Source organism: Ochrobactrum sp. BTU1 (assembly GCA_018798825.1).
Lineage (GTDB): Bacteria > Pseudomonadota > Alphaproteobacteria > Rhizobiales > Rhizobiaceae > Brucella.
Genome location: CP076355.1, coordinates 570,687 through 801,372 on the forward strand (window position 1 = coordinate 570,687; position 230,686 = coordinate 801,372).

Consider the following 230,686-nt stretch of genomic DNA (forward strand, 5'->3'; position numbering starts at 1 on the left):
GCGGAATTTGGTTGGGTGCAATCGTGTCAACGGCAACCACATCGTAAAGTGCTACTGCGGCATAGCTAAGCATTGTAAAGAGTACGGCGAGGCCGATCGTGGACCCCGAAAAACTGTGAAACGCCTCAAGGGTATCTTTTCGAGATGTGTTCTGAAGGAGATTTTCTAGAACATATATCGCCAGCAGGGCAATCGCTATGCCGGCGACGGGAAACAGAAAGTGCTGAAATCGCCTCAGCCACCCAATTAATCTATTTGGTCTAGTGGTAACTGAAGAAGGTTCATCATCATCAAGTAGGCTCATCGGAGCGTCGTCCAGTTGGAACAATATAAAATCGCGCAGTGATCCCGATTTAGGGCGAACTTATGTTCGAGCGAGATGCCGCATTGAAAATATGCAAAGTAATGCCGAAGTTGGGTTATAAGGCCAGCAAAAGGCTTTCATCGCAAGCAGTTTCAGTGAAGTCGGAAAGTTCGTCATTTTTCCGTACCTTGTTCAAAAACAAATCAATAGAACGATTCATCTGGTTAAGATAAGAAAAGTTCTTTTGTGAAAATGAGGTTTTGGTGCTCAGTGTTTCTTATTTGACAGCTGCTGGTGCAGGTGCGCTGTCGTTTCTTTCGCCCTGTGTTCTGCCGCTTGTGCCGCCTTATCTGTGCTATATGGCTGGTGTAAGTGTTGAAGATTTTCGCGCCGAGAAAGAATCACGGATCGCTGCTGCCCCCTCGCATCGTCGTTCGCTCGCTTTTGCGGCTATCTGTTTTGTACTCGGCTTCACCACCGTATTCGTCGCTCTCGGCGCTGGAGCGTCGTCTGTTGGCGCATTCCTGAGGATGTGGCAGCAGGAAATCGCAATGGCGGCGGGTGTCGTCATCATTCTCATGGGCCTGAACTTTCTGGGTGTCTTGCGTTTTTCTTTTCTTTCGCGCGAAGCACGATTTCAGGCGCGTAATGCTCCCGCATCGCCGTTGGGCGCTTACATCATGGGTTTGGCATTTGCCTTTGGCTGGACGCCGTGTATTGGCCCGGTTCTGGGCCCGATTCTCACGCTGGCAGGCGGTAGCAGCACTGTAGGCGAGGGTGCTGCACTACTCGCTGTATATTCGCTGGGACTTGGTATCCCATTTCTGATCGCAGCGCTTTTCTCTGGAGCGTTCATGCGGTTTTTGTCACGCTTCCGTGTGCATCTCGGAAAGGTCGAGAAGGCGATGGGCGCACTTTTGATCATGGCCGGCATTCTGTTTCTGACGGGCGGAATGCAGTCATTCTCATTCTGGCTGCTTGAAACGTTTCCTGCATTGGGCAGACTTGGATAAAGAGCCGTAAGCTTCCATATACGCTTTGATGCTATTGAGCAGAGAAGCCTTCAATCATTTTGGACGATACAATGACAGACCGTACCTGCCTTTCCATCGTGCTTGCCGCTGGCGAAGGCACACGCATGAAGTCACATTTGCCAAAAGTTCTGCATCCGATAGCAGGCCTGCCACTCGTCTCACATGTGGTCAAAGCCGTTCAGGGAACAGGTAAGAGTGACGTTGCGCTGGTCGTCGGACGCGGAGCTGAAGAAGTGCGTGGCGCTGTGGAAAAAGTAACTGATGCGGTTTCAGCTTTTGAGCAGAAAGAACGCCTTGGGACAGCACACGCAGTTCTGGCCGCACGCGAAGCAATTAAGCACGGCTATGACGATTTGCTGATCGTCTTTGGCGATACGCCGCTTATTGAAGCGCATTCATTGCAGGCAGCACGTAACAAGCTTGCAGAAGGCGCAGATGTTGTCGTTATCGGTTTTCGTCCTGCAAGCCCGCATGGCTACGGCCGTCTGCTCGAAGAAGGTGGCAAGCTCACCGCGATCATCGAGGAAAAAGAAGCGAGCGAAGCACAGAAGAAAATCGGCTTCTGCAACGGCGGACTTATGGCCGTTCGCGGTAGCCACGCGCTTGCTCTCCTCGATGCAGTTGATAATAAGAACGCCAAGGGCGAATATTATCTTACCGATATTGTCGGCCTTGCCCATGGCAAGGGCTTGAATGTTGTTGCGATTGAAGTGCCGGTCGATAATGTGATTGGCATCAATAATCGCGCTGAACTCGCTGAAGCTGAAAACATTTGGCAGAACCGCAAGCGTCAGGAAATGATGCTGGCCGGTGTGACACTTATTGCGCCTGAAACCGTCTTTTTCTCGCATGATACGCTGATTGAAGCTGACGTTGTGATTGAGCCAAACGTCTTCTTCGGGCAGGGCGTGCAAGTAGCATCGGGCGCGCTGATCCATGCTTTCTCGCACATAGAAGGTGCGAAAATTGGCGTTAGTGCCGAAATCGGACCGTTTGCGCGTTTGCGTCCGGGTGCTAATCTTGGAGAAAAATCCAAGGTCGGCAATTTCTGCGAAGTGAAGAATGCTCATGTCGGCAAAGGTGCGAAGATCAATCACCTAACGTATATCGGCGATGCAACCGTTGGCGCGTCGAGTAATATTGGAGCTGGCACGATTACCTGCAACTACGACGGCTATAACAAATACAAGACCGTAATCGGCGAAAACGCTTTCATCGGTTCCAATAGCTCGCTTGTTGCGCCACTCTCGATTGGAGATAATGCCTATATCGCATCCGGCAGCACGATCACAGATGATGTGCCCGCAGATGCTCTGGCTTTCGGTCGTGCGCGACAGGAAACCAAAGAAGGTCGGGGAAAGATCCTTCGGGAGAAGTATGCGGCCATCAAAGCGGCTAAAATCTCCTCGAAATAAACGACCAACAGATGAATAGAACGGATGTCCTTTGGGTTGCCGTTCGGCGTTAGAATCTTTAAATCGCAATTAAATGCGTGAATCTCGGATCTGGAGCACCCTATGTGTGGAATTATCGGCATTATCGGCAATGACGAAGTCGCGCCGCGTCTGGTTGATGCGCTGAAGCGGCTTGAATATCGCGGTTATGATTCAGCCGGTATTGCCACACTTTTGGATGGCAAGCTGGATCGCCGTCGCGCGGAAGGCAAACTGGTCAATCTGGAGAAGCGTCTGGCAGGCGAGCCGCTTCCAGGCGTCATTGGCATTGGCCATACGCGTTGGGCTACGCATGGCAAGCCTGTTGAGCGCAACGCGCATCCGCATATTACGTCGCGATTGGCCGTTGTTCATAACGGCATTATCGAAAATTTTGCCGAACTGCGCACGATGCTTGAAACGGAAGGCTACAAGTTCGAGACAGAAACCGATACCGAAGCTGTCGCGCATCTCGTTACGCGCGAACTGGAAAAAGGCAAGTCGCCGGTTGAAGCCGTGCGCGATTGCCTACCCAAGCTACAGGGCGCATTTGCTCTCGCTTTCCTATTTGAAGGCGATGAAGAAACCCTGATTGGTGCGCGTCAGGGACCGCCACTCGCCGTTGGATACGGCGAAGGCGAAATGTTCCTTGGTTCTGACGCTATCGCGCTGTCACCGTTCACGGACACGATTGCCTATCTCGAAGATGGCGACTGGGCTGTTCTGACCCGCAAGGGTGTGACCGTCTATGATGAGAACAATGTAGAGGTTGAACGCGCGATCCAGAAATCACAGACCGCGAACATGCTGGTCTCTAAGGGCAATCATCGCCACTTTATGCAGAAGGAGATGTTTGAGCAGCCGGAAGTGATTTCGCACACGCTTGCCAACTATCTCGACTTCACCACCGGCAAGGTGCGTCAGGAAGCAGTCAATATTGATTTTAGCAAGATTGATCGTCTGACGATCTCTGCCTGCGGCACGGCTTTCTATGCAGCTTCGGTGGGCAAATACTGGTTCGAGCAAATCGCCCGCCTGCCGGTCGATAGCGATATTGCTTCGGAATTCCGCTACCGCGAAATGCCGCTCTCAAAAGAATCGCTCGCTATGTTCGTTTCACAGTCGGGAGAAACGGCTGATACGCTTGCATCGCTGCGCTATTGCAAGTCTCAGGGCCTGAAAATTGCTTCTGTAGTCAATGTAACGGGTTCGACCATTGCGCGTGAATCGGACGCCGTGTTCCCGACGCTTGCCGGTCCTGAAATCGGTGTTGCATCGACCAAGGCTTTCACTTGTCAGCTTTCGACCATGGCGTCACTCGTGATTGCAGCTGCGAAAGCGCGCGGTGCGATTGACGACAAGCGCGAACAGGAACTTGTGCGTCAGCTTTCGGAAGCTCCACGTTTCATCAATCAGGTTCTCAAGCTTGAAGATCAGATTGCTGCCGTCTGCCATGAACTGGCAAAGGTTAATCATGTACTTTATCTCGGCAGGGGAACATCCTTCCCGCTCGCTATGGAAGGTGCGCTGAAGCTTAAGGAAATTTCCTACATTCACGCCGAAGGCTATGCGGCTGGCGAACTCAAACACGGGCCCATCGCACTCATTGACGAGACCATGCCGGTCATTGTCATTGCACCGTCGGACCGTCTTTACGAGAAGACCGTTTCCAACATGCAAGAAGTGGCAGCACGCGGCGGTCGCATCATTCTGATCACCGACAAAAAGGGTGCTGCTGCGGCGAGCCTTGATACGATGGCGACCATTGTTCTGCCGGATGTGCCTGAGTTTATCACGCCCCTGGTCTATGCTCTGCCGATCCAGATGCTCGCTTATCACACTGCAATTTTGATGGGTACAGATGTCGATCAACCGCGTAATCTCGCAAAGTCGGTGACCGTAGAATAGAATAAAAACAGCGTCTTATTGATTTATTTTGATAGATAAATAAAAGGGCCGCAACGATGCGGCCCTTTTTGTTTGCTATCCTGCTCGGAGCAGGCGGATTGCCTCATCGCGACCGAAAAGATAGAGCAGAATACGAAGTGCTTTTCCACGCTCGCTAACAAGATCGGGGTCACAGGTCAGTACATAACGGGCATCCTTGCGGGCGGTTTCAAGCAAGTCTGCGTGTGCCTCAATCGAAGCAAGCCGGAAGCCGGGCGTGCCCGATTGCCTTGTGCCAAGCAACTCGCCTTCACCACGCAGTTTCAGGTCTTCTTCGGCAATGCGAAAACCGTCTTCCGTCTCACGCATCACTTTGAGGCGCGCCTGTCCGATCTCACCAAGCGGGCCTTTATATAGCAGCATACAGGTGGATGGTTTGTCACCACGTCCAACGCGCCCACGCAGCTGGTGCAATTGGGATAGGCCGAAACGTTCAGCATGTTCGATTACAATAATCGTTGCATCCGGTACGTCGACGCCAACCTCGATGACTGTGGTGGCGACTAGCAACCGTGTCTCTCCCTGTTTGAATGCACGCATGGCTTCGTCTTTTTCAGCACCACTCATGCGGCCATGAATGAGACCAATCTTCCCGCCAAAAACAGACTTGAGCGATTCAAAGCGTTCTTCGGCGGAAGTTAGATCAACCACTTCAGATTCCTCCACGAGCGGGCAAATCCAGTAGATTTTTTGTCCTTCGTGAACGGCTTTTCGAATGCGCTCCACAAGCTCGCCCATACGCTCCATTGGCAGAATTGCCGTGGTGATCGGACGGCGTCCAGCGGGTTTTTCAGTGAGCTTTGATACATCCATATCGCCAAATGCGGTCAGTACCAGTGTGCGTGGAATAGGCGTTGCCGTCATCACAAGCATATCAGGCGCGGTGCCCTTCGCCGTCAGCATCAGGCGCTGATGCACGCCGAACCGATGCTGTTCGTCGATGATCACGAAGACGAGATCGTGATACTCGACCTTCTCCTGAAATAGCGCATGGGTACCTATGACTATATCGACTTCCCCGTTTTTCAGGCCCTCAAGCACGACATTACGTTCTTTGCCTTTTTCACGACCCGTAAGAAGGGCGGCTCTCAGCCCGACTTTTTCCGCCAAAGGTGCAATGGTCGCAAAATGCTGTCGTGCCAGTACTTCTGTCGGGGCCATAAGGGCCGACTGACCGCCAGATTCCGCAGCATGTGCCATCGACAAAAGGCCAACAACCGTCTTACCCGAGCCGACATCGCCTTGCAGCAGGCGAAGCATACGCTCAGGCGATTTAAGATCTGTGATAATTTCGCAAACCGCCTGATCCTGACTTTTGGTCAGCTTGTAGGGGAGGTGGCGCATGATTTCAGCAACGATGCGGCCGTTTCCTTCGAGTGGACGCCCTGACAGGCGGCGTGTTTTTGAACGCACGAGAGCAAGAGCTAACTGCCCTGCCAGAAACTCGTCATAAGCCAGCCTGCGCCGTGTTATGCTCTCAAATGCAATATCGCTGGGGTCTTCCGGCAAATGCATTGTGTTGAGTGCGTCTTTGAAAGCAGTAAATCGCTCACGCGCAATCAACGGCCTGTCAATCCATTCAGGCAGTGACGGCACGCGGGTGAGTGCTTCTTTCATCGCGCGGCCAAGGGTTTTGGACGAAAGACCCGCCGTCAGCGGATAGACGGGCTCGACCATGGGCAGATGGGCTGCATCCTCAAGGCTTGCAATATAATCGGGATGCACCATTGAGGCACGCCCGTTGAACCATTCGACCTTTCCGGAAACAACGACAGTATCGCCTTCCGGCAGCATCTTTTCCAGCCAGGGCAGTTGCGCGTGAAAGAAAGTGAGGATGATTTCGCCAGTGTCATCATGGGCAATCACGCGATGTGGAACATTGCCGCGGCCACGCGGTGCTGGCTGATGCTGATCAACTACTACTTCAAGCGTTACAATCGCACCTTCGTGCGCAAAGGCTACTCCTGGGCGATTGCGCCGGTCGATTACACTGTGAGGCGGCAGCAAGAGAAGCTGGCCGACTCTTGGTTCGGCACCCGGCACGTCTGTGCCTAAGAGTTTGCTGAGCAAAGCTGCTACTTTCGGGCCAATGCCGGAAAGCGAGCGGACGGAAGCGAAAAACGGATCAAGCATAGACGGACGCATGGCGGGAGCATTAACTGCTTTGCGTTTCTGTGCAAGCCTTTGAAATGATTTTGTACTATTTTTGTTCTTGTCTTCTAAATGGGTTCCCACTTCCACAACAGATGCTATATACCGGCTGCATATTTTGTTAACGGAGCGCTCAAACAATGACTGGCAGCACACTTGCGGCAGCAAATCTTGATGTAAGGCGTCGCAAGCTTCTGTTTCGCGCCTGGCATCGCGGTATGCGCGAAATGGATCTGATCCTTGGTCAATATGCCGATCAATATCTTCCAGCTTTTACCGATGCACAGTTGGATGAGTTCGAGCAGATTCTTGAAGTGCTAGACCGAGATCTTCTGAAGTGGGTGACAGGCGAAAGCGAAACACCTCAGGAATATGATACGCATTTGTTCCGCGACATCATTGCTTTCCGCGACCGTATAGAATTCTGAGAATCAGCACCCATGCCCGTATTCAGTAAATTTGGTCTTAAAGCCGGCCCGAGCGCTAAAAATGGCAAGCATATTGTTATCGACGGCGTAGCCGACGGTTTCGAAGCCTTTTGTCTTGCGCGGCTGGTCGAAGAGATCGGAGAACGCGGGCCTGTTTTGTATATTGTACGCGATGGACAGCGCATCGCTGATCTGGAACAGGTGCTGAACTTTGTTTCACCTGACCTGCCCGTGCTGCATCTTCCGGCATGGGATTGTCTGCCCTATGACCGTGTGTCGCCTGGCGCTGATGCGTCAGCACGTAGGCTTGCCGCACTCGCTGCCTTGGCATCGCTAAAGAAATCGCCGCATCCAGCTGTCATCATAACGACCGCCAATGCTGTTCTGCAAAAACTGCCACCGCAGGCCGCAATCGCTGAACAGGTGATTTCCGCACGCCCCGGCAATCAGCTTAATATGAATGATCTGAGTGCACGGCTTGAGCGTAACGGATTTGAGCGTGTCTCGACCGTGCGTGACATTGGCGAATATGCGGTGCGCGGCGGCATTCTTGATCTTTATGCGCCGGGATCAGAAGAACCGCTGCGGCTCGATTTCTTTGGCGATACACTTGAAACAATCCGCGCTTTTGATCCGGCCTCGCAGCGCACCACAGGCGCGCGCAAAGAATTCGTGCTTCAGCCGATGAGCGAAATTTCGCTCTCGCCGGATATGATCAGCCGTTTCCGTAAGAATTACGTTGCGATGTTTGGCGCACCACAGCGCGATGATGCACTTTATCAGGCAATCAGCGAAGGGCGTCGCTTTGCTGGCATGGAACACTGGCTGCCGCTGTTCTATGACAACCTCGAAACCGTTTTTGACTATGCGGGCGACATGCCGGTGGTGTTCGATCATTTGGTGCATGAAGCGCTGACCGAACGTCATACGATGGTCGTCGATCATTTTGAGTCGCGGTTACGACAGTCAGAAGGCAAAGAACCTGGCACCGATGCGGTGCCCTATAAGCCGGTTAAGCCGGAAACGCTTTATCTCACGCCGCGCCAAGTTGAAGCAATCGCAGAAACGAGTGGTCTGCGAATTGACTTAACACCTTTTGGCACGCCGGAAGTGTCAGGACGCTCGGTTGTTCATGCTGAGGTTCATAAAGGTCGCAGTTTTGCGGAGGAGCGCGCCGCGACCGATGTGAACCTGTTTGAAGCGGCTGTTAAGTATATTGCCGATCTGCGCGTGGCTGGCAAAAAAGTGCTGGTGGCGGCATGGTCGGAAGGTTCGCTCGACCGCCTCCTGCAGGTGCTGGATGAGCATGGCCTTGAAAAAATCGAAACCGTAGATCGTCTATCAACCGTGAAGGCGCTATCGCGTGACAAGATCACGGCTGCGGTTCTCGCGGTCGAAAGCGGCTTTGACGCAGGTGATCTGGTTGTCGTGGCTGAGCAGGATATTCTAGGCGACCGCCTTATCCGACGTTCCAAGCGCCGGAAGCGCGATCAGGATTTCATTTCGGAAGCCGCTTCGCTTTCGGCTGGCGATATCGTGGTCCACGTCGATCACGGTATTGGTCGCTTCATAGGTCTCAAGACAATCACGGCAGCGGGTGCACCGCATGATTGTCTTGAGATTCACTATGCGGGCGATGATCGGCTGTTCCTGCCAGTTGAAAATATCGAGCTGCTCTCTCGTTTTGGGTCGGAAGGTTCGGAAGCCATTCTTGATAAGCTTGGCGGCGGCGCCTGGCAGATGCGCAAGGCCAAGCTCAAAAAACGCCTGCTTGAGATTGCCGGTCATCTGATCCAGATTGCAGCCGAGCGACAAATGCGTGGCGCACCAGTAATGCAGCCGCCTGAAGGCCTTTACGCGGAATTCGCAGCGCGTTTCCCTTACGATGAAACCGAAGATCAGCTGCGCGCCATTGATGCCATCACGGACGATCTGGGTGCAGGCAAGCCGATGGATCGCCTCATCTGCGGTGACGTTGGCTTCGGCAAAACAGAAGTTGCATTGCGCGCTGCTTTTGTTGCGGCGTTGAGTGGCTTTCAGGTAGCTGTCGTCGTACCGACCACGCTTCTATCACGCCAGCATTTCAAGACTTTTTCGACGCGCTTCCATGGTTTGCCGGTCAATGTCGCTCACGCATCGCGTCTCGTCGGCACCAAAGAGCTGGCCGCCACCAAGAAGGGCCTTGAAGACGGCACTGTCGATATTGTCGTTGGCACCCATGCGCTCTTGGGTAACTCCATCAAGATCAGAAATCTCGGCCTACTCATCATTGATGAAGAGCAGCATTTTGGCGTGAAGCACAAAGAGCGGCTCAAGGAACTGAAGTCGGATATTCACGTCCTAACCCTTTCCGCAACGCCAATCCCGCGCACATTGCAGCTGGCATTGACGGGCGTGCGTGAGCTTTCGCTTATTACGACGCCGCCAGTCGATCGAATGGCTGTGCGCACCTTCGTATCGCCGTTTGATCCGCTGGTGATCCGTGAAACATTGCTGCGCGAACGCTATCGTGGTGGCCAGAGTTTCTATGTTTGCCCGCGCATTGCCGATCTCACAGAAATCGAGGAATTCCTGAAGGATCATGTGCCGGAACTGAAAGTGGCCGTGGCACATGGCCAGATGGCACCAGGTTTGCTCGACGACATCATGAATGCTTTTTATGACGGGCAGTATGATGTGCTGCTGTCGACGACCATCGTGGAATCGGGCCTCGATATTCCGACGGCCAATACGATGATCGTGCATCGTGCCGATATGTTCGGTCTGGCGCAGCTTTATCAGTTGCGTGGGCGTGTTGGCCGCTCCAAGCAGCGTGCTTTCGCGCTATTCACACTGCCTGCCGGTCGCACACTGACGCAGACAGCCGAACGCCGCCTCAAGGTCCTACAATCGCTTGACACACTTGGTGCGGGCTTCCAGCTTGCAAGTCATGACATGGATATTCGCGGGGCAGGCAATCTGCTTGGTGAAGAACAATCCGGTCATATCAAGGAAGTGGGCTTCGAGCTTTATCAGCAGATGTTGGAAGAAGCGGTTGCAACCCTCAAGGGCACCATTGAGGTCGAAGATAGTCAGTGGTCGCCGCAGATTGCAATCGGTACGGCTGTGATGATTCCAGAAGCCTATGTGCCGGATCTGCAATTGCGCCTTGGGCTGTATCGTCGTCTTGCAGACCTTGAAGAACCGCAGGAAATCGATGCATTCGGCGCAGAGCTGATCGATCGTTTCGGACCAATGCCGGAAGAAGTGCAGCATCTGCTCAAGATTGTTTACATTAAGGCCCTCTGCCGCCGTGCCAATGTCGAAAAGCTCGATGCTGGTCCGAAGGGCGTGGTTATCCAGTTCCGCAATGCAACTTTCAACAATCCGGTAGGGCTGGTGAAGATGATCGGTGAGCAGGGTTCAATGGCCAAGATCAGACCAGACCAGAGCATCGTTTTCATTCGCGACTGGGCAACGCCCGAAAAGCGTCTTAATGGCTCGGCTGTCATTATGACTCAACTGGCCAAGATTTCTACTGGAAGCTAAACAGTAATCCATTAAACACTGAGGGTTCCGAGCCATCCCCAGGCTCTGAAGTTTAAAACGGAGAGAACTTTGATGCTAAAGAATGCTTTGCACGTTTCTTGCGCTGCGGCTGCGCTCCTATTCATTTGTCAATCGGCGTTTGCTCTGACCACACCCAATTGCAAGGTTGAGGAGATTGAGCACTTCGTTAAGAGGTTCAGCCACGAAATTGCGATTCAGGAAGCTTCTACGGCACAGACAGTCATCTTTGAGAGCTTGGATATGGAAGCTGACCCGGAGCCAAAGAAGGTCAGCAAGGAAGTTCCGCTTGCTGATGTTGAATGGCCGGTGATGCCGGACGTGGCAACTTTGGCTGGAAGAAAAACACAGGCTGAGTATAAAGACGGTGAAAACGGCAATAAGGTTGTCGTGATCAAAGGCACCGACAATGGCGAATATATGGAGTTTGAATTTGCCAAGCAGCCGTGCTGGACTCTGGTTCGAGTATCCGACGAAAGCATGTAAACATTTACTTGATATTTAAAGAAAAAGCCCACGCATTCGAGTGAATGAGCGGGCTTTTTTCGTTTCTTATTCGAATATCAGCGGTCTTCGGAAATGCCTGGCTCAAAGCCTTCCGCTGTTTGCTGAATAGCGTCAGCTAGAGCGGAGGCTGATTGCGCACCCATGACGGCATATTTCTGGTCGATGATGAAACACGGAACGCCGCGCACGCCGATGCGGTTTGCAGTGTCGATTTCTTCGCGGATTGTCTCTTTATCGGCCTCGCTTTGCAGAAGGCGGGCAACGATAGGCGCTTCCATACCTACGCTTGCTGCCGCATCAACCAGCACTTCATGATCACCAATATCCTGTCCCTGCTCGAAATAGAGCGAAAACAGTCTGCCAACCAACTTGTCCTGAAGGCCGGGGCCGGCCTGTGCAGCCCAATGGATCAGACGGTGCGCATCGAGTGTATTGGGCGCGCGCGTAATGGCTTCAAAATCGAAAACGATATCGTTTTCTTCGCCAAGCTCTGTTAGTTGCTTGTGAATATCGTCAATTTTCGAGCCCGTACCGAATTTTTCGCGCATATAGGTCTGACGATCCTTGCCTTGAGCAGGTAGAGAAGGATCGAGCTGATAAGGACGCCAGCGAACTTCCGCGTCGACCTCCGGCGTTAATTCGAGTGCCTGTTCAAGCCGTTTGCGGCCGACAAAGCACCATGGACAAACGACATCAGACACAACGTCGATGGTAATTTTTCTTTTGGTCATAAGGTGCTCCGTCCGTTCGCCAAGCAGGAGACCTATCCTCCCACTTGCTTATCTTTATAGATCAAAAATGTTGGGTGAATTACGACGTGACCAACTCAGTCTACTTGCTCGCCTGCCACCAGGATGGCAACTGATAGCCGTAAAGCGATGTTTTCTCCGGATGTCCGATCCGATCCCATCGTGCTACCCACTGATACGGCAGGTAATAGAGCGGGATGTAATAATCACCGGAGATGAGAATGCGGTCGAGAGCACGCACTGCACTCACAAAATCATCGCGCTCCCGCGCTGCAAGCATAGCTTCGATCATCGCATCGACTGCTGGATCGGCAACACCGGGATAGTTGAAGCTGCCTTGTGCATCGCGAGATGCAGAACCCCAACGCATCCATTGCTCATTGCCTGGTGATAACGAGCCAGTGAGGGCTCCGAGGATCATGTCGTAGTCGAAAGTCTGCAAACGTTGCTGATACTGTGCGTCATCAGCGGTGCGAATTTCGGCATCGATTCCCAGGCGGGCGAGGTTGCGCTTATAGGCGAGCGCTACCTTTTCCTCGTCGGCCGAACGCGTCATGATTTCAAACTGGAATTGCTTGCCAGATGGATCAATCGCCTTGCCATGCTCAAACGAGAAGCCGGCATCCGTGAGCAATTCATAAGCTTCCTTGGCCGGGCCGCGATCATGGCCGGTGCCATCGGTGATCGATGGATGCCATGTACCTTCCAGCACATCCTTGCGAACAACATGAGGGAAAGCTGCGAGAAGCTCCCGCTCGCGCGCATCGGCAGCTTTGCCTACCGACGACAGGTCCGAGCCTTCCCAGAAGCTCTGGAGACGTTTATATTGACCCGCAAAAAGATTGCGATTGGCCCATTCGAAATCGAACAGAAGCCCGAGTGCTTGTCTGACACGACGATCTTCGAATACCGGACGGCGTGTGTTGAAGACGAAGCCAAGCATATTTGCTGGCGTTCCTTTCTCGAAGTTTTCTTTAACGACTTTGCCCTCCTTGACCGCAGGGAAGTCGTATGACTTTTCCCAGCGCGTCGGGTTGGCATCGATGAATACGTCGAGAATGCCTTTCTTGAAGGATTCAAACAGCGATGTCTCGTTGCGATAATACTCAATCGAGATCGTGTCGAAGTTATTCAGCCCGTGCTGAACTGGCAGGCCGTTGCCCCAATAGTCCGGATTGCGCTTATAAGTGATGCGCTGACCGGGCTGCACGCCAGAGATGGTGTAAGGGCCGCTACCCACTGGAGGCTTGAGTGTCGAGTTGCCAAATGTCGCCGGATCAATAGCGTGCTTGGGCAGCACCGGCATCGTTCCAGCAATCAGCATCGGAAACTCGCGATCCGATTTGTCATTGAAAACAAAGCGCACGGAGCGCTCGCCGGTCTTTTCGATTTTCTCGATCCGGCTCATGCGGTTATTGTACGGCGGACGGCCTTTTTCGGTAAGGATGTCATAGGTGAATAAGATGTCGTCAACTGTGACCGGCTTACCGTCCGACCATTTTGCTTTTGGATTAAGCGTGAATTCGACCCATTTTCGTTCTGGGTCGATTGCTACCTTCTCAGCAAGCAAGCCGTAAAGCGTGAAAGGTTCATCGCGCGAACGCTGCATCAGCGTTTCATAGACCAAGTTCCCAAAATCGGCGTCGCTAAAAAGCGCCCGCGCGGTTGTACGCATACTTTTAAGAACGAAGGGATTGAGGCTGTCGAATGTGCCGACGACGCCCATACGCAGCGTGCCGCCTTTTGGGGCGTTGGGATTGGAATAAGGAAAACTGTTGAAATCAGCATGCAGTGCCACGTCACCATGCATCGAAAGTGCATAATCTGGTGCGGCACGATTTTCGGCACTCGCTGGAGCGATGCTGGCACAAATGCCGATAAGGCTGGCTAAAGCTGCGCTGCGGAAAATAGCAAACAATCCAGTCAACTTTCTCGGTTCCCGTTCAACTTAATAGGTTCGTTGTAAATAAGTGTGAAATCTTAGTATCGATTCGTGTGGCGAAATTAGCATGAACCTTGAGTTTTTGCGGATTAACAGCGTGTCTGATGCGCGACAGTGTAGATTAAAACAGAAAATATGTCGTATTTTGCTGGTTGAATGGCTTGGACCATCTGGATTCATATCAGAAGTCGTTGTAACACGACGCCCGGAATGGGATGTTAATTCCCGAAGGTCACGCTGTTGCCGCATTTTCTAATCAGTGACGGTCTATCGCTGACTCAACCAGAGACGGAAGATCATAGCGTTGAAAGGAACCTGTTGATCATGACCAGCACGAAGACAATCGCTGCCGCATCCGCATTTGCTGGCGCGTTCGCCCTGCTTGCCTCCGCGACGATGCCTGCAGCTGCACAGCAGCCGCCTCAGGGTTGGTTCAAGGTTTGCTCGAAGCAGGAAGACAATGACATCTGCAATACGCAGAACATTATCACTGCAGACTCCGGCCAGTTGCTGACCGCTGTTAACCTCATCGAGATCAAGGGCAAGATCAATCGTAAGATCTTTCAGGTTACCGTGCCAATCGGCCGCCTGATCCCTGCTGGCGTTGGTCTTCAGATCGACAACAACAAGCCGACCAAGCTCGAATACGGCATTTGCTTTCCGGATCGCTGCATCGCGGAAGCTCCTCTTTCTGAGGACCTGATCAATGCTCTCAAAAAGGGCAGCAAGGTAACGCTTACCTCGGTCAACTATCAGAACAAGCAGAACCCTATTCCAGTTGCTCTGACCGGCTTCTCGGCAGCCCTTACCGGCCCGGGGCTTAAGCAGTCTGAACTCGAAGAACGCCAGAAGGAACTTCAGGACGCTGTAGCAAAGCGCCAGAAGGAATTCGAAGAAAAGATGAAGGCTGAACAGGCCAAGGCAAAGGGCGCGGCTAACTAAGCTGCTCTGCTGCTATGAATCGAGAAGGGCGCTTTTTAGCGCCCTTTTTGTTTGTCCATTTAATTAAGTAATCCGTGTAAATGCCAGATTTTGCTTAATTGGCGTGCAGTTTTACACGATACGACCCGTTATCAAGCCTGTCGAACATTTCACTGATCTGCGGATGACGCAGCGGCTCATCGCTGAGGTCCGGCACGAGGTTCTGCTCGGAGACATAGGCCACATATTCGGACTCGGAGTTTTCTGCCAGCAAATGATAAAACGGTTGATCGCGGCGCGGCCGAGCCTCTTCAGGGATAGAATCATACCATTCCTCAGTGTTCGCAAATTCCGGATCAACGTCAAAAATGATCCCGCGGAAAGGAAACAGCCGATGCTTGACCACCTGTCCGATCTGAAACTTAGCGTGCTTTATCTGTGCCATACCCATCCTACATATGTAGTTCACCGCGCGCTGAATTAAAGCTGCGGGAGGTTTCAGGTTCGGTTATTGAGGCGATTTATTATTTTGTCGCACTTTTCCCGCGATCACGGAGGTTCGGAAGCCTTGGTAAGAGCTGAGAAAAACCGCTACCGGGACGCAAGCCTTCACGCATGAAGAATGCGCGGAGTGGCGCAAAAGAGCGCAGCATTTCCAGACCAACGCCGCGTGCAATCTGTGCTGGCAGCATGGGTGAGAGCAGAGAACGGTTGAGTGCATCCACAGAGCCGGTGCGGGCTAGAATATCAGGACGACGACCACGGTCATAAGCGTAGATCACACGGTCCGAACCGGGGTCAGATGGATCGCTTGCAATGGCCCTGATCAGTGTTTCGACATCGCGTGTACCGAGATTAAGCCCTTGCGCGCCAATTGGAGGGAATACATGTGCTGCTTCGCCGATCAGGATGGTGCGCTTTGATGCAAATGAAAGAGGTACCATTCCGGATAGCGGCCACGCCTGCGGACGGATATCAATAGTCACCTTGCCAAGCATGGATTGCATCATGTTTTCAATACGCTGACCAAGGGCTGCGTCATCGAGTGTGAGCAGAATTTCGGCGCGATCCGGATTAACCACCCAGACGAGGCTCGAACGTTTTCCCTTGAGCGGAACCTGTGTGAATGGGCCTTCTTCGGTATGGAATTCAGTTGAGATATTCTCATGCTCTACTTCATGCGCGAAAGAAAGCACCACTGCGGTCTGCGGATAGCTCCAGCGGCGTGTGCGAATACCAGCGGCTTCCCGGGCAGCGGAATTGCGTCCATCAGCCGCCACGACCAGACGCGTATGCAGTGTATTACCACCTGCAAGTGTGATGGTGACGTGATCGCCATTGTTTCGATATTCGATTGCAGGTTGTGTGATGCGTTTGATCGCTGGGTTGTTTTCAACGGCTCCCGCAAGCTTCTGGTTCAGCGCTGCATTTGGAATGTTGAATCCAAAGGCTGTTTCATCGATTTCGCCTGCGCGGAATGTTACGGCGGGACTTCTAATAAGACGCTGAGTGGCATCAACAATACGCATTGAAGCAAGAGGAGCAGCCTCGGGCGTGATATCGTTCCAAACGCCGATTTTTTCAAGAAATCGGATAGCCGGCATCATCAGCGCTGTGGTGCGGCGGTCGTTTCTGTCTGTTTCCGGACCAAGCAGTGCCGTGCGATAACCTTTGGCGCTTAGGGCCAATGCTGCCATCATTCCAGCAGGGCCACCGCCACTGATTGTGATTTCGGTGAGGGGCTTTTCTACAACCACGTCATTCATGTGCTCTATCCTTGGCCAGAAACGTCAGGCCCAAAGCGATTCTTATCGCGTCGTATTTGTTGCCACTTAATCGCAAATGGCGGTCAAAGGCCATTGTCGCATAAGCTAAAACCCAATCTTTGGTGGAATGAGGGCGGTTTTGTCTCACGACTTACTTGCTCTTTTCGCCTTATTCGGGGAAAGCTTTGTACAACAGCATGGCTTCCACCGATCATTCGCGTTGGAGGTCTTATCTGCCGCCTCACGCCTTGTTGGAAGATTGAAGGCGGCGATCAAGAGAAATGGCAAACGGCGTGAAAAGCAAACTAACCGGAAAACTCAAAGCCAAGAAAGTGACTGCGCCACAGGCGAAGGCATTTTCTGTTCATCTGCTCACCGCGTCCGGTTCGTTTCTGGCGTTTCTGTCAATCGTGGCCGCAAGTGATGGCCGCTACACCGCTATGTGGTGGTGGCTTGGCCTTGCATTGTTCGTCGATGGCATCGATGGACCAATTGCGCGTAAGCTCGAAGTCAAATATGTGCTGCCGAACTGGTCGGGCGAGTTGCTCGACAACATCATCGACTATGTGACCTATGTTCTGATCCCGGCCTTTGCGCTCTATCAAAGCGGATTCATGGGGACGAACCTGTCTTTCATATCCGGTGCAATTATTGTGGTTTCAAGCGCGATTTACTATGCCGACACCGGCATGAAGACGAAAGAAAACTTCTTCAAGGGCTTCCCGGTCGTTTGGAATATGGTGGTGTTTACGCTCTTCATTGTCCGGCCAGGGGAATGGGAAGCCTTCGCGATTGTGGTCCTGTCGGCCATCCTTTCCTTCCTGCCAATCAGCTTCCTGCATCCAGTGCGTGTGGTGCGTTTGCGCCCGCTCAATCTGACGATCTTTTTACTGTGGTGTGCCTTTGGGGCTGCAGGCCTTTATTATACCCTTGATGCGCCACTCTGGGTGCGCGTCGGCATCACAGTGACGGGACTATATATCTATTTCATCGGCGCAATCATGCAGTTCTTCCCCAATCTTGGACGAACTGCTGCTGTTATAGCGGCTGAACAGGCTGCAGAAGCGAAGAAGAGAGGCTGAGGAAACATGATCAACGCTATTCGAGTTCACCAGACGGGCGGTCCGGAAGTTCTGCAATACGAAAAGATCGAGATTGGTGAGCCAGGAGCAGGCGAAGCCAAGGTGCGCCATGAGGCCATTGGGCTGAACTTCATCGACGTCTATTTCCGGACGGGGCTTTATAAAGCGGCGCAGATGCCGTTTACCCCTGGCAACGAGGGTGCCGGCATTGTTGTGGCTGTTGGCTCTGGCGTCGAGACCGTCAAAGTAGGTGATCGGGTTGCCTATGCAGCGACGCCCGGTTCCTATGCCGAAGAGCGCATTTTGCCTGCCGACAGGCTTGTTAAAGTACCTGATAGCATCGAACTGAAAACCGCTGCTGCCATGATGCTCAAGGGCATGACGGCGCAATATCTTCTGCGTCAGACCTTTGTTGTGAAGCCGGGACACACGATCCTGTTTCATGCGGCAGCAGGTGGCGTCGGGCTTATTGCCGGTCAATGGGCGAAACATCTTGGTGCAACCGTTATCGGTACAGCCGGATCAGAAGAGAAGATCGCTCTGGCCAAAGCGCACGGCTACGACCACGTTATCAATTACCGCACCGAAAACTTCGTTGAGCGTGTGAAGGAATTGACCGGCGGTGAGGGCGTGAATGTTGTCTATGATTCTGTGGGACATGACACCTATATGGGTTCGCTCGATGTTCTGAAGCCGCTGGGCATGTTTGCCTGCTTCGGCCAGTCATCCGGCGTTATTCCTCCGTTTGATCTCAATCTTCTTGCTCAGAAGGGTTCGCTTTTTGCCACCCGCCCGACGCTGTTTAATTATGTTGCAAAGCGTGCTGAACTCGAGAAGACGGCGAACGAGTTGTTCGATGTCGTGGCAAGTGGTGCAGTGAAGATCGAAATCAACCAGACCTATGCGCTAAAAGATGTGCGTAAGGCGCATGAAGACCTCGAAGCGCGCAAGACGACGGGTGCGAGTATTCTGCTTCCGTAATATAGAAGCTGTGAGCACGATCCCGAAAAGTTGCGAGGCTTTTTGGATCATAAATTGCGTGAAATGAATCGGCGGTGTGCATATGTCCTCCGCCGTTTTCTTTTTGGCTTTTCAAGAACGAACTTGCTGGATAAGGTCGTTCAAAAATAACCTTGGGGAACAATGTCAGCGCCTTTATCCGACCGGCCTCTTTTGGATGTCCGCCGGCTCACTAAAGTATTTGGTCAACTCAGAGCGTGCGATGCGGTAGATCTCGTCATCGAAGCTGGGGAAATACACGCCCTTTTGGGTGAAAACGGTGCTGGCAAATCCACATTCGTGAAAATGCTGTTCGGAGCGCTCCAGCCTCTGGAGGGAGAGATCGTCTGGAAAGGTCAGCCGGTAACGATCAACGAACCAGCTACGGCAAGAAAACTTGGCATCGGCATGGTTTTCCAGCATTTCTCGCTGTTTGACTCGCTCACTGCTGCCGAAAATATTGCGCTGTCGCTCGATGGTTCGCTGTCCCTTTCCGATGTCGCCAAACGTGCGCGCGATGTGGGGCAGGCTTACGGTCTTCCAATTGATCCGCAAGCCCATGTCGGTGACCTCTCGGTCGGCGAACGCCAGCGTATCGAAATTGTGCGTTGCCTTTTGCAGGAACCGGACCTCATCATTCTTGACGAGCCGACATCGGTTCTTACACCGCAGGAAGCTGACCGCCTGTTTGAAACGCTGGAGCGTTTGAAGGCGGAAGGCAAGTCGATCCTTTATATTAGTCATCGCCTCGAAGAGGTGAAACGGCTTTGCGACCGCGCCACTGTGCTGCGTCACGGCAAAGTCGTCGCGCATTGTGATCCCAGACAGGAAACGGCTGCATCGCTTGCCCGCATGATGGTCGGCAATGACATCAAGGTCGTGGCACGCAGCCCGATGGCAGCCTCAGAAATACAGGCAGCACCGCTTTTTGAAATCAAAAACCTGTCTCAAGCTCCGCGCGGCCCGTTTTCGACTGCACTGAAAGACATTTCGCTCAGCATCAAAGCCGGTGAAGTCGTTGGCATTGCTGGCGTCGCCGGTAACGGGCAGAGCGAGTTCTTTGAAGCCATTTCGGGCGAAGTTTTGCAATCTACGCCGTCGGCGGTCCGCATTCGCAGCACGGATGCTGGCAAACTCGATATTAGTGAGCGCCGCATGTTGGGCGCAGCTTTTGTGCCGGAAGAGCGTCTTGGGCATGGCGCTGTACCAGCGCTGACGCTGACCGATAATCTTTTCCTTTCACGCTATAAGACCGATGCAAAGGCTTTCATGCGCGGCGGCAGCTTGAAGCTTATTGCCGAAAGCGCACTACGCTCGGCCGCAAAGCGGATCATTCAAACAATGGATGTACGCAAGAGCGCGGAAAATCCACCAGCGTCCGCCTTGTCTGGCGGTAATCTGCAGAAGTTCATCATTGGACGCGAGCTCGATCGTTCACCTTCTGTAATGGTCGTCAATCAGCCGACATGGGGCGTGGATGCAGGCGCTGCAGCGCATATCCGGCAGGCGCTGGTTGATCTTGCCCGCTCGGGGTCAGCCGTGCTTGTGATTAGCCAGGATTTGGATGAGCTGCTTGAAATCAGTGACCGCATCGCCGTGATGAACCATGGCACACTTTCCCATCCCATGCCTATCGCAGAGGTAACGCTGGAAAAGATTGGTCTTCTGATGGGCGGCGTTTCCGGCTCGGATCAGGCGGGGGCAGCGTGATGCGTATTGAACTCGTAAAACGACCGCAGCCTTCAAAACTCTTTAGCGCCGTTTCGCCGTTGCTGGCCTTGGTGCTTACGCTTATCTTTGGTGGTATCGCGTTTGCATTGATGGGCAAAGACCCACTTCATGCGCTTTATGTTTTCTTCATCGAACCACTGTTTGACGTCTGGTCGTGGCATGAGCTTCTGGTCAAGGCCACGCCGCTTATTCTGATCGCTATTGGCCTTTGTGTTTGTTTCCAGTCAAACAACTGGAATATTGGTGCTGAGGGCCAGTTCATTATCGGCGCGATTACCGGTTCGATCCTGCCGGTGATGTTCCCTGACCTGCAAACATGGATCGTGCTACCTTTGATGATGCTGATGGGCATGGCAGGAGGTGCTGCCTATGCGTCCATCCCGGCGCTTCTGAAAGTTCGTTTCAACACCAACGAAATTCTCACCAGCCTGATGCTAGTTTATGTCGCGCAGTTGTTTCTCGACTGGCTGGTGCGTGGTCCATGGCGCAATCCGGAAGGCTACAATTTCCCGGAAACGCGCCAATTTAATCCAAGTGCTGTCTTGCCGGAAATCTGGAGTGCATCGGGCCGTGCCCATTGGGGCTTCATCTTTGCCATTGTTGCTGCGGTGCTGGTCTGGTTCCTGCTCGCCAAGACGCTTAAAGGCTTTGAGGTCAAGGTTATAGGCCAAAGCCCACGGGCAGGGCGCTTTGCAGGTTTCAGTCGCGGTAAGCTGGTCTTCTTTGTCTTCGCAATTTCAGGCGCACTGGCTGGTCTTGCAGGCATCGCCGAAACCTCCGGTGCCATTGGCCAGCTACGCCCTGTCATCTCACCCGGATATGGCTTTACGGCGATTATCGTTGCCTTCCTTGGAAGGCTCAATCCGATTGGTGCGATTGCAGCCGGTTTCGTGCTGGCACTTTCATATCTTGGCGGCGAAGCGGCACAGGTTGCCATCGGTATCTCCGAAAAGTCAGCGCGTGTGTTTCAGGGCATGATCCTGTTTTTCGTGCTCGCTTGCGACACGCTCATTCACTATCGCATCCGCTTTGTGGCGGGTCGCTCAGCAGGAAAGGCCTGATCAATGGATTTGACACAGGCAATCCTCCTCACCATCGCAACTGCTGCAACACCTTTGTTGATTGCAGCCATTGGTGAACTCGTTGTCGAACGCTCCGGCGTCTTGAACCTTGGCGTCGAAGGCATGATGCTGATGGGTGCTGTTTCGGGGTTTGCTGCCGCGCAGTTCACCGGTTCGGCGTGGCTCGGCATGATTGCCGCCATTCTGGTAGGCACGTTATTTTCGGGCATTTTCGCTTTTCTAACACTGTCGCTTGTGACCAATCAGGTAGCAACAGGTCTCGCGCTCACTATTCTGGGCATTGGTGCGTCAGCCATGTTGGGCGAAAGCTTCGTCGGTATGCCGGGCGTGCGTCTTGGTGCGATCAGTATCCCATATCTCAGCGATATTCCTTATGTCGGTCGCTTCCTCTTCGGGCAGGATCCGATTTTCTATATAGCCATATTGCTGGTGATTGGCGTGACATGGTTCCTGTTTCGCACGAGAGCAGGCCTGCAATTGCGCGCTATCGGTGACAATCACGGCTCAGCCCATGCGCTTGGTGTGCATGTGGTTCGCACGCGTTATCTCGCCGTGCTGTTTGGCGGTGCTTGTGCAGGGCTCGCGGGCGCGCAGCTGTCACTGGTTTATGTGCCTCAATGGGTGGAGAACATGTCGGCAGGGCGTGGCTGGATTGCACTTGCGCTCGTCGTTTTCGCCTCATGGCGTCCATGGCGTGTTCTGATCGGCGCCTATCTCTTCGGTGCCGTAACTATTGGCCAGCTTCATGCGCAGGCGCTTGGTTTCGGTCTTCCGTCGCAGTTCCTTTCGGCCTTGCCTTATATCGCGACCATTGTGGTTCTGGTCATCATCTCGCGCAACAGGCGTCTGACGATGATGAATACGCCTGCGTCGCTCGGCAAACCTTTTGTGCCGGACAGGTAAATATGAGTTCTGAACGGCAGACCGGCTCCCACGGCCTGCCGTTTTGTTTTGAGGGTGACAACAAGGAGTGCAGGGAACATGAAAAAGACGCTGTTGGCGATTGCCACTGCAGCCAGCTTTATGGTTGGCGGGGCAGCACATGCAGAAGACAAGCTGAAAATTGGCTTCATCTATATCGGACCTCCGGGAGATTTCGGCTGGACCTATCAGCACGATGTGGCCCGTAAGGAAATGATCGAAGCTCTTGGCGATAAGGTTGAAACGACCTTCCTCGAAAACGTACCGGAAGGTGCGGATGCCGAGCGTTCGATCGAGCGTCTTGCTCGTGCAGGCAACAAGCTGATCTTCACGACTTCTTTCGGTTATATGGACCCAACCATTAAGGTTGCTGCCAAGTTCCCGGATGTGAAGTTTGAACACGCAACCGGCTACAAGACCGCTGACAACGTATCTGCTTACAATGCGCGCTTCTACGAAGGCCGCTATGTGCAGGGCGTGATCGCTGCCAAAATGTCGACCAAGGGTGTTGCTGGCTATATCGCTTCGGTTCCAGTGCCGGAAGTGGTGCAGGGCATCAATGCATTCATGCTCGGTGCTCAGTCGGTCAATCCTGACTTCAAGGTCAAGGTCATCTGGGTCAATTCATGGTTCGATCCTGGCAAGGAAGCAGATGCTGCCAAGGCGCTGGTCGACCAGGGCGTGGATATCCTGACCCAGCACACCGATTCGACTGCTCCGATCCAGGTTGCGCATGAGCGTGGCATCAAAGCATTCGGTCAGGCTTCGGACATGATCAAGTTCGGCCCTGAAACCCAGCTCACCGCGATCGTGGATGATTGGGGTCCATATTATATCGACCGCGCCAAGGCCGCGCTTGACGGTTCTTGGAAGACGCAGAACATCTGGTGGGGAATGAAGGAAGGCCTCGTCAAGATGGCGCCTTACACCAACATGCCAGACGACGTTAAGAAACTGGCTGAAGAAACCGAAGCCAAGATCAAGTCGGGCGATTTCAAGCCATTTACCGGTCCTATCAAGAAGCAGGACGGTTCGGAGTGGCTCAAGGAAGGCGAGCAGGCAGACGACAAGACCTTGCTCGGTCTGAATTTCTACGTCGCAGGCGTTGACGACAAGCTGCCACAATAAGCAGTTTTAAGATCCAATAAGGAAGGGCGCTTGATGCGCCCTTTTTCTTTTACATCAAGTAACTAGTTGCATTCATTAAAGCGACAGTTTCATGCCTTCATGACTGTCAAAAAAACCGAGCGATTGATAAAAACGCAGGGCATCGGCGCGAGATTTATCGGTCGTCAACTGCACAAGTCCGCAACCACGTTCGCGGCATTTATCGATTGCCCACGCAATCATTTTTCGGCCTACGCCACCACCGCGTATATAGCTTGCAATCCGCACGCTCTCGATCTGCCCGCGCCACATGCCCTTGCGCGAAAGGCCGGGAATGAAGCTGAGCTGTAAGCAGCCGATAACTTGTTCATCTTGTTCAACCACAGCAAGCAGCTGGTTTGGATCGCTTTCTATGGCGTGGAAGGCATCGATGTAACATGCGTTCAATGGGCGGCTTGCATCTTCGCGTTTTGCTCCAAGTGCATCGTCTGCAAGCAAGGCAACAATCGCCGACAGATCAGCCTGTTTGGCTTTACGGATGGATATTGCTGTATTGGTCATTGGCAGCGTCCATGGACTTCAATTTGTAGGGATAAGCCTATTCGCTCACGAGCTGTCCTAAAACCCCTTCCTAAACAAAAAGCCGGAGCATAGCCCCGGCTTAAGGTCGTTCATTCAGGCGACTTTATTCAGCAGCGTCGGCAGGTGCTGCATTGAGCATACCGTAGCGTTCTTCGCCAATCTTGGCGAGCAGATCGAGCTGCGTTTCGAGGAAGTCGATGTGACCTTCTTCGTCAGCAAGCAGTTCGTCAAAAAGCTGCTTGGAAACGTAATCGCCGAGTTCGTCGCAAATTTCGCGCGACTTCTTGTAGGATGCACGTGCATCATATTCGCCAGCCAGATCGGCTTCCAGAACTTCCTTGACGTTCTCGCCGATGCGCAGCGGAGCAACCGTCTGAAGGTTCGGATGACCTTCGAGGAAGATGATGCGGTCGATCAGCTTGTCAGCATGCTGCATTTCTTCGATGGATTCTTCGCGTTCCTTCTTTGCAAGACGCGTGAAGCCCCAGTCGTTCAGCAAACGATAGTGCAGCCAGTATTGGTTGACGGCGCCGAGCTCGAGAAACAGTGCCTCGTTAAGCCGCTCGATGACCTTTGGTTCGCCTTTCATTCCAAGAACTCCCGAATTTTTCTCGTAGAGAACGTACACGATCCATGAACTGGATGACGTTTTCGTCCATATGGTTGCGACGAAGATGGTATTCTTCGGTAACCCTTATGATGGTTTCTACGACGTTTGGGAAGCAGCCACAGCAACGGCCGCTCTTGGACATGGCGTTATAAACGGTGCCAGGGACAATCAATCGCCAGCAATCTTCATCGAGAAGTTGTATGACGACGGCTTCGATATCTTTATCAGTAATAACATTGCAGCTGCAGACTAGCATGAGTAGTAAACTCCGGCATCTGCAATGCGATGTGAAAGTATATTATTCACAATACGGTTGGAATAAACCCGTTCGTTGCCTGTGAAGGCCTCAGAAATACAGCCATTAGCTGTTAAATTTATTTCTACGCGCGCTTGGCGCAACTCTGAACCGAACAATGGTTCCTCCAATTGCAGGGGTTAAAGGCCCGAACATCAAAGGTAAACTTCGATAAGTCTTTTTAAAACCCACCGAATTAAGTCAGGTTATGGCTTTTGTGGGGTGGTTCTGTCAAATTTTATGTTTTTGAAACGTTCTAAAAATCAATAAGTTAGAATAATTCTAAATATGAGTTAACAGCCCATCTTTAAACATTAATTAGCATTTTTACCTATTGAAAACGAGGCCATTTTGACCCCGTTTCAACTTTATGTGCCATTTCGCCGCACCGTGTGGAAAACACACTCAAAAGAGCGATCAGATGCCTTCAACGGCCTCGAATCCCTCAAATTGAGGTGGGCCGGCATAAAGTGGCTTCCGGTCGCCTGCATTGCGATGTGCGTTGCGGAACTGCTCTGATTTGGTCCAGAAGACAAAATCTTCGCGCGTTTTCCAGACAGTATGCGAAGAATAAAGCGTGTAGCCATCTTCCTCGTTGGTCGCGCCGCGAAGAAGGTTGAAGCTTACGAAGCCTGGAAGCTCGGCGAGCTGGGAATCGCGGTTCCTCCAGACGGTTTCGAACTCGGCTTCATTGCCGATGATAACCTTGAATCGATTCATTGCGATGAACATTGCTGATCCTTTTCTTTTCAAAGATGGACTGGCTACAAAAAATCTCCAGGACAATCGCACAGATGGTCTGTCGTGTCCTGCTGGTTTTCCGGCGAGTGCGGTGGTAGGGCCCGCACTCGCCGCGTCGTATCTTGGGATATGAAGGCCACCACAGCGGTCAGAGATGAGCGGACTTCATCGACACGACGGTTGGTTTCCGGGAGGTCGCAACCTCCCGAATGTGATTAGAATTTTTGCGTCAACGACAGTTTGAAGTAGCGACCAGCTTCCGAGTAGCGTTCGGTCACGTTTGACACGCTATTGACGTTCATTGCGTCATAATAGGTCTTGTCGAACACGTTATAAACGCCCGCCTGAAGGCGGGTTCCATTCAACTGCTTTGGCTCCCACCAACCTGTAAGATTAACAAGCCCGTAGCCTGGCAGGCGTCGCGTTTCGGTGCCTGCGCGCGTTGAAACAGTCTGGTTGATGTAGGCGGCGGCAACGACACTGGTATCTACGCCCCAGGTTTCGGTATTATAGCCCACGCCGAAAACGCCCTTGAACGGCTGTGAGGACGCCAATGGAATATTGTCATCAAGGTTCATAGCCTTCGAATAAGCCAAAGCGCCATGAACATTAAAGCCATTTACGAAGTTGTGATGCGCCTTGACTTCAATGCCAGCAATTCGTGCCTTGTCGAGATTGCGGTACTCTGTAAGTCCTTGCGGATATTCTACAGTGCGCGTCGTGACGGTATCAATAAAGTCGCTGTAACGGTTTACGAAAGCGGTAATCTTGCCGCCTGAATCCTGGTCACCGAAATTTGCACCAATATCGATACCATATCCTTTTTCTGGGTTGAGATCCGGATTGCCGATCGTGCCGTACCCAGCCGAGAGGTAAGTAACGTAAAGCTGGTCGATTTCTGGCGCCTTGTAGGTCGTTGACACCTGTGCAAACAGTTCAAGGCCAGGTGTGGCCTGCCAGGAGAAACGAATCTTTGGCGAAATGCGGCTATCCGAATTGTTTTCGTATCCACTGATCGAATCCGGTTCATATTTGAACCAATCGAAACGTAGGCCTGGAGTGATGGCAAACGGTGTATCACCGATTTCAATGCGATCTTCCGCGAAAATGCCAAAACGGTAGGAATCGACATCTGGGGTGTCAGCTTGATTGATGTGCAGGAACGGGCAGACGAAATTCTTGTCGACGAAAGTTGCCGTTCCGCGAATGCACGCGTCGTCACCTGTCATAGATTGCGTGTTCTTACCCACACTAAAATCGCCGCCGATTGTCAAAGAGTGCGACAAAATTCCGGTATCAAATCCAAGATTTGCATAACCATTCGCGCCGTAACGTTCGTCCTCGAGAGTATAGCTACGGCTATAAGGACCAACCACCGTTCCTTTGCGTACTGTATCTGTCTCGTATAAGCGCTTCATTTTTTGCCAATAAACCGTCGCCCAGGCGTTGTTAACAAGGCCATCGTTTTGGCTTTGGTAGCGATAATCCAACGACACACGGTCACGATCATTTTTGCGGTTTTGATTGTAGTTCTTGTTGTCGTATGTCGTTCCGACGTCCGAACTTAGATTGGTGTCTGAATCATAACGATTGCGCTCAGCAGTGATGCCGATTGTATGGCCGCCTTCTAGCTCCTGACGCAGCTTGAACATCAGGTTGCTGCGATCATAATCTTTGGGGTCGGACTCGGTGCGTGCCGCGCCATATCCGCCTACGTCCCCAGTCCCCTGGATTTCGTGGCCACGCTTATATGAACCCTGAAACAAAACTGAGGTGTTCTGAATTTTTTGAGCAACAGCGCCTGAACCGATGAACGATTTGTCGGAGCCATCATATGTGAGCTTCGCAATGCCGCCGAACGCCTTACCTGGAGCAAGCAAGTCTTCAGGCTCCAGGGTTTTGAGAGCTACGGCGCCACCCATTGCGCCTGAGCCAAGACGGCTTGCATCGGCACCGTAAAGCACGTCAAATGCGGATAGGGCGGAAATGTCATATGCATCGCTGCTGCCGCCGTTCACATCGGTACGGATGGCTGCGTCGAGATAAGGTATAGGAATGCCGTCGATTGTCGTGAGTACGCGGTCATCCTGAAGGCCGCGAATGTTCACGCTACCGGTCGTTGAGCTGACGGCAAGGCCAGGTTCCAGCGTATTGGACAGATCCCGGACGGAATCAATGTCCTTCTTGCGGATGTCGTCAGCCGTTGTGACGTTCGCCAAAGGTGTATCGGAAACCGAACCCTTGGTCCCGCGTGTGTTCTTAATTACAATAGGTTTCAGCTCAACGCCGTCACTGTCAGTCGCGACAGTTTGTTCCTGCGCGTAAGCAGTCGATGTCATCGCCAAAAATACGATTGCGAGACCTGTGCTCGTCAGAAATGACCGCTTCTGTTCCCCGTTTATTGCCCGCATTGGCTTGCACTCTCCTGAGGCCAAATAAAATCTCTTGCGCTCCAAAAAGCAGCAAAAAGATAATTGTTACAAATGGTTATGGTCTCCTCATCCCAAGAGGAGCATTTGTGCTGGCTGGAAGGAGCGACCTTCGGGCTTGCGCTGGATAAAACAAGAATTAAACTTGACTCGATTAATCCAGTAAGGCAGTGATTATAAAACATGACTTTCAATGTCAACTAAGGACTTGGTTGCCATTCGGTCAGTTCACAAGACGGCTCCATTACTGGTGCAGAGGCAAAAAAATGAATAGGCGAATCCATATCGACATGCAGGTGCGGTTGCCGCGTGAACGCGTCTCCAGCCGCATGCCCGAAATTCAATCCCGTCTTGAAACGGGTGGACAAGCTAAGTCGCACGTTTCTGAACAGTCCTACGAGCCGCAACTCAAAACTTATGGCAGCCGCGAACTCTTCAACGGCTCTCGTGAAGTGGCGATAGAGCACGGCGGCTCTCTCTATCGTTTGAAGATCACCCGTCAAGGCAAGCTCATCCTGAACAAATAGGCAAACAACTGATGACGACCCAGACCAAGCCCTCCCCAGAGCAGATACTCAAGGCACGGGCAGATAACCCGAAAATGCGTGAACGTGATTTTGCGCAGAGTCTCGGGATATCAGAGGCCGATTTTATTGCGGCTTATACCGGTGCCGATGCTGACAGCTCGATCTCCACTCGCCGCATTCGCGCAGATGTGGAAACCTTGCTCAAACACGCTCCTTCGCTTGGCGAAGTCATGGCACTGACACGCAATGAAAGTGCTGTGCACGAGAAGATCGGTCCTTTCGAAAAGACGATCTGGGGGCCGCACGCGTCGCTCACGCTTGGCAAGGAAATCGATCTCCGCATCTTCCCAAAGCACTGGGTGCATGGTTTTGCGGTTGCCAAGCTTGATGGCGAACACGTTCGCCGCAGCCTTCAGTTCTTTGATGCATCGGGCGAAGCCGTCCATAAAATTCATCTGCGCCCAGCTTCTAATCTGGAGGCCTATGAGCAGCTCGTCTCTCTGCTGTTGCTCGATGATCAGACGCCTTCGATCGAAACAAAGCCTGTTGCTGCCAAGACAGAGAAAGCGGATGTTTCGGCTATCGATACCGATGCGTTCCGTGAACGCTGGGGCGCACTCACCGATGTTCATCAGTTTATCGGTCTTCTGAAAGATTTCGGGGTTGACCGTCATCAGGCCGTGCATCTTGCTGGGCAGGATTTCGCATGGCGCGTTGACCTGTCTGCTGTCGAAGCGATGATGAACCATGTCGTTCAGGAGCAGATCCCAATCATGTGCTTCGTTGGAAGCCGTGGCTGTATCCAGATTCACACCGGCAAGATTGCAGAAATCAAGACAATGGGTCCATGGCTCAATGTGCTTGATCCGACTTTCCATCTGCACCTTCGCGCCGATCGTATCGCCAATGCCTGGGTTGTTCGTAAGCCAACCAAGGACGGTCATGTCACTTCGCTTGAGGCTTATGATGCCAATGGTGAGATGATTATCCAATTCTTCGGCGAGCGTCACGAGGGCGAAGCGGAGCTGGCTGACTGGCGCATGATCGCGGAAAATCTGCCGCGCTTGCCGCAGTCGAACGCTGCTTAACGAACACGCAGCTAACACCTAGTTTTGATGTGTATTCCGGATGTTTTCGCCCTTCGGAATACACTCTATGCCCACATTTATATGCACGTCATCATTGGATTGCGAGAAAACTCGTTTCCCGGGCGTGCTTTAGGGAAGCGGAACATGTCAATCATTTCATCTAGCATCGGTCGTTGCGCGGCGCTGGCGGTTATTGTCGCTTCGGTTGCTTTTGGCGGAGTTGCGAAAGCCGCTACGGTCGAGAAAATCACCGAGACTTCGCGTCTTGTATCCATTGGCGGAGCTGTCACCGAAATCGTCTATGCACTTGGTGCGGGCGATAAGCTCGTCGCCCGTGATCAAACCAGCACCTATCCCGAAGAAGCCGCGAAGCTCGTTGATGTCGGTTATATGCGCCGTCTTTCGCCAGAAGGTGTACTTTCGGTCAATCCAACTGGTATTTTGATGCTTGAGGGTAGTGGCCCACCAGAGGCGATTGAAGTTCTTAAAAAGGCTTCTGTTCCGATGGTTGTCATTCCCGAAGAGCATACCGGCGAAAGCGTGATTGCCAAGATTGAGGCGGTCGGCAAGGCGCTTAGTCTGGAAGATAAAGCCAAAGCGCTCGCAGCTGATGTATCGCGGGACCTGGAAGCCGCGCAGAAAATTTCAGCAAACCAGAATCCGCGCAAGCGCGTGCTGTTCATCATGTCGGCTCAGGAAGGCCGTATTTTGGCCTCCGGCACTGGCACAGGTGCCAATGGTATCATCACGCTTGCGGGTGGAGTGAACGCAATCGACTCTTATCAGGGTTATAAGCAGCTCACCGATGAAGCCGTTGAGAAGGCTGCCCCTGATCTGATACTCACCATGAATATTGGCAAGGACAGCGTTCAGAAAGAGGACCTGCTGAAGAACCCAGCTCTTGCTAATTCGCCTGCCGGACGCAGCGGTAACATCGTGCAGATGGATTCACTCTATCTGCTCGGCTTTGGTCCACGTACAGGCGCTGCCAGTCGTGAATTGTCTGAAAAGCTCTATGGCAAGCAGGCTGCTAACTAAAACATATGCCTGTCGAGCGTCATTGCAGGCAGGCATATCGCGGAAACCCGCAATAAGGAAATATCGAAATGACCAGCCAAGATCGCGTGGCAAGACCCGGGGGCTTTGCGGCGCGTGATCAAGCCGACGACAGTCATGCTGGAGATCGGTCTGCACGCGCTCGCTTGGCTATTGCAATTCTTGCTGTTGCGCTTTGCATTACTGCACTGTTCAGCCTGACTGCGGGCGCTTCCGATGCCTCTGTTATCAGCGTTTTGCGCGAACTCGTCTTTGGAACACAAGAAAGTGCAGACGCATTCCGGCGTGATCATTTGATTATTATGGAAATTCGTTTGCCGCGCATCATCATGGGAATACTGGTTGGCGCTTCGCTTGCCGTGTCCGGTGCTGTTATGCAGGGCTTGTTCCGCAATCCACTTGCTGATCCTGGCCTTGTCGGCGTTTCCGCAGGTGCCAGCCTTGGCGCGGTTTCAATGATAGTCTTGGGTGGAACAGCTCTTTCTCCGCTTTATCTTTTGCTCGGTCTTTACGCCCTGCCACTTGCTGCATTTTTTGGTGGCCTGATAACCACGCTTATCCTTTATCGCGTGGCGACGCGTCGCGGGCGCACGTCTGTCGCAACGATGCTTCTGGCCGGGATCGCGCTTGGCGCTCTAACAGGTGCTGCCACTGGCGCTCTCGTCTATATTTCTGATGATCGACAGTTGCGTGATCTTACCTTCTGGGGGCTTGGCTCGCTCGCGGGTGCGACATGGGGCAAGATCGGCACGGCTGGCCCGATTATCATGGTCATACTTTTTGCGACACCGTTTCTTTCGCGGGGTCTCAATGCGCTCGCGTTGGGCGAGGCAGCAGCCGGCCATCTTGGTATTCCTGTGCAGCGAATTAAAAACGTTGCAATCGTTACTGTTGCTGCGGCGACTGGTGCTACGGTTGCAATATCCGGCGGTATCGGCTTTATCGGCATTGTCGTGCCGCATATGCTGCGCTTGAGCATTGGTCCGGATCACCGCTACTTGTTGCCTTCCGCAGCACTGCTCGGAGCAATCATGCTTTTGCTTGCAGATGCGGTAAGCCGCACCATTGTTGCACCTGCCGAATTGCCGATTGGCATCATTACGGCAGTGTGCGGAGCCCCATTTTTCCTCTGGATATTACTGCGCCAGCGCGGCGTTCTTGATCTGTGAGGCGCGGAATGATCGAAACCAAAAACCTAAGTGTATCTATCGGCAATAAGCTGATCATAGAGAATATAAATTTTGTTGCGCGTCCTGGCGAGGTGACAGCAATTGTTGGGCCTAACGGCTCGGGCAAGACGACGCTGCTGCGCGCGCTTTCTGGTGATATTTCTCATACGGGTTCTGCATATCTGGATGGCGAGGATTTTGCAGGGATAAAGCCTTGGCGCATGGCCGCGCGTCGGGCTGTGCTGCCCCAAGCCAGCGCTTTGTCTTTTCCATTTACTGTTCGCGAGATCGTCCATATCGGTTTGACGGGTGGTTTCAGCGGCGTAACTGGTGCAGAGCAGGAAAAGTTGCCCGATCTTGCTTTGCAGAAGGTTGATCTCGCAGGCTTCAGCGGCAGGCTTTATCAGGAGCTTTCGGGTGGTGAACAGCAACGAGTGCAGCTTGCACGCGTCCTCTGTCAGGTCTGGAAGCCAGTCGTGGATGGAAGACCGCGTTATCTGTTCCTGGATGAGCCTATTTCGAGCCTCGATATAAAGCATCAGATCACAGTTATGGAAATAGCACGCGATTTCGCAGCGGCTGGCGGCGGCGTTATTGCTATCCTTCACGATCTCAATCTGACTGCGATGTTCGCTGACAGTATCGCTGTCATGCACAACGGCAAACTTGATACTATAGGCACGCCACAACATGCGCTGACTGATGATCGGTTGGAGCGGGTCTATGAATGTTCTCTCAGGGTCGGTGTGCCGCCAGCGCAAGGCGTGCCATTCGTGTTGCCACAATCGGCCTATGCCTCGGCAATCTAAAATGTTTGACACAAACAAAAAGGCTGAGAACCTGCCCGGTTCTCAGCCTTTTTCTATTCAACCAACCTGCAATTCAGCTGGCAACGCGTTCCACTTCGAGATCTTCATCAAGTCCGAGAAGCACGCGAACATTCGGACGCGCCTTAACCAGATCCGAGATGCTGTATTTCATCAATACGCCGAAGAACGCATTGAGTGCTTCACGCAGGGCTGAGTTGAGACCACAGCTATCGACAAGTGGACATTCTGTTGCCTCGTTTTCGAAGCATTCTGCCATGGCGAAGTTTTCTTCGGTCACGCGCACGACATCGAAAAGCGAGATATCCTTAGCGGCGCGTCCGAGACGCACACCGCCGTTACGGCCGCGAACAGTCTCAACCAGTCCGTTTTCCACAAGCGGCTGCAAAATCTTGAAGAGGAAAAGCTCCGAAACGCCATAAGCGCGGGCAATTTCCGGAACGCGGCTCAGTTTGCCGTCATTGGCGGCACAATACATAAGCATGCGAATGGCATAATTCGTCTGACGAGTAAGACGCATTGATTATTCCTTTCAGCACATCCTCAAGCCTTCCTGATGGGCCTACCCACGGAAAACTCTGCTGTTGGTTACGTCACAACCCCATCAGGCACCTCCGGAGCCCAGAGATTTCAGGGATATGTGCCAAGCGAGTGCATTCACTTCGAATCCACTTTAGAACTATTCTTAAAATATATGAAGTGTTTTCTCACCTTTAAAGGGCAAAAAATCACATCATTTCATCACGTCATCGCGATTAGATAATAAGGTCAACACTTGCCTTACTGGCAAACATCAATCCATTCGGCCGAAACAAGCTCGGCCATTTTCTGGGGAGCGATCCGCACTGCACTGTTTGTAGCCCCGGCCGCCGGAACAACTTCGTCGAAATCCTTGAGCGACAAATCGCAGTAAACGGGTAGGGCACTGGGCAATCCAAACGGGCAAACACCGCCGACCGGGTGACTTGTTTCATTCAAGACGCTTTCTGCATCCAACATGCGCGGCTTGCTTCCGAACTGATCCTTGAACTTGCGATTATCGATACGCGCATCTCCCCGCGTTACAATAAGTATGGTCTGATTTTTCGCTGCAAATGACAGTGTCTTTGCGATCTGTCCCGGTTCCACACCATGTGCCTCGGCGGCTAGGGCGACTGTCGCCGTACTGGTTGGCAGTTCAATCACCGCGATTTCGGGTGCCTTGTCTGCGAAAAACGCCTTGACCGATTCCAGGCTCATACGTTCCCTTTTCTTTATGACTGTTATGCTCAAGTTTATGCTTCATCAATATGAAGAGCAAGACTATCAGTCATTTAATCGAGGATGACATCAAGTGGCAGATTGACGCTGCTGTTTGATAACGATAAAGAGACGTTCACATCTGCTTCGTGCAGATGCGGAGGGGTGGCCGAGCGGTTTAAGGCACCGGTCTTGAAAACCGGCGTGCGAGAGATCGTACCGTGGGTTCGAATCCCACCCCCTCCGCCATTACCATTGATTTCATTGAATTTTTCGACGGTTTTCATCGGTTGCCATAACCGCGAAAGAATAGATTTTTCTTGGTGAATTATTTCTCTCGGTTTCACCGCAAAATATTGAACAGTTCATTCCCCTTTTTGCAGAACTCCATAACGTTCCCGTTCGCGGTGACGCCTTTCGCTAACGCATCGCCTTGGATTTGTGATTTTTTCATAGAGATTATCGCGACGTCCAAGCCTTTTTCTTCTGCAATGGCGTTATAGGTTTTCATATATCCTTTGCTGTGTTCTCTTACGTAGCCTGGCTTATCGAAACAAAGTACAGCATATGAGTTGTGAAGCTTCATCCGTTCTTCGGCAGAACTTAATTGCAACTCCGAATGAGCAATGCCGGTAGTGGCGAATACAAAAAATGCGGTAAATATTCTTTTCAACAATTCACTCCCCCCTTTAGATTAAATAACAACCGCCTCAGAAGACTGACATTTGCCGTGATTCGTGTCTCGAGCGATTATTCAAATTTGCTTATAGCGGCATCTGATTGAGTTTTGTTATCGTCGTGGTTAGTCAACAAGCGGTTGGTCGCCGCCGATTCATCTTGTTCGGTTGTAATGTGCAAAAAGTGCACATTACTGGTCCGGCTGGTAAGGCCGGGTTTGTGGCGATCCCGGTAGGGTTCGAACCTACGACAACCGGCTTAGAAGGCCGGTGCTTTATCCAGCTGAGCTACGGGACCGAAACTTTTAGCGTCGGCGCGGATCGGTATAGATAACGACAGCTATTGCAGCCCACGAGCCTACAATGCCACAGACGCAGCCGATGATGAATGATGCCAAGGCCATCACTGTTGCTCACTCATGGCTGACAGGGCATCCTCAGCACGACCACAGGCCAGTTCTAGCGCTTTCGTGTTAAAGCCGTTCTGAATGCCGTCACGGACTAGCAGTGTTAAGGTGAAAAGCTCGGCTTGAGTGTTATCCACCTTGTTGGCCACGTCTTTGACAAGCACTTCATGTATTGAAAGAAGCGACCTGATAGCCCCGCGTTCACCGTCTTCGTTGGTCGCTATGAGATGATCTATTATGGCCTCGTATTGCTCCGTCATGCTCCGGCCCCCCCACACCTCAACGCGATTAGCTCGGTTTCAAGCTGGTCATGCGCGTTGTCTAGAGCGTCGACTTTATCGGCAAGGATACGAATTAGATAAGGATAGGCGCGCTCACACAATTCGCGGTCACCCATGTCCAGATAGACCAGAGTATCGGCCAGGGCTTTTAACTCTGACACGTTATTGCTTATGTCGTAGAAGGTCGTTTGATTGTTGGTCATGCAGGCCTCCCCACCACGACAGGCCAAGCTGCCCGCAGAATGTTAGCAATTTCACGGTGTTTATCGTGAAGTGCCACGGTGCCAAGGTTTTGAGGCAGATCTTCAGTCAACATGTCCATAACGCGGATGGCGGCATCTAAACGGCCGAATGCGTCGTCGAGCTCGAAGAACGCCTCTCTGGCAACTTCTAGCGGGTCATTAGACGTAGCTTTGCCGTTTACCGGCGCGGTTGTGCGTGGCATGTTGGTCTCCTCGGTGATTTTAGGGTGTGAAGGCGGCGCGCTCTGCTTAAGCCGCAGTCAGATAATTCTGGCCATGAACCGTAACGACCATATCGAGTTCGCTAGCAACGTCTTCGGCTTGCATGATCAGCTTGAATGCGGTGTGCTTAGAAACTTCGTGGTAGACTTCACCGTCACACCGTCAATCTTCACGTCAAACGCGTACACCTTGCAGTTTCGGTCGAAGCGCTTCGAAATGTTGATCTTCGTGATGTCGGTCGGCATAGTGCAGCGGCTTTCGGTTGTGTCTTTCTCGTCTATAAAAATAACCGGCAGGGTTATTTTTATTGCTCTAAAAGCCGTAAAAGCCTATGCTTGGTTTATGATTACATCAGATCAAATCCGCGCTGCGAGAGCGTTTCTCAACTGGAAGCAGACCGACTTAGCGGCGGCTGCGAACATCTCAGAGATGAGCGTGAAAAACGTAGAAAAGGGTCAAACCGACACCCGTGTTAGTACCCTAAAAGCAATAGAACAGGCCTTTACGGCCGCTGGGATGGAATTTATTAATGAATCTTATCGCACTGGAATAGTATTATTTCATAACAAAGAGTAATATATTAAGGTGAGGGGTGGTGTGAAGTCCTCGTATAATTAAGATTGGATAATTATAATATTAACGATGATTTCAATTGAATAAATTTACTGAAATTCTTAAAAAGGTCTCTATAGATGGAATTAGCAATATTATGAAACCAAATAAATAGGCGAAAATACACAGAAGTCGTTGTGTTGGCAAAGATAAGTCATCGACCATGTAACTTAGATGGTATACATCGCTCTGAAATTTAAAAGATCCTTCTTTTAGGGGGATTGTGATTCGCCACATAATTCTCGGCGCCGAAACGATATCTTTGGCCATGTTGTCTACACTTATGTAACCGTTCGGCATAACATAATGAGTAGATACGGTGCCAAGTCTATACACCCCGTCGTCTTCGATGTCGTCCGTTCTAGGTGCAACAAAATCATGAGCTTCAGGCTCATTCTGCTCCCATTCATGATCGCCATAAATACGCATCAGAAGTGAGTAAGTTAATTGGCCAAGCTCATCACTGTATGCTAATCCATCTCGAAAGGTTTTTGAACGCCACTCAAGGACGTCTGCATCTCGGGCGTATGCTTCTGCAATTGTCTCAAACGAAGAAATGCAAAGAGTTGGCGAATTTAGACCGAGACGAGACCTGTTATAATCGTCTGAAAAAGGGAACTTTGCGATTTTTTCCGGGCAATAAAGAGAATATAGGATTGACCCTACACCTAAGAAAAATAATCCAAAATATATGTAGTATAGTTTAGCAAGCGCATATGAACTGATGCCACTGGTGCCATTAGCAATGCCTACAGCATCCAGAAAAACAGTTGAAAAATCGAGAACATCGATAACGTTTTGGTTAAATATCAGTAGCCCACCTACGAACGGCGCCACGATTGTCAAGCGAACAATGTATGAATTACCAACCCTGGTTAATGTTGACCACTTCGCTCTCGTTGACATCCCCTTCAAGAGATTTTTAAGAAAGAATACCAACTCTCGCCCCCGGGCTTATTTCCTTGAACTGACTTCTAGACGAGTGTCGTGCTATTGGGAAGGTCCACATACAGTCGGCCGTAGCCATTACATCTAGAAGCCGATTTACACAGGAGTAGAGCTTTACACTGGAAATATTGAAAGGTCTTTCTGGGGTAACTTGCCCGATTTCCGATCCCGATCTACATTGCCCTCAAATCAGAGGGCATCATGAAACGTCTCATTCTCATCTCGGCATTACTGACAGCAACCAGCGCATGGGCTGATGATAAGGCCAGCACCGATAAGCTATGTGCAGGCTGGGGCGGGTTGGCTGCCAAGATTATGGAGCTTCGTCAGGACGAGGCGCCAATGAGTCGAGTGATGGAAATTGCTGCCGGAAGTGCTGATGATACGAGAGAGCGCAATGTCGTCATGGCTGCATATAACGAACCTGCGTATGGGTCTGATGGCGCCAAGCAAGAGGCGGTCGACGCGTTCCGCAATAAAATCGAGCTCGAATGCTATAAGTCTGTCAAATAGCGGCCCACGAAAATGTCTTTTACTCGCCGAATCTGTATTCGATGGCTTGCACGGATAACTCTTAAGCGCCCAATCAAGGGGGGAAGAATATACCTATCTCCTCCAGAAAGTCTGAAGAATAATTGCTATTCTTTAAAACTGATTGAGCCAGATAACTCATCTGAATACGTGATTGAAGGCAGGAAGCAGCAAGCACTTGAAGGTCTTCGTTTTGATGAAGAGAGATTTGATCGTGGGGGAATTCAAGATCAAATTCAGAACTCTCAACTAGCGCGATTTAAAGTTTATTTCGTTCATTATTATAAGGGGTTTAGATTTAAATACGATCACGCGTTTAAAGCTCTATTTCATCATTATACTAGATTCTATTTATTTTACGTTGTTATCGATAATCTTAAGCAGCGCAAATACAATAAAATGAAACTTGCAAACATTGATAGATATAAAGTTTTGCAAATGATCTTAAATAACAATATTGACGACATTAGATCGTATCAAAATTCCTTTACTCTAATTGAGCAAATTTACACATCAAGGTGGGTTCACCACCCAGACAATAAAAAGCTTATGAACTATTACAGTTTAGTATTCGACTCTCTGCACAAAAGCGGTGATCTCGAGAAGGATGGAATGCAAAACTACCGTATAACTGGTCAAGGGCTGAGTACCCTCTCAAAATATGAAACAGATTTTCGTCGTCATCGCGACAATGTAATCCAGCAAATAATCTTGGCTGTACTGACGTTCGCTCTTGTCTTGATCGGAGCAGGTGATCTGATCGTAAATCTAACAAAATAAAGGGCAGCTGAAGCTGCCCCATGTTGCTTAGGGCTTTTTAAACGCCTTACGGAATGCGGCGCGCACATCATCTTTCGCTTGCATGGCCGCCGCTGACCTCGCCCGTGCTTTCACTTCGCCCCACGTTCCAAAGGTCGTTTCGCAATCCGGATTTTTGCAAAAGACAAGGGATTCGTCGTTTTCCTTGTCTTCAATATTTACTCCCTTGGTGCCACATTTGCCGCAAGAGAGAGAAGCTGTGTATTCGACTGTGGTCATGTAATTGAACCTTTCTGATAGATTTTGATTATTTACCGCCTCGATACCGCCACTTAGAATGATGGCCGACGCGGACACCAACGGCAAGCATCGCGGGTGTTGCGTGCTGGGTTTTTAACGGGAAAATTGCAGAGCGCCCCGAACGCCGACGCTCGCGTTGTCATATCTCGTAATCGAACAAAACAAGAACATAACTTCTGTGGAAGTCCATGCCTTTAGCTTGGCTGGGAAGGGCGCACAAATATGTTTTGTGAGATATTGATTTCACTAGCGGCTCGCGGGGTCGCCCTGGAAAGTGACATATCCCGCGAACCAAATGCTAGTTGGAGCTGTACCCGCAGGCGGGAAATGGTTGGCGCCATTTCCCGTTGGGGCACGCTGTCATTGTGCACCGACCAATTTAAACTGACAAGATAAACCGTGTCGGACGTGTATGATGACTGTGGATGAAGTTTCTTGTCTTTAAATTACTGTGTGCTGGGGGCAGCGTGTTAAAGAAATTTTCTACAAATCGTGAATACTCGGGCATCGTTCTGATTATAGCTTTTATTATTTATGCGCTTCTGTTCGGGTTAGTTCTAGGTTCTATATGGGGATTGAAACCTAGTAATGACGTTCAAGTTCCGCACGGTGCAATTGATTACTGAGTGTATCGTTACCAAACTCTGATAGGCAGTTTGTTTGTGTTGGTGCCCGTAGCGTTTGCTATTGAGCAATTAAAAGAAACACGACGACAACACGAACAGAGTGCAAGATTACCATTTCTCTCGGAATTATCTGCTATGAACCATGCGCAAGCTATTGCCTTACGTTATGTAGAGTCGGGATGGGCCACAAAGATTTTGCAATCATACATGGGAAAGCAACCGGAACCCACACAAGCTGAAATAGATGCACTGGCTTTAGCTCTTGATCCGACATCTGCTTACGCTCTCAGATTGTTGGGTGACGCGATAGCAGGAAAGACCATTCCGAAGCCTACGGGTGGCACATTTGTTAATATAGCTCAAAGTCTAGCCGCATCATTTGGACCATTGGAAACTCCAGAAGATGCAAATAAGAGATTTGCCGCCGAAAAGCTCAAGAATGCAATAGACGCTCGACGTTCATTCTTAAGACTATTCATAACCGGTATATGAACGGCCCGAAGGCCGCTCCTCCTAAAGCGTTGCTGCGCCTGGAAAGAAATTGTGAAAAGCCATATTGCCTCCTGAAATTAGAAAAGGCACCCCGAAGGGTGCCGAATGGTTAGCGCACTAACCCCCGCCTCGATGCCTGCTTGCTATCCCGCGCGAAGCGCATTGGACCTGATTTATCGTATTGGCGTAGTCCCTGATTAACGGCATCACTGACAATGGCGCGGATGGTCTCGTCACCATTGGCGGCAATGCTAATGTTAATTTGAGGCTGGACGCGAACTTCCTTCGGCTGTTGTGCAGCTTGCAGCACAGGCATGGAAGGCACTCTAAAGGATTGAAACCCCGGCGCTCCACCCACGTCATAGCCACGAACGCCACGACGCATCGCTTCCACAGTGGCAATACCGCCAGCCTTGCGCACATCGTTTTGCGACCAAACAACTTCGCCCTTGTGAACAACACCGGCTGGCTGTTTAACGCCTCCCGGGCCTGTGTATCCGCCGTCATTGAAGCCACGTAGACCAGACCAAGGATCGAGATTTACTCCGCCACCGCCACCAAACATGCTCAGGATGCCGCCAAGGATACCGCCGCCGCCTGCATTGTTGACTTTGAAAATAGCGTCGAGAACATCATTCAAAAGACGATCCGCAACATTGCTAAGAGCGTTAGCGAGCGATTCAGCAGCGTTTTCGCCATTTAGCATACCTTGGATGATTGAGCCGGTTGCCTCACGTGCCGTGTCGTTGATCTCTGTCAGCCGTTGCTGGCTGCTCGAAGCTATTGAAAGCAGAATTGAAGGCTATAAAGCTAAACTTGATGACATTAAAGAGCGGCTGGATTCCGGGGATTTTCATTCGGTCAGCGATGATCGAATGGTTCCGCCTGGGGTTGAGTTTAGGGATTACAAAAGATTTATTTCATCCACCCGTTTTAAGCTTGATGTTGCGTTCAGATCATTAAAGACAATCTCGTTTTTGTTGGTTGACGTTGGCCCGCCACTTGTATTCGCAGTTTTCGCAATAAAGAAAACAAAAGCTCTTAGTCATATTTCGGCGCTTTTATCGTTGAGTTGATTATGAATGTCTACAACCCCGCTTTGGCGGGGTTTTTTGTTTGTGCGGTGGGGCAAGCGATTTGAAAAACATAATCAAATCATACGGCCCGTTCCTGTCCTACTTTTCCGCAAGCGATTGAATTGCCTCGCTTTGTGTAGAACCTCCGGGACCCCGCCCCTTACAACTCATTCGTCTGGTTATGTGCCGGTGTAGCCGCGACAATTGATTGGTTTGATCTGCCAGAATGAAACTGACAAATAAATAGGACAATCAAATCATATCAGCTGCGTCGTGCTAATTTTCTCTGTGCGACTGAGATATAGTTTCGCAAAATAGGTCAGGTCATAATTTATGGTAAATCCTAAACGGACGTCTGTGAGATGCTTTCAAAAACACTAACGATTTCTTGAGGACAGAACTCCGTGTACTCGACAAGGACCTCATCGACTATAGCTTTGCTCAATTTTCCACGGCCTCCTGCTGCCCATTTGTTCAGAAATGGGAAATTTTCGCACAACCTTCTCTCTAATTCATGGTCGTCGATGGATAGATATTCTTTGGAAACTTGAGCAGTCATTCCACCAGCATACTTAACTGTAATCAACTCTGTTGGTATCAAGCAAAATAACGAACGCTGTATTGAATCAACTAGGCGTTGGATGTTTGAAGAACTTAGCTGTGCGACGGCTACGAATTTACTGATATCCAGTATATCACTGGGAGCCTTCGTGTATTTCATCAGTAACAAGCAAATTAGAAGCGGATCGAGAAGAACATTTTCAACTCCGTCTCTAATTCCTTCTGCTATGACTTTCACTCTGTCAGTCGATACGGTTTCTCCGTCCCAGTCAACGATGCCAAAAACGCTGCGATTTCCTGAGGAAGTCATATCATTTACTAGTTTTCGGACAATTGTGCACCCGCTGTTCGTCTCGACGCCATGTTTATTTCTGATACCAGTCGAAATAAAATTCAATTCCATAGGGCAGTTAATGTGAGACTTGATTATGCTGTACAATCGTTCATAGATCTCAGCGTCAGTATCGCTTTCTGCAAAAACCTGGCGTCTACTCTGATAATCTATTGAAAGGGTAGGCACACCGAAGGTTAGCTTATTCAAGGCTTCCTGCTTGCTAATTTTAACTAGCCCTTCATTTGCTCCACGCATTTCATACAAAGCGTTCTCTGGCGTAAGTGCAACGGTTGTTGGAGAATGCGTCGTTACTATGCAATGCATCTCTTGTTCTTCAACAAAAATGTTCTCTATCACTTTCAACCATCGGTGGGTCATTTCAGGATGCAACGACGAGTCCATCTCGTCTAGAAGCAGAACCTTAGGTCGCGTGATGGTCATAAATGTTTCATCAAACTGGAAAGACGAAATAGCAAACTGAGCAAGCATTCTTTCGCCTGATGATAGATCCGCGAATGAAATATCCGTGCCGTCATCCTTACGGCGAAATGTGATTGGGCTCTGCTTGAAATCGGCGAGGTATGGACTGGTCAACTCATAAGGAAGAGAAAATGCTCTCAGGTTTTGATTAATTAGGTCCCACGGCGCCTGTCCAAATCGCTCCAGAAATTCTTCCTGTCCTATACCTGTCGTCGTCGCATTAATTTCGTCCGCCTTCAACAGCATCCAATTTCGAAGCTGCACATCTCGGTATTTGTGGAACACATCAGCAAGATTGATGGAAAACAGATCATCATCGCCCCAGTGTTGATATAATTCGGTTTGCTGTTGATTTAGTGTTAATATAGAGAGACCGACACGGTCACAAAGCTTCTGAGCGCCTGCAAGTGGATCAGGGGCAGAGGGAGCGCGCCACTGAGTTGGGGGAATAGTAGGTTTCTGTAGCAAGCTGGACTCGGCTTCATTGAATACCGCTTCGATTTCGCCGATTAGTTCCCCTATCTGATAATGTTTTGCGAGGTTGGAGGGGGCTGTTTCCCAAACCGAAACTCCGTTGATGAGCTCTGGAACTGGCTGGCCAACTATCCCCTCCAACTGGCTTAGAAATGGCTCCAATCGCGCACGTCGCGCTTCGACGAACGGTTGAAAATGTATCACTTCGCTATTTTGAGATTGCCTGTTGTTAGTCGGCACCGAAAAACTGGAATGCAAAGCAGTTGAATGCAAATAGCGAACATGCGGGATAGTATGTTGGTGTGATTGGCGGGGTTCAGTCGCAATACTATTGCGAACGGATCCGTTGCTAATAGCCTGCAATAATTGGGTCTTGCCGCTGCCGTTTATTCCAATAACTACGCAAAAAGGTGGTACTACTACCTTGGGAAATGCCTTGATAGCCTTGTACGATCTATAAAATTCGAGTTCCATTTTCCCGCCCCCATATGTGCCCACAGAACCGATTGATTTATGCCAACTGTCTGAATGTCAATTGGAAGTTTGGGCTATGAGATTTATTTCGACCGATTAGTAACGCGTGCCCTAGGTCGGGCGCAATTGTGCCTGCATAGTTAAAATGATCAAATTTGCCGATTTTTTTTGGCAGGGCCTGTGGATTTGTGATCGTTTTGTTGAGGATCTAGATCAAATCGAGTAGTAAGGTGGAACTAATGGAGCATCGTAAGGGTCGCATATAGAGTTACTAATTGTGATACAATGATTTGCGAGCATACCCCTATCTAATTGAATTAAATGACCTACGGAATAGTGCGGTTGCACGCCGACTGCACCCAACCCAACCAAGTTATTTCTAATCTCCACAATTTTATAAGCCGTTGATGGTCGCCGAAATAGTCGGATACAGAAGCGGATACGAAAATGCATTGCCAAAAAATAAGAGAATATTTATCAATTGTTTATAAGAATAATTCTTAGGACACCCCCTCCGCCATTTTCTTTTTCAAGCGCATAAAAAGATTAACGTGACGAGAAGTCGTTAAACTCATCGTCTCGAACGAGCTTCTTCTGTTGGCTGCCGGTAGCGTGACGCCCGGTTTGGTAATTATTGCCAAACGTAGTGTAAAACTTCACTGGCATCCGATTCTTCGGCTTTGCCACGTCCCACCTAGGCGCTCCCTGGCGATGAACCGCTTTTAGAATAGGAAATGATCAGTTTTCCTCTCGGACGCAATCGGCGATCCTCTTTCGCGGACGAACGCCTCAACTTAAACCATCTGATGGTGGTGAAGTGCTGGATAATTTCCACGGCCACTGTAAGGCTCCTCCCCAAAAAATCGGATAGATTTTGAATGGAGCCGGCAATACCGCGATCTTTGATCGATGCCTTGCCCAATTGCCAAGCACGCTTGGGGCCGCTCGTATACCCAATTTAAAATTGGTCACTGCCGCTTATTGGTGAGGCTGGTGTCTAGTTGCTCTATCGTGCCGCCAGTTGCAATTCTCATTGTAGTCATGCCCAACTATCCCCATCTATAAGTTGGGCCTTCTGTTCGCAGTAGGTGCCGCTGCATCGCGTTTTCAGGCATCACCCCCGCCGCGCGATGCGGTCGGGTGTGGAGCCCAACCACGATTAAACCGCATCCACCGTTTCTTCCATCCACCGATTTCTCGCTTCAAAGGTCATGCCTTCGGAACGCATGCATATTTTCCATTGCCTGAGCACCACATGCACAGACCAGTCCCGCAGGCTGACAAGCATTGTGACATAGTCTGATACTGACAGTTTGGCTGCTTTGCGTCTGCTGGCTTTGCTGGTGTTCTCATAGGGATGATAGTTTTAGCCGGATGAACAGCTGGAAATGTGGCAGTGCTCTCAAATGTGATGTTTGAACCTGTAGAGGCCGTAGCTGCGTGTATTAACGACAGACAAATAGCAATGAGCAGTGACTGGGCATTCATGATGATCTCCTAGATATTTCTGAGGAGCCTCCCGTCCTTACACCATACGCCTGTTGTGGTATGAACACACACCCAAGTCTGTGGCGGGGTAACCGCACATATGCCAGCCTTAAACTCGTTCTACAAATTCTCTGACAGATTTATTCGACCGATAAAGCTTCGACGTGCATACAGACGCGCGGGAGAATCGGCATGATGCAACCGACGGGAAACAAGGTTTAAACAGCTTCCCGCACGGCGATTACCCAGTGAGCAAATATTTTGTGTTGAATGTTAAAGTGAGCGTGAATTAGACTTTAAGCTGGGAGCTTGAGTTTTCTTTCTTCTGCGCCGATCTGACTCCGCCACGAAGCGGGATTTAACGATGTCACGCGGCGAAACTCGCGATTGAAATTCGATTTCGTTTGAAAGCCCGACTCCAACATAATCATCGTTACTGACATCTCGGTTTCCCGTAGAAGTCGACAGGCCTCGGCAATACGAAAATCATTGATATATTGCGAGACATTCTTGCCTGTTAGCCGGTTGATACTGCCCGATATTTGTCGCGCGGGTAAACCGACCTTTCGCGCCAACCGAACAAGTGTCAGGTTTTCATCCAGGTAGAGCTTGTTCTGGGTGAGCATGTTTTCGACGCGAGCCAAAGTATCTCGGTCCTGCTCAATCTCATTCTTATCGATGATGCGTTCATTGCAACTGAAAATATTTGGCTTGGATCGACTTGCAACCAATGCGGTTATTCCTACGAACAAAAGTCCGAGCACATTGGCGTTACTCACAATTAGCGCCGAATTTCTGCCGTTTGCCCATCCGAAATCCATCAGAATTGCAAAGTCGAATAAAGCGGAAATGCATAGTGAGACAGCCGCAATTATCAACGCTCGATGAGCGGAAATCGCACTGTCAAATCGTGCTTCATCCAGAGCATCAGGCCCGGCCCATGCAAGAGTAAGCAGGGCAATAGAGAAACCAACGAAGAGAATGATCAAGGCGACATCTAAAAATATAGGTGCAATGAGCAATATGAATATTGTTGTTACCGGGAAAACTGCAACTTTCCAGAGATTTCGATCGCTCAAACATTTGCTATCATTGTGAACGAGGCTTCGAAAGCTAACGTAAATGAGCGGAGGCAGACAGCTTGCAACAACCGGCATGAGATAGCGGACTTCCTCGACGCCGTACCCCCAGCGCACGCCAACCGCGGCTGATTGCACCGCACACAAAGCGACCAATAGCTGAAACGGATTTCCTGCAGTCGCTCTGCCCTGGTAGCGCCACATGGTAACCAGAAGAATAAACTGCAGTAGAGCAACGACAAAGGGCAATGGTACGAAGAGCAAAAGCGTTCTCGCTATCAAAGGGCGGGCTATCGCCAATTAATGATCTATATCGCGATTCTGGACGACCTAAATCGTGATTGAGAACGCCAGAACTGAGGAGATTTGAAAAACCTGGCTCATCTTGCAAACACGGAGATACAAGATGAGTAACATTCGTTTCATTTGGTCCGGCATCGCGCTCTGTGCGGCCCTTTTAAGTTCTGCTGTGATGGCTGCAGAGGTGGGCGTTCGCACCATTGAAGTGCCTTCTGTAATGCGGGGGCAAGAACTGGCAGTAACGATCTGGTACCCCACCTCAGGGGGAGGCAATCCTGAACTCTTTGGTGCCGATAGGATTTTTAAGGGGACAACTGCGTCGAAAGATGCATCATTTGGAGTTAATCGTTTTCCTCTCGTTATTCTCTCGCATGGTTCGGGAGGGCGTGCTGAAGCTATAAACTGGCTTGCAACGGATCTGGCCAAGGCGGGCTTTATCGTTGCCGGACCTAACCATCCGGGCACGACATCAGGCGACTCGCTCCCCGCTGAAACGCCTAAACTGTGGAAGCGAACTAACGATCTTTCGACCGTTATCAGTTATCTCACTGAGCGCGCAGACTGGAAGTCTCACATCGATGCAGAACGGATCGGGGTTGTCGGATTTTCGCTTGGTGGTGCCGCGTCAATGAAACTTGCTGGCGCTCGCATAAATCTCGATGCTTATGCCAAATATTGCGACACTTACACGCAGTGGGATTGTGCATGGTATGCCGGCGGTCGCGGCTTTGCCAATATGGAGCCGATATCAGTGCCAAAGCTCGATTTACGCACTGTTGATCAAACGGCCTTTGAGCAGTCCAACCTTGATGAGCGCGTCAAAGCCGCGGTGCTTGTCGATCCAGGGATGGCTCAAGCCTATGACGAAGATAGCCTCAAGAATATCAAAATTCCTTTGAGTTTTATCAACTTGGGTAGTGAAGGTGAGGTGCCATTGTCAGTCAAAGCCGATGATGTGGCAGCGTTGGTACCGGGTAGCTCTTATCTCACTGTTCGAGGAGCGGATCACTTCAGTTTTCTGCCCGAGTGCAAGGAAGACGCGCGCGCTTTCCTCAAGTCGGTGGGGGAAATCGATCCGATTTGCGAGGAAACCAGCAGATCGCGGAAAGATATCCACGCCGAATTATCGAATTTAATTTCATTGAGTCTTCAAAGAACACTCAAGCCTTGAGGTCTCGGTCTGACAGGCGTTATCAGTTTATCCAGCTTCAATCTACCGCAGGATGCTGATTGGAGACAGCGGGCGAGGCAAGTCCGCTGGCACCACCACGCAAATGTGTCATTTCATCGAAAGCACGTTGCGCAATGGCCCATGTCAAAAATAACAGGCACATCGCCAGAACGGCGGTGACAACAGTATCCGGTTTCATGGAATTAATCGTCCTGTGACGTTGATCTCGCATATGGGGCGAAAAACAGCAAAGGACAATAAATAATAAAGCATAGCTGGCATGCGATTAATGGTCTGAGCCTAGTAATTAAAAGCTGAATTCTATCGTTGTTCTTTTACTTAATGAATAGATTTTCAGCTTTTTCTGCGTTCGCGAATGGCTCTCACCCAAGTGTTGTTGAACATGATCACACCGACAATCAGCGCGACCAAGCCAATAGCCATCATGCCAAAAGCGACGCCCTGATCACCGAACTGTTGATATAGCCAGCCGGTTCGCTCAACGGTTTGAGCTGGTTTTCCCAGACGTAAAATCCCCTGCACGAGGGCGCCAACACCAACGATCAACAAAAGTACACTACGGATCATGAGGCAGTCTCAGTCTGATTATGCGTATTGCGGTAGAGAGACACAGCTATAGCCTTTGCGGCTCAATATTATGACGCTTCTGGAAAATACCTCGGAAAAACTGGAGCGGGCGAAGGGATTCGAACCCTCGACCCCAACCTTGGCAAGGTTGTGCTCTACCCCTGAGCTACACCCGCTCGCGCCAGTCTTCTCTGAGAGAAGTCGTTTCCGTTAGGCAGGCGGTATATGAACCAACGGAATCCGGATTGCAATAGGGAATTTCATGTGTCGACTAAGATATTTCAAAAGATTCACAGGCTTGTTCATTTTCGAGTTTCATATCACCACAATCTTGCCAGGGTGTTTAGCGCTTGCGGCGCGAAATGCTGATGATTGATGCAAAAGCCGCGAATCCGGCAGCAACAAGCAGGATGCGAGGTATGTTGTTGATGCCCCAATGCGAGAGCAGGAATGCTACGAATGCAGCACCAAGTGACTGACCAAGCAAGCGCGCCGTTCCAAGCATACCGCTTGCAGCGCCACTTCTTGAGCGTGGGGCCGACGTTATAATCATGCGATTGTTTGGAGCTTGAAAGAAACCAAACCCGATGCCGCAAATCGCCATGCGCCAGCAAATATCCACCACGGAAGGTTGTTCTGGCAGCGTTCCGACCAGTGCAAGCCCGGCAGCGAAGAACACAAGCCCAACCAGACCGAGCGTGGCAGGCGAATATTTGTCCGAGAACTTGCCCGATAGCGGTGCAACGATGGCCAGGGCAATAGGCCAAGGCATCATCAAAAAGCCAACCTCGATGGGTTGGAAGCCATAAACGTTCTGAAACAGGAATGGCAGCGATATGAATGCCATCATCTGTGCGAGAAAGGACATGATTGAGGTGCAGAGCGACAGGCTGAACACTGGGATACGCAGAAGATCGAGCGGCAGCAACGGGTTGCTTGTCTGCATTGAGCGCCGTATCAGCCATGTTGCTGCGACCGCGCAGCCGATTGCCTGTAAGGCCAGAAATGTCGAGCTGACGCCATTGCCTGCACTATCAATGACTGTAATGAGCAGGCCGAGCGTGAAGGCAGTGAGGATAGCACTCAGATAATCAAACCGACGTGATGAGAGTTCGTTATAGGGCAGGCTTTTCAGTCCCATAACGACAGCCAGAACACCGAGCGGAATATTGATAACAAAGAGCCAAGGCCATGTGAGCGAATGCAGGATGATACCTGCCAGTGTCGGACCTATGGTCGAGGAGAGAGCCACGAAAAGCGCATTCAAGCCAATTGCCGTACCTAGCTTTGCTTGCGGCACCGTATAACGAAGCAATGCTGCATTAACGCTCATCAGACCTGCTGCACCAAAGCCTTGTATGATGCGGGCTACCGTGAGTGCTTCAAGTGACCGCGCAAAAACGCAGGCAATTGATGCAAGTGTGAAGAGCGACACGCCGAGCAAATAGACGCGACGGTAGCTATAGATCTCGCCCAAAGCTGCAAATGGCAGCAAAGTGATAACGATGGCGAGCTGATATCCGTTCACGATCCAGATGGAAGCAGCTGGTCCTGCCGAAAAATCAGCCGCAATGGTGGGAAGCGCGACATTGGCAATACTACCGTCGATAACTGCGAGTGTGAGACCGACCATCAGGGTCGCCCACGACCAGTAAATTCTTGGCTTGGGCAAACCGTCCTGAATTGTGGACTTGTTCGGCTCTATAACTGCTTCGTGCTTCATTCAATTGACCAGTAATGCGGAATTTTAAGCAACCTTAACCCTCATGGGAAGGGCAGTAAGTCATCTAGCTCAGAATTGCCCGCAGAACATAGATCGAACCCGCATTATTGCGTCAGGTAACGCTATTGTGTGCCGCTTTCGGCAGGAAACGCCAGATTCATCACATGCGCGTAATGGCGCGGATTAAAGCTCAGATAGAGCGGACAGATGCTTGCAACCAGAACCAGATGCATGATCCAGCCCGAGGCAAAGTTTCCGGTTAAATTGTGTAGCAATGCCGTTGCCACTGGACCTAGAGCTGCGATCAGAAAGCCGCCACCTTGCATCATCGCGGCCAGAGCGCCTGCTTCGTGAGGCTTGGGCAGATGATCAAGCGAGGTAATCATGGCGAGCGCAAAGCTGCCACCAAGACCTGCGCCGCAGATCGCGGACCAGAAATAAGGTGAGAGCTGCGGTGCAAAAGCCAGACCAGCAAAACCTGTCGCTTGCATCGCCAGTGTTAAGAAAAGCCAAGGGCGACGATCAAGGCTATGTCTTGCAAGCAGCGGCAGGCCAAAGGCCGACAAAGCCTGCGCGATTGCCATGACGGCGACCAGATTGCCGGTTTCTGCAGCTTCCAAACCCAATGATTGATAGTAGGGCGCAAGCCAGGCCACCATAGATGAGTATCCTGCGTTGACAAGGCCGAAAGCCACCATCAGTATCCATGTTCGTGGGCGACGGAGCAACTTTCCGGTGATGCCGGATTTTGAACCAGAAGACGCCGTTTCTTTAAGAATTGGAATAGCAGTAAGCAACGCAAGCACTGCAGGAATTGCAAGAACAGATAGGGCGAGACGCCAGTTGTGTTCAGTGCCCGCAAGCCAAGGTGTGAGACGTGCACCAAGTGCGCCACCCCCCATAATCATTGCGGAATAAAGGCCGGTAATAGCTGCAATACTTGCTGGGAAATTTGCTTTGATCAGGCCCGGCATCAGCGCCTGTATCATCGCAACGCCTGCGCCGCACAGAACAGCGGTAAGCGCGAGAGAAAAACCATCTGGCACGAAGCCCCGCAAAACAGAACCCAATGCAAGAATGATAAGTGCTGTGAACATGCTGCGGCGCGTGCCAATTATCGACTGAATGTGTGGTGCAATGAATGCGCCAAGGCCCATCAGCATCATGGGAAGGAATGTTAGCAGAGACAACATGCCAAAGCCCATTCCGGTATCTGTGACAATATCGGAAAGCACTGGTCCCGGTGCGGTCAGGAATGGCCTTAGATTAAGGCCAATCAGAACAACGAGAGCGATAAGGGCTACGGGTGCGGCTTGTGTGCCGCCATTGGCTTGCTGGGTCTGCATGATAAGTTCAGTCTTTTATTTCTTCTTTTCCTGCCAGCGCCGATAAAGTGCTGCATCATCGTCTGGCGAACAATGTTCAAAGTGAACGCCAGTCTGTTCTGTCACAGGCTTGGCCAGTTCCGAGGCGACTTTTGCTGTCGAAAGACCGAACGGTTCAGCCTGCTCGTTGGAATAGGCAAACATGATTTTATTGACGCCGGACATCCGCATTGCAGCGAAACACATAGGGCAGGGTTGGCCGCTCGCGTAAACGCTGCAATCATCCAGCCGAGGCGACTGCAAAACCTTGCCTGCGGCGCGCAATGCGAGAAGTTCCGCATGGGCAGTCGGATCGCAATCGGCCTGCATACGATTGACGCCGATGGCGATAATCTTGTCAGCTTTGACGACAACGGCTCCAAAGGGACGGCCGCCAAGGTCGACATTGTCGAATGCAAGCGCGATTGCCTTTTGCAAAAACTCCTGGTCGTTGCTCATTTGCCGCCTGCTTTCTCGAGCATCGCAACCATGGGCGCAAAGCCGCGCTGGCGCGCATGCTGCAATGGCGTAACGCCATCATTGTCCGCGAGGTTCACGTCAGCACCTGCATCAATCAGCAGTTTTACGATATCAACGTGGCGCTGACCGCCATCGCCCAGGATCACAGCCTCAAGCAAAGCCGTCCATCCCAGATTATTGACGTGATCAACTTTCACACCTGCTTCAATCAGCGTGCGCACGGTTTCAACATGCCCCCGTTCTGAAGCGGGTATGAGTGCCGTGCCGCCAAAGCGATTTGTGCTTTTAAGGTCGGCACCATGCGTAAGGGTGAGTTTTAGTATTTCCAGATGTCCGCGTGCGCCTGCGTAAAGATAGGGACTGTCCTTGATCGCATCCTTTGCATTCACATTGGCGCCAGCTTCGATCAATGCGCGGGCAACATCGACATGATTGGCGTGTGTGGCCGCAAGAAGCGCTGTTTCACCAGCAGTGCCTTTGGTTTCAAGATCGACGCCTACCTTGATCGCTTCTTTAACCGCAGCAAGATTTCCCGCTGAAGCGGATTGAATGAGCGCTGTTTCAGCGCGTGCGACGGCATGGCTGCTCGGTAAAACTGGTTCGGTCATGACTATTGTCCCTGCAATCAATGCCAAGGCACCCAAGCTGAATATTGTTTGACGCATCGGCGGTGCTCCTTATTCGTTGCTAAAATAGTTGCAATAAGACATATTTAGAAATTAAATGTTCAACTGGCATTCATTCGAATTATGAATACAATATTCAACCTTGATCTGTTGCGTGCTTTCGTAGCTGTCGTCGACAGCCGCAGCTTTACGGCTGCAGCGCTGCAGCTGCATTCGACGCAATCCACGGTCAGCCAGAAAATTCTGCGCCTTGAAGAAGCTGCCGGACAATCGCTTCTGGAGCGGGCAAGGCATGATGTTCGGCCAACCGATGCGGGTGAAAAGCTGCTCGGCTATGCGCGGCGGATGCTTCACCTCCATGATGAGGCTGCTGCTGCCATGACCGGCAGTGCGCTCACGGCAGTCTTTCGCCTTGGTCTGGCAGAGGATTTTGCTTCGAGATTGGTGACGCCGACGCTTGCCGCATTTTTGCGCGCGCATCCTAAGATGAAACTTGAAGTGACGAGCGGGTTAAGCCGCGAATTGCAGAAAGGTTTTGAAACGGGCGAGTTTGATCTGGTCATGATCAAACAAAAGCGCGGTGAAACGCTTGGCACCATGCATTGGCCCGAACCATTATCCTGGTTGGAAAGTGCTGATTTTCCAGTTTCAGACGCCGATCCACTGCCCCTCGTCGCATTTCCGCCCAATGGACTTTATCGGAGTGACATGATGGAAGCGCTCGACCTTATTGGCAGGTCGTGGCATGTCGTTTTCACCAGTTCCAGTCTCGCCAGTGTTCAAAGTGCGGTTGCTGAAGGACTGGGCGTCAGCTTGTTGCCTGCGCGAGTCGCGTTGCCCTCGCATCGCATCGTTCCCAAAGAAGCCGCATTACCATTTGTAGAGCCGATGGAAATCGTCATTCAACATATGGAGAACGGCCCGGATCAAATGCGGCAGCTCGTGCAAATGCTAGCCGATATTGTGAGTGAATGACCGATTGTTGCTGTAATCGTCAGTTTTGATGTGACTCATTGCGTCAGAAGCAATGAATCTGTTTGACTCTATCGCAAACGCGGTGTTTTTGCCTGTTGATAGCGCTACAGAAATGCCGACAGGATAGCTCCAGCACCTTCATCTCAAAGTTCCCTTCGTTTGCTGCAATCACCAGACGGCACGGTTTTTGCTTGTTGCAGACGGGAGGCACTTTACGGGAATACGACAATGTCCAACACCACGATCACGCATAACGACGGAAATACGCTGTTTCCGATCGTCCTTTCCATCGTTGCAGCTGCTGCAACCGGCGTTCTCTGGGCCTATGCCAATCCGATCCAGCTCGTTCCGGGCGTGATCCAGTGGCGAATTTTTGCATTTCTGCCACCGCTGGTCGGCATTCTTCTGGGCCGGAAGAGCGGATTTATCTGCGGTTATCTCGGCACAGTCATCTGGTCACTCCTGGCAGGCACGTTCATTCCCGCGCATTCGCTGATCATTGACGGCATCATGGTCGGTCTTACAGGCCTGATCCCGGGCATGCTGTTCGATCCTAAGACGACAACGTTTAATCGCATAACGCTGATTAAAATTGCAGCAACCTGCCTTGTTGTTGGCCTCTTGATGGTTGCCGCCGTTTCGGCCAGCTTGGCTTATCTCGGCATTTTCCCATACTGGTGGGCGGTAATGTATCTTGGCCTTTCGGACATCGTTCCGATGCTGATCGGTACGCCGCTGCTGGTTGTTCCAGCCCTCAAGATTCTCAAGGGCGCTCACCCGTCCGGTTTCACACGTTTCTGATAGAGAGCAGTAAAAGTGCTCAAACTACAGAATGTAAAAGTAGGCTTTGGCGATTCCGTTCTGGCAATCGCCGAAGCCAACCTCGAAATTCGCGACGGCGAACGGCTTCTGGTTTGTGGCGCGGGCGGCAGTGGCAAAACCACGCTGCTCAACGCTGCATCGGGCATCGTTCCGCGCCTGATTACCCCACAAGTCTTCGATGGCGAAATCTCGCTCAATGGCAAGCTCATGTCTTCCATGCCGAAGGATGAGCTCTTTAGCACAATCGGCGTCGTTTCGCAGAATGTTGAAGATCAGCTCTGGGATCTGAGCGTTGAAGATCTGGTCGCCTTTCCACTTGAAAATCGGGGACTTGCTAAGGATGCTGTTCGTGCTCGTATCGATGAGCTGCTCGGTGAGCTTGAGCTGAACGCATTGCGAGGGCGGCGCGTATTGACGCTTTCGGGCGGTGAACGGCGCATGGTGGCGATGGCTGCGGCACTTGCGGCCGAGCCGAAACTGCTTGTGCTTGATGAACCGACAACCGGACTTGATCCTGCAGCGCGTCAGCGTCTTGTACGGGTTCTGAAAAAGCTTGGTGCAGAAATTCCAGCTTTGCTGATTGCGGAGCAGGACCCTGCATCACTGCAGGCCGTCGTCACCGATATCGGTCTGGTTAAAGACGGTAAGTTAGCGCCCGTCGTGCCGCTTGCATCGATCATCAGCGATGCTGCTGCGTGGGAAGATGCGGGCGTTCTGCCACCAATTGCTGCACGCAAACGTCTGACGGATGCGAAGAGCGGCGGTGAAGTTATTGTTTCTGTTTCTGGAATCAAGACGCAGCTTCAGCGCCGGGACGGCCAGCCGGTTCTGGAAAACGTGAATTTCCAGATCCGCGCCGGTGAAGTCGTCGCTCTGATCGGCAAAAACGGTGCGGGCAAAACCACGCTGTTTCAGTCGATCCTCGGGCTTCAGAAAATTGCAGCAGGCTCAATCATCATTGGCGGCGATAATGCCGATAAGTGGACGGCCGCAAAGCGTGCCCGATCGGTTGCCTACCTGCCGCAGAACATGCGCCGCATCCTGTTCAACATGACTGTGCTGGAAGAAGTGGTCTTTGCGATCACCGCCGCGACCCGTGCAGCAAAGGACGATGCAGTGACTGCTCGCGCAACGGCCTGCCTGCAAAAGTATGGACTTGGTGGCCATGAGGAAACCAACCCATTTGCACTTTCGTCTCGTCAGCAGGCTCTGCTAGGCCTTGCCTGTGCGGAAGCAGCAGGCGCTTCGGTTGCCATTCTTGATGAGCCGCTTTTGGCACGCGATCTCAATGGTCGTCGAATGCTGGAACTGTTCCTCGAAACGGCGCTCTCCGAAAACCGTGCGGTCATGTTGATCTCTCACGATCTGGAACTCGTGGATGACGTTTCTTCCCGCGTCATGATCCTGGATCGCGGCCATGTCACCTTTGACGGTGATGTGGATGCATCCTGGGATTCCGATGCCTATCGTGCGCTGGGCTGGCCCAAGCCGCGTGTTGTCGAAACAGGAGAAGCAGCATGAAAATCTTTTATGATCTGAACTTCTTCGTAAAGCTCGCAGCGGCATTTCTGGTTATGCTTGCGGCTTGGCTCGTGCCGGGTTGGAAATACGGTGTGCCACTGGCGCTGGTCACGGTCGCCTTTCTGGTGCTGGTTAAGGTGCCGGGCCTGCGTGGCTATCTCAAAGGTGCCATGCTTCTGACACTGCTTGTCATGGCAAGCTGGATTCTTAATCTCGTTCTGCAAGGTGTTGCTTTTGTTGATACTTTGCCGATTGCAGCCGGTATGGCTGCGCGTCTGGTGACCACGACTGCAGCTTTCTATTTCGTGATGGAAACCAGCACGCCCGGCTCTATTTTGGCTGCTGCCAGTGCTGCACGTCTGCCGCCCATGGTGACACTCGTTTTGTCGCTCACATTCGGCATTATTCCGATGCTGCGCGAGGATTTCGAGCGTATTGCGGATGCTCAGCGCGCACGCGGAATGGAAATTGACGATGTTTCCTTCCCAATGCGTCTGCGTTTTGCGCTGGCGCGCGGGGTGCCATTGCTGGTTCAGGCGATCCGCATGGCTCATGCAATTTCACTGTCCCTTGCCATTTATGGCTTTGACACCAAGCGCAAGCGTACGACATGGCGTAATGTCGGCCTGCTGGTGGAATCGAGACTTAATCCCAAGGATGCAAAACGATGACTGAAGACAGCGCGAAACTCTCTGGAAACGGTCAGGTCTGGACCGTCGATGTAGCGGGCCGCAAGGTCGATCTGCCGATTGTGCCGATCAATCCGAATTTCGCCATTTCGTTGATGATGGTCATCGATCTTGGCGTTCGTTTTGGCGAACATACAGGCAAGGCACTGGCGGAAAAGCTTGCGCCGTTGAAGCCGGATGTGATTGTTGGCGCTGCGACACTTGGCATTCCTGTTGCGATTGAAGTCTCGCGTGCTCTTGGCCTTGATGACTACGTTATCTTGCAGAAATCGCCTAAGATTCACCTTGCTGATGCACTCGTGCAGACGATTTCTTCCATCACCTCTAAAGGTGAACAACGCCTGCTCCTTGACCGTCAGGCAATCCCGCTTCTTAAAGGAAAACGCGTTGTCGTGGTGGACGATGTCGTCGCTTCCGGATCGAGCATTAAGGGCTCGGCAGAGCTGGTGCGCAAGGCTGGCGGTGAAGTCGTGGGGATTGGTGTAATTCTTACTGAAGCCAAGGATTGGCAGGATGTGCTGGGCGAAGATGTGAAGCTGCTTCACAGCCTCGCGCATATTCCGCAGTTCGATAATCAGGATGGCGAGTGGAAGCCGATACCGGAAAGCTTCCTCTAGATACAGCGAGCATTTGGGCTCTCTCTGCCTATAAATGGCATTCGCGACTGCGTTCCCGGTACTCACCTACCTTAAGCACGCTGCGCGCCTGATCTCGGATACGACCGTTTTCGGCTCAACATATCTTCAGATCATGCAGCCTCAGACACTTTAAGAAGACGCCGCGCTCGTCGCGGCGTTTTTGCATTTTCGCCTTGTTTCGGCTGATGGATGGTATCCAAAATGGTCCTTCGTCAGCACGCATAAATCCTTTCAGAAAGCGCGACGAATTTTAAATTGACTGATTTTGTATCCAGGATATTGTGCTCAGAAAAGTTGGGAGGCTTTTCTTTTGGCGGTTTTTGAATGGCGCAGTCAGACCCGTTTGCTGGACGAAGTTGCGGAAGCACTTCGTGAGAGAATTTATGCGGGCGTTTATGCGCCGGGTGCCATTCTCCGGCAAGAACATATCGCTGCCGAATTTGGCATTAGCCGCACACCATTACGGGAAGCTTTACGTGTTCTGGAACGTGATGGGCTGGTTATCCACCTGCCGGGCAGGGGCGTTCGTGTAGCCTCCGCTGATCTGACGCGTCTGATTGATGCTTATGCTGTGAGAGAAGTTCTCGATGGTGTTGCTGCGCGTTTTGCGGCTGAACGCGCAACAGATGAAGACATTGCGAAGCTGCGTGCCCACGTTGCCGGGCAGGCCACGGTTGTCGATCAATGGGATCCGAAAGCGTATACACAGACGAATGTCGATTTTCACATGGCGGTGATGGACGCTGCAGGTAATGCCTCGCTGATTGCCTTCGTGCCGCTGCTACGCATGACATCACAGGTTTTCGCGCCGTCTTTTTCTCTTTCGGTTGATCGAGCACGCGATGCAATCCGCGAACATGGAGCAATTGTTGAAGCCATCGCCTCGCGCGATGGGGAAGAGGCTGAGCGGCTGGCGCGGTCACATATCCGCGTAACCACGGCAAGACTGGAGGCGGAAATGCCGCTACAGGAGAATGAAAATGAAGCGTGAAAATATCCGGGCATGGCCGTGAAAAAGGGTTTTGAGGCGCTCTACGGATTTGCCTCACTGAAGACGATTTCCGTGTGCCACGGTTGAAATTAGAATTCGGGAGAATTGCAGTGTCGCTTGAAGGTAAGGTCGCGCTCATCACTGGAGCAGGTTCGGGGTTTGGCGAGGGCATGGCAAAGCGCTTTGCTGACGGTGGAGCTAAGGTCGTCATCGTCGACCGCGACAAGGCAGGGGCAGAGCGCGTCGCATGCGAGATCGGTGATGCGGCACTGGCTATCGCTGCCGATATTTCCAAGGAAGCACATGTTGATGAAGCGGTAGAGGTAGCATTGTCGAGGTTCGGTCGGGTCGATATTCTCATCAACAATGCTGGCATCGGCCATAAGCCGCAAAATGCTGAGCTGGTTGAACCGGAAGAGTTCGACCGCATTCTTGGCGTCAATGTGCGTGGCGTTTATCTGATGACGCGCAAGCTCATCCCACATTTTAAGAGCAATGGTGCCAGGGGAGAGGAATGCGTCATTCTCAATGTCGCTTCGACTGGCGCAGGTCGTCCGCGCCCGAATCTCGCTTGGTATAATGCGACCAAGGGCTGGGTGGTTTCGGTGACCAAGGCGCTCGCTATCGAACTCGCACCAGCGAAGATTCGTGTAGTTGCTTTGAACCCGGTTGCGGGAGAGACACCACTTCTCACCACGTTTATGGGCGAGGATACCGAAGAAATCCGTAAGAAGTTCCGCGATTCCATTCCGATGGGCCGCCTGTTGAAACCTGGTGATTTGGCTGAAGCTGCGGCTTTCCTTTGCTCACCTCAAGCCTCTATGATCACCGGGGTTGCGCTCGATGTAGATGGAGGGCGTTCGATTTGAGAATTGATAAGGGGAGCCAAAGAGAAACGATGAGTAAACTGCTAAAAGCCGGGCTGATTACAGCCACGATGCTTGCATCGATCAACGGTGCCTTCGCAAAGGATACGCTGGTGGTCGGCGAAGTGCTGGAACCGCCGGGCCTTGACCCGACGGCAAATGCTGCTGCCGGTATCCGGCAAGTTACTTATGCTAATCTCTATGAAGGTCTTGTTCGTATTGTCGAAGACGGTACAGTGAAGCCACAGCTGGCCGAGAGTTGGACTATTTCTGACGACAAGAAAACTTACACCTTCAAGCTGCGTCAGGGCGTGAAGTACCACGATGGGACGCCATTCGATTGTTCCGTTGTAAAATTCTCCTATGAGCGTGCGGTGGCTCCAGATTCCACCAATGCGCAAAAGGGTCTGTTTGAACCCATCGCCAGCACCGAATGTCCAGATCCAGCGACTGCCGTTGTCACGCTGAAGCGGCCTTCCTCGAACTTCCTGTTCAATATGGGGTGGGGCGACGCGGTTATGATCGCTCCGAATTCGGCAGCTGATAACAAGACCAAGCCTGTCGGTACGGGTCCGTTCAAGTTCAAGCGCTGGGTGCAAGGCGATCGTGTAGAACTCGACCGCAATCCGGACTATTGGGATGAGCCCGCAAAGCTTTCGGCGGTTACTTTCCGCTTTGTGAGCGATCCTTCGGCAGCGGCGGCTGCAATCCTAGCCGGTGACATTGATGTCTTCCCGATGTTCCAGGCGCCGGAATTAATCAGTCGCTTCAAGAGCGATGATAAGTTGCAGGTCGAAGTCGGTGATACTGCAGGCAAAGTTCTGCTTTCGCTTAACAATGCCAAGGCTCCATTCGACAATGTGAAGGTGCGTCAGGCACTGGCCCATGCCATCGACAGCAAGGCGCTGATCGAAGGTGTTTATTCCGGTTTTGGTACGCCAATCGGCTCGCATTATGCACCGGTCGATCCGGGTTATGTCGATCTTTCGGAAACCTATCCGTATGACCCGGCAAAGGCGAAGCAACTGCTGGAAGAGGCGGGCGTTCCGGCTGGCACGTCGATCACCATCACGCTTCCACCCCCGGCCTATGCGCGTCGCGGTGGTGAAATCATTGCAGCGATGCTGGCGGAAGTTGGCATTCAGGCCAATCTCGTTCCAATCGAGTTCGCACAGTGGCTCGATCAGGTATTCAAGCGCTCCGATTTTGATGCCACAATCATTGCACATACCGAAGCGCGTGATCTCGATATTTATGCCCGCGACAAATATTACTTCAATTACAACAACCCGGAATATAAAGCGCTTTACAAAGCCTATGCCGAGGCTGGCAGTGACGAGGAACAGCTCGAACTGGTGAAGAAGCTTCAGGAAAAGCTTGCTGCAGACGAGCCGAATATTTTCCTCTATGCGCTGCCAAAAATCGGTGTCTGGAATAAGAACGTCAAAGGTTTGTGGAAGAACATGCCGATCCCGGCTGATGATCTGACACAGGCTTACTGGGCCGAATAATACCATCAGCGCCCCGGCGTTTTTCGGCGGGGCGGTTTTACGCGAAAAGTCGTGCAGTGATAACAACCAAGGGGCTGCGGCACGGCAAGAAATAGAATGTGGAGTGAATGGCGCGAAGCGCTCATTCCTGCATTTTTATGACGCACAGTCTTGTCCGGAAAGTCTCGGGCAACTTCTCGAGATTGTGCTTAGGAGGTCGCTTTGCTGGCTTATATTTCCGGGCGAATAGTTTCGCTCTTGCTTACGACGCTTGCGGCCTCCGTCATCGTCTTCCTTTTGATGCAAGTGCTGCCGGGTGACCCTGCCGCAGTTATCCTAGGCATCAATGCTCAGCCTGAAACGCTGGCAGCGCTTCACAAACAGCTCGGCCTTGATCAGCCGCTTTGGTGGCGGTATCTTTCGTGGATTGGCGGCTTTCTGAAGGGGGACTTCGGCACCAGTTACACCTATTCCGTTCCGATCAGTGAATTGATCGGACCACGCATTATGGTCACGCTGCCGCTGGCGCTGCTATCGATGGTTCTATCGGTCGCGGTCGCTATTCCCGTGGGCGTTTATGCGGCCTCCAAACGCGGCAAAACTGGTGACGTACTTTCCATGGGGGTGGCGCAGGTGGGTGTTGCTATCCCAAATTTCTGGCTCGGCCTGCTCTTGATCCTGTTGTTCGCTTTGCAGCTAGGCTGGTTTCCAGCTTCTGGCTTTGCTGGCTGGGAAGGTGGATTCTGGAATGGTATCCGCTCGCTGTTTCTGCCCGCGCTGGCTCTTGCCCTGCCGCTTGCTGCTATTCTCGCTCGAGTGACGCGTTCCGCCGTCATCGAAACGCTGGGTGAGGATTTCGTACGGACCGCGCGCGCAAAAGGTCTTACCCGCAACGCTGCACTTTGGCGCCATGCGGTGCCAAATGCGCTGATCCCGGTTGTCACGATTATTGGCCTGCAATTCTCATTTTTGTTGGCTGGAACCATCATCATCGAAAATGTCTTCAATCTTCCCGGCCTGGGAAGGCTAGTATTTCAGGCAATCGCTCAGCGCGATCTGATAACGGTGCAGTCGCTGGTGACGCTGCTTGCGGCTTCCGTGATTACGGTCAATTTCATTGTCGATCTTGTCTATGGTTTCATTGATCCGCGCCTTTCGACAGGAGGCAGCCGATGAGTGAGGTTCCGACAATTGCAAAGCCAGGCCGCTTTCGGACGCTGTTTTTAAGCCGCAGCCTTGTGATCGGCTCGCTAATTACCGCTATCCTGGTGGCTATGGCTCTCGTCTCCTATTTCTGGACGCCTTATTCACCGACCGCCATGAACTTCCGCGACAAACTGCAGGGGCCGAGCTTCAGTCATTTGTTCGGAACGGATAATTTCGGTCGTGATGTGTTTTCCATGATTATGGTCGGTGCGCGCAATTCCATTGCCGTGTCGATTATTGCAGTGCTTGTTGGCGCGGGTATAGGTATCCCTCTCGGTGCCTTTGCTGCAGCGCGCGGTGGATTGGTCGATGGCTTTGTCATGCGTATGACTGATCTGGCCTTTGCATTTCCGGCGCTGCTGACCGCAGTCATTATCACCGCTATTTTTGGCCCTGGTGCGGTCAATGCCATGATTGCAATCGGTATTTTCAATATTCCGGTCTTCGCCCGTGTCACACGCGGTGCGTCGCTTGGGCTTTGGAAGCGCGAATATGTGCAGGCGGCGCGTTGCGCAGGGCGTGGGGATATCTCGATCACGCTGCTGCATGTTCTGCCCAACATCAATCATGTTTTGATCGTTCAGGCGACGATCCAGTTTGCACTCGCCATTGTGGCGGAAGCAGGCCTTTCCTATGTGGGGCTGGGCACACAGCCGCCAATGCCGAGCTGGGGCAAGATGCTCAACGATGCACAGACCTTTATCTATGATGCACCATGGCTGGCGATCTTCCCCGGTCTTGCCATTACACTCGCAGTCCTTGGCCTCAACATGCTGGGTGACGGTCTGCGCGACATACTTGATCCGCGCGTAAGGAGGCAGAGATGATGAAAGCTTTGCCAAAAACACCTCTTCTTGAAATGGACAATATGTCTGTCGAGCTGCCATTTGGCACGTGCACTGCAGATATCGTGTCTGGCATTAAGTTAACCCTCAACCGTGGTGAACGTCTGGGCGTTGTGGGTGAATCTGGCAGTGGCAAGTCGATTACAGCACTTGCTGCCATGGGCTTGCTGCCTGACCGGATGCGCGTGCGCGGAACCTTGCGTTTTGATGGGCAGGATCTGGCAAACAGGCCAGAAGCCGAACTTTGCAAAATGCGCGGTCGTCGCATGGCTATGATCTTTCAGGAGCCAATGACGGCGCTCAATCCGGTTAAAAACATTGGTGCCCAAATTGCCGAAGGCCGTCGTCTGCATCTTGGCGAAAGCCGCGCTGATGCCGAACGCAAAGCGCGTGAGTTGCTGGATCGCGTGGGACTGCCTGCACCGCGCTTCAATCTCGATCTGTATCCTCACCAGCTTTCCGGCGGGCAACGCCAGCGCGTGATGATCGCCATGGCGATTGCCTGCGAACCTGATCTGCTGATTGCAGATGAAGCTACCACGGCGCTTGATGTCACTGTTCAGGCACAGATTCTTGACCTCATGGATGAGCTGATCGACGAAACAGCAACAGCGTTGATGCTAATTACCCATGATCTCGGCGTTGTTTCGGAAATGACCGATCGTATCGCAGTGATGTATGCCGGGCGGATCGTGGAAACGGGGCGAACCGAAGCCGTGTTCAATCGTATGGCGCATCCTTATGCGCGGGGACTGTTTCAGGCTTCTCCACATGGCGCTAATCTTGTTCGCGATCATACAAAGCCGCGTCAGCGCCTCGCTGCTATTCCCGGTGTTGTGCCGGATCCGCTCGCACGCCCGTCATATTGCAGCTTTGCTGAGCGTTGCGCATTCGTTGAAGGCGATTGTCGAAAACTCATTCCGCCGCTCGATCTAATCGGTGAAAGCGAAGGCATCGCCCATCGCGCTGCCTGTCTGCATCCGCGCGATGGCGAGGTGCTGGCATGAGCAAGATGATTTTGCAGGTTCGTGATGTTGTCCGTGAATATCAGCTGCCGCGTCCATCATTCCTTTCAAAGCCGGGATCATTGCGCGTTCTCCACGGTGTCAATGTCGAGATCGAAGCAGGGCAAAGCCTTGGTATCGTGGGCGAAAGCGGTTCGGGCAAATCAACACTTGCGCGTGCTGTGATGGGGCTGGAACGGCCACAATCTGGCCAAATCCTTGTCAATGGCCAGGATATCTACGCGCTTAGCCGTTCAGGCCTGCGTGAAGCGCGTAAAGGTTTTCAGGCGATCTTTCAGGATCCTTATGGTTCGCTCGATCCGCGCCACACGGTCAAGCGGATCATTTCGGAGCCGATTGTTTCTCTGGAGCGCGGAACAAACAGCAAAGAACGGGATGAGCGCGTGACAGAAGTCCTGGAAGCTGTCGGTCTCCCAAAAGCGTGTGCAGAAAAATATCCGCATGAGTTTTCCGGGGGGCAACGCCAGCGTATCGCTATAGCTCGCGCCCTGATTACCAAACCAGCGCTCATCGTTGCTGACGAACCCGTTTCAGCTCTTGATGTCTCAATTCAGGCGCAAGTTCTCAATCTGATGATGGATCTGCAGGAAAAGTTCGGCCTTTCCTATCTTTTCATTAGTCATGATCTCGGTGTCGTGCGCTCAATTACCGATCGTGTAGCGGTGATTTATCACGGCAATATCGTCGAACAGGGAGAAACCAACGCGGTCTTCGATAATCCGCAACATGAATATACGCTCGCATTGGTTGATGCTGTGCCGAAGCCATTTTCGGGACGGCGCAAACGTGCCCGCAAGCTCAATTCTACAATCAAATTACGAGAATGAAATAAGGGAACGCCATGTCTTCACTTGCCGATTTGTCAGCTGTCGATCTTGTTTCTGCCTATAAGGCGAAATCGCTTTCGCCGGTCGAAGTTACGGAAGCTGTAATTGAGCGCATCGAGGCCTATGAGCCGAAACTCAATGCGCTTTGGGCTTATGATCCGGAAAACGCGAGAGCATCTGCGAAGGCATCGGAAGAACGTTGGGCAAAGGGTGAGCCTGCTGGCCCCATTGACGGTGTGCCGCTGACGATCAAGGAAAATATTGCCACGCAAGGTACTGCTGTTCCGCTCGGCTGTGCAGCACTGCCTCTCAATCCTGCAGCCGTCGATGCGCCGCCCGCAGCCCGCACCCGCGAGGCTGGTGGCGTGCTTTTGGCTAAAACAACCATGCCTGATCTCGGTATGTTGTCCTCCGGGCTTTCGAGCTTCCATAAGCTGGCACGCAACCCGTGGGACTTGGACAACAATCCGGGCGGTTCAAGTGCTGGTGCAGGCAGCGCTGGTGCTGCTGGTTACGGGCCACTGCATATCGGTACCGATATTGGTGGCTCCATCCGCCTGCCTGCTGGCTGGTGCGGTCTGGTTGGTCTGAAGCCCTCTTTCGGGCGTATTCCAATCGATCCGGCGTTTCTTGGTCGCGTTGCCGGTCCGATGACGCGTACGGTTGCAGACAGCGCGCTTTATATGTCGGTGCTTTCGCGTCCTGATCGCCGTGACGCAATGAGCCTGCCATATCAGGATATCGACTGGATGAGCCTCGATATCAATGTAAGAGGTCTCAAAATCGGCCTTTGGCTCGATGCGGGTTTTGGCGAGCCGACGGGCGATGAAACACGCGCGGCTGTGGAAGCGGCAGCGAAGCTGTTCGCGGAAGCGGGCGCAATTATTGAGCCGGTTGCTCCATTCCTCAATCGCGCCATGATCGATGGGCTTGATCGCTTTTGGCGCGCACGCTCGTGGGCCGACGTCTCTAAGATGACGCCGGAAAACCGTGCGAAAATCTTGCCTTATATCTATCAATGGACTGAAACCGCTGAAGGTTTGACTGGCGAGGAAGTCTATTCCGGCTTTTCCCAAATAGATGCGATGCGCCATGCAGCCCTTGCGGCGTCGAAGGATTTCGATTTCATCATTTCCCCGACTGCTCCAATGCCGACCTATCCGGCGGAATGGGCTTCTCCGGTCAATGATCCGCAGCGTCCATTCGAGCACATCGCGTTTACCGTTGCGATGAATATGTCGGAACAGCCTGCAATCTCGCTCAATTGTGGCTATACGTTCAACGGGCTGCCTATTGGCTTGCAGATTTTTGGCCAACGCTTTGATGATCTGGGCGTGCTGCGTCTCGCCCAAGCATATGAAGATATGCGACCAACGCAGCGCCCTTGGCCAGTTCTCTAGATTTCGCCTCTGGCTGACTGAAAATGGCGTCGTTCTGCGCTTTCGGTGCTCACGAACCTTAAGTACATTCCGCTCCGGTTCTCGAACGCTACCATTTTCGGCTACCGATAGACAAAATCACACGCGTCTCAAATGAAAGGCCGCTTAATGCGGCCTTTTATTTATTTTGATCCGAATGGCGCTCGCTCTTTATAGCGATCGACGGCAGTGAGTTTCTGAATCAGCGGCTCCGCATCACGCCAAGGATAAATCTCTGTGCGCAGATATTCGAGTTCGGCTTCAAGTTCATCTTCGTCGATTTCCGTCCACCAGGATTTCGGGCGCCCGTCGCTGCCATCAGACCAGCGGTAGCGGCGTTCTTTCAGCTTGTCCTTCATTTCAAAAGGGCTGTTTTCTGCATAAATGCGCAGGCGCGATTTCTGGCTGGCCTTCAGCAATTCTGCAAATGGTGTCGTCTTGCCGGATTGTTCCTTCAGCACGGCGAGCAACGCCTGACAGTCGTCTTCTGCACGATGGCCATTATGGAAATAGCCGCTCTGGCCGATCAGATAACCAAGTTTGGTGCCTTCAAAGCCGCGTGCCGTCCAGTCAATCTCCTTGACCGAACAAGCCCAGGGCTTGTTTCCAAAGACTGGTGAAAAACGTTCCAGAAAGGGTCGATCAAAACCTGCATTATGCGCAATGATGAGATCCGCATTACCTATCAGCGCTTCAAGCTTCGCACGCGGAATGATCTGCCCGGCGACCATCTCATCGGTAATGCCGGTGATACGCGTAATATCGGCTGGAATTGGCTTTGAAGGTTCTTGCAAAGCGCCAAAAGTTGCACAAACATCACCGATTGAGCCATCATCCGCATAGCGGAAAGCCACAGCACCAATCTCGATGATTTCTTCCTGCGCAGCACTCAATCCCGTCGTTTCGGTGTCAACCACAACCCCGAGCCGAGGAAACGCAACCGTGTCCGCATCGGGTACTGTCGGCGATGGGTCAAGCCGCTGCAAGATACGATAGCGCCCGCTGTCTTTCAGGCGTTGAACCATTTCCGCTTCGTCAGGGCCGGTCGCCTTTGCGAGTTTGGTGCGGGCAGGGCGCAGTTCTGCCTGCTTAAAGTCGCCTTCGGCAGAAGGGACAAAGAGGTCGAACTGGTGGCGCATATGTTTTCTCCGCATTGGGGCTGTGCCTAGCGATAAAATGGCATTTCGCAGCTTGCTGACCAAGCCCTCAATAAATTTAGTAACAGGTAATGTTGGTGTTTCAGCTTGCTGCTCTCGTATTTAAGTAATTTTTTGAAATCGATATTTGGGGATAAGTTGTTCCTTCGAAATTCTTTACACGGTAACATTTGCTGGGAATGCATTGATTGTATTTATTTATCAGAAAATAATTATATTATAACGTAGTAAATGAAAATAATATTTAAATTTCTATATCGAATTTATTCTTGATTTGAATCCTTTATTGTCGTTTGAAAGAAAAGCAATTTGATGTTCCATAAAATTTTTAATTAAACGGTATCATAGCTCGTGAAATTTTTACCGCCACTCCTGATTATATTGTTTGCGACGACAATGTCTGGTGTTTGGATGCTAGACACCAGACGCAGGCATATATTGTTCTTCGGGCTTGGTTTCGCAACCTTTGCTGCTGGTTTGTTGCTGCAGGTCTTACAGCTCTTACCGAGTTTGAATGCGGCAGTATTTACAGCAACAGCGCTTTATCTCTTGGCTGGTCTTTTCTTCTGTGAAGCCGTCATGCTTCGGCTGGACAAGCAGTTTTCACCTTTTGCGGGCGCATCGATTAGCGTGCTAACACTGGCGGTAATAGGTTATCTGGCTCAATTGGGGGCGGATTATAAATATATGGCCGTTGCATCCAATTTGGGGCTTGGCGCAATGATTGCCACGCTTTGTCTTCAGTCGCGGGGGCTAATGCAAGGCAAATGGATCGAGCGCACATTGCATGGTTTTGTCACGATCCTTGCCGCGCATTTCTTCCTTAGAAGCATTCTGACCGTCAGAATGCTTAGTGGAATTAGCACGACAGAACAGCTGATAAGTTCCCAATATTGGACACTGGTTACAATCTCGGTCTCTTTCATAGGCGTGTTGCTGGGTCTGGCTATTTTGGTAGTTGCAACTGCGGATGTGATTAACGAACTGCAAGCCGAGCGGGATTCAGACCCTCTCACCGGGGCTCTTAATCGTCGAGGTCTGGAGCGAGCTGCGAAGCGAAGCCTTATGGCCGCTGAGAAGCACAGGCTTGCCGTTATCATTGCTGATATTGATCATTTCAAAGCGATCAATGATGAATTTGGTCATTCCATCGGTGACCAAGTGCTTGTTGAATTTTCATCGCTCCTGCGTTCGGCATCGGAAAAAGGAGCCATTGTCGGTCATGTTGGAGGTGAGGAATTTGTTTTGATTGTGAAGGGTGGTGCCGAGCAATGCGTGATATTCGCCAATCGCCTGTGCAGCCACGTCGCTCGTTATGGTTTTTCGATGCTGCCGAACGGACGAAGCGTAACCAGCAGTTTTGGTCTTGCGATCATAAGGGATCACGAAACGGTCTGGGATGCCGCAGCGCGCGCAGATCTTGCTCTTCTAAGGGTAAAACGGCGCGGTCGTAATCGTGTTGCGGCGGAAGGTGTCGAGTTCAAATCTGCAGGCGATTTCGACTATCTGCTCACGGCATAGTGAGCCTTTCAGCTGCCACAGCCATACTTTCTTTTCTGAAGACGGGTGATCGTAAAGAATTTAGTTACCATAATTCTTCATGCTTAGTGCGACTTTCAAGTTAGCACTTTCGCCATGTTTGCTTCGCTTTTCTGCCGAACTTTCATGCAAAGCGACAGCGAGAAAACCAGTTATTATTCAGGACGAGTAGTATGGCGTTCGTCACAGACACGTATGATTTTGCATTGCCACGCGGAATTAATATTCCCAACCCTTTTGTCTTTAAAGGAATTTTACGTGTCGCAGCTCTGCTGGGCGCAGGTCTTCTGGCCGGAAGTTGCCTGTTGACGACCCTGAGCACTGTGGAAGCTGTTCTGCCTGCTTTTGTGCCTTTGGCACCCGCAATGCGACGTCTTCCCGCCGCAACCCCACATCAATTGGCTGTTGTCGATCAAAAAATCGGCATGGGGCATGTCATCCGCCAACGGTTTATTCAAGCCTATACCGCTGATGCGCCATATTCCAATCTTGATTGGCGGCGCAACAAGGTTGCTGAAGATGCTCCCATCATTGCCGATGTGGGTCCGGAAGCCGTTATTGAAGATGAGCCTGTGGCAATGGCTGCCGTAATTGAGCCGCGTGCGGAGCGCGTTGCACCCCCTGCGCCCGCTCAGGATGTGGTGTCGTCAGCAGTTGTCGCCTCAGCGACAAGTGCTGCGCAAACTGCAGCTCAAGACTTTAGCACGAGCGCAATAGCAGCTTTGCCATCCGGTGACACTATCCCTGTTCCGATGGTGGCACCCGATGCTCAGATCGCGCGTGCGCCCATTGAAGATGATACAGATAGCTTTCTGCCTGATGATGTGCCGTTTCCCGGCCAGAAGCCTGTAATCGACAGGCCAACTGTTACGAAGCCACAAAAGCAGGAAAAGACGCAACTCGCTTATGCGCCTCCAAATGGGCAAACAGAGAACATTCAGCGAGGCCTTTTTGGGCGACTGTTTGGTCAGGCCGCACACAACAAGACAGCAATCTATGATATCTCTGCTGCTACGGTTTATCTGCCAAGTGGCGAAAAACTGGAAGCGCATTCGGGCATGGGCCACATGCGCGACAATCCGCGTTATGTTGACCAGAAGATGCGCGGCGCTACACCACCGAGCACTTATAAGCTTCAGATGCGTGAAAGCTTATTCCACGGGGTCGAAGCAGTGCGTCTGCTCCCAGCCGATGGTCGCAATCCGTACAACCGCGACGGGCTGTTGGCGCACACATACATGCTGCGCCGGGCAGGGGATTCAAACGGTTGTGTGGTGTTTAAGGATTATGCCCGCTTCCTGCGTGCATTCAAACGCGGTGAAGTAAACAGGATGATCGTCGTGACGAGCATGTCGTCATCATCAAAGCCGGCACGTGTTGCATCGATTTTTTGATCTCGCCTAGAGAGACCAAAGCTGAATTATAGCATTCCCAGCAAAAGTGCGAAGCGCCCCCGCAGGGAAATCAGCTCGCTGGAGTGATTTCCTCTTCTGATGTGATGCGTCGGATAGTGCGTAAAAGCAAACAGTTATAGTGGTTCCAACGATTCATTTTTAACCGGAGCCGCTTTGAGATCAGCTCCGGCTTAAAGCACGTTGCGGAAAAGTGGATGTCGGTTTTCCGATAACGACAAGCGTAAAAATGTGCGACACGCTCTAGTGGATTGAATTTGACGTTTGAATCCCGGCTGACACTTATGCTGTTTCAAACGTCAAATTCGAAAAATCCACTAGATATCTACATCAAGCGCCAATACTTTTATAAAGCGGTGTAGTGATGTCGAGGATCAATTCAAGAGCACGCTCCCTAGCCTGCTTGTCTTCAGGCAGCTCAAATTCTGCAAGCTCGATAGCGGCGATTTGCGACCCAGGAATTGCGGCCAGTGCATCGCGCAATTGTGGCGCAAGCAATCCGGAATCGATTGCATAGGCGGCTGGAATTAAGCCCGGTTCCATCACGTCCCAATCGATATGCACCCAGACAGGGCCGGTGCCGATGGCTGCCAGCAGCGTTTTTGCATTGGCAGCTTCTGGCTTGATAATCGTAACGCCCTTGCGTTCGAGCGTTTCCATTTCTTCTGGGTCAATGTCGCGGGCGCCGAAAATGACGACATTTTCAGGGGCGACATTGCCGCCATGTCCGCTATCCCAAAGGCCGCAGATACCAGCTAGCGCCATGCCGCCCATATAACCTGAGCCTGTTGTGTCGGGCGTGTTGAAATCGCCATGGGCATCGACCCAAAGAACGGTCAGTCCATCAATCAGGCTGGCTGCTTGCGGAATGGTTGCAAGGCTTGCCGAGCAGGTATTAGTAGCCAAAAGCGGTCGCCGACCCGCATTCAGTTCATCAGCAACCGCAGCAGCAAGGCCTTTGAGTGTGTCATGAGCCTGCGGCAATGCTTCACTCCAGTCATCAGAAACAGCAGCTTCAGGCGTGCCCACGGTTTTGACGGAAAGGTGGTAGCGCGCTGCCAAAGCATTCGCGACCGCTAAAGCGCCGGGAATGGCGCCGGATGTGCGATCTGCTACTCGGCCTTGAGAGGTGATGATGCTGGATTTCATGCGAGTCGTCCTTGATACTTACAAGTGAGCAAGCCTGCTTTTAGCGAAGAGGAGGAACTGAAGCTATCTCTTTGTTTTCCTGCAATTTAACGCCTGGAGTCATAGACAAACCACGGAGCAGGATATGCCGTTCTCCTGTTACTCAGGATGATTGACCCAAGGTTTGTGCTGATCACGAAAATGCGTCCTCGTAATCAAAGACAAGTTGATATAAGCCTACGCGACACCACACCCAACTTCAGCTAAGCATTTCGAGCGAAAGCGTGAACTGCCGTTTACGTCCCGGAATGCGAAACAACCAAAGTCAGAGCGATTAAGACAACTCAATCTTTGCCAGAGCCTTTTTGGTGATATTGGTGAAACTGATCCTACAGCTTGCAGTTAGAAACAGGAACCGATGATGTTCAACGGTTTTCGGCTTTTTGTGCCCATATTGGCGGGTGCCAATCTTCGAGATCGCCTTATCGGCAGTCTGGGCGCATTAATCGGTATATGCCTGACAGGGCTGATAACCGGACTCGTAATGGGCAGGAGCATCGAGCTTCCGCTGATCGTTGCACCGATTGGCGCGTCGGCCGTGCTGATATTTGCTGTCCCTGCAAGCCCCTTGGCGCAACCATGGTCGATCATCGGTGGCAACGTGATCTCTGCTCTTGTTGGGATAACGGTCGCGCGCTTCGTCGGCAATCCGTTGATTGCCATTGGTCTCGGCGTTGCTCTTGCTATTGCAGCCATGTCGGTTTCGCGTTGCCTGCACCCGCCCGGCGGTGCGGCAGCCCTGACAGCTATTATTGGCGGATCAAGCGTTACCGATATCGGTTATCACTTTGCTTTTATACCGGTCGGTTTGAATTCCGTATTGCTGGTTGCTCTTGGCATTGCTTTCCATAAATTGGCTGGGCGAAAATACCCGCATGTGCCAGCGGCAGCGCCTGCCAATATACATAAGACCAGTGACCTTCCTGCTCCGTTGCGGGTCGGCTTTACGTCTGACGATATCGCCACGGCGTTGAAAGAAGTGGATGAGACTTTTGATATCGATCCGGGGGATCTTGATCGATTGCTTAGGCAGGTGGAGCTACAGGCACTCATTCGCACGCACGGGATAGTGGTTGCGAAAGATATCATGTCGCGCGATGTTATCAGCATTAAAGAACATGATAGCCCGGATGAGGCACGGCACTTGCTGCTGGAGCACAATATCCGCACTCTGCCCGTCATTGGTGAACAAGGAACGCTGCTCGGCACTGTCGGGCTTCGGGAGCTGAACAACTTGGCTGCCGAGGTCGGCGAGCTGATGATTGAAGCGATAACGGCACAAAAGGACGAGCCGGTCGTAAAGCTGGTGCCGTTGCTGACAGATGGCCGTTCCCATGCTGTCATCGTCACCGATCAGGATAATGTTGTCCAGGGACTTATTTCACAGACGGATTTGCTGAGCGCATTGGCCCGTTCGTTGCGGTTCCAGGAGCCGGAGCAGCCGAAGAAGCGTAAGTCGCGTCTACATCTTTTACGCGGTGCTGGAATTTAACCTACAAGCTTAGCCAGCTCCCATTGGAGCTGGTTTTTTTAATGTGACTACGCCGCTTTACACCTGCATTTCGTCGGTGTTGATACAGTCTGCCCGCCGATCCGCCGGTCCAGACCGAAACAGATCACCCCTATTCTGCTCGCATCAGATTCTGAAGGAGTAGAGAATGCGCGGCGCGGATATTTTGGTACAAATGCTGATTGGCTACGGCGTTGAGACGATTTTCGGGGTGCCGGGCGATACCAATGTGCCATTCTATGAAGCACTGCAGCAGCGAGAAGGTGAAATCCGCCATGTCATGGCCCGCGACGAACGCTCGGCTGGTTATATGGCCGATGCTTATGGTCGCTTTTCCAATAAGCCGGGGATTTTTGAATGTCCGTCGGGCGCAGGCGCCATGTATTCGCTGCCACCCGTTGCTGAATCAAACGGCTCGTCCATCCCTGTCATCTTGCTGACTATCGACATTCCGCTGCCGGGCGAAGGGCGAGGTGTTTTGACCGAGCTTGATTGTGCCAAACTCTTTGAGCCAGTGACGAAACTTTCCGTACAGGTAAAATCAGCCGAAAAGCTGCCCGAAATCATTCGTCGCGCGTTTCGCGTTGCCTGCTCTGGCAAACCGGGTGCGGTGCATCTCCAGATACCCGAGGATATGTTGCTTGCCGAAGTCGATCCGTCACGGATATCGCTGCATGTCGAAGAAGAGTGCAAAACCTTCCCGGCTTTCCCAACGCTTCCGCCCAGGCAAAAACTTCATGAGTTGCTGGAGCTGATTGCCAAGGCCGAGCGTCCATTGATTGTAGCAGGCGGTGGCGTCAACCGCGCCCATGCCGGTGGACTCATCACCCAGCTTGCCGAACGTTACGGCATTCCCATGTGCACGACGATGACAGGGCAGGGCGCGATAGATGACGATCATCGTCTGGCCATTGGTGTGATCGGGGACAACGGTTATCATCCTCATGCAAATTGGGCGCTGGAACATTCTGATTTCACATTGTTTGTCGGCTCCCGCATCGGTTCTGTGGTTACAATCGGCTGGACCTTCCCGAAGATCACACTCAACAGACGCCTCGCGCAGATTGATATCTCGCCCGAAATCATGGCCAATAACTATGAAAACCTGCTCTCCATTCAAGGCGATGCGTTGCTGGTTCTGGATGAATTGTTGCAGATCGAGCTGGCAATTGAGCCTGAGAAACGTGAAGGCTGGATTGAGGAGTTGAATGCGCATCGCCGCGAATTCTGGGAACATGCCGAAGAAGCTCTCAGCGATGAGCGTGTTCCCTTGCGCCCGGAACGTGCCGTGCGTTCGTTTAACGAAGCACTGCGTCAGTCGGGAAAACCGGCACTGATTTATTCAGATGCTGGTACGCCGACACCCTATATGACCCGTTTTCTCAAGATCAACGATAGCGAAACCCGCTTCGCCATTCCCCGCGCTTTCGGGGGCTTGGGTTCAGCTCTACCTGCGACCGTCGGTGCGTGGCGCGCCGACCCCAACAAGCGACCGATTGGATTGTTCGGAGATGGTTCATTCGGCATGACAGTTGGAGAGCTTGAAACATTGGTCCGACTGCAAGTTCCTGCAATTCTTGTTCTTTTCAACAATGGGACTTTCGGCTGGATCAAAGGTCTGCACCGTCTCAAAGGGCACAATCAATGTTTCGGCGTGGACTTTCTTGCGCCAAAAGGACAGGCAATTGCTGAAGCTTATGGACTGAAAGCCTGGACTGCCAAGACGGCTCATCAGCTCGACGCTGCGATGGCGGAAGCGTTTGCTTGGAAAGACGGGCCCTGCTTTATCGATGTCCATGTTGAATCGATTGCCGACCGTGTGCCGCCGGTCTATTCGTGGCTTTTAAAACGCGGCGAAGACCCGCTCAATCTCAAGCCTGTTGAGCGTTCTTACGCCTGAACCTGCGACGCCGCAGACAGAGAATGTCTGTGGCGTTTTGCTTCTGCAATAAACCCATCGCGGAACAGGCGCACATTTTTCGATCCCTGACGCGCCTGCGCTGCACAGAGAAAATAGCTTTCTCCCGATGTTTGCACGCGATCAAGTGCAAGCTTGAGTTTTCCTGAGCGCAACTCCTCCAGTACGAAAATTCTGGGCGCGATGGCGAGCCCCATACCTGCCACGGCACACTCGATAATAACGTCATGCGTCGGTAGACGCGGACCAAAAATACGCTTGTTGTAATGGATACCCGCACCGCGCAGCCAGTGCAGCCAAAGGCTTGGCCTGTTCGAATTCTGAATCAGCGGAAAATCGAGCAACTCGACATCTCCGGCCAGGCCTTTTTCGGGTACAACATCCGGTGAACCTATCACCACAAGTTCTTCCGGGAAAAGCAGATGGCTTCGGACATTGGCCCAATTGCCGATGCCACGCAGTACTGCCAGATCGAGATCAGACTTGCTCCAGTCAAGATCATGGGAGCAGGGAAACACTTCAAACCATATTTGCGGATGTGTTCTGGCGACGGTGCTGATTATGCCCGGCGCCCATTTCCGCATCAGTGTTGGCGGCAGCCCGATCTTGAGCAGGCTTTGCGTTTTATAGCCGCGTACCGCATCCATCGACACTTCTTCGAGCTTTGCAAGAATGCGCGAGACTTCATCGTAATAGCTCTGCCCTTCTTCTGTCAGAACCAGACGCGGACCCGCACGCTCAAACAGTTTAAGCCCAAGAAAAGATTCAAGATTCTGAATCTGGCGGCTAACACCGCTTTGCGTCATGCCGAGATTTTCGGATGCACGTGTGAAGCTCAGATAACGCACGGAAGCATCAAACGCATGGAGTGCTGAAAGCGAGGGAAGAAAGCGGCGCATCGGGTTTCCTTCAGATTTAATCATGATTTTAAGTCATGCATAATCCAATTTTCAATGCTTTTATTTGATGAGAAAGCGCCGCATTCTCATTGAAAAATAAACATAAGGGAACACGATGGACTACGGTGATAGTATCGACCGAAATCTGGTCAGTATCCTGGAAGAAAACGCGCGCCTGCCAGCAAGCGAGCTGGCACGGCGGGTAGGCCTTGCCCGGTCGAGCGTTCAGGAACGCATCGGTCGCCTTGAGCGACGCGGCGTTATATTGGGCTATCGCGCCATCGTCCGTCGTACAAAGAACGACAACAGCATTTCCGCCTATCTGTTCATCACCGCCTCGCAGCGCATTGTTCAGCGTCTGTTTGCAACATTGCGCGCTTATCCGGAAATCTTGACTGCTGATGCCATCAGCGGACCCGCGAACATATTATGCCGGGTTCATGTCGGTTTTCTTGAGGATCTGGAGGCTTTGATTGAAGAGCTGGCGCAGATCGAAGGGATCGAAAACGTCAGCTACTCGGTGGTACTTTCCAATAAATTCAATAGAGAAAGCAGCCTGGCGCATTCCAGCGCGCAGTAATGCTCGGTTCAAAAAGAGGGAAACAACAATGAATAGACGCGAGTTTATCCAGACAACGCTTTTGGGTGGCACAGCGGTCATGCTTGCGCCTGGACTTTCCTGGGCTGTTGACGGCGGTGCTACGCTGAAAGCCATCAAGGATCGTGGTGCGTTGCGCATCGGCGTGTTTAATGGCACCGCTCCATATTATCAAAAGGACCTTGCGACGGGAGAATGGGCAGGCTTTTGCGTTTCCATGGGTAAAGACCTTGCGGAATATATCGGCGTGCCGCTGGAAATGGTCGAAACCACCTGGGGTAATTCCGTCATGGACCTTCAGGGCGGCAAGATCGACATCATGTTCGCATTGAGCAACAATCCTGAGCGTGCCAAGGCTGTCGATTTCACCGAAGCGATGATGGATAACGTCTTCACCATCATCACGAGCAAGGATCGTGAGATCAAGAACTGGGAAGAGCTGAACAAACCGGAAATCCGTGTAACGGTTGATCTTGGATCAACACAGGATCTCTTCGCGCGCAAGACATTACCGAATTGCACACTCGTTGCGCTCAAAGGTGCAGATGAAACGATCATAGCGCTGCAGTCGGGCCGAGCTGACGCAATCGTGCAGGTTGCGCTTATGTCGGTTGTTACCACGCACAAGCTTGGCAGCAAATACAAGGTCTTCGTTCCTGAGCCGCAAGATAGCCAGCCCACCACAATCGGCGTGCGCAAGGATGCAAATGGCGAATTCCGCGACTACGTCGATGTCTGGCTTAAAAAGCGTCGTGAAGAGGGCAAGGTCAATGAATGGATCGTCAGCAGCCTTTCGCTAGTCGGCGTGCAGCCATCAGACTTGCCGCCTACTTTGAAGTTCTGACGCGTCAACCATCATGCAGCATCAGCAAGGATCACTCGGTGTCATCATGCTTGACACCGGCTTTCCGCGTCCGCCCGGAGATGTCGGCAACCCGGCTTCATGGGAGATGCCGGTAAGGTACAAGAAGGTAAGCGGAGCATCGCCCGACAAGATCATTCGTCAGGGTGGTGCGGGGTTGATCGAATATTTTGTCATTGCTGGAGAGGCTCTGGTTGCTGAAGGATGCAAGGCGCTCGTTACCTCTTGCGGCTTCATGGCACGTCACCAGAGCACTTTAAGCGAAAAACTGTTGGTGCCAATTGCGACCTCCAGCCTGCTTCAGTTGCCGATGGTCAGCACATTGGTTGGCCCGCGGCGCACGGTGGGAGTAATCACCTATGATGAAGCGAGCCTTGACGATGCAATCTTCGCCGCTTGTGGTGCCAGCATCGGCACGCCAAGAATTGGCATGCCAGGCGGTGGTGCTTTTCGCGAGTTGATTGAAGGTAGCGGAACTTATGATCGCTCGGCTCTCGAAACTGAAATTACAAAGGCCGCACAAGAGCTGAAGTTGCGCGAACCTGATCTTGGTGCCGTTGTTCTCGAGTGCACAAACATGCCGCCATTTGCACAATCAGTCGCAAAAGCATGTGGCTTACCGGTGTTCGATGTCCTGTCGCTGGGGCATTGGCTGTTCAGCTCAACGTCTTCCCGTGCGTTCGCTGGGATGTCAGAAAGAGTGAATTAATGGACTATCAATGGGACTTTTCCGGGCTTTGGCAGTATTGGGGATTATTCCTCCAGGGCCTGGCCTATACAGTCGGCTTTACAATTATAACCGTCCTCTCGGGCATATTCGTTGGAACAGTCTTTGCTCTTGGCAGGCTTTCCGGCAACAAAATCATCACTGTACCCATTATGACGGTTGTTGAGGTATTTCGCTGTACGCCGGTGCTTGTGCAGTTGGTCTGGTGCTACTACGCCCTTCCAATGTTGATTGGTTTTGAAATTTCACCTGCCATGGCGGCTTTCATCACGCTTACCTTTTATGGTGCTGCATTTTATGCGGAAATTATTCGTGGTGGCATTGTTTCCATTGATGCGGGCCAATGGGATGCAGGGCGTGCAATCGGTATGCGCCGCGGCCAGCTCATGGGCAAGATCATCTTGCCGCAAGCACTTCGCCGCATGGTACCGCCGCTGGTCAACCAGTCCGTGCTTCAGCTGAAGAACACATCGCTTTTGTCGGTGCTTGCTGTGCCTGATCTTCTTTATCAGGGCCAGCTTGTTACTTCGGCTACCTATCGGCCGCTTGAAACCTACACCCTGATTGCAGTGCTTTATCTCGCAGTTCTCTTCCCTCTGACACGGCTCGCCCATGGGCTGGAAGGCAGGCTGAAATGATGAGCCGAGTGAAGCAAGCAAGCCTTGTGGAGATAAGCCATGAATGCTGAACCGATGATCGAAGTGCGTGGGCTGAAAAAGTCTTTCGGCGACATCGAGGTGCTGCGCAATATCAGCCTCACGGTCAAACGCGGGCAGGTGGTTGCGCTCATCGGACCGAGCGGGTCCGGCAAATCGACATTGCTGCGCAGTCTCAATCTGCTTTCGCTGCCAGATGCGGGTTACATCGCAATTGGTGAGCAGAAGATTGATTTCTCATCTGGGAACCTGTCACTCAAAGACAAATACCTCGCGGCATTCCGTGCCAATACCGGGATGGTGTTCCAGAACTTCAATCTGTTTCCGCATATGAGCGTTCTCGATAACGTCATGATCGGGCCAGTCACTGTTCTCAAACAAGACAAAAAGGCTGCTCGCGAACTGGCCATGGAACTCTTGGAAAAGGTCGGCCTTGCCGCCCGTGCGGACGCCAGACCAGAACAGCTCTCAGGCGGTCAGAAACAGCGTGTGGCGATTGCAAGGGCGCTCGCCATGCGCCCCGATGTGATGCTGTTTGATGAGGCAACATCGGCTCTCGATCCGGCGCTGGTCGGTGAAGTTCTCGCGGTCATCCGACAACTGGCCGAGCAGGGCATGACGATGATCCTTGTGACCCATGAAATGGCTTTTGCTCGTGATGTCGCTGATAAGGTCATCTTCATGCAGGACGGTTACGTCGTTGAAACCGGCGATGCGCGTCAGGTGATCAATGAGCCGCATGAAGCCGCAACCCGAGAGTTTTTGAGCCATTTCCACGGCGGTCTCTCATAAATGCAAGCGCAGAACGGATAAATGTCATGACAGGCAAAGTTATTGTCGTCGGGGCTGGCATTATCGGCTCCACCACCGCTTTGCGGCTCGCTGAAGCCGGTTTGAAAGTAACACTGTGCGACGGCTCAGAACCGGGCGGCGAGCAAAGTGCAAGCTACGGAAACGGTGGTTGGATCAGTCCCGCCTCGATCATTCCCATGAGCATGCCCGGCCTGTGGCGACAGGTCCCTGGATTTCTGCTTGATCGCAACGGGCCACTAACCCTTGACTGGAAATCGGTTCCAAGGCTGACACCATGGCTCACGCGTTTCCTGCTCGCAGGGGCCACAAAATCGCGGGTGACAAAAATTGCGACCAAGCTCAACTGGCTGCTTAATGATGGACCGAAACGCCATCTCGAGCTGGCCAGCGAGACTGGGCAGGAACACCTCATCGTGCAGAAGGGCTTACTTTACGTCTACCCTGATCGTGCAGCCTTTGAAGCTGAAGCGCTTAGCTGGCAGCTGCGCCGTGATAACGGCGTTCAGTTCGACGAATGGCAGGAAGCAGAACTGCGTGAACGTATTCCGGCGCTTGGAGGCAATTTTCGCTTTGCCATTCATGTGCGCGAAGGCGCCCATTGTCTGGACACCGGAACCTATGTTGCGGGTATCGCCACACAGGCGGAAAAAATGGGCGTTCGTCGGATCCGCAAGAATGTCGTCAGGGTGCTTACCGGTGTTTCGCCGCGTGTCGTCTTCGAGAACAATGAGAGTATTGCCGCCGATCATATCGTGCTTGCGGCAGGCATTCATTCCGGGCGCATCATGCGTGATCTCGGCTTGTATGTGCCGATGCAAAGCGAGCGCGGTTATCATGTAACCTTGCCGATGGCCGAACTTCCCTTTGACATCCCGATCATGCCGAGTACCGGGCGTATGGGAAATACACCGACCAATATGGGTTTGCGTCTATCCGGTCAGGTGGAGCTGGCAACGGTGGAGAAAGCGCCCGACTGGCGACGCTCGGAGGTGCTGCTCAAACACGCATTGGCGAGTTATCCCAATCTGGCAAAACAGGATCTGCAGAATCTCAAGCTTTGGATGGGGCATCGCCCATCGCCCGCAGATGGCGTTCCCGTGATAGGGAAACTCACGCAGCATCGGGGAGTCGTTGCCGCCTTCGGTCACGGTCATATAGGGATCGCTGCAGCCCCCAAAACCGCCGAGATCGTTCTCGACGCAATCAACAACGTAACCCCGTCAGACAGTGTTCGCGCCTTCTCGCCCGCGCGCTTCGGCTGTTAATTATCCCGAACTTGAAGGAATGAAACTATGATGCTCAAAGGTGGCTACACCAATTATGGCCAGCAGATAGGTGTGCTGATGCTGGACACGATTTTCCCTCGTCCTGCTGGGGATATCGGCAATGCGCTGTCCTATGATTTTCCTGTGCGTTACAAGACAGTAAAAGGTGCGCATGCCACACGCATCATGGGCAACAATCCTGATCCAAAACTGATTGAACCATTCATCGATGCGGCACGCGAACTTGAAGCGGAGGGCGTACGCGCCATTACCACAAGCTGTGGTTTTTTGGGGCCGTTCCAGAAAGATATTGCCGCAGAGGTCAACATTCCGGTGTTCACGTCATCACTGATGCAGGCGCCGATTATTCACGCCATGCTGCCACCTGGCAAAGTCATAGGTGTCTTCACTGAGCGAGCGCATCACATGAATGATGCACATTTCAAAGGCGTTGGCTGGTCTTCCGATGTGATCCCCGTGCAGGTGCAGGGAATGAAGCAGAATGCCGAGTTTCCGCAGACCTATATTGAAGGTCGCGATTATCTAGACACGGAAGTGCTGAAGGAAGAGATGCTGGAGATGACCCGGGAATTCATGGCGAGCTGTGAAAATCCGGGCGCTATTCTGTTTGAATGCACCAATATGTGCCCGTTTTCATCTTATGTTGCAGCGGAATCCGGTTTGCCAGTGTTTGATATCAACACGCTGATCAACACGTTCTATCTCGCAGCCAATCCACGTCGTTACATCTAAAATTCTTTTGAACTCTGATTGCAGCGGCAATGTATTTTAGCCGCTGCGAATGCTCCAAAACCATTTTCATAGCATCTAACGGGTTGGGCAGACTTGAAGCAGACCGTTTCAACATACTCCACCACCACAGAATAAATTTGCCTCAATGCGGCAGATTTCAGTTACCTGATCTTTGAGATTTCGTCCCGAAGCCGAGAAACTATTCGGGGCCGGTCCATATTCGTGCGCGTTGCGCGGAAGGGCCGCCCCAATGCGATGCTCAGCGAAAGTGGATGTGCCGATGCCCTATCAGTTAAGCCTTCTCGACAAGAGCCCGGTAGCACAGGCTGGTAGTGCGGAAACCGCTCTTGGAAATACCGTTTCTTATGCTCAGGCTGCCGAACAGGCGGGCTACAAGCGGTTCTGGGTCGCAGAGCATCATCATGCAGATGAACTGGCTGGACCTTCGCCCGAGGTGCTTGTTTCTTATCTTCTGGCATCGACAAAGCGGATCAGAATTGGTTCTGGCGGAGTGATGCTGCAGCATTACAGCCCTTACAAAGTTGCCGAAAACTTCAACCTTCTGGCGGCACTTGGGCGCGGGCGCGTTGATCTCGGTGTGGGCAAGGCTCCGGGCGGGCTTCCATTATCAACCAAGGCCTTGCAGCAGGAAACAGGCAGCGAAAAGCGGCTCGATTTCAACAGCAAGCTTGAACTGCTCAGCGCATTTCTCGGCGGTGACAAAATCGCATCGGGTCGGTTTGAAGGACTGGCCGCAACTCCCAAACCACAGGTATCTGCGGAAAAATTTGTGCTTGGCGCAAGCCCAGAGAGCGCGTTGCTCGCCGCACATTCCGGCTGGGACTTTGTCTATGCCGGTCATTTGAATGGCGATACTGCCAATCTGCAGAAGACGTTCGACGCCTATCGCAATGTGACTGGAAAAGTGCCTGTGCTGGCGCTTGGTGCGGTCGTTGCCGAAAGCCAAGACGCGGTTGATGCTGCGGTCTCGAAAATTAAAATCTTCAAGGTACATCTCGCCTCCGGACAATCAGTTTCAGTTGGTACACAGGAGGCAGCCGCCGAATTTGCGCGGCAGGCTGGAGAGACTGATTACCGGGTTGAAGAAAAGCACCCAAATGTGCTCGCGGGCTCAGCAAAGCAGGTGAAGCAAAAGCTCGATGAGCTGCACGAGCAATATGGGGTGACGGAGTTTGTGCTCGAGTTCCCGGCCGTTTCACATGAGCAAAGATTAGCTGCCATCGAAAGCCTCGCAGGCGAACGTCTGGCTATTGCCGCCTGATCCAAAGCCATTGGCTATAGGGAGTACATCAAATGAGTTCCAAGCAGATTAGATTCGGTGTGATGCTGCAGGGTGCAGGCGGACACATGAATGCCTGGAAACATCCGTCCGGGCCGGCAGATGCCAGCGTGAACCTTCAGTTTTTCATTAATACAGCACGCAAGTCCGAAGAAGCTGGCATCAGCTTCGCCTTCATCGCAGACGGGCTCTACATCAACGAAATTTCCATTCCGCATTTTCTCAATCGCTTTGAGCCTTTGACCGTCCTTTCGGCGCTCGCAGCGAACACGAAGCGCATTGGCCTCGCAGGCACGGTTTCGACGTCCTATAGCGATCCGTTTACAGTCGCACGACAGTTCGCATCGCTTGATCTCATCTCAGGCGGGCGTGCGGGCTGGAACGTGGTGACATCGCCGCTCGAAGGGTCAGGCCGTAACTATGGTAAGCCACATCCCGAGCACGCTCTGCGTTATGAAATCGCCGATGAATATCTTGACGTGACCAAAGGTCTTTGGGATTCATGGGATGAAGACGCCTTCGTTCGCGATCGTGAAAGCGGACAGTTTTACAAACCCGAAGGTTTCCATAGGCTCGATCACAAGGGGCGCTTCTTCTCGGTTGAAGGGCCGCTCAATATCCAGCGCTCACCTCAGGGCCAGCCTGTTATCTTTCAGGCCGGTGCTTCCGAAGCGGGTGTCGGACTTGCGGGCAAACATGCCGACGCCGTCTTCACCAATGCGGACACCATCAAGGATAGCCAAACATTTTATGCGCAGATCAAAGCTAGTGCGGTTGCCCATGGGCGTTCGCAGGACGATGTCGGCATTTATCCGGGGATCGGCCCCATCGTTGGACGAACCGAAGCTGAAGCCGAAGAGAAATATCAGGCGATCCGCAATCTCGTAAGCATCAACGAAGCGCTGTCCTATCTTGGACGTTTCTTCGACCATCATGATTTCACCGCCTATGATCTCGATGCGCCTTTCCCTGATCTTGGTGACGTCGGCAAGAACAGCTTCCGTTCGACAACCGACCGCATCAAGCGCGACGCGACTGCAAACAAGCTCAGTCTGCGTGAAGTGGCTTTGAATGTGGCGACACCACGCACGTCCTTCATCGGCACGGCAGAGAAGATTGCCGACGAAATCGTTCTCTGGAAAGAGCAGAAGGCTGCTGACGGTTTCATCCTTGGCTTCCCGGTGATTGCCGAAGGGCTGGATGATTTCATTGCCCATGTTCTGCCAATTCTGGAAGAGCGAGGATATCATGAAGGCAGCCTGAAACACGATACGCTGCGCGGAAATTTGGGGCTTGAGCATCCGAAGAGCCGTTATGCGAAGCCAGTTGAAAACAATGATACGGGAACTCGCCGAAGGGGTGCGGCATGAATATTCAGCGGTCGCCAGACGTAAACCGAAAACTTGAAATCGAGGCAGGTCTTGCCTCGTTTATCGACGAGTTTATCGCTTTGCGTCGCGACATTCATACCCATCCGGAACTTGCGTTCAAGGAAACCCGGACGTCTGCTCTGGTGGCAGATTATCTCAACCAATGGGGCTATGACGTTACAATCAGCGTTGGTGGCTCTGGCGTGGTTGGCACATTGAAGCGTGGCAACTCGAACAAGACCATTGGCATCAGGGCGGACATGGACGCCCTGCCGATAATTGAAGCGACTGGCCTTGATTACGCCAGCAGCAATTCCGGTGTGATGCACGCCTGTGGTCATGACGGACATACGACCGTTTTGCTGGCAGCGGCTCGCTATCTCGCCCAATCCGGTCGCTTTTCCGGCACGGTGCATCTCATTTTCCAGCCAGCTGAGGAGATCGGCGCAGGCGCTCGACGCATGATCGAAGACGGCCTCTTTGAGCGCTTTCCGTGCGACGCCGTTTACGGGCTGCATAACTGGCCTGGTGTCCCCGCAGGAAAGTTCGGCTTTGTCTCGGGCCCGGCAATGGCATCGGTGGACCGGGCAAGAATTCGCGTGAATGGGCGTGGCGGTCATGGTGCTGAACCGCACAAATCGGTTGATCCGGTTGTGGTTGCCTCATCCATTGTCTTGGCCCTGCAAACGGTGGTCGCGCGCAATCTTGATCCGCTTGACATGGGTGTAGTGACGGTGGCCTCCATTCATGGCGGCGATGCGTTGAATGTCATTCCGGCGCATGTCGACCTTGGCATTACCATCCGCTCGTTTTCGCAAACTGTGCGTGAAGAGTTGCGGCGGCGGATTGAAGCTGTCGCGCGTTCACAGGCAGAAAGCTTTGGTGCTGTTGCTGATGTCAATTATCAGTGGGGATTTCCTGCCCTGATCAACGCAAAAGCCGAGACGGAATTTGCGCGACAGGTCGCGCTTGGCACATTCCCCACTGGCACAGTTATCGAAGATTTCCGTCCGCGCACGGCAAGCGAGGATTTTGCCTTCATGCTCGAACAGAAGCCGGGAACGTATTTCTTTGTCGGCAATGGCGACAGCGCGGGCCTGCATAACCCAAATTATAATTTCAACGATGAAATCCTGCTTCCGGCCGCGCTGTTTTGGGTTCGGTTGACCGAAGCCTCGCTGATCTGAGATTGCACGATTTCTTCAATATGGATGGCCATCATGGCGGATGAATTTCTCTATACTTCAACGACCGATATTCGTGCAGTGCCGCTGATCGAGGCGCTGACAATCGAGTATGACACGCGTTACGGCACCTATTTCAATGAAGAGGGTGCAGCAGCCGAAATGAACAAATACCCGCCGGAAGCCTTTGCGCCTCCGCACGGCAATTTCCTGCTGTTGCTCCGTGATGGCCAGACAGTCGGTGGTGGTGCATTCATGCGCTATGACGATGTGACGGCCGAATTCAAGCGCATCTGGACGCATAGCGATCTGCGCAGGCAAGGTCTTGCTAAAAAGGTGCTTGAAGAGCTGGAAGCGCAGGCACACCGTCAGGGTTACAAGCGCGTTTATCTGACCACTGGTTTCCGGCAGCCAGAAGCTAAAGAACTGTACTTAAGAAACGGATACACAGCACTTTTTGATGTCGCGGCGGACCCGGAGGTTTACGGGACTTTGCCTTTCGAGAAAAATATCGAAAACATCAGACAAGTTGTTTTTAATCCTTCCGATGCGACTGCAAAGCAGGCGGCATTTGGTTAAGTAAATGCTTGGGTGTCAGGGTGGGTGTTATGGAAAAAACATCCACTGTAGCCTGTTTAAATAGACTTATTTGTTTTGAAACTGGACGCCTCATCTCCGAAACTCAGGTCGAGTGACTTCCATTACGGATACGTCTGCAGTGAGTCATAAGTTAAATGGCAATTCGGAGCAGCGTTGATCATGGCTATTGCTACAGATTTTGCGGGTACGGACAGGGAGGCAGGTTCTCGCGTAAGTCCCGGCGATTTCAAACATTATCGCATCGTTCCGGCACGTTATCCGGCCCGCGTCGTTGGCACGATCCTGGCCGCAGGCTTGATTGTCGCCGTGATGCAATCGGTTCTGACCAACCCCAAATGGGGTTGGCCGGTCTTTGCAGAATGGTTCTTATCAGAGCCTGTTCTTGTCGGTTTGATGCGAACGCTGTGGCTGACAGCGCTTGCAACCGTGCTGGGATTCGCATTGGGAACCGCACTCGCGCTTGCTCGCGTTTCACGCTCGCCGCTGCTGTCCGGTCTTTCCTGGGCCTATATCTGGCTGCTGCGATCCATTCCATTGATCGTCCTGCTTCTGGTTCTGAACAATCTCGGATATCTATATGAAACTGTTAGACTTGGTGTCCCTTACACTGATCTAACTTTTGCCGAATATCCAACCGTCCAGATCCTCAGTCCGTTCGCTGCTGCCCTTTTGGGCCTGAGTCTCAATCAGGCTGCGTTCTCTTCCGAAATCATCCGTGGCGGCATTCTGTCTGTCGATCAGGGTCAGCTAGAAGCTGCCGCCGCTCTCGGCTTGCCACGACGCAGACAAGCCTTCCGCATCGTGCTTCCGCAGGCCATGCGTACGATCCTTCCAACGGGCTTCAACGAGATCATTGGTCTCGCTAAAGGCACATCGATGGTCTACGTGCTTGCGCTGCCGGAACTCTTCTACACTGTGCAGGTCATCTATCGCCGCAACCTCGAAGTCATTCCCCTGCTGATGGTCGCAACCGTCTGGTATCTGATCATCATGACGGTGCTGTCGATCGCGCAATATTACATCGAACGCCATTTCTCGCGCGGTGCATTACGCAATCCGCCGCCAGCTATTCTGACACGACTTTTCGCTCGTTTCGTTCCAGCAAAGAGTCCCGTATCGAGCAAAGCGGAGAATGTTGCATCGAACGAACAGGATGCCCGGATTACCGAAACACTTGCTGTCAGCGGGTTCACCGGCACGCGACGCGGTGCGGTGGATATTCATGGGGTATCGAAGAGCTTTGGCAACAATCTCGTTCTCGACAATGTCAGTCTGCACATCAAGCCCGGTAGTGTGACTGCAATCCTAGGTCCATCGGGTTCGGGCAAGTCGACATTGCTGCGATCCATCAATCATCTGGAGCGTGTGGATGATGGCTTTATCTCGATTGATGACGAACTGTTGGGCTATCGCCAGAGCGGCAACACGCTCTACGAGTTAAAAGAAAAAGACATTCTGAAAAAGCGCGTCGATGTCGGCATGGTGTTTCAGAACTTCAATCTCTTCCCGCATCTGACCGTGCTGGAAAACATCATTGAAGCACCGATGATTGTCCGTGGACTGAGCCGCGATGCTGCGACCGTGATTGCAAAACGCCTGCTTGCCCGCGTTGGTCTCAGCGAAAAAATCAATGCCTATCCGCGCCAGCTTTCCGGCGGTCAGCAACAGCGTGTCGCCATCGCCCGCACATTGGCACTCAATCCAAAAGTCATCCTGTTCGACGAGCCAACCTCGGCCCTCGACCCGGAACTGGTTGGTGAAGTGCTGGATGTCATCAAGGAGCTTGCACGCTCTGGCACCACGCTTGTCATCGTAACCCATGAGATCGGCTTTGCCCGTGAAGTGGCGGATACGGTGGTGTTCATGGAAGAGGGCCGTATCCTCGAAACCGGCAGGCCAGAGCAGCTTTTCAATGCGGCAACGCATCCCCGAACCCGGGAGTTTCTTGCAAAAGTCCTCTGACGCCAGAACGCCCGTTGTTTTTAAGCGCATCCCGAAAACGGGTTCCCACTTTTCGGGATGCGCTCAGGATCCAAACCACAACTCCCGACACTTACGATTGCCCTGACGGGGCAGTCGACGGGGATTGTTTGTCCAAAATTCAGATTATTCTCAGGAGTCATTCAATGAAATCAGTCAACTACAAGAGCGCAATATTGGGCAGCTTTCTGGCAGCAGCAACGCTTTTCAGCGCGCCAGGCTTTTCCGCAGAGCTTGATTTTAGCCCGGAGCAGCCAAACCGTTTGCGCACGGAAAAGAGCGAAGCCGTCGTCAATGCCGTTCCCAAGGATTTCAAGTTTGTGCAGGACGGCAAGTTCGTCGTCGGCATTAATCCCTGGGTGCCTCCGATCAGCACTTATGCAACGGATGCAAAGACTGTCGTGGCTTTCGATCCCGATCTTATTCAGCTGGTTTCCGATACATTGGGTCGCGAGCTTGTGCTGGTGCCAATCGCCTGGGCGGATTGGCCGCTTTCGCTTCAATCTGGCAAGTTCGATGCGGTTATTTCAAATGTGACCGTAACTGAAGAGCGCAAGGAAAAGTTCGACTTTTCAACGTATCGCAAGGATGAGCTTGGCTTTTATGTGAAGGCCGACAGTCAGATCACGTCGCTGAAAGAGCCGAAGGACATTGCGGGGCTCAAAATCATCACCGATCCAGGCACCAATCAGGAAAACATCCTTGTGCAATGGGACAAGCAGAATGTCGAAGCGGGCCTGAAGCCTGTAGAAATTCAGTATTACGACGATGATGCCGTCAAGAGCCTAGCGATTGATTCCGGTCGTGCGGATGCGGTTTTCAGCGTCAATGCAGTGCAGGCCTATGCTGCATCGCAGCACGGCAAAACCAAGCTTGTGGGAACGGTAAGCGGCGGCTGGCCGCAGACGGCCGAGGTGGCAATCACCACACGCAAAGGCAGCGGTCTGGCCGATACGCTAACGCTCTCGCTCAATGAACTCATCAAGAACGGCAAATATCATCAGGTGCTTGAGCGTTGGAGCCTGAGTTCAGAAGCCGTTGATGAGGCCAAAACCAACCCTGCCGGATTGCCGAAAAGCGGATCGTGAGATCCGCTCGTAACGGGGTAAAATCTAAAGAAATCAGGTCATTACACAGAGTTTTACACTCAAGGAGATGGGAATATGGCTTATATCAGAAAAGCGGGATACTTCACTGCGGGCCTGATTTCAGGGGCTTTGCTGATGACCAATGCTGCATGGAGTGAGGGCAGATTTGATCTCAGTCCAGAACAGCCAAACCGTTTGCGGGTTGAAAAAATCGATAAGCGTATCGATGAGGTCAAGGACTTCAAATTCGTCAAAGACGGTGTTCTGACCATTGGCATCAGCACCAGCGGGCATCTGCCGCTGCACGACTATGCGTCAGATTCCAAGACTGTCATCGGCTACGATGTCGATCTGGCACAGATCATTGCCGATAGTCTCGGCCGCGATCTCGAACTGGTTTCGGTTGCCTGGGCCGATTGGCCTCTTGGGCTTGCTTCTGGCAAATTCGATGCCGTGATTTCCAATGTCACAGTGACGGAAGAGCGGAAAGAAAAGTTTGATTTCTCCACCTATCGTAAGGATGAGCTTGGCTTTTACGTCAAGGCTGACAGCGCGATCAAGGAGCTGAAACAGCCCAAGGATATTGAAGGCCTCAAGATCATCACCGATGCAGGCACCAATCAGGAAAAGGTGCTGCTGGAGTGGGATCGTCAGAATGTTGCAGCCGGTCTGAAACCGATTGAGGTGCAATATTACGACGATGACGCGGTCAAGGATCTCGCCATTCAAAGTGGCCGTGCCGATGCGGTGTTCAGCGTGAACGCGACGCAGGCCTATTCCGCTGGCATCAATGGCAAGACCAAGCTGGTTGGTACGGTGAGTGGCGGCTGGCCGATCACCGCCGAGATTGCGGTCACAACGCGCAAGGGCAGTGGGCTTGCAGCTCCACTGACCAATGTTCTCAACGATCTGATTGCAAGCGGTGCCTATACCAAAGTTCTTGAGACCTGGAACCTTGGACCGGAAGCCATCACCGAAGCCAAGACAAATCCACAGGGCCTGCCGAAAAGCGGTTCGTGAGGGGCTGGGCTGGCACATGAGGGGACGCATATGCCAGCCCGCTTTAGTTTACACAAATGGAGAACGGTTCATGAGAGCAGTCGCTCTGTTAGTTGCTGTATCGGCGTTGGTAGGCGCATCTTCCCTGTCGGCCTTTTCGGAGGATGATTTTGATTTATCACCCGAGCAAGCTGGTCGCATTCATGTGCAGAGAGATGCCAAGGCAATTGGCGCCATCCCCGCAGATTTCAAATTCGTCACGCCGGGCAAGTTGACTGTGGCCGTTGCGCCGGGTGGTCCGCCGCTGGCGGCCTATGCCACAGATGCCAAGACTGTTGTGGGTGCGGATGCAGACTATGCGTCGGCCATTGCCGAAAGCCTGGGGCTTGAACTTGAAAGCGTTCCTGTTGCATGGATCGATTGGCCGCTGGGTCTCGCATCAGCCAAATATGATGCCGTGATATCCAATGTTGGCGTAACGGAAGAGCGCAAGGAAAAGTTCGACTTTTCGACCTATCGGCAAGGCCTGCATGGCTTTTTCGTAAAGGCCGATAGTGGTGTTACCTCCATCAAGGAACCAAAGGATGCTGCAGGCCTCCGCATCATCGTGGGTGCGGGCACCAATCAGGAGCGCATTCTGGTCAAGTGGAGCGAAGAGAATGAGAAGGCGGGTCTGAAACCGCTGGAATTGCAATATTACGATGATGAAGCTGCCAGCCTTTTGGCTCTGCAATCGGGCCGGGCCGATGTTATCGTGCAGCCCCACGCGCAGCTCGTGTTCATCGCCTCTCGCGACAAGAATATCAAACGCGTCGGCACGCTGAGTGCGGGCTGGCCGGATCGCTCGGATGTGGCGATTACAACGCGTAAAGGCAGCGGACTTGCCGATGCATTGACCATTGCCACCAACAGCCTGATTGCGAGCGGATACTATGCCCGCATTCTCGATCGCTGGCATCTGGAGGAAGAAGCCCTCAAACAATCGGAGACCAATCCGCCCGGATTGCCGAAGTTCAAATAACATTTCTACGCGCATCTTATCCGAAAACAAGTTCACACTTGTCGGAATGCACTCACATATAAAAGGATAAAACGTGCCAAAATCGATTGATTATTTCTTTTCCATCGGCTCGCCCTGGTCATATCTCGGGCTTGATACGCTCGAGGAACTGGCAGAGCGGCATGTGGTCGAGATCAAGCCATATCTTGCGACCGTCATCGAGGAGAATGGCGGCATCTTTTCGCGCAATCGTCCGGAAGCCCGTCGCGCCTATGGCACGCAGGATCTCAAGCGTTGGGCCAAGTTTCGCGGCAAACCGCTTTTCATTGATGATCGCCCGGCTCTGAGTGATCCCACACCTGCTTCATTCAGTGTGATTGCGGCTTACCTTGAAGGTCAAAACTGGCTGCAGCTGACACGCGTGCTTCAACATGCGTTTTGGTCTGAGGCCAAGGATATTGGCAAGCCGGAAGTCCGCAGTGCGGTCGCCGATGAAGCCGGTTTCAACGGTCAATATCTGGTTGGGCGTGAGAATGATCACGACGTTCAGGCCAAATGGAAATCGGATCGCGAACGTGCCGTCGACAAGGGTGTGTTTGGTTTTCCGACCTATATTTACGATACTGAGACTTATTGGGGACAAGATAATCTCGGCTTTCTGGCGAGTCATCTGCGCGGAGAAGCCTATTAAAATCAGATGGCTGCATTAGAAACTTCAGATAATGCAGCCAGTCGTTATATCGGCTGTCAGCGAAGCGCGTATCCACCATCAGGATAAAGGTTAGAACCGGTCACAAACCTGTTTCCCATGAGGTAAAGTACGGTATCGGCAATCTCGGATTCAGTGCCTGGTCTGCCGACAAGCGAATTTTGACGATAGTGTTCATAGGCTATTTCGCGTATTTGCTGCGGACGATTTTGCCAAAGATGGCCGTCGATCGTACCGGGTGAAATCGTGTTCACCCGGATGGGTGCCAGATCGATCGCCAACCCGCGACCGAGCCCTTCGATTGCACTGTTGCAAGCTGCATAAACTGCGCCACCCTTGATTGGCCTTGCGCTGGCTGCACCGGCCATCAAGGTGATCGAACCAGCCTTGTCGAGGTGCGGAACAGCTTGTTTCACAGCCCAGTATTGGCCCCAGAACTTTGAACGAAACGGGCTTTCAATTGCCTCTATGTCGTCGCTGTCGAGGCCGACCACAGTGTAGGTGGCCGCCGGGACGAACAGATGATCGAAAGCGCCGATTGCTCTGAAAAATGTCGCGAGAGATTGAATGTCGGAGGTATCGACTTCCAGTGCGGTTGATCTCTCTCCCAGAGTTATAGCAGCCTGTTCAAGTCTTGCAGGATCGCGTGCGCCTATAACGACCTTGCCGCCGGCTTCTACCGCCTTCTTTGCAACGGCAAACCCGATCCCGGTACTTCCACCAATCACGACGATTGTCTTATCTCGCAGTGCTTCTGACATTGCTCACCCTTCACAGCGCTGAAATTGTGTGAAAGGCAATTTATCATGGAGAAAATTTCGCACTTCTGACATTATTTATATTCAATCACGACAAATATTATCGACAGATGATTTCAAACGAACGGTTAAACGGTATCAGAGCATTTGTTCAGGCTGAGCAATCGGGCAGCTTCGCGGCTGCATCAACCGTGTTGGGCCTGTCGCAATCTGCGGTCAGCAAATCTGTTGCTCGGCTTGAAGATCGTCTCGGTGTGCGGTTGTTTCATCGCACGACCCGCAGTCTAAGCCTGACCGACGAGGGGCGCGTTTATCTTGAAAGTTGCCGTCGGGCGCTTGAAGAGCTTGCGAATGCAGAAACTGCACTTTCTTCCCGCATAGCTGTTCCGGCAGGACGGGTGCGGATTAATCTGCCGGATTTGTTTGGCCGGAAATGCGTTGCACCTTTGTTGATGCAACTAGCCCAGGCCCATCCACAGCTGCATTTTGAAGTGTCATTTGAAAACCGCGTCGTGAACCTCATTGAAGAGGGGTACGACCTTGCGGTGCGGATCGGTGATCTGCCCGATAGTATGGATCTGATTTCTAAACGCGTGGGTCAGCAGGACGTCATCATTTGTGCATCGCCCTCTTATATATCGGCCTACGGTAAGCCTTTGAAACTGAGTGACGTTCAAGAGCATTTCTGCGTCATGCAGTTTCGTGGTGGGCGAAATGAACCATGGGTCGTTTTAAACGAGCATGGGGAAAAGGTTCGATGCGATATCCGCGCGAACCATAGCTTTGCTGCTTTTGATATGATCGTTGATGCGGGTATTGCTGGCTTGGGGTTTGTTCAGGTACCCCGTTGGCTGGTCGAAGACAAGCTCTTGTCCGGCGCGTTGGTTCAGGTTTTGCCGGATATCAGAACGCCTTCGTTGCCGATCCATGTCATATGGCCGGGCGGGCGTGTTCTTGCGTCACGCGTGAGAGCAACGATTGATATAATTGTTGAAGGCTTGCGGTAGCTCGCGCCGCGCTTGACAGGCGCGGCGCCGCTTAATTTTACTGGCTGGAGAGGCTGTTTCCAGCTGGGGCACCAAGCTCAAAAAGCTTGGAACCTTGCTCGCCATCGATCTCCCGATAACCAATGATCCGAAACCATTTAACGACGTCAGGACGATCGAGCCAACTTCTGGAATGTATCGGACGGTCGCCAGAAAGCGCCTGAATTTGCTTTATGTGCTTCCGGCAAAAGCGGACGGATCGCGCATTGAAGAAATCTTCCTTCGCTGCAAACAGCGTATCTGTTCCATCATCCGCCTCTTGCCAGGCAATGATCGCCACGACCTTGTCGTCTTCAATCAGTGCATGTGCGCGTCCTTCGCGCAAGTTCATGGTAAGGTTATCATAGGCCGATCTTACGTCTTTCCCAGCCGCGATATATTCTGCTGCCATTCGCTCTGAAAGGTCGTGAAAAACGCTTTCCAGATCACCAACACTTGCCGTGCGTGCTTTCATCTTTCTGACCTCCCTTGGTTATTTTCCTCCGCGCCAAAAGGGATAATCTGATTATCCCAAGGCCGATCGGATCGATATCTTCAACGTTAAAATGCTGAAGCCGGTTCCACTTTGGAAATATGCCATGTTGGGTTTTTCGATAAAACCCAATAATGCCAACGCAAGATATTGGGATGGAGTCTAACATTGCTCTGTGACGGGCGCTTAGCACTATGTTCCATGAATCACGGAAATATGAAGCGCAAATTCCTTGAGTGGCGCAGGCTGCGCAATCATATTCCTTAGCTCAATGAGTGCGTAGTCGTAAAATCACCGATCTGAAAAACGCTCATCGAGAAGCGCCCACCTCATTTCGCAATAGCCTCAGGAACAATCAATTGAACAAGTCTCTTCATCTTACGGCGTTTATGCGCCCTGTAAGTCTGCATACTGGCGCTTGGCGATATCCCGGTGCCTATGCCGACGCAAACTTCAATTTCAAGCATCTGAAGGCTTTCGCCCAGAAACTTGAAGCGGCGAAATTCGACGCATTCTTCATGGCGGATCATCTTGCGGTCCTCAACATGCCGGTCGAGGCACTGAAGCGCAGTCATACGGTTACGTCGTTTGAACCATTCACGCTGCTGTCAGCTCTGGCTGCTGTGACTGACAAGATCGGACTGGCGGCGACTGCTTCCACCACATTTGACGAGCCGTACCATATTGCCAGACGTTTTGCCTCGCTTGACCATATTAGCCAGGGGCGCGCAGCGTGGAACATCGTCACGACATCCAATCCCGATTCAGCGCTTAATTTCGGCAAGGACGAGCATGTCGAGCATGGCGAACGCTACAAGCGTGCGCGCGAGTTCTATGATGTTGTAACCGGACTTTGGGACAGCTTTGCGGATGATGCATTCATCCGGGATCAGGAAAGCGGCATCTTCTTTGATCCATCCAAGATGCATGTTCTGGATCATCATGGCGATGATTTTAATGTGCGTGGACCACTCAATATTGCGCGTCCAGTACAAGGATGGCCGGTAATTGTTCAGGCTGGTCAATCAGAACCGGGCCGCCAGCTGGCGGCTGAAACCGCAGAAGTGGTGTTTTGTGCGCCGCGAGACATTGTTGAATCAAAAAAGCTTTATGCTGATTTGAAGTCGCGCTTGGCAGCTGCCGGTCGCGCGCCATCGTCGTTGAAGATATTGCCTGCAGCCTTCATTGTCCTTGGCGATAGCCTTGAGGAAGCCAAGCAGAAGCGTGCGAAGCTCGATAGTCTTGTTCATTATGATAGCGGTATCGCATCGCTATCGATTGCTCTGGGCCACGATGTATCAGGCTTTGATCCAGACGACTATTTGCCTGAAATTCCCGAAACCAATGCAAGCAAGTCGGGCAGGGCGCAGGTGCTTAAATTGGCTGAAGAGGAAAAGCTGACTGTCCGTCAGCTCGCCCAGCGTTACGGCGGCTATTCGGGTCTTGCTTTCGTCGGAACTGTCGAAAGCGTTGCCGATGAAATGCAGAAATGGCTGGAAGAGGATGCCAGTGACGGCTTCACAGTTGTATTCCCCTTCCTTCCGCAAGGCCTTGATGATGTGGCGGAAAGACTGGTGCCTGAGCTACAGCGCCGTGGTATCTTCCGCACCGATTACGAGGGCAGCACACTGCGTGAACACCTCGGCCTCCCACGCCCTTCAAACCGCTTTTTTGATGGCAGCTAAGCTGTCTGAACTCTGAACCGATGTCGCGGGATGGATCGGTATTTTCAAACCGAGATTGTCCCGCAATGTCGGACCATCATAACCGCTGCGAGCAAGCCCGCGGCGACGAAGCTCCGGCAACACCAGCTCGGCAAAGTCTTCCAGACCTGCCGGGAAGATAGGCGGCATCACATTGAAGCCATCCGCGCCATAGGTTTCAAAACGCTCTTCGAGCGCATCAGCCACGTCCGTCGCCGTGCCAACGATTTGTAGATGACCACGCGCGCCCGCAACCCGGAGATAAAGTTCGCGAATGGTTAGATTTTCGCGCCGCGCCAATTCAAACAGAAGCTCTTGTCTGCTTTTGCTGCCTTGAGTTTCCGGCAACTCCGGCACGGGACCGTCGAGATCGAACTGCGAAAGGTCGGGGCCGGACCAGCCAGAAGACAGAATATTGAGCCCCACAGACGGGTGAATGAGGTTCTGGAGCTGATCGAACTTATCCCGAGCCTCCTGCCTCGTGCGACCAACAACCGGAAAAATGCCCGGCATGATTTTGATATCGTCGGCATCACGGCCATAGTGCGCTGCACGCAGTTTGACATCTTTGTAGAAAGCGGAAGCTTCCGCAATAGTCTGCTGTGCCGTGAAAACAACATCTGCACTTTTTGCTGCCAGTTCCTTTCCTGCTGCCGATGAACCAGCCTGCACGGTCACCGGATGCCCTTGCGGGGAACGCGGCACATTCAACGGTCCCTGAACGGAAAAGTGCTTGCCCTTGTGATCAAGTACATGCCGCTTGTTAGGGTCGAAAAACCGTGCCTGCTCCTTGTCATAAAGAAAGGCATTATCTTCCCAGCTGTTCCATAGTCCCGTGACGACATCGGCAAATTCTTCCGCCCGTTCATAACGGTCGGCATGTTCATAATGGTGGTCGAGATTGAAATTGCGCGCCTCAAAGTCGCTGGCCGAAGTCACAAGGTTATAGCCTGCGCGACCACCGCTTAAATGGTCAAGTGAGGCAAATTTTCGTGCGATGTGGAAAGGCTCATTGAAGCTTGATGAGGCCGTTGCAACAAGACCGATATGGCTGGTGACAGCCGAGAGCGCTGACAAAAGCGTGAGTGGCTCAAACTGTGCTACATAGCTGTGCGCTGTGCGGCTCAGAATTTCGAGATTGTCGCCGCGGGTTCCTGCACCATCGGCAAGAAACAGCAGATCGAATTTGGCTGCTTCTGCCAGCGAGGCAACGTTGCGGTAATAGTCGAAATTGATGCCAGCATTTGCAACAGCATCCGGGTGCCGCCATGCCGCAATATGGTGGCCGACCGGATAGACGAACAAGCCAAAACGCAGAAAACCCTCACGCTTTGCCATTTCAGGCGCTCCGGGCCTGAGATGGTGTTGCAACGGATAAGGCTGGCAGTTCCAGATTGGCGCGGAAGTCAGAACCGATATAATCCGTATCAATCAACGACCGGCGTCGAAGCTCCGGGATCAGACCATTTAAAAGTAAATCTTCCTGATCGGGATTACCAATGCCGTGCAGTGTGAGAACGTCAACAGCACCCTTATTGAAGCGTTCTTCAATCGCATCAACAAGTTGCTTCGGCGTACCTGCAATCGACCAATGGCCGGTTTCCTGTGCCTCAATAATCAACTGACGCAGGGTCAGACCTTCACGCGCATAGCGGCGGAAGACTTCGACACGGCCCCGGCGGCGGTTAATGCTGGTGATTTCCGGCAGCAGGTTTTCCGGTAGAGACTTGTCGAGCGGCAGATCGCTCAGATCAATATGGCCGCCGAGCATATCTGCAAGTTTGACACGTCCCTGATCATAATCGATTGCCTCATGCTTGTCTTTCAGACGGCGAGCAACATCGGCTTCCGATGAGCCAATCAGCGAATGAAGCGAGTTCATGATGAATGGCAGATTGTTGCCACGGCCAAACTGTGCCGCTCTGCGGCGCAGCTCGGTGGCAAAGGCCACAGCATCTTCGAGCTTCGGCTGCGATGTATAGACGACTTCAGCATAGCGGGCGCCAACGGTGACACCGGCGTCGGATTGGCCGGCCTGAAACTGAACCGGACGACCCTGCGGCAGAGGTGGCACATTCAGTGGCCCTTCTACGCTGAAATGCTTGCCACGATAGTTGATGGGGTGAAATTTTTCCGGGTGGACAGAGATATTACCCGACGCTTTGCGGGTGATCGCATCACGTTCATTTGCATCATAGAGCGCGTTCACGATCTCGATGAATTCCGCAGCCCGTTCATAGCGCTCTTCCGGACTTGGCAGATCGCCGCCGAAATTCTCTTCGCCGACCGAAGAGGTCACGGCATTCCAGCCCGTTCTGCCACCGCTCAAATGATCTAGCGTGCCGATCTGGCGTGCGAGATTGTAAGGATGCAGAAATGTCGTTGAGACGGTCGCAATAAGCCCGATATGCGATGTGGCATGTGCCAGCGCTGCGAGCGCGATAACCGGGTCTTGCGTGCCGGTCGTGCCCGCTAGACCCGCCGGATCAAGTTGCAGAAGGTCGGCAGTAAAAAGACCGGTGATTTTCTCGGCTTCAGCCTTCTTTGCCAACTCTATTGCGCGTTTGAACCCAAAGGTCTTGTCCTGGTCATTGTCCGCGGAAACAACGTTGCTGGCACCAAACAGGGTTTTCAAGCGGCGGGTGCGTGTTCTTGTCATAGTGATCTCCTCAAGAAGCGCATGCCGAAACGTGTGAAACGGTTTTCGGACAAGATGCGCGTTAAATAGTAATTCAGGCCGCGCTTATCGTTGGAACGGCATCCAGCAGGGCGCGTGTGTAATTGTGCTGTGGTTGGGAAAAGACGCGTTCAACAGCGCCGCTTTCAACGATGCGACCGTCCTTCATCACCAGAACGCGGTCTGTCAGATGATGGACGACGCCAAGGTCGTGCGAAATGAACAGAAGCGATGTGCCTGAAGCTGCTTGTAGCTCAGCCAGAAGGTCGAGGACCTGTGCCTGCACCGATACATCAAGCGCGCTTACAGGCTCATCGGCGACTAGCAATTTCGGGCGCGGTGCAAAGGCACGCGCGATGGCGACGCGCTGGCGCTGACCGCCCGACAATTCACGGGGATAGCGCTTGAGAAACTGCGCCCCCAGACGCACCGCATCCAGCACTTCCACCACGCGCTTGCGGCGTTCATCACCATAGATATGAACGGAATCAAGGCTTTCACCGACGATCTTTTCAACCGTGTAACGCGGATCGAACGAACTGAGCGCATCCTGCGCAATCAGTTGCATATGCGCACGCTGTGCGCGGCGTTGCTCCTCGCGCAGATTGCTCCAGAGTCTGCCATCAATATGTACCGTACCCTGGTCGGGTTCAGTTAACCCCAGAACGATCTTCGCGACGGTGGTTTTGCCAGAGCCGGATTCCCCAACAATGCCGAGCGCTTCGCCAGCTTTCAACGAGAATGAGACATCATTGACGGCCAAAGGCGTGTTTGCTTTGCCATAATGTTTGAACAACCCTTTGGCTTCCAGAACATTAGTGCTCTCATCGATGCGCTTTGCTGGTAGGGCCACCCTGACTTGCGGTTGGTGCGGCTGTGCTGGCGATAGCCGGTAGCCGCGCGAACCTGCCGATGGCACGGCTTCGAGCAAATGTCGCGTATAGGCTTCCTTCGGCGCATTGAGGATCTGGTTAGTCGGGCCTTCCTCAACGATGCGGCCATTGTGCATGACCAGAACGCGATCGGCCAGCCTTGAGACAACAGCAAGGTCATGGCTAATCAGCAGAAGTGTGTGTCCCGCTTGGCGTCGCTCCGCAAAAAGATCGAGGATCTGCTTCTGAACCGTCGCGTCAAGCGCTGTGGTCGGTTCGTCGGCAATGAGCAGTGACGGCGAGCGTGCAACCGCTGTTGCGATCAGTGCGCGTTGCCGCAAACCGCCGGAAAGCTGATGTGGATATTGCAGCAATCTGCGATCAGGGTCGGGAATGCCGACCGAGCGCAGCAATGCCTTGCTGCGATCCGTGACATCCGGCCTTCGGAAGAAGCCCTTGACGCCGAAGGCATCGGAAAGCTGTTGCGAGATACGACGTAGCGGATCGAGCGATACCAGCGCGTCCTGCAGGACAAAACCGATTTTGTTGCCGCGCAAACCCCGCCATTCCTTATCGCGGTAATCAAGGACACTCAGACCATCGATCTCGAAAAGGTCAGCCTTGACGATAGCGCTCGGGCCTGAAAGTCCGATCAGTGCTCGTGCGGTCACTGACTTGCCGGAACCGGATTCCCCGACCAGCGCCACTGTCTCGCCGGGATGAATGGTCAGATCAATGCCTTCGACAACTTTCACCAACTGATCATCGCGCTGAAAGCTGATGGACAGATTGCGGATTTCAACAAGCGGCGTTGTCATGACTGCCTCCGGCCTTCAAAGGCAAGCTGCCAGCGGCGTCCGAGAATGCTGATCGATATAACGGTGAGCGTGATCGCAAGGCCGGGCCAGACACCAATCCACCAAGCAACACGCAGATAATTGCGCGCTTCTGACAGCATCGCGCCCCATTCGGGTGCTGGTGGTTGCGGTCCCATGCCAAGAAAGCTCAAGCCCGCAGCACTGATGATAGCTGTGCCAAGCCCGATGGTTGCCAAAATCGGAACCTGTGCAATGGCGTGGGGCAATATGTGTCGCAGCACGAGGATGTGACGCTTCAGCCCAAATGTTTTCGCCTGTTCGACATAACCGCTTTGCGCAATAACGAAGGTCTGCGCGCGCACGACGCGGGCGAAACGCGGAATGATGGCAACCCCAAGCGCAAAGATCAGATTGACGGTGCCCGGTCCTGTGAACGAGATGAAAACAAGAGCCAGCAGAAGATCGGGAAACGAAGACACCACATCGAGAAAGCGGGAAATTGCTTCATCAATCAGGCCGCGCGATAGTCCAGCCAACAGCCCCAAAATCGAGCCAGCGATAGCACCGATAGCCACAGCGCTAAAGCCGATCAGAACGGAATAGCGCGCACCGTGAACCACGCGTGAAAACACGTCGCGGCCCAAATGATCGGTGCCAAACCAATGTTCTGCAGAAGGCGGCAATTGTGCCTGTAGCGGATCTGCCAGCAATGGATCAGCTGTTGTGAGTAAACCCGGCCAGAGCGTTGCAACGGCAACTAGTGTTAGAAAGAGTGATGGCAATGCAAGTGCGGGGCGTGAAGCAACCAATCGGGTCAGATCACGTAAGCTTGTGCCAGCCGGTTTTGCCGTCGAGTGTGTTTCAAGTGCGGGGGTGACACTCATGATCTATCTCCGGCCTTCGGTTCTCAGGCGCGGATCAATCAGCAGATAGAGCACATCAACGATGGTGCTCATCACCACATATATAAACGCCGAGAAAATAGCGACAGCCAGCACCACCGGCAGGTCGTGATAAAGCACTGCATCAACCGTGATGCGGCCAAGACCGGGACGCCCGAAGACGGCTTCGGTAATAACAGCGCCTGAAAGGAGTCCACCAATCAGCCAGCCGGTCAGTGTCACTGCGGGCAGCGATGCGTGGCGCAAACCATGTCTCAAACGCAGCACAAGATTGCTGGTCCCCCAACTGCGCACTGTGAGCGCAAAGGGTTCTTCCAGCGCGCGTTCCAGACCTTCGCGCAAAACCTGTCCAATGACCGCGCCTAAAGACAAACCAAGCGATAGAGCTGGAAGAACGAGTGCTGCGAAATTCCTGTCCCCCGACACCGGAAACAGCTTGAGAGTGAAGGAGAAGACGAAGAGCAAAACGATGCCAAGCCAGAAGGATGGCGTTGAAATCAGCACAAGTTCTGTGCCGGCCGCGATTGAGCGCGGCAGCTTTTTACCGGCTGTCAAAACAGCGCTGCCCACAGCAAAGACGATTGCCACAAAGAGCGCGGAACCCGCGAGCTTTAGCGTCGGCCACATCTGCGAAAACAACAGCTGTGAAACGTCTGTCTGCAGATAATAGGAACGGCCAAAATCGCCATGCAGAATACGTCCGAGATAGGACAGGTATTGCATGAAGATTGGATCATCCAGCCCCCATTCAGCGCGAATGGCAGCTTCGACTTCAGGCGTGCGTAACTGCTCGCCAATCAGTATGCTGACGATGTCGCCGGGTGCCAAATGGACGCTGATGAAGCTCAGGGTGATTGCCGCCCAAAGAACCAGCAGGCCTGAGCTTATGCGCAGGGTGATTTGTCCCGTAAGGCTGTTCCGCGGAACTCCGAAACGCCGGGGCAACCAGCTTGCGGGTGCGCGACCGATGGTCGTGGTATTTTCAGCATCCATGATCTGTAGCTCCTCTGTGCCGAAGTCCGCAGGACGGCGTGTTTATTCGCTGCGCCAGATGTCGTAAGCGCTTTCAGGAAGTTGCTTGAATGGGCGGAAGCTGATGCCTTTGACATAGCTTGCAGCTGCAACCTGATCTTCAGGCTCGTAAAGCGGCAAGGCATAGGCCTGATCCAAAATGGCGAAGTTTTGCAGCTTGCTGTAAAGCTCAAACCGTTTGGTCTGATCGAGCGTTGAGGCGGCTTCATTCAGCCATTGCGCTAATTCAGGTGCTGAAGCGCGGCTGTAATTGATGTAACCGCCCTTATCGAGTGGCAGGTAATGCAGCTCGATATCGATAGCGTCGGTTGGCGTGTTGGAATTGGCAATCGAGCCAAATTCGCCAGTCTTTCGGCGATCTGTGTAGGTTCCGGCATCCACATAAACGATCTTGAGATCAATGCCCGCACTCTGGCGCGCCTGCGCCTGCAAAGCCTGCAAGAGAACGTCGCGCTGGTCGCGCACTGTTGCCTGTGCCTGAATAACTTCGATGGTCAGCGGCTTGCCATCCTTGGTGCGGAAGCCTTCCGCATTGCGTTCCGTCCAGCCCGCTTCATCAAGAAGCTTGTTGGCAAGCTCTGGATTTGCACCGTATTTTCCTTCGATACTTTTATCGTAGAACTGCGGATCAATAGGCGAGGTGATGCCCCATGCGCGGGTGCGTTCCCCGCGATAGACAGACTTGAGAACGGCATCGACATCAATGGCTGCAACCAGCGCTTTGCGAACATTAAGCTCCTGCGTCGGCCCCCATTCGACATTGAGGAAAAGCGAATAAGGTGTGCCGGTATTCAAAGCCGTCTGATAGGTGAAATCAGGATTGTCCTTGAACAAGGCCGCATCATTGCCGGAAACACCTTCAATGACATCAACCTGACCAGACGTGAGAGCGCCGGTTCTGACCGAGGACTCGCCCAGGAAACGGTAGGTCACTTCATCCAGATAGGCTGGACCCTGATGAGCAGCATTTGCCGGTGCCCAGTTGTAATCCGGGTTTTTTGCGAAGTTGAGTTCCTGTCCTTTGGCATAGCGCTTCAAAATGAAAGGACCGGTTCCTGCAATCTGAGGTCCGCCGGATTTGATTTCTTCAGATTTGAATGCAGCAGGCGAGAGAATTTCCAGGCTGGCAATATAATCGAGAAATGGCGCGTAAATGCCTTTGAGCGTGAAACTGACGGTGTTTTCGTCAAGCGCTTTCGCTTCTGCAATGCGCGACACTGGCCCGGTGCTTGTGCTGCCGGAATAGGCCGGGTCTTTGAGCGCTGTAATGTTGGCAACGACCGCTTCCGCATTGAATTTCTCGCCGTCCGTAAACTTCACATCATCGCGTAGCGTGAATGTGTAGGTTTTACCGTCGTCCGAAATCTTATGATCTTTCGCAAGCCAAGATACATAACCGCCGTCAGCGGTGCGTGCGAGCAGCGATTCATAAGCATTGCGCAGCAGAAGTTTGGTTTTGTCCTGACCATTGAGTTGCGGATTGAGCGTTGCAGGCTGGGTTTCAACGCCCCAGACCAGCTTGCCACCTTCAACGGGTTTGGCGTCTTCCGCGAAGGCCATTTTTGGCAGTGCGACCGCTGCGAAAACTGCGGTTCCGAGTGTCAGGAAATATCGGCGATTAAGCATGTATCGGTCTCTCGTAAGAAGGATGAAATTAATCTTGAAGCCAAATGTCGTAGGCGCTTTCCGGAAGTCGCTTGAAAGGGCGGAAACCAATGCCTTGAACGCGGGTTGATGCGACGATTTGATCGGCTGGCACGTAGAGCGGCAGGCCATAGGCCTGTTCGAGCAGCGCAAAACGTTGCAATTCTGCGTAAGTCTCAAAGCGCTTTTTGGGATCGAGCGTGGAAGCGCCTTGGTCCAGCCATTGGGAGACTTTGGGGTCTTCTGTTCGGCTATAGTTGATCGAACCGCCCTTATCGCGTGGCAGATAATGGAAATAGATGGTGACGCCATTTTCTTGCGTCGTAGTCGAGTTTGGAATGATGCCGTATTCACCGTCTTTCTGACGGCTGGAATAGGTGCCCGCATCGACATATTGCAGTGCAATATCGATGCCCGCATTCTGTCGGGCCTGGGCCTGTACCGCCTGTAACAGAATATCTCGCTGGTCGCGCACGGTGGATTGTGACTGCACAACCTCGATTGTCAGACGTTTACCGTCTTTGGTGCGGAAGCCGTCGGCATCGCGTTCCGTCCAACCCGCGTCATCGAGAAGCTTATTGGCAAGTTCTGGATTAAACCCGTAAGTGCCTTCAATCGACTTGTCATAAAAGTCAGTGTCAGCGGGCGTAAGAATGCCCCAAGCACGTTCGCGTTCACCGCGATAAACCGACTGAATAATGCGTTCGACATCGACGGCAGCCAACACTGCTTTACGGACATTGACGTCGGAAGTGGGTTCGCGGGTGATATTGAGATAGAGCGTATAAGGCGTTCCTGTGTTGATTGAAGTCTGGTAGCTAAATTCCGGGTTATCTTTGAAAAGTTGCGCATCGTTGCCGGAGATGCCTTCTGCGGCATCAATCTGCCCGGAAGTAAGTGCGCCGATACGCACTGAGGATTCAGGCAGGAAACGATAGGTCACATCATCGAGATAAGCCGGCCCTTGATGCGCGGCATTTTGGGGCGCCCAATTATAATCCGGGTTTTTAACGAAACGGATTTCCTGACCCTTGATATAACGGTCGATAACAAAGGGGCCGGTTCCTGCGACTTCTGTTCCACCAGCCTTCAGCTGTGTAGACTCGAATGCTTTGGGCGAGATCAGTTCAATGCCAGCCGCACCATCCAGAAATGGTGCGTAAACGCGGTCGAGTTTTATAACGACAGTCAGTGGATCAACGGCCGTGACTTCGCTGACACGCGCGACATGGCCCGCACTGATGCTTCCAGAATAAGTGGGTTCTTTGAGTTTGCTAAAGTTGAGAGCAACAGCCGCCGCATCGAATTTTTCACCATCCGAAAACTTCACGCCGTCGCGTAGTTTAAACGTGTAGGTTTTGCCGTCTTCAGAAACTTCATAGCTCTTGGCGAGCCACGGCACATAACCACCCTCCGGTGTGCGGGCCAAAAGGGATTCATAGGTGTTGCGCAAAATGAGCTTGGCTTTGGCCTGACCGTTCAAATGGGGGTTAAGTGTGCTTGGTTCTGTCTCCACGCCCCATGTGAGAGAACCACCGCTGACGGGTTCAGCATTCGCTTTGGCTGAAGTGATTTCGGCTCCAGCAGCAATGATCAGAGTAAGGGCGCTGGCGCCAGCCAGGAAAGCTCGTCTTGTTACCACGTTAAATATCCAGTGTCGGGAAATTGGGAGAGTTTATGCCGCGATTGCCGGGCGATTATTGGCGAGCAGCTCAATGGTTTTTAGGCGATGGCTGCCTTCTGAAACAGGACAGTCGACAACGAACTCGGCGATGCCCAACTCCCGATGCAGGCGTTGAAGTTCACTGTGAACATGCAAGGCTGTGCCACGGTTCACGCGAGGCGTGCGCTCTTCAATGCTGTATTGTGTGGCACCCGCCTGTCGCACATATTCAAGCGCCTGTTCGTGACTGCCGACATTGACTGGCTGCAGGCCTTCGACCGCAACACGGAAGCGGCGAATATCACCAGCCAGTTTTTCCGCCTCGGTTTCGCTCTCAGCAACAATAACGCTGACCGCTAAAATGGCAGGGCGGTTCGCAATTGTCCGATAGGCTTCAACTGCTTCTTTGATGGCTGCCGGGTCGCCTTGAATATGTCCGGCATACACGAAGTTCCAATCGAGCCGCGCCGCAAGTTCAGCGCTTTCGACGCTCGCACCCAGCAGGAAACGTTCAGGTTTTTGCGGCGGAACCGGATAGGCGGCAATGCCGTTTTCATCATCTGATTTCTCTGAACCATGATCGAGAAAGCCATCAAGCTCTGCAAGTTGCTGTTTAAAGGATGGTTTTCGGTCCGGGTCATAAGCCCCTTGCAGTGCGCGGGTTGACAGCGGCAAGCCACCCGGCGCTTTTCCGACGCCCAAATCGACCCGTCCCGGGGCAAGTGATGCAAGCAGATTGAAGTTCTCAGCGACTTTATACGCGCTGAAATGCTGCAGCATCACACCGCCCGAACCAATCCGGATATGATGGGTATGAGCCAACAAAAAGCCGATCAGTACCTCCGGTGACGAACTGGCAAGCCCCGGTGAGTTGTGGTGCTCTGCCACCCAGAAACGATGAAAGCCTGCTGCTTCTGCTTTCTGCGCAAGCTTTATCGTGCGGGTCAGCGCCGCCTGGGCTGCTTCGCCGTCATGAATGGGACTTTTATCGAGAAAACTGAGCGCGTAGGGCATTTGATCCTCACCAACAACTTCAATGAGGAGACAATCTATGTTTTTTGTAGAATATTAATCGAGCAACGATCTTCCAATATTTGCACGCTCATTAAACGTTCATGCCGTGCAAACGTGCGAGCAAAGAGGCACCGTTAAGGAGAGATACTGTTCGATGGCAGCTTTATGCTTCCACTCAACACAAGTCGGACAGGATTTGTTTCAGCGGAGGCTTTCTATGGTTGATATTATTGTCCAGTCTTCTCTTTTGGACCCGGCGGCACAGCCGCTTATTGACGGTCTGGTTCATGAATATGACAGCCGTTATGCGAATCTGGACCGACCAGGCGGCGCACGCACAGAAATTCTGCGCTATCCCACAGAGGCATTTGCGGCGCCGCTCGGCGGTTTCCTGCTGCTTCAGCGCGATGGGGAAACCATTGCCGGGGGTGCCTATATGAGCCACGACGATGAAACCGTCGAACTCAAGCGTATCTGGACGGCATCGCATTTGCGTAGGCAGGGACTGGCGCGCCGTATCGTTTTGGCGCTTGAAGAAAGTGCCGGTGAACTAGGTTACACGCGGGCCTATCTCTCGACGGGCTTTCGCCAACCCGAGGCCACAGCGCTTTACATTTCGCTCGGCTATCGCCCGCTCTTCGACACTTCTTTAGATGTTCAGCAATATCGGTCGCTGCCTTTTGAAAAGCACATTGGCTCCAAGCTAGGCCAGCAGATCTCTTCGCCGCTCTATCCCTCATCGGCCTCATTTGAAGAGGCAACGCAGCGCGTGCAGGAACGAAAGGCGGTGCAGGAAGCGAAGATTCTTGCGCGACTTCAAAGCTATCGCGAAACCGCTGCGTGAGAAGGGAAACAAGCCATGCCCCTTTCACATATCGAACATTTCGCCTTTCTCATTCCCGGCAGTCATCACGAGAATGATCCCGCACGAGGTTTAGAGGACACGCTTCAGCTTTTCCAACATGGAGAGCAACTGGGATATGACAGCGCATGGGTGCGCCAGCGCCATCTGGAGCGCGGCATTTCATCTGCCGCTACCTTCCTCGCAGCCGCTTCGCAGCGAACAAAGCGCATCGGTCTTGGCACTGCGGTCATCCAGCTTGGCTATGAAAACCCGTTCCGGCTGGCTGAAGATCTTGCAACTGTGGACCTGCTGTCGAACGGCAGGCTGAATGTTGGCGTTTCAGTTGGTGCGCCGCCTTTTGCGCATCTTATCGCAGATTTCATCGATGCCGCTCCCATCGCTGATTACAGTCATGCGCGTGCAGAAAAACTGGCACAGGTCCTGCGGTCAGAGCCACTTTCGGGCGAGACCGAAGCAGGCAATGCCGCTGGCGCGCAAATCCCGCGTTTAAGACCCTTTGCCAAAGGGCTGACCGACCGCCTGTGGTATGGCGGTGGATCACAGAATTCAGCACGTTGGGCGGGGCAGGCTGGGTTTAATCTTCTGACGGGAAACATTATCAGCGGTGAGAACACGGACGATTTTCTGACAGCCCAAAAAGCACTCATAGAACGGTTCCGTCAGGAATGGGTGCATGAGCGTGCGCCGCGTGTCGCACTTGGCCGGGTGATCCTGCCCACGGACAGCGCAAGCCCCGATGCGCGCCGTCGCTATACGGAATTCGCCGCCGAACGCGACAAGCGAACGGGTTTCGCCCATGGCCCGCGCCGCACTTTGTTTCTGCCCGATATTGTGGGCACGACAGAGCAAATTCTGGAAACTTTAGCAGCCGATCCTGTTCTCCCGCTTGTCTCCGAATTTCGGCTGGAGCTGCCTTACGAATTTCACGCCGAGGATTATGCGCAAATTCTCACAGACTTTGCGCGGCTTCTTCCTGCCTCGGGCGCAAGCAAGCCAGAGCTGAGCGTCGTTCGCGCTGGCTAGTTATCCAATCCATTCAATGACGATCGGAATAAAATCATGACGCAGTCTAAAACCCTGCTCTTAGGCGTGGGTATCAGCGCCTCAACCGCACCTCAAACCAGCCTCAAGCAATCGCGGCAGTTCTGGACGGAGCTGATAAAACCGTTCGATGGTGCATTTGCATTTCTGACACTGGAAGACGAGTTCGCAGACAAGGGCGGCGATGGGCCGGATGCCATCTTGCTGGCAAACTGGCTTGCACCGCGTCTCACCAATATTGGTATCATCGCTGGTGCGCCAGTCAATTTTCTGGAACCTTTTCACGTTTCGACCGCCATTGCGACGCTTGATTATGTCATCGAAGGGCGTGCTGGACTGCTTGTGCAGCATCTCACAAAACAGCGCAATCTGGACGCCAGCAAAGCGCTGGGTGCGTTGAATGGTTATCCTGCGCTTGATCAGCAGGCGCTTAAAACGGACACTCAAGACGCAATCGAAGTTATCCGCAGGCTTTGGGATAGCTGGGAAGACGATGCAGTTATTCGCGATAAGAAAACGCAACGTTTTCTTGATGCATCCAAACTGCATTACATCAACTTTGAAAGCGAAAATTTCCGAATTCTTGGGCCTTCAATCACCCCGCGTCCACCGCAAGGCCAGCCGATTGTAGCCACCAAACTTTCAAACCTCGATGAGCTTAATGTCGCCCGTAATGCGGATGTGGTTTTTGTTACAGCAGATGAGCAGCTTATCAGGGCTGCTGGCGCATCCGTGCATGATCGTGCAGCGCCGGTTGTCGTCGCCGATCTCGCGCTTTCTGAAAAGCCAAGTGTTCAGGAAACGATTGATGCAGTTATCGAGAACCAAGCATGGGGTGCTTCGGGCGTAAGGTTGCTCTTGCCTGATCCGCAATCGCAAAGCGATTTCGTTCTCAAAGAACTGCTGCCCGCATTGCAGGCTCGCAAGCTTGTTCACAACGGCGAGGGCACCACGCTGCGGGCGCGGTTTGGTTTGCCTGAAGCAATCAATCGTTATTCAACAGCCGCCTGAGCGAAGGAACCGGGAAAATGACAAAGCTGAAGCAGGTTATTCTCGGAGCGCAGTTTCCGGGCGTCAACAATTTCACCGTATGGAGCGATCCGGCGGCGGGTAGCCAGATAGAGTTTTCTTCGTTCAAGCATTTTGCTGAAACGGTCGAGCGCGGCAAGTTTGATTTCATCTTTCTCGCGGAAGGCTTGCGCGTGCGCGAGCAAAAGGGAAAGCTTCACGAGCTTGATGTTGCTGGTCGGCCCAATACGCTGGCTATTCTCACCGCACTCTCTGCAATCACCGAAAATGTGGGCCTTATCGGTACGCTAACAACCACATTCAACGAACCCTATGCGCTTGCAAGGCAGCTTGCAACTTTTGACATTCTCTCCGGTGGGCGTGCAGGCTGGAATGTGGTGACATCACCGGGTGCATTTACTGGCGCGAATTTTCGGCGAGGCGATCATCTGCCCTTCAAGGAACGCTATGAGCGTGCGCGCGAATTTCTTGATGCCGCGCAAAAAATCTGGGCTGGAGGTGATTTTGCTTTCAAGGGCAAGCATTTTGACGTTGCTGGTCACTCAGATCTGGCACCGCTACCGCAAGGCGCGCCCGTTATTGCACAGGCTGGCGACTCGCAGGATGGGCGCGAGCTTGCCGCAAGCCACGCCGATGTTATCTATTCCCGCCATGGCACACTGGAAGCGGGGCAGGAGTTTTATCGCGATGTGAAGCAGCGTTTGGCTCATTATGGGCGTAGTCCGCATTCGCTGAAAATCCTGCCGGGCGCCAATTTCGTGTTGGGTGATACGCAAGAAGATGCGGAAGAAAAGCTGCGCGAAATCCGTCTGCAGCAGGTCAGCCCGAAATCTGCCATTACGTTTTTGGAGCAGGTGTGGAACCGCGATCTTTCAAACTATGATCCGGATGGACCGCTTCCGGAATTGGAGCCGAATGTTGCCCATGAGCAATTGGCTCTCGGGCGCGCCAATCGTTATGATGACCGCATCGATACGGCGCGTGCGTGGCGCGAGCTCGCTGAACGTGACAAACTCAGCATCCGTGACCTGATTATTAAGGTTACAGCGCGTCAGCAGTTTGTTGGCACGCCGCAGACTATAGCGGACGAAATCAACGCCTATGTTCAGGCTGATGCAGCCGATGGGTTCGTGTTTGCGCCGCACCTTACGCCCGGAGGCTTCGACGAATTCGTTGAAAAGGTTGTACCGATCCTTCAGGACAAAGGCGTGTTCCGCAGCGATTATGCCGGAGAAACATTGAAAGATAATCTCGGCGTATCAGCTTAACCGCCAAGAACGATAAGCAGTGGCGCGCAATTGCGCCGTTGCTGGTTCTAATTTTCTACAAAATCAGTCGAATATAGAAAGCGCATTCTCGGCCAATCTGTCGAGCGCTGCTACCGTGTGGCGGATTGATAAATCTGGAGTAATAAACAGACATGGGATCAACGGTAACATATCTCCGCGAGAGTATTCCGCAGTATGTTGAAGAGCCTTTAGATATCGAGGTTTCTCCAGGTGAACTCAAGGCCGCTATGCGACAGCTAGCGGGTGGGGTAAGCGTTGTTACAGCGGGGTTTGACGAAGGACGCACGGGCGCAACGGTGACGTCAGCGACGGCACTGTCTGTCGATCCTCCAACAATCATCGTGAACATCAACCGTGGTTCGTCGGTCTGGCCGGTGATCAGCCGCCACAACCATTTCTGCGTAAACATTCTGTCTGCTGGTCAGCAGGCTATTGCGGACCGTTTTGCAGGAAAAGATGGCGTGAAGGGCGCTGCCCGATATGAGGGCGCTGCTTGGTACGCTCTCGAAAGCGGCGCGCTGGCGTTGCATGGCGCATTAGCTTCGGTCGATTGTGCGGTTGAGGACGTTATTGAGCGCCATACCCACGCTATCATTATCGGACGGGCACTGAAGATTGTGACCGGCGGCGGCGAGCCGCTTCTTTATCACGGCGGCGGTTATCGATTGCTTGGGCTGTAATTTAGTTTAAATAGATAATATAAAAAGCCGAAGAATATATTCTTCGGCATTTGCTTTTTTTGAAATTATGGCAAAATTTAAAAGAAATAATTTTCAAATGTCTATATAATTTTAAATATCAATTCCTGACATTATTTTAATTATATAAATAAGTTCAATCATCTTTCTTTATAAGCAGGGTGATTGCATGACTTCCGAAAATAAGAAATCTTATCTATCTCGGCGTGCTTTTCTGGGGGCATCCGCAGTTGGTCTTGGTGCGGCAGCCATTGGTGGCTCCGATGGCTTTGTGCGCAAGGCATTCGCACAGAGCACGTCGTCTTCTCCGAGAGTGATCAAGCTGGCCTGGGGGCAGACGGCTGTGTGTCAGTCGCCAATTTCGGTCGCGCTCAAGAAAGGCTTGTTTGAGAAATATGGCCTGACTGTCGAACCGGTCAATTTCTCTGGACCAACCGATCAGTTGCTTCAGGCAATTGCCACCGGCAAGGCGGATGGCGGCATCGGCATGGCGCTGCGCTGGCTTAAGCCATTGGAGCAGGGGTTTGACGTATCGCTGACGGTCGGAACGCATGGCGGCTGTATGCGCCTTCTGGCAGCACCCGATTCAGGTATCAATTCGATTGCTGATCTGAAAGGCAAAAAGGTTGCCGTCAGCGATCAGGCAAGCCCGATCCGCAACTTCTTCGCTATTCAGGCGGCCAAGCAGGGTATCAATCCCGATACCGAAATCGAATGGCTGCAATATCCGGCTGATCTTTTTGCGGAAGCCCTGAAGAAGGGTGAAGTGCAGGCTGTGGCTGGCGATGATCCGCACGCCTTCCTCCAGCGCGAGCGTGATGGTCTCAAGGAAGTCGCGACCAATCTTGATGGGCAGTATGTCAATTCTGCCTGCTGTGTGCTGGGTCTGCGCGGAAGTCTGGTTCGTGATGAGCCAGAAGTTGCGAGCGCCTTGTCGCGTGCAATCGTAGAAGCACAGGCTTGGACTGCAGCGCATCCAGATGAAAGCGCTGAAATCTTTGCGCCTTTCGTTCCGGGCAATGTCTCTGCAACGGACGTGGCGCGCATCCTGCGCAGTCACACGCATGACCATCATTCGACGGGTGATGTCTTGCGCAAGGATGTTGCTCTGTTCGTGGATGAGCTCAAGATCATCAATGTCATCCGGCCAAATACCAATACGGATGCATTTGCCGAAAAGATCGTCGCCAATGTCATCACCTGACACAGTCTATATCTCGTCCAAGGACGACGCGCGGGAGGCTCTGCCCTCCGCGCTTCGTCGCTCGCTATGGCCGTTTGTGGCGGTGATCGCCTGGGCTATCGTCAGTGCGATTTCCGTCTTCCTTCCCAATGTGGTGGTTGGTTTTGCAGAGCCGCTTTATGTTCGTGAAACCAATGGCCTGTTCATCGGCTGGACAATCCTTCTGGCAGTCGGTGCGGCATTGGTTGCGGCCTATCCGGCATTTGGCAAACGGCTGGTTTACTGGTCGCCATGGCTGACGGCTCTGGCGGTGTTTTTTGGTGTTTGGGAATTGCTTACGGCCAAGTTTGCCTGGCTCCCTGTGCCGTTTTTCCAGCCACCTTCGTCTCTGCTCGAAGTCTATCTCGATGATTGGCCGCGTCTGCTCGACAGCCTCTATAACTCGTTCAAGCTTCTGGCCTCCGGTTTTGTGCTTGGTGCGATTGCTGGCTTTCTGACCGGTGTTTCCATCGGCTGGGTACAGGCAATCGGCTATTGGGTTCATCCGGTGTTGCGGTTTCTGGGGCCAATTCCTTCGACTGCACTGCTGCCGATGGCGTTCTATTTCTTTCCATCGGGCTTTTCAGCCGCAGTCTTCCTAATAGCATTAGCAACATGGTTTCCGCTTACGGTTCTGACATGGTCGGGCGTGGCGAGTGTCGATAAAGCCTATTACGATGTTGCCCGCACTTTGGGCGCCAGTCAGTTGTTCCTGATCCTGCGCGTCGCAATTCCCGCAGCATTGCCGCATGTTTTTGTCGGTCTTTTCATGGGGTTGGGCGCATCTTTCTCGGTGCTGGTCGCCGCTGAAATGATGGGCGTCAAGTCCGGTCTCGGCTGGTATCTGCAATGGGCGCAAGGCTGGGCGGCCTATAACAATCTCTATGGCGCGCTCATCATCATGGCGATTGTGTTTTCCGGTCTGATTACGCTGCTCTTTACGGTGCGTGATCGCGTTCTGACATGGCAGAAGGGGGATGTGAAATGGTGAATGCTGCCCTCAAACAAACGCCTGCCGCCTCCGCTGATGAAAGCCGTGGCTTCCATATTCAGGTTGAGAATGTAAGCCATCGCTTTGGTCTTGAAGGCAAGTCATTGCCGGTTCTCAACCACATTGAGCTTGATGTGCAACCGGGCGAATTTGTTGCCATTCTGGGTCCATCGGGTTGCGGCAAGAGTACGCTTTTGCGGCTCGCTGCCGGTCTGGAGCCGCCAAGTGAAGGGCGGATTCTTGCCGATGGCGAGGAAATCCTCGGTCCTAATCCGTCGCGCGTGGTGGTCTTCCAAGACCCCACACTTTATCCGTGGCGCACGGTGCGGGACAATGTTGCTTTGGGGCTTCAGGCGCGTGGCGTGCTGAAAACTCAGGGACACCGCATCGATGAAGCAATTGAGCTGGTGGGATTGTCGGCTTTTGCCAATGCCTATCCGCGTCAGCTTTCGGGCGGCATGGCGCAGCGTGCGGCCTTAGCGCGTGCGCTCGTCAATGACCCGAAATTGCTCATTCTAGATGAGCCACTAGGGAAACTCGATTCCCTAACGCGGCTTGCCATGCAGGCTGAGCTTCTCGATCTCTGGCAGCGCAACGGCTTTACCACACTGCTCGTCACGCATGATGTCGAGGAAGCGATTTTCCTTGCACAACGGGTCATCATCTTTGGCAACCGTCCGGCAAGCATCGAAGCCGAACTTAAAGTGGATCTCAGCTATCCGCGCCATCGCGGCGATCCGCGACTGGCGGAACTGCGCAGGCAGGCGCTTGCGCATCTTGGGCTGGATGCCGACTGGTAAAATCAGGAAAGAAAAATGTTCAAAAAAGCTATTCTTACAGCGGCCCTTTTATTGGGGTCGATGACGCAACTTTATGCGCATGCGCATCTCGCACAATCCGAGCCAGCCGAAGACGCAGTGCTCAATAAAACGCCTGCCACTGTTTCCATCGAATATACCGAAGCGCTGGAACTCGGCCTAAGCAAACTCGTCCTCAAGGATGAGAGTGGGGCAACTATCGAGACCAGTAAGCCTGAACATATTGACGGCAATACCAAGACGCTTTCGGTCACACCTCCAGCCTTGAAGCCGGGTACTTATACGGTCGAGTGGGGCGCTGCATCGGTCGATACGCACCGCACCGAAGGCGCGTTCAAATTCAAGATTGCTAATTAAGGTTGTCGGGCGCAATGACTGGAATTGATATTGTCATTGCGCTTGTGCGATGCCTCAATCTTGCGGGTCTCGCAATGCTCGCGGGCGCACTATTTTTTCGCATTTTTCTCATGAAAGCCGAAAAAAGCGAAGGCAAACCGACGGCAAGATTAAGATTCTGGTGTCAACTTTGTGGCTATTCCGTAGCAATCAGCGCCTTTGGACTGGTTCTGTGGGTGCCACTTCAGTTCGCACTGCTGTCTGGTGCGAATAGTTTTACTGATGCATTCGCCTTCTTCCTACGCGGACTGTTAGGTACAGCCTTCGGCATCGCATCGTTCCTACGCGCATTGGCAATCTTGCTTGCTGTCTTGCTTCTGCCGTATGCGATAAAGTCTCAAGTCATCCGTATCCTTTTGTTTTTGATCGCTGTTTTGGCGCTTGGTCTTCAGATACGCATGGGGCACGCCGCAGCAGCTGATACTATCTGGCTGCCGCTGGCGGTTTCTGCGCATGTGATTGCAGGCGCTCTATGGTTTGGCTCGCTGCTTCCGCTCTATCTTCTCTTACGTGTTTCGCGAGATGAAGGTTTGCAAGCAGCACAGCGCTTTTCGCTATATGGCATTGTTTTTGTTGTATTTCTTGTTATTGGTGCCGCAATTGCAGGATGGCTTTTGACAGGTGGTTTGCCGGGGCTGGTTGGTACCACTTACGGCAGGATCATGATCGTGAAGATCGCGCTTCTGGCAGCCATGCTGACACTTGCAGCACTCAATCGTTTCTGGCTGAGCCGTGATGGCAGTAGCGGGCGTGGACTTGGCTATGCGTTGATCCTTGAGGGAACAATTGGTCTAGCAGTATTTCTCGCGGCGTCACTTCTCGCGACACAGCCGCCCGCCGTGCATGAAGACATCATCTGGCCTTTCGCCTATCGTTTTCGCGACAATATTCTGGGTGACGCGTTTCTCGTCGATGCCGCATGGCGGAGCTTCAAGGCACTTCTGCTGGCATTTCTGATCGGTATTGGGTGCCTTTTTCTGCCTAAATGGCGATGGCAAGCTATTGTTATCGTGGCAATTATCGGGTTCGCGTCGTTTCAGCCACCGCGTATCGGATTGTTTGTTCAGGATGCTAATGAAGCAAGCTTTCTGCGCTCGTCCACATCCTATACGTCCATCGCAATTGCGCGGGGTGCTGCGGCTTTCGGAGCCCATTGTGCCTCCTGTCATGGCAATGACGGGCGCGGACGCGGTGAGCAGGCAACGGGCGATCCGGTATGGCCACCCGATCTGACAGCGCCCTTGTTTGCGGATCGCAGTGACGGCGAAATCTTCTGGACAATCATGCATGGCAAGGAGTTGCAAGACGGTCGGCAATCCATGCCCGGTTTTGAAACGGTTTTGGATGCGAAAACCGCGTGGTCGCTTGTGGATTATATCCGCGCGATTGCGTCCGCCCGAACGATCAGTATGCCTGCACCTGATGGTGCGGTTTATCCGGCGGCAAGCCCGAGGATTACGGTCTATTGCGGGGCTAGACGGTATGAGGTCGGTCTTCAAACCGACAGTTTCTGGCTGCTTCATTCTCAGGGTGAACAGCTTGAAGCCTTTGCTGTCGATAGCAATGGCATCACGGCGCAATGCGATGTTTCCGACCAGACTGCGGCTGTGGCTATGCAGCTTCTGACACCAACTGCCGATGGTGCGAGCTTTCTCGTAGATCAGAATGGCTGGACACGTTTTCGATGGTCAGGGCATGAGAAGTTAGAATCGTCAATCCTTGAGACAGCAATCAGCAAGGCTCGTGCGAATCCGGTCAGCCTATCGAATAGAGGGCATCATTCATGATGGTCCGAGCAGCGTTGCTACGCGAATATAAATGCAAAGAGGCCTCCTGCAATGAATTGCAAATCTATGTGCCTGGCGAACTAAGTGAATAATTTTCTTAATATAATTCGGCGACTGGTGAAAATTAGACGTTGAATTTTGATGCCTGTTGGCAAGAGGGAGTGGATCATGGGTAACATACGCAATGGCTTTTCGGAGCTTGTCGGCAATACGCCTCTGGTTGCTTTCTCACGCATTCAGAAGAGCAATGACGTTTCTGCGCGGCTTCTCGCAAAAATCGAATATCTCAATCCCGCTGGCAGCATCAAAGACCGTACAGCATGGGGGATTATTCAGGATGCCGAGCGTGCGGATAAAATTAAGCCGGGGGATCTTCTGGTGGATCTGACGAGCGGAAATACCGGCATCGGTATTGCGGCTGTTGCTGCCGCAAAGGGCTATCGGACGAAGTTTTATCTGCGTGATACGATCAGCGAAGACAAAATCAATATCCTGCGTCAGTTCGGGTCTGAAATCGTGTTGATCGACAATGACGAGCTGCTGGAACCGGGAGCGCTGCAAAAGGTGCTCGATCGCATTCGTAGCGAAAATCCGGGCGCTTATTATACGGGTCAGCGGTCCAATCCTGCCAATCCGGCAATCCATTTTGAAACGACCGGCCCGGAAATCTGGCGCGACACGGATGGCGAGCTGGACATTCTGGTCAGTACCGTAGGCACTGGCGGGACCATTTCTGGGGCGGGAAAATATCTGAAAGAAAAGAAGCCATCCCTTCGCATCATTCTGGTGGAGCCGACGGCAGATTCTGTGCCTTCTGCCGATAATCCAAAAGCCGCAACCATTGAAGGTGTTCACAAAGTCACCGATATCGATGAGACCATTCTGCCTGAAAACTACGACAAGGCTATTGCCGATGAAATTGTCGCTGTGACGACGGAGCAGGCTCGACGTGCCGCATTATCGGTTGCACGGGAAGAGGGTTTTCTGGTTGGTACGTCTTCCGGGGCAGCGATTGCTGCTGCCCTTCAAATTGCAAAGCGCCCGGAAAATGCAGGGAAGACCATCGTTGCCGTTCTGCCTGATAGCGGAGAGCGCTATTTGTCACTGTTTCAAGAACCAGTCACAGCGGATTAGGGGGTGGTTCGATATAATTGAAATAAAAAGAAAATATTGAGCGAGTCTTCAATATTATATAATTTATATCGCTTCCTTTTGTTAAAACTATAGAATATAATTTTGTTGAATTTTGTAAATATATCAATTCTGAATATATTTATATAAAATATTATTTGTCATATATTTTACAATATTTAGATATAATTGCCTTAATCGAATTATCCCTCTGAAATAGAACGATTTTGTTTATTGTTAGTGGGGATAATTATGATTCTGAAAAACACTGTAATTGGTTCGGCATTTGCTGTTCTTGGGGTGACACACGCAAATGCGGCCGATGCAATTGTAGCGCCGGAGCCAGAGGCTGTAGAATATGTGCGTGTCTGTGATGCTTACGGAGCGGGCTATTTCTACATTCCGGGAACGGAAACCTGCCTGCGTATCCATGGTTATGTTCGTTACGACCTGAGGGGAGGCGATAACGTCTATTATCGTGGTGCAGGCATTAGCCGTGCTCCGGATGGAAGTGCTTATAATCTGAGTCCGCGTGGTAAGTCCTATGATACCTGGACGAATAATACGCGTTTCACATTACGCACATCGACGGCTTCCGAAACGGAGCTTGGTACGCTTTCGACCTTTACTGAAACCCGCTTCAATTTCGGGAATGGTGTGGATGCAGGAACGACCCTCAACCGCGCATTCATCCAGCTCGGCGGTCTGCGTGTGGGCCTTGATGACACCGCATTTTACACATTCACCGGATATTTCGGCGATGTGTTGAATGACGACGTTATCAGTGCTGGTGGTTATCGTACCAATCAGATCAGCTACACTTTCAAGGGCGGCAATGGCTTTTCAGCTATCATCTCTCTTGAACAGGGTAACAACGTCGATGTCGATTGGAATGGCGTCATTGATGACTACACACCACACGTAGTTGCTGGTTTGAAATATACGCAGAGCTGGGGGTCGATTGCAGGTGTTGCAGCTTATGATGCCGTCAACGAAGAGTGGGCCGGAAAGGTTCGCCTTGATGTAAACGTAACCGACCGGTTCTCGGTCTGGGTGCTTGGTGCGTACAAGTCGAACGACGATCACTACGTTCATTACGATGCAAGCGGTGCCATTGTTCACGATAGTGGCAGCAGCACGTATCGTGGGGTTCGTGTTATTGACAGCTTCTACGGCACATGGGGCGGTGATTGGGCAGTTTGGGGTGGTGCAAAATTCGAGGCTACCAACAAAGCGGTCTTCAACGTTCAGCTTGCCTATGAAGATGCCGAAACTTTCGCAGCAAGTGCAAACGTTGCTTATCAGTTGGTTCCTGGTTTCACCATCACCCCACAAATTTCTTACACCAAGTGGGACGACAAGAACTCGATCCTGAAAGGCCAGGATGCCTGGCAGGGTGTCGTTCGCTTTCAGCGTTCATTCTAAAATTCAATCAGGATTTGTTTAAGTAATGTAGTGGCGGCCAGAGCCGCCACTGCTGTTTTTGAACACAGGCGAGGGTGGTTTTTCCAGCGTTCAAGTTTTTCAAAGGGCTGAATTTTTAAATAGCTGAAAGCAATTAGCCTACAGTGCCTCGGTTTTGCCGCTTGAGAGAGACTAGAATGTCAACCAAATCATCATTCATGAACGCCTTTGATAGGAGATGTGATTACGATGCAAACTCAGTCAGATTATCAACACACTTCATCAGGCTATAGCGAATGCGTGCAGGCACGAGGAACAATTGCGTCATTGTTGGCTGCCGTTGAAAAAGCAAAGCAGACTGCAAATGAAAGTCTGCGCCGCGCTCAGTCTGCACCTTTGCCTCATATTGCCGATAATACGATCTTCATCGCATTGTTTGAGCGTCATCTGTCGGATCGTGAAGTCCTGTTTTCGAGAATCCGCCAGCTCGACGATGCAAAGGCATCTTTCGGGGCTTGAGCAGAACAATCAATTCATCCCATAATTGCCACATTCCATCGATGAGCACGATATTTGGTAAGCAGGAAGAAGCGCAGTGACTGAATTTGCATCCAGAATGACGCTGACCGAGGAGTTAGTCTCGCTGAGCATTCGGGCTGAAGTGGATCGGGGGCCGGACCCAAACAGGATTCCGATAACTGACCTGGACGTGCAGGCACTTTCTGAAAAGCTTTATCATGAAAGCGGCGACAAGCCTTTATGGGTGTTTGCTTACGGTTCGCTGATCTGGAAGCCGGATTTTAATTCTGTTGATTGGAGTTATGCTGGCCTGAAGGGATGGCACCGTTCGTTCTGCCTGCGACTTACCCGTTGGCGGGGCACCCAAAGTCAGCCCGGCCTGATGCTTGCGCTACGACGCGGCGGCAGTTGTAACGGCATCGCGTTTCGGCTGTCTGAAGAGGATCGACTCGGCCAGATTCAGCGCATGATCCGGCGTGAAATCAGTTCAATAAGTGATTCATCCAGTATTCGCTGGGTATCTGTTGATACGCCGGATGGGCCTGTGCGTGCTTTGACGTTCTGGGCTGGACCACGCGGCGACCGCGTTTTGAATGGTCTGCCGTTGGAATGTGTAGCAAGCACTTTGGCGCGAGCGTGTGGGCATATTGGCTCCTGCGCGGAATATCTTTATCTGACCGTCAAACATCTCGAAGAAAAGGGCATTCGCGATCGTAATCTGTGGAAGCTTCAGGAGCTTGTGGAAGCTGAGATTGCGACACTCTACGAGGTCAATGCAAAGGCATCTGCGGCAGCGGTTTGACCGGCAGGGAATGAGAGCTGAAAAACACATCGCATCCCAATGTGACAATTGGTCTGTAACGATAGACTATTAATCCGCTCGATTTAGTGCAAAAGCAGCATTCATCGGATCGGCGGAGGTTCCATGCTCACAAAAAAGGGGAAATACGGCCTCAAAGCATTGGCTCACCTTGCCTTGCTTGCTCCCGGCGAGAGCGCATTCGTTGCCGAGATTGCCGCCAAAAACAATATTTCCAAGAAGTTTCTCGACGCGATCCTGCTGGAGTTGCGTAACGACGGCATTTTGCGGTCGAAGAAGGGGCCGGGTGGCGGCTATAGTCTCGCAAAACCTGCCAGTGAAATTAATATAGGGCAGGCGATCCGCGTTCTGGATGGTCCGCTCGCACCTATTCGTTGCGCCAGCCGAACAGCCTATGAGCCTTGCGAAGACTGTGAAGATCACAAGGCTTGTCAGGTTCGCCGATCAATGCTGCTTGTTCGCGAAGCAATTGTCGGCGTTCTCGATGCCATGACGCTTGAGCAGTTTGCTCGCAACGGCGGTCTTGAAGATGACGGAACTGCGCCTGAATGGGCACAGCTTACCGCCTGATCGTGGATCACTTCCGATAGTTGATCCTGTAAGTCAGGCTACCTTCAGTAACTTCTTCAATTTCAATGATAATATCGCGTATTTCGGCGGTCGTCTGATCTTTCGGAAAAGAGAAAGTCTGCCCTGAGGCTGGGTAGTTCAAATCTGCGATTGAATAGCCGCGGACTTCAAACTGCATCTCGCCATTTTCAATGCCGAGGAAAGCAATATCGTAGATCGTCCCACTCTCGTCCGGGCTGTAGTCGCCAGCGTTGGGCAGCGCTAGCCCTTTTCCGTAATCACGGGGCGGGATGATTGGATTAGCTGAGAGGACAAATTGCGAGCGGCCGAACGTATCGGTTTCTGGCGCCGGCTGTTCCTGCGAATGCACTTGCGGAGCGGCTTCGACTGCACCCGCGGCCGGACCAGCAATTCCGCTGGCGATTGAGCTGCATAGAATGGCTGCAGTAAATGATGACGTCAGGATCAGTGAGCGCAGGACTTTATTCATTTTGCGAACTTTCATGCTTAGGGTCTGATGCTGTCGCTATCGGCGAGAATCGACGACCACTCGCAATAAAGCTTGGCAATTTCGGTGTCTTTGGTCTCGTTGGTGAAGGCATCAGTCGAAGCATAGACGCGTATTTCACCGCTCTTGATGACGCTTGAATCGTCTTAGTCGCCGCGAGCATAGCCTAGTGCCATGGTCAGATCGGTCGGATGATTGATATTGGTGTCTTTGGTCGAAAACCAGGTACTGTCGGTTTCAAAATAGAGCTCGGCTTTTTCTGTGCCTGCCGCGTCAGTGTAATAGGCCTCTTTCTTGTCCGGATTGGCCTTCGGATCGGCAAGGTGGCAAAACTCTGCACGCGCATTTCGCTCGGGAATATTGCACGCAAATTGGGTTTGCCACGGAGGAATACAGTTGCTGCAGCTGGCAGCGGTATTAGTGCGGCCAAAGTCATTGCAAAGCATATCTTCATGAGAGATCCCCGAATGCGGTCAATCTCTACCGCATCGCAAACCTCCACAGATGAGTCAATGTGTTACGCTGTGGACAATACTCAATTGACCGCGCTTCGATCTTCCGTCTAGTGTCGGCGCAGATGAGGCACCTGTTGCCGGGACGGGCTGTTAAGAAAGATATCTGATGAATCCAACATGGACCAAATGGCTTATTAGTTTCGTATTTGGTGTTCTGATAGCGCGTTTCGGATTTGGCCTCATGGCCCCTCTGGTGATGATGCTTTCCCCGGAACGGACGGCCAATCCAGATGGTCTCGATAGTGTAATTATCATCCAGCTGGTCGTTCAGTTTGTTGTAGTGGTGATCTCCACAATCCTGTTGTCGCGGCTTGCAAGTCGCAAGCTGCAGATTGGATGGGGTTGTCTTGTTCTTGGCGCTGTTATCCTGCTTGGCCTGCTTGCAACTCTCTTCGTACCGGGATCGGATTTTGGGTCGCTTGAGGATAATGGTGAAGCCACGGCATTTTTCTTCTGGCTATTGATCCTGGTGCTGCCAATGTCGATCGGCGGGGGACTGTTGGCCGTTATTGGCTGGATTATGATCCAACGCGGACGAAAAGAGTTGCAGCGCGGGTAGTTTAGGCAAGTCACGATCTGCATATCTGTAGACCAAACGCCAATTTGTTGGGAAATAATCCACTATCTGCTTTGACTATTGAGCGATTATTGATTGACATCAATCTGTTGAATCGTATTGCAATAAATAAGTTGAATGGCAGATCAGAGTTTTTGGACGGTCGGATGCTTTATTATCCGAAATGAGAACCGCTCCATAATGATGATATTAGAGCACCGGGCGTCTTGATGGGTGCCCAAAGGTCGCTCTAACACTTTAAAATCAGAGCATGATTTTACCTTAAACTGATCCAGGTTTAAGGAATTATGCTCTAGCGGAATGGGGACTTTCGAATGCGTCTGTTGGGTGCGGTTCTTATCGCGAGTTTCATCGCGTCCAATCTTCCAGCCCATGCCGAATTTGAGAGGGAACTCGGCCCACTCGCCTCGGCAGGGTCTTCACAAATCATTCAGGGATGGACCGGAACCAAACAAGACGGTTGGTTTGTCCTCAACAATCAGCAGGCAGGCGGAACCGAGCAGACATTGGTGGTTCAAGCCGGGCCAGCACCTGCCGAAGGTCGTGCTACCAGCGTTAGGATTGCAATCAATTCTTCCAAGCCCGGTGCTTCGCTGGGGCTAATTGCGACAAATCCTGCGAATAGCGCCATTTGCCTGATGGAAGTGATTGCCGATAAGAGTGCCAAGCTCTTCTGCATGGAGAACGGCAAGCGCCAGGATATTGCTACCATCCCGAATGCAGCCAAACTTGACGGCACGGATGTCATCGAAATGGTCGATGTGCCCGGTGTAACGCGGTTTCTTCTCAATGGAAGAATGATTGGCGACGTTCAGGGTTCGGCAGCGCTTGGCGCGCAGATCGGCATCATGGCCTATGAGACCGGCGTATTTGCGATTACCGATTTCAATATCACATCCGATGGCCAGAATGTGCCTACCCAGCCGGTCACCCCAAGCCAACAAACCGGCGGAGCGCCGCAGACTGCTGATACGGGCGCGCAAACTGCGCCCCAAAATGGCGGCGACGCTCCTCAGCCCGTAGCAGGCTCTGGTGCCCCCTCAGGTCCGCTGCCGGAGTTTGGCGGCGACAGTGGCCGCATTGCTGCAGTTTATTACGGATTGGTGCGCAGCATTTTTGCGCATGAATTCGGACATGCGCTGATTGGAGAATTGCAGCTGCCATCGACCGGCCCCGAAGAAGATGCTGTCGATATTTATTCTGCTTTGCAGATTGTCGAGCCGACAATGTATCCGTCCGGTGACAAAGAAATCGACGATATGGCTATCGGAAGCGCGAGCTATGCAGCGCTGCAGTGGTATTATAGTGGCAAAATCAATGAGATGAAGGGCAGCTCACCTTCTCCGTGGCAGGACGAGCATACAGCCGATCTCAAGCGCTTTCGTAATATGCTTTGCATCATGTATGGCGGCAATCCGAAGGTTTTCAGCTCGATTGCCGACGGCGTAAAACTGGATGAGCGCACTCGTTTTCGCTGCTCTGACGAATTCAACAAGCAAAATCGTGCATGGCGTAAGATTCTTGCCCCTCACACACGTTCTGGCGAATGGCACCCGGAAGGCGAACAACCTGCCAATGCGGCCGGTGCAGCGATCAAAACGGTCTTTCAGCCATCCTCACGTAGAGTTGGTGATTTCTATGCCAGTAAACTTTCAAGCGCTTTGACAGGCTATTTCGATAACTTGTCCCAGACTTATGTGCTGCCGCGACCTTTAACAGTCACGTTCCGCGACTGTGACCAGCTCAACGCATGGTATGATCCGAAAGAAGGATCGATCACCATGTGCTATGACCTGTTCGAACATCTGGCGGTCATGATTTCCGATGTTGAAATGGGAAGTGCTCCAGCAGATTCTGCAGGCCAGCAACCAACTAATGCTTCTGCGCCGGCTTCTGGTGCCGCGGCAGGTGCAGTCGTTGATGAATTGCGCGATGACGGCGTTGCGGCGAGCATGGTTCTCTTTCAGTCGCCTTATACCGGGCCAACACCCAATAAACATGCCAGGGCTACGATAATCACAACTGTTGAGGTTGCAAAGATCATCGCAAATGGCCGTAAAACCCTGTTCGTTGATACCAGCGGTCTGCAGGAAACCATGCAGAATGCCTTTTCTTTGCCGGATGCCGGGCGCGATGGAAGCGTTACAGATAGTCTGCAGGAAGCGCTCGACGAATGGCTGAACGAAAAAGCTGGCGGAGACAGAAGTGTTGGCGTGGTATTTTTCGGCAAAGGTATGAACGACCGTTCGTCCTATAATGCCGCATTGCGCTCTGCCACACTCGGCTGGACGACGTTCTGGTATCGTGGCGGACTGGAAGCATGGACAGGAAATGGCTTGCCGGTGAGCAAGTAATTTCTGCGGGTTGATTGTTGATCTCTGTTAATGCAATTGTCGTAATTATATTGCATCAACGGTAATGAACGAATGAACGAGCTCAAAGCCCTCAAGACGTTTCTGCTGGCAGCGGAGAAGCGCAATTTCGCGCAGGTTGCGCGAGAGCTGGACATGACGCCCGCTTCTGTAACGCGAACCATCGCAGCGTTAGAAGAAGAGCTTGGCGTTCAGCTCTTCGTGCGAACGACCCGACAGGTTTCGCTCACGACGGATGGGGCTGTTTTTGCAGCGCGTATCGAACCAGCAGTCAACGCGCTGGAGACGGCGCGACTTGAACTCATGAATGTTCATAAGGCTGATCAAGGGCGTTTGCGGATCAATGCGCCGATGTCGCTCGGCCAGCAGGTCCTTCCGCAAATACTCTCTGCTTTTCGGGATGTTTATCCAAAGATCGAGATTGAATTATCGCTGACCGACCAGATGCTCGATATCGTCGAGCAGGATTTCGATCTTGCGATCCGCATTTCCGGTGCGCCGTCGGATAAATTCACGATCTGGCGCAAGATCATTGAAATCAAACGCATTTTGGTGGCTGCACCCGGTACGCCATTTATAGATGTCGCGCATCCGGGCGAGCTGACATCAGATGGATGTCTGGGCTACAGCTCGGAAAGTCGGCGTGAAAACTGGGCTTTGTCGGATGGAAGTTCGACGGTCAATGTTTCTGCCGGGCGTATGATCAGTGCCAATAATGGTGAAGTTCTGGCCAATATGGCAGCGGATGGGGCAGGGGTCGCCATGCTGCCTGTGTTCATCGTGGCTGAACATTTGCGCACGGGGCGTCTCGTGCATATCCTGCCGGAATGGTCGCCGCCGCAACTTTGGCTTACGCTTTATTATCCGCCATTCCAGAAGTTGCCGCCGCGTATTGCGGCTTTCTCAGATTTCTTTGAGCGCGAGATCAAGGCAATTGTTACCCGGATGATCTGACGCCCAATAGCATGTGTCAAAAGCAACAAAAGGCGGAGCCTGAGGGCTTCGCCTTTTTGTATTCTACCGGCTTGCGCCGATATTAGTTCTGATAGCTTGAAGGCGATGCGTCGCCAAAGCGATGAGCAGAGCCGTCCTGATAGGTGGTCGTCTGACCAATGGAAGCGGTTGCAGTGTTATCAACCTGCTGTGTTGCAACTGGCGTGCGGTCATTTGCATAAAGATCGGCAGGTTCACCAACATGTGGGTTTTCAGCGAAAGCTGCACCGGCGCTAAGAGCAACGGCTACGGCAGCAAGAGCAAACTTTTTCATTTTTCTATTCCTTCTTCATCGCCCTTTGGATGGCATCAGTGCTTCCGGGGCACCGGGGTGGCACCAATGCCATCCACCGGGGAGATAACTCGTATGCGTTGATCTGATGTAGTCAGATTGAAACGCGGTTTGGTAAACTGGGCTTAGTTCTGGAAGCTCGAAGGCGATGCATCACCGAAGCGATGAGCCGAACCGTCCTGGAACGAAGACTGACCAATCGAAGCGGTTGCAGTGTGATCGACCTGCTGGGCTGCAACTGGTGTGCGGTCATTTGCATAAAGATCGGCAGGGGTGCCAACATTTGGATTTTCAGCGAAAGCAGCACCGGCGCTAAGGGCAACGGCTACGGCAGCAAGAGCAAACTTTTTCATTTTCTATCTCCTTGGTTTTGTGAAGCGACGTTGTGTTCGTCGTTTCGATGACCAAGAGATAGGCCTTTCAATCGGCTGCGCCTAGCTACCGTTTGGTTCACAGATTGTATCTCAAAGAGTAGACAATAAACCCTTGAAACGGGCAGAATGTCCAAGACGACACGGTTTATTCAAGTATATGTGAACAGTGTAAGGCGGAAAAATGGCAGAATAAGGTATGTCTTGATGAGACGCTAAACGCCTGCAAAGGTCAGGAATTTACAATAAAACCATGTTCCTGCGTGCTATTTGTTCAGGACTTGAAGTGGGCTTTCAGGTAGGAATGTTGGCAATTCTACGTTGGTTCCGAATGTGAACTCCAACAACCAAACAAGTTTAGGTGAATGGCGGTATCGGCTGGGGGGAGTTTTGAAATCGCATTTTGACAATGATTGTATCGGTTCACGTTTTGGTGTTCCTGATGCTCCGGCTCTAACGACGGTTCCTTTGAAGGTGGCGCAGTTCAATGTGACGAAGTTGCATAGAAAGCTTGGCCGCGATGAAACGCCGAAGATCGATATCCCGGCCAGTGACGCCTATTTCATGATGCTTTATCTCGCGGATACCGTTCACGGTGACGTCGAGAATGGCGAGCGCTTTCTTGCGCCAAAGCTTTACCCGCAGAATACGGTCTGCCTTATTGACATCAAGCAGGGCGCTTCAATTGTTCTTCATAGCAACCTGCACGCATTGGCCTTCGTGCTGCCACGCACATTGTTTGCCGAAACCTCGGCACTGACGGCTTCTGATGTAGCCAAGGATCTGCGTTGCCGACGCGGCGAGGCGGATGAGGTGATTGCCAATCTGGGAACAGCCCTTCTGCCGCTATTTGATTATGCCAATACATTTCATCCGGCATTGCTACAGCACATAGCGACTGCACTTTGCGCGCATCTTCTGCATGAGGGAGCAAAGCCGGAGCTTGCCGCGATCTCGGAAGAAACTGGCCTTTCAATCTGGCAGGAAACAGGCGCCAGGAAGTTCATGTCGGAAAACTATGGCGAAGACATTTCCGTGACCGAAATCGCAGCTTCCATCGGTGTGCCGGTTGGTGAATTCAGCATTCGTTTTCGCAATAGCACAGGCATTGGGCCGGAGGCCTGGTTAATGGCAATCAGACTCGAACACGCCAAGCTTCTGCTGAAAGATCGTTCGCTGACAATCAAGCAGGTTGCGAGCCGCTGCGGCTTTTCAAGCGAGAGCGCATTGGCAAGCAGGTTTGTCGACACCACAGGTGTATCGCCCGGCCTGTGGCGAAAATCGGTTTATCACTGATGGTGTCCAGTTTTGAAGACGGCCATTCGGGCAAAGATAAGAGTGACGCAATGGATCGTGCGGAGCAGACAACACCCGGTATCACCAAATCGCTGATGCAAATGTCGGCGATGACTGTCATGCGCCGCCATCTTCCGGGCGAGGCGATGCCGCTCGAAGATGTGTTATCCAATGAGGAAGCCTTCAGTATCACCACCCAGCTCACAGACCTTCGACTGCAGAAGCTCTGGTGTGGTGGAAGTCTGGTCTATGATGGGGCGCGAAACGAGGGGTCGTTAGCAATTGCAGAACTCAGCCGGGAGTGGAAAAGGCACCAGCTATCACCTTTCGACGATATAGAGTTCCGGATTCCTTTCGCTGATATTCGTGCTTTTGCAGAGGAAGCCGGACGTCCGGAATTCAGGACGCTGCAGAATGTTCATTGTGCGACTGACAACGTTGTCCTCGGTTTGGCGCGAGCCTTGCTGCCTTTTCTGGATCGCCCGGACCTGGCGAGTACAGTGTTTCTTGAACAGATCGAACTCGCTATTATGGTTCATCTCACCCAAACCTATGGCGGGCTTTATTTTCCCCATGAGCGCAAGGGCACTCTTTCTCTGAAGCAGGAACGTCGGGCAACCGAGTTTCTCGCCGCACATCTCAATGCCGATTTTTCTATTTCAGATGTGGCAGATGCCTGCAGCCTGTCTCGCAGTCATTTCATGCGGGCTTTCAAGGAAACCTTTGGCAAGACGCCTTATCGCTGGCTGATTGAATATCGGGTCGCGCAGGCGAGCGACATGCTGATTGCGGGTACATCGATTGCCGAAATTGCTTTGTCCTGTGGCTTTGCAGACCAAAGCCACTTCACGCGGGTCTTTTCGGAGATTGTCGGCGAAGCGCCTGGCATGTGGCGCAGGCGTTATCGCAAAGCGTAACGTTGCCGTTTATGAATTAATGCTTTTGCGCCATTGGCCGGGCGCTGCACCAATGGCCTTTGAGAAGACACGGGTAAAATGGCTTTGATCGACAAAGCCGCAATCGACGGCAATTTCACTCAAGCTCATCCGCGTCGTGCGCAGCAGGTTCGCGGCTTTCTCTACCTTGCGCTTGAGCAGCCATTTGTGCGGTGGCATTCCCGTGCTGATCTTGAAGGCGCGGGTAAAATAAGACGGAGATAATCCGCAGAACTGGGCAATGACGGCAATAGGGATATCGCCATCGAGTTTTGAATCCATGATTGCCATTGCGCGCTTGAGCTGCCATGGCGCGAGCACGCCGGTCGGGGCCGGAGCGCGCAGTTCGGCCGTGCCATAAGTCGCAGCCATGTGCATGGCAAGCGCCAGCCCGACATGATCGACAAACAGGCGGCTTGCCTGCGCGGGATTTTCCAATGCGGGCAAAAGTGCTTCTGTCAGGCCGCGAATGGTATTGTCGGCAATGTCTGCACCCGGCAGAACATTGAAGTTTTCCACCTTTCGAGAACCGAAATCTTCTTCCAGAGTAACAAGTGCGCTGCGTGGAAGATAGAAATTCACGCAATCGAAGGCCGACTTCAGATCTGCCTGCCAGATGCGGTTATAATCATAGAGCGTGAAGTTGCCTTTATGGCTTGCAGGAAAATCCAACTTCTTGCCATCCACCCAGAGATCACCATGATAATCCCTGAGCTGTACTGAGAGCATGAAGGCATCTTCAGTGACATGCTGATCGACAAAGCCGAAATTCGGAGCGCTGCGTGTAATCCGCGTGGCCGTCACCATCCCCTGGTTGAGCACGCTTGAATAAACCGTCGTATCCTCCTTCGGGCGTATATATTCCATATACTGATTGCTCGCCGAAGTGTGTCGCGACATGTGAGGTTTCCTCTGGTGGGTATAAGTGGACCATAGCAGTCTTGTACAAAGCACGCGATAAAAACATCCAATTTTTGCGACTGGATGACAAGAAGGGTAGCAGCTCGGCAAGCCATAATGGACGCCTGGATACCAAGAGCTTTAACGCGCGTCTTTTTTAGGATGTGCTTCATGCCGAGGAAAGATATGGCCCTGACTGCAACCGCTACACCGGGATCGAAACTGCTGACGCCGTCTGATCACACGCTGATCATGATCGATTTTCAGTCGCAGATGTCCTTTGCAACCAAGAATATCGACGCTGTAAACTTGCGCAACAATGCGGCGTTGGTCGCAAATGGTGCCAAAGGCTTTGGCGTTTCGACCATTCTGACAACGGTTGCGGAAAAGAGCTTCTCCGGCCCGATGTTCAACGAAATCACCGATGCCTTCCCCGGTCAGGTGCTGTTCGACCGTACCTCCATGAATACGTGGGAAGACGAATCCGTCATCGATGAAATCAACCGCATCGGCAAGAAGCGTATCGTTCTCAGCGGTCTCTGGACGAGCGTTTGCATTGTCGGTCCTGCTTTGTCGGCCCTTGATCAGGGCTTTGAAGTCTACGTGATTTCCGATGCCTGCGGTGATGTTTCCGATGAGGCGCATAATCGCGCCATGGACCGTATGGTGCAGGCAGGCGCACAGCCGATGACATCGCTGCAATATCTGCTTGAACTCCAGCGCGACTGGGCGCGCACGCAGACTTACGAGATGACAACAGGAATCGCCAAGAAGTTCGGCGGTTCTTATGGTCTGGGTATCATCTATGCCAAGACCATGTTCAACGCCTCCGAAGGTCACTGATCAACTATCGCCAACTGGAGGTGTGCCTGTGAAAATCTATGTTTTATCGCTGTTTGCCGGCATTCTGGTTGGTGTCATCTATAGCTTGCTCAATGTTCGTTCGCCCGCGCCACCGATGGTGGCGCTAATCGGACTGTTAGGCATTCTGGCTGGCGAGCAGATCATTCCTTTTGCAAAGTCCATTATGGCTAAAGAACCTGCAGTTATTTCATGGCTGCATCAGGTCAAACCGCATGTATTCGGCCATATGCCATCCGGGCAGTCGGTCGCAGAACGTAAGGGTGCGAAGCGAAACGGTGATGTGTAATTTGCTTATCACGCGTGTGCGGAAATGGGTACATTTTCCAGATAAGCCTGCCTGCCCCAAGCAATTTCTTTGAGCGATTCCTGCTATTAATTCAGCGTAGGCCACAGAAGGTACGATTTCATGACCGCAGATATCATTCTCTATAACGGTGAATTCACGACACTTGACCGCACAAATCCCGCAGCTTCGGCTGTCGCAATCAAGGACGGCATTTTTACCGCGGTCGGTACGGATGAAGAAGTGCTTGGCCATGCAGGCTCTACGACCCGCAAGATCGATCTGAAAGGTCGTCGTGCCTTGCCGGGTCTTATCGACAACCACACTCACGTTGTGCGTGGTGGTCTCAACTTCAATATGGAACTGCGCTGGGATGGGGTGCGTTCGCTGGCCGATGCCATGGACATGCTCAAGCGGCAGGTAGCTGTAACGCCCGCGCCGCAATGGGTGCGCGTGGTTGGTGGCTTTACCGAACATCAGTTTGCCGAAAAGCGTCTTCCAACCATTGAAGAAATCAATGCGATTGCGCCTGATACGCCGGTCTTCTTGCTGCATCTTTATGATCGCGCACTTCTCAATGGTGCAGCGCTCCGTGCTGTCGGCTATGACAAGAACACGCCAAACCCTCCAGGTGGTGAAATCCTGCGTGATGCCAATGGCAACCCGACGGGCCTGTTGCTTGCCAAGCCCAATGCAGGCATCCTCTATTCGACGCTCGCCAAAGGTCCAAAGCTGCCGCTGGAATATCAGGTCAATTCGACCCGCCATTTCATGCGTGAGTTGAACCGTCTTGGCGTGACCGGTGTGATTGATGCGGGTGGCGGATTTCAGAACTATCCGGATGACTATGAAGTCATTCAGCAATTGTCCGACGAAGGTCAGATGACTGTGCGTCTGGCATATAATCTCTTCACGCAAAAGCCGAAGGAAGAGAAGGAAGACTTCCTCAACTGGACGGCTTCGGTGAAATACAAGCAAGGCAACGACTATTTCCGTCACAATGGCGCGGGCGAAATGCTTGTGTTTTCCGCCGCCGATTTTGAGGATTTTCGTCAGCCGCGCCCGGATATGGGGCCGGAAATGGAAGATGATCTGGAGGAGATCGTCAGAATTCTGGCTGAAAATCGCTGGCCATGGCGAATGCACGCTACTTATGACGAAACCATCAGCCGTTCGCTTGATGTGTTTGAAAAGGTCAATAAGGACATTCCGCTTGAAGGCCTGAACTGGTTTTTCGACCATGCCGAGACCATCTCGGATCGCTCGATTGATCGTATTGCAGCACTTGGCGGTGGTATCGCCGTGCAGCACCGCATGGCCTATCAGGGTGAATATTTCGTCGAGCAATATGGTCATGCAGTGGCAGAAGTGACCCCACCGATAGGCAAGATGCTCTCGAAAGGCGTGCATGTCTCGGCAGGTACGGATGCGACGCGCGTTGCATCCTATAATCCGTGGGTTTCGCTGTCATGGATGATTACTGGCAAGACGGTTGGTGGTATGCAGCTTTATCCGCGCCGCAATTGTCTCGACCGTGAAACAGCGCTGCGCATGTGGACGGAAAAGGTCACATGGTTCTCCAACGAAGAAGGTAAGAAAGGCCGCATTGAAAAGGGTCAGTTCGCTGATCTGGTGGTGCCGGACAAAGACTTCTTCAATTGCAGCGAAGACGAGATTTCATTCCTGACGTCCGATCTGACCATGGTTGGCGGCAAGGTTGTCTATGGTGCAAACGCCTTCAAAGATCTGGATGACAACCCAATTCCGCCTGCAATGCCTGACTGGTCGCCGGTGCGTAAATTCGGGGGCTATGCGGCATGGGGCGAGCCGGAAGGTGCTGGCAAAAACAGCCTTCGCCGCACTGCAATCTCCACATGCGGCTGCTCGAACAGTTGTGGCGTTCATGGGCATGATCATGCGGCAGCATGGGGTTCACAGTTGCCAATCGGCGATCTCAAAGGCTTCTTTGGAGCGCTGGGCTGCGCCTGCTGGGCAGTTTAAAGCGCAACTTGTTCGGAAAGCCGTTTCATACGGTTTAGGACGTGCGCTCATTCAAATTACCCCGGCGCCGTAGTCGGCGCCTGGGTTATCTGGAGCCAGTGTGGTGGCTCAGCTTACGAAAATCCAATGCAGAACTGATCGCTTAAGTTTTTGGTCTGTGTAGCCCGCGCGCACGGATTACGACCAACCATGCGTCAATAATTACATTTTAGACAATAGTATCGAAATAATTATTGCAATTGTTTGCAGTGGTGCAATGGCGCAATATCCACCCATCGAACAACGCAACAGGCAGAAAGGTGACGCTGCAGCATCTCTGTCAAAATTGGAAACCGGTTTTGAGAACAAGATGCACTTAAAAGCCGACTACAGCGTCCGCACACAGAGAATGAAAAGCACTTCCACAATCATCAACCGTCGCGACATTCTGCTTACAGGCGCAGCACTTGCTGCAACGATTTCACTGCCAGCCGGTTTGGCTCTCGCAGAAACAACTCAGACCAACACCACCAACATCTCATCCGAAGGAGAAAACACCATGGGCTTTATCACCACAAAAGACGGCACCGAAATCTTTTACAAGGACTGGGGCTCGAAGGATGCACAGCCAATTATGTTCCATCATGGCTGGCCACTGAGCTCGGACGACTGGGATGCCCAGATGTTGTTCTTCCTTTCAAAAGGCTATCGCGTTATCGCCCATGACCGCCGTGGTCACGGTCGTTCGGCTCAGGTTTCCGAAGGCCATGATATGGACCATTACGCTTCTGACGCCTTTGCGGTTGTTGAAGCGCTTGATCTCAAGAATGTCGTGCATATTGGCCATTCGACCGGCGGTGGCGAAGTCGCCCGCTATGTCGCCAAGCATGGTGAACCGGCAGGTCGCGTTGCTAAGGCGGTTCTGGTTTCCGCAGTCCCTCCGCTGATGCTCAAGACAGAAGCCAATCCGGAAGGCCTGCCTATGGAAGTGTTTGACGGCTTTCGCTCAGCGCTTGCAGCAAACCGCGCCCAGTTCTTCCGCGATGTTCCTTCAGGCCCATTCTATGGTTTCAACCGTGATGGTGCGAATGTGCAGGAAGGCGTAATCCAGAATTGGTGGCGTCAGGGCATGATGGGCGGCGCAAAGGCGCATTATGAAGGCATCAAGGCTTTCTCTGAAACCGACCAGACGGAAGACCTCAAGGCTATCGGCGTGCCAACACTGGTTCTGCATGGCGAAGACGACCAGATCGTGCCGATTGCGGATGCCGCACTTAAGGCGATCAAGCTTCTCAAGAACGGCACGCTCAAGACCTATCCGGGATTCTCGCACGGTATGCTGACGGTCAATGCCGATGTTCTGAACGCTGATCTCCTGGCTTTCATTCAGGCTTGAATGTTGAAATGATAAAAGATGCGGCGGGGAGACTTGCCGCATCTTTTTAAACTTTTAGCGATAGGTTTTGATTGCTGATTAACGGGCAGGGGATGGATAGGATGAATGCGGGTGCGGAACGCGGCGAATTTGTAAGTCTGATTGCGCCAATACTGGAGCCAATGGCATCCGCGCTTGAGTTCTTCGGTGTCTCCGTCATCATTATCGGCGTGGCCGTTGCAACGCTTATCTATCTCAAGGATGTGTTCGTTGTATCGGGCGAGAATGCCTATACCCGCTACCGCGCAAATCTCGGTCGCGGCATTCTGCTTGGCCTCGAAATCCTGATCGGTGCCGACATTATCGCTACCATCATTTCGCCGCTCACGTGGGAAAGCGTTGGCTTGCTGGGCCTTATCGTTCTGATCAGAACCTTCCTCAGCTTTTCGCTGGAAGCGGAGATCGACGGCGAATGGCCATGGAAGCGCCGTCGCCGCGAGCGGAACATCGCAGGCGGCGACTAATTGTCATCGAGCGGCTTTGTCTAGCCGATGGATAGCAGCTCCCTCGAAAGCCTGTTCATGCTTTGCGCACCGCTTTCGGTTATCAGAAACTGTTCTTCGATCATCAGCGCACCGAGCCCATTGGCGTAAAACGGTGTTTCCAGCGCCAGCACCATGTTTGGTTCAATCAGCATTTCGTTGCTGCTTGAGATAAACGGCCATTCTTCAATGCCAACGGCCGCACCCACCGAATGGCCAAAATGGCCGCGATAATATTCGCTGAAACCGCGCTTACGCATGATGCCAAGCATTGCCGCATGGACATCGCAGAACCGCGTACCGGGCTTTAACAGCGCTTCGCCCACCGCAAAGCTTTCCTGCAACACCTTGTAGATCTCGCTGGCAAGCGGATCGGGCTTACCGCAGACATAAGTGCGCGCACCATCTGAAGAATAACCGTTGATGAGCGTGCCGACATCGGCTTTCACAAGATCACCTTCTTTAAGCTCGGCCTTCATGTCCTGAAGATCAGGGCCGGTCGAGATATAAGCCCAATGCCCGGAAAGAACCTGACCATTCTGGCTGGCTTCCTGTGTGGCACCATCAAGCCAGGCTGCTGAAAGCGCATTCAGGCTGGAACCACGTCTGGCGGTGTTCAGCATATTTTCCAGCCCGCTTTCTGCATAATGGGCTGCATTTCGCAGATACTCGATTTCCCGCGCATTCTTGATAAGGCGCAGGCGCTTGAAGAGAATGGAAGCATCTTGCCACTCAACCGATGGAAGTGCTTTTTTGAGAGCTGCAAAATCAGCTGCTGGCATGAACTCCAGATCAACACCGATACGCGCTTTGGAAAGCCCACGCTCTGCCAGCAGATCACTTAAAAGCCTGAAAGCTGCATCCTGATCAAATGTCTCGGCGCGCGGGCCGACATTGTTTGCCTGCCTGTAGGCCACATTGATGTCTTCAATTGTTCTGGCATTTTCTACCGTCACCATATCAATCCAGATGCGGTGGGTGCGGAAATCGATTCTGTCGCCAAGATGCGCGGCAGCAGCATAGGCATGATCGCTGATGACCACGCCGAGTTTTGCATTTTCATCGGCTGGCACCAGCGCAATTGCCGAACCCGCCCGACCCCACATCGTCGCAACACCGGCTGCAACACCAGTCGCATAGCGGAAGTTTTCGGGCTGAAACAGCGCAAGCGCATCAAGCCCTGCTGCTCTCAGAAGAGACTGGCTTCTGGTGCGATCAATCTGGCTCATCATGTTCTCTCAATGCGATTTAGGATGCAATTTCGGCCACTGGATCAACAGGCCGCAATTCTACATCTCCAGCCTTTGGTTTGTAGTCGTTTATATAAGAGCGAGTGGCTTGATAACTCAATTTTGGCTGTTGATAGTATCAGCCTATGGTGAAGGATAAATCATCTACCAGTTTTGTTTATTATAGAATAAACTTCTAAAGAATCCCCGGATAGCACAGCTGCACCGCTTATCGATGCTCTGACGGTCGCTGTATAACCTGTATCAACTGAGGGCCTTGTGGCGACCTCGAAGCAGGAGAATAAAATGAGCGGTTTGACCATTCGTAATCGCAAAATGAATTTTAGCAACTGGGGTCTTACGACAGCGCTAAGCGTTGCGCTCGCATTCGGCTCGTTCGCTCAGGCTCATGCGCAGCAAAGCAACCCCGATGCCACCATTAATATCGGATCGCTCTACGAGCCGCAGAACCTCGATAACACTGCCGGCGCAGGTCAGGGCATCAATGAAGCCTTTAACGGCAACGTTTATGAAGCGCTGTTCCGCCTGGACGACAATGGCACAGTTGAGCCGGTTCTTTCCAAGGACTACACGGTCAGCGACGATGGTTTGACTTACACGTTCAAGCTTCAGCCCGGCGTCAAGTTCCATTCGGGTGCACCGCTGACCTCGAAGGACGTCAAGTTCTCCATCGAGCGTGTTGCAGCGCCTGAATCCAAAAGCTCGCGCAAAAGCAGCCTCAAGACCATTACAGGCATCGAAACGCCAGATGATGAAACTGTCGTCGTCAAGCTTTCGTCCCGCTCGATCTCGCTGCCATACAATCTCAGCTATGTCTGGGTTGTGAATGACGATGCGACCGATTTCCAATCGAAGGAAGATGGTACTGGACCTTACGCGCTGGAAGACTGGCGCCGCGGTTCATCGCTCGCCATCAAACGCTTTGACGGTTACTGGGGCACCAAGCCGAAAAACGAAGAGGTTGTCTTCCAGTATTTCACCGATGCAAGCGCACTCAACAATGCGCTTCTGACTGGCTCGGTTGACATCGTCACCTCGGTTCAAAGCCCGGATTCCCTGGCTCAGTTCAAAGACAATCCTGACTTTACCGTCAGTGAAGGCAAGTCCACGACCAAGCTGCTTCTTGCTTATAACGACCGCGTCGCACCTTTCGACAATGTAAAGGTTCGTAAGGCGCTGGCGCGTGCCATCGACGACAAGAAGCTGCTGAACGCCGTTTGGGGCGACTATGGCACATTGATCGGCTCGTTCGTTCCACCAACAGATCCCTGGTATGTCGATCTGACCGGGGACGATGCCTATAATCCTGAAAGCGCCAAGGAGCTTTTGAAGGAAGCGGGCTATCCGAATGGCTTCAGCTTCACCATCGATACGCCGAACTATGACCCGCACCCGATTGCAGCGCAGTTCATCCAGAGCGAACTGGCCAAAATCGGCGTGAAGGTTAACATCAACATCATCACGGCCAATGAGTGGTACACGAAGGTCTATAAGGCGCATGATTTCCAGGCGACCTTGCAGGAGCATGTGAACCACCGCGATATCGTATTCTACGGCAATCCGGATTTCTATTGGGGATATAACAACCCGAAGGTTATTGATCTTATCAAGGAAGCCGAAGCAAGCTCCACCACCGATGAACAGACGGCCAAGCTGACCGAAGCCAACAAGATCATTGCAGAAGATGCAGCCAGCAACTGGTTCTACCTCTATCCGCAGATAGTGGTCTCAAAAAAGTCAGTCAGCGGCTATCCGGTCAATGGTCTGAACTCACAGTTCTTCGCCTATGATATTGAGAAAACAGACAACTAATCAGCTGTCCATAATCGAGAACTGATACTCGACACGAAGCGCCGCCTGAATTATTTTCAGGCGGCGTTATCGCATATTCAAGAGGGTAAAAAGCTGCCCCTCATGCCCGAGAGGTATTCGCCATTCTTGCCTATATTTTGCGCCGTTCGGCCATTCTGATCCTGTCGGTATTCGTTGCAGCTATCGTTCTGTTCTTGCTGCTGCGCCTTTTGCCGGGTGATCCAGCAAATGCATTGGTTTCGGTTGGTGCTGACGCCGCGCAGATTGAAGCTGCGCGTAAACAGGTCGGCTCCGACCTCCCGCTCTATCAGCAATTCACACAGTTCATCGGCTCACTTGTGCGCTTTGACCTCGGCAATTCCTTTGTCAGCGGCGCGCCGGTTTTGACTGAAATCGGCAAACGCCTGATCGTGACGCTGCCACTGACACTGATGGCTTTCGTGCTGGCGATCATCATTGCCGTGCCACTCGGCATCCTGTCGGTCGTGCGTCAGAAAAGCTGGTATGGCTCGATCATTTCAGTGATCTCACAATTGGGCATCGCCGTGCCAGTTTTCTGGATCGGCATTCTTCTCGTCTGGGTGTTCGCGGTGAAATTGCGCATGTTTCCATCGGGTGGTTTTCCATCGCGTGGATGGCAATCAGCACCTGCTGCATTTCAGTCACTGACATTGCCGGTCATCACTATTGCCATCGTCATGTCGGCATCGCTTATCCGCTATGTTCGTTCTGCAACACAGGATGTATTGGGCAGCGATTATCTGCGCACTGCGCGCGCGCTGGGCTCCACGTTCTCGCAAGCGCTGATCCGTCATGGCATCCGCAATGGCGCGGTTCCTGTGATTTCGATCCTCGGTATCGAACTCGCTTCAACGCTTCTCGGCGCTGTGGTGGTAGAGCGCGTTTTCTCGCTCCCCGGCCTCGGCTCCATGCTACTTTTGGGTATCGAGCAGCGTGATTATCCAAATGTGCAAGGCGTTCTGTTTGTCTCTACTTTGCTGGTTCTTCTGGTCGGCTTCGCTGCCGATCTGGTGCAACGTTTGATCGATCCGCGATTGCGCAGCCGGTCGGCGGGAGGCCGCGCATGAGCAGCGTCACCCCATCTTCGCAACGTTTCCGATTGCCTTGGCCGCTCGTAGTCGGCGGTATTCTTGTTGGCATTCATGTCGTTGTTGCACTGCTTAGCCTGTTCTGGACGCCTTATGGGGTCGGTGACATGGTTGGTGGACGGCTGGCAGCGCCATCATGGGAACACTGGGCCGGCACAGACCGGTTGGGTCGCGATTTGATGACACAGATCATGGTCGGCTCACGCATCGCGCTTTTTGTCGGGCTCGGAGCCGTCGCTATCAGCGCTGTGATCGGCGTCACCATCGGCGTTCTGGCTGCTTTTGCGACGCAGACACTCGACGATATGCTGGCTGCAACGCTCGATATTCTGATTGCTTTTCCGACGTTGTTGCTTGCCATGCTGATCGTCGCTTCAAGCGATGGCGCAAGCCTTTCGACCGCTATTCTCGCAATCGGCATTGCTGCATCAGCCATCGTCGCGCGCTTGACCCGCATTCTCGCCAAACGCGTTCTGGCGATGGATTATGTCACAGCGTCGCGCATTTCGGGCACTTCGTGGCTTGGTGTCGTTCGTATCCATGTGCTGCCGAACATCTGGCCGACACTGATTGTCAATTTCGCGCTGCAGTTCGGGCTCGCCGTGATTGCCGAAGCTTCATTGTCTTATCTTGGGCTTGGCGCGCCACCACCAAACGCGTCCTGGGGACGATTGCTGCAGGAAGCGCAGGCTTCGGTTTATACAGCTCCCTTCGGTGCAATCGCACCGGGTCTGGCGCTCGTTTCGCTCGTCATCGGGCTTAATCTTTTTGCAGATGGTTTGCGCGATGTGGCCGATCCAACGCGGAGGAGGCAACAATGAGCCCATTGCTGAACGTTGAAAATCTTGAGATCGAAACTGCTGGCCGCGTTCTGGTTTCTGGCGTGTCTTTTTCGGTTGCGCAGGGCGAGCGTGTCGGCCTGATCGGTGAATCCGGCTCCGGCAAATCATTGACCGCATTGGCCGTCATGGGACTGCTTGCGGAAGGCATGAAAGCAAGCGGCTCTATCACGCTTGAAGGCCACCAGATTATCGGGGCGCGTGATCGTACGCTTGTTCCGCTGCGTGGACGAAGCGTCGCCGCCGTCTTTCAGGAACCGATGACCGCGCTCGATCCGCTGATGCGCATCGGCAAACAGATAGCGGAAGTGGTGCAGCGCCGCGCGTTGCGCGATGGCCGCAAGCTTGGCAAAGCGGAACTCGAACGCGAGGTTATTGGGCTTCTGGATCGCGTTTCCTTGCCGGAACCAACCCGCATTGCCCGCTCATGGCCTCATGAGATTTCGGGCGGCCAGCGCCAGCGTGCTGCGATTGCCATGGCGCTTGCCTGCCGGCCAAAACTGCTGATCGCTGACGAGCCGACAACTGCGCTCGATGTGACGACGCAGGCAGAAATCCTTAAACTTCTTGAGCAACTCGTTCGCGATGAAGGCATGGGGCTTTTGTTCATCAGCCATGATCTGCCGGTCGTCTCGAGCATTGCCGAGCGAGCGCTCGTGCTCAGACGCGGCAATTTGATTGAGCAGGGACCAGTAACTACGCTGTTTGCCAATCCCGTTGAGGACTATACCAAGGGACTAGTTGCTGCCGCGCGTGCCTTCGACGCTGCATTGGAGGTGGCGCGATGAGCCTCATCGATCTTTCCGACGTTTCCTTCGCTTATAGTGGTGGCAAAACCGTGCTGCATGGCATCGATCTCATGCTTGAAAGCGGCAGCAATCTTGGCATTGTGGGTGAATCTGGCTCCGGCAAGACAACCATGCTCAAACTGCTTTTGGGGTTGCAGGTTGCAACGTCAGGCAATGTGAATTTTCGCGGCCAGATGCTCAACATCAAAGACCGCAACTTCATGCGGGGCTTTCGCCGTTCCGTGCAGGCGGTTTTCCAGGATCCTTATTCTTCACTCGATCCGCGCCAGCGCGTGTTCAACATCATAGCTGAACCGCTGCGCTCGCTAAAAATCGAGACGGACATAGCGCAGGCTGTCGCCCAAGCACTGGCTGCTGTCGATCTTCCAGAAGATGCAGCAACACGTTATCCGCATGAGTTTTCCGGCGGTCAGCGTCAGCGTATCGCGATTGCGCGTGCGATTGTCGCCAATCCTGACCTTATTATTGCCGATGAAGTAGTGAGCGCGCTCGATCTTACCACGCGTGCGCGTATCATCGATCTCATGCGGACTTTGTCTGAACGCACGACGTTCGTGGTTGTTTCGCACGATATCGCACTCGTGGCTTTGCTTTGTGAAAGACTGATCGTGCTTGAAAAGGGCACGATCGTTGAACAGGGTAATACGCCCGAAATTCTTGCCAATCCGCAACATGCCTATACGCGAAAACTGCTGGCAAGTTTGCCGCGAATGCCAAGAGAATCGTGACTTAGTTATGGCTCGGAAGAGGGGATTTCGAGCCTGATCACGGTTTTGTGCACATGAGAAAATATGAAATTATTTAACAAGTTTTACCGTGATTTTAGATAAATCATCCCTTTGAATTCATTATTTAATTTATAATTTCTCTAAGGTGCTAAACTGCCATTTATAGCAGTGTCGGTCTCGACCCCTATAAACAAACCGGATTCTCGAAATTTGAATTGTGGCAAATGTTTGTATAACGAGGCACTTTGTTTCATAATGCCATGATATATATGGAATCCCCCGAAACAAATTTAACAGTCTTACCCACCTAATCGGCAGGAAACGACAAATGACCGACCTCCCCGGCTATCCGAGCCGGCGCACCTTTTTGAAAGCCTCCGCAGCAAGCGTGATGCTTTCAGGACTGGCTGTGTCAGCTCAGGCGCAACAGTCGACGCCCCCTGTTGCTCTCGAACAATACGAACGCCAATATTTTAATGATCTTGAATGGACTTTCATCCTCGCCGCTACGGCAAGGTTGATCCCCTCTGACGGTGATGGCCCAGGCGCTATCGAAACCCGTGTTCCTGTATTCATCGACCTTCAGCTCGCTGGCGACTACGGTCGTGCAGACGACTGGTATATGGTCGGCCCTCATGACGCGTCTGCGGACCCGACACGCGGTTGGCAGACCCCGCTCAATCCTGCTCAGATCTATCGTCAGGCTATCCCAGCATTCAACGGTTGGTGCGAGCAGAAATATGGCGCTGCCTTCTCGGCACTCAATGCCGAGCAGCAGGACGCAGCGCTGACTTCCCTTCAGAAGGGTGAAGTTGGTTTGCAGCCAGAACTGCGCGAGTTCTTCGGAATTCTTTTGCAGAACACCAAGGAAGGCTATTTTGCCGACCCGATGTATGGCGGCAATCACGGTATGCAGTCGTGGAGCTATATCGGTTTTCCCGGTGCTCGCGGCAGCTACAAGGAATGGGTTGAGCGTTACAATGTTCGCTACCCATTAGGCCCGGTTTCGATCAAGGGCGAGAGGGCTTAAAAATGGCACGTCAGGAAAAGAAAAAAGACGTGGTCATTGTTGGCCTCGGCTGGACAGGCGCGATTCTAGCTATGGAGTTGGCGCAGGAAGGTCTTGAAATCGTCGCTCTTGAGCGCGGTCACGACCAGAACACCGTTCCGGATTTCAAATATCCGAACATGATCGATGAGCTGAAATACGGCGTGCGCCTCAAGATGATGCAACGCGCAAGCCAGCAGACAGTTACAGTTCGCCGCAATGAGGGTGAAACCGCCCTGCCTTACCGCAGTTTCGGTTCGTTCCTTCCGGGCAACGGTGTCGGCGGTGCCGGCACGCACTGGAACGGCCTGAACTGGCGCCCACAGGCAGAAGAACTGCGTCTTCGTTCGCATGTTCTAGAAAACTGGGGTGAGCAGATCATCCCGGAAGACATGCTTCTTGGCGACTATCCTGTGACCTATGACGAAATGGAACCGTTCTTCGACCGTTTCGAACGTGTTGCTGGTATTTCCGGCAAGGCAGGTAATCTGAAGGGCCAGCTCGTTGAGGGCGGCAATCCTTTTGAAGGATGGCGCTCGAACGAATATCCGATGCCTCCAATGCACACGACCTGGGATGGCCGCAAATTCGCCGACGCAGCAAAGGCCATGGGTTATCACCCGTTCCCGTCGCCGGGCGGCATCGCATCGACTGCCTATGTGAACGAATATGGCATGCAGATGGGGCCGTGCAACCATTGCGGCTTCTGTGAGCGTTTCGGCTGCTACCAGTATTCGAAGTCATCGCCCCAGACAACCATTCTGGATGCGCTCAAGCGTATGCCGAACTTCTCATACCGTACGGAATCTGAAGTTCTGCGTATCGAAATGGCACCGGACGGCAAGACTGCAACTGGCGTTACCTATTTTGACGACAAGACGCAGGAAGAAGTCTTCCAGCCAGCCGACATCGTCATCATGGCTTCGTTCCAACTCAACAACGTGCATTTGGCACTGCTTTCGGGCATCGGCAAGCCTTACGATCCTGCAACGGGCGAGGGTGTGACTGGCCGTAACTACGCTTACCAGCTGACAGGCGGCGTGACACTCTTCTTCAAGAACGAAGAGTTCAACCCGTTCATTGGTACAGGGGCGAACGGCATGTGCATCGATGACTTCGGTGTAAACCAGATCGACTTTGGTCGTGAAGGCTTCATCGGTGGTGCTTATTGGCGTTCGGGACAGACCAACGGCCAACCGATCCGAAGCATGACGCTTCCTTCGGGCACGCCTGGTTGGGGTGCAGGCTGGAAGAGCGCAATTGCTGAGTGGTATGGTCATTCGATGAACATCGGGACTCACGGTTCCGTTATGGCCTACAAGACCAACCATCTGGATCTTGATCCGACCTATAAAGACCCGCACGGCCGTCCACTGATGCGTATGACCTTCAACTGGAATCCGAACGATATCCGGATGACCCAGTTCATGAAGGGCAAGGCGGAAGAATTGGCCAAGACGATGAACCCGGACCTGATGCAGTCATCCTTCAAAAAGGAAGGAGCACAGTTTGACGTTCGTCCTTATCAGACGACGCATACGACGGGCGGGCACACCATGTCGGCTAATCCGCGTGAAGGTGTGGTCAACCGCTTCTCGCAAGCGTGGGACAAGCATAACGTCTTCATGTTGGGTGCGGGTAACTTCGTGCAGAACACGCAGTATAACCCGACTGGCCTGCTTGGTGGTCTGGCTTACTGGACTGCTCATGCGATCCGTACGCAGTATCTTTCCAATCCACGTCCGTTGGTTTGAGGAGAATAGTGATGAAAACTCTTCTTCGCATTATCGGCGTTCTGGTCGTCTTTGGAATTATCGCGTTTCTCGCATTCCTGTTTGTTCCGGTGCAACTGACCAAGTCAACACAAGAGCTTGCTGCTGATTGGAAGCCTGCAAAGGGGCAGGGCGAATATGTGATGTATGCTTCCGACTGTATGGCTTGCCATACGGCAGAAGGCGGCAAGTCGTTTGCCGGTGGCCGTGCGATTGCGAGCCCAATGGGCACGATCTGGACGACAAACATCACTCCGGACAAGGAAACTGGCATCGGCAACTGGACACTCGATCAGTTCCGCGCAGCGCTCTATGATGGCATTCGTGCCGATGGCGTGCATCTTTATCCCGCCATGCCTTACGAAAACTATCGTAAGCTGAACGAGGAAGATGTCCGCGCGCTTTACGACTACTTCATGCATGAAGTAGAGCCGGTGAAGAACGAAGTGCAGCAGACCGAACTCGGTTTTCCGTTCAACATGCGCTTCGGTATCCGCGCATGGAACTGGCTCGCTCTCAACAACAAGGCTGGCTTCACGCCCGCCGGTAAGAACGAAGTTCAGGAACGTGGCCAGTATCTGGTTGAAGGTGCAGCCCACTGTGCTGCCTGCCACAGCCCGCGCAATGCTTTGATGGCGCAGGACGGCGTTCAGGTTGGCGACAAGACCTTCCTTACGGGTGGTGTCGTCGACGGCTGGAATGCACCTTCGTTGCGTGGCCCACAGTCGGCACCTCAGAAGTGGTCCGTTGAGGAAATGGCTTCCTATCTCGCAACCGGTCGTAATTCCCATTCGACCGCAAACGGCGAAATGGGTCTGGCAGTCGAGCAATCGTTCCAGCACCTGACTGATGCTGATACTCTGGCGATTGCTGCTTTCCTAAAGGGTATCGATGGCGCAGCTGTCGAAGTTCCTGAGAATTTTGCAGTCAAGGCACCGACGGCACTTCCAGCCGCTCCGGCAGATGCCGCGGGTGAAGAGACTGCAAAGTTGCTGACTGAAGCATCTCCGAACATGCCAGTCGGCGCACGTCTTTACCTCGACAACTGCGCTGCATGTCACTTTGTGACAGGCAAGGGTGCTCCTGGCATCTTCCCGGAACTAGCAGCTAATGATCTGGTCACGGGTTCGGAAGTGAAGCCGTTGGTCTCGATCATTCTGCATGGTGCAGAAGTGCCTTCGACCGAGAAGCGTCCTATGCGTCTGGTAATGCAGGGCTATGCCGATCGTCTGACGGATGATGAAGTTGCTCAGCTAGCAACTTTTGTTCGCTCGGCTTGGGGCAACAAGGCTGATGCCGTATCTGCTGCTGAGGTTGCCAAGGTCCGCAATCAAGCTTCGCACTGATTGCATCAGGAGAAAACTGCGGGATTTATACTCCGCCGTTTTGCTTAACGACTGAAATTTAGACATAAAAATACCCCCGCGTTAGACGCGGGGGTATTTTTTGTCGAGCATTATGGACTAGAGATGATCGCGCGCGATGGTCTGGTTCCATTCGCGGGTCTTGACCGCCTCGCCATTTTCCTTGGCCGTCAGAACGCCGGAAATATAGAAGTTTTCGGCATCGGAATGCATCTTGGTGGTGCTTTCAATGTCGATCATCCAGCCTTCGCGGCCCATTTGATAGGCCTGTGTCAGCACATAAGACGCCGATAGCGGATCATTGTCATTGATGCGCAGTTCACGCTTGAGGCTATGACTCAATTGCGTACCGAGATCGTCAAAGCGCAAGATGCCTTCGCCGAACAAGCCGCCAATGCCTTCCGTCACATAGAGCGTTTCGCCAGTGACGTGATCCTGTTCGGTCCAGCGGCGCACGCTGCCCGGATCAAGCTGGGTCATCGGTGTTGCCGGACCATGCGCAGGCTTCTGGAAGGAAACATTAGCATCGTCGGCAGATGGCTGACGCACAGGCAGATCGAGAACCGATGAAGCGGTGTCGAGCGTCAGTGTCACGCTCTTAGGCGATGGCCAGACCATCGGCCAGTAGCCGGTTGCAACCGAAAGACGGATGCGATGACCCTTCTTGAAGCTGTAACCGCTATCGTTGAGCTTGATCGCGATTTCATAGGTTTTGCCCGGCACCAGCATTTCTGGCTTGTCATGTCCGTTGATGTGGTTGAGGTTGAAGACCTGATAGCTGACGCGGGTGATACGGCCATCCGGCAGAATATCACTGAGACGTAGCGAAATTTGTGCAACCGGCTGATCGACGGTAAATGTCAGGCGTGCAACTGGCGCGCCGAGAATTTCGAGGTCTTCGGCGAGAACAGCGGTATCGAAGTTGAGCGAGCCGCCATCGTCAAGACGCTGATCCGTTGGGTGTTCGCCAGGGCAACCCGTCGCCATCCATTCGCCACCGGCCTTGCCGTGGCTGTTTGGCGAGGAGATCGACAATATGCCCTTGGCTGCATCAGCTTTGCCCAGCGTGCGGTCAGCACCCAGCGCGAAAGGCTTCGGCGTGATTTCGGTCGATGGCCAGTTCTGTTCGCCGACCCAGCGGCCATTGGTGAAATCGCGTGAGCCGGTTGGTTCGATTGTATCGCAGAGATAGGCGCGCAGTTTCGGCTCGTCCATAACGCCGGTCTCTATGCCCTTAAGCCACTGGTCCCACCAGCGCACCGCTTCCTGCAGGAAACCGATTGCGGGACCCGGCAGGCCGTCCTGCGGATAGACATGGCCCCAAGGACCGATAATGCCGCGGGCAGGGACCTGAAGGTTTTCGAGCAGGCGCGGAACAGCATTGGTGTAGCTGTCGGCCCATGCGCCGATTGTGAGAACCGGGCACTGGATTGCAGACCAATCTTCGCAGACCGAGCCATGCTTCCAATATTCATCGTAATGCTGGTGTTCGAGCCAGAGGGCAGGGAAGAACGGCAGGCGTTCCAGACGTTCAATCCATGCATCGCGCCAGCCAGCGCCCACAATCGCCGGATCTAGCGGACGCGACTGATAAGCTAGCATGATCGTGCCCCACCACAGATTATCGTTGAGCAACAGGCCGCCCATGTAGTGGATGTCGTCGCGGAAACGGTCGTCAGTTGAATAGGCGGTGATGATCGCCTTCAATGCTGGCGGACGGCAGGCTGCAACCTGAAGGCCGTTGAAGCCACCCCAGCTCTTGCCCATCATGCCGACATTGCCGCTGCACCAAGGCTGCGCCGCAATCCAGGCAATGACTTCGAGCGCATCGTCCTGTTCCTGCTGGATATATTCGTCGGCCATGTGGCCATCAGATTCACCCGTGCCGCGCATGTCAACGCGGATCGCGGCATAGCCATTCTGCGCGAAGTAGCCATGCATTGGTTCATCGCGGCCACGCGTGCCGTCGCGCTTGCGGTAGGGAATATATTCGAGCACGGCAGGCACGGGATTTTCCTCGGCGCCTTCAGGCAGCCACAGGCGCGCACCAAGACGGGTGCCATCCTTGAGAGTGATCCACAGATGCTCGGTGACGTTTACGGTCATGATCGGTTCCAATTTGAACAAGGAAAAGCCGGTGCGGCATTAGCGCCGCATCGGTAGTTTAACTGGCGGCACGTGCCTTCAGGATGTCGTCCAGCCAGTTGCGGCGCAGCTCCGGAACGGATGTGATGAGCTGCTCCGTATAGGGCTCATAAGGCGGCTCGAAGATTGCCTTCGTGGTGCCGGTTTCGACCACCTTGCCCTTCTGCATCACCATGGTGCGGTCGGCGAGCCGGCGTACGACGCCAAGGTCGTGGGTAATGAAGAGATATGACACTTGCAATTCATCCTGCAGTTTACGCAGGAGCCTGAGAATTTCTTCAGCGACGAGCGGGTCAAGCGCTGAAGTGACTTCATCGCAGATGATAAGATCAGGCTTTGCTGCAAGCGCGCGTGCGATACAAACGCGCTGTTTCTGTCCGCCCGAAAGGGCACCCGGCAGGCGGTCTGCAAAGTCGACAGGTAGGCCGATGAGTTCAAGCAGGCGCTTGACCTCGACCTCGCGCTGATCTTCATTCATGCCGAAATAGAACTTCATCGGGCGACCGATGATTTCACCAACGGTCTGGCGTGGGTTCAATGCCACGTCAGGGAGCTGGTAAACGAGCTGAATACGACGCAATTCTTCGCGCGAACGCTTTTTGTAGTTCGCTTCGAGCCGCTGTCCGGCAAGGGTGATGATGCCGCTAGAATGCGGTGGCAGACCTGCAATCACACGCGCAAGCGTTGATTTGCCGGAACCGGATTCACCCACTACCGCAAGCGTTTCTCCACGACGGATGTAGCAGCCCACATCGGTCAGAACGAGTTTCTTGCCGTAATAAGCAGTCGCGTTTTTCACTTCGAGCAGGATTTCGCCAGTCTTGTGTTCGGCCTGTTCACCCGAAATGCTGGCTTCACGCTCAGACACCAGACGCTGGGTATATTCCTGCTTTGGCGCTTCGAGAATTTGCTCCGAAGAGCCAAGTTCAACCATCTTGCCATGACGCAGAACCATGATGCGGTCGGCGATCTGCGCCACGACTGCAAGGTCATGCGTGATGTAAAGGGCGGCAGTGTTGTAACGCTGGATCAGGCTGCGCAGGAGTGCGAGCACTTCGATCTGCGTTGTCACGTCAAGTGCGGTGGTCGGCTCGTCCAGCACCAGAATATCCGGGCGGCAGGACATGGCCATGGCAACCATAGCTCGCTGCAACTGACCACCGGAAACCTGATGCGGATAGCGATCGCCAAAGGTGTCGGCATCGGGAAGCTGCAATGTATGCAGCAGTTCCAGCATCCATGCTTTTGCTTCGGCTTTGGTCATGAGGCCGTGATAGAGCGGGCCTTCCATGATCTGATCGCCAATGCGGTGTGCAGGGTTAAACGACGCTGCCGCACTCTGCGCCACATAGGCGATACGTGCGCCACGGGCCTTTTCACGGGTTTCGCGGGTGCCGTCCATCAGCGAAATATCGTCAACGACAATTGTGCCTTCAGCGATTCTACAACCGCCGCGACCATAGCCCATGGCTGCAAGCCCAATGGTGGATTTACCAGCGCCAGACTCGCCGATAAGACCAAGCACTTCACCACGCTTCAGCGTCACATCGACATGATCAACAAGCGTTGCGTCATTGGGGGCTTTGACGACGAGGTCGGAGATTGAAAGAACGATATCCTTGCTCATCGATCAGCTCCCTGCGTAGTCGTGCGCCCGGCCAGAAGCCAGTCAACAACGAGGTTGACTCCAACGGTGAGGATGGCGATTGCAGCCGCCGGGAAAAGCGGTGCATAAAGGCCGTAGAGAATAGCCTGCTGGTTGTCCTTCACCATGCCGCCCCAATCCGCAAATGGCGGCTGGATGCCAAGGCCAAGAAACGACAGGCCTGCAACGAAGAGGAAGGTGAAGCAGAAACGCAGACCAAATTCCGCAATCAGCGGTGGCAGCGTATTCGGCAGAATTTCACGCGAGATCAGCCAGCCGAGGCCTTCGCCGCGAAGACGGGCCGTTTCGGCATATTCCAGCACATTCACGCCCTGCGCCACAATACGCGCTAGACGGAACACGCGGGTGGAATCGAGCAATGCGATGGTGATAATCAGAACCGGCAGCGACGAGCCGAGCGCCTGAAGAATGACGAGTGCCGAAATGAGCACGGGAATGCACATGACGGTATCGACAATGCGCGACAGTACCGTATCGACCCAGCCGCCGAAAATGGCGGCGAGGAAGCCGAGCGGCACGCCGACGCTGAACGACAGGAGCGATGCTGCGAGCGAGACGCCGATTGACATCTGCGCACCAAAAAGCAGGCGAGAGAGCATGTCGCGGCCATTCTGATCAAGACCGAACCAGAACTGTGCCGATGGCGGATCAAACGGTGCGCCGACGATTTCTTCCTGACCATAAGGCGCGATCAACGGGCCAAACAGGAACATCAAAAGGCACAGTGTGACGATGGTGAGACCAACCCACGCCGTCAACGGAATTGATTTTTTCATCTTATTCATCGTGGGTGCCTCAGGCGCGGATTGAGCGCGATGGCAGCGACATCGGCGATGATATTGAGAATGACATAGGCAGCACCGAAGACGAGAGCCGCAGCCTGCACGAGCGGAAGGTCACGCTTGGAAACAGCATCAACCATGAAGCGGCCAAGGCCGTTATAGTTGAACACGGCTTCGACAAGCACCACACCGGTGATGAGGTAAGCGATGTTGAACGCCACCACATTGACGATAGGCGCCGCCGCATTTGGCAAAGCGTGCTTGGTCACGACGCGCTTGGTGCGCAGACCCTTGAGATATGCGGTTTCGACATAGGCTTGATCCATAACCGACAAAACGGCGGTACGTGTCATACGCATCATCTGCGCGACGGTCACGAGAACCAACGTTAGTGCGGGCAGAGCAGTGGCCTGCACCCATTCGAGGAAGGTCATGCCATCATAGGTGTCGGCAAGGCTCGGCAATAGATTAAAGCGGATCGACAAAAACAATATCAATAACAGGCCCAGGAAATACTCAGGCAGAGAGACAAAAGCCAGCGCTACGATATTGATAACACGATCAAAAATGCCGCCGCGCTTTACCGCAGTGATAAGGCCAAGGAGAATTGCAATAGGAACGCTGATGACCGCTGCAAAGGCTGCAAGTGCCATCGTATTCCAGAAACGCGGCCACAAAAGATCGGCCACCGGCTGCTGGTTGGCAAGCGAAGTACCGAGATCACCAGTCACAAAACCAGCAAGCCACGCAAAATAGCGTGCGAGGACCGGTTGATTGAGACCAAGGCTTTCGCGCAGCGTCGCAAGCGCTTCCGGCGTGGCATTCTGGCCGAGAATGGCTGACGCCACGTCACCCGGCAAGATCTGCGTGCCGGCGAAAATCAACGCCGATACGAGGAACAGCGTGAGGAGCCCGAGCCCCACACGCTTGAGAATTAGAACGAACATTTATGCTTCCAGCCAGACTTTTTCGGCAAGGCGAGCACCCATCAGATTGAACATCGGATGCGTGGTCACGCCCTTGAGCTTCTTGGAGGTGGCGTCGAGATAGTCGCCAAACATTGGGATAAGCGCGCCGCCATCATTGCTGATCATGGCCTGCAATTCAGCGTAGATTTCCTTGCGCTTGGCCTGATCGAGCATTGCACGGGCCTCGAGCAGCTTGGCGTCGAAATCAGCGCTCTTCCAATGCGTATCGTTTTGTGAAGCGTTGGATGCATAAGCGATCGACAGAGCCTGATCGGCAGTCGGGCGACCACCGCGATAAGACATGCAGAACGCCGCTTTCATCCAGACATTGTCCCAATATCCGTCTGCTGGTTCACGCTTGATATCAATCTCGATGCCCGACTTGACGGCGGCGGTGCGGAAGATCGCTGCTGCATCGACAGCGCCCGTGAAGGCGGCATCTGAGGCGGACAGCTGAATTTTCAGCGAATCCATGCCCGCCTGCTTCAGATAGAACTTGGCCTTCTCCGGGTCATAAGCGCGTTGCGGCAGTGCTGCATCGAAGAACGGATCGGTGCTTGGGATCGGGTTGTCATTGCCCAGACGCCCATAGCCGCGCAAAGCGGTCTTGAGTAGCTGTTCGCGGTCAATGGCGTGCTTGACGGCGAGGCGGACGTTGTTGTCGGTAAACGGCGCCTGCGTGCAATCCATCAGGAAAGAGAAATGCTGGCCGCCAGACGATTGAACGATGTTGAGGTTCGGATTGCGCTTCAACAGATCAACCGTCTTGAAGTCGAGCTGGTTGATGGCGTGAACCTGACCGGACATCATGGCGTTGGTACGGGCAGACACGTCATTGATTACGATGACTTCAACCGCATCGACCCAAGCCGAATTTGGCTTCCAGTAGCTCTCATTGCGCGTGAAACGCGAACGCACGCCCGGCTGGAAACGCTCGAAAACGAAAGGTCCGGTGCCAACCGGCTTGTTGAAATCGGTCCAGTCTTTAGGAACGACGAGGAAGTGATAATCGGACAGGATGTAAGGCAGATCAGCATTGCCGCTATTCAGCGTGATCTTGACCGTGCCAGCGTCAACCTTGACTACATCAGTGAATTCAGATGCGAGCGAACGCGCACCGGATGTGGTTTCGCCGCGGTGCAGATTGATCGAATAGACGACGTCGTCGGCGTCAAGCGTCTTGCCGTTATGGAAGGTTACGCCCTGACGAACCTTGAAGGTCCATTCCTTGGCGTCGGCAGATGGTTCCCAGCTTTCAAACAACTCAGGCACAGCCTTGTTGTTGGCGTCGATTTCGACGAGACCGTTCATCAGCATGTAGGCCTGATTGACCGGAACCCAATCCTTCAGAAGGCGCGGATCGAAATTATCGGTGGTGGAGCCGCCGCCAATACCAAGCTTGAGCACTCCGCCCTTCTTTGGCGCGCCATCGGCTGCAGCGGCTGCTGCCGAGGTGATCAAACCGCTCATGCCAGTAGCGGCTAGAAGGCCAAGACCTGCGGCGCCTGTCATGAAGCTGCGGCGGGAGAGGTTAAAATCGTTTCGGTACCCAGTCATGCGTTACCCCTGTTGAAGTCTTAGCTTGTATTTTATGCATAGCTAAATCGATTTTGCGGGTTGGACTAGCCCACACAGCTCGTAACTTTCAAGGGTTGTAAGAGGTTTTTATGATATGACTTTTATGCATACCCCCATGCCAAATGTACCTCTTGGCTTTTATGGGAACAGGGATAAAGGAGCATTCCACAGAGACCTGCGGTGGCGCTTCTTCCACAAAAAAAGTTGCCTCTGCGATTGAAATTTTGCTGATCGTGGAGATCAAAATGAGTTTGCCGGATATTGTTGGCTTGTTGGGTGCAGTTTTCTATCTTTCTGCTTATGCCCTGATTCAGCTACGTATTTACACGGTGGACGATGCCATCATTACCGTGCTCAATATTCTTGGCGGTGTAGCGCTGATTTATTCGCTCTCGTGGAACTTCAATCTGGGTTCCATTATCACGCAGGTGGCCTGGCTGGTGTTTACTGTCGTTGGTTACGTGCGGTTCCGTATGATGGCTCGTCGTCGTGCAGCTGTTATACCTGCCGAATGAGTCTCATCATCTTTACGTGATTGCGTCGGTTCCATTGCTTGCAATCAACCAGTCCGACACTTCACGCACAATTTTGCGCTGATGGCGGTCGGCTGGCCGCATCAGATAGAAATAAGCGTCTGATCGCATCATATGATCGTGGACGGGTACGAGCGTGCCTGCTGCAAGCTGCTCTTTGATGAGCCAAGTCCAGCCAAGCGTGATGCCGATCCCTTGCGTGGCCGCTGCAACGCAGAGGCCATAATCGCCCAAGCGCCATTCCAGTGCACCGGGAGGAGGGGAGAGCCGCGCATCCTGCCACCATTCAGGCCAACCTTGCCATTCGCGCATGGTGTCTTCGATTGAGAGTAGAACCGGCGCTTCCTGTTCCATGATGTTTACCACGCCGGGGGCGGAAACCGGCACAACTTCTTCGCGCCCCAGCACGGTTAGATTCACACCAATCGGACGTTCCTTGCGATAGAACAGCGCCAGATCAAATTCATCGAGGCGCAAATGCGCCACATCGTCGGTCACGCGCAGCCGGATTTCGATGCCAGGGAGCTCCGCTTTCAGCATTCCAACACGCAACAAGAACCACTGATCAGCAATGCCGCGCGAACAGGCAATGGTTATCTGTCGTGGGCCTGTCCAGGCACGAAGGCCGTCGGTGACTGCCGTCAAATCGCCGAGCAGGCGGCTGACATCTGAGGCGTAGCTTTCGCCCATTGTGGTGAGCTGAACGCCAACGGGGAGGCGGTTGAACAGCTTGGAGCCGATGAACGCTTCAAGTTTGCCGATCTGACGACTGACGGCGCTTTGGGTGAGACCGAGCTCCAGACCGGCGCGCGAAAAGCTGCCAAGCCGTGCAGCGCTGTCGAAGACGACAAGCGCATTGAGCGGCGGCATAGATTGGCGTCCAACTGCCATAAAAATTCTCCGCAAGAATGAGGCTGTTGTTAATGCCATCTGAAGTCAGCTGCAAGATGCATCAATACGAGAAAATAAGCGATTTTCTCATTTCTTCCATTTCGGAAGAAGTTCATTTCGCCTTGGCTATCTTATCTTTATCGGTGCTTTTCGGCATGGTCTGCCTCAAACATTCATCATCGGAAATGAGGTCTATCGTGATCGACAATCGTACTGCGCCTTATGCTATTTTCATTATGCGTCTGGCGCTCGGCATTCTCTTTCTCGCCCATGCTGGCTTGAAAATTTTCGTCTTCACACCTGCAGGAACCGCAGCATTTTTCGGATCGCTTGGTCTGCCTGGCTGGTTTGCCTACGTAACCATTCTTTGGGAAGTCGTCGGCGCTATCGCGCTGATTATCGGCATCTTTCCGCGCATTGCAGCTGTTGCTCTTATTCCGATCCTGCTCGGTGCGATTTTCACCGTTCACGGTGCAGCTGGCTTCTTTTTCACTAACGCCAATGGTGGTTGGGAGTTTCCTGCATTCTGGATCGTTGGGCTTATCGTCGTGGCATTGGGTGGCAATGGCGCTTATGCTGCGAAGCCGAGTGCATCTGCCTAAATAGCAGACATCGCTATTTGCTGGATATGCGGGGAGGGAACTCTCCGCAATTCTAACGACAATTTTCAAGGATAAGCGCCATGCTTGTAGATGGTAAGTGGACAGAAGACTGGCAGCCAGTTCAAGCAAAAGATGAGAAAGGCGGTTTCGTGCGCCAGATTTCCGGCTTTCGAAACTGGATAACTCCCGACGGTAGCGCAGGTCCGACGGGTGAGGCGGGCTTCAAAGCAGAAGCAGGTCGCTACCATCTTTATGTCGCTTATATCTGCCCATGGGCGTCACGCACCTTAATCGGCCGTAAGCTCAAAGGGCTGGAAGATGTAATTTCGATCTCGGTGGTAGAACCTGCTCTGACCAATCAGGGCTGGCGATTTGGCGACTATCCGGGCGCTGATCGTGATGTTCTCAATGGCGCCACTTATATGCACGAGATCTACACCAAAGCAGATCCACATTATACGGGCCGCGCTACAGTGCCTGTGCTGTGGGACAAGCAAAAACAGACCATCGTCAACAATGAGTCCGCTGACATTCTTCGGATGCTCAACTCAGGTTTTGGCGATCTTGCCAGCGCGGATTTCGATTTTTATCCGGAAGCCTTGCGCTCAGAAATCGACGAGTTGAACGAGTATATTTATCCTCGGCTCAACAACGGCGTTTATCGCACGGGATTCGCCACAACGCAGATCGCCTATGAGGAAGCTTTCCGCGACGTGTTCAAGGCGCTTGCTGTGCTTGAGGAAAAGCTCGATGGAAAGGGTTCATTCCTGTTTGGCGAGAGCCTGACGGAAACGGATATTCGGCTGTTTGTGACGCTCATACGCTTTGATGCTGCCTATTACGGCTTGTTCAAATGCAATCTCCGGCAGTTGAAGGACTATCCGGCGCTGAGTGGCTGGCTGTTGCGCGTTTTGGATATTCCGGGCGTGCGTGAAACGGTCAATATTGATCATATCAAGCGGGGATACTATTCGATCAAGGCGTTAAACCCCACAGGCATTGTACCGATAGGTCCAGATTTGCTGGGGATTGAAAGCGTTCAAACCTGACGAACCGCTTTAATTATTTCCATATTTTGACTATTTTAGGCAATAGGAGCGTATAAATAGCCAAAACGGAAACAATCAATGGATCGCCTTGATAGTGAGCGGATGTTTGTCGCGGTCCTTGATACGGGCAGTTTTTCAGCGGCGGCTCAAAGGCTTGGGACGAGCAGCGGGCAGGCGTCAAAACTCATCTCAAAGCTTGAGTCGGGTTTAGGGGTTCAGCTCATAAAGCGCACAACACGAGCGCTCTCGCCGACAGAGGTCGGTTACGCATATTATGAGCGTATCAAGGGCTTAGTGCAGGATTTTGATGCTTTAGATGCATCCGTACGCAATGCATCCGGTGCACCGAGCGGGCGTATAAGGCTTACGGCACCCATGTCTTTCGGGACATTGCAACTGACACCAATCCTGCTGGAATTTGCGAAAATATTTCCAGATATACAAATTGACGTCAGTTTCTCAGATCGTATTGTCAATCTGGTGGACGAGGGGTTCGATATTGGTGTTCGCATTGGCAAACCGCTTGATAGCAGTTTGATTGCAAGACGGCTCTGCGACGCTCGGGTGGTTTTGGTCGCGGCACCTTCCTATGTCAGCGAACACGGCTTACCCACCCACCCGCGCGAACTCTCCGAACATAGCTGTATTATCGACACGAATTTCCGAGATCCCTTGATCTGGCGATTTAAACCCGCGCATGATGGTGAAATCCAGTCAGCGGCAGTCACAGGGCGGCTTCAGTTTTCAAACGGCGAAGCTTGTATGGAGGCCGCCGCAGCGGGATTGGGAATAGCTCATGTGCCGTCTTTTATAGCTGGGCCATACATTCGGGATGGCCGTGTGCAACAATTGCTACGTGATTATGAAGATCAACCGCTGGGCGTATATGCTGTCTATCCGCCTGCCAGGCACCTGGCGATCAAAGTGCGTGCATTGGTGGATTATTTGGTCGATCATCTACATGGAGAGCCATGCTGGGACCGTGGGTGGCTTTGACGCGGCTGGGTTTTGAAGAGCAGGGTCCTACGACACAGCAGTAAACAAGTATTCGGAGATCCAATTTCTTCCACGGCTAACCACATGAATTCATTTGCAAGTCGCACTTCAAACTAGAACCCACCCCCGTTATACACATTGTTTTAGCAAGTTAAAGTTGCGACGTTCCCAGCAGATTACAGATGCGACAGGTGCTGACGTTCAGCCCCCATTCCGAGAGGCTGGTCGGGGTTGCAAACGAGGAATGGGGGCGGGTGAATATCCACCTCTTCGGCTTTAGCTTTCTTAGTAGCAATTGTTCTGTCAGCAGTTGATACTCGGCTCACCTGCATCGGGCAGGAGAGGGATCCAAGTCGTACAATGCTACCAAAAATCTGCCTGCAAGGTGACGTCGATATCGCTGCACTCTCACCACTGCTTCGCGGCATGCTGCTTGCAGTTGCCTATGCTCAGCGCGAGGGTGGCATCGGACTAACGGCAACCGGCGCGATGAACCGCAAGTTCGTGCATTGGGCTGCTGAGAACTTCCTCTGGCCCAGGTTCACAGCCAAAGACCTCTTCAGCATGCACAAGGTGCTCAATGAAAACGACATGCCACCACTTTGTGTTGTGCACGACCTGACCCGTTATCTGAAGCTTCTTCGCCGCAGGAAAAATGTACTGCTGCCAACCAAACGTGGCCTGGAGTTTCTGGTCAATCCGCAAGCCTTCTTCGATCTGATCGCCACCGATTATCTCTATTCGTATATTCATGCCACCGAACGTAAAGAGGCGATCCAGGCACGATTGCGTTGGTGGCGTATGTATCTCAATCTGCTCAATATCAAGACCAGAGAAGGGTGTAAGCCGATGGACATTCTAAAGATACTCTATCCGGATATCGCTCATCTGTCCGACACTGAAATAACCGTCGATGCGTGGGACCTGAAATTCGAGCTTCGGTACGGTGTCCTGCGACGCTTATGCTGGCTCGGCCTGCTTTTTGAGGCAAGAGAAGGGCTCAGCTTGCTTGACGACGGAACCTTCCACAAAACACCGCTTTGGACAGCTTGCCTGCAATTGGAGTCGGATATGCAAAGCGATATCGGCGTCCATTGACGCCCTTTATTCCGGCGCTGGCTGTCTCAATAAAGCTTGTTCTCGCCGGGCAATGACGGCAGGGTCGTTCATGTAAGCTGTGCGCGATTTACGCTCTCGCTTCTGATAGCCATTCCCGACACTGCCGTCAGGTATACCAAACATATGGTTGGCCTGACCAGTACGACGCGGACCGCTTTTGCTGCGTTGCTGCTCCCGTCCCGCCTGCATCTCAGCGACGATCAACAGCATGTCATCCAGCCGTTTGTTCTCGACAACAGGTGAGCGATGAATGGAACGAAGCTTGTCGAATGTTGTATAGGGCAGGGTGTCCGTACCGTGCATGATCTCCAGACGTCCGTCGGGATAGTCGCAGACAATGACCTTCTGCCGCGCAAGCCGCTTTGCAACTTCGGTCGGTTCCAGGATGAACAGCACTTTATCATAGCGTAGTGTCAGTGTTTGTGACAGCGTTCGCACTTCCTTCCGGCACAGCGCACCATCAATATTCTCATGCGCTGCCAGCGGTCGATGCATGTCCTTGGGATTGCGTGGCTCCTTGCCAAAACGGGCATTGAAATCTGCAATATATTCCGGCGCATATGCATTGGCTGCTTCGATCGTATCGATGCCGCGCAGCCGCAATTCCTTAACCAGACGATCCTGCAAAGTCCTGTTTGCCCGCTCAACACGGCCTTTGGCCTGTGGAGTATTGGCACAGATAATGTCGATGTTGAGCTCATAAAGTGCCCGACCAAACTGTGTCAGGCCGCTTGTTCGATCTTGCTTCGACGGATGAAGCGAACGAAAAACGCCGTGTTTGTCGCTATAGAAAGCTAGTGGTTTGCCCCATTGCTGGAGATATGCCTTCGTCGCATGAAAATAATCAAACGTGTTCTCTGAGCCCGCAAAACGCAAATGCAGGAGCTTGCCAGTGGCATCGTCGATATAAACGAGGAGGGCGCATTTGGGACCCGCTCCTCGAACCACCAATGATGCGAGCCGTCGATCTGTATCAGTTCACCAAAGCAATCACGCCGGCCGCGCGGTTGATGCAGTTGCCGCTTGCGTTCGCGACGTGATGTCCACAATCCCGCTGCTGTCATCCATTGCCGCAGCGTCTCCTTGCTGACTGAAAGCCGATGGCGTTCAATCAGCTTCTCACAGGCCAGTGTCGGCCCAAAGTCCCGATAATACGTCCGTACAATATCCAGAATATCATTCCGGAAATCCTCGCCATAACGGCGATTGCTCGGACGACCGCGCTTGCCCGAAACAAGGCCCGCTGCACCAAGCCGATCAAATGCCTGTAACATCCGATGAATCTGACTACGACTGAGGCCAAGCAGCGCCGCTGCCTCCACCACACGAAGCTGATTATCTCTGATTTGCTGAACAGTCTTCAGCCGGTTGAGTTCTTTCTGCGACATCGTGATCAAACAAGACATGACGGCTCCCATCCGCTGTTTGCTGCTGAAAGCCCAATCTTCCTTTCCGCGTTCGATTTGAAAAGGGCAAGAGAGGCAAAAATTGTCGCATCTCTAAATTGCCCATGTGTCGCATCTGTATATTGCCGTTATACACATCGATTGCATAACGTATGTTATGGAACTAAAAAAGAATGAAAAGCTAGCATCTTGTTGCGATGAGACATTTCTCACCGCCCCAATATGATGCGGTGATGATCACTCAAACCAAGTTCAAATGGCTTTCCTTTGCGTGTTTTCCACAACTCGAAAACTCTGGTGAAAATTTAAGCGAATCGGATGTCGTAGCCTGTAAAAAAATGCTGGCAGCAGCTTATAAAAGTGCCGCAAAATATGGAGTTTTCTTGATTTTTCATCCTCTGAGATTGCATTCAAAAGCGCTTTAAAATCGCCATTGCGTACCAGTTTTTTGCCTTCTAAATTAGCTGCAGCGTAGTCAATCTGGTAACTAATTCAGTATCTTGAGAACTTCTCTTGCAAGAACCAATCTTATCCATAAGATGCACGCCATTTCAAAAATTACCTAGGAGGGGTTCATCGTGTTTCGCAAAACTCTACTGACAAGCGTGTGTCTTCTGACACTGGTGGGAGCGGCATCGGCTGAGGTCGTTCTTAATCGCGGCAATGACACTGATCCAGCAACGCTCGATCATCATCGTACGTCCACCGTGTCTGAAGGCAACGTCCTTCGCGATTTGTATGATGGATTGACCATCCAGAACGCGAATGGTGAGGCCGTACCGGGTGTGGCGAAGTCATGGGATATTTCGGAAGACGGTTTGGTCTACACTTTCCATCTGCGCGATAACGCGAAATGGTCAAATGGCGATCCGGTAACTGCTGGTGATTTCAGCTTCGCTTTTCACCGTCTGATGGACCCTAAGACAGCTGCTGGCTATGCGAGCATGTTGTTTGTGATCAAGAACGCGGAAGACGTTGCTGGTGGAAAAAAGCCGGTCGATGAGCTAGGGGTTGAAGCTGTAGACGATCACACGCTGAAGGTAACGCTTAACTCCCCTGCTCCTTATTTCCTCGAACTTCTGACGCACCAGACCGGCTTCCCGCTGCATAAGAAGAGCGTTGAAGAAAATGGCGACAAGTTCACGACACCTGGGAAAATGGTGACGAACGGCGCTTACGAACTGGTCAGCTTCACGCCGAACGACAAAATCGTCATGAAGAAGAACCCGAATTACTATGAAGCCGATCAGGTCAAGATCGATACCATCAACTGGATTCCATTCGAAGACCGCGCCAGCTGCATGCGACGTTTCGAGGCCAAGGAAGTTCAGGTCTGCTCGGACGTTCCTGCCGAACAGATGGATTATGTGAAGAAGAACCTCGCCAACGAATTCCGAATGGCACCTTATCTCGGCGTTTATTATTTGCCGGTCAAAGGCAAGACTGCTGACAGCAAGCTGAAAGATCCGCGCGTTCGTCAGGCTCTTTCCATGGCGATCGACCGTGATTTCATTGCCGATCAGGTCTGGCAGGGCACCATGCTCCCAGGTTATTCGCTGGTTCCTCCAGGTATCAACCACTACGTCAAGGATGCGCCTAAACTCGACTATTCCGACGACATGTTGGATCGTGAAGACAAGGCCAAGGAGCTGTTGAAGGAAGCAGGCGTTGAGCCAAACACGCTTTCGATTGAGCTGCTCTACAACACATCTGAAAACAACAAGAACACGATGGCAGCAATTGCCGATCAGCTTGGCAATATCGGTGTGAAGGCAACGCTCAACGAAACCGAAGGCGCTACCTACTTCAACTTCCTGCGTGAAGACGGTCCGTTCGATATCGCACGCGCTGGCTGGATCGGCGATTACAACGATCCGCAGAACTTCCTTTACATTGCCCAGAGCGATGTCAGCTTCAATTATTCCAAGGTTAAAAACCCGGAATACGATGCGAAGATGGCTGAAGCAGCGAAGATCCTTGATCTGGATGCCCGCGCCAAGGTTCTGGCTGAAGCCGAGCAGCTCAAGCTCGATGACATGAGCAATATTCCTATCCTTTATTATTCCTCGCGCGCTCTTGTGTCTGACAAGATCGATGGCTGGAACGACAACCTTATGGACAGCCACAAAACCCGCTGGCTTTCGTTCAAACAGTAAATTTTCAGTTCGGGCTGTGCCTTTCGGCGCAGCCCCTTTTTCTTTCGACCTGGGAGGGTCGGAGGGTCCCTCTTTTCATGGGGACAGATATTTTTTAAGACTTATGGGAGTTTCACGATGGTTCGCGAAATTTTATTGGCAGGCGTTTGCCTGATTTCGCTTGGCAGCGCCGCGTCTGCTGCAATTTTGCTTAACCGTGGCAATGATATGGATCCTTCAACGCTGGATCAGCAGCTCACCACTACAGTTCAGGAAGACCGCGTTTTAAAAGATCTTTATGAGGGACTGGTCGCGCAGGATAGCCACGGCAGAGCAGTTCCCGGTGCGGCGACATCATGGGAAATTTCACCCGATGGCCTCACCTATACATTTCATATGCGCGACAATGCAAAATGGTCGAATGGCGATCCTGTAACGGCAGGCGATTTCGAGTTTTCATTTCGCCGCTTGATGGACCCTAAGACGGCTGCGGGCTACGCTAGTGTCTTTTATTCAATCAAGAACTCCGAGCAGATCGCGACGGGTCATATGTATGTCGATCAGCTTGGCGTGAAAGCACTGGACGACAAAACGCTCCAGATCACGCTCAACGCGCCTACTCCATATTTCATTGAATTATTGACCCACAACACCGGATTTCCGGTCAATCCGAAAGCCGAAAAGGAATTCGGGTCAAAGTTTAGCCAGCCGGACCACATGGTCAGCAATGGCGCTTATGAGCTTGTCAGTTTCAATCCGAACGACAAGATCGTTATGAAGAAGAATCCCTATTATTGGGATGCGGAGCATGTTCAGATTGATCAGGTAAACTGGATACCGTTTCAGGATCGCTCCAGCTGTATGCGCCGGTTTGAGGCGAAAGAAGTTGATATCTGCTCTGATGTTGCCGCTGAACAGATGGACTATGTGAAACAGAACCTCGGTAAATGGTTTCATCAGGCACCGCTGCTGGGTATTTATTACATCGACATCAAAGGTGAGCCTTCCAGCAAGTTGCGCGACCGTCGTGTCAGACAAGCCATTGGAATGACGATTGATCGTGATTTTCTGGCACAGGAAGTCTGGCGCGGTACAATGCTTCCTGCCAGCTCGATGGTGCCTCCCGGAATCAATAATTACGTCAAAGACGGACCGCAGCTAAGCTACGCCAAAGAAGACATTCTTGATCGCGAAGACAAGGCAAAAGAGCTGTTGGCAGATGCCGGTGTCACACCTGGCAGCCTGTCGATAGTGCTGAGATATAGCACGTCGGAAAATCACAAGAACACGATGGCAGCGATTGCCGACATGCTCAAGGATATTGGTATCAATGCCACGCTCGACGAAGTCGATGGCACGACCTATTTCAATTATCTTGAGCAGAAAGGCATGTTTGATATCGCCCGCGATGGCTGGGTTGGGGATTATAATGATCCGAACTCGTTTCTGTCACTCTTCACGAGCGACAGCTACTTCAATTACGCGCAATGGTCGAACAAGGACTATGACGCACTGATCATGAAATCAGCCATCACAGCAGATTTGGGTGAACGGGCGAAAATCCTCACCAACGCAGAGAAGATTTTGCTTCAAGACGGGGCTGCTATTCCTCTGCTCTACTATTCATCTACCGCATTGGTTGCCGACAAGGTCAAAGGCTACGACGACAACCTGATGAATTCGCACGCCACACACTGGCTGTCGATAAAAGGCTAAACAAAAACAGGAACGCCCTTAGTGGGATTTGCCGGGTCGCTTTTTGAGCGTTCCGGCAAAGAAGGGAAATAAAAATGCTGGGCTACACGCTCCGACGATTGGGTAGTGCAATACCAACTATCTTTATCATCGTCACACTGACTTTCTTCCTTATCCGGCTTGCGCCGGGTGGTCCTTTCGACCTTGAGCGCCCGATTGATCCGCTGATCCTCGAAAACCTCAAGAAAGCCTACAATATGGATGCGCCGCTTTGGCAGCAGTATCTTATTTATCTGGGCAATCTGTTGCGCGGTGATCTTGGCCCGAGCTTCACGCGTCGCGACTTCACCGTCAATGATTTGTTCGCTTCCGGTCTTCCGGTTTCGATCATGCTTGGTGCGCTGGCACTTAGTCTGGCTGCGATTATCGGAACATTTCTCGGAACAATTGCGGCACTGAAACAGAATTCTCCGATTGATTATTTCGTTGTAGCACTCGCCACTTTTGGCATTACGACGCCGAATTTTGTCGTTGCCCCTCTTCTGAGCCTTCTTTTCGGCGTCATCCTCGGATGGGTGCCGGCTGGTGGCTGGTCTTCGGCCAATATCCTTTACTGGATATTGCCGGTGCTGACTTTGGCGCTGCCGCAGGTTGGCGTTATTGCGCGCCTCGTGCGCGGCGCAACCATTGAAGCCTTGCGCGCCAATCACGTTAGGACAGCTCGCGCTTACGGCCTGCCCGCGCGCGTGGTCGTTGGCGTTCATGCTCTGCGTGCTGCCATGTTGCCGGCTGTTTCCTATCTGGGGCCGACAGCTGCTGCTCTCCTTACTGGCTCGGTTGTCGTTGAAACCATCTTCGGTATCCCCGGCATTGGCCGTTACTTCGTGCAAGGCGCGCTGAGCCGCGATTATACGATGGTGATGGGAACCGTTGTCGTCATTTCCGTTTTTGTCGTGGTGTTCAATCTCATTGTCGACCTTCTTTATGCATGGCTTGATCCGAGGGTTCGCTATGACTGATTTTACTGCAGCCGTTGAAACGGAAAAGCTTGGTTCGGTACAAAGCCGTTCACTCTGGCAGGACGCATGGCTGCGCCTGCGCAAGAACAAGGCAGCTGTAACAAGTGCTATCGTGCTGATCGTGCTTGCACTTGTCGGTATCTTCGGGCCGATGCTTAGCCCGCATCCCTATGACAAAATCTATCCGCAGTTTGTCCGCGTTGCCCCAAGTCTGGAAGCCTATCCGCGCGCTGACACGATCATGCCGGGACTGGAACGTGAATTGGCTCGTGCTCGCCTCACTGCATCAGCCGAGCCAGAATTGACCGGAAGCAATGTGGTCATCGACTTCACTGCGCAACGTCCGACCGATGAGCGCGTTCTTCGCTACTTCCAGCGCTCGGACCTGTTCAGTAATCCTAAGATCGAACTTGCTGCCGATGGTTTGAGTGGCAAGCTGACATTGAATGTCTCGCGCAACTATTTTGTGCTCGGTACAGATAATCTTGGCCGCGATCTCATGACCCGCATCTTCATCGGTGTGCGCATGTCGCTGGCAATCGGCTTGCTCGCTTCAGCCATGGCTCTGGTCCTTGGCGTTGGCTATGGTGCTATTTCGGGTTACCTCGGTGGCCGTGCCGACAACATCATGATGCGGCTTGTTGATATTCTCTATTCCCTGCCCTTCATCTTCTTCGTCATATTGATGCTCGTCTTCTTCGGGAGGTCGATCTTCATCATCTTCATTGCCATTGGTGCAACCGAATGGCTGGATATGGCGCGCATCGTGCGTGGACAAACATTGAGCCTCAAACGGCAGGAATTTGTGCAGGCGGCAGAAGCGCTCGGCGCAACCCGCCGCGGCGTCATCACCCGCCATATTATCCCGAATGCGTTGGGGCCGGTTATTGTCTTTGTAACGCTTCTGGTGCCAAAGGCCATTCTGCTTGAAAGCCTGCTTTCGTTCCTTGGTCTGGGCGTGCAGGATCCCCTCACCTCGCTCGGCCTCCTTATCTCAGAAGGTGCTCAGAATATGCGCGGCGCAAGCTGGCAATTGATCTGGCCTGCCGCAACCCTCACCATCATCCTGTTTGCGCTGAACTTCCTTGGCGACGGCCTGCGCGACAGTCTTGACCCGAAGGATCGCTGAGATGACAAAAGAAAATATTCTGAGCGTTCGCGATCTTCGTGTCACTTTCGACACGCATGACGGTCCGGTTGATGCTGTGCGCGGCATTAACCTCGATGTCAAAGCTGGTGAAACAATCGCAATCGTTGGTGAATCCGGTTCCGGTAAAAGCCAGACCACCATGGCGATGATGGGATTGCTGGCACAAAACGGTAAAGCGACAGGACAGGCGCTTTATCGCGGTCAGGATCTTATCGGCATGTCCGATAAGGCGCTGAACAAAATCCGTGGTGCTAAGATCACCATGATCTTTCAAGAGCCGATGACATCGCTTGATCCACTTTATAGGATTGGCGATCAGCTGGCAGAACCTCTGCGCTATCACCGCGGATTGAGCAAGAAGCAGGCGCGTCCACGTATTCTGGAATTGCTGAAGCTGGTCGGCATTCCTGAACCCGAACGCCGCATTGATAGCTACCCTTACGAGCTTTCAGGTGGTCAGCGCCAGCGCGTGATGATCGCCATGGCGCTGGCTAATGAGCCGGATATTCTCATTGCCGATGAACCGACAACCGCGCTTGATGTCACCATTCAGGCGCAAATTCTCGACCTGCTGGCTGATCTTCAGCAGCGGCTGGGGATGGCGGTTGTGTTCATTACCCATGATCTTGGTATCGTGCGCCGTTTTGCCGACCGCGTCTATGTGATGCGTTCGGGTGAAGTGGTGGAAACCAACGAGACCGAAAAGCTTTTTACCGAGCCAGAGCATCCCTATACGAAGATGCTGCTTGATGCAGAGCCAGAAGGTGAAAAGCTGTCTCCGCCTGCAGAAGCGCCGGTCCTTATCCGTGCTGATAATGTGAAGGTGAACTTCCTTATCAATAAGCCCTGGCTTGGTGCCGCTACCTACATGACGGCGGTAAATGATGTCTCTCTGACCTTGAAGGAAGGCCAGACCATCGGGATTGTCGGTGAATCCGGTTCAGGCAAATCGACACTTGGCCGCGCGATCCTGCGCCTTCTTCCGTCAGAAGGTCGGATTGCTTATCTGGGCAAAGAGTTGCCGACGGAATCGCAGGCCATGCGGCCCAAGCGCCGTGAGCTTCAGCTGGTGTTTCAGGATCCGTTCGGATCGCTCAGCCCGCGTATGACCGTCGGCCGGATCATCACCGAAGGTCTGCTTATCCATGAGCCGAACCTTTCGGCAAAGGAACGGGATCGTCGCGCGCAGGAAGCGCTTCGTGAAGTCGGCATGGACCCGGCAATGCGTAACCGCTACCCGCACGAGTTCTCAGGTGGCCAGCGCCAGCGTATCGCCATCGCACGCACAATGATCCTGAAACCAAAGGTGATCGTGCTTGATGAGCCGACCAGTGCGCTGGATCGTTCCGTACAGAAGCAGATCGTTACGCTCCTGCGTGCTCTGCAGAAGGAACACGGGCTTTCCTATCTTTTCATCAGTCACGACATGGCGGTGGTACGTGCCGTCTCCGACTATGTGATTGTTATGAAGAACGGAAAGATTGTCGAGCAAGGCGATACAGAACAGGTTTTCGATAACCCCTATGAGGATTATACGAAGGCTCTCATGGCCGCAGCGCTGAGCGAAGAGCGGTTTGGTACAAACGATTAAATTAAATAAAAACGGGGCTTTGGCCCCGTTTTCTTATAAAGTGATATAAATCTAAAATACCAAAGACCGATGGGCGTTAACGCCAGCCGAAACACCATCCGCAACGGACCATGCAACACTATGTGCGCCCCTTGAAATGTCGCCGGCGGCATAGATACCCTGAATGCTTGTCGCTTTCATCTCATCAGTTTTGATGGCTTTTCCAAGCGGCATGTCTTCCAATATGCAGCCGAATTGCTCAGCGATCTGGCTGTTTAGGCGGTTGGACGGTCCAATGAATAATGCGTCAGCTTGCAACAGGCGACCGTCAGCAAGTTCGATCTCGGAGATGGATGTTCCCCCACCTCTTATGCCTGCAACCCGTTTCGCTTCAATAGTGACACCACGCTTTTCTAGTTCTGCCAAAGTTGCAGCATCAGGCTCTTCACCGCCATTCAGATAGAATGTGGTCGGTCCCCATTCGGAGATAAGCATGGCTTGATGGGACGACATTGGCGAGAGGTTCAACACGGCGAGTTTTTTGCCGCTGAGCTCGTAGCCATGGCAATAGGGGCAATGAATAACCGATTTGCCCCAGCGTTCAGCCAGCCCCGGTAAATCTGGCAAAACGTCAGAAATGCCGAAGGCAAAGATCAGTCTGCGCCCGCTGACGACTTCGCCTGTATCGAGTTCAATCGAGAAGTCATCAATCTGCCCGGTTCCGTTTACAGCTTTACCCTCCGTTACTCTTACAGTCGGATAGGCTTTAACCTGCTCTTTTGCCGTTTTGAGCATCGCTGCCGGGCTGCTTCCATCCTGAGCGAAGAAACCATGTGAATGTTTAGCAAAGCGGTTGCGTGGCTTGCCTGCATCGATCACGCGAACCGAGCGTCTGCCGCGCGCCACATAGGTTGCCGCCGAAAGTCCGGCAAAGCTGCCACCGATAATAATCACATCATGATGCGTCATGGGCTGTCTCCAAGTCGAAAGCTGCGCCGCGTTCAATCGCGCACTGATGAAAATCCGCGCTCAACATGGCGAGTGTCACTTCGCCAAAACGTTTCAATAAAAGCTCTTCTGCATCGCTGAACGCCTTGTTGAGCGATGCGTTGACGGCCTGCTCGACGAGGCAGCCCGGCATTTCCGTACGATTGCTCATCGCAAGCAGCGACGGTTTGCCAATGGCGTTGTAAATGTCATGCAGCGTGACTTTGCTAAGATCGCAAGCGATCTCCCATCCGCCGCCATGACCTTTTTCGGAGCTCACATAACCCTGCTCTCGCAAACCACTCATGACGCGACGCACGACAACGGGATTGGTGCCCATCGCTTTTGCGAGGACTTCGGAGGTTACGGGCTTTTTATACTCAGCCATGTGAAGGAGGACGTGGAGGACGCCCGAAAGTTTACTATCTTTTTTCATGTAACTTTATATGTTACGAGTCTCGGACTCTGTCAAGAGAGGCGATAATATGAAAGCAGTTTTCCGGACGTTCTTGTGCGGCTTTGTGTTAGAATGGCCTTATGATTGATCTGTTTTCCCAGCTTGAAACTCGAGAAAAGCTTGCCGACGGCGCCGTTCTTTTGCGGGGATTTGCGCTCGCAAACGAAGCCGAAATTCTCAACGCCATGCAAGTCGTTGAGAATGATGCGCCTTTTCGGAATATGACGACGCCAGGCGGATTTCGCATGTCAGTCGCTATGACAAATTGCGGGTCCTTTGGCTGGGTGACGGACCGGAAGGGCTATCGTTACAGCGCCGTTGATCCTGAAACGGAAAAGCCGTGGCCTTCAATGCCGGGGGCATTTCGCGATCTTGCAGAAAGCGCAGCGGTCGAAGCTGGTTATCCTGATTTCTTACCGGATGCCTGTCTCATCAATCGGTATGAACCCGGCGCAAAAATGTCTTTGCATCAGGATAAGGACGAGAAGGATTTCAAAAATCCGATTGTTTCTGTGTCGCTGGGACTACCCGCGACATTTCAATTCGGCGGATTGCAGCGCAGTGATCCGGTGCGAAAATTCGTGCTGCACCACGGCGATGTGGTCGTTTGGGGCGGCCCATCCCGACTCTTCTATCATGGTATTATGCCATTGAAGGATGGAGAGTATCCGCAGTTTGGTCGAAATCGCTATAATCTTACATTCAGAAAAGCTAAATAACTCCAATTAGATGCGGGTTTTCTTTAACTCTATGCATTCATTTGGAACGCGCATTTTTTCCGCAATGCGCGTTAAAACAAATATTCAGATCGAACGCGCTCTAGTTGAACGCACCGCCGTCGCTTTTGCTTTCAGGTCGTTCTTTCGCAACCTTCTCACGATAGCCGCTGGCGCGGTAAGCTGCAATCGGCTCGATTGCTCCGCCGGTACGACGACGCGCTTCTGCCAGAATTGGCTCAACGTCGGTACGATAAGCGCGCTTCAACGTATCGGATGCCATCAGGGCATCGTTTTCCTGCTGATAGGTTTCCAGCGCTTCCCGATCCACCAACAAAGCCTGCGCATAAGCGCGGCGGATTTCATTAGCAGATGAAATCAGGCTTTCAATCGGGTCGGTCACATTGTGCGACTGATCGATCATATGTTCAGGATGGAAACCCTTTACACCGCGATAGTCTGCATCAACGAGCTCGTTGAACACGAGGAACAGACGGTATGGATCAATCGATCCCGCATCGAGATCGTCGTCGCCATATTTGCTGTCATTGAAATGGAAGCCACCGAGCTTTCCGAACTGGATCAACCGCGCCACGATCATTTCAATATTGGTGTTTGGTGCATGGTGGCCAAGATCGACCAGACATTGTGCCTTTGGACCAAGCGTCGAGGCTATAAGGTAATTCGTGCCCCAATCCTGAACGACTGTCGAATAGAAGGCTGGCTCATACATTTTGTGTTCAGAGAACAGCCGCCAGTCATCCGGAAGCGCTTTATAGATTTCACCCATCGAATGCAGATAACGCTCGAATGAACGAGTGAAATTCTGCTGGCCGGGGAAGTTTGAACCATCGCTGAGCCAGACTGTCAGAGCTTTGGAGCCAATGGCATTTCCGATCTCGATGCACTCAATATTATGTTCAATAGCCTGAGCGCGCACGGCCGGATCGACATGGGTAAGCGAGCCATATTTATAGGAATGCTGCTGATCAGCCGAATCCGAGAACGTGTTGGAATTCATCGCGTCAAAACCAAGCCCGAGTGCTTTCGCATGGGCTTTCAGTTTTTTCGGGTCAGCCTTATCCCACGGAATGTGCAGCGAAACATTTGGCGTTGCGCGTGAGAGTTCGTTGATGACCGAACAGTCGTCAAGTTTGTCGAAAATCCCGCGCGGCTCACCGCGACCAGGGAAACGGCCAAAGCGTGTACCACCCGTTCCTGTCCCCCACGAGGGAACAGCGACAAAATATTTTGCAACTTTCTCAGTGATGTTTTCAATTACAATGCCGCGCCGGGCAAGCTGTTCGCCAAGAGCCTGATAGTCGCTCTTTTGTGCATTCTCAAAGCCGGAATTGTGCTCAGCGATGAAATCGGCTGCAATACGTTGTTCGGACATGGTTCCTCCCAGAATGTCCTCAATTTCTTGGATAAAAGGCAGGAAGGCAAGATCGCCTTACCTACCTTCTGAGTAATTAGCGCGGGAAGCTCTGCTGGTTTCCGGCGTCCACATTGATGATGTTGCCGGTGGACTTGGCCGATGCATCGCTTGAAAGGAAGTAGATCGCTTCAGCAATATCTTCCGGCAGTACATTGAGCTTGAGCAGCGAGCGCTTGCGATAATGTTCTTCCAGTTCCGTCACATCAATTTTCGATGACGCTGCACGCTGTTCCCGCCATTCGCCGTCCCAGATTTTCGAACCGCGCAGCACAGCATCCGGGTTGACCACGTTCACACGAATACCAGCTTCGGCACCTTCAAGGGCAAGACAACGCGCCAGATGGATTTCCGCAGCCTTTGCCGTGCAATAGGCGGATGCGCCCGGCGAAGCGGCGAGCCCATTCTTGGAAGCGACGAAAACCACGTTTCCGCCAAGTTTTTGACGCCGGAAAAGCCGGAATGCCTCACGAGAAACAAGAAAATATCCTGTAGCAAGTATGTCGATATTGCGGTTCCACATCGAAAGCTCGGTATTTTCGACCGAAGCAGACGATGCAATACCAGCATTTGAAACCAGTATATCGATGCCGCCCAGTTCAACACTTGCCTCTGTGAAAGCGTCGATGACGGCCCCCTCATTGGTGACGTTCAGCTCGACGCTACGAACCTGATCGGAGCCAAAACACTTGGCAAGATTTGTGTGAGCGGTTTTGAGCGATTCTGCGTCGATATCTGCCAGAACCACGCAAGCGCCCTCACCTGCCAGACGTTCAGCGGTAGCATAGCCAATTCCACCTGCACCGCCGGTAATCAACGCAATGCGCCCGGCTAGGCTTTTAGGTTTCGGCATACGCTGGAGTTTGGCTTCTTCAAGCAGCCAATATTCAATATCGAACGCTTCCTGTTCAGGCAGCCCCTGATATTCAGATACGGATGATGCGCCGCGCATGACATTGATCGCGTTAACGTAGAACTCGCCGGCAATACGTGCTGTCGCCTTGTCGCGCGCGAAAGACAACATGCCTACACCGGGGATCAGGAAAATGACCGGATTAGGATCCCGCATTTTCGGCGAATTGTCATGCTTGCAGCTCTCATAATAGCGCGTGTAATCAGCGCGATAGGCGTCGAGTGAAGCTTCAAGGCCAGCAACGACACCATCCACATCCGGCTTCGCGGGATCGAAATCGACCACAAGCGGGCGAATTTTCGTGCGCAAGAAGTGATCCGGGCAGGATGTGCCAAGGCGTGCGAGTGGCTCCAGTTCTTTCGAGTTTACAAATTGCAGAACCGCATCCTGATCATCGAAATGGCCAAGCTTGCGCTCTTCCTTTCCGATCAACCCGCGTATCTCCGGCATGAGACGCGCAGCAATTGCACGGCGTTCCGAAACATCCAGGCTTTGGGTCACGGAACCGCCAAAAGCGGCCTTGCCTTCACCCTTCTTATCAAGCCATTCGATAGCCTTGTTAATAATGGCAAGCGTCAGCTCATAGCAGTCTTTAGCGTCATTGGCCCAGGTAAAAAGACCATGACTTTCAAGGACTACGCCCTTTGCGTTCGGGTTTGACTTCACAAAGGATTCGAGGTCGAGACCCAGCTGGAAGCCCGGACGACGCCATGGCAGCCAGCCAATTTCATCGCCAAATACCTCGGCAGTCAGCTCGCGTGAGTTGATTGATGCGGCAATTGCAATGATCGCATCAGGATGCATGTGATCAACATGGGTGAATGGCACAAAACCATGCAACGGCGTATCGATGGAAGCGGCACGGGGATTGAGATTGAATGTGCAGTGCGGAAGGAATCCGACCATACGGTCTTCGTCTTCAACGCCCTTATAGATGCCTTTCAGCGCGTCGAGCTTGTCCTGATAAAGCGTAGCAAAGCCGTCGAGCTTAATGGTGCCGACATCGCCGCCCGAGCCCTTGACCCAGAGCACTGGAACCTGTTCGCCGGTCAGCGGATCGATTTCCTGAACTTTTGCCGATGTATTCCCGCCACCATAATTGGTGATGCGCTTATCGGAACCGAGCAGGTTTGAACGATAAAGCAGCTTGCCTGGCTCATCCAACGTTGCCGCTTTGGCGTCATCCCAGCGATTATCCAAGAGCCTGCTTTGGGCCACCATTTCATCCTCCCGTTTTATGGTGAAGACCGGAATGCGCTTTCTTTTTCACGCACAAACGATCATGTTTGGAAAAGATATGGCGTATTGTGCAAATTAATGTCAATCAAAAACGATCAAAAATAATCATATATGTTATTTTTGTGCGCTATGATGATTGTTTATGATTGACACTACCCGCATTTGTGTTCGATACAAGAGAAAAGGAGGAGCCATGCACGAAAGAGAGCGCCACCGTATTATCCTGAGTGCTGTTCAGGAAAAGCCGGTGATCACCATTCAGGATCTGGTGGAATTGACGGAGGCGTCGGAAGCGACCCTTCGGCGCGACATTGCATCGCTTCACATGCAGGGCCGTATCAAGCGGGTTCGCGGCGGCGCGGAGGCTATCCATCCCCCGCAGTTCGGCAGCCTTGCAGGCCGACCTTTCAAGGTTTCGGAATCTGAAAACACGGATCGCAAGCGCGCGATTGCTCGCGAAGCTGTTTCGCTTTGCGAAGAAGGCGACAGCATCATCATCAACGGTGGTTCTACGACTTTCCAGATGGTGCATTATCTCGCGGCGCGTCGTCTGCAGGTGCTAACCAATTCCTTTGCCATCGCTGAACACCTTTTGCGCCAGTCAAAAAGCACGGTCATTGTGCCGGGAGGCGCGATCTATCGTGATCAGAGCCTTATTCTGTCGCCATTCGATAATGATGTGATCCGTAACTTCTACGGACGCCGCATGTTCATGGGCTGTCAGGGTGTCAGCCCTCTCGGCGTGATGGAAGCTGACGCCCTGATTATCCAGAGCGAGCAGAAACTCATGGGCCAGGCGGACGAAATTGTCCTGATGGTCGATTCATCGAAATTCACACGTCGCTCAAGCCTTATCCTCTGCCCTCTTGATCGGGTCAGCACGCTGATCACCGATGAAGGCATTTCGGATGATGCGCGGCGAATGGTGGAGAATGCGGGCATCAAGCTCATCGTAGCGCAGGTCTCTGCAAATGCTGGGAAGGGTGACGAACGGGGGGAAGCCACAGAAGTTGCCTAAGCTGTAACCAAACATATGAATGTTCTTAATCGGGAGGAATGGGACATGAAACTTTTTAAGAAACTGGCATTGAACACAGCGTTGGCTGTTGCTTTCATGGCGAATGCCGCACAGGCTGCAGATATGAAGATCGCACTCGTTGCGAAATCGTTGGGTAATGGCTTTTTTGAAGCGGCCAATAAGGGCGCACAGGAAGCTGCCAAGGAACTGGGTGGCGTTGAAGTCATCTATACCGGACCAACGACAACGACTGCCGAAGGTCAGATTGAAGTCATCAATTCGCTGATTGCGCAAGGCGTGGATGCCATTGCAATCTCTGCAAACGATCCGGATGCGGTTGTTCCAGCACTCAAGAAGGCTGCGCAGCGCGGTATCAAGGTTATCTCTTGGGATTCCGGTGTCGCGCCTGAAGGCCGCATCGTCCATCTCAATCCATCATCGAACGATCTGATCGGAAAAATGTGCCTGACTCTGGCAGCTCATCATTTGCCAGGTGGCAAGGGTGATTTCGCGATCCTTTCGGCAACAACCACCTCGACCAACCAGAATATCTGGATTGACGAGATGAAGAAGCAGCTCAAGGATTTTCCGGGCCTTAATCTCGTCACCACCGTTTACGGTGATGACCTTGCCGACAAAAGCTACCGTGAAGCGCAGGGTCTCCTCACTTCCAATCCTGATGTGAAGGTGATTGTCGCTCCAACTACGGTGGGCGTGCTTGCTGCCTCGCAGGCTGTCAAAGATGCAGGCAAAATCGGCGATGTTTATGTAACCGGCCTTGGCCTGCCGTCTGAAATGGCAGGCGCCATCAAGTCGGGTGCAACCAAGGAATTCGCGATCTGGAACCCGATCGATCTGGGTTATTCTGCAACGCAGATTGCCTATCATCTCGTAAAGGGTGATGCAGACGGTAAGCCGGGCTCGGAAATCGAAGCCGGTCGCATGGGCAAAATCAAGATCGGCGAAAACGGCGAAGCCGCGATGAGCGATCCATTTGTCTATGACGCATCGAACATCGACGAATTCTCCAAGGTCTTTTAATTTTAAGACTGAGGCTGGCGGTGTGAGGGATAATCTTACACCGCCATCATTTTCCGAATTGAATTCAGGTATTTCTGATGAATGCAGCTTTGCAGAAAAGCGGGCAATCGGTGTTGCCTGCCGGCCATCCGGATACGCCTTTGCTGGAAATGCGCGGCATTGCCAAAACATTTCCCGGAGTGCGAGCGCTCGATAACGTCAATATCGCGCTCTATCCAGGCCAGGTAACAGCACTGATCGGCGAAAACGGAGCGGGCAAGTCGACGCTCGTTAAAATTCTGACGGGAATTTATCACCCGGACGAAGGCGAAATTCTGATTGATGGTCAGCCGGTTCATTTTTCAACTGCGCAGGATGCGACCGACGCCGGTGTAACCGCCATTCATCAGGAAACAGTGCTGTTCGACGAATTATCCGTTGGCGAGAATATCTATCTCGGCCACGCGCCCCGCACGAAGCTTGGCTTCGTCAATTGGGCGGCCGTTTTTGCACGGGCACAGGCTCTGCTCTCTTCGCTGGAAATCACGGTTGATGCACGTATCAAGCTGCGAGAACTTTCCATTGCGCAGCGGCATCTTGTTGCGATTGCGCGTGCGCTTTCGGTGGATTCCCGCGTCGTCATTATGGATGAGCCGACAGCAGCCCTGTCGCGCAAGGAAGTCGATGATCTTTTCCGCATCGTCGAGAGGCTGAAATCACAGGGCAAAGCAATCCTGTTCATCAGCCACAAATTCGATGAAGTCTATGAGATAGCGGATCGGTATGCGGTTTTCCGCGATGGTTGTGCGGTCGGGCACGGACTATTGTCGGAGATGAATGAACGCGAAATTGTCCGGCTGATGGTTGGACGCTCAGTGGAAAAGGCTTTTCCCAAGCAAGATGTTGCGCTTGGCGACACGGTGCTGAAGGTTACGAACTATTCTCATCCGACTGAGTTTCGCGATATATCGTTTGAACTGCGGCGCGGTGAAATCCTCGGTGTCTATGGTCTGGTGGGCGCTGGTCGTTCTGAGTTCGCTCAATCGCTGTTTGGCATGACGACGCCTTCATCCGGTCAAGTTGTGCTAGAAGGCAAGGAAATCAGAATCTGCCGCTCGGGCGATGCAATTGCTCAAGGCATTGTTTATGTGCCGGAAGAGCGCGGACGGCATGGCGCAGTTTTGCAGATGCCGATTTTTCAGAATGTATCGCTCCCCTCGCTGACGCGCACATCGCGGCGTGGGTTTCTGCGCCTGGCGGAAGAATTCAAGCTCGCACGCAAATATGCCGAGCGGTTTGATTTGCGCGCCGCCGCACTGTCGGTGCCGGTGGGAACGCTTTCTGGCGGCAATCAGCAGAAGGTGGTTATCGGTAAATGGCTCGCGACCCATCCAAAGGTCATCATTCTCGATGAACCGACCAAAGGCATCGACATTGGCTCGAAAGCAGCCGTCCATGAATTTATCAGCGAATTAGCTGCGGAAGGACTGAGCATCATCATGATCTCGTCCGAGCTACCCGAAATTATAGGTATGTCGGATCGCGTCATGGTGATGCGCGAAGGGCTGGTGGAAGGCGTTTTTGATCGTGCCGACCTTGATGCCGAAGTTCTGGTGCGTGCGGCCACTGGAAATGCCGGTGAGAATGCGGAGTAAGGTATGAAACAGCTTCTCAAACAGCGCGAACTCCTGCTTCTTGTCATCATTGCAATCATGATCGGGCTGTTCTCAATGCGTGCGCCGGGTTTCAGCTCGCCGCGCAATCTCGCGAACATTTTCAACGACACGTCGATCCTGATTATTCTGGCTCTGGGTCAGATGTCGGTGATCTTGACAAAGTCCATCGATCTTTCAGTCGCGGCCAATCTGGCATTTACCGGCATGGCGGTGGCGATGCTCAATGCCGCCTACCCTGAAATACCGCTGGTCGTGTTGATTGTTGCAGCCGTAGGCATTGGTGCCATTCTGGGTGCGATCAATGGAATTCTGGTTTGGAAGCTGGATATTCCAGCTATTGTGGTAACACTTGGCACACTGACCATCTATCGCGGCATGGCCTTTGTTCTGTCAGGTGGTGGCTGGGTCAATGCTCATCAGATGACGGGGCCGTTTCTTAATACGCCCCGCACGGTGTTTCTGGGGCTTCCGCTCCTTGGCTGGACGGCACTGCTCATCATCGGTTTCATCTATGTGCTGCTCACGCGCAGCTTCTTTGGCCGAGCACTTTATGCATCAGGTGGTAATCCGACGGCTGCGGTCTATGCCGGTATCGATGTGGGCCGCACGCGCTTCTTCGCCTTTGTACTGTCCGGCTCGTTGGCAGGGTTATGCGGTTATCTCTGGGTTTCACGCTATGCGGTTGCTTATGTCGATATCGCCAACGGATTTGAACTCGATAGCGTCGCTGCCTGCGTGATCGGCGGGATTTCAATCATCGGCGGCATTGGCACGGCCTTTGGCGCAGTGCTGGGTGCGCTGTTTCTCGGCGTTATCAAAAACGCCCTGCCCGTCATCAATATCTCACCCTTCTGGCAAATGGCGATTTCCGGCGCGGTTATCATCGCAGCCGTGATCTTCAATGCCCGACAGGAGAAACGCGGCGGACGTATCATTCTGCGCGACAAAGCCGCAAAGACTTATGAGGAGCCAGCCGCGTGAGCGAGATAACGGAACGCCGTCATATCCCGGATCGGCTGGGAACGTCCTACACGCGGCTGTTTGCCAGTTGGGAAATGTTGTTGCTTGGCGTGGCGATTGCGATTTTCATCGCCAATTCATTTGCCTCGCCATATTTCCTCAATGCCTGGAACCTTTCCGACGCAACGTTCAATTTCACTGAGAAAGCGCTCATTGCCTTTGCAATGACGTTGCTCATCATCTCCGGTGAGATCGATCTGTCGGTCGCTGCGATCATTGCTTTAGCATCGACCGCCATGGGGGCCGCAGCACAGATGGGTGTAGGCACTCCGGATCTTGTGTTAATCGGTATCGGTACAGGTCTTGTTTGCGGGGCGATCAATGGTGGACTTGTGGCTGGACTTAAGCTTCCCTCCATCGTTGTAACCATTGGTACGATGAGTCTGTTTCGTGGCATTTCCTATATTGTACTTGGCGACAAAGCCTATGGCGGATATCCGGAAAGCTTCGCTTATTTCGGACAGGGCTATGTCATCTGGGTTTTCTCGTTTGAATTTGTGCTGTTCGTCGCTTTTGCACTGATTTTCGGCGTACTGCTGCATGCCACCACTTTCGGACGACGCATTTATGCCATCGGCAATAATGAGTTTGCTTCGCGCTTTTCTGGCATCCCTGTCGAGCGCATGAAGTTCACACTGTTCATGCTCACAGGGCTGATGAGTGGCATAGCTGCCGTGTGCCTCACCTCACGCCTTGGCTCCACTCGGCCATCCATTGCACAGGGCTGGGAACTTGAAATCATAACGATGGTCGTGCTCGGTGGTGTGTCGATCCTCGGCGGCGCAGGCAGCATCATCGGCGTTGTAATCGCGGCTTTTGTGATGGGGCTTGTGACCTTCGGCCTCGGCCTTCTCAATGTGCCGGGCATTGTCATGTCGATCTTCATCGGGCTTTTGCTGATCACCACGATCTCGCTGCCAATCCTTGGGCGCAAATTCAAAGCAAGGCAAAAGTCATGAACAGTGAACGATATGCTTTCCGCATGAAGCTTCATCCCGGTCAGGAAGCAGAATACCGGCGCCGTCATGATGAAATCTGGCCCGAGCTTATCGATCTGCTGCAGCAATCCGGAGTGTCTGATTATTCGATATGGCTGGATGAGGACACACATATCCTTTTCGGCACGCTTACCCGAACCAAGACGCATGACATGGCAGCGTTGCCAGATCATCCGGTCATGAAGAAATGGTGGGCGCATATGGCCGACATCATGGAAACGAATGCCGATAATTCGCCGATTTCCATCGACCTCAAACCTGTCTTTCATATGCCATGAAACATATTGCCATTCTCGATGTCGGCAAAACCAATGCCAAGACCGTTCTGCTTGATGCAGTAACAGGTGAAGAGGTTGCCGTGCGGCGCATCCCAAACACAGTGCTGCACGATGGTCCCTATCCGCATTATGATCTGGAGACGCTGTGGGGCTTTTTCCTGAAAAGCCTTACCGAGTTTGCAAAAGCCCCGGGCTTTGACGCTATTTCGATTACAACCCATGGTGCGAGTGCAGTATTGCTCGACAAGGATGGCGAGCTTGCCATGCCCACGCTTGATTACGAGCATGATTATGGCGCTGAAATCCGTGAAAACTATGCACGCATCAAGCCGGACTTCGCGCTGACTTATTCGCCAACACTTTCGCTGGGGCTCAATGTCGGCGCACAGCTTCATTACCTGAAGACAGTTTTTCCTGAACAGTTTGCCGAAACGGCGCTGGTCGTGACCTATCCGCAATACTGGGCCTATAGGTTGACCGGGGTTCCTGCGGTCGAGCTGACATCACTCGGATGCCATACGGATCTTTGGCTGCCGAAAAGCGGTACTTATTCGTCGCTGGTCGAAAGCCTTGGCCTTGAGGGCAAGTTTCCGCCGCTGCGATCGGCATTCGATGCGCTGGACAATCTGCTGCCCGAACTCGCGCAGGAGATCGGGCTTGTCGCCACTGTTCCCGTCTATTGCGGTATCCATGATTCAAACGCCTCCTTACTTGCGCATCTCATGGATCGTGAGCCGCCCTTTTCGGTCGTCTCGACAGGTACATGGGTTGTGAGTTTTGCAGTTGGCGGTGATCTCGAAGGGCTTGATCCGAAACGCGATACGCTCGCCAATGTCGATGCCTATGGTCGCGCTGTTCCCTCTGCCCGCTATATGGGCGGACGCGAATTCGACGTGATGACTGCAAATCTGATGCCCCCGAGCGAAGAAGAGTATGAACGCGTCCTGGATCAGGTTTTGGCACACGGCATCATGGCTTTACCTTCTGCTGTGCCGGGTTGCGGGCCGTACCCGGATACTTCGCTACGCTGGTTAAACGCCGAAGATGCAAGACCAGCGGAGCGTTATGTAGCTTCCTGCCTTTATGCAGCACTGATGACGCAAAGTTGCCTTGAGCTTCTGGGTGCTGATGGTCAAATAATCGTCGAAGGTCCATTCGCGGCAAACAGCATCTATCTTCATGCTCTGGCAGGTTTCGCTGGTCGAGATGTGATTGCTGTTTCAGGGACGACAGGGACTGCGATGGGGGCTGCTTTACTTGCCGGAGCTGCGGTTCCGTCAATCTCTGAACGTATCTTTAGTCCAGCTAATGAAACATATAAAAACTATAAAATACAATGGTTAGATAGCATTAATTAATAAAGTAATTTAAATTTAAGGCGCCCGGATTTCAAACCAGAAACCCGGGCGTCTTTTTTATCAGTTGAGCGCCTTGTCTCGTGTTTCCACATTTATGAAGAAGGCGATTATTCCCGCAAGCGCCAGCAAGCCTGCAAACATTGCAACAGCCGTATTGAAGCTCTGTGTGACGACAATCGCCAATGCCGAAGGTGCGAGTAATCCGCCAAGGCGTGCCATAGCGCCTGCCGCGCCCATGCCGCTTGCACGCAATGCTGTCGGATAAAGCTCCGGCGTAAACGCATAAAGCGCGCCCCATGTGCCGAGCAGAGCAAAGCTCATGATGAGGATCGATGCACCAACCAGGGCAGAGCTTCCGGCGATAGTGAAAAGCGCGCAGGCAGCGGCACTTATGAACAGGAAGCCGATCAGCGTCTTACGACGGCCCCAAGCCTCGACGCCATATGCGGCCAGCGCATAACCGGGCAGCTGTGCCAGTGCAACGACGACCAGGAAGCCATAACCACGCACGAAGCCGAAGCCATCACTTGCAAGCTTGGCCGGAATCCATGTGAAGATGCCGTAGTAGGATACAGAAACAAGGAACCATATCGCCAGCGTGGTCAGCGTGCGCTGACGCAGATTTGGCGAAAGAAGTTTTTCGTTTGTCACCAGAAGCGGTGCATCAAGAACAGCCTTTGGCGGCAGCTCCGGCTTGCCGTTACGCCGCAGAACGCGATTCATCACGCTTTTTGCTTCTTGTGTCTGACCGGTTTTGAGCAAATGCATCGGGGATTCAGGAATCCAGATACGCAGCCAGATGCCGATCAAGGCCGGTGCGGCGGTAACGACGAAAATGTAGCGCCACGCATCGGCCACGCCTGCAAGGCTTGCGGCCCACGCAGCAAGCGCAATGATCACTGTGCCAACAGCCCAAAAACCTTCGAGCATAACCAGCCAGCGGCCACGATTCTTGGATGGCAGAAATTCTGCCATCATTGCATAATCAACGGGCAAGGTTCCGCCGACCGCGATACCGGTCAAAAAGCGAAGGCCGAGAAGAATAGCAAAGTTCGGTGAGAAAGCAGACAGCAAGCCAAACACTGCATCACATGCAACTGTAATGAGAAGAACGCGGCGGCGACCATATTTGTCGGCAAGCCTGCCAAACAGTGCTGCACCAATCAGCATTCCGAAGAAGAACAACGTACCAGTCTGCAACGCCTGTGGAACGGTGAGGCCGAAAGTTGCGGCGATCGAGGCTGCGGTGAAACCTACCGCTAGGACCTGCATGGCATCTGCAGCCCATACAAGTCCGAATACACCGAGAAGATTGCGCTGGAAGGGGCCGGCTCCGGCCTGATCGAGCGTTTGTTCGATTGTAACTTTCATGCCGCGATGATCCCCTCTTTCCGGCCGAAATTCTACGGTGCTTTTGCTGCGCCTCTCAGCCTCGTCTGTCAATCGCGATTTGATCGAAATAAGACGCTTTTGCTTAAAATGAGCATAAGTATCTTTAACGTGCGGTTTTCTGGTCACGCCTCAATGTCTGTTTGTGAGTTTCGCGCGATCTCAAAAGCGTCTAGGACTGTTCATATATTGAAGTGGGATGAGAGCATGACCTATACGGCAAGAGATTTTGGTATCGTTTGTGGAACAATGCCAACAGGCGATAAGAACGTTATCACCGATGTTCCGGGTGTTCTGGTTGGACAACACACAGTTAAAGATGGTGACATCAATACCGGCGTCACGGCCATCATGCCTCACAGCGGCAATCTCTATCGGCAGAAAGTTCTTGGCGCCTGCGATATCATCAACGGCTTTGGCAAAAGCATCGGTCTGATGCAGGTGGAGGAATTGGGCACTATCGAGACCCCTATTCTGCTTACCAATACGTTCGGCGTCGGAACTTGCGCCAATACCCTTATTCGTGAGGCAATTGCCGCAAATCCTGATATCGGCAGGACGACCGCAACCGTCAATCCCGTTGTTCTCGAGTGTAATGATGGGCCATTCAATGACATTCAAGCTTTGGCGATAACTGAGGATCATGCGCGGCTAGCACTTGGAAATGCCAGCAATCGCTTCCTTCAGGGCAATGTCGGTGCAGGAACCGGCATGACATGCTTCGGTTTCAAGGGGGGTGTTGGTAGTGCATCTCGTCGGTTTGATCTGAATGGCGAAGTCTATCACCTTGGCATTCTGGCGCTCACAAATTTTGGGCGCACTGGCGATCTGATTCTGCCGGATGGGCGCAGGCCATCGCCAAAGACCATTGCGCAATCGGAAAAAGGCTCGGTCATCCTTGTGCTCGCAACCGATGTGCCGCTCGAACATCGGCAATTAAAGCGTGTTTCGAAACGTTGTGGTGCGGGATTGGCTCGCCTCGGTGCTTTCTGGGGCAATGGCAGCGGCGATATTGCGATTGGTTTTTCAACGGCTGCAACATTCGATCACGATGAAGCATCCGACTTGATCTCATTAAAGGCTCTGAACGAGAATCGTATCGACATTCTTTTCCGGGCCGCCGCTGAGGCCGCGCAGGAGGCCGTGCTGAATTCCATGTGTGCGGCTGAAACCTTTGTTGGTCGTGGCGGAAATCGCCGCATTTCCTTGGCGGATTGGCTTAAAAGTTCCGAGTCTCACTGAGTCTGATGAAAGAGCCGTGGCAGTACAGCTTCCACGGCTCGTAAAAACGAGCAGAAGTTTTCTGATTTTTTAATAAAATAGATTATTTTAAATCTATATCGTATTGTTATTTAATAATAAAATGTGATTGTATTATACAAGTTAATGCCCTGGGTCGATTGATGGGACCAAAGAAATTTGTCGGTTTTGAGTGAATTATGAAGGGGGTTGTTAACCTTCATTTTTTATTACTAAGGCTCCTTCAGGCGACATATCTATGGTTCGGGTATCATGCGTAATTTGAGAGAAAATCTTCCCCATACAGATGGAAATCGTGCAGAGTCTGCTCCAGAGCAGAAGCCGCAGCGCGACCCGTTGGGAGCGCATTCGCCAAATTCGGACGGGACGTGGAAATCGTATTTTTCACTCGGTGCGAATGTGCGTTTTACCCGCACGCCAGAGATTGATCTGGTGCGTCGTCGCGGTGAAGATCTGCCGGATATCAATGGTCGTGCGAAGCCTGCAGAGGTGGAAGCTGATCATGCTCCGGTCGAGATCGAAAAAGTTGCGGAAGCTCAGCCAATGGCTGTTGCTGCTCTTCAGCAGTCCGTTTCACAGAATATGGTTCGCACACCCGTCGCGCCCGTGCCGCCTGTTCTGACGACCGTACCAGCCGAAACCGTAGTCCAGCCTGCGGAAGTAGCGCCTGTTTTGGCTGCCCAATCGATTGATGTTCAGCCTGTAGCGAATGTAGCCGCAGCTATCTCGGCATTCTCACATTTGTCGGATTTTGCTTTTTGGGAAAGCTTTGATTTTGATGCCGTGCCAGTTCAGTCTGTTGCCGTTATTACAGAAGTTGAAGAGGTTGAAGAAGTTGCAACGCCAAAGCGTGCTGCGCCGACTGTTGAATCGATCATCGCACAGTTCCGCACGGTTGAATGGAACAAGGGTAAGTCTCAGGAGGCTCCTGCTGCTGTCGTAGAACAGCCTGCTCCGGTTGCTGAAGTTGCTCATCCAGACCAGACTGCTCCAGCTCCACAGCCAGTTGCTATACCCGTTGCAGAAGTGGTGATTGAATCACCTCGTGCGCTTATCGAAGAGGCTGCACCTCAGGCACCTGTCGAAGTCGTCACTGATGTTGCTGCTGAAGCAACGGAAGATCAAGGCGTGCTTACTGCCGCTGAAGCAGAAGAGCATGTGGTCGAGGACGTTGTGGCTCCTGAACCTGTTGCAGAAATGTCAAAGGTTGAAGCCCCTACGAAGACAGCCCCTTCAATCGCTCTTTATCAGCCGCAGCCCCTCCCCCGGACAGAAGCTGTCGTCATGCATGGCGACTATGAATTTCCGCCGCGTGACCTGCTGCAGGAACCGCCTTCGCTCGATGGCAATGTCATCACGCAGGAAATGCTTGAGCGCAGTGCTGGCCTTCTCGAAAGCGTGCTTGAAGACTTCGGTGTGCGTGGTGAAATCATCCATGTTCGTCCTGGCCCTGTCGTCACACTCTATGAGTTTGAACCAGCTCCCGGCGTTAAGTCGTCCCGCGTGATAGGTCTTGCTGATGATATTGCGCGTTCGATGTCGGCACTCTCTGCACGTGTTGCCGTTGTTCCGGGGCGTAACGTCATTGGCATCGAACTACCAAATGCCAATCGCGAGACCGTCTATCTGCGCGAAATGATTGACTCCCGCACCTTCGAATCCTCGAACTACCGCCTGCCGCTTTGTCTGGGCAAAGGCATCGGTGGTGAGCCGATCATCGCAGAACTTGCGAAGATGCCTCACCTGCTCGTAGCAGGCACCACCGGTTCGGGTAAGTCTGTCGCCATCAATACGATGATTCTGTCGCTCCTCTACCGCTTCAAACCGGAAGAATGCCGCCTTATCATGGTCGATCCGAAGATGCTGGAACTCTCCATCTATGATGGCATTCCGCACCTGCTGACGCCAGTTGTGACCGATCCGAAGAAGGCCGTTGTGGCTCTGAAATGGGCCGTGCGCGAAATGGAAGACCGCTATCGCAAGATGGCACGTCTGGGCGTTCGCAACATCGAAGGCTTCAATCAGCGTGCAGCGTCTGCAAAGGGCAAAGGCGAAACCGTCATGTGCACGGTGCAGTCCGGCTTTGACAAGGAAACCGGCGAAGCAACCTATGTTCAGGAAGAACTCGACCTGACGCCAATGCCATATATCGTCGTGATTATTGACGAAATGGCCGACCTGATGATGGTTGCCGGCAAGGACATTGAAGGTGCTGTACAACGTCTTGCACAGATGGCGCGTGCTGCTGGTATCCACCTTATCATGGCAACGCAGCGTCCTTCTGTTGACGTTATCACCGGTACGATCAAGGCTAACTTCCCGACCCGTATTTCGTTCCAGGTCACGTCTAAGATCGACAGCCGTACTATTCTTGGTGAAATGGGTGCAGAACAGCTTCTCGGGCAGGGCGATATGCTGCATATGGCCGGCGGTGGCCGCATTGTTCGCGTCCATGGACCATTCGTTTCGGATGAAGAAGTTGAAAAGGTCGTCAATCATCTGAAAGAACAGGGTCGTCCTGATTATCTGGCGACTGTCACCGAAGACGAGGAAGATGAAGATGCCGTGCAGGACACTGCAGTCTTCGATGCTTCGGCCATGGCTTCGGAAGACAGTGACGATGTCTATGAACAGGCTGTGAAGGTTGTTTTGCGTGATAAGAAGTGCTCGACTTCTTACATCCAGCGTCGCCTCGGCATTGGTTACAACCGCGCGGCTTCACTTGTCGAGCGTATGGAACAGGAAGGCCTTGTCGGTGCGGCTAACCATGTTGGTAAGCGTGAAATCCTCACTGGCAACCGCGATTAAGTGATCGGATTATAGATTGCAGAAGCCGGGTCGTTTCAACGATCCGGCCTTTTATTATGCGTGTGCAATGACTTACGCAGGGTTGTATTTGGTGCTTGTCAACCACCCCAATAAGGTTAATACTTAGTTCATTCGCACATTCTTGACTACCGGACGGAGTAGCCGTTGAGGCTCCTACCGCGCCCAAAAACAGGGAGAATGATCGATGAGAAGCATCACAATTGGACCAAGTGCAAAGCCTACCCCTGTAACGACACAGATGCTGCAGAATGCTCAAACTCAGATGCAGCAACCTTCTGACGATAAAACACAGGTTTGCAATGTTCTACGTCTTTCTAAGGGCGGTTACTCACATCGCAGACGCAGAGTTCATAAAAACGCATAATTAAATCTTAAAATATTCAAGCGCCGCATCCGGTCAGAGGGGTGTCGGCGCTGTTTCTTATTGATCAATCACGTAGTTTTGCCCCGGCCGCCCTTTATTACAGCGCGCAGCTGGAGTATTTCAAACAGCAATTCTCCCCATCTCCCAGGAATAATCATGACAACGCCCATGCAAGCCAGTTCAACATCGCAAAAGAAGAAATCACGCTTCTTCCTTGGCTTCATGGCTGTTTTGGGGGCGCTGTTTTTCGCGTTGTTTCTGAGCCTCGGCATCTGGCAAGTCGAGCGCCTGCATTGGAAGCTCGACTTGATTGCCCGCGTTGATGCGCGCGTTCATTCGGAGCCGGTCGCTGCTCCGGGCAAAGACGATTGGGCCAATGTCAATCAGGCCGATGACGAGTACCGGCATGTCACGCTGACCGGCTCTTACCTCAATGACAAGGAAGTGCTGGTTCGTGCGCTGACTGAACGCGGTTCAGGCTTTTGGGTGCTGACGCCGTTGCGTTCAGATGATGGTACACTGACCTTCATCAATCGTGGTTTCATTCCTGATACCAAGCGCGATCCATCTTCACGCGTAGAAACGCAAATCGCGGGCGAGACGACCGTAACTGGCCTTCTGCGCATGCCGGAGCCTGATGGCTTCTTCCTTCGTCCCAACGACCCTGCCCGCAATGATTGGAATTCGCGAGATGTCAAAGCTTTCGCTGAAAAAGAAGGCTTGGGGACAGTCGCGCCCTATTTCATTGATGCAGATAATAACTCCAATCCGGGCAACGTGCCTATTGGCGGGCTTACGGTTGTTACCTTCCGCAACAACCATCTCTCTTATGCAATCACATGGTTTGCGCTTGCAGCCATGATTGCCGGTGCTGCCATTTTGGTATGGCGGTACGAGCGCAAATCAAAGGACTAATTCCAACACTCCATCAGTATGAGTAATGGAGTGTTGGTTAAGTCCGAGTGGAGATTGAACTTTTTCAAGGCGTGATGCGTCAGCATATTGGGCCGCGTTGGTATAAAGGCGTGCCTCCCGAAAGTGGAAGCCGATTTTGGTATAAAGACGTGTTCTAGAGCGTGTCGCAGTTAATTGTATACGCTGCGCTCTCTCTCTATCTCTTTGCTTTTGCTCATGTCGTTATGGGATCGTCGCGGAATTAAGAAATCAGTCCTGTGGACTGATTTCTCCGCGAAAGCGGTTCTCAATTTTCCGCGACATGCTTTAGGCATGGAGCGCGTGGCCGAGTGCTTTCAGGCTGGCTTCGGCAAAGCCTTCACCAAGGGTCGGATGAGCGTGGATCGTTCCTGCTATATCCTCAAGGCGTGTGCCTGTTTCAACAGCAAGCGCAAAGGCGGATGACAGCTCGGAAATCCCGACACCCACGGCCTGAATGCCAAGCATCAGGTGGTTATCAGCGCGGGCGACAACCCGGATAAAACCATCTTCCCGCTCGATAGTCATCGCGCGTCCATTGGCCTGAAACGGGAAAATGCCGGTCTGGATATTATGACCTGCCTTGCGCGCTTCATCAGGAGATAAGCCGACTGTTACGATCTCAGGATCAGTAAAGCAGACTGCCGGGATGCAGCGCTTATCCCAGGCCTGTTTGCCGCCCGCAATGATTTCAGCAACCATTTCGCCCTGAACCATAGCTCTATGCGCAAGCATGGGCTCACCTGTTACATCGCCGATGGCATAAACGCCGCGCATTGATGTGCGACATTTGTCATCGATGCGGATAAAGCGGCCATCCATATCGAGCCGGATTTCGCTCAAACCCCAGCCATCGGTTTGGGGCTTGCGGCCAACCGTGACAAGAATTTTGTCAGCAGGAATTGAATGCCTTTTGCCATCACCCAGCAACACATCCAGCGCTTTTCCATCGGCGGATAAGCCTTTGGCAGACGTATTCGTCAGCACGTCAACGCCGAGTACTTTCAGCCGTGCCATGATCGGGCGTGTCAGCTCTGCATCATATTGCGGTAGGATGCGATCAGTGGCTTCAACGACGGTCACTTTTGCACCAAGCTTTGCAAAGGCCGTACCGATCTCGAGCCCGATATAACCACCGCCAACGATTGCAAGCTTTTCAGGGATCTTATCGAGTGAAAGCGCTTCCGTTGAGGAGATGACATTGCCGCCAAAAGGCAGTGACTGAATTTCAACCGGCACCGACCCTGTTGCGATCACAATGGTCTCGGCATGGATAGTCTGGCGACCGGTGTCGGTATCCACCACAACGGTTTTACCATCCATAAAACGCGCCTGCCCCTGGAACATTCGCACGCGGGAGCGTTTCAGAAGTCCGGCGACACCGCTGTTCAGGCGATTGACGATGCCGTCTTTCCATTCGAGCGTTTTGGCAAAATCGATCTTAGGACTTTCAGCTGTGATGCCAAGCGTACCTTTCGACGCGAATGTCGTGAGGCGGTGGTATTCGTCAGCGGCATGAATAACAGCTTTGGACGGTATGCAGCCGACATTAAGACAGGTCCCGCCCAGCCGCTTTTTCTCGACCAGAACCGTATCGATCCCAAGCTGGCCTGCGCGAATACCGCAGACATAACCGCCGGGACCGCCACCAATGATCAGAAGTTTGCAGGAAATCTCACTCATCCGATCAGCCCTCTACAAAAATCATCGCAGGCGTTTCCAGCAGGCTCTTCAGCTTCTGCACGAATACTGCCGCATCCCATCCATCGATAACGCGATGGTCGAAGCTGCACGACAGGTTCATCATTTTACGCGGTACAAATTGTGTGCCGTCCCACATAGGGCGCACGGCCATTTTGTTGATGCCGACAATTGCCACTTCGGGCCGGTTGATAATTGGCGTGGTTGCGATGGCGCCTAGTGGTCCCAATGATGTGATGGTTATAGTCGAGCCTGTCAGTTCTTCACGCATAGCTGTGCCGTTGCGCGCTGCATCCGTCACGCGGACAAGTTCCGATGCTGCGGTAAATACAGAAAGGCTTTCCGCGTGGCGAACTACCGGCACGATAAGGCCGCTTGGCGTCTGTGTGGCAATGCCCACATGCACACCGCCAAACTGACGAATAATGTCCGATTCATCATCGAAATGTGCGTTGAGCCCCGGCTGTTCTTTGACTGCCTTAACGATTGCGCGGATAACAAATGGCAGCAAGGTCAGGCGCGGACGCCCTTCCTTCTTCTCATTGTTAAGCCCCGTGCGAAGGTCTTCAAGCTGTGTCACATCCACTTCTTCAACGATAGTAATGTGCGGAATATGGCGTTTTGCTTCGGCCATACGCTCCGCAATCTTGCGCCTTAGGCCGATCACCTTGATCTCGTTGATTGTGGTGTCTGCAACATAACCCGAGACTGAAGGCGCAGCTCCGCTTTCAGTCTGGAAAAAGGCGTCCAGATCTTCATGCGTAATGCGCCCGGCAGGGCCGCTACCTTTGACACGTCTTAAATCAATGCCTGCGTCGCGTGCGCGCAACCTGACGGATGGTGTTGCTAGCGGTTTTTCACCTTCGGCGCGCACTGGCCCTGCTCCGGCAAAGGCCCGGCCTGAGGTTTCTTTTTTCTGTGGAACAGGTTTAGGTGGAACCGGCGTTTGCAAAAGCACGGGCGCTTCCGCGCTGGCTGGTTGCGGCTTAGGTGTTTCAGCAGGCGCGGCCGCTACGGGTTCTGGTGCTTCTGGCTTTTGTTCGCTGCTTCCCTCTTGTATTTCGAGACGAACCAGTTCTGAGCCAACAGCAATTTTCTCGCCGATTTCTCCATTCACTGCGATGACTTTGCCGCTGCGCGAAGAAGGTATTTCGACAGTGGCCTTATCGGTCATAACGGCAGCGAGCAGATCATCCTCCCGGACAATATCGCCAACCTTCACATGCCATTCGACAAGTTCAGCCTCTGCAACGCCTTCGCCAACATCAGGGAGCTTTATCGCAAAATGAGCCATTTAAGCCTCCATGATTGAAACGAGTGCACGACCAACACGATCTGGCCCCGGAAAATAGGCCCATTCCTGCGCGTGCGGGTAGGGTGTATCCCAGCCCGTCACGCGGATGATCGGTGCTTCGAGATGATAGAAACATTCGCGCTGCACGAGTGCCGCAAGCTCGGCGCCGTATCCGCAGGTCAATGTTGCTTCATGCACAATGACGCAACGTCCGGTCTTCCTAACGGAAGCCATAATTGTTTCCGTGTCGAGCGGAAGCAGGGTGCGCAGATCAATGACTTCCGCGTCGAGGCCGGTTTCTTCAGTCGCGGCTAATGCCACATGAACCATCGTACCATAGGCGAGAACAGTCACATCGCTGCCTTCACGTCGGATCGCGGCCTTGCCGAGCGGCACGGTATAGTAACCTTCTGGTACTTCGCCCAGCTCATGCTTTTTCCAAGAAGTGACGGGTTTGTCATGATGTCCGTCAAAAGGTCCGTTATAAAGGCGCTTGGGCTCAAACATGATGACGGGATCGGGATCTTCAATCGCTGCCAGCAGCAGGCCTTTGGCATCTGCGGGCGTTGAAGGCATCACGGTCTTCAGACCAGAAACATGAGTGAAAAGTGCTTCCGGACTTTGGCTGTGTGTCTGCCCACCATAAATGCCGCCTCCCGAAGGCATACGGATAACGATAGGGCAGGTAAACTCCCCCGCAGAACGATAGCGAAGGCGTGCCGCTTCTGAAACGATCTGGTCATAGGCAGGATAGACATAGTCCGCGAACTGCACTTCGATGCATGGACGCAAGCCGTAAGACGCCATGCCAATCGCGGTGCCGACAATGCCGAGCTCGCTGATTGGGGCATCGAAGCAGCGCTCCTTGCCGTATTTCTTCTGCAAACCGGCTGTGCAGCGGAAAACGCCACCGAAGTAACCAACGTCTTCGCCGAAAACGACGACTTTCTGGTCGCGCTCCATGGCAATGTCGTGGGCGTTCTGGATCGCCTCAATCATCGTTAACTTTGTCATGATTAGAACCCCGCCTCTTGACGCTGGCGAATAAGGTGCGGCGGTGTTTCTGCATAAACATCTTCAAACATGTCGCGCATTGACGGCTTGCGACCATCATGAAGCGTGCCGATAGCTTCTGCTTCGCGCTGTGCACTGACGACGAGATCCAGAATTTCCGCTTCCGCTTGTTTGTGTCGTTCGTTAGACCATACGCCACGCAGGATCAGGTGGTTTTTGAGCCGTAAGACTGGATCGCCAAGAGGCCAGGCATCGCTTTCTGCCTTTGGACGATAAGCGGAAGGGTCGTCAGACGTCGAATGCCCGCCAGCGCGATAGGTGACATATTCAATGATAGTCGGACCAAGATTGCGGCGTGCGCGTTCAATAGCCCATTTCGCAACCGCATGAACCGCAAGATAGTCGTTGCCATCAACGCGAAGTGACGGAATGCCAAAGCCATGTCCGCGCGCCGCAAAAGTGCCGGAACCACCGCGCGCGATGCCCTGAAATGTTGAGATTGCCCATTGATTGTTGACGATGTTCATCACCACCGGGGCTTTGTAGGTCGATGCAAAGACAAGTGCAGCGTGGAAATCACTTTCGGCTGTCGAGCCGTCACCAATCCATGCAGCTGCAATTTTAGTGTCATGGCTAATGGCTGAAGCCATCGCCCAGCCCACAGCCTGCGTGTATTGCGTGGCGAGATTTCCGGAAATGGTGAAGAAGCCATGCTCCTTGGAGGAATACATCACCGGCAATTGGCGGCCTTTAAGCGGGTCCTGCTCATTGGAGAAAATTTGGTTCATCATGGTAACGAGCGGGTAGTCGTCAGCGATGAGAAGCCCTGCCTGCCGATAAGTTGGGAAATTCATGTCGCCCTTGCGCAGCGCCTTTCGGAACGCGCAACTCACCGCCTCTTCACCCAGATGCTGCATATAGAACGAGGTTTTACCCTGTCGCTGCGCCATCATCATACGTGCATCGTAAGCACGCAGGATCATCATGTGGCGTAGACCGTCTTTGAGTTCATCATCGGTCAGGCTACCCGCCCAGGGGCCGACCGCCTCGCCTTCGCGGTTCAATACACGGATGATGCTGAAAGCCAGATCGCGCATGCCTTCTGGTTTTTCGTCTATCTCCGGACGTCTGACACTCCCTGCCCGCGGAATTTTAACGTGGGAGAAATCTGGGGCATCGCCGGGGCGCCACTCAGGTTCTGGGACATGCAGAGAAAGTACGACATCATCGCTCATGCAGGTGTTCCTCGTAAACTTGCACAAAATGTCGAACGGGAGAATTTGCGTTTTGTTCCGGCTGCGAGTTTCAACTACATCCGAGAGCCAATCCAGTTTAGATCAGCTTCATTTTCTCCCATGCGACGTGAAGCCGGTTTCCTCCTCCGATTTCACTTTAGTCAGGTTGGAACGGGTTTTGGAATAAAGCAAGATTATTCTTCAAAGATGTCAGGGTCTGGATTCCGACCGCGTTCTCAGCGAGCCGACCGAAGGCGTATGGCCCTTCCCGAAACAAGCTTATACGACTGTTTTTATATATGTTTTATATGGTAATATTTGATCTCAAGAACGCAACATTATTACTCATAATTGACGAAAACGTCAGTACCGCTCAGTACTATTGAAGTGCTTCCCAAGCCCTTAGAAGCAATAATGATCGTGGGATGAGGCATTTTGTCCACAGATGCGTCATGCCCGGTTTCGCTCAATCGGTGTCGTTACACGCAAAAGAAGCGGACCGTTTCCGGACCGCTTTTCTCAATTCAGTGATGGTTGTTGCCTTCACGTGCCAGATCGGCGGTCGGGTCACCGGCAAGGCGCTTTCGCGCCCTGTCATCCATCAATTCATACCACATGGCATTCAGAACTGCGAAAGCTGCAGCAAGCGGCAGGCCTAGAAGCCAAGAAAAATACCACATCTTGCTCTCCTTTCTTGATTGGGGTTATGCGGGCTGCAAGCGCCCGCAGATAGCTTAATAAGCGTGGTTGCTTTCATCTTCGATGTCGCGCTGCTCGACCTTACCCCACAAGACTTTGTAGACCCACGAAGTATAAGCGACGATGAGTGGCAGGAAGATGATCGTCACTACCAGCATGATGAAGAGGGTCATATGGCTCGATGATGCATCCCAAACTGTCAGGCTCGATCGTGGATCGACTGACGATGGCAGGATGAATGGGAACATCGACACACCGACCGATGAGATAATGCCGAAGATCGATAGTTGACCGATAAGCAATGGCGCCACTTCACGTTTGCTGCGGAAGAACACAAATAGGAGCAACGGTCCCAGAATGCCCAGCGCAGGCGCGATCAGCAAAACCGGATAATTCATGTAGTTGACGAACCAGGCACCCTGATCAAACTCTACAGCCTTGCGTAGTGGGTTGGAGGGTCCACCTGTAACGACTGCACTGGTGATCTTATAGCCGGAAACCCAATACCAGCTGATGACACCGGCGATGACATAGAGAACGCTGGTGAGCAGTGCAGCGACGCTGCCATAGGCACGGGCTCGTGCTTGCACTACGCCCGTTGTCTTCAGAACAAGCCATGCGGAGCCGTGCATGATAAGCATGGTCAATGAAATTACACCGCAAAGAAGTGCGAACGGATTGAGCAAGCCGAAGAACGTTCCATCATAAAAAATCTGGAGATCGTCATTAAAGCGGAACGGCACGCCTTGAAGCACATTGCCGACGGCGACACCAAAGATCAAGGATGGCACGAAACCGCCGATGAACAATGCCCAGTCCCAACCTGTCCGCCAAGCCACACTGTCCCGCTTGGAGCGGAATTTGAAGCCGACAGGCCGCAGGATGAGGGCAAACAATATGGCAAACATCGCGAGATAGAATCCAGAGAAGGACACCGCATAAAGTGGTGGCCAAGCGGCGAAAATTGCGCCACCACCGAGGATCAACCATACCTGATTGCCTTCCCAGACCGGGCCGATGGTGTTGATGATGACACGGCGTTCAATGTCGGTTTTGCCGATAAACGGCAAAAGTGTACCAACACCAAGGTCGAAACCATCCATTGCGGCGAAGCCGATCAACAATACCCCAAGCAGCACCCACCAGATGATGCGCAGTGTTTCATAGTCCAACAAATCGCTGAGTATCATGATTCTTACTCCGCTGGCGCAATGCTTGCCGGGGCGAGCTTTGCTTCCGGTTTGCTGTCAGGTTCAGGTCCAGCTTTAATCGCGCGCAGCATCAGGCCCATCTCGATGATGAACAAAACCGTGTAGATCGCCACAAAGCCGACGATGGTGAAGAGAACCGTCGAAGCACCAAGATTGGAGACGGCGACTGCGGTTGGCAGAATGCCTTCAATAATCCATGGCTGTCGCCCGAACTCGGCAACAATCCAGCCCATTTCAGCTGCAATCCATGGAAGCGGAATGGCAAAGACTGCCACTTTCAGCAGGAACCGATGACGATCCAGGGCACGACGCGCCGAAAGCACGAAGAATGTGCCGGTCAGCAGGATCAGGAAGAATCCGATACCCACCATGATGCGGAATGCCCAGAACAGCGGTAGAACGCCGGGAACAGTATCGTTCGCTGCCTGCGTAATCTGTGCATCTGTTGCCTGATGTGGATCATCGACATAACGCTTCAACAGAAGCGCGTAGCCCATCCACTGGCTGTTATCGGCAAAGGTATCTTTCACCCCTTGCGACACTGCATCTGTATCGCCAGAAGCGCGGATCTGCTGCAACGCATCATAGGCAATAATACCCTTGCGGATATGGCCCTCAGCGTTTGCGACAAGCTGTTCAATGCCTTCAATCGGCGTCGTCAGCGAGCGTGTTCCAATCAGCCCCATAACCCAAGGAATATGCACGGCATAATGGGTTTCGCGAGATTCCTGGTCAGGGAAACCAAAAGCTGTGAACGAAGCCGGAGCTGGCTCGGTTTCCCACATGGCTTCTATTGCCGCGATTTTCATCTTTTGGTGTTCGTTGGCGAGATAACCGCTTTCGTCACCCAGAACGACGACAGAAAGTGATGCGGCAAGACCGAAGGATGCTGCAACTGTCATCGACCGCTTGGCGAGTTCGGTGGAACGGCCTTTCAGCAAATACCAGGCCGAGACACCAAGCACGAAAATCGAAGCGGTTACATAACCAGCCGAAACCGTATGCACGAATTTAGCCTGGGCAACCGGGTTCATCAGAACTGCGAAGAAATCGGTGATTTCCATGCGCATGGTTTCAGGGTTGAAGGCTGAACCAACCGGGTTTTGCATCCAGCCATTCGCGATAAGAATCCAAAGCGCCGAAAAATTGGAACCGGCGGCAACTGCATAAGTGGCCATAAGGTGGCCCACTTTGGACAGCTTATCCCAGCCGAAGAAGAACAGGCCAACGAAGGTCGCTTCAAGAAAGAAGGCCATCATGCCTTCAATTGCCAGAGGCGCTCCGAAAATGTCTCCGACATAATGGCTGTAATAGCTCCAGTTCATGCCGAACTGAAATTCCATCACAACGCCGGTCGCGACGCCCATAACGAAGTTAATACCAAACAGCGTACCCCAGAATTTCGTCATCTGCCGCCAGATGAGTCTTCCGGTCATAACATATACGGTTTCCATGATTGCAAGCAGCACGGACAGACCCAATGTCAGAGGTACGAAGAGGAAGTGATAAAGTGCCGTGATTGCAAACTGCAATCGCGACAGGGAGACAATATCGAATTCCATCTCTTTAAGCCGGCAAATCCGGCCCTCCTAATGTTACGAGCTGTCACTGATATGTTACCAGCAAACAGCCCCCCTACTCAAATTTCACCTCAAGGAATTGAGGGTTTTGCCAAATGACGGCTCTCCTTTGTTCACGGATTGAACCAGCAGGCCTTGATCCAAAACAATCGCTCGATCACAAATCTGTGCCTCGCGCTGAATATGCGTTGCTATCAACAGGCTACGGCCCTTTGCCTGTTCGCTGAGGCGGCGAAGCACATCCTCAGCAGTTTCCTGATCAAGCCCTTCCGTGGGTTCATCCAGAAGCCACAGCGGAGCGTCGGTCAGAAACAGGCGAGCCAAAGCAAGGCGTCTGGCCTGACCGCCAGAAAGCCCCAGCCCCCCCTCTCCCAGAACTGTATCCAGCCCTTCGGCTTGGGTTTTCATAAAGTCGCCAAGCCCTGCAGCTTCCAATGCGGCATTCAAATCAGCATCGGTGGCATCAGGTTTTGCGAGCTTGAGATTGTTTCGAAGACTGTCTTTGAAAAGCTCAGTGCGCTGTGTGAGAAGCCGTGCGGGAAGGACGTGAATCTCACCGCATTCAGCCCGGATTTCTCCCGCAAGCACGTTAAAGAGCGTGGATTTACCCGCCCCACTGGTTCCGATAAGAGCAACGCGTTCGCTTGCTGCTATATTCAGATTAACAGCGTTGAGCGCTTTCGTGCTGGAGCCCTCGTGACAGACCGTTACATTCTCCAGCCGAACCGCATCGCCCTCGGCAGGCAAGGATAGTGTTTGAATTTCATCCCTCGTGTGGAGTGCCGGGGCAACACGACGTGCAGCAAGTATAGTGCGGCCGAGTTCCATTGCGCCACGTCTTAGCGCTGCAAAGGGCTCCATCGCACCGAGGATTATCAACAGTCCAAGTGCTGCGACAGGCGCATTGATCAAGCCCGCCTGCATCAGCAAGCCAGTGCCAATCAAACCACCGGCAAGGAGCCCTGCATGAAGAATGCCTAGCCCTGCCCCGGTCGAAACTTCGATACGATTGAGTGTCCGGTCACTTGAGGCAATGTAATTATCGGCACGCATGATGATGGCGTTTTGATTATCCATGCGCCCCGCCATGACGAGTTCGGTTTGACCTGCTACCAGATCGACAGTTCGCGCACGCAGGGCTTCAGTTCCTTTGGCGCGTTGGCGCATCGGCTTTTCCGAACGTTTGGCAGCAACAAGTGGCAATCCAAGACCGACACAAAGCAACGTCAACGCGATGACCAATCCGAGAAGCGAATGCATGAGACCAAGCGCAATGCCAGCAACAAAGGCGGTTGCGAGCGCTGCCCCTGCCGGAACAAGTACACGTAGGTAAAGGGAGTCGAGTGCATCGATATCCGCTGTCAGCCTGAAAAGAAGCCGAGCGGGCCTTTTGAGCAAATTGCTGGCTGCGGCAGGCCGCGCCCATGCACGGAAAAGTTGTTCGCGGAGCGCTGCAAGAATTGCGAGCGTAGCATCATGCGTGACGAGGCGTTCAAGATAGCGCGCTCCAGTACGCAGAATGGCAAGCAGCCTAATGCCTGCAGCAGGTGCAAAGACATCAAACACGACCGCTGTTGCAACGCTAAGACCAGCAATCGCGGTGGCTGTGATGAACCAACCTGATAGGCCGAGCAATGCTATGCCTGCAAGAACCGTCGCGGTAGCAGCCGCTATGCCCGCAGAAAGTGCGGTCCCTTTTGTGCGGAAAAAGAGCTGAAAGATCGGGAGAAGTGATTTAAGACCGTTCATTCTGCTGCCCTCTTCTGCCAGAGCTGCGCATTCGCGCTCAAATCATCAAGACGGACGACCCGATCCATACGGCTAGCCAGTTTCTTGTCATGAGTGGAGATAATCAGCGTCTTGCCCTTCGCGACATTAATCAGACTGTTGGCGATGAGGCCTGCTGTTTCTAGGTCAAGATGCGCGGTTGGCTCATCGGCAAGAATAATGTCTGCATGATCATCGACGGCGATCCGTGCGAGCGCTAATCGCAGCGCCTCGCCGCCTGAAAGGCCTGCGCCGTTTTCGCCGATAACTCCGGCGCCGGTGACACCCGCGACATGGCTCAGCGCCATCTGATCGATGATGGATGAAGTCTTCATACCATCAACATTGCGACCCAAACTGATGTTATACCGGGCGCTGCCCGCGAAAATATGCGGCTTCTGACCTACCCAGCTCATTCGGCTACGAATTGCAGCAGCAGTTTCATCGCTCAAAGTTATGTTACCGACTCGTAGTTCGCCTTCTTGTGGTGCGGCCAGCCCTGCGATCAGGGCTAGTAAGGTCGATTTTCCGTAACCACTTGGCGCGAGAAGAGCTACATGCTCGCCCGCCTCGATATCAAGATTGAAACTGTTGAATATATCTGCGGAGCCTGCGGGATAACGAAACCGGACATTCCGTAACATCACCGAGGGTTCGTTTGCGACTTCGTCAACAGGATTGATACCGCCAATCAGTGGCATTTCATGCTTTGCAAGCTGTTGGAGGGCATCAATTGCCGCTTCGCCGGAAGCGCGGTCGTGCCAGACTGCCGAAAGATCACGCAAAGGCTCGAAAAATGCTGGCGAAAGCAGAAGAATGAACAAACCTTCCGCAAGTGTGAGCTTGTGCCCCCATGCGCCGAAATCCAGAGGGCCGAGCAGATGGAAACCGATATAGACGGCAACCATGGCGACACCCAAGGCAGCAAACAGTTCGAGGACTGCGGATGAGAGGAATGCGATGCGCAGAACGATCATCGTTTTGCGACGCAAAGTCTCGGCATTGTCGCGCAGACGTGTCGCAGTTGTATCCACAGCATGGAAACTGCGGATTGTTGCAAGGCCACGTAGCCGATCAAGCAGGAAGCCATTCATATCGCCTAAAGCGACGAGTTGTTTTTCGCTGGCAGCCTTTGCGCGCCAGCCAATGAGCGCCATGAAAATCGGGATCAGAGGTGCGGCAATGAGCAGAATGAGCGCCGCTGTCCATGAAAACCACAGGACAACTGCGAGTATCGCCAGTGGAACCAGCATCACGCGAATACGCACAGGAACAAAGCGGGAGAGATAGGGAACGACCATTTCGGCCTGCTCTGCCAATATGCTGGCGGCTTCGCCGGAAGGTGGACGCGATGTATCAAGTGGAGAGCGTTTGGATAAGGCGATGACTGCCTTTTCGCGTAAACTGGTAAGCTCACTGCGAGCTGCGTCGAAAGCCTTGATTGCGCCGTTTCCATCAAGCAAGCTGCGTAAGCAGCCTATAAGAAACAATCCGGCAGCCAGAAGATAGATTGTGGCGTCAAAACCAGTGTCGGCCAAATAGCCTACGCCGTAGGCTAGAAGTGCGGCTTGTGGCAGCCATAAAAGTGCTGCCACTGCCTGAAACCAAGCCCCCACTTTGAGCAGAGTCGGAACTGGGCGTCGAGGCGGGCGATGTTTGTCGCCTGAAGTTTCACCACCTTGTTGTGCCGCTTTTTCCGTCCGGGGGGCAACGGGTTTCACTCTCGTTTAGGCTCCTTCTTGGCCGCTGTTCTTCCGCGCCCCAGAGCGACGATCCTGTCGGTCGTTTCCAGAAAGCGTGTAACCTTGGCGCCAAGCGCCAGAAGACTGGTCAATCTGTCGGTGTCGAGTTTCTTGACGTCGTCGTACCAGTTGGTGAGCCGCTCAATCATCGCATACATGTCCTTCATGCGATCTTGAGCATAACGGTCGCCGGCGTCCTGAGGTTGTTCCATGAGAACTTCACGCAGGACCGACAAGGTCGGATCGATCTCGCGCTTCTTGCGCTCTTCAGCAAGCGTTCGCAAAATCACCCACACATCACCCGGCGTCGTGAAAAAGTCACGGCGATCGCCGGGGATATGCTTAAGCAACACCAGATTCCATCCCTGCAATTCGCGGATACCCATCGAGACGTTTGAGCGCGAAACACCTAGCGCATCAACAATATCATCCGCACACAGGGGTTCAGACGATAGATACAGCAACGCATAAATCTGCCCAACCGTGCGGTTGATGCCCCAGCGGCTGCCCATCTCTCCGAAGTGGAGAACAAACGACTGAACAATTGGCGATAATTCCAAGTTCTCTCTCCCGTAAATTCTGAAGTTTCAGAAAATACTGAAATTCAGATAATTCAAATGACATGAACCTTCAATCCGCATGTCTGGATGCAAGGCGCATATGGACAATTGGCCGCAGCTCTTAGCACTCCTCCAAATGCTTCAAGCCGATGCTTCCAACCATCACTTCTGGTCGGAAGATGAAGGGAGCTCTTTGCTGTCGTGCGTTTGGTCCCGATGAATCACCGCGCGGCTGAGCAACATGAGCGTTACCGGCGTTGTGATGACCACAAAGACGGTAATCAACACTTCATGCAGAATCGGTCTGGATTGCAAGATGGAGAAAAACATGATCGAAGCAATCAAGATTCCGCCTGCACCGAACGAGGAACCGATTGTTGGCGCATGAATGCGTTCATAAAAACTCTTAAAACGAACAAGACCAATACATCCGACGAGTGTCAGGAAAGAACCAGCGACAAGAAAAAATGAAATAATGATTGCAGCCCAGACGGGCAGATCAGCGGCTCCGATCATTCGATCACCTCCCCGCGCATCAGGAATTTGGCAAGAGCGACCGTTGCAACAAATCCGAGTAGCGAAATAATCAGCGCGGCTTCAAAATAGATAACGCTGCCAGTCCGCATACCAAATGTGAGCAGAAGAAGAAGAGCATTGAGATAAAGCGCGTCGGTAGCAAGCACGCGGTCCTGCGCACGCGGACCTATAAGCAGGCGGTAGACAGCACAGCCCATTGCTCCAATCAACATCACTTGTGCTGCGAGCAGCGACCAGAAAAGAATTACTGCGCTCATGCTGATTGCTCCTCTTTTACGACGTCTCTTGCTCCGAATACGCGAATAAGTGGCCGCTCATAACGTTGCTTGATCGTTGTTCGCCAAGCCTTTGCATCTTCCAGATCCAAAACATGAATCGTCAAAGCTTTACGTGCGACGTTGTAATCGACCCAAGCAGTGCCAGGCGTGGTCGTGATAATGCATGCAAGCACTGCAAGCGCAGTTCTGTTCTCCAGATCGAGCGGAATTACAACGAAGCCTGGATGACGCTCCTTTCGTGGTGACAAGATCAGTTTCACTACGGCAAGGTTCGATGTGAGAATATCGAGGCTGACAGCACCAAACAGCCAGATCATGGTTGGTATGGACCGCAAGTGGTTCTTCTGTGGCTGAAGTGCTGTCATGGCATGACAGGAAAGAAGAGCAACTAAGACGCCAAGAATTAGCTGCGCGCGTGTAAACCCGTTCAACAGAAGCCAAAAGAGGATCAGTGAAACGAAAAGCAGCGGGAAAGGTAGAATTTTTCTCATTTTACCTCCACTTTCTCACGGCCCACACGAGGTGCATTCAGGACGCTATCGATATAATCCTTTGGACTATGCAACGATCGGGCGGCTGCATCCATATATTGCATGGCTGGGCCAGCTGCGATTGTGAGCGCTAAACACGCGGCCAGAAGACCTGCTATTGGCACAACTTCGCGAACGAGAACGCGCGGGACATTACCCTCAAGTGACGCCCAGAAGGTGCGTATGCCGGTACGGGTCATCGCAATCAAAGCCGACAGACCAGATAGAAGAATAAGCGCGATTAGCGCCCAGCTTGCCGGGCTGACAGGCATTGCCAGTGTTGGGGCTGTTCCGTCGCCGTTGAACACGGCTGCGAGTATGAGGAACTTGGCAATAAAACCAGAGAATGGCGGCAGGCCGATCAGCAGAATTGCCACGATGGCAAAACAAGTTCCGAGGATAGCAAGCGTTGCAGGCAGGACCACGCCAACTTCCTCTTCATCGTCCTCTTCTTCATCGTCGCCATAGGCTTCCATAGTAACAGCGAGAACGTTGGCAGCCGCATCCTGTCCGCGTTCGACCAGTTCGATCAGCAGGAAGAATGCTGCAATCGTCAATGTTGAGCTGACCATGTAAAAGAGTGCAGCGCCGGTCATAGCGGTATTGCCGCTGCCAATAGCTGCCAGCAGCGTCCCTGAAGAGACCAGAATGCTATAGCTTGCAAGACGTCCCATGGCCTGCGAAGCTACAACGCCGATCAGACCAAAGGCCAGTGTGATCATGCCGCCGTAATAAAGCCAGTCACTGCCGAAACCGTATGAGTCCCCTGCTCCGATACCGAACATGAGCGGCGAAAGACGCAGTAGGACATAAATGCCCACCTTACTCATAATGGCAAAAATAGCAGCGATTGGAGCAGCCGCAGCCGTGTATGCGGGGACAAGCCAGAAATTGAGTGGCCACATACCCGCCTTCACCAGGAAGGCAACGGCAAGGATGGCAGCGCCTGCCTCCAACAGCATACGATCTTCTGGCGTAACCTGTGCAACCTTCTGCGCAAGGTCGGCCATATTCAGCGTTCCGGTGACACCATAAATCAGACTGACGCCGATCAGGAACAATGACGATGCAACCAGATTGACGGCAATATAATGCATACCGGCTTTCACGCGTGCAGGACCGGAGCCATGCAACGCCAACCCATAGGACGCTGCCAGCATGACTTCGAAGAAGACGAACAGGTTGAATAGATCGCCTGTCAGGAAGGCGCCGTTCAGACCCATCAGCAATAGCTGGAAAATCGTATGGAAATTCGGACTGGCCTTGTACCAATGCGCTAGTGCAAAACTGAGTGCGGCCATGGCAAGCACACTTGTCAACACCAGCATCAGCGCAGCAAGCCTGTCAAGAACGAGTACAATGCCAAATGGAGCTGGCCAGTTACCGATCAGATAAACATCGGCTGCCGGCGCTTTATCGCTTGCAACGCCCAGCAATGTGATAGCGATGGCAATCAGACCTATTATTGAGATCGAGTTGATGGCCATCTTCAGCTTGCGCTTGCGTTCGTCGAACATCAGCAGCAATGCGGCCGTTACCAGTGGCAGGAGAATGGGAGCGACGATGAGGTGTGATTTCCAATCCATCATCAATTCTCCTTGCCGTCGACATGGTCGGTACGTGTCATTCCGCGCGATGCGAGCAAAACGACAAGGAAAAGTGCGGTCATTGCAAAGCCGATTACGATAGCAGTCAACACCAGTGCTTGTGGCACCGGGTCTGTATATTGAGCTGCCTGAACATTGATACCGGAGTCAAGCACTGGTGGCGCATTGGTCCGTAAGCGGCCCATCGAAAAGATGAAAAGATTGACCGCATAGGATACGAGCGCCAGACCTATGGCCACCTGGAATGTACGTGGACGCAGAATAAGCCAAACGCCTGAGGACATAAGAACGCCGATTGCTATAGCGAGAACAAGTTCCATCAGTTCTCCTCCTTCGCAGCGGCTAATTTTTCGACACGGTGTTTACGGATGGATTGGTGAGCCAGCGCGATCAACATCAGTACTGTGGCACCCACAACCAGAGCAAATACGCCGATATCAAACAGAAGTGCACTCGCAATCGGCATTTTCCCGATATTTGGAATGTCGGCATACTGGAAATAAGATGTCAGGAACGGGTAACCGAATATCCATGCTCCCGCTCCTGTCGCGGCAGAAACAAGTAAACCCATGCCGATCCAGCGTACCGGCAGGATACGTAGGTGATCTTCCACCCAGCGCGTACCAGCCGCAAGATATTGCAGGATAAACGCGATTGCCAAAGTTATACCCGCAGCAAACCCGCCACCCGGCAGATCATGACCACGCATGATCAGATGAACTGCAAGCACTATAATGACTGGGAAAAGCCACTGCATGATTACTGACGGCACTGCAAGATAATCGGTGAGCGTTTCGCCCTTCTCGCGGTCTTCCATCGCCTCATCATATGCATCTTGAATCTTCTGTTGTGCGGTTGAACCCGTGCTGTCCGGTGCAGGGCGGAAACGACGCAGCAATGCAAAGATGGTGAGACCCACAATACCGAGAACGGCAATTTCACCAAAAGTATCAAAGGCGCGGAAATCAACCAGAGTTACGTTGACCACGTTCTTGCCGCCACCGCCTGAATAGGCGTTCTGTAAGAAATAATCACCGATACTCAAGGGCGATGGGCGGGTCATCATTGCATAGGAAATGATGAACACACCAACCCCGCTGCCAATCGCCAACGCAAAGTCACGATAGCGGCGTAGACGCGGACCAAACTTGACGGGGATCGGATCTGGATCTTCCCAACGCTTTGGCAGCCAGCGAAGCCCAAGCAGAAGAAGAACTGTCGTGACGATTTCTACGAGCAGCTGCGTGACCGCAAGATCCGGCGCAGAAAGCCAGACGAAGGTGATGCAGGTTATCAGCCCAGCGCCGCCGAGGAGTATAAGTGCGGCCAGGCGATGATACTTTGCCTGATAGGCCGCGCCAATCGCGCAGGCCCCACCCAATATCCATAGACCTGCGAAGATTGGGTCGACAGGTTGAGTACCCAGCATTCCGGAATGGATACCGTCTTCGAGAATTGGCCACGCGGCTGCGACCAGTGCAACAGCAACAACAATACGCAGTTGCGGCTGCAGACGTCTTGTACTGAAGAAGCTTTCAGCCTTACGGGCCCAGTTCCACGAAAGCGTCACAAGCACGCGTTCGAAAATACGCTGTCCCTGCAAGTGGCGAAACAATGGAGGACCATCTTCACTTGTCGCAAGATAATTCTTCAACGCCCAGAACACGATGATACCGCCGATCATCGCAACAAAGCTCATCATCAACGGCAGGTTGAAGCCATGCCAGACCGAAAGACTATATTGCGGTGTAGCATCGCCAAGCACGGATAGAACGGCTGAGTGTAAAAACGGGCCGATAGACAGTGCTGGAATGATGCCAATCAACAGGCAAAGCAGAACCAGCAATTCGATTGGGCGGCGCATCCAATGCGGCGGCTCATGCGGTTCTTTTGGCAAGTCGTGGGGCGGTGGCCCAAAGAAGGTCGAATAGATGAAGCGGATCGAATAGGCGACTGTGAAAATGCCCGCCACTGTTGCAACGTAAGGCGTGATCGTGTCGAGCCACGAAGCCATGTGTGTTTCAACGGCTTCGGCGAAAAACATTTCCTTGGAAATAAAGCCATTAAGCAATGGAACGCCGGCCATCGACGCACTGGCTACCATTGCCAGTGTGGCCGTATAGGGCATCGCTCGAGCGAGACCACTAAGCTTTCGCATGTCGCGCGTGCCGGTTTCATGATCGATAATGCCAGCCGCCATGAATAGCGATGCTTTAAAGATCGCATGGTTGACCATGTGGAAGATTGCAGCCACAGCAGCAAGCGGACTACCAAGGCTCAAAAGCGCTGTAATGAGACCAAGATTGCTGATGGTCGAATAGGCAAGCAAACCTTTGAGATCCTGCTGAAATACAGCGAAGAAGCTCGCGATCAACAACGTGGTCAAGCCCGCTAGACCCAGAATCCAAAACCATTCTTCAGTGCCAGCAAAAACCGGCCACAAACGCGCAAGCAGGAATACACCTGCTTTCACCATTGTCGCGGAATGCAGATAGGCCGAAACTGGCGTTGGGGCGGCCATCGCATTTGGCAGCCAGAAATGGAACGGGAACTGCGCGCTTTTTGTGAATGCGGCCAGGAGTATGAGAACAAGTGCAACCACATAAAGCGGGTGCGTGCGAACAACATTTCCGGCTTCAAGAACCTTGTCTAGATCGTAGCTTCCAACGATATGACCTAACAGCAGCACGCCTGCGAGCAGACAGAAGCCGCCGATCCCTGTAACGGTGAGTGCCATACGTGCACCATCGCGGGCACTGGCATTCTGATACCAGTAGCCGATGAGCAGGAATGAGAAAATACTTGTCAGTTCCCAGAAGACTGCGAGAAGAATGATATTACCCGAAAGCACCACGCCGAGCATCGCGCCCATAAAGGATAGCAGGAAAGAAAAGAAACGCGGGACCGGGTCTTCCGGCGACATATAATAGCGTGCGTAAATGACGACAAGCAAGCCAATGCCGGTAATCAACATGGCAAAGAGCCATGCAAATCCATCCATTCGCAACGTGATGTTGAGGCCGTAAGCAGGAAGCCACTCGATCGTGCCTCGAATGACCCCTCCATCTGAAACGATAGGATAAAGGCTCGCCGTTATGACGAATGCAACCATCGCGATCGCTGCGGTGAACCAAGCTGATCCTGTACGATCAACGCCTCTGAATAGACCTGTTATAGCGCTGCCAAGAAAGGGAAGAAGGACTAGCAAAAAAAGCATTCTGCCGTCCATCGTCATACGCTAAAGGCCTCCTAGCCGAATTCTTGGGTTGATCCGAAGCCGGCACCGCTCAAGAAAACAGCAACAGAAACGCTCCGGAAGTTGTCCGAGTGGAATCATATATTCCGATGTCATTATTATGACGGGCTAGCGGCTATTATGGCAATAGCTTTCAATGGCTTATCGCAATGATTTGAATCATTTTAGTCTGCAAACAGCCAAGAACACCGCGTCTTCGGTATTGATTTTCCACATATCGTCTTTTTCTCGGACATATTGCCGCGCAAACTTTGCACCTAAATGACAAGTGCCGGTTGCGGGGATCATCGAGATTTATGACTGTTTCCTAACCTTCAAGAAGGACTTTCGCCAGATGGGCAGCCTGCACTCGAATATCAGGTACAGCGGTCACTTCCCAATATGTACCCTTGGTTACAGGTCCAATGGCAAAGATCGGAGCTGATGGCTCGCCCCGAGCATTGAGAACTTGCAGATCCGCAGTGACGTCAAGGCCGAGATCAATCGCGTCCGGTTTCGCCAAGCCATTTTCCATCAGGCTGATCAGCGCAGAGTTGCGCGTGGTCGAAAAACGGGAACTACCGCCACGGCAATCGATGATTTTCGCTGCATTAAGCTGTTCTATCGCTAGCCCGCGACGTTGTCGGTAAAGAATGGAAATGTGCTCTGCCTGGTTTTTGACTGAAACGAGGTGTGCAGCAATGATTGTTAGTTGCCCTGACTGTCGTGCAGCTTCAATGCGATCTGCTATGGAGGGCGCCATTCGATGGCGATGCACATCCCACCACGGTCGCAAGTGACGCAAAAAACTCTGGCGTTGCCTGATCGGCAATCTAGACCAGATATTTTTCGTGTGCGGTCGCAATCCGTCAATAACGTCGCGCCAGCTTTTCCCTTCGTTTTCCCGCTGATCAATCATATGCCGAACATCACGCAGCAGAGCGGGCAAGCCATCAGCGACGGGAAGTTGTTCTGCGTTTATCGACATAGCATCCGCCGGTGCGTGGCGTGCTGGTAACAGTCCGCGTCGGGAAATCGCATGGATCGCAGCTTTATGCCCACTATCGAGCAGCGAAATCACGCTATCGACCATGGATAAGCCGGTGCCAAGAATAGCGACTGGATCATTCGACGGAATGTCGAAATATCCATTGCTGGACCAATATTCCGTTACATGATTTCCGGATGTTGCAATTGCGGCTTCGTTTCCTGTCGCGATGATAACGGCATCGGCAGGAAAACGCTCACCTGATGAGCTCGTCACTAGCGGACGGCCGCTTTCAATCGCGACATCTGAAACTTCCGAACTCTCGATGAAAAGACGCTGCTGTTCATTCGTCAGATATGGCTGCAGTAAGTTTTGGAGATAAAGTCTGTAAAATGCGCGCGGTGCAAATGATTGTGGCTGCCATTCGCTTGCACTGAGCGTTTCGGTGTTGGTTGTAAGCCAGTTTAAAAAGTGATCCGGCTTATCCGGAATAGCGCTCATATTACTGGCGCGAACATTTAAAAGATGGTTGGGGTTTTGTGTTGAATAGGCGATCCCTGTCCCAACATCACCTGATCGCTCGAATATGCGGACGTTTGTATCTGACGATTGTCCAAGCAATTGCGCGGCCATCAAAACACCGCTCGCTCCACCACCTATAATAATAATTGACTTCAAATTATCGTGACCTCATTGCCCGTCGTTGGTTTACGGATATCGCATCCATCGACCCGTTATTTTGGGCATTCCCTTGTTTCCTACTAATTTGATCAGATTTTAAACCGGCGGGAAAGAAAAAATCCTAAAGACAGCCAAAACGTAGCAACTTTGGTTCACCAAAGGATGACAACGATACGACTGTCCATCCCTATTCGTTGACAGTGTGTTTCAGAAACACGGGCTGGCGACTCGTATGAAAATCACAATATTTGCAACAAGTTTTCCCACTCGCTGCGATTGGTTCGCAGCAAAGAATCGCAGAACAACAGGACATTGATGATGAGCAACAGTTATATAGAATCCCTTAAGAAGCGCCGCACACAGTATGCTCTTGGCAAGACGCTTCCCCTCTCCCAGGACTCAGTCGCCGAACTGATCCGCGAAGCCATCAAGCATTCGCCATCGTCGTTCAACTCCCAGAGCTCGCGCGCAGTTGTGCTGTTTGGAGCCGAAAGCGACAAGGTTTGGAATATCGCCAAGGAAGTGCTTCACAAGATCGTTCCTGCGGACGCATTTGCTCAGACTGAAGCCAAGCTCGACAGCTTCGCAGCTGGTGCGGGTACAGTTCTGTTCTTTGAAGACCAGAACGTCGTTAAGGGCCTTCAGGAAAATTTCGCGCTTTATGCAGACAATTTCCCAGTCTGGTCTGAACAGGCTGGCGGCATGGCTCAGCTTTCGGTTTGGTCCGCTCTTGCCAATGCAGGTATCGGTGCAAGCCTTCAGCACTACAATCCGCTGATTGATGCAGAAGTTGCCAAGACCTGGAACATTCCAGCTTCGTGGAAACTGCGCGCGCAGATGCCTTTCGGTTCGAACGAACAGCCGTTCGGCGAAAAGGTATTCATGGACGACGCCGAACGCTTCAAAGTCTTCGGATAATTTCTTCCAAAGCATCAGATAAACGGCTGGATTTTCCAGCCGTTTTTATTTTGCGGCTAAATTATTCCCACCATTGTGCCCCCTCAAAAAACGGAATCTAATGCTCGCGCGTGCTTGAGAGTCGCTGTCTGGGGAGACGCGACGGATACGCAATGAGCATTGACGATCATTTGCCTTGATAGGCTCTGATCTCCAGAGGGACACCGCATGAAAGCCAACACTAAAACCTCCTTTTTCAGCTTGAATAGGAATGCTGTCGCGACACGAATGATGCGCGCGAGCATTCCGGCAGCATTTGCCTTTGCGCTTTGCCTCTCGGCCTCGACTAAGGCTGTTGAAGCTGCCACGCCTGCGGACACGCTTGTGATCGCGATGAGCATCGATGATGTCATATCGCTTGATCCCGCAGAAATTTTTGAAATCACAACATCGGAAATGCTCACCAGCACTTATGAGCGCCTGGTGACGACCGACACCAAAGATCCGACAAAGATCATTCCGCAGATTGCTGAGAGCTGGACATTTTCTGACGACGGTAAGTCGATCACCTTCAAAATTCGAGGCGGTTTGAAATTTGCCTCAGGCAATCCGATTACTGCGCAGGATGCCGCTTACTCTATTCAACGCGCGATCAAGCTCGACATGAGCCCGGCATTCATATTGAGTCAGTTCGGTATCACGCGGGAAAATGTCGATCAGAATGTGGTTGCGGTTGACGACAAGACTTTTGTTTTCACCACTGGCAAGGCCTTTGCACCAAGCTTCGTTCTCAACTGCCTGACCTCCAGTGTTGCGTCTATCGTTGACAGTAAACTGGTGAAGGAACACGAACAGAAAATCGAAAAGACCGATACCAATCCATATGAAACGGATTTTGGTTATGGATGGCTGAAGAACGGTTATGCTGGTTCCGGCCCGTTTTCCGTCAAGCAATGGCGCGCCAATGAGGTGCTGCTGCTCGAGCGCAACGACAATTATGCAGACTTGAAGCCTGCGATGAAGCGCGTCATCTATCGTCATGTGAAGGAAGGCATGTCGCAACGCCTGCTGCTTCAGGCGGGTGATATTGATATTGCACGCAATCTTGAACCGGGCGACATCGAGGAGCTTGGCAAGGACAGCAAGTTCAGCGTCATCAACGCTCCGAAGGGCCGCATTTATTACTTGAGCGCAAACCAGAATATGCCAGAACTGGCCAAGCCGGAAGTGCGTCAAGCACTGAAGTATCTGATTGATTACGATACGATTGAAGCCACGCTGATCAAGGGTATTGGCCGTACGCATCAGTCATTCCTGCCGCTAGGCATGTTTGGTGCGACCGACGACAAGCCGTTCAAGTATGATGTTGCGAAAGCGAAAGAACTACTTGAAAAAGCGGGACTAAAGGATGGTATCAACATCACGCTTGATGTTCGCAACACACAGCCTTACGTCGGCATTGCAGAAAACATCCAGCAGACTATGGCAAAAGCCGGGGTGAATGTTGAAATCTTGCAGGGCGATGGTAAGCTCACGACAACCAAGGTTCGTGCGCGCAAGCATCAGATGGCGCTTGGCATCTGGGGCCCAGACTATTGGGACCCGCACACAAATGCAGTCACCTTTACCAACAACCCGAATAACGGTGATGAGGTAAACTTGCGAACCACGGCTTGGCAGGCCTCTTGGGATATTCCTGAGTTGACAGCTGAAACAATGGCCGCTGCAGAAGAACGCGATACGGCCAAACGCGAAACAATGTACCACGATCTTCAGAAGAAATTTCAGGAAGACAGCCCGATCACCGTGATCTATCAGCAGATCGAAACGGCCGTTACATCTTCCAACATTCACAATTTCAACATGGTGGCGGACGCCAATTACGTTGCAACAGTGACAAAGGACTGAAACTAAGAAAGCCGGGTGATAGATCACCCGGCTTTCTCTTTATTTCTCGAAGCTGAATGCGGGTAATTGTTCGAGTGCCGATTTCAGCGCTTCGGACCAACTTTCAGAAACTGTCTGATAGTATCGATCTGTTGCTTCAAAGCGGCGATGCTCACCGAGCTTGAGATTGTCCGTTTCATAGATTTGCATATCGAGTGGCAGCCCAACGGAAAGATTAGCTTTAAGTGTTGAATCGAACGAAACCAGCAGCAGTTTTACTGAATCCTCAAAGCTCATTTCCTGCTGATAGGCTCTCACTAAAATGGGTTTGCCATATTTATTTTCGCCAATCTGGAAAAACGGCGTATCATCTGAACTCTCGATGAAGTTGCCTTCAGGATAGATATAAAAAAGGCGCGGTTGACCGCCCTTAATCTGACCACCCAGAATAAAGGAGGCACCGAATGCATCCGCATTCTGTCCGCCAGTGGCCGAATTTGCGATGACTTCCTTGACCGTATCGCCAATGAGGCGGGCAACTTGAAACATGGATGGCGCTTCGAATATCGAAGGATTGCGCTCGTCCGGTGCCTTCGTACGCTCTTCAAGCAGGCTCGCAACAGCTTGCGTCGTGGCGAGATTGCCCGCCGAAAGAAGCACGATCACGCGTTCGCCTGACTTGGTCCAGCTCCGCATCTTTGAGAATTTCGAAATATTATCGAGGCCTGCGTTCGTCCGGGTATCAGACATAAACACAAGGCCGCGATCAATTTTCATTCCAACGCAATAGGTCATCAACAGTTTCCGGCAGGCAAATCATACGGTGAAATAATCACTGCCCTACATTGATGTGTACCGCAAGGCTTTCAACCGATCCTCCAAGCCTTACACCCGAAATCGGTGCGGCATCCCGGTAATCGAGGCCGGTTGCGATCCGTACATAGCGATCATTGGGACAGGCATTGTTTGCGGCATCGAACCCAACCCAGCCAAGACCATCAATGTGTGCTTCTGCCCACGCATGGCTCGCAGTTTGTTCCTCGATACCCTCCATCAGTAAGTAACCGGATACATAGCGCGCAGGGATTCCGAGTAAGCGAGCCGCAGATAAAAAGATGTGGCTGTGATCCTGACAAACGCCTTTGCCTGCCTCAAGCGCACTTTCTGCATTTGTAGCGACACTGGTGGTGCCGGGCATATAGGCGACCGCTGCATGAACTGCATTCATCAGTTCGTGCAGCAATGCGAGACGTTCCTGCTCTTTGCCCAGACCGCCAGCGAGAGCTCGAATGCGCTCTCCGGGTTCGGTCAGCATTGTTTCTCGCTCAAAAAGCCAGAGCGGAGCATAACCATAGACCGGGCCAAGCACTCCGACGCGATCCTCAACCTCGACGCTGCCGGTGGCTGTAATAATGATCTCGTTGATGTTCCGCGCGTGCTGCACGAGGTCGGTTTTATTACCGAAACCGTCGATATAGGAGACTTCAGGCTCGCCGCCTTCTATTTTCAGCTCCCAATGTTTGACAAGTTGCCCCGGTAGTGTCGGTGGGCGCAAACGCAGGCGCTGCACCGCATAGGGAACCGGATTGTCATAGCGATAATGTGAAACGTGCCGGATATTGAGCAGCAAACGGACACCTCAATAAAAATTATAGGTTTCGGCGACTTCATTGCCGAGACGGTTATTGCGCGCAATAAACTCAGTCAGAAACTCGTGCAGACCGACATCAAATATCCCGCTGATGTCCTGATTTTGCAAGCTATCATAGATTTGATCCGCAGTCGCTTGGCAGGCAGCACTCTCGCCATAGTCTTTGCCAAGAAAACCGAGATGACCTGTGATGCATTGGTAGCAATGATTGAGCGAACGGGGCATACGGCCATTCAAGATCAGATAATCGGCAACATGGGAAGGACGATAGTCACCGTCATAAACCCAGCGGTAAGATCGATGCGCTGAAACAGAGCGCAGAATGGATTCCCATTGATAGTTGTCGAGTGTGGTGCCGACATAAGAGACGGCGGGTAGAAGCACGTAGTATTTGACATCGAGAATGCGCGCAGTGTTGTCCGCACGCTCGATAAATGTGCCAAGTCCCGCGAAATCAAAGATTTCATTGCGCAGCATCGTGCCGTGAAAAGCACCGCGTATCAGTGCGGTTTCCCGCTTGATCTGATCGAGCAACGGTGGAAGGTCGGCTTCCTTTAACGGTTTGCAGAGAGATTTCTTCAGCGTCATCCAGGCTTCATTGACGCTTTCCCAAGCTTCCCGTGTAAGCGCTGTGCGTACCATACGGCCATTTGAACGTGCGGTTTCCATACAAGACATCACGCTGGAAGGGTTGTCCATGTCCCGCAGCAGAAAGTCTGCGACGTTTGCTGCATTATAAGCGCGATATTTGGCTGAAAATGTCTGGCTTGCACCCGCAGACACGACCACAGAAGACCACTCTTCCGGCGCATCCGATGTTTTAGTCAATGCCATGCGTAATCCGGCGTCAACCAGGCGCGCCATGTTTTCAGCACGCTCAATATAGCGAAACATCCAGTAAAGCCCATTTGCCGTACGGCCAAGAAGCATAAAATCATTCCCCTTTTCACGCTCTGATCTTAGTGTCAGTTGCTGCGTGCTATGTGTTTTAATCGTCGAGTACCCAAGTATCCTTGGTGCCGCCACCCTGGCTGGAATTCACGACAAGCGAACCTTCTTTGAGTGCAACCCGTGTCAGCCCGCCAGGCGTGATCCGGATACGGTCTGACACCAGAACGAAAGGACGCAAATCGACGTGACGTGGAGCCAGGCCACTTTCGGTAAAGATTGGCGTTGTTGAGAGGGCCAACGTTGGCTGTGCGATATAGTTGCGTGGACGTGCCTTCAGTTTTTCCGCAAACGCCTTGCGCTCGGTTTTAGTTGCCGCAGGCCCCACCAACATTCCGTAACCGCCGGAGCCGTGCACTTCCTTCACCACGAGGTCTGCCAAGTTATCCAGTACGTAGGCAAGACTTTCAGGTTCCGAACAACGCCATGTGGGTACATTTTCAAGGATCGCTTTACGACCCGTATAGAATTCAATGATTTCGGGCATATAGGAATAAATCGCCTTGTCATCTGCGATCCCTGTCCCAGGAGCATTGGCAATTGTTATATTGCCAGCACGATAGACATCCATGATGCCCGCGACCCCAAGAGTTGAATCCGGACGGAACGTTAACGGATCGAGGAAGTCATCATCAACGCGCCTGTAAAGTACGTCTATCGTCCGATAACCCTTTGTTGTCCGCATGGCGACACGACCATCCACCACACGAAGATCACTACCCTCGACAAGCTCGACACCCATCTGATCGGCAAGAAACGCGTGTTCGAAATAGGCTGAGTTGTAAATACCAGGTGTGAGGACTGCAACGGTGGGCACGCCTTGCGTTCCGGGCGGTGCAACGCTTGCCAATGACTGCCGCAGCAATTGCGGATAGTTCTCGACCGGACGAACCTTCACGTTCTGAAACAACTCAGGAAATAGCTGCATCATGGTTTCACGGTTTTCTAACATGTAGGAAACCCCGGAGGGCGTGCGCGCATTGTCTTCCAGCACGTAAAACTGGTTCTCACCAGTCCGGACGATATCGACACCGATGATATGCGTATAAACATTGCCAGGCGGACGGAAGCCGATCATCTCAGGCAGAAATGCCTCGTTATTCGTGATGAGTTCCTTCGGGATGCGCCCTGCCCGGACAATCTCTTGGCGATGATAAATATCATCGAGGAAGGCATTGAGCGCCATCACGCGCTGTTCAATACCTTGCGAAAGTCTTCGCCATTCCTGACCGGAAATGATACGCGGAATGATATCGAACGGAATAAGGCGTTCCGCAGCGTCCTGATCGCCATAGACCGCAAACGTGATGCCGGTCTTTCGAAAAACACTTTCCGCATCATGTGTTTTTTGCTGAAGTTTATGCTGATCCTGCTGGTCTAACCACTGCTTGAGAAATTCGTAAGGTTGGCGAACACTCCCGCCATGGTTGAGCATCTCGTCGAATGGCTTCACTTAGGTCCCCTTCTTTTTCACCAATACTCAGCTTCAAATCAGGGAAATGCAAGTGTGCAATTCATGCAAATGCGCAAAGCTGGGTTGCGCATTTGCATTGACGCACTGAAAGCAAGACCGCAGGACTTATTTCGGACGATGCGCTATAACAACGGACTGATTGGTCTCTATGTAACCTGCGCCAATCAAATCAAGGCAATATGGAACAGCAGGAAAGACGGCATGCAATGTCATGGCGATCGAGGTTGGTTTACCGGGAAGATTGAGAATGAAGCTTTTTCCACGACTCCCGGCAGTCTGACGCGAAAGAATGGCGGTTGGCGTCTGTTCAAGACTTGCTCGACGCATTTGTTCGCCAAAACCGGGTAATTCCTTATGCAGCACAGCTTTCATCGCTTCTGGTGTTTCATCGCGGGGGCTCGGGCCAGTTCCGCCTGTGGTAAGAACCAAATCGCAACCAATATTATCCGCAAGTTCGATCAGCGTATCGCGCACGGATTCCAAGCCATCTGGGATAACGCGTTTAACAATTTCAAATGGTGTTACAATCGCGGTTTTTAGCCAGTTTTCGATAGCAGGGCCGCTCAAATCTTCATATTCTCCGCGGCTTGCGCGGTCTGAGATGGTAACGACGCCGATTTTCACTATCTTATCCTTTTTAATTGAGCTTTTACTTTAGTTTATAGCGACCACGCCCTGCCTTGTTAAGGTTTGAAGTCGGCCGCTCTCCTCCGAAATCTGGTATATCACCTCGCCATCAAAATGCAGTTGCTTTCCTCTTAAAATCGAGCTTCAATCAGCAGGCTGGGGAGAGAAAAAATGCCATTTCGGGGCAGCGAATATCGCGGGACGTTCAATCCCGATGACTTGCAAGTTCTGCAAGCCGCCTATCACCGCAGCTGTGCCATGTTAGACCGCTGCCCGACAACCCATGAGGCGAAAAATGAACTCGCCCGTGCGATCATCAGAATCTATGAATCCGGCGAATACGATCCTGAAAAAATCGCTGCTATCGCAGCGCGAGTAGAAATCGTGCGTAGTTGAAAACAGTTACTGAATGTAAACTATCCCTAAGTATGATAGTAACGTGTTCAGTCTTACTAAAGACATGCTTTGAAAAGTATCATCACAGGTTATGAAATCCGGTCAATCACGACCAAACTGCGAATGAAACAATATGCCGTTTTCGAGAGACTATTATTTTAAGCGTTTCAAACCCGCTGAGCTCGAACAGTTGCAGGCGGCTTATCTCAAGACGTGCGAAGTTCTTGGTCGCTGCCCGATTACTTCTCCGCAAAAGGATGAGATGTCGCGGGAAATTATCCAAATTTATGAATGCGGTATTTCAAGCCCCGAAAAGATCGCTGAGCTGATGCTTCAGGTTGAGAGCGTCAAGCCGAAGCCATATGCAGGACAATTCTTTCCGCAAGATTTTGATCTTCCAGCGAAGCGTGCCTGAAACAGGCCGTAAAAGTTATCTGCGCAACAAAAGACAGAAATCATCATTGTCAGGTCTCTTAAGCATTTCGTAAACTTTGGATTCAGCTTTTGGCAGTAATCTTTGGTTAGCAAATAGCTCGGGAGGAGCGTTGCGGGTGTTGGTCGATGGCTTTTCTGCAGCCAGTTTTGGTTTGGTTGTGGAGCGCCTGATTTTTGTGTATGGGTATCATGCGTTTTTCGGTTGTGTCAGCAATTGCCCTTGCCTGCACCGCTTTGGCGGGTTGCACGTCTAGCTCCGGCATCGACAGTGTCATGTCTCAGCCGTCTGCGGAATTGACCAGCTCGGTTGTCAGACCTTCTGCGCCTTTGACAGACGTGGCGAGAGCACCGCAATCGATGCCATCCGCACCCCATGATGAAGTTCTTGCCTGGGCTGGTCCCGTTCCTGATGCTGGCCCATTTAAAAACGAGCCGCCTGCACCATTGACGCAGCGCCCAGAGCAGCATGTGGAGGCTCCAATCTCGGTTCCCAAGCCGGAAGTCGCGGCTTACCCATCTGTTCGCCTAGATCGCCAAACGCGCAATAAGGTCTATAGCCAGCGCTTCCGCGATGCGAAACCGATCAATTTTGGTAGTGTTTCGCCGCGCAGACATGCAGTGCATGGCGTGGATGTCTCGCGTTGGCAGGGAGACATTGACTGGGCAACGTTGCGACAGAACGGAGCAAATTTTGCCTATATCAAAGCGACCGATGGTGGCGATCATCTTGATCCAATGTTCCGTAAGAACTGGCGTGAGGCCAAAGCTGCAGGGCTGAAGCGTGGTGCGTATCACTTCTTCTATTGGTGCCGCGTGGCCAGTCAGCAGGCTGATTGGTTCATTCGCAACGTGCCGGTTGATCCAGATGCGTTGCCGCCGGTCATCGACGTTGAATGGAACGGCGACTCGTCTTGCAAGCGTCGTCCATCGCCAGCTCAAGTGCGAGAAAAGATGCAGGTCTTCATGGATGCGCTTGAGCGCCATTATGGCAAGCGTCCGGTTATCTACACCGCACCGGATTTTTACGATGATAATTTGAAGGGTGCGTTCACAGATTATCCGTTCTGGCTGCGTGCTGTGGCGCAACATCCATCCAAGGTCTATCCGGGGCGTCGCTGGGTTTTCTGGCAGTATTCTGGCTCAGGCTTGTCGCAGGGCGTAAACGGCAAGATTGATCTCAATGTCTTTCACGGAAGTGAAGACCAGTGGCACCAGTGGATCGGACGCTTCGCAAGCTAATTTGCGAGTGTAAAAATCGAGAGAGCGCTGATCTGATAAATTAGATTAGCGCTCTAATATTCTGTTTTATAGCGATTTATTAATTCTCGTAGGTTCAATCAGACTTGCCAATCTTTGACAGATCATATGGCGTCGATTGATACATCTCATTGATCCAGTTACCGAAAAGTAGATGTGCATGGCCTCGCCAGCAGTTCTGTGGCTTGCGGCTTGCATCGTTGTTCGGGAAATAGTTGGCTGGCACGGGTGTATCTGGTTGCAGCTGGATATCACGGAAATATTCATCAGCAAGCGACGTTGTATCGTATTCAACGTGATTGAACATATGAAGCGTTCGGTGCTTTGGGTCTTCCAGCAAGCAAAGGCCACTTTCAGGGCTATCGACGAGAACCTTCAGATCGCTATCCGCTGGGATGTCGTCTTTTCGTACTTCTGTCCAGCGGGAAACGGGAATTGCAAAGTCGTCTGAAAACCCGCGGAGGTAAGGCGATGCTGGAGCGAGGTTTTGCTGGCTGTAAACGCCTGACGCTTTAGCGGGTAGATCATATTTGCTCATGTTATGGAAATGATGTACGGCCGCTTGCGCTGCCCAGCAGATATTGAGCGACCGATGAACATGGGTCTGCGTCCAATCGAAGACACGCTGCATTTCGTCCCAATATGTCACGTCTTCAAACGCCATACGCTCGACTGGTGCACCGGTGATCACAAAGCCGTCGAAACGTTCGTCCCGCACCTCTTCCCAAGGTCGATAGAAAGAAAGCATGTGATCTGCAGGTGTATGACGCGCTACGTGATTGGTAATGCGAACAAGCGTCAATTCCAGCTGCAACGGAGTTGAACCCAGAAGACGCGCAATCTGCGTCTCCGTGGTGACCTTATTTGGCATGAGATTGAGAAGGCCGATTTTCAACGGCCTGATATCCTGACGAACAGCATCTGCCTCACGCATGACCATAACGCCTTCTGCTTCGAGGACACTGGTTGCGGGCAGATCGTCAGGAATTTTAATAGGCATGTCGCGTCAGTCCTTCGTTATGTCAGAGCAGACGCGTGTGGCTTGATCCGTATATTTGCCGGTTGGCCACATCCTTCCATTTTAGGAAGTACCACCTTGCCCGGAAAGGCAGGTTGGCGTTGGGCGTCGCCCCAACTCTTGATGTGGTGCTACTTCTACTCAAACTCCGGCATCCTGGCAATAGTCTTTGAATGCATGTAACTCGGCTGTGATGGAATTTTATTCTAACAATTTAACGCGCAAAGTTGCTGCGGTTTAAAGTGCGTCCTCAAGACGAAAAGAACGGTCTTTTGCATCCGTGGAACAAGCCTTCGCATTACGCGTTTTTCTTTTATCCGCCTGTATGGTAAACTGTTGGTAAAGGGAGGGAGAAATGAGCAACATTATATTTTGGATGGCGCTTGTCATTCTGCCGGTTCTGGCCGGAACTGCTTTCGCTTACCTTCGTCACATGCATCATGGTGATGATTTTTAAGCGGTAATTCAGATTGCGCCTGAAAACTTCGGATCTCGGAACATTGGTCCGATTGGATCAAATTCTTGCTCTAGGCGTCTGTTTAATGCGCATCTTTGTCTGAAAACCGTTTAACAGTTTTCGGATGCGGTTTAATGAAGCTGCTCACTATCTGTCTTGACGAAATAGATTGATATCAACATTACTAAGCAATGCCAGATAGTCGCGCTGTTCCATTTGAAACCACGCTTCTTGTGCGTGATTCCTGTCTTTGTTTGCATGTTCAGCGTGCAGCACGTGCGCTTGCCCGCTATTTTGATGAGGAACTCCGCCCTTCTGGTCTCAACAATGGCCAGTTTTCGCTTCTGATGGCATTAAACCGCCCTAGCCCGCCGCCTATGAAGCCGGTGGCGGAACTGTTGGCCATGGATCAAACTACCCTCACCGCAGCATTGAAGCCTTTGCAGCGCAATGGCTGGGTGGAGATTATCATAAATCCCGACGATCGCCGCCAACGCCTTCTTTTGCTTACCTCTGAAGGACAAACGGTTCTCGCATCAGCTGTTCCTATTTGGACATCAGCCCATGCGAAACTCGAAAGCACATTCGATGACAATAATCTTGAAGTATTTCGTCAAGAATTAATGTCACTTTGCCGTTAGGCTCTTTACCATCTGCCTGATAACGTTAGTTTGCGAAGTGCAACTATCGTACGAAAAGCGTGACTCGGGTTCACGCCAACCTTAGGTGGTATAACTTCAATGAACGGACCGGATACCCCCCATATCCTCGTCGTTGGTGCAGGCTTCGGAGGCCTGCAATTAATTCATGATCTTAAAGGTGCGAATGTTCGCATAACCCTTGTCGATCAACGCAATCATCATCTTTTTCAGCCGCTGCTTTATCAAGTTGCTACAACGATCCTTGCTACGTCGGAAATTGCCTGGCCGATTCGCCATCTTTTCCGTGATCGTAAGGAAGTGACGACATTGCTTGGCACTGTCGTGGGCGTCGATGCATCCGCAAAACAGGTGCGGCTAGAAGACGGCACGAAGATTGACTATGACACGCTCGTCTTGGCCACCGGCGCACGGCACGCCTATTTCGGCAATGATCAATGGGAAAAGCTGGCACCCGGTCTTAAAGCGCTGGAGGACGCTACGACCATTCGCCGCCGCTTGCTTCTGGCTTTCGAACGCGCAGAGCGCGAAACAGATCCGGAGAGACGGCAGGCACTGCTTACTTTCTCGGTAGTTGGTGGGGGACCAACTGGCGTTGAGCTGGCAGGCATTATCGCAGAGCTGGCCAAGCAGACAATGTGGCCTGAGTTCCGCAATATAGATACGCGTGAGGCGCGTGTGCTGCTTGTGGAGGCAGGGCCACGCATTTTGGCTGCATTTCCAGAAGACCTATCGACTTACGCTCAAAATGCTCTTCAGAAGATCGGCGTAGAAGTGCGCCTCGGCGTACCAGTCAAGGAGATCACCGAAGATGGCGTCACCGTTGGCGAAGAGTTTATTTCCTGCAAAACAGCTATCTGGGCTGCAGGTGTCGCTGCATCGCCTGCAGCTTCATGGCTTGGAGCGGAAAGCGATCGAGCGGGCCGCGTTCGCGTGCTTTCCGATCTTACGGTGCCGGGGCACGAGAATATCTTTGCGATTGGCGATACAGCCTGGGTTGAGGGACCTGACGGAAAGCCCGTCCCGGGTATTGCGCCCGCCGCAAAACAGCAAGGCGCTTATATTGCAAAGGTTGTTCGCAGTCGCGTTTCGGGTAGTATTGCTCCAGCGCCGTTTCGTTACCGCCATCAGGGCAATCTTGCGACTATTGGTCGAGGTGCTGCCGTGGTTGATATGGGGCGGATCAGGCTTAAAGGCACAATTGCCTGGTGGGTATGGGGCATCGCCCATATCTTCTTCCTGATCGGCACGCGTAGTCGCGCAGCGGTTGCCTGGAGTTGGCTCTGGACATTTATATCCGGGCAGCACAGTGCGCGCCTCATCACTCAGGGCAAGGCTGCCGAACATAACAAATAAACAAAACGGCCCGCCAAAAGCGGGCCGTTCCGGTTGCCTGAGAAAGTAGATCAGCCCAGTTATTCCGCCGGTTCGAGAACCGGTGTGCCCTGAACGTCGAGCACCTCGCCCTTCATCGCTGCAGCCAGCATGTCGGTGTCGAGTTCGTTTTCCCAACGCGCAACAACGATGGTTGCAACGGCATTGCCGACGAGATTGGTCAATGCACGGCATTCCGACATGAAGCGATCAATGCCAAGGATCAACGCCATACCTGCGACTGGTACTGCCGGAACAACCGAAAGAGTTGCAGCAAGCGTGATGAAGCCTGCGCCTGTGATCCCAGCGGCGCCCTTCGAGCTAAGCATTGCTACGAGAAGCAGCAGAATCTGATCACTAAGCGAAAGCGGGATATCCGTTGCCTGTGCGATGAACAGTGCGGCAAGCGTCATATAGATATTCGTGCCATCAAGGTTGAACGAATAGCCAGTTGGAATGACAAGGCCCACGACCGAGCGCTTACAGCCCGCTTTTTCCATCTTGTCCATAAGGCTCGGCAAAGCAGCTTCTGACGATGAAGTGCCAAGCACAAGCAGGAGCTCTTCTTTAATGTAGCGAATGAGCGCCACGATTGAGAAGCCGTTATAGCGTGCGACCGCGCCAAGCACGAACAGAACAAATAGCAGAGCTGTGATGTAGAACGTCGCGATCAGCAAGGCCAGATTGGCAATCGAGCCGATACCATATTTGCCGATAGTGAAAGCCATGGCACCGAAGGCACCAATCGGAGCCGCCTTCATCAGGATCGAAACCAGCTTGAAGACAGGTGCTGTGAGCATTTGTAGGAAGTCGGTGACTGGCTTGCCTTTATCGCCAACCATGGCGAGCGAAATACCAAACAGGACCGAGAAGAAAAGAACCTGAAGGATATCGCCAGACGCGAAGGCTCCAACGATGGTGGTTGGGATTATGTTGCTCAGAAAGCCGGTAATCGTCTGTTCATGAGCTTTTTCGGCGTAGTTTGCAACCGCCTTCGGATCGAGCGACGAAGGATCGATGTGCATTCCGGCGCCCGGCTGCACAACATTGGCAACGATGAGGCCAATGATCAAAGCGAGCGTCGAAAACGCGAGGAAATAGATCATGGCTTTACCGGCCACGCGTCCCACCTTCTTCATGTCAGTCATGCCAGCGATACCGGTCGCGACGGTCAGGAAAATTACCGGCGCAATGATCATCTTCACCAGCTTGATGAAAGCGTCACCTAACGGCTTTAGCTGCGTGCCAAGCTCTGGGTAAAAATGGCCGAGAAGAATACCGGCAGCAATGGCTACCAGAACCTGCACGTAGAGGTGTTTATAAAAAGGAATTGGACGGCGTGGCTCGGCCACAGCGCCTGACTGTACGGAAATCATGATGTCCTCCATTCGGCCCAGTCCGGATCTCATCCGGCCTCCCGAGCCATTCGCCTGTCGTTCAACAGCTTCCGCTGCTGTTGACAAAATGATCTGCAAGCTGCGTGCCAGTTCCCGCCTTTGGATTTAAGTGTCTGAAAAAAATTATATATTAGCAATTAATTGGGACGAATTTCTGCTTAATTGTGCGAATTATCGCACATATTGCTTTTCATGCAGTGTGAAATAATGCACAATTGACGCCATGAAAGAAGCGTCTGTTTCTACAATTGAAGCAAATCCGCCTCCCACCAATAACCGCCGGACATGGTGGGTATTTGGCGCATTTTGTGCAGTTGTTTTTGCACTCGCTTTCTGGATGGTGGGCGATGCTACGCGTGATCGCGCATTGCTTTCACTGGGTGAGCAGACCCGGATCGATGCAAATCTGAATACGGCCCTCCTGCGAACCGTTCTTGAGAAACAACGAGCGCTGCCTCTGGTTCTTTCCAAAGACAAAGAGCTTGCCGACGCGCTTGCAATGCCGAGTGCTGTGGCCATCGATCAGCTCAACCGAAAGCTAGAGGCGCTTGCTGAAGGCACACAAGCAGCGGTGATCTATCTTGTTGGTCTTCATGGCTATGCAATCTCCGCTAGTAACTGGCGCGAGCCTGACAGCTTTGTCGGTAATGATTATAAGTTCAGGCCTTATTTCAACGACGCTTTGAAGAACACGAATGCCGAATATTTTGCGCTTGGTAATGTCAGCTTGCGGCCTGGCCTTTATATTTCGCGTCGTGTGGATGGGCCAAATGGGCCACTTGGTGTTGTTGTGGTGAAACTGTCGTTCGATCAGCTGGAAAGCGATTGGAATGAAACTGGCCGCCCGACTTTCGTTACAGATAATCGAAGTATAGTGCTGATCACCACCATCCCCTCATGGCGGTTTATGACCATTGGTGAGCTTCGGTCTCAAATAGTTGAAACCATTCGCAACAGTCTACAGTTTGGTGACGCGCCTCTTAAACCTCTGCCGCTTTCGCTAAAGCCTGTGGCGGGAGACGATATGGTGCTAGTTGATGCTATTCTGCCGGGGTCGGCAAGGAGCACAGATTTTCTGGCAATCCGCTCGCACGTTCCAAGCACACCTTGGCTAATGTATAGCCTCGCGCCGATCAGGCAGCCTGTAGACGCGGCAATACGTGAGGCACGCCTTATCGCTTTCATTATTTTGGCGAGTATTGCTACTCTGGCCGGTATTCTGCTACGCCGCCGCCAGCGTGTTGTTGCACGTATTGCCGATGCGCAACGCCGACAAATTGAACTCGAACAACGTGTAGCGGAGCGAACGCTTGATCTCATTGCAGCGCGCGACCGACTGGAGTCCGAGATAAACGAGCACCATAAAACCGAAGGCATGTTGCAAGGCGTACAGCAGGATCTGGTACATGCAAACCGCTTGGCGATTATGGGACAAGTTGCGGCTGGCGTTGCACATGAAATCAACCAGCCCGTCGCGACAATCCGCGCTTATGCCGATAATGCACGGACGTTTCTTGATCGCAAGCGACTGGATGATGCGGCGGAAAACCTTTCGGAAATCGCCGCTCTTACCGAACGTATTGGTACGATCACCGGTGATCTTCGCGCCTTTGCACGTAAAGGACATCGTGCTTCAGAACGAGTGCCGCTAGCTCAGGTGATTTCAGGGGCAATTGTCCTTTTGCGCAGTCGCTTTTCAGGAAGTATGGATCAGCTAGATATCGAGCTTCCCGCGCCAGATCTTTGTGTTTTCGGTCATTCGATCAGACTTGAGCAGGTTCTCATAAATCTGTTTCAGAATGCGCTGGAAGCAGTTGAAAACAAAGGAGATGATGGACGCATAGAAGTCCGAACAAAAGCTCTTTCGAAGAGTGTTTTACTCACGGTTTCTGATAATGGTCCGGGCATTCCGCAGCATATTCTCGATAATCTATTCACGCCATTCAATACATCCAAGGAAAGAGGCCTTGGGCTTGGACTCGTGATCGCCAAGGAAATTCTAACCGATTATGGTAGCAAGATTTCAGTAAAAAGCAGTGCAAATGGCACTCTATTCCGTGTGGAATTTAAGAAAGCATGATGAATATTCCGGTCATACTCGTCGATGACGACAAAGCATTACGCCGAGCAACCAGACAAACATTGGAGCTTGCGGGTTATGAAGTGCTGGATTTTGGCAGCGCCAGCGAGGCGCTAAATGCAATCAACTCCTCATTCGAAGGTGTGATCGTTACAGATGTGCGTATGCCGCAGATCGACGGCTTGGAGCTTTTCGCCCGAATCCGCGAAATCGACGCCGATTTACCGGTCATCTTGATTACTGGTCATGGCGACATTCCAATGGCCGTCCGGGCCATTCAGAATGGTGCCTACGACTTTATCGCCAAGCCTTTTGCAACCGACAGACTGGTTCATAGTGTGTTGCGTGCGGGCGAGCACCGAAAACTTGTTCTGGAAAATCGCAGCCTACGCCATTTGGCGGATGAAGCACAGAACGACATGCCACTGATCGGCCAGACGCCAGCAATTGAAAATCTGCGCCGCACGATCCGAGATATCGCTGATACGGATGTCGATGTGCTCATTGCAGGAGAAACCGGCAGCGGCAAAGAAGTCGTCGCTCAGTTACTGCATGATTGGGGCCGCAGAAAAAAAGGAAACTTCGTTGCGCTTAATTGCGGTGCTCTACCTGAAACCGTCATTGAAAGCGAGCTGTTCGGTCATGAGGCAGGAGCTTTCACTGGAGCGCAGAAAAAGCGCGTCGGGCGCATCGAACACGCGAGTGGCGGTACTCTCTTTCTTGATGAAATCGAAAGTATGCCTGCGGCAACTCAGGTGAAACTTCTGCGTGTTCTGGAAATGCGTGAGATCACGCCTCTTGGTACGAATGAAGTCCGTCCGGTCAATCTTCGTGTTGTAGCGGCTGCAAAGATCGATCTCGGCGATCCTCAGCAACGGGGTGATTTTCGCGAAGACCTTTATTATCGGCTGAACGTGGTTACGCTGACGATTCCACCACTACGGGAAAGGCGTGAAGATATTCCCCTGCTCTTCTCACATTTTTTGGCGCGCGCAGCTCGACGTTTTAATCGGGACATTCCAGTTCTGGATGCCGCTACACATCGCCATCTGATGGAACACAACTGGCCTGGCAACGTTCGAGAACTCGTGCATTTTGCCGAGCGATTTTCTCTTGGTGTTATGACACCTGTGAAGACAGTTCCTGTTCTGGACGATCAAGCTACGCTGCCAAAACGGCTTGAGCGTTACGAAGCTTCACTGATCCGTGAAACCCTCGCAGAGCATAATGGCGATGTTCAGCAGACACTGGAATCTCTCGGTATTCCGCGCAAAACATTCTATGACAAAATGCAACGACACGGGATAAACCGTGCAGACTACAAGTCCGAAGCTTGAATATTTAGCTGATTATCGCGGTGCGGCAATCAAATGTCCTGTCGACGCATGCCGCATGACATCCATCGGAATGCCGTAAATCTCTTCGAGCTGTTCTGGCACCATAATACCGGTTGGCGTCGACTGCGCGATAAGACGACCGCTATGCAGCGCAAACACTGCGTCACAGAAACGGGAAGCCATGTTGACGTCGTGAAGGACAACAAACACACTTAGTTTTTTCTCGTGCGATAGTTTCTGCACAAGTGAAAGCACTTCGATCTGATGCGCGATATCCAAAGCTGATGTTGGTTCGTCGAGCAACAGGCATTCGGCATCTTGTGCAACCAGCATGGCAAGCCATACGCGCTGCCGTTCGCCCCCTGAAAGCGTATCGACCATACGGTCGGCGAAAGGCGCGATTCCTGTGAGATCGATGGCTTCTTCAACCTTTTGGCGGTCAACGGTTCCGAAGCGACCAAGAGCGCCATGCCATGGGTATCGACCAAGCGCTACCAACTCTTTTACTAGCATGCCGGATGCCGAAGCTGTTTGCTGAGGCAAATAGGCGAGCTTGCGAGCAAACTCACGGTCGCCCCACTCATTCAATGGCTTGCCTGCAAAGCGCACCATCCCGCCTGATGCCGGATGCTGTCGCGCCAGAATTTTCAGCAAGGTGGACTTGCCCGATCCGTTATGACCAATGAGCGCTGTTAGGCTTGCCGCTTGGATCGACATTGTCAGGGGCTGCAGCAAAGTGCGCCCTGGTACAGCGAAGCTGACATTCTCAAGTTCAAACAATGCGGAAGTCATCAATTTATCCCGTTTTCGGATAGCAGCTCTGCATTTAAGCAGCATTTCGGCGGTTGATAGCAAAACCTGACGAAGATATACATATTAAAATTGCTTAATCAGGAAAATGCTATTGGACTTCCATCCGCATATGACAAGCCGCATTGAGGACGTCCGTTTGCTGGACGATCTTCATTATCGTGTCTGGAATGGCGCGATTGCAGATGTGTGGACGGTCGAATGTGGTCCTGGAGCGCGGGGTGAGTATGTCTCGCAGGCACCGCGGCTTTTTCTGGTGCTTGAAAGTCGTGGGGAACTTGCGATCCGGCCTGAGCAAAATGATCGCACAATCGTGCAAAACACCGAACAGCCACGACTTTGCTATATTCCGGCAGGAATGACGATCTGGAGCCGTGTCACGCGACCCGGAAAACTACGACATCTCGACCTGCATCTGGATACGACTGTCCTTCAACAACGACTTGGAGGTGCGCTAAGTAAAAGTAATTTGGAGCGTCCTCGTCTCCTCTTCTCAAACTCAAAGATTCAGCAGATCGGATCCTTGTTGGCGGATGAATGCCTTTCACCCGAACCGCTTCACGATCTTTATGGTGAAGGTCTTATCAACGCGCTTGTCAGCGAATTGTTCGATGTCCGCCGGGATGTTCCATCGCGAAGTAGCAAACTGTCACCATGGCAGTTGCGCCGCGTTACAGATTTCATCGAAGATAATTATCACCGGATCATCCGTCTTCAGGAGCTCGCATCGCTGGCTGAGCTTTCAGAATCTTATTTCTGCAGCGCATTCAAAGCTTCGACCGGAATCTCCCCTCATGCATGGCAAATGAAGCGACGTATTGAGCGTGCGCAGGGGTTTCTTTTGCAGCCCCGTGCATCATTGCCGCATATTGCCATGATTACCGGGTTTTCGGATCAGGCGCATTTTACGCGCGTATTCAAGAAGTTGACAGGGACTACGCCTGCAGCCTGGCTGCGTTTGCAGGCCTGATAGAGGCCCAGTATATTAGCGAAATTTCATTCAATTAGGCGTAATAACGATCAATCTTCACGCCATATCCTGATGTAAACACTCATATTAATTTGCTGCGTCGAACGATCGGCGCAATTATAGTGCCAGCAGCTTCTTGCGATCAGAAAAGCCATTCGTTTGAAGCAAGCACTCTCCAGATTATTTGAGGGGCTGATTACATGACGAGATCAATGAAGCTGACGCTTAAGGTGCTGCTTGCCAGCGGAACGGCTCTAGCCGTTTTGCCAATTTCGCTGATGCCTGCTGCGGCACAGGACGCCAACACTTCAATCCGTCTTGATACGGTGGTCGTACAGACTGGCGACGGTAAGCCTTCCGATGGAACTGCACCTGTTCAGGGCTTTGTTCCCCAAGCTACAACAACAGGCTCCAAAGATAGTGTTGCGATTGAAAAGATCCCGCAGTCTGTTGCAGTTGTTGGTCGTGACCAGATGAATGCGACAGGCGCACAGAAAATCGATGAAGCGCTGCGTTATACCGCTGGGGTCATGGGGCAGCCGTTTGGCGTCGATAACGATACAAACTGGATATATATTCGCGGCTTTGAAGCAACCCAGTACGGCACCTATCTCGATGGTTTGCAGAACTTCAGCTATGGCTTCGGTGGCTTCCTGATCGATGACTTCGGACTTGAGCGTATTGAAGTTCTACGGGGGGCTTCTTCGGCGCTTTATGGCGGCTCCAACCCCGGCGGTATCGTCAACTATATCAGCAAACGTCCTGATGGCGAGCGCACGCGTTATCTTGAGGCTGGCATTAACAGCTACGGCAATGGCTACCTTGGCTTCGATATCGGCGATAAGGCAACAGATACCGTTAATTACCGTATTAACGGCAAGATTCAGGGCGGCGACAACTACACGGATTATTCCAAGGAATTCCGGGGCGTCATTTCGCCGAGTATTCAATACAAGCCGGATGAATCGACCAGCCTTACTATTTTGGCGAGCTATAGCCATCTTGATCTGACACATGATGGCGGTGGCTTCCTACCCTATTATGGCACCGTTGTTCCAACTGAATTCGGTAAGATTTCGCGCAAGACCAATCTGACAGAGCCGGGCCTGGATGATTATAACCGCGAGCAGGTGCAAATCGGTTATGAGTTCGAACACCAGTTCGACAATGATTGGACTGTTCGCCAGAATGTTCGTTACGGCTATGCGCATGTGAAGGAACATAGCCTTTACGCATTCGGATATGATGGTTTCCTTGCGCAACCTACGCCTGGAAATCCATATGTGTCACGCATCAATTTCAAGCACGATACGACAATCAATACATTTCAGGCAGACAACCAGCTCGAAGGCACAGTTATAACTGGCGCCTTGACTCACAATCTTCTGTTTGGTGCTGAGTATCGTTATTTTGGTATCGACCAGATGCAGCAGTCTGGTGATGGCACGCTAATCAACCCATTTGATCCGGTATATGGCGCTACGCAGCCTACGATGCGCGATCCATATATCGATCAGGATCTGAGCCGGAACCAGTTTGGTATCTATGCGCAGGATCGTATGGAATTTGGCGACGGCTGGATCGTTACGCTGAATGGTCGTTATGATTATGTGACGACAAACGCGAAGGGCTTGCCGCACTACAAGGACCATAATGATCGCTTCTCAGGTCGCGCAGGTATTGGCTACGAGTTTGAAAATGGTCTCACGCCCTATGTGAGCGTCTCATCATTCTTCAACCCGGTGCTGGATGAGCTATATCGAATTGGCGATGCCCCGAACATCGTCATTACGCCAGCCAAACCTGAAACCGGTATTCAGTACGAAGTCGGCGTAAAATATCGCCCCGAACTTTTCGACGGTCTCATCACCGCATCATTCTTTGATCTCACCAAAGAAAATGTTGTGACCGGCCCATTCGGTAACAAGAGCCAGCTGGGACGCGTAAACTCCCGGGGCTTTGAGTTCGAGGTACAGGCCAATATCAATGAATCATGGAAGCTGACGGGAGCGTTGACGGCTTATGATCTGACAGTGAAAGACGACGACGACACATCGCTCATCGGCAAGCGCCCATATCTTCTGCCAGAACAGCAGGCCTCCGTATTCGTGGAATTTAAAGTTCCGGAAGGCGTACTTGAAGGCGTCAAGCTTGGAGGCGGTATTCGCTATGTCGGCTCTTCTTATGCCGATGCCCAGAACACGCTTAAGGTGCCTGCCGTGACTTTGGCCGACCTGAAGCTCGGCTATGAAAAGGACAATTGGGGCATTGATCTCAACGTCACAAATCTTTTCGACAAAGACTATGTAGCTGGCTGCCAGGGCGTTTATGTTTGTGGCTATGGCGAAGGCCGTAAGGCTTTGCTCAAAGTCCATACCAAGTGGTAAAGGTCGGATAAGCCCCAAAAAGGTTGAGCTTTATATATATTAGCGCCCACTATTTATTCATCGTGGGCGCTATTTATTTAAGCTTTTATAGATAGATAAGCTTCTTTTCTAATAAAATAATTCAGGATTGCTCCATTAGAAAGTCACGTAATACGACCGCCTGATTGTGCTCGACATCTTTAGCACCAAAAAGCAAAGTGAGGCGTGCACCAGAGGCTTTTGTGAGGGCTTCTTGAATTTCCGCTTGATTGGCTTTCAGCTCGTCGCGATATTTTTCCTGAAACTCAGGCCACTTGGCAATATCATGGTCGAACCACTTTCGAAGCTCTGTTGAAGGGGCCAAGTCTTTGGCCCAAAGACTAATTGCAGCTTTTTCTTTTGTCATCCCGCGTGGCCAAACGCGATCGGCCAAAACCCGAAAACCATCATTCGGCTGCGGTTCGTCATAAATATGTTTGATCTCGATATCGGGCATGACTTGTTTCAAGACTGGTTGGTCAGGAAACAATAGGTCTATTCACGTCGAGAGCAAGCCCCCGATGATTGTAACGGATCAAAGTCCAAGCTTTATCCAGCCGCGGAAAGAATTCCATCGCTTGTAGAACCCGCCTGTACCGCATGAAGACGCTTGTAACGACCATTCTTAACGGACAACAGTTCCGAATGACTGCCCTGCTCTACGATCTGGCCGCCTTCGACAACCATGATACGATCAGCATTGACGATAGTCGCCAGGCGGTGTGCGATCACAAGCGTTGTACGGCCCACTGAAAGCTCTGAAAGCGATTGCTGAATTGCACGTTCAGTTTCCGTATCCAACGCGGAAGTTGCCTCATCAAGGATCAGGATTGGTGGATTACGCAGGAAAATACGCGCAATTGCCAAACGCTGCTTTTGTCCTCCAGAGAGCTTGACGCCGCGCTCGCCAATGACCGTATCGTAGCCATCAGGCATAGCTGCAATTACAGCGTCGAGACGTGCGCGACGAGCGGCATCGGCAACTTCTTCATCCGTCGCATCAAGGCGACCATAGGCGATATTCTCGCGGATTGTACCTGCAAACAGGAAAACATCCTGGCTTACAATGCCTATATTGGAGCGCAGCGACTTCAGCGTCATGTCGCGAATGTCAATGCCATCGACGAGAATGGCACCGCCTGTCACTTCATAAAATCGCGGCAGCAGTGAACATATCGTCGTCTTGCCTGCCCCAGAGGAGCCAACAAAAGCAATGGTTTCACCTGCGTTGATGCTCATGTTCAGACCATCAAAAATCGGGCGTTCGGAATTATAGCCAAACTTCACATCGCGATATTCGATGTCGCCTTTGAGGCGCGCAACCGATTTTGCTGTCGGACGATCAGCAATATCCGGGCGGGTATCGAGAAACTGGATGTATCGCTGAAAGCCCGCAATACCTTTCGGATAGGTTTCAATGACCGAGTTGATTTTGTCGATCGGGCGAAAGAACACGTTGACCAGCAGAAGGAAACCAACAAAACCGCCAGCCGTTAGATCGCCTTGCACAACAAACCATGCACCCGCCAGCATGACCACAACCTGAACGAAGCGCATTGATAGATAAGACAATGACATTGAGGCAGCCATGATCTTATAGGCAGCGAGCTTAGTCTTCTGATAGTTTTCATTGCTTTCAGCAAACAGCTTGCGTTCATGGTCTTCGTTCGT

210 protein-coding genes, 3 tRNA genes, 1 pseudogene and 1 riboswitch (2 of these 215 only partly in view) are annotated in these 230,686 nt (G+C 52.5%); of the genes and pseudogenes, 126 read left to right on the top strand and 88 right to left on the bottom strand.

Annotation, left to right across the window (positions count from 1 at the left end; all coding sequences use genetic code 11):
• A protein-coding gene (mprF, locus tag KMS41_13940; GenBank protein ID QWK80009.1) for a bifunctional lysylphosphatidylglycerol flippase/synthetase MprF crosses the window boundary here: on the bottom strand, positions 1–304 show its start. 2,315 nt of this gene lie to the left of the window's left edge; 304 of the gene's 2,619 nt are visible here — the first part of the coding sequence; its start codon is at positions 302–304; its stop codon lies off the left edge, out of view.
• A gap of 263 nt (positions 305–567) precedes the next feature.
• Between mprF and KMS41_13945 the strand changes: the two genes are divergently transcribed.
• The 3 genes from KMS41_13945 to glmS all read left to right on the top strand — a co-directional run bounded on the left by KMS41_13945 (position 568) and on the right by glmS (position 4,679).
• On the top strand, positions 568–1,317 hold the full coding sequence (locus tag KMS41_13945; GenBank protein QWK80010.1) for a cytochrome c biogenesis CcdA family protein: 750 nt from the start codon (positions 568–570) through the stop codon (positions 1,315–1,317).
• A gap of 71 nt (positions 1,318–1,388) precedes the next feature.
• Entirely contained in the window at positions 1,389–2,753 is a 1,365-nt protein-coding gene (gene glmU / locus KMS41_13950; protein ID QWK80011.1) for a bifunctional UDP-N-acetylglucosamine diphosphorylase/glucosamine-1-phosphate N-acetyltransferase GlmU, read from the top strand.
• Positions 2,754–2,855: 102 nt separating this feature from the next.
• Positions 2,856–4,679 carry a glutamine--fructose-6-phosphate transaminase (isomerizing) gene (glmS, locus tag KMS41_13955; GenBank protein QWK80012.1) on the top strand — a complete coding sequence of 608 codons (1,824 nt, stop codon included), beginning with the start codon at positions 2,856–2,858 and terminating at the stop codon, positions 4,677–4,679.
• A 75-nt stretch (positions 4,680–4,754) separates the two neighbouring features.
• Here glmS and recG read toward each other — a convergent pair whose 3' ends face one another.
• On the bottom strand, positions 4,755–6,863 hold the full coding sequence (gene recG, locus KMS41_13960; GenBank protein ID QWK80013.1) for an ATP-dependent DNA helicase RecG: 2,109 nt from the start codon (positions 6,861–6,863) through the stop codon (positions 4,755–4,757).
• A gap of 146 nt (positions 6,864–7,009) precedes the next feature.
• Here recG and KMS41_13965 point away from each other — a divergent pair, with 146 nt between their 5' ends.
• The 3 genes from KMS41_13965 (at position 7,010) to KMS41_13975 (ending at position 11,329) form a co-directional block, all read left to right on the top strand.
• The gene (locus KMS41_13965; GenBank protein QWK80014.1) at positions 7,010–7,297 is read left to right on the top strand and encodes a succinate dehydrogenase assembly factor 2; all 288 of its coding nucleotides are present in this window, start codon (positions 7,010–7,012) and stop codon (positions 7,295–7,297) included.
• Between the two features lie 12 nt (positions 7,298–7,309).
• A complete protein-coding gene (mfd, locus tag KMS41_13970; protein ID QWK80015.1) occupies positions 7,310–10,825 on the top strand; it encodes a transcription-repair coupling factor in 3,516 nt (1,171 codons plus the stop codon).
• A gap of 72 nt (positions 10,826–10,897) precedes the next feature.
• Positions 10,898–11,329, top strand: coding sequence for a hypothetical protein (locus KMS41_13975; protein QWK80016.1), 432 nt, complete (start codon positions 10,898–10,900; stop codon positions 11,327–11,329).
• Positions 11,330–11,406: 77 nt separating this feature from the next.
• Here KMS41_13975 and KMS41_13980 read toward each other — a convergent pair whose 3' ends face one another.
• Entirely contained in the window at positions 11,407–12,081 is a 675-nt protein-coding gene (locus KMS41_13980) for a DsbA family protein (protein ID QWK80017.1), read from the bottom strand.
• Positions 12,082–12,181: 100 nt separating this feature from the next.
• Positions 12,182–14,017, bottom strand: a complete 1,836-nt coding sequence (locus KMS41_13985; GenBank protein ID QWK80255.1) for an extracellular solute-binding protein — start codon at positions 14,015–14,017, stop codon at positions 12,182–12,184.
• A 348-nt stretch (positions 14,018–14,365) separates the two neighbouring features.
• On the opposite strand from KMS41_13985, the gene KMS41_13990 reads away from it, so the two are divergent.
• Complete coding sequence (locus KMS41_13990; protein ID QWK80018.1) at positions 14,366–14,983, top strand: invasion associated locus B family protein; 618 nt, start codon at positions 14,366–14,368, stop codon at positions 14,981–14,983.
• Between the two features lie 94 nt (positions 14,984–15,077).
• On the opposite strand, the gene hspQ is transcribed toward KMS41_13990, so the two are convergent.
• Both hspQ and KMS41_14000 read right to left on the bottom strand, forming a co-directional pair.
• Positions 15,078–15,413 carry a heat shock protein HspQ gene (gene hspQ / locus KMS41_13995; protein QWK80019.1) on the bottom strand — a complete coding sequence of 112 codons (336 nt, stop codon included), beginning with the start codon at positions 15,411–15,413 and terminating at the stop codon, positions 15,078–15,080.
• Positions 15,414–15,486: 73 nt separating this feature from the next.
• Entirely contained in the window at positions 15,487–16,728 is a 1,242-nt protein-coding gene (locus KMS41_14000) for a UbiH/UbiF family hydroxylase (protein QWK80020.1), read from the bottom strand.
• Between the two features lie 281 nt (positions 16,729–17,009).
• On the opposite strand from KMS41_14000, the gene KMS41_14005 reads away from it, so the two are divergent.
• From KMS41_14005 to KMS41_14030, 6 genes are all read left to right on the top strand, one after another.
• Positions 17,010–17,810: a phosphatidylcholine/phosphatidylserine synthase gene (locus tag KMS41_14005; GenBank protein ID QWK80021.1), complete on the top strand. Its 801-nt coding sequence runs from the start codon at positions 17,010–17,012 to the stop codon at positions 17,808–17,810.
• Positions 17,811–17,816: 6 nt separating this feature from the next.
• The gene (locus tag KMS41_14010; GenBank protein QWK80022.1) at positions 17,817–18,791 is read left to right on the top strand and encodes a quinone oxidoreductase; all 975 of its coding nucleotides are present in this window, start codon (positions 17,817–17,819) and stop codon (positions 18,789–18,791) included.
• Between the two features lie 162 nt (positions 18,792–18,953).
• Positions 18,954–20,519 carry an ABC transporter ATP-binding protein gene (locus KMS41_14015; protein ID QWK80023.1) on the top strand — a complete coding sequence of 522 codons (1,566 nt, stop codon included), beginning with the start codon at positions 18,954–18,956 and terminating at the stop codon, positions 20,517–20,519.
• On the top strand, positions 20,519–21,601 hold the full coding sequence (locus KMS41_14020; protein ID QWK80024.1) for an ABC transporter permease: 1,083 nt from the start codon (positions 20,519–20,521) through the stop codon (positions 21,599–21,601). Before KMS41_14015 ends, KMS41_14020 begins: the two co-directional genes overlap by 1 nt.
• A 3-nt stretch (positions 21,602–21,604) precedes the next feature.
• Positions 21,605–22,525, top strand: coding sequence for an ABC transporter permease (locus tag KMS41_14025; protein ID QWK80025.1), 921 nt, complete (start codon positions 21,605–21,607; stop codon positions 22,523–22,525).
• 78 nt (positions 22,526–22,603) lie between these two features.
• Positions 22,604–23,671, top strand: coding sequence for a BMP family ABC transporter substrate-binding protein (locus KMS41_14030; protein QWK80026.1), 1,068 nt, complete (start codon positions 22,604–22,606; stop codon positions 23,669–23,671).
• Positions 23,672–23,746: 75 nt separating this feature from the next.
• Here the strand turns inward: KMS41_14030 and KMS41_14035 are convergent, their stop codons facing one another.
• The 5 genes from KMS41_14035 to KMS41_14055 form a co-directional block, all read right to left on the bottom strand.
• A complete protein-coding gene (locus tag KMS41_14035) occupies positions 23,747–24,211 on the bottom strand; it encodes a GNAT family N-acetyltransferase (protein QWK80027.1) in 465 nt (154 codons plus the stop codon).
• A gap of 124 nt (positions 24,212–24,335) precedes the next feature.
• On the bottom strand, positions 24,336–24,821 hold the full coding sequence (gene bfr / locus KMS41_14040; protein ID QWK80028.1) for a bacterioferritin: 486 nt from the start codon (positions 24,819–24,821) through the stop codon (positions 24,336–24,338).
• A complete protein-coding gene (locus KMS41_14045) occupies positions 24,787–25,098 on the bottom strand; it encodes a (2Fe-2S)-binding protein (GenBank protein QWK80029.1) in 312 nt (103 codons plus the stop codon). The genes bfr and KMS41_14045 overlap by 35 nt, the downstream gene beginning before the upstream one ends.
• A gap of 456 nt (positions 25,099–25,554) precedes the next feature.
• A complete protein-coding gene (locus tag KMS41_14050; GenBank protein ID QWK80030.1) occupies positions 25,555–25,869 on the bottom strand; it encodes an antibiotic biosynthesis monooxygenase in 315 nt (104 codons plus the stop codon).
• 224 nt (positions 25,870–26,093) lie between these two features.
• Positions 26,094–28,289, bottom strand: a complete 2,196-nt coding sequence (locus tag KMS41_14055) for a TonB-dependent hemoglobin/transferrin/lactoferrin family receptor (protein QWK80031.1) — start codon at positions 28,287–28,289, stop codon at positions 26,094–26,096.
• A 284-nt stretch (positions 28,290–28,573) separates the two neighbouring features.
• Between KMS41_14055 and KMS41_14060 the strand changes: the two genes are divergently transcribed.
• The 5 genes from KMS41_14060 (at position 28,574) to KMS41_14080 (ending at position 32,956) form a co-directional block, all read left to right on the top strand.
• Entirely contained in the window at positions 28,574–28,834 is a 261-nt protein-coding gene (locus KMS41_14060; GenBank protein QWK80032.1) for a hemin uptake protein HemP, read from the top strand.
• 11 nt (positions 28,835–28,845) lie between these two features.
• Positions 28,846–29,922, top strand: a complete 1,077-nt coding sequence (locus tag KMS41_14065) for a hemin-degrading factor (GenBank protein QWK80033.1) — start codon at positions 28,846–28,848, stop codon at positions 29,920–29,922.
• A 144-nt stretch (positions 29,923–30,066) separates the two neighbouring features.
• A complete protein-coding gene (locus tag KMS41_14070; protein ID QWK80034.1) occupies positions 30,067–30,960 on the top strand; it encodes an ABC transporter substrate-binding protein in 894 nt (297 codons plus the stop codon).
• 68 nt (positions 30,961–31,028) lie between these two features.
• On the top strand, positions 31,029–32,147 hold the full coding sequence (locus KMS41_14075; GenBank protein ID QWK80035.1) for an iron ABC transporter permease: 1,119 nt from the start codon (positions 31,029–31,031) through the stop codon (positions 32,145–32,147).
• Between the two features lie 8 nt (positions 32,148–32,155).
• Entirely contained in the window at positions 32,156–32,956 is an 801-nt protein-coding gene (locus KMS41_14080) for a heme ABC transporter ATP-binding protein (protein ID QWK80036.1), read from the top strand.
• Positions 32,957–33,029: 73 nt separating this feature from the next.
• Here KMS41_14080 and rirA read toward each other — a convergent pair whose 3' ends face one another.
• Both rirA and KMS41_14090 read right to left on the bottom strand, forming a co-directional pair.
• A complete protein-coding gene (rirA, locus tag KMS41_14085; protein ID QWK80037.1) occupies positions 33,030–33,494 on the bottom strand; it encodes an iron-responsive transcriptional regulator RirA in 465 nt (154 codons plus the stop codon).
• Positions 33,495–33,754: 260 nt separating this feature from the next.
• Positions 33,755–34,213: a YbaK/EbsC family protein gene (locus tag KMS41_14090; protein ID QWK80038.1), complete on the bottom strand. Its 459-nt coding sequence runs from the start codon at positions 34,211–34,213 to the stop codon at positions 33,755–33,757.
• Between the two features lie 159 nt (positions 34,214–34,372).
• On the opposite strand from KMS41_14090, the gene KMS41_14095 reads away from it, so the two are divergent.
• Positions 34,373–34,462: transfer RNA gene (locus tag KMS41_14095), tRNA-Ser, on the top strand.
• Positions 34,463–34,556: 94 nt separating this feature from the next.
• Here the strand turns inward: KMS41_14095 and KMS41_14100 are convergent.
• The 5 genes from KMS41_14100 to KMS41_14120 form a co-directional block, all read right to left on the bottom strand.
• Entirely contained in the window at positions 34,557–34,886 is a 330-nt protein-coding gene (locus tag KMS41_14100) for a hypothetical protein (GenBank protein ID QWK80039.1), read from the bottom strand.
• A 225-nt stretch (positions 34,887–35,111) separates the two neighbouring features.
• Positions 35,112–35,188, bottom strand: a tRNA-Arg gene (locus tag KMS41_14105).
• 105 nt (positions 35,189–35,293) lie between these two features.
• Positions 35,294–35,557, bottom strand: coding sequence for a hypothetical protein (locus KMS41_14110; protein QWK80040.1), 264 nt, complete (start codon positions 35,555–35,557; stop codon positions 35,294–35,296).
• Positions 35,554–35,781 carry a hypothetical protein gene (locus tag KMS41_14115; GenBank protein QWK80041.1) on the bottom strand — a complete coding sequence of 76 codons (228 nt, stop codon included), beginning with the start codon at positions 35,779–35,781 and terminating at the stop codon, positions 35,554–35,556. The genes KMS41_14110 and KMS41_14115 overlap by 4 nt, the downstream gene beginning before the upstream one ends.
• Complete coding sequence (locus KMS41_14120) at positions 35,778–36,023, bottom strand: hypothetical protein (protein ID QWK80042.1); 246 nt, start codon at positions 36,021–36,023, stop codon at positions 35,778–35,780. The genes KMS41_14115 and KMS41_14120 overlap by 4 nt, the downstream gene beginning before the upstream one ends.
• 250 nt (positions 36,024–36,273) lie before the next feature.
• Between KMS41_14120 and KMS41_14125 the strand changes: the two genes are divergently transcribed.
• Positions 36,274–36,618: a helix-turn-helix transcriptional regulator gene (locus KMS41_14125; protein ID QWK80256.1), complete on the top strand. Its 345-nt coding sequence runs from the start codon at positions 36,274–36,276 to the stop codon at positions 36,616–36,618.
• Positions 36,619–36,690: 72 nt separating this feature from the next.
• Here KMS41_14125 and KMS41_14130 read toward each other — a convergent pair whose 3' ends face one another.
• A complete protein-coding gene (locus KMS41_14130) occupies positions 36,691–37,593 on the bottom strand; it encodes a hypothetical protein (GenBank protein QWK80043.1) in 903 nt (300 codons plus the stop codon).
• A gap of 210 nt (positions 37,594–37,803) precedes the next feature.
• Between KMS41_14130 and KMS41_14135 the strand changes: the two genes are divergently transcribed.
• Complete coding sequence (locus KMS41_14135; protein QWK80044.1) at positions 37,804–38,115, top strand: hypothetical protein; 312 nt, start codon at positions 37,804–37,806, stop codon at positions 38,113–38,115.
• Between the two features lie 12 nt (positions 38,116–38,127).
• Positions 38,128–38,913, top strand: coding sequence for a hypothetical protein (locus KMS41_14140; protein ID QWK80045.1), 786 nt, complete (start codon positions 38,128–38,130; stop codon positions 38,911–38,913).
• Positions 38,914–38,940: 27 nt separating this feature from the next.
• Here KMS41_14140 and KMS41_14145 read toward each other — a convergent pair whose 3' ends face one another.
• Positions 38,941–39,171, bottom strand: a complete 231-nt coding sequence (locus KMS41_14145) for a hypothetical protein (protein ID QWK80046.1) — start codon at positions 39,169–39,171, stop codon at positions 38,941–38,943.
• A gap of 647 nt (positions 39,172–39,818) precedes the next feature.
• On the opposite strand from KMS41_14145, the gene KMS41_14150 reads away from it, so the two are divergent.
• Entirely contained in the window at positions 39,819–40,310 is a 492-nt protein-coding gene (locus KMS41_14150; protein QWK80047.1) for a hypothetical protein, read from the top strand.
• Positions 40,311–40,419: 109 nt separating this feature from the next.
• On the opposite strand, the gene KMS41_14155 is transcribed toward KMS41_14150, so the two are convergent.
• Entirely contained in the window at positions 40,420–41,016 is a 597-nt protein-coding gene (locus tag KMS41_14155) for a hypothetical protein (GenBank protein ID QWK80048.1), read from the bottom strand.
• 7 nt (positions 41,017–41,023) lie between these two features.
• Here KMS41_14155 and KMS41_14160 point away from each other — a divergent pair, with 7 nt between their 5' ends.
• Complete coding sequence (locus KMS41_14160; protein ID QWK80049.1) at positions 41,024–41,386, top strand: hypothetical protein; 363 nt, start codon at positions 41,024–41,026, stop codon at positions 41,384–41,386.
• Positions 41,387–41,729: 343 nt separating this feature from the next.
• Here KMS41_14160 and KMS41_14165 read toward each other — a convergent pair whose 3' ends face one another.
• Together KMS41_14165 and KMS41_14170 are read right to left on the bottom strand one after the other, a co-directional pair.
• On the bottom strand, positions 41,730–43,709 hold the full coding sequence (locus KMS41_14165; GenBank protein ID QWK80050.1) for an AAA family ATPase: 1,980 nt from the start codon (positions 43,707–43,709) through the stop codon (positions 41,730–41,732).
• Positions 43,710–45,493: 1,784 nt separating this feature from the next.
• Positions 45,494–46,540 (bottom strand): AraC family transcriptional regulator, encoded by a 1,047-nt coding sequence (locus tag KMS41_14170; protein ID QWK80051.1) that lies wholly within the window; start codon positions 46,538–46,540, stop codon positions 45,494–45,496.
• A gap of 142 nt (positions 46,541–46,682) precedes the next feature.
• Here KMS41_14170 and KMS41_14175 point away from each other — a divergent pair, with 142 nt between their 5' ends.
• Positions 46,683–47,747, top strand: coding sequence for a dienelactone hydrolase family protein (locus tag KMS41_14175; GenBank protein ID QWK80052.1), 1,065 nt, complete (start codon positions 46,683–46,685; stop codon positions 47,745–47,747).
• Between the two features lie 37 nt (positions 47,748–47,784).
• On the opposite strand, the gene KMS41_14180 is transcribed toward KMS41_14175, so the two are convergent.
• The 7 genes from KMS41_14180 to KMS41_14210 all read right to left on the bottom strand — a co-directional run bounded on the left by KMS41_14180 (position 47,785) and on the right by KMS41_14210 (position 52,567).
• The gene (locus KMS41_14180) at positions 47,785–47,946 is read right to left on the bottom strand and encodes a hypothetical protein (GenBank protein ID QWK80053.1); all 162 of its coding nucleotides are present in this window, start codon (positions 47,944–47,946) and stop codon (positions 47,785–47,787) included.
• Between the two features lie 155 nt (positions 47,947–48,101).
• Positions 48,102–48,335 (bottom strand): hypothetical protein, encoded by a 234-nt coding sequence (locus KMS41_14185; protein ID QWK80054.1) that lies wholly within the window; start codon positions 48,333–48,335, stop codon positions 48,102–48,104.
• 101 nt (positions 48,336–48,436) lie between these two features.
• Positions 48,437–48,511 (bottom strand) — tRNA-Gly (locus KMS41_14190).
• Positions 48,512–48,678: 167 nt separating this feature from the next.
• Complete coding sequence (locus KMS41_14195; protein QWK80055.1) at positions 48,679–50,058, bottom strand: MFS transporter; 1,380 nt, start codon at positions 50,056–50,058, stop codon at positions 48,679–48,681.
• A 122-nt stretch (positions 50,059–50,180) separates the two neighbouring features.
• A complete protein-coding gene (locus KMS41_14200; protein QWK80056.1) occupies positions 50,181–51,404 on the bottom strand; it encodes a cyanate transporter in 1,224 nt (407 codons plus the stop codon).
• Positions 51,405–51,419: 15 nt separating this feature from the next.
• Positions 51,420–51,881, bottom strand: coding sequence for a nucleoside deaminase (locus KMS41_14205; protein ID QWK80057.1), 462 nt, complete (start codon positions 51,879–51,881; stop codon positions 51,420–51,422).
• Entirely contained in the window at positions 51,878–52,567 is a 690-nt protein-coding gene (locus tag KMS41_14210; GenBank protein QWK80058.1) for an ankyrin repeat domain-containing protein, read from the bottom strand. Before KMS41_14210 ends, KMS41_14205 begins: the two co-directional genes overlap by 4 nt.
• 84 nt (positions 52,568–52,651) lie before the next feature.
• On the opposite strand from KMS41_14210, the gene KMS41_14215 reads away from it, so the two are divergent.
• From KMS41_14215 to KMS41_14275, 13 genes are all read left to right on the top strand, one after another.
• Positions 52,652–53,503, top strand: coding sequence for a LysR family transcriptional regulator (locus tag KMS41_14215; protein ID QWK80059.1), 852 nt, complete (start codon positions 52,652–52,654; stop codon positions 53,501–53,503).
• A 228-nt stretch (positions 53,504–53,731) separates the two neighbouring features.
• Entirely contained in the window at positions 53,732–54,304 is a 573-nt protein-coding gene (locus KMS41_14220; protein QWK80060.1) for an aminotriazole resistance protein, read from the top strand.
• Positions 54,305–54,319: 15 nt separating this feature from the next.
• Entirely contained in the window at positions 54,320–55,846 is a 1,527-nt protein-coding gene (locus tag KMS41_14225; GenBank protein ID QWK80061.1) for an ATP-binding cassette domain-containing protein, read from the top strand.
• The gene (locus KMS41_14230; protein QWK80062.1) at positions 55,843–56,517 is read left to right on the top strand and encodes an energy-coupling factor transporter transmembrane protein EcfT; all 675 of its coding nucleotides are present in this window, start codon (positions 55,843–55,845) and stop codon (positions 56,515–56,517) included. Before KMS41_14225 ends, KMS41_14230 begins: the two co-directional genes overlap by 4 nt.
• Positions 56,514–57,152 (top strand): adenine phosphoribosyltransferase, encoded by a 639-nt coding sequence (locus tag KMS41_14235; protein QWK80063.1) that lies wholly within the window; start codon positions 56,514–56,516, stop codon positions 57,150–57,152. Before KMS41_14230 ends, KMS41_14235 begins: the two co-directional genes overlap by 4 nt.
• Before the next feature lie 331 nt (positions 57,153–57,483).
• Positions 57,484–58,164, top strand: a complete 681-nt coding sequence (locus KMS41_14240) for a GntR family transcriptional regulator (GenBank protein QWK80064.1) — start codon at positions 57,484–57,486, stop codon at positions 58,162–58,164.
• Between the two features lie 110 nt (positions 58,165–58,274).
• Positions 58,275–59,033, top strand: coding sequence for a glucose 1-dehydrogenase (locus KMS41_14245; protein ID QWK80065.1), 759 nt, complete (start codon positions 58,275–58,277; stop codon positions 59,031–59,033).
• A gap of 29 nt (positions 59,034–59,062) precedes the next feature.
• The gene (locus KMS41_14250; protein QWK80066.1) at positions 59,063–60,541 is read left to right on the top strand and encodes an ABC transporter substrate-binding protein; all 1,479 of its coding nucleotides are present in this window, start codon (positions 59,063–59,065) and stop codon (positions 60,539–60,541) included.
• A 201-nt stretch (positions 60,542–60,742) separates the two neighbouring features.
• The gene (locus KMS41_14255; GenBank protein ID QWK80067.1) at positions 60,743–61,696 is read left to right on the top strand and encodes an ABC transporter permease; all 954 of its coding nucleotides are present in this window, start codon (positions 60,743–60,745) and stop codon (positions 61,694–61,696) included.
• Entirely contained in the window at positions 61,693–62,553 is an 861-nt protein-coding gene (locus KMS41_14260; GenBank protein QWK80068.1) for an ABC transporter permease, read from the top strand. Before KMS41_14255 ends, KMS41_14260 begins: the two co-directional genes overlap by 4 nt.
• A complete protein-coding gene (locus KMS41_14265) occupies positions 62,550–63,578 on the top strand; it encodes an ABC transporter ATP-binding protein (GenBank protein ID QWK80069.1) in 1,029 nt (342 codons plus the stop codon). The genes KMS41_14260 and KMS41_14265 overlap by 4 nt, the downstream gene beginning before the upstream one ends.
• Entirely contained in the window at positions 63,575–64,423 is an 849-nt protein-coding gene (locus KMS41_14270) for an ATP-binding cassette domain-containing protein (protein ID QWK80070.1), read from the top strand. The genes KMS41_14265 and KMS41_14270 overlap by 4 nt, the downstream gene beginning before the upstream one ends.
• Before the next feature lie 14 nt (positions 64,424–64,437).
• Positions 64,438–65,823: an amidase gene (locus KMS41_14275; protein ID QWK80071.1), complete on the top strand. Its 1,386-nt coding sequence runs from the start codon at positions 64,438–64,440 to the stop codon at positions 65,821–65,823.
• Positions 65,824–65,984: 161 nt separating this feature from the next.
• Here KMS41_14275 and KMS41_14280 read toward each other — a convergent pair whose 3' ends face one another.
• Positions 65,985–66,980 (bottom strand): 3'-5' exonuclease, encoded by a 996-nt coding sequence (locus tag KMS41_14280; GenBank protein ID QWK80072.1) that lies wholly within the window; start codon positions 66,978–66,980, stop codon positions 65,985–65,987.
• A gap of 369 nt (positions 66,981–67,349) precedes the next feature.
• On the opposite strand from KMS41_14280, the gene KMS41_14285 reads away from it, so the two are divergent.
• A complete protein-coding gene (locus tag KMS41_14285) occupies positions 67,350–68,519 on the top strand; it encodes a GGDEF domain-containing protein (protein ID QWK80073.1) in 1,170 nt (389 codons plus the stop codon).
• A gap of 191 nt (positions 68,520–68,710) precedes the next feature.
• On the top strand, positions 68,711–69,931 hold the full coding sequence (locus tag KMS41_14290; protein ID QWK80074.1) for a DUF2778 domain-containing protein: 1,221 nt from the start codon (positions 68,711–68,713) through the stop codon (positions 69,929–69,931).
• 348 nt (positions 69,932–70,279) lie between these two features.
• Here the strand turns inward: KMS41_14290 and KMS41_14295 are convergent, their stop codons facing one another.
• Positions 70,280–71,098, bottom strand: coding sequence for an arginase family protein (locus KMS41_14295; GenBank protein ID QWK80075.1), 819 nt, complete (start codon positions 71,096–71,098; stop codon positions 70,280–70,282).
• A 397-nt stretch (positions 71,099–71,495) separates the two neighbouring features.
• Here KMS41_14295 and KMS41_14300 point away from each other — a divergent pair, with 397 nt between their 5' ends.
• Together KMS41_14300 and KMS41_14305 are read left to right on the top strand one after the other, a co-directional pair.
• Positions 71,496–72,629: an HPP family protein gene (locus KMS41_14300; protein ID QWK80076.1), complete on the top strand. Its 1,134-nt coding sequence runs from the start codon at positions 71,496–71,498 to the stop codon at positions 72,627–72,629.
• Positions 72,630–72,795: 166 nt separating this feature from the next.
• Positions 72,796–74,547, top strand: a complete 1,752-nt coding sequence (locus tag KMS41_14305) for a thiamine pyrophosphate-binding protein (GenBank protein ID QWK80077.1) — start codon at positions 72,796–72,798, stop codon at positions 74,545–74,547.
• Here KMS41_14305 and KMS41_14310 read toward each other — a convergent pair.
• Complete coding sequence (locus KMS41_14310; GenBank protein ID QWK80078.1) at positions 74,538–75,464, bottom strand: LysR family transcriptional regulator; 927 nt, start codon at positions 75,462–75,464, stop codon at positions 74,538–74,540. The two genes, KMS41_14305 and KMS41_14310, sit on opposite strands and share 10 nt — an antisense overlap.
• 115 nt (positions 75,465–75,579) lie before the next feature.
• On the opposite strand from KMS41_14310, the gene KMS41_14315 reads away from it, so the two are divergent.
• The 16 genes from KMS41_14315 (at position 75,580) to KMS41_14390 (ending at position 91,350) form a co-directional block, all read left to right on the top strand.
• Complete coding sequence (locus KMS41_14315; GenBank protein QWK80079.1) at positions 75,580–76,044, top strand: Lrp/AsnC family transcriptional regulator; 465 nt, start codon at positions 75,580–75,582, stop codon at positions 76,042–76,044.
• A gap of 28 nt (positions 76,045–76,072) precedes the next feature.
• Positions 76,073–76,906, top strand: coding sequence for a transporter substrate-binding domain-containing protein (locus tag KMS41_14320; protein ID QWK80080.1), 834 nt, complete (start codon positions 76,073–76,075; stop codon positions 76,904–76,906).
• Between the two features lie 13 nt (positions 76,907–76,919).
• Positions 76,920–77,633, top strand: coding sequence for an aspartate/glutamate racemase family protein (locus KMS41_14325; GenBank protein ID QWK80081.1), 714 nt, complete (start codon positions 76,920–76,922; stop codon positions 77,631–77,633).
• Entirely contained in the window at positions 77,633–78,289 is a 657-nt protein-coding gene (locus KMS41_14330) for an amino acid ABC transporter permease (GenBank protein QWK80082.1), read from the top strand. The genes KMS41_14325 and KMS41_14330 overlap by 1 nt, the downstream gene beginning before the upstream one ends.
• 54 nt (positions 78,290–78,343) lie before the next feature.
• Positions 78,344–79,099, top strand: coding sequence for an amino acid ABC transporter ATP-binding protein (locus tag KMS41_14335; protein QWK80257.1), 756 nt, complete (start codon positions 78,344–78,346; stop codon positions 79,097–79,099).
• 26 nt (positions 79,100–79,125) lie between these two features.
• Positions 79,126–80,385, top strand: a complete 1,260-nt coding sequence (locus tag KMS41_14340) for an FAD-binding oxidoreductase (protein QWK80083.1) — start codon at positions 79,126–79,128, stop codon at positions 80,383–80,385.
• A gap of 27 nt (positions 80,386–80,412) precedes the next feature.
• The gene (locus KMS41_14345; protein QWK80084.1) at positions 80,413–81,138 is read left to right on the top strand and encodes an aspartate/glutamate racemase family protein; all 726 of its coding nucleotides are present in this window, start codon (positions 80,413–80,415) and stop codon (positions 81,136–81,138) included.
• A 280-nt stretch (positions 81,139–81,418) separates the two neighbouring features.
• Positions 81,419–82,420, top strand: a complete 1,002-nt coding sequence (locus KMS41_14350) for an MsnO8 family LLM class oxidoreductase (protein QWK80085.1) — start codon at positions 81,419–81,421, stop codon at positions 82,418–82,420.
• Positions 82,421–82,452: 32 nt separating this feature from the next.
• Complete coding sequence (locus KMS41_14355; GenBank protein QWK80086.1) at positions 82,453–83,808, top strand: LLM class flavin-dependent oxidoreductase; 1,356 nt, start codon at positions 82,453–82,455, stop codon at positions 83,806–83,808.
• Positions 83,805–84,995: an amidohydrolase gene (locus tag KMS41_14360; protein QWK80087.1), complete on the top strand. Its 1,191-nt coding sequence runs from the start codon at positions 83,805–83,807 to the stop codon at positions 84,993–84,995. The genes KMS41_14355 and KMS41_14360 overlap by 4 nt, the downstream gene beginning before the upstream one ends.
• 24 nt (positions 84,996–85,019) lie before the next feature.
• Positions 85,020–85,571 carry a GNAT family N-acetyltransferase gene (locus KMS41_14365; GenBank protein QWK80088.1) on the top strand — a complete coding sequence of 184 codons (552 nt, stop codon included), beginning with the start codon at positions 85,020–85,022 and terminating at the stop codon, positions 85,569–85,571.
• 180 nt (positions 85,572–85,751) lie between these two features.
• Positions 85,752–87,554, top strand: a complete 1,803-nt coding sequence (locus tag KMS41_14370) for an amino acid ABC transporter permease/ATP-binding protein (protein QWK80089.1) — start codon at positions 85,752–85,754, stop codon at positions 87,552–87,554.
• Between the two features lie 164 nt (positions 87,555–87,718).
• A complete protein-coding gene (locus KMS41_14375) occupies positions 87,719–88,660 on the top strand; it encodes an ABC transporter substrate-binding protein (GenBank protein QWK80090.1) in 942 nt (313 codons plus the stop codon).
• A 75-nt stretch (positions 88,661–88,735) separates the two neighbouring features.
• Positions 88,736–89,680 carry an ABC transporter substrate-binding protein gene (locus KMS41_14380; protein QWK80091.1) on the top strand — a complete coding sequence of 315 codons (945 nt, stop codon included), beginning with the start codon at positions 88,736–88,738 and terminating at the stop codon, positions 89,678–89,680.
• A gap of 70 nt (positions 89,681–89,750) precedes the next feature.
• On the top strand, positions 89,751–90,680 hold the full coding sequence (locus KMS41_14385; GenBank protein ID QWK80092.1) for an ABC transporter substrate-binding protein: 930 nt from the start codon (positions 89,751–89,753) through the stop codon (positions 90,678–90,680).
• Positions 90,681–90,753: 73 nt separating this feature from the next.
• A complete protein-coding gene (locus KMS41_14390) occupies positions 90,754–91,350 on the top strand; it encodes a 2-hydroxychromene-2-carboxylate isomerase (protein QWK80093.1) in 597 nt (198 codons plus the stop codon).
• A 56-nt stretch (positions 91,351–91,406) separates the two neighbouring features.
• Here KMS41_14390 and KMS41_14395 read toward each other — a convergent pair whose 3' ends face one another.
• Positions 91,407–92,129 (bottom strand): SDR family oxidoreductase, encoded by a 723-nt coding sequence (locus KMS41_14395; GenBank protein ID QWK80094.1) that lies wholly within the window; start codon positions 92,127–92,129, stop codon positions 91,407–91,409.
• Positions 92,130–92,236: 107 nt separating this feature from the next.
• Here KMS41_14395 and KMS41_14400 point away from each other — a divergent pair, with 107 nt between their 5' ends.
• Positions 92,237–93,133, top strand: coding sequence for a LysR family transcriptional regulator (locus tag KMS41_14400; protein QWK80095.1), 897 nt, complete (start codon positions 92,237–92,239; stop codon positions 93,131–93,133).
• 37 nt (positions 93,134–93,170) lie between these two features.
• On the opposite strand, the gene KMS41_14405 is transcribed toward KMS41_14400, so the two are convergent.
• Complete coding sequence (locus KMS41_14405; GenBank protein ID QWK80096.1) at positions 93,171–93,626, bottom strand: hypothetical protein; 456 nt, start codon at positions 93,624–93,626, stop codon at positions 93,171–93,173.
• A gap of 407 nt (positions 93,627–94,033) precedes the next feature.
• Here KMS41_14405 and KMS41_14410 point away from each other — a divergent pair, with 407 nt between their 5' ends.
• Positions 94,034–95,329, top strand: coding sequence for an LLM class flavin-dependent oxidoreductase (locus tag KMS41_14410; protein QWK80258.1), 1,296 nt, complete (start codon positions 94,034–94,036; stop codon positions 95,327–95,329).
• Here the strand turns inward: KMS41_14410 and KMS41_14415 are convergent.
• The 8 genes from KMS41_14415 to KMS41_14450 all read right to left on the bottom strand — a co-directional run bounded on the left by KMS41_14415 (position 95,303) and on the right by KMS41_14450 (position 105,969).
• Complete coding sequence (locus KMS41_14415) at positions 95,303–96,685, bottom strand: LLM class flavin-dependent oxidoreductase (protein ID QWK80097.1); 1,383 nt, start codon at positions 96,683–96,685, stop codon at positions 95,303–95,305. The two genes, KMS41_14410 and KMS41_14415, sit on opposite strands and share 27 nt — an antisense overlap.
• Before the next feature lies 1 nt (position 96,686).
• The gene (locus KMS41_14420; GenBank protein QWK80098.1) at positions 96,687–98,006 is read right to left on the bottom strand and encodes an NtaA/DmoA family FMN-dependent monooxygenase; all 1,320 of its coding nucleotides are present in this window, start codon (positions 98,004–98,006) and stop codon (positions 96,687–96,689) included.
• A 73-nt stretch (positions 98,007–98,079) separates the two neighbouring features.
• Positions 98,080–99,714 (bottom strand): ABC transporter ATP-binding protein, encoded by a 1,635-nt coding sequence (locus KMS41_14425; protein QWK80099.1) that lies wholly within the window; start codon positions 99,712–99,714, stop codon positions 98,080–98,082.
• A complete protein-coding gene (locus tag KMS41_14430) occupies positions 99,711–100,598 on the bottom strand; it encodes an ABC transporter permease (GenBank protein ID QWK80100.1) in 888 nt (295 codons plus the stop codon). The genes KMS41_14425 and KMS41_14430 overlap by 4 nt, the downstream gene beginning before the upstream one ends.
• A 3-nt stretch (positions 100,599–100,601) precedes the next feature.
• On the bottom strand, positions 100,602–101,609 hold the full coding sequence (locus tag KMS41_14435; GenBank protein ID QWK80101.1) for an ABC transporter permease: 1,008 nt from the start codon (positions 101,607–101,609) through the stop codon (positions 100,602–100,604).
• Positions 101,610–101,651: 42 nt separating this feature from the next.
• Positions 101,652–103,274: an ABC transporter substrate-binding protein gene (locus KMS41_14440; protein ID QWK80102.1), complete on the bottom strand. Its 1,623-nt coding sequence runs from the start codon at positions 103,272–103,274 to the stop codon at positions 101,652–101,654.
• Between the two features lie 28 nt (positions 103,275–103,302).
• Positions 103,303–104,934, bottom strand: coding sequence for an ABC transporter substrate-binding protein (locus KMS41_14445; protein QWK80103.1), 1,632 nt, complete (start codon positions 104,932–104,934; stop codon positions 103,303–103,305).
• Positions 104,935–104,967: 33 nt separating this feature from the next.
• Complete coding sequence (locus KMS41_14450; GenBank protein QWK80104.1) at positions 104,968–105,969, bottom strand: LLM class flavin-dependent oxidoreductase; 1,002 nt, start codon at positions 105,967–105,969, stop codon at positions 104,968–104,970.
• A gap of 217 nt (positions 105,970–106,186) precedes the next feature.
• On the opposite strand from KMS41_14450, the gene KMS41_14455 reads away from it, so the two are divergent.
• The 15 genes from KMS41_14455 to KMS41_14525 all read left to right on the top strand — a co-directional run bounded on the left by KMS41_14455 (position 106,187) and on the right by KMS41_14525 (position 120,549).
• A complete protein-coding gene (locus KMS41_14455) occupies positions 106,187–106,813 on the top strand; it encodes a GNAT family N-acetyltransferase (protein QWK80105.1) in 627 nt (208 codons plus the stop codon).
• 15 nt (positions 106,814–106,828) lie between these two features.
• A complete protein-coding gene (locus KMS41_14460) occupies positions 106,829–107,857 on the top strand; it encodes an LLM class flavin-dependent oxidoreductase (GenBank protein QWK80106.1) in 1,029 nt (342 codons plus the stop codon).
• A 36-nt stretch (positions 107,858–107,893) separates the two neighbouring features.
• Positions 107,894–108,886, top strand: a complete 993-nt coding sequence (locus KMS41_14465) for an LLM class flavin-dependent oxidoreductase (protein ID QWK80107.1) — start codon at positions 107,894–107,896, stop codon at positions 108,884–108,886.
• Positions 108,887–108,903: 17 nt separating this feature from the next.
• Complete coding sequence (locus KMS41_14470) at positions 108,904–110,172, top strand: LLM class flavin-dependent oxidoreductase (GenBank protein QWK80108.1); 1,269 nt, start codon at positions 108,904–108,906, stop codon at positions 110,170–110,172.
• Between the two features lie 152 nt (positions 110,173–110,324).
• On the top strand, positions 110,325–110,873 hold the full coding sequence (locus tag KMS41_14475) for a flavin reductase family protein (protein ID QWK80109.1): 549 nt from the start codon (positions 110,325–110,327) through the stop codon (positions 110,871–110,873).
• Positions 110,874–111,060: 187 nt separating this feature from the next.
• Positions 111,061–112,095, top strand: a complete 1,035-nt coding sequence (locus tag KMS41_14480) for an ABC transporter substrate-binding protein (protein QWK80110.1) — start codon at positions 111,061–111,063, stop codon at positions 112,093–112,095.
• Entirely contained in the window at positions 112,082–113,104 is a 1,023-nt protein-coding gene (locus KMS41_14485) for an ABC transporter permease subunit (protein ID QWK80111.1), read from the top strand. Before KMS41_14480 ends, KMS41_14485 begins: the two co-directional genes overlap by 14 nt.
• Positions 113,098–113,904, top strand: coding sequence for an ABC transporter ATP-binding protein (locus tag KMS41_14490; GenBank protein QWK80112.1), 807 nt, complete (start codon positions 113,098–113,100; stop codon positions 113,902–113,904). Before KMS41_14485 ends, KMS41_14490 begins: the two co-directional genes overlap by 7 nt.
• 15 nt (positions 113,905–113,919) lie before the next feature.
• Complete coding sequence (locus KMS41_14495; GenBank protein QWK80113.1) at positions 113,920–114,279, top strand: copper resistance protein CopC; 360 nt, start codon at positions 113,920–113,922, stop codon at positions 114,277–114,279.
• 14 nt (positions 114,280–114,293) lie between these two features.
• A complete protein-coding gene (locus tag KMS41_14500; protein QWK80114.1) occupies positions 114,294–116,105 on the top strand; it encodes a CopD family protein in 1,812 nt (603 codons plus the stop codon).
• Positions 116,106–116,273: 168 nt separating this feature from the next.
• Positions 116,274–117,239: a cysteine synthase family protein gene (locus tag KMS41_14505; GenBank protein QWK80115.1), complete on the top strand. Its 966-nt coding sequence runs from the start codon at positions 116,274–116,276 to the stop codon at positions 117,237–117,239.
• 249 nt (positions 117,240–117,488) lie between these two features.
• Positions 117,489–118,661 carry a porin gene (locus tag KMS41_14510; GenBank protein QWK80116.1) on the top strand — a complete coding sequence of 391 codons (1,173 nt, stop codon included), beginning with the start codon at positions 117,489–117,491 and terminating at the stop codon, positions 118,659–118,661.
• A 228-nt stretch (positions 118,662–118,889) separates the two neighbouring features.
• Positions 118,890–119,159, top strand: a complete 270-nt coding sequence (locus tag KMS41_14515; GenBank protein QWK80117.1) for a hypothetical protein — start codon at positions 118,890–118,892, stop codon at positions 119,157–119,159.
• A 97-nt stretch (positions 119,160–119,256) separates the two neighbouring features.
• On the top strand, positions 119,257–119,961 hold the full coding sequence (locus KMS41_14520; GenBank protein QWK80259.1) for a gamma-glutamylcyclotransferase: 705 nt from the start codon (positions 119,257–119,259) through the stop codon (positions 119,959–119,961).
• Between the two features lie 123 nt (positions 119,962–120,084).
• On the top strand, positions 120,085–120,549 hold the full coding sequence (locus KMS41_14525) for an Rrf2 family transcriptional regulator (protein ID QWK80118.1): 465 nt from the start codon (positions 120,085–120,087) through the stop codon (positions 120,547–120,549).
• Positions 120,550–120,556: 7 nt separating this feature from the next.
• Here the strand turns inward: KMS41_14525 and KMS41_14530 are convergent, their stop codons facing one another.
• Positions 120,557–121,039 carry a hypothetical protein gene (locus KMS41_14530; protein ID QWK80119.1) on the bottom strand — a complete coding sequence of 161 codons (483 nt, stop codon included), beginning with the start codon at positions 121,037–121,039 and terminating at the stop codon, positions 120,557–120,559.
• Between the two features lie 164 nt (positions 121,040–121,203).
• On the bottom strand, positions 121,204–121,503 hold the full coding sequence (locus tag KMS41_14535; GenBank protein ID QWK80120.1) for a hypothetical protein: 300 nt from the start codon (positions 121,501–121,503) through the stop codon (positions 121,204–121,206).
• Between the two features lie 175 nt (positions 121,504–121,678).
• Between KMS41_14535 and KMS41_14540 the strand changes: the two genes are divergently transcribed.
• The 3 genes from KMS41_14540 (at position 121,679) to KMS41_14550 (ending at position 125,475) form a co-directional block, all read left to right on the top strand.
• Complete coding sequence (locus KMS41_14540) at positions 121,679–122,131, top strand: hypothetical protein (GenBank protein QWK80121.1); 453 nt, start codon at positions 121,679–121,681, stop codon at positions 122,129–122,131.
• A 332-nt stretch (positions 122,132–122,463) separates the two neighbouring features.
• Positions 122,464–124,503 (top strand): DUF4344 domain-containing metallopeptidase, encoded by a 2,040-nt coding sequence (locus KMS41_14545; protein ID QWK80122.1) that lies wholly within the window; start codon positions 122,464–122,466, stop codon positions 124,501–124,503.
• A gap of 72 nt (positions 124,504–124,575) precedes the next feature.
• Positions 124,576–125,475, top strand: a complete 900-nt coding sequence (locus KMS41_14550; protein ID QWK80123.1) for a LysR family transcriptional regulator — start codon at positions 124,576–124,578, stop codon at positions 125,473–125,475.
• 82 nt (positions 125,476–125,557) lie between these two features.
• Here KMS41_14550 and KMS41_14555 read toward each other — a convergent pair whose 3' ends face one another.
• Positions 125,558–125,788, bottom strand: a complete 231-nt coding sequence (locus tag KMS41_14555; GenBank protein ID QWK80124.1) for a hypothetical protein — start codon at positions 125,786–125,788, stop codon at positions 125,558–125,560.
• A gap of 143 nt (positions 125,789–125,931) precedes the next feature.
• Entirely contained in the window at positions 125,932–126,159 is a 228-nt protein-coding gene (locus KMS41_14560; protein ID QWK80125.1) for a hypothetical protein, read from the bottom strand.
• A gap of 408 nt (positions 126,160–126,567) precedes the next feature.
• On the opposite strand from KMS41_14560, the gene KMS41_14565 reads away from it, so the two are divergent.
• Both KMS41_14565 and KMS41_14570 read left to right on the top strand, forming a co-directional pair.
• Positions 126,568–127,473: an AraC family transcriptional regulator gene (locus KMS41_14565; GenBank protein QWK80126.1), complete on the top strand. Its 906-nt coding sequence runs from the start codon at positions 126,568–126,570 to the stop codon at positions 127,471–127,473.
• Positions 127,473–128,390 (top strand): AraC family transcriptional regulator, encoded by a 918-nt coding sequence (locus KMS41_14570; GenBank protein ID QWK80127.1) that lies wholly within the window; start codon positions 127,473–127,475, stop codon positions 128,388–128,390. The genes KMS41_14565 and KMS41_14570 overlap by 1 nt, the downstream gene beginning before the upstream one ends.
• Positions 128,391–128,399: 9 nt before the next feature.
• On the opposite strand, the gene KMS41_14575 is transcribed toward KMS41_14570, so the two are convergent.
• The gene (locus KMS41_14575; GenBank protein QWK80128.1) at positions 128,400–129,308 is read right to left on the bottom strand and encodes an AraC family transcriptional regulator; all 909 of its coding nucleotides are present in this window, start codon (positions 129,306–129,308) and stop codon (positions 128,400–128,402) included.
• A gap of 192 nt (positions 129,309–129,500) precedes the next feature.
• Here KMS41_14575 and KMS41_14580 point away from each other — a divergent pair, with 192 nt between their 5' ends.
• The 5 genes from KMS41_14580 (at position 129,501) to KMS41_14600 (ending at position 134,334) form a co-directional block, all read left to right on the top strand.
• The gene (locus KMS41_14580) at positions 129,501–130,151 is read left to right on the top strand and encodes a hydrolase (GenBank protein ID QWK80260.1); all 651 of its coding nucleotides are present in this window, start codon (positions 129,501–129,503) and stop codon (positions 130,149–130,151) included.
• Positions 130,152–130,179: 28 nt separating this feature from the next.
• Complete coding sequence (locus KMS41_14585) at positions 130,180–130,458, top strand: XapX domain-containing protein (GenBank protein ID QWK80129.1); 279 nt, start codon at positions 130,180–130,182, stop codon at positions 130,456–130,458.
• A 120-nt stretch (positions 130,459–130,578) separates the two neighbouring features.
• Positions 130,579–132,456 (top strand): amidohydrolase, encoded by a 1,878-nt coding sequence (locus KMS41_14590; GenBank protein ID QWK80130.1) that lies wholly within the window; start codon positions 130,579–130,581, stop codon positions 132,454–132,456.
• A gap of 388 nt (positions 132,457–132,844) precedes the next feature.
• Positions 132,845–133,831, top strand: coding sequence for an alpha/beta hydrolase (locus tag KMS41_14595; GenBank protein ID QWK80131.1), 987 nt, complete (start codon positions 132,845–132,847; stop codon positions 133,829–133,831).
• Between the two features lie 101 nt (positions 133,832–133,932).
• The gene (locus tag KMS41_14600) at positions 133,933–134,334 is read left to right on the top strand and encodes a DUF1622 domain-containing protein (protein QWK80132.1); all 402 of its coding nucleotides are present in this window, start codon (positions 133,933–133,935) and stop codon (positions 134,332–134,334) included.
• Positions 134,335–134,354: 20 nt separating this feature from the next.
• Here KMS41_14600 and KMS41_14605 read toward each other — a convergent pair whose 3' ends face one another.
• Positions 134,355–135,581: a Xaa-Pro peptidase family protein gene (locus tag KMS41_14605; protein ID QWK80261.1), complete on the bottom strand. Its 1,227-nt coding sequence runs from the start codon at positions 135,579–135,581 to the stop codon at positions 134,355–134,357.
• 306 nt (positions 135,582–135,887) lie between these two features.
• On the opposite strand from KMS41_14605, the gene KMS41_14610 reads away from it, so the two are divergent.
• The 8 genes from KMS41_14610 (at position 135,888) to KMS41_14645 (ending at position 145,065) form a co-directional block, all read left to right on the top strand.
• Positions 135,888–137,414: an ABC transporter substrate-binding protein gene (locus KMS41_14610; GenBank protein ID QWK80133.1), complete on the top strand. Its 1,527-nt coding sequence runs from the start codon at positions 135,888–135,890 to the stop codon at positions 137,412–137,414.
• Positions 137,415–137,569: 155 nt separating this feature from the next.
• Positions 137,570–138,502 (top strand): ABC transporter permease, encoded by a 933-nt coding sequence (locus KMS41_14615; GenBank protein ID QWK80262.1) that lies wholly within the window; start codon positions 137,570–137,572, stop codon positions 138,500–138,502.
• Complete coding sequence (locus KMS41_14620) at positions 138,499–139,344, top strand: ABC transporter permease (GenBank protein ID QWK80134.1); 846 nt, start codon at positions 138,499–138,501, stop codon at positions 139,342–139,344. Before KMS41_14615 ends, KMS41_14620 begins: the two co-directional genes overlap by 4 nt.
• A complete protein-coding gene (locus KMS41_14625; protein ID QWK80135.1) occupies positions 139,341–140,150 on the top strand; it encodes an ABC transporter ATP-binding protein in 810 nt (269 codons plus the stop codon). The genes KMS41_14620 and KMS41_14625 overlap by 4 nt, the downstream gene beginning before the upstream one ends.
• On the top strand, positions 140,147–140,899 hold the full coding sequence (locus tag KMS41_14630; GenBank protein QWK80136.1) for an ABC transporter ATP-binding protein: 753 nt from the start codon (positions 140,147–140,149) through the stop codon (positions 140,897–140,899). The genes KMS41_14625 and KMS41_14630 overlap by 4 nt, the downstream gene beginning before the upstream one ends.
• A 328-nt stretch (positions 140,900–141,227) precedes the next feature.
• Positions 141,228–141,929, top strand: a complete 702-nt coding sequence (locus KMS41_14635; GenBank protein ID QWK80137.1) for a gluconate 2-dehydrogenase subunit 3 family protein — start codon at positions 141,228–141,230, stop codon at positions 141,927–141,929.
• A gap of 2 nt (positions 141,930–141,931) precedes the next feature.
• Complete coding sequence (locus tag KMS41_14640; protein ID QWK80138.1) at positions 141,932–143,701, top strand: GMC family oxidoreductase; 1,770 nt, start codon at positions 141,932–141,934, stop codon at positions 143,699–143,701.
• Between the two features lie 11 nt (positions 143,702–143,712).
• Positions 143,713–145,065 (top strand): cytochrome c, encoded by a 1,353-nt coding sequence (locus KMS41_14645; protein ID QWK80139.1) that lies wholly within the window; start codon positions 143,713–143,715, stop codon positions 145,063–145,065.
• Positions 145,066–145,182: 117 nt separating this feature from the next.
• Here the strand turns inward: KMS41_14645 and KMS41_14650 are convergent, their stop codons facing one another.
• The 5 genes from KMS41_14650 to KMS41_14670 are packed head-to-tail and all read right to left on the bottom strand — an operon-like array spanning position 145,183 to position 152,201.
• The gene (locus KMS41_14650) at positions 145,183–147,189 is read right to left on the bottom strand and encodes a CocE/NonD family hydrolase (protein QWK80140.1); all 2,007 of its coding nucleotides are present in this window, start codon (positions 147,187–147,189) and stop codon (positions 145,183–145,185) included.
• 58 nt (positions 147,190–147,247) lie between these two features.
• On the bottom strand, positions 147,248–148,855 hold the full coding sequence (locus KMS41_14655; GenBank protein QWK80141.1) for an ABC transporter ATP-binding protein: 1,608 nt from the start codon (positions 148,853–148,855) through the stop codon (positions 147,248–147,250).
• A complete protein-coding gene (locus KMS41_14660; protein ID QWK80142.1) occupies positions 148,852–149,679 on the bottom strand; it encodes an ABC transporter permease in 828 nt (275 codons plus the stop codon). Before KMS41_14660 ends, KMS41_14655 begins: the two co-directional genes overlap by 4 nt.
• Positions 149,676–150,623 carry an ABC transporter permease gene (locus KMS41_14665; GenBank protein ID QWK80143.1) on the bottom strand — a complete coding sequence of 316 codons (948 nt, stop codon included), beginning with the start codon at positions 150,621–150,623 and terminating at the stop codon, positions 149,676–149,678. The genes KMS41_14660 and KMS41_14665 overlap by 4 nt, the downstream gene beginning before the upstream one ends.
• Positions 150,624–152,201: an ABC transporter substrate-binding protein gene (locus KMS41_14670; protein ID QWK80144.1), complete on the bottom strand. Its 1,578-nt coding sequence runs from the start codon at positions 152,199–152,201 to the stop codon at positions 150,624–150,626.
• 266 nt (positions 152,202–152,467) lie between these two features.
• On the opposite strand from KMS41_14670, the gene KMS41_14675 reads away from it, so the two are divergent.
• The gene (locus KMS41_14675; GenBank protein ID QWK80145.1) at positions 152,468–152,737 is read left to right on the top strand and encodes a cyclic nucleotide-binding protein; all 270 of its coding nucleotides are present in this window, start codon (positions 152,468–152,470) and stop codon (positions 152,735–152,737) included.
• Between the two features lie 12 nt (positions 152,738–152,749).
• Here the strand turns inward: KMS41_14675 and KMS41_14680 are convergent, their stop codons facing one another.
• Positions 152,750–153,646 (bottom strand): LysR family transcriptional regulator, encoded by an 897-nt coding sequence (locus tag KMS41_14680; protein ID QWK80146.1) that lies wholly within the window; start codon positions 153,644–153,646, stop codon positions 152,750–152,752.
• Between the two features lie 197 nt (positions 153,647–153,843).
• Here KMS41_14680 and KMS41_14685 point away from each other — a divergent pair, with 197 nt between their 5' ends.
• The 4 genes from KMS41_14685 to KMS41_14700 all read left to right on the top strand — a co-directional run bounded on the left by KMS41_14685 (position 153,844) and on the right by KMS41_14700 (position 157,391).
• The gene (locus KMS41_14685) at positions 153,844–154,248 is read left to right on the top strand and encodes a DoxX family protein (GenBank protein ID QWK80147.1); all 405 of its coding nucleotides are present in this window, start codon (positions 153,844–153,846) and stop codon (positions 154,246–154,248) included.
• An 80-nt stretch (positions 154,249–154,328) separates the two neighbouring features.
• The gene (locus KMS41_14690) at positions 154,329–155,297 is read left to right on the top strand and encodes a glutathione S-transferase family protein (protein QWK80148.1); all 969 of its coding nucleotides are present in this window, start codon (positions 154,329–154,331) and stop codon (positions 155,295–155,297) included.
• Between the two features lie 78 nt (positions 155,298–155,375).
• Complete coding sequence (locus KMS41_14695; protein ID QWK80149.1) at positions 155,376–156,293, top strand: LysR family transcriptional regulator; 918 nt, start codon at positions 155,376–155,378, stop codon at positions 156,291–156,293.
• A 360-nt stretch (positions 156,294–156,653) separates the two neighbouring features.
• On the top strand, positions 156,654–157,391 hold the full coding sequence (locus tag KMS41_14700; GenBank protein QWK80150.1) for a hypothetical protein: 738 nt from the start codon (positions 156,654–156,656) through the stop codon (positions 157,389–157,391).
• Positions 157,392–157,397: 6 nt separating this feature from the next.
• Here the strand turns inward: KMS41_14700 and KMS41_14705 are convergent.
• Positions 157,398–158,818 (bottom strand): annotated as a pseudogene (locus KMS41_14705) (ISNCY family transposase).
• A gap of 233 nt (positions 158,819–159,051) precedes the next feature.
• Here KMS41_14705 and KMS41_14710 point away from each other — a divergent pair.
• The 6 genes from KMS41_14710 (at position 159,052) to KMS41_14735 (ending at position 166,408) form a co-directional block, all read left to right on the top strand.
• Positions 159,052–159,243, top strand: coding sequence for a hypothetical protein (locus KMS41_14710; GenBank protein ID QWK80151.1), 192 nt, complete (start codon positions 159,052–159,054; stop codon positions 159,241–159,243).
• Between the two features lie 153 nt (positions 159,244–159,396).
• On the top strand, positions 159,397–160,974 hold the full coding sequence (locus tag KMS41_14715; protein QWK80152.1) for a peptide ABC transporter substrate-binding protein: 1,578 nt from the start codon (positions 159,397–159,399) through the stop codon (positions 160,972–160,974).
• Positions 160,975–161,091: 117 nt separating this feature from the next.
• On the top strand, positions 161,092–162,669 hold the full coding sequence (locus tag KMS41_14720) for a peptide ABC transporter substrate-binding protein (protein QWK80153.1): 1,578 nt from the start codon (positions 161,092–161,094) through the stop codon (positions 162,667–162,669).
• A gap of 74 nt (positions 162,670–162,743) precedes the next feature.
• Positions 162,744–163,667 carry an ABC transporter permease subunit gene (locus KMS41_14725; GenBank protein QWK80154.1) on the top strand — a complete coding sequence of 308 codons (924 nt, stop codon included), beginning with the start codon at positions 162,744–162,746 and terminating at the stop codon, positions 163,665–163,667.
• Positions 163,660–164,796, top strand: a complete 1,137-nt coding sequence (locus KMS41_14730; protein QWK80155.1) for an ABC transporter permease subunit — start codon at positions 163,660–163,662, stop codon at positions 164,794–164,796. Before KMS41_14725 ends, KMS41_14730 begins: the two co-directional genes overlap by 8 nt.
• 1 nt (position 164,797) lies before the next feature.
• On the top strand, positions 164,798–166,408 hold the full coding sequence (locus KMS41_14735) for an ABC transporter ATP-binding protein (GenBank protein ID QWK80156.1): 1,611 nt from the start codon (positions 164,798–164,800) through the stop codon (positions 166,406–166,408).
• A gap of 51 nt (positions 166,409–166,459) precedes the next feature.
• On the opposite strand, the gene KMS41_14740 is transcribed toward KMS41_14735, so the two are convergent.
• Together KMS41_14740 and KMS41_14745 are read right to left on the bottom strand one after the other, a co-directional pair.
• Entirely contained in the window at positions 166,460–167,356 is an 897-nt protein-coding gene (locus KMS41_14740; GenBank protein QWK80157.1) for an NAD(P)/FAD-dependent oxidoreductase, read from the bottom strand.
• A complete protein-coding gene (locus tag KMS41_14745) occupies positions 167,343–167,810 on the bottom strand; it encodes an Rrf2 family transcriptional regulator (GenBank protein QWK80158.1) in 468 nt (155 codons plus the stop codon). The genes KMS41_14740 and KMS41_14745 overlap by 14 nt, the downstream gene beginning before the upstream one ends.
• A gap of 101 nt (positions 167,811–167,911) precedes the next feature.
• On the opposite strand from KMS41_14745, the gene alkB reads away from it, so the two are divergent.
• Positions 167,912–168,550 (top strand): DNA oxidative demethylase AlkB, encoded by a 639-nt coding sequence (gene alkB, locus KMS41_14750; GenBank protein ID QWK80159.1) that lies wholly within the window; start codon positions 167,912–167,914, stop codon positions 168,548–168,550.
• Positions 168,551–168,650: 100 nt separating this feature from the next.
• Here alkB and rhaI read toward each other — a convergent pair whose 3' ends face one another.
• Positions 168,651–169,943 carry an L-rhamnose catabolism isomerase gene (gene rhaI / locus KMS41_14755; GenBank protein ID QWK80160.1) on the bottom strand — a complete coding sequence of 431 codons (1,293 nt, stop codon included), beginning with the start codon at positions 169,941–169,943 and terminating at the stop codon, positions 168,651–168,653.
• Positions 169,944–170,019: 76 nt separating this feature from the next.
• Positions 170,020–172,116, bottom strand: a complete 2,097-nt coding sequence (locus KMS41_14760) for a bifunctional rhamnulose-1-phosphate aldolase/short-chain dehydrogenase (GenBank protein QWK80161.1) — start codon at positions 172,114–172,116, stop codon at positions 170,020–170,022.
• A gap of 211 nt (positions 172,117–172,327) precedes the next feature.
• Between KMS41_14760 and KMS41_14765 the strand changes: the two genes are divergently transcribed.
• From KMS41_14765 to KMS41_14795, 7 genes are all read left to right on the top strand, one after another.
• Positions 172,328–173,152, top strand: a complete 825-nt coding sequence (locus KMS41_14765; protein QWK80162.1) for a DeoR/GlpR family DNA-binding transcription regulator — start codon at positions 172,328–172,330, stop codon at positions 173,150–173,152.
• A 45-nt stretch (positions 173,153–173,197) separates the two neighbouring features.
• The gene (gene rhaS, locus KMS41_14770) at positions 173,198–174,193 is read left to right on the top strand and encodes a rhamnose ABC transporter substrate-binding protein (protein QWK80163.1); all 996 of its coding nucleotides are present in this window, start codon (positions 173,198–173,200) and stop codon (positions 174,191–174,193) included.
• Between the two features lie 77 nt (positions 174,194–174,270).
• Positions 174,271–175,827 (top strand): sugar ABC transporter ATP-binding protein, encoded by a 1,557-nt coding sequence (locus KMS41_14775; protein QWK80164.1) that lies wholly within the window; start codon positions 174,271–174,273, stop codon positions 175,825–175,827.
• 3 nt (positions 175,828–175,830) lie between these two features.
• Complete coding sequence (locus tag KMS41_14780) at positions 175,831–176,829, top strand: ABC transporter permease (GenBank protein QWK80165.1); 999 nt, start codon at positions 175,831–175,833, stop codon at positions 176,827–176,829.
• Positions 176,826–177,827 carry an ABC transporter permease gene (locus tag KMS41_14785; GenBank protein ID QWK80166.1) on the top strand — a complete coding sequence of 334 codons (1,002 nt, stop codon included), beginning with the start codon at positions 176,826–176,828 and terminating at the stop codon, positions 177,825–177,827. Before KMS41_14780 ends, KMS41_14785 begins: the two co-directional genes overlap by 4 nt.
• Positions 177,824–178,144: an L-rhamnose mutarotase gene (gene rhaM / locus KMS41_14790; protein ID QWK80167.1), complete on the top strand. Its 321-nt coding sequence runs from the start codon at positions 177,824–177,826 to the stop codon at positions 178,142–178,144. The genes KMS41_14785 and rhaM overlap by 4 nt, the downstream gene beginning before the upstream one ends.
• Entirely contained in the window at positions 178,141–179,502 is a 1,362-nt protein-coding gene (locus KMS41_14795; GenBank protein ID QWK80168.1) for an FGGY-family carbohydrate kinase, read from the top strand. Before rhaM ends, KMS41_14795 begins: the two co-directional genes overlap by 4 nt.
• 60 nt (positions 179,503–179,562) lie before the next feature.
• Here the strand turns inward: KMS41_14795 and KMS41_14800 are convergent, their stop codons facing one another.
• A complete protein-coding gene (locus KMS41_14800; GenBank protein ID QWK80169.1) occupies positions 179,563–180,873 on the bottom strand; it encodes an MFS transporter in 1,311 nt (436 codons plus the stop codon).
• Between the two features lie 225 nt (positions 180,874–181,098).
• Here KMS41_14800 and KMS41_14805 point away from each other — a divergent pair, with 225 nt between their 5' ends.
• The 3 genes from KMS41_14805 (at position 181,099) to KMS41_14815 (ending at position 186,259) form a co-directional block, all read left to right on the top strand.
• A complete protein-coding gene (locus KMS41_14805; protein QWK80170.1) occupies positions 181,099–182,133 on the top strand; it encodes a P1 family peptidase in 1,035 nt (344 codons plus the stop codon).
• Positions 182,134–182,403: 270 nt separating this feature from the next.
• Positions 182,404–184,959 (top strand): DNA translocase FtsK, encoded by a 2,556-nt coding sequence (locus tag KMS41_14810; GenBank protein QWK80171.1) that lies wholly within the window; start codon positions 182,404–182,406, stop codon positions 184,957–184,959.
• A gap of 553 nt (positions 184,960–185,512) precedes the next feature.
• Complete coding sequence (locus KMS41_14815) at positions 185,513–186,259, top strand: SURF1 family protein (GenBank protein ID QWK80263.1); 747 nt, start codon at positions 185,513–185,515, stop codon at positions 186,257–186,259.
• A gap of 306 nt (positions 186,260–186,565) precedes the next feature.
• On the opposite strand, the gene lpdA is transcribed toward KMS41_14815, so the two are convergent.
• The 17 genes from lpdA to KMS41_14900 all read right to left on the bottom strand — a co-directional run bounded on the left by lpdA (position 186,566) and on the right by KMS41_14900 (position 206,933).
• Positions 186,566–187,960, bottom strand: coding sequence for a dihydrolipoyl dehydrogenase (gene lpdA / locus KMS41_14820; protein ID QWK80172.1), 1,395 nt, complete (start codon positions 187,958–187,960; stop codon positions 186,566–186,568).
• 4 nt (positions 187,961–187,964) lie between these two features.
• Complete coding sequence (locus KMS41_14825) at positions 187,965–189,272, bottom strand: 2-oxo acid dehydrogenase subunit E2 (protein ID QWK80173.1); 1,308 nt, start codon at positions 189,270–189,272, stop codon at positions 187,965–187,967.
• Positions 189,273–190,286 carry an alpha-ketoacid dehydrogenase subunit beta gene (locus KMS41_14830; protein ID QWK80174.1) on the bottom strand — a complete coding sequence of 338 codons (1,014 nt, stop codon included), beginning with the start codon at positions 190,284–190,286 and terminating at the stop codon, positions 189,273–189,275.
• A gap of 2 nt (positions 190,287–190,288) precedes the next feature.
• Positions 190,289–191,521 (bottom strand): 3-methyl-2-oxobutanoate dehydrogenase (2-methylpropanoyl-transferring) subunit alpha, encoded by a 1,233-nt coding sequence (locus tag KMS41_14835; GenBank protein QWK80175.1) that lies wholly within the window; start codon positions 191,519–191,521, stop codon positions 190,289–190,291.
• A 524-nt stretch (positions 191,522–192,045) separates the two neighbouring features.
• On the bottom strand, positions 192,046–192,201 hold the full coding sequence (gene cydX / locus KMS41_14840) for a cytochrome bd-I oxidase subunit CydX (protein ID QWK80176.1): 156 nt from the start codon (positions 192,199–192,201) through the stop codon (positions 192,046–192,048).
• A 54-nt stretch (positions 192,202–192,255) separates the two neighbouring features.
• Entirely contained in the window at positions 192,256–193,410 is a 1,155-nt protein-coding gene (gene cydB, locus KMS41_14845; GenBank protein ID QWK80177.1) for a cytochrome d ubiquinol oxidase subunit II, read from the bottom strand.
• Positions 193,411–193,415: 5 nt separating this feature from the next.
• Positions 193,416–194,993 (bottom strand): cytochrome ubiquinol oxidase subunit I, encoded by a 1,578-nt coding sequence (locus KMS41_14850; protein QWK80178.1) that lies wholly within the window; start codon positions 194,991–194,993, stop codon positions 193,416–193,418.
• Between the two features lie 84 nt (positions 194,994–195,077).
• Positions 195,078–196,760, bottom strand: coding sequence for a thiol reductant ABC exporter subunit CydC (gene cydC / locus KMS41_14855; GenBank protein ID QWK80179.1), 1,683 nt, complete (start codon positions 196,758–196,760; stop codon positions 195,078–195,080).
• Complete coding sequence (gene cydD, locus KMS41_14860) at positions 196,757–198,499, bottom strand: thiol reductant ABC exporter subunit CydD (GenBank protein ID QWK80180.1); 1,743 nt, start codon at positions 198,497–198,499, stop codon at positions 196,757–196,759. The genes cydC and cydD overlap by 4 nt, the downstream gene beginning before the upstream one ends.
• Complete coding sequence (locus tag KMS41_14865; protein QWK80181.1) at positions 198,496–199,080, bottom strand: GbsR/MarR family transcriptional regulator; 585 nt, start codon at positions 199,078–199,080, stop codon at positions 198,496–198,498. The genes cydD and KMS41_14865 overlap by 4 nt, the downstream gene beginning before the upstream one ends.
• A 162-nt stretch (positions 199,081–199,242) precedes the next feature.
• Positions 199,243–199,596, bottom strand: a complete 354-nt coding sequence (gene mnhG, locus KMS41_14870) for a monovalent cation/H(+) antiporter subunit G (protein ID QWK80182.1) — start codon at positions 199,594–199,596, stop codon at positions 199,243–199,245.
• On the bottom strand, positions 199,593–199,874 hold the full coding sequence (locus tag KMS41_14875; protein QWK80183.1) for a K+/H+ antiporter subunit F: 282 nt from the start codon (positions 199,872–199,874) through the stop codon (positions 199,593–199,595). The genes mnhG and KMS41_14875 overlap by 4 nt, the downstream gene beginning before the upstream one ends.
• Positions 199,871–200,386, bottom strand: coding sequence for a Na+/H+ antiporter subunit E (locus tag KMS41_14880; GenBank protein QWK80184.1), 516 nt, complete (start codon positions 200,384–200,386; stop codon positions 199,871–199,873). Before KMS41_14880 ends, KMS41_14875 begins: the two co-directional genes overlap by 4 nt.
• The gene (locus KMS41_14885) at positions 200,383–202,011 is read right to left on the bottom strand and encodes a monovalent cation/H+ antiporter subunit D (protein QWK80264.1); all 1,629 of its coding nucleotides are present in this window, start codon (positions 202,009–202,011) and stop codon (positions 200,383–200,385) included. The genes KMS41_14880 and KMS41_14885 overlap by 4 nt, the downstream gene beginning before the upstream one ends.
• Positions 202,012–202,013: 2 nt before the next feature.
• A complete protein-coding gene (locus KMS41_14890; protein QWK80185.1) occupies positions 202,014–202,352 on the bottom strand; it encodes a Na+/H+ antiporter subunit C in 339 nt (112 codons plus the stop codon).
• On the bottom strand, positions 202,352–205,267 hold the full coding sequence (locus KMS41_14895) for a monovalent cation/H+ antiporter subunit A (protein QWK80186.1): 2,916 nt from the start codon (positions 205,265–205,267) through the stop codon (positions 202,352–202,354). The genes KMS41_14890 and KMS41_14895 overlap by 1 nt, the downstream gene beginning before the upstream one ends.
• A gap of 328 nt (positions 205,268–205,595) precedes the next feature.
• Complete coding sequence (locus KMS41_14900) at positions 205,596–206,933, bottom strand: FAD/NAD(P)-binding protein (GenBank protein QWK80187.1); 1,338 nt, start codon at positions 206,931–206,933, stop codon at positions 205,596–205,598.
• A gap of 321 nt (positions 206,934–207,254) precedes the next feature.
• Here KMS41_14900 and KMS41_14905 point away from each other — a divergent pair, with 321 nt between their 5' ends.
• Together KMS41_14905 and KMS41_14910 are read left to right on the top strand one after the other, a co-directional pair.
• The gene (locus KMS41_14905; GenBank protein QWK80265.1) at positions 207,255–207,854 is read left to right on the top strand and encodes a nitroreductase family protein; all 600 of its coding nucleotides are present in this window, start codon (positions 207,255–207,257) and stop codon (positions 207,852–207,854) included.
• A 207-nt stretch (positions 207,855–208,061) separates the two neighbouring features.
• Entirely contained in the window at positions 208,062–209,741 is a 1,680-nt protein-coding gene (locus KMS41_14910; protein QWK80188.1) for an ABC transporter substrate-binding protein, read from the top strand.
• Between the two features lie 39 nt (positions 209,742–209,780).
• Here the strand turns inward: KMS41_14910 and KMS41_14915 are convergent, their stop codons facing one another.
• From KMS41_14915 to mog, 5 genes are all read right to left on the bottom strand, one after another.
• Positions 209,781–210,515 (bottom strand): proteasome-type protease, encoded by a 735-nt coding sequence (locus KMS41_14915; protein QWK80189.1) that lies wholly within the window; start codon positions 210,513–210,515, stop codon positions 209,781–209,783.
• 37 nt (positions 210,516–210,552) lie between these two features.
• Complete coding sequence (locus KMS41_14920) at positions 210,553–211,350, bottom strand: transglutaminase family protein (GenBank protein QWK80190.1); 798 nt, start codon at positions 211,348–211,350, stop codon at positions 210,553–210,555.
• A gap of 9 nt (positions 211,351–211,359) precedes the next feature.
• Complete coding sequence (locus KMS41_14925; GenBank protein ID QWK80191.1) at positions 211,360–212,301, bottom strand: alpha-E domain-containing protein; 942 nt, start codon at positions 212,299–212,301, stop codon at positions 211,360–211,362.
• Between the two features lie 58 nt (positions 212,302–212,359).
• On the bottom strand, positions 212,360–213,772 hold the full coding sequence (locus KMS41_14930) for a circularly permuted type 2 ATP-grasp protein (protein QWK80192.1): 1,413 nt from the start codon (positions 213,770–213,772) through the stop codon (positions 212,360–212,362).
• A gap of 126 nt (positions 213,773–213,898) precedes the next feature.
• Positions 213,899–214,417, bottom strand: a complete 519-nt coding sequence (mog, locus tag KMS41_14935) for a molybdopterin adenylyltransferase (protein ID QWK80193.1) — start codon at positions 214,415–214,417, stop codon at positions 213,899–213,901.
• Positions 214,418–214,591: 174 nt separating this feature from the next.
• Between mog and KMS41_14940 the strand changes: the two genes are divergently transcribed.
• The 3 genes from KMS41_14940 to KMS41_14950 all read left to right on the top strand — a co-directional run bounded on the left by KMS41_14940 (position 214,592) and on the right by KMS41_14950 (position 216,490).
• A complete protein-coding gene (locus tag KMS41_14940; GenBank protein QWK80194.1) occupies positions 214,592–214,816 on the top strand; it encodes a hypothetical protein in 225 nt (74 codons plus the stop codon).
• A 133-nt stretch (positions 214,817–214,949) separates the two neighbouring features.
• A complete protein-coding gene (locus KMS41_14945) occupies positions 214,950–215,231 on the top strand; it encodes a hypothetical protein (protein QWK80195.1) in 282 nt (93 codons plus the stop codon).
• Positions 215,232–215,440: 209 nt separating this feature from the next.
• Positions 215,441–216,490 (top strand): glycosyl hydrolase, encoded by a 1,050-nt coding sequence (locus tag KMS41_14950; protein QWK80196.1) that lies wholly within the window; start codon positions 215,441–215,443, stop codon positions 216,488–216,490.
• A gap of 94 nt (positions 216,491–216,584) precedes the next feature.
• Here the strand turns inward: KMS41_14950 and KMS41_14955 are convergent, their stop codons facing one another.
• Positions 216,585–217,508, bottom strand: coding sequence for a homoserine O-succinyltransferase (locus KMS41_14955; protein ID QWK80197.1), 924 nt, complete (start codon positions 217,506–217,508; stop codon positions 216,585–216,587).
• Between the two features lie 41 nt (positions 217,509–217,549).
• A riboswitch (SAM riboswitch) is annotated at positions 217,550–217,658 on the bottom strand.
• Between the two features lie 516 nt (positions 217,659–218,174).
• On the opposite strand from KMS41_14955, the gene KMS41_14960 reads away from it, so the two are divergent.
• Together KMS41_14960 and KMS41_14965 are read left to right on the top strand one after the other, a co-directional pair.
• Entirely contained in the window at positions 218,175–218,624 is a 450-nt protein-coding gene (locus tag KMS41_14960) for a MarR family winged helix-turn-helix transcriptional regulator (protein ID QWK80198.1), read from the top strand.
• Between the two features lie 99 nt (positions 218,625–218,723).
• Positions 218,724–219,998, top strand: coding sequence for an NAD(P)/FAD-dependent oxidoreductase (locus KMS41_14965; GenBank protein ID QWK80199.1), 1,275 nt, complete (start codon positions 218,724–218,726; stop codon positions 219,996–219,998).
• 59 nt (positions 219,999–220,057) lie between these two features.
• On the opposite strand, the gene KMS41_14970 is transcribed toward KMS41_14965, so the two are convergent.
• Positions 220,058–221,392, bottom strand: a complete 1,335-nt coding sequence (locus KMS41_14970) for a dicarboxylate/amino acid:cation symporter (protein ID QWK80200.1) — start codon at positions 221,390–221,392, stop codon at positions 220,058–220,060.
• Between the two features lie 244 nt (positions 221,393–221,636).
• Here KMS41_14970 and KMS41_14975 point away from each other — a divergent pair, with 244 nt between their 5' ends.
• Together KMS41_14975 and KMS41_14980 are read left to right on the top strand one after the other, a co-directional pair.
• Positions 221,637–223,493, top strand: coding sequence for a GHKL domain-containing protein (locus KMS41_14975; protein ID QWK80201.1), 1,857 nt, complete (start codon positions 221,637–221,639; stop codon positions 223,491–223,493).
• The gene (locus KMS41_14980) at positions 223,490–224,830 is read left to right on the top strand and encodes a sigma-54 dependent transcriptional regulator (protein QWK80202.1); all 1,341 of its coding nucleotides are present in this window, start codon (positions 223,490–223,492) and stop codon (positions 224,828–224,830) included. The genes KMS41_14975 and KMS41_14980 overlap by 4 nt, the downstream gene beginning before the upstream one ends.
• A 12-nt stretch (positions 224,831–224,842) precedes the next feature.
• Here KMS41_14980 and KMS41_14985 read toward each other — a convergent pair whose 3' ends face one another.
• Positions 224,843–225,622 (bottom strand): ATP-binding cassette domain-containing protein, encoded by a 780-nt coding sequence (locus tag KMS41_14985; GenBank protein QWK80203.1) that lies wholly within the window; start codon positions 225,620–225,622, stop codon positions 224,843–224,845.
• Positions 225,623–225,734: 112 nt separating this feature from the next.
• Here KMS41_14985 and KMS41_14990 point away from each other — a divergent pair, with 112 nt between their 5' ends.
• Positions 225,735–226,610 (top strand): AraC family transcriptional regulator, encoded by an 876-nt coding sequence (locus KMS41_14990; GenBank protein QWK80204.1) that lies wholly within the window; start codon positions 225,735–225,737, stop codon positions 226,608–226,610.
• A gap of 212 nt (positions 226,611–226,822) precedes the next feature.
• The gene (locus tag KMS41_14995; GenBank protein QWK80266.1) at positions 226,823–228,997 is read left to right on the top strand and encodes a TonB-dependent siderophore receptor; all 2,175 of its coding nucleotides are present in this window, start codon (positions 226,823–226,825) and stop codon (positions 228,995–228,997) included.
• Between the two features lie 121 nt (positions 228,998–229,118).
• Here KMS41_14995 and KMS41_15000 read toward each other — a convergent pair whose 3' ends face one another.
• Both KMS41_15000 and KMS41_15005 read right to left on the bottom strand, forming a co-directional pair.
• Positions 229,119–229,472, bottom strand: coding sequence for a DUF488 domain-containing protein (locus KMS41_15000; protein ID QWK80205.1), 354 nt, complete (start codon positions 229,470–229,472; stop codon positions 229,119–229,121).
• A gap of 92 nt (positions 229,473–229,564) precedes the next feature.
• Positions 229,565–230,686: the 3' portion of an ABC transporter ATP-binding protein/permease gene (locus tag KMS41_15005; protein QWK80206.1), read on the bottom strand. Its footprint extends 636 nt past the window's final position; only the last 1,122 of its 1,758 coding nucleotides appear in the window; the start codon falls outside the window, past its right edge; the stop codon is at positions 229,565–229,567.

Excerpts from the sequence above, each read along its gene's own strand:
- glmU (QWK80011.1), top strand. The coding sequence starts at position 1,389 with ATGACAGACCGTACCTGCCTTTCCATCGTGCTTGCCGCTGGCGAAGGC.
- glmS (QWK80012.1), top strand. The coding sequence starts at position 2,856 with ATGTGTGGAATTATCGGCATTATCGGCAATGACGAAGTCGCGCCGCGT.
- recG (QWK80013.1), bottom strand. The coding sequence starts at position 6,863 with ATGCGTCCGTCTATGCTTGATCCGTTTTTCGCTTCCGTCCGCTCGCTT.
- KMS41_13965 (QWK80014.1), top strand. The coding sequence starts at position 7,010 with ATGACTGGCAGCACACTTGCGGCAGCAAATCTTGATGTAAGGCGTCGC.
- mfd (QWK80015.1), top strand. The coding sequence starts at position 7,310 with ATGCCCGTATTCAGTAAATTTGGTCTTAAAGCCGGCCCGAGCGCTAAA.
- KMS41_13975 (QWK80016.1), top strand. The coding sequence starts at position 10,898 with ATGCTAAAGAATGCTTTGCACGTTTCTTGCGCTGCGGCTGCGCTCCTA.
- KMS41_13980 (QWK80017.1), bottom strand. The coding sequence starts at position 12,081 with ATGACCAAAAGAAAAATTACCATCGACGTTGTGTCTGATGTCGTTTGT.
- KMS41_13990 (QWK80018.1), top strand. The coding sequence starts at position 14,366 with ATGACCAGCACGAAGACAATCGCTGCCGCATCCGCATTTGCTGGCGCG.
- hspQ (QWK80019.1), bottom strand. The coding sequence starts at position 15,413 with ATGGGTATGGCACAGATAAAGCACGCTAAGTTTCAGATCGGACAGGTG.
- KMS41_14000 (QWK80020.1), bottom strand. The coding sequence starts at position 16,728 with ATGAATGACGTGGTTGTAGAAAAGCCCCTCACCGAAATCACAATCAGT.
- KMS41_14005 (QWK80021.1), top strand. The coding sequence starts at position 17,010 with ATGGCAAACGGCGTGAAAAGCAAACTAACCGGAAAACTCAAAGCCAAG.
- KMS41_14010 (QWK80022.1), top strand. The coding sequence starts at position 17,817 with ATGATCAACGCTATTCGAGTTCACCAGACGGGCGGTCCGGAAGTTCTG.
- KMS41_14015 (QWK80023.1), top strand. The coding sequence starts at position 18,954 with ATGTCAGCGCCTTTATCCGACCGGCCTCTTTTGGATGTCCGCCGGCTC.
- KMS41_14020 (QWK80024.1), top strand. The coding sequence starts at position 20,519 with ATGCGTATTGAACTCGTAAAACGACCGCAGCCTTCAAAACTCTTTAGC.
- KMS41_14025 (QWK80025.1), top strand. The coding sequence starts at position 21,605 with ATGGATTTGACACAGGCAATCCTCCTCACCATCGCAACTGCTGCAACA.
- KMS41_14030 (QWK80026.1), top strand. The coding sequence starts at position 22,604 with ATGAAAAAGACGCTGTTGGCGATTGCCACTGCAGCCAGCTTTATGGTT.
- KMS41_14035 (QWK80027.1), bottom strand. The coding sequence starts at position 24,211 with ATGACCAATACAGCAATATCCATCCGTAAAGCCAAACAGGCTGATCTG.
- bfr (QWK80028.1), bottom strand. The coding sequence starts at position 24,821 with ATGAAAGGCGAACCAAAGGTCATCGAGCGGCTTAACGAGGCACTGTTT.
- KMS41_14045 (QWK80029.1), bottom strand. The coding sequence starts at position 25,098 with ATGCTAGTCTGCAGCTGCAATGTTATTACTGATAAAGATATCGAAGCC.
- KMS41_14050 (QWK80030.1), bottom strand. The coding sequence starts at position 25,869 with ATGTTCATCGCAATGAATCGATTCAAGGTTATCATCGGCAATGAAGCC.
- KMS41_14055 (QWK80031.1), bottom strand. The coding sequence starts at position 28,289 with ATGCGGGCAATAAACGGGGAACAGAAGCGGTCATTTCTGACGAGCACA.
- KMS41_14060 (QWK80032.1), top strand. The coding sequence starts at position 28,574 with ATGAATAGGCGAATCCATATCGACATGCAGGTGCGGTTGCCGCGTGAA.
- KMS41_14065 (QWK80033.1), top strand. The coding sequence starts at position 28,846 with ATGACGACCCAGACCAAGCCCTCCCCAGAGCAGATACTCAAGGCACGG.
- KMS41_14070 (QWK80034.1), top strand. The coding sequence starts at position 30,067 with ATGTCAATCATTTCATCTAGCATCGGTCGTTGCGCGGCGCTGGCGGTT.
- KMS41_14075 (QWK80035.1), top strand. The coding sequence starts at position 31,029 with ATGACCAGCCAAGATCGCGTGGCAAGACCCGGGGGCTTTGCGGCGCGT.
- KMS41_14080 (QWK80036.1), top strand. The coding sequence starts at position 32,156 with ATGATCGAAACCAAAAACCTAAGTGTATCTATCGGCAATAAGCTGATC.
- rirA (QWK80037.1), bottom strand. The coding sequence starts at position 33,494 with ATGCGTCTTACTCGTCAGACGAATTATGCCATTCGCATGCTTATGTAT.
- KMS41_14090 (QWK80038.1), bottom strand. The coding sequence starts at position 34,213 with ATGAGCCTGGAATCGGTCAAGGCGTTTTTCGCAGACAAGGCACCCGAA.
- KMS41_14110 (QWK80040.1), bottom strand. The coding sequence starts at position 35,557 with ATGACGGAGCAATACGAGGCCATAATAGATCATCTCATAGCGACCAAC.
- KMS41_14115 (QWK80041.1), bottom strand. The coding sequence starts at position 35,781 with ATGACCAACAATCAAACGACCTTCTACGACATAAGCAATAACGTGTCA.
- KMS41_14120 (QWK80042.1), bottom strand. The coding sequence starts at position 36,023 with ATGCCACGCACAACCGCGCCGGTAAACGGCAAAGCTACGTCTAATGAC.
- KMS41_14125 (QWK80256.1), top strand. The coding sequence starts at position 36,274 with ATGTCGGTCGGCATAGTGCAGCGGCTTTCGGTTGTGTCTTTCTCGTCT.
- KMS41_14135 (QWK80044.1), top strand. The coding sequence starts at position 37,804 with ATGAAACGTCTCATTCTCATCTCGGCATTACTGACAGCAACCAGCGCA.
- KMS41_14140 (QWK80045.1), top strand. The coding sequence starts at position 38,128 with ATGTCTTTTACTCGCCGAATCTGTATTCGATGGCTTGCACGGATAACT.
- KMS41_14145 (QWK80046.1), bottom strand. The coding sequence starts at position 39,171 with ATGACCACAGTCGAATACACAGCTTCTCTCTCTTGCGGCAAATGTGGC.
- KMS41_14155 (QWK80048.1), bottom strand. The coding sequence starts at position 41,016 with ATGCTAAATGGCGAAAACGCTGCTGAATCGCTCGCTAACGCTCTTAGC.
- KMS41_14160 (QWK80049.1), top strand. The coding sequence starts at position 41,024 with ATGATTGAGCCGGTTGCCTCACGTGCCGTGTCGTTGATCTCTGTCAGC.
- KMS41_14165 (QWK80050.1), bottom strand. The coding sequence starts at position 43,709 with ATGGAACTCGAATTTTATAGATCGTACAAGGCTATCAAGGCATTTCCC.
- KMS41_14175 (QWK80052.1), top strand. The coding sequence starts at position 46,683 with ATGAGTAACATTCGTTTCATTTGGTCCGGCATCGCGCTCTGTGCGGCC.
- KMS41_14180 (QWK80053.1), bottom strand. The coding sequence starts at position 47,946 with ATGAAACCGGATACTGTTGTCACCGCCGTTCTGGCGATGTGCCTGTTA.
- KMS41_14185 (QWK80054.1), bottom strand. The coding sequence starts at position 48,335 with ATGATCCGTAGTGTACTTTTGTTGATCGTTGGTGTTGGCGCCCTCGTG.
- KMS41_14195 (QWK80055.1), bottom strand. The coding sequence starts at position 50,058 with ATGAAGCACGAAGCAGTTATAGAGCCGAACAAGTCCACAATTCAGGAC.
- KMS41_14200 (QWK80056.1), bottom strand. The coding sequence starts at position 51,404 with ATGCAGACCCAGCAAGCCAATGGCGGCACACAAGCCGCACCCGTAGCC.
- KMS41_14205 (QWK80057.1), bottom strand. The coding sequence starts at position 51,881 with ATGAGCAACGACCAGGAGTTTTTGCAAAAGGCAATCGCGCTTGCATTC.
- KMS41_14210 (QWK80058.1), bottom strand. The coding sequence starts at position 52,567 with ATGCGTCAAACAATATTCAGCTTGGGTGCCTTGGCATTGATTGCAGGG.
- KMS41_14215 (QWK80059.1), top strand. The coding sequence starts at position 52,652 with ATGAATACAATATTCAACCTTGATCTGTTGCGTGCTTTCGTAGCTGTC.
- KMS41_14220 (QWK80060.1), top strand. The coding sequence starts at position 53,732 with ATGTCCAACACCACGATCACGCATAACGACGGAAATACGCTGTTTCCG.
- KMS41_14230 (QWK80062.1), top strand. The coding sequence starts at position 55,843 with ATGAAAATCTTTTATGATCTGAACTTCTTCGTAAAGCTCGCAGCGGCA.
- KMS41_14235 (QWK80063.1), top strand. The coding sequence starts at position 56,514 with ATGACTGAAGACAGCGCGAAACTCTCTGGAAACGGTCAGGTCTGGACC.
- KMS41_14250 (QWK80066.1), top strand. The coding sequence starts at position 59,063 with ATGAGTAAACTGCTAAAAGCCGGGCTGATTACAGCCACGATGCTTGCA.
- KMS41_14260 (QWK80068.1), top strand. The coding sequence starts at position 61,693 with ATGAGTGAGGTTCCGACAATTGCAAAGCCAGGCCGCTTTCGGACGCTG.
- KMS41_14265 (QWK80069.1), top strand. The coding sequence starts at position 62,550 with ATGATGAAAGCTTTGCCAAAAACACCTCTTCTTGAAATGGACAATATG.
- KMS41_14270 (QWK80070.1), top strand. The coding sequence starts at position 63,575 with ATGAGCAAGATGATTTTGCAGGTTCGTGATGTTGTCCGTGAATATCAG.
- KMS41_14275 (QWK80071.1), top strand. The coding sequence starts at position 64,438 with ATGTCTTCACTTGCCGATTTGTCAGCTGTCGATCTTGTTTCTGCCTAT.
- KMS41_14280 (QWK80072.1), bottom strand. The coding sequence starts at position 66,980 with ATGCGCCACCAGTTCGACCTCTTTGTCCCTTCTGCCGAAGGCGACTTT.
- KMS41_14290 (QWK80074.1), top strand. The coding sequence starts at position 68,711 with ATGGCGTTCGTCACAGACACGTATGATTTTGCATTGCCACGCGGAATT.
- KMS41_14295 (QWK80075.1), bottom strand. The coding sequence starts at position 71,098 with ATGAAATCCAGCATCATCACCTCTCAAGGCCGAGTAGCAGATCGCACA.
- KMS41_14300 (QWK80076.1), top strand. The coding sequence starts at position 71,496 with ATGATGTTCAACGGTTTTCGGCTTTTTGTGCCCATATTGGCGGGTGCC.
- KMS41_14305 (QWK80077.1), top strand. The coding sequence starts at position 72,796 with ATGCGCGGCGCGGATATTTTGGTACAAATGCTGATTGGCTACGGCGTT.
- KMS41_14310 (QWK80078.1), bottom strand. The coding sequence starts at position 75,464 with ATGCGCCGCTTTCTTCCCTCGCTTTCAGCACTCCATGCGTTTGATGCT.
- KMS41_14315 (QWK80079.1), top strand. The coding sequence starts at position 75,580 with ATGGACTACGGTGATAGTATCGACCGAAATCTGGTCAGTATCCTGGAA.
- KMS41_14320 (QWK80080.1), top strand. The coding sequence starts at position 76,073 with ATGAATAGACGCGAGTTTATCCAGACAACGCTTTTGGGTGGCACAGCG.
- KMS41_14325 (QWK80081.1), top strand. The coding sequence starts at position 76,920 with ATGCAGCATCAGCAAGGATCACTCGGTGTCATCATGCTTGACACCGGC.
- KMS41_14330 (QWK80082.1), top strand. The coding sequence starts at position 77,633 with ATGGACTATCAATGGGACTTTTCCGGGCTTTGGCAGTATTGGGGATTA.
- KMS41_14335 (QWK80257.1), top strand. The coding sequence starts at position 78,344 with ATGATCGAAGTGCGTGGGCTGAAAAAGTCTTTCGGCGACATCGAGGTG.
- KMS41_14340 (QWK80083.1), top strand. The coding sequence starts at position 79,126 with ATGACAGGCAAAGTTATTGTCGTCGGGGCTGGCATTATCGGCTCCACC.
- KMS41_14345 (QWK80084.1), top strand. The coding sequence starts at position 80,413 with ATGATGCTCAAAGGTGGCTACACCAATTATGGCCAGCAGATAGGTGTG.
- KMS41_14350 (QWK80085.1), top strand. The coding sequence starts at position 81,419 with ATGCCCTATCAGTTAAGCCTTCTCGACAAGAGCCCGGTAGCACAGGCT.
- KMS41_14355 (QWK80086.1), top strand. The coding sequence starts at position 82,453 with ATGAGTTCCAAGCAGATTAGATTCGGTGTGATGCTGCAGGGTGCAGGC.
- KMS41_14360 (QWK80087.1), top strand. The coding sequence starts at position 83,805 with ATGAATATTCAGCGGTCGCCAGACGTAAACCGAAAACTTGAAATCGAG.
- KMS41_14365 (QWK80088.1), top strand. The coding sequence starts at position 85,020 with ATGGCCATCATGGCGGATGAATTTCTCTATACTTCAACGACCGATATT.
- KMS41_14370 (QWK80089.1), top strand. The coding sequence starts at position 85,752 with ATGGCTATTGCTACAGATTTTGCGGGTACGGACAGGGAGGCAGGTTCT.
- KMS41_14375 (QWK80090.1), top strand. The coding sequence starts at position 87,719 with ATGAAATCAGTCAACTACAAGAGCGCAATATTGGGCAGCTTTCTGGCA.
- KMS41_14380 (QWK80091.1), top strand. The coding sequence starts at position 88,736 with ATGGCTTATATCAGAAAAGCGGGATACTTCACTGCGGGCCTGATTTCA.
- KMS41_14385 (QWK80092.1), top strand. The coding sequence starts at position 89,751 with ATGAGAGCAGTCGCTCTGTTAGTTGCTGTATCGGCGTTGGTAGGCGCA.
- KMS41_14395 (QWK80094.1), bottom strand. The coding sequence starts at position 92,129 with ATGTCAGAAGCACTGCGAGATAAGACAATCGTCGTGATTGGTGGAAGT.
- KMS41_14400 (QWK80095.1), top strand. The coding sequence starts at position 92,237 with ATGATTTCAAACGAACGGTTAAACGGTATCAGAGCATTTGTTCAGGCT.
- KMS41_14405 (QWK80096.1), bottom strand. The coding sequence starts at position 93,626 with ATGAAAGCACGCACGGCAAGTGTTGGTGATCTGGAAAGCGTTTTTCAC.
- KMS41_14410 (QWK80258.1), top strand. The coding sequence starts at position 94,034 with ATGCGCCCTGTAAGTCTGCATACTGGCGCTTGGCGATATCCCGGTGCC.
- KMS41_14415 (QWK80097.1), bottom strand. The coding sequence starts at position 96,685 with ATGGCAAAGCGTGAGGGTTTTCTGCGTTTTGGCTTGTTCGTCTATCCG.
- KMS41_14420 (QWK80098.1), bottom strand. The coding sequence starts at position 98,006 with ATGACAAGAACACGCACCCGCCGCTTGAAAACCCTGTTTGGTGCCAGC.
- KMS41_14425 (QWK80099.1), bottom strand. The coding sequence starts at position 99,714 with ATGACAACGCCGCTTGTTGAAATCCGCAATCTGTCCATCAGCTTTCAG.
- KMS41_14430 (QWK80100.1), bottom strand. The coding sequence starts at position 100,598 with ATGAGTGTCACCCCCGCACTTGAAACACACTCGACGGCAAAACCGGCT.
- KMS41_14435 (QWK80101.1), bottom strand. The coding sequence starts at position 101,609 with ATGGATGCTGAAAATACCACGACCATCGGTCGCGCACCCGCAAGCTGG.
- KMS41_14440 (QWK80102.1), bottom strand. The coding sequence starts at position 103,274 with ATGCTTAATCGCCGATATTTCCTGACACTCGGAACCGCAGTTTTCGCA.
- KMS41_14450 (QWK80104.1), bottom strand. The coding sequence starts at position 105,969 with ATGCCCTACGCGCTCAGTTTTCTCGATAAAAGTCCCATTCATGACGGC.
- KMS41_14455 (QWK80105.1), top strand. The coding sequence starts at position 106,187 with ATGGTTGATATTATTGTCCAGTCTTCTCTTTTGGACCCGGCGGCACAG.
- KMS41_14460 (QWK80106.1), top strand. The coding sequence starts at position 106,829 with ATGCCCCTTTCACATATCGAACATTTCGCCTTTCTCATTCCCGGCAGT.
- KMS41_14465 (QWK80107.1), top strand. The coding sequence starts at position 107,894 with ATGACGCAGTCTAAAACCCTGCTCTTAGGCGTGGGTATCAGCGCCTCA.
- KMS41_14470 (QWK80108.1), top strand. The coding sequence starts at position 108,904 with ATGACAAAGCTGAAGCAGGTTATTCTCGGAGCGCAGTTTCCGGGCGTC.
- KMS41_14475 (QWK80109.1), top strand. The coding sequence starts at position 110,325 with ATGGGATCAACGGTAACATATCTCCGCGAGAGTATTCCGCAGTATGTT.
- KMS41_14480 (QWK80110.1), top strand. The coding sequence starts at position 111,061 with ATGACTTCCGAAAATAAGAAATCTTATCTATCTCGGCGTGCTTTTCTG.
- KMS41_14485 (QWK80111.1), top strand. The coding sequence starts at position 112,082 with ATGTCATCACCTGACACAGTCTATATCTCGTCCAAGGACGACGCGCGG.
- KMS41_14490 (QWK80112.1), top strand. The coding sequence starts at position 113,098 with ATGGTGAATGCTGCCCTCAAACAAACGCCTGCCGCCTCCGCTGATGAA.
- KMS41_14495 (QWK80113.1), top strand. The coding sequence starts at position 113,920 with ATGTTCAAAAAAGCTATTCTTACAGCGGCCCTTTTATTGGGGTCGATG.
- KMS41_14500 (QWK80114.1), top strand. The coding sequence starts at position 114,294 with ATGACTGGAATTGATATTGTCATTGCGCTTGTGCGATGCCTCAATCTT.
- KMS41_14505 (QWK80115.1), top strand. The coding sequence starts at position 116,274 with ATGGGTAACATACGCAATGGCTTTTCGGAGCTTGTCGGCAATACGCCT.
- KMS41_14510 (QWK80116.1), top strand. The coding sequence starts at position 117,489 with ATGATTCTGAAAAACACTGTAATTGGTTCGGCATTTGCTGTTCTTGGG.
- KMS41_14515 (QWK80117.1), top strand. The coding sequence starts at position 118,890 with ATGCAAACTCAGTCAGATTATCAACACACTTCATCAGGCTATAGCGAA.
- KMS41_14520 (QWK80259.1), top strand. The coding sequence starts at position 119,257 with ATGACGCTGACCGAGGAGTTAGTCTCGCTGAGCATTCGGGCTGAAGTG.
- KMS41_14525 (QWK80118.1), top strand. The coding sequence starts at position 120,085 with ATGCTCACAAAAAAGGGGAAATACGGCCTCAAAGCATTGGCTCACCTT.
- KMS41_14530 (QWK80119.1), bottom strand. The coding sequence starts at position 121,039 with ATGAATAAAGTCCTGCGCTCACTGATCCTGACGTCATCATTTACTGCA.
- KMS41_14535 (QWK80120.1), bottom strand. The coding sequence starts at position 121,503 with ATGCTTTGCAATGACTTTGGCCGCACTAATACCGCTGCCAGCTGCAGC.
- KMS41_14540 (QWK80121.1), top strand. The coding sequence starts at position 121,679 with ATGAATCCAACATGGACCAAATGGCTTATTAGTTTCGTATTTGGTGTT.
- KMS41_14545 (QWK80122.1), top strand. The coding sequence starts at position 122,464 with ATGCGTCTGTTGGGTGCGGTTCTTATCGCGAGTTTCATCGCGTCCAAT.
- KMS41_14550 (QWK80123.1), top strand. The coding sequence starts at position 124,576 with ATGAACGAGCTCAAAGCCCTCAAGACGTTTCTGCTGGCAGCGGAGAAG.
- KMS41_14555 (QWK80124.1), bottom strand. The coding sequence starts at position 125,788 with ATGAAAAAGTTTGCTCTTGCTGCCGTAGCCGTTGCTCTTAGCGCCGGT.
- KMS41_14560 (QWK80125.1), bottom strand. The coding sequence starts at position 126,159 with ATGAAAAAGTTTGCTCTTGCTGCCGTAGCCGTTGCCCTTAGCGCCGGT.
- KMS41_14570 (QWK80127.1), top strand. The coding sequence starts at position 127,473 with ATGGTGTCCAGTTTTGAAGACGGCCATTCGGGCAAAGATAAGAGTGAC.
- KMS41_14575 (QWK80128.1), bottom strand. The coding sequence starts at position 129,308 with ATGTCGCGACACACTTCGGCGAGCAATCAGTATATGGAATATATACGC.
- KMS41_14590 (QWK80130.1), top strand. The coding sequence starts at position 130,579 with ATGACCGCAGATATCATTCTCTATAACGGTGAATTCACGACACTTGAC.
- KMS41_14595 (QWK80131.1), top strand. The coding sequence starts at position 132,845 with ATGAAAAGCACTTCCACAATCATCAACCGTCGCGACATTCTGCTTACA.
- KMS41_14600 (QWK80132.1), top strand. The coding sequence starts at position 133,933 with ATGAATGCGGGTGCGGAACGCGGCGAATTTGTAAGTCTGATTGCGCCA.
- KMS41_14605 (QWK80261.1), bottom strand. The coding sequence starts at position 135,581 with ATGAGCCAGATTGATCGCACCAGAAGCCAGTCTCTTCTGAGAGCAGCA.
- KMS41_14610 (QWK80133.1), top strand. The coding sequence starts at position 135,888 with ATGAGCGGTTTGACCATTCGTAATCGCAAAATGAATTTTAGCAACTGG.
- KMS41_14620 (QWK80134.1), top strand. The coding sequence starts at position 138,499 with ATGAGCAGCGTCACCCCATCTTCGCAACGTTTCCGATTGCCTTGGCCG.
- KMS41_14625 (QWK80135.1), top strand. The coding sequence starts at position 139,341 with ATGAGCCCATTGCTGAACGTTGAAAATCTTGAGATCGAAACTGCTGGC.
- KMS41_14630 (QWK80136.1), top strand. The coding sequence starts at position 140,147 with ATGAGCCTCATCGATCTTTCCGACGTTTCCTTCGCTTATAGTGGTGGC.
- KMS41_14635 (QWK80137.1), top strand. The coding sequence starts at position 141,228 with ATGACCGACCTCCCCGGCTATCCGAGCCGGCGCACCTTTTTGAAAGCC.
- KMS41_14640 (QWK80138.1), top strand. The coding sequence starts at position 141,932 with ATGGCACGTCAGGAAAAGAAAAAAGACGTGGTCATTGTTGGCCTCGGC.
- KMS41_14645 (QWK80139.1), top strand. The coding sequence starts at position 143,713 with ATGAAAACTCTTCTTCGCATTATCGGCGTTCTGGTCGTCTTTGGAATT.
- KMS41_14650 (QWK80140.1), bottom strand. The coding sequence starts at position 147,189 with ATGACCGTAAACGTCACCGAGCATCTGTGGATCACTCTCAAGGATGGC.
- KMS41_14655 (QWK80141.1), bottom strand. The coding sequence starts at position 148,855 with ATGAGCAAGGATATCGTTCTTTCAATCTCCGACCTCGTCGTCAAAGCC.
- KMS41_14660 (QWK80142.1), bottom strand. The coding sequence starts at position 149,679 with ATGAATAAGATGAAAAAATCAATTCCGTTGACGGCGTGGGTTGGTCTC.
- KMS41_14665 (QWK80143.1), bottom strand. The coding sequence starts at position 150,623 with ATGTTCGTTCTAATTCTCAAGCGTGTGGGGCTCGGGCTCCTCACGCTG.
- KMS41_14670 (QWK80144.1), bottom strand. The coding sequence starts at position 152,201 with ATGACTGGGTACCGAAACGATTTTAACCTCTCCCGCCGCAGCTTCATG.
- KMS41_14675 (QWK80145.1), top strand. The coding sequence starts at position 152,468 with ATGAGTTTGCCGGATATTGTTGGCTTGTTGGGTGCAGTTTTCTATCTT.
- KMS41_14680 (QWK80146.1), bottom strand. The coding sequence starts at position 153,646 with ATGGCAGTTGGACGCCAATCTATGCCGCCGCTCAATGCGCTTGTCGTC.
- KMS41_14690 (QWK80148.1), top strand. The coding sequence starts at position 154,329 with ATGCTTGTAGATGGTAAGTGGACAGAAGACTGGCAGCCAGTTCAAGCA.
- KMS41_14695 (QWK80149.1), top strand. The coding sequence starts at position 155,376 with ATGGATCGCCTTGATAGTGAGCGGATGTTTGTCGCGGTCCTTGATACG.
- KMS41_14700 (QWK80150.1), top strand. The coding sequence starts at position 156,654 with ATGCTACCAAAAATCTGCCTGCAAGGTGACGTCGATATCGCTGCACTC.
- KMS41_14710 (QWK80151.1), top strand. The coding sequence starts at position 159,052 with ATGATCACTCAAACCAAGTTCAAATGGCTTTCCTTTGCGTGTTTTCCA.
- KMS41_14720 (QWK80153.1), top strand. The coding sequence starts at position 161,092 with ATGGTTCGCGAAATTTTATTGGCAGGCGTTTGCCTGATTTCGCTTGGC.
- KMS41_14725 (QWK80154.1), top strand. The coding sequence starts at position 162,744 with ATGCTGGGCTACACGCTCCGACGATTGGGTAGTGCAATACCAACTATC.
- KMS41_14730 (QWK80155.1), top strand. The coding sequence starts at position 163,660 with ATGACTGATTTTACTGCAGCCGTTGAAACGGAAAAGCTTGGTTCGGTA.
- KMS41_14735 (QWK80156.1), top strand. The coding sequence starts at position 164,798 with ATGACAAAAGAAAATATTCTGAGCGTTCGCGATCTTCGTGTCACTTTC.
- KMS41_14740 (QWK80157.1), bottom strand. The coding sequence starts at position 167,356 with ATGACGCATCATGATGTGATTATTATCGGTGGCAGCTTTGCCGGACTT.
- KMS41_14745 (QWK80158.1), bottom strand. The coding sequence starts at position 167,810 with ATGAAAAAAGATAGTAAACTTTCGGGCGTCCTCCACGTCCTCCTTCAC.
- alkB (QWK80159.1), top strand. The coding sequence starts at position 167,912 with ATGATTGATCTGTTTTCCCAGCTTGAAACTCGAGAAAAGCTTGCCGAC.
- rhaI (QWK80160.1), bottom strand. The coding sequence starts at position 169,943 with ATGTCCGAACAACGTATTGCAGCCGATTTCATCGCTGAGCACAATTCC.
- KMS41_14760 (QWK80161.1), bottom strand. The coding sequence starts at position 172,116 with ATGGTGGCCCAAAGCAGGCTCTTGGATAATCGCTGGGATGACGCCAAA.
- KMS41_14765 (QWK80162.1), top strand. The coding sequence starts at position 172,328 with ATGCACGAAAGAGAGCGCCACCGTATTATCCTGAGTGCTGTTCAGGAA.
- rhaS (QWK80163.1), top strand. The coding sequence starts at position 173,198 with ATGAAACTTTTTAAGAAACTGGCATTGAACACAGCGTTGGCTGTTGCT.
- KMS41_14775 (QWK80164.1), top strand. The coding sequence starts at position 174,271 with ATGAATGCAGCTTTGCAGAAAAGCGGGCAATCGGTGTTGCCTGCCGGC.
- KMS41_14780 (QWK80165.1), top strand. The coding sequence starts at position 175,831 with ATGAAACAGCTTCTCAAACAGCGCGAACTCCTGCTTCTTGTCATCATT.
- rhaM (QWK80167.1), top strand. The coding sequence starts at position 177,824 with ATGAACAGTGAACGATATGCTTTCCGCATGAAGCTTCATCCCGGTCAG.
- KMS41_14795 (QWK80168.1), top strand. The coding sequence starts at position 178,141 with ATGAAACATATTGCCATTCTCGATGTCGGCAAAACCAATGCCAAGACC.
- KMS41_14800 (QWK80169.1), bottom strand. The coding sequence starts at position 180,873 with ATGAAAGTTACAATCGAACAAACGCTCGATCAGGCCGGAGCCGGCCCC.
- KMS41_14805 (QWK80170.1), top strand. The coding sequence starts at position 181,099 with ATGACCTATACGGCAAGAGATTTTGGTATCGTTTGTGGAACAATGCCA.
- KMS41_14810 (QWK80171.1), top strand. The coding sequence starts at position 182,404 with ATGCGTAATTTGAGAGAAAATCTTCCCCATACAGATGGAAATCGTGCA.
- KMS41_14815 (QWK80263.1), top strand. The coding sequence starts at position 185,513 with ATGCAAGCCAGTTCAACATCGCAAAAGAAGAAATCACGCTTCTTCCTT.
- lpdA (QWK80172.1), bottom strand. The coding sequence starts at position 187,960 with ATGAGTGAGATTTCCTGCAAACTTCTGATCATTGGTGGCGGTCCCGGC.
- KMS41_14825 (QWK80173.1), bottom strand. The coding sequence starts at position 189,272 with ATGGCTCATTTTGCGATAAAGCTCCCTGATGTTGGCGAAGGCGTTGCA.
- KMS41_14830 (QWK80174.1), bottom strand. The coding sequence starts at position 190,286 with ATGACAAAGTTAACGATGATTGAGGCGATCCAGAACGCCCACGACATT.
- KMS41_14835 (QWK80175.1), bottom strand. The coding sequence starts at position 191,521 with ATGAGCGATGATGTCGTACTTTCTCTGCATGTCCCAGAACCTGAGTGG.
- cydX (QWK80176.1), bottom strand. The coding sequence starts at position 192,201 with ATGTGGTATTTTTCTTGGCTTCTAGGCCTGCCGCTTGCTGCAGCTTTC.
- cydB (QWK80177.1), bottom strand. The coding sequence starts at position 193,410 with ATGATACTCAGCGATTTGTTGGACTATGAAACACTGCGCATCATCTGG.
- KMS41_14850 (QWK80178.1), bottom strand. The coding sequence starts at position 194,993 with ATGGAATTCGATATTGTCTCCCTGTCGCGATTGCAGTTTGCAATCACG.
- cydC (QWK80179.1), bottom strand. The coding sequence starts at position 196,760 with ATGAACGGTCTTAAATCACTTCTCCCGATCTTTCAGCTCTTTTTCCGC.
- mnhG (QWK80182.1), bottom strand. The coding sequence starts at position 199,596 with ATGATCGGAGCCGCTGATCTGCCCGTCTGGGCTGCAATCATTATTTCA.
- KMS41_14875 (QWK80183.1), bottom strand. The coding sequence starts at position 199,874 with ATGAGCGCAGTAATTCTTTTCTGGTCGCTGCTCGCAGCACAAGTGATG.
- KMS41_14880 (QWK80184.1), bottom strand. The coding sequence starts at position 200,386 with ATGAGAAAAATTCTACCTTTCCCGCTGCTTTTCGTTTCACTGATCCTC.
- KMS41_14885 (QWK80264.1), bottom strand. The coding sequence starts at position 202,011 with ATGGATTGGAAATCACACCTCATCGTCGCTCCCATTCTCCTGCCACTG.
- KMS41_14890 (QWK80185.1), bottom strand. The coding sequence starts at position 202,352 with ATGGAACTTGTTCTCGCTATAGCAATCGGCGTTCTTATGTCCTCAGGC.
- KMS41_14895 (QWK80186.1), bottom strand. The coding sequence starts at position 205,267 with ATGACGATGGACGGCAGAATGCTTTTTTTGCTAGTCCTTCTTCCCTTT.
- KMS41_14905 (QWK80265.1), top strand. The coding sequence starts at position 207,255 with ATGAGCAACAGTTATATAGAATCCCTTAAGAAGCGCCGCACACAGTAT.
- KMS41_14910 (QWK80188.1), top strand. The coding sequence starts at position 208,062 with ATGAAAGCCAACACTAAAACCTCCTTTTTCAGCTTGAATAGGAATGCT.
- KMS41_14915 (QWK80189.1), bottom strand. The coding sequence starts at position 210,515 with ATGACCTATTGCGTTGGAATGAAAATTGATCGCGGCCTTGTGTTTATG.
- KMS41_14925 (QWK80191.1), bottom strand. The coding sequence starts at position 212,301 with ATGCTTCTTGGCCGTACGGCAAATGGGCTTTACTGGATGTTTCGCTAT.
- KMS41_14940 (QWK80194.1), top strand. The coding sequence starts at position 214,592 with ATGCCATTTCGGGGCAGCGAATATCGCGGGACGTTCAATCCCGATGAC.
- KMS41_14945 (QWK80195.1), top strand. The coding sequence starts at position 214,950 with ATGCCGTTTTCGAGAGACTATTATTTTAAGCGTTTCAAACCCGCTGAG.
- KMS41_14950 (QWK80196.1), top strand. The coding sequence starts at position 215,441 with ATGCGTTTTTCGGTTGTGTCAGCAATTGCCCTTGCCTGCACCGCTTTG.
- KMS41_14955 (QWK80197.1), bottom strand. The coding sequence starts at position 217,508 with ATGCCTATTAAAATTCCTGACGATCTGCCCGCAACCAGTGTCCTCGAA.
- KMS41_14960 (QWK80198.1), top strand. The coding sequence starts at position 218,175 with ATGCCAGATAGTCGCGCTGTTCCATTTGAAACCACGCTTCTTGTGCGT.
- KMS41_14965 (QWK80199.1), top strand. The coding sequence starts at position 218,724 with ATGAACGGACCGGATACCCCCCATATCCTCGTCGTTGGTGCAGGCTTC.
- KMS41_14970 (QWK80200.1), bottom strand. The coding sequence starts at position 221,392 with ATGATTTCCGTACAGTCAGGCGCTGTGGCCGAGCCACGCCGTCCAATT.
- KMS41_14975 (QWK80201.1), top strand. The coding sequence starts at position 221,637 with ATGAAAGAAGCGTCTGTTTCTACAATTGAAGCAAATCCGCCTCCCACC.
- KMS41_14980 (QWK80202.1), top strand. The coding sequence starts at position 223,490 with ATGATGAATATTCCGGTCATACTCGTCGATGACGACAAAGCATTACGC.
- KMS41_14985 (QWK80203.1), bottom strand. The coding sequence starts at position 225,622 with ATGACTTCCGCATTGTTTGAACTTGAGAATGTCAGCTTCGCTGTACCA.
- KMS41_14995 (QWK80266.1), top strand. The coding sequence starts at position 226,823 with ATGAAGCTGACGCTTAAGGTGCTGCTTGCCAGCGGAACGGCTCTAGCC.
- KMS41_15000 (QWK80205.1), bottom strand. The coding sequence starts at position 229,472 with ATGCCCGATATCGAGATCAAACATATTTATGACGAACCGCAGCCGAAT.